The sequence below is a fragment of the Senegalimassilia anaerobia JC110 genome (assembly GCF_000236865.1).
GTDB lineage: Bacteria > Actinomycetota > Coriobacteriia > Coriobacteriales > Eggerthellaceae > Senegalimassilia > Senegalimassilia anaerobia.
The window spans coordinates 147,654-321,387 of the sequence record NZ_HE611015.1 but is presented as its reverse complement, the minus strand read 5'-3'; the positions used below and the strand labels follow the sequence as shown (position 1 = coordinate 321,387).

145 protein-coding genes, 8 tRNA genes and 1 pseudogene (1 of these 154 running past the window's edge) are annotated in these 173,734 nt (G+C 60.1%); 78 read left to right on the top strand and 76 right to left on the bottom strand.

What is annotated here, in order from left to right; translation table 11 throughout:
• Positions 1-481 precede the first annotated feature (481 nt).
• The 9 genes from SFHG_RS04720 to ribF all read left to right on the top strand — a co-directional run bounded on the left by SFHG_RS04720 (position 482) and on the right by ribF (position 9,831).
• Positions 482-1,297 (top strand): class I SAM-dependent methyltransferase, encoded by an 816-nt coding sequence (locus tag SFHG_RS04720; protein WP_052297808.1) that lies wholly within the window; start codon positions 482-484, stop codon positions 1,295-1,297.
• 209 nt (positions 1,298-1,506) lie between these two features.
• Positions 1,507-1,977: a ribosome maturation factor RimP gene (locus tag SFHG_RS04715; RefSeq protein WP_042435194.1), complete on the top strand. Its 471-nt coding sequence runs from the start codon at positions 1,507-1,509 to the stop codon at positions 1,975-1,977.
• Between the two features lie 31 nt (positions 1,978-2,008).
• Positions 2,009-3,223 carry a transcription termination factor NusA gene (nusA, locus tag SFHG_RS04710; protein ID WP_042434381.1) on the top strand — a complete coding sequence of 405 codons (1,215 nt, stop codon included), beginning with the start codon at positions 2,009-2,011 and terminating at the stop codon, positions 3,221-3,223.
• 9 nt (positions 3,224-3,232) lie between these two features.
• On the top strand, positions 3,233-3,526 hold the full coding sequence (gene rnpM / locus SFHG_RS04705; RefSeq protein ID WP_042434379.1) for an RNase P modulator RnpM: 294 nt from the start codon (positions 3,233-3,235) through the stop codon (positions 3,524-3,526).
• An 11-nt stretch (positions 3,527-3,537) separates the two neighbouring features.
• Entirely contained in the window at positions 3,538-6,282 is a 2,745-nt protein-coding gene (gene infB, locus SFHG_RS04700; protein WP_042434378.1) for a translation initiation factor IF-2, read from the top strand.
• A 207-nt stretch (positions 6,283-6,489) separates the two neighbouring features.
• The gene (gene rbfA, locus SFHG_RS04695) at positions 6,490-6,900 is read left to right on the top strand and encodes a 30S ribosome-binding factor RbfA (RefSeq protein ID WP_042434375.1); all 411 of its coding nucleotides are present in this window, start codon (positions 6,490-6,492) and stop codon (positions 6,898-6,900) included.
• 15 nt (positions 6,901-6,915) lie between these two features.
• Positions 6,916-7,914, top strand: a complete 999-nt coding sequence (locus SFHG_RS04690; protein WP_042434372.1) for a DHH family phosphoesterase — start codon at positions 6,916-6,918, stop codon at positions 7,912-7,914.
• Positions 7,902-8,924 (top strand): tRNA pseudouridine(55) synthase TruB, encoded by a 1,023-nt coding sequence (truB, locus tag SFHG_RS04685; RefSeq protein ID WP_052297807.1) that lies wholly within the window; start codon positions 7,902-7,904, stop codon positions 8,922-8,924. Before SFHG_RS04690 ends, truB begins: the two co-directional genes overlap by 13 nt.
• The gene (gene ribF / locus SFHG_RS04680) at positions 8,908-9,831 is read left to right on the top strand and encodes a riboflavin biosynthesis protein RibF (protein ID WP_042434369.1); all 924 of its coding nucleotides are present in this window, start codon (positions 8,908-8,910) and stop codon (positions 9,829-9,831) included. Before truB ends, ribF begins: the two co-directional genes overlap by 17 nt.
• 275 nt (positions 9,832-10,106) lie before the next feature.
• Here ribF and gdhA read toward each other — a convergent pair whose 3' ends face one another.
• Complete coding sequence (gene gdhA / locus SFHG_RS04675) at positions 10,107-11,462, bottom strand: NADP-specific glutamate dehydrogenase (RefSeq protein WP_042434365.1); 1,356 nt, start codon at positions 11,460-11,462, stop codon at positions 10,107-10,109.
• 387 nt (positions 11,463-11,849) lie between these two features.
• Between gdhA and SFHG_RS04670 the strand changes: the two genes are divergently transcribed.
• The 32 genes from SFHG_RS04670 (at position 11,850) to SFHG_RS04520 (ending at position 45,475) form a co-directional block, all read left to right on the top strand.
• The gene (locus SFHG_RS04670; RefSeq protein ID WP_042434362.1) at positions 11,850-13,043 is read left to right on the top strand and encodes an MFS transporter; all 1,194 of its coding nucleotides are present in this window, start codon (positions 11,850-11,852) and stop codon (positions 13,041-13,043) included.
• Positions 13,044-13,126: 83 nt separating this feature from the next.
• Positions 13,127-15,307, top strand: coding sequence for an ATP-dependent helicase (locus SFHG_RS04665; RefSeq protein WP_202898093.1), 2,181 nt, complete (start codon positions 13,127-13,129; stop codon positions 15,305-15,307).
• Positions 15,304-17,364, top strand: a complete 2,061-nt coding sequence (uvrC, locus tag SFHG_RS04660) for an excinuclease ABC subunit UvrC (protein WP_374057410.1) — start codon at positions 15,304-15,306, stop codon at positions 17,362-17,364. Before SFHG_RS04665 ends, uvrC begins: the two co-directional genes overlap by 4 nt.
• Before the next feature lies 1 nt (position 17,365).
• Positions 17,366-18,319 (top strand): RNase adapter RapZ, encoded by a 954-nt coding sequence (rapZ, locus tag SFHG_RS04655; RefSeq protein ID WP_114621217.1) that lies wholly within the window; start codon positions 17,366-17,368, stop codon positions 18,317-18,319.
• Between the two features lies 1 nt (position 18,320).
• The gene (locus SFHG_RS04650) at positions 18,321-19,472 is read left to right on the top strand and encodes a gluconeogenesis factor YvcK family protein (protein ID WP_202898092.1); all 1,152 of its coding nucleotides are present in this window, start codon (positions 18,321-18,323) and stop codon (positions 19,470-19,472) included.
• Positions 19,451-20,392 carry a DNA-binding protein WhiA gene (gene whiA / locus SFHG_RS04645; protein WP_042434353.1) on the top strand — a complete coding sequence of 314 codons (942 nt, stop codon included), beginning with the start codon at positions 19,451-19,453 and terminating at the stop codon, positions 20,390-20,392. The genes SFHG_RS04650 and whiA overlap by 22 nt, the downstream gene beginning before the upstream one ends.
• 154 nt (positions 20,393-20,546) lie before the next feature.
• Positions 20,547-21,548: a type I glyceraldehyde-3-phosphate dehydrogenase gene (gene gap, locus SFHG_RS04640; protein WP_042434350.1), complete on the top strand. Its 1,002-nt coding sequence runs from the start codon at positions 20,547-20,549 to the stop codon at positions 21,546-21,548.
• A gap of 168 nt (positions 21,549-21,716) precedes the next feature.
• Positions 21,717-22,904: a phosphoglycerate kinase gene (locus tag SFHG_RS04635; RefSeq protein WP_042434347.1), complete on the top strand. Its 1,188-nt coding sequence runs from the start codon at positions 21,717-21,719 to the stop codon at positions 22,902-22,904.
• A 56-nt stretch (positions 22,905-22,960) separates the two neighbouring features.
• A complete protein-coding gene (gene tpiA / locus SFHG_RS04630) occupies positions 22,961-23,731 on the top strand; it encodes a triose-phosphate isomerase (protein WP_042434344.1) in 771 nt (256 codons plus the stop codon).
• Positions 23,731-25,290, top strand: a complete 1,560-nt coding sequence (gene gpmI, locus SFHG_RS04625; RefSeq protein ID WP_042434341.1) for a 2,3-bisphosphoglycerate-independent phosphoglycerate mutase — start codon at positions 23,731-23,733, stop codon at positions 25,288-25,290. The genes tpiA and gpmI overlap by 1 nt, the downstream gene beginning before the upstream one ends.
• Positions 25,291-25,404: 114 nt before the next feature.
• The gene (secG, locus tag SFHG_RS04620) at positions 25,405-25,662 is read left to right on the top strand and encodes a preprotein translocase subunit SecG (protein WP_042434338.1); all 258 of its coding nucleotides are present in this window, start codon (positions 25,405-25,407) and stop codon (positions 25,660-25,662) included.
• Positions 25,663-25,738: 76 nt separating this feature from the next.
• Positions 25,739-25,825: transfer RNA gene (locus SFHG_RS04615), tRNA-Leu, on the top strand.
• A 19-nt stretch (positions 25,826-25,844) separates the two neighbouring features.
• Entirely contained in the window at positions 25,845-26,087 is a 243-nt protein-coding gene (locus tag SFHG_RS10600; protein WP_148514757.1) for a hypothetical protein, read from the top strand.
• Positions 26,088-26,264: 177 nt separating this feature from the next.
• Positions 26,265-26,339: transfer RNA gene (locus SFHG_RS04610), tRNA-Val, on the top strand.
• Between the two features lie 8 nt (positions 26,340-26,347).
• Positions 26,348-26,423, top strand: a tRNA-Gly gene (locus tag SFHG_RS04605).
• A gap of 60 nt (positions 26,424-26,483) precedes the next feature.
• Positions 26,484-26,557 (top strand) — tRNA-Cys (locus SFHG_RS04600).
• Between the two features lie 20 nt (positions 26,558-26,577).
• A tRNA-Gly gene (locus SFHG_RS04595) sits at positions 26,578-26,653 on the top strand.
• A 196-nt stretch (positions 26,654-26,849) separates the two neighbouring features.
• Positions 26,850-26,924 (top strand) — tRNA-Val (locus SFHG_RS04590).
• A 105-nt stretch (positions 26,925-27,029) separates the two neighbouring features.
• Positions 27,030-27,105 (top strand) — tRNA-Gly (locus SFHG_RS04585).
• Between the two features lie 122 nt (positions 27,106-27,227).
• Positions 27,228-30,104 carry an excinuclease ABC subunit UvrA gene (uvrA, locus tag SFHG_RS04580; protein WP_042434334.1) on the top strand — a complete coding sequence of 959 codons (2,877 nt, stop codon included), beginning with the start codon at positions 27,228-27,230 and terminating at the stop codon, positions 30,102-30,104.
• A 134-nt stretch (positions 30,105-30,238) separates the two neighbouring features.
• Complete coding sequence (locus SFHG_RS04575) at positions 30,239-31,774, top strand: GNAT family N-acetyltransferase (RefSeq protein ID WP_202898091.1); 1,536 nt, start codon at positions 30,239-30,241, stop codon at positions 31,772-31,774.
• 176 nt (positions 31,775-31,950) lie between these two features.
• A complete protein-coding gene (locus SFHG_RS04570) occupies positions 31,951-32,484 on the top strand; it encodes a GNAT family N-acetyltransferase (protein WP_148514756.1) in 534 nt (177 codons plus the stop codon).
• Between the two features lie 222 nt (positions 32,485-32,706).
• The gene (locus SFHG_RS10090) at positions 32,707-33,654 is read left to right on the top strand and encodes a hypothetical protein (RefSeq protein ID WP_148514755.1); all 948 of its coding nucleotides are present in this window, start codon (positions 32,707-32,709) and stop codon (positions 33,652-33,654) included.
• Positions 33,655-34,536: 882 nt separating this feature from the next.
• On the top strand, positions 34,537-35,139 hold the full coding sequence (locus SFHG_RS11290) for a molybdopterin-binding domain-containing protein (RefSeq protein WP_042434327.1): 603 nt from the start codon (positions 34,537-34,539) through the stop codon (positions 35,137-35,139).
• Between the two features lie 48 nt (positions 35,140-35,187).
• Positions 35,188-37,746 (top strand): molybdopterin-dependent oxidoreductase, encoded by a 2,559-nt coding sequence (locus SFHG_RS04555; protein WP_042434324.1) that lies wholly within the window; start codon positions 35,188-35,190, stop codon positions 37,744-37,746.
• Positions 37,747-37,757: 11 nt separating this feature from the next.
• Complete coding sequence (locus SFHG_RS04550; RefSeq protein ID WP_042434320.1) at positions 37,758-38,699, top strand: 4Fe-4S dicluster domain-containing protein; 942 nt, start codon at positions 37,758-37,760, stop codon at positions 38,697-38,699.
• Positions 38,699-39,463 (top strand): cytochrome b/b6 domain-containing protein, encoded by a 765-nt coding sequence (locus SFHG_RS04545; protein ID WP_052297803.1) that lies wholly within the window; start codon positions 38,699-38,701, stop codon positions 39,461-39,463. Before SFHG_RS04550 ends, SFHG_RS04545 begins: the two co-directional genes overlap by 1 nt.
• A 269-nt stretch (positions 39,464-39,732) precedes the next feature.
• On the top strand, positions 39,733-40,650 hold the full coding sequence (locus SFHG_RS04540; protein ID WP_042434318.1) for a formate dehydrogenase accessory protein FdhE: 918 nt from the start codon (positions 39,733-39,735) through the stop codon (positions 40,648-40,650).
• Positions 40,651-41,190: 540 nt separating this feature from the next.
• Positions 41,191-41,442, top strand: coding sequence for a twin-arginine translocase TatA/TatE family subunit (tatA, locus tag SFHG_RS04535; RefSeq protein ID WP_042434316.1), 252 nt, complete (start codon positions 41,191-41,193; stop codon positions 41,440-41,442).
• A gap of 351 nt (positions 41,443-41,793) precedes the next feature.
• Positions 41,794-43,314, top strand: a complete 1,521-nt coding sequence (locus tag SFHG_RS04530) for a helix-turn-helix transcriptional regulator (RefSeq protein WP_042434313.1) — start codon at positions 41,794-41,796, stop codon at positions 43,312-43,314.
• Between the two features lie 5 nt (positions 43,315-43,319).
• On the top strand, positions 43,320-44,243 hold the full coding sequence (murB, locus tag SFHG_RS04525; RefSeq protein WP_187364748.1) for a UDP-N-acetylmuramate dehydrogenase: 924 nt from the start codon (positions 43,320-43,322) through the stop codon (positions 44,241-44,243).
• Positions 44,244-44,374: 131 nt separating this feature from the next.
• Entirely contained in the window at positions 44,375-45,475 is a 1,101-nt protein-coding gene (locus SFHG_RS04520) for a nucleoid-associated protein (protein ID WP_042434305.1), read from the top strand.
• A 21-nt stretch (positions 45,476-45,496) separates the two neighbouring features.
• Here SFHG_RS04520 and SFHG_RS04515 read toward each other — a convergent pair whose 3' ends face one another.
• From SFHG_RS04515 to SFHG_RS04495, 5 genes are all read right to left on the bottom strand, one after another.
• Positions 45,497-47,281 (bottom strand): ABC transporter ATP-binding protein, encoded by a 1,785-nt coding sequence (locus SFHG_RS04515; protein ID WP_042434302.1) that lies wholly within the window; start codon positions 47,279-47,281, stop codon positions 45,497-45,499.
• Between the two features lie 20 nt (positions 47,282-47,301).
• Entirely contained in the window at positions 47,302-49,473 is a 2,172-nt protein-coding gene (locus SFHG_RS04510) for a HelD family protein (RefSeq protein WP_202898090.1), read from the bottom strand.
• A gap of 237 nt (positions 49,474-49,710) precedes the next feature.
• Positions 49,711-51,630, bottom strand: a complete 1,920-nt coding sequence (locus SFHG_RS04505) for a heavy metal translocating P-type ATPase (protein ID WP_042434299.1) — start codon at positions 51,628-51,630, stop codon at positions 49,711-49,713.
• A 40-nt stretch (positions 51,631-51,670) separates the two neighbouring features.
• On the bottom strand, positions 51,671-51,889 hold the full coding sequence (locus tag SFHG_RS04500; protein WP_042434296.1) for a cation transporter: 219 nt from the start codon (positions 51,887-51,889) through the stop codon (positions 51,671-51,673).
• A gap of 54 nt (positions 51,890-51,943) precedes the next feature.
• Positions 51,944-52,228: an ArsR/SmtB family transcription factor gene (locus SFHG_RS04495; RefSeq protein WP_042435168.1), complete on the bottom strand. Its 285-nt coding sequence runs from the start codon at positions 52,226-52,228 to the stop codon at positions 51,944-51,946.
• A 450-nt stretch (positions 52,229-52,678) separates the two neighbouring features.
• On the opposite strand from SFHG_RS04495, the gene SFHG_RS04490 reads away from it, so the two are divergent.
• Both SFHG_RS04490 and SFHG_RS04485 read left to right on the top strand, forming a co-directional pair.
• Positions 52,679-53,011 (top strand): metal-sensing transcriptional repressor, encoded by a 333-nt coding sequence (locus tag SFHG_RS04490; protein WP_042434293.1) that lies wholly within the window; start codon positions 52,679-52,681, stop codon positions 53,009-53,011.
• A gap of 20 nt (positions 53,012-53,031) precedes the next feature.
• Positions 53,032-55,647 carry a heavy metal translocating P-type ATPase gene (locus SFHG_RS04485; RefSeq protein ID WP_081468934.1) on the top strand — a complete coding sequence of 872 codons (2,616 nt, stop codon included), beginning with the start codon at positions 53,032-53,034 and terminating at the stop codon, positions 55,645-55,647.
• Positions 55,648-55,742: 95 nt separating this feature from the next.
• Here the strand turns inward: SFHG_RS04485 and SFHG_RS04480 are convergent, their stop codons facing one another.
• Positions 55,743-56,870, bottom strand: coding sequence for an aminotransferase class I/II-fold pyridoxal phosphate-dependent enzyme (locus tag SFHG_RS04480; protein WP_052297802.1), 1,128 nt, complete (start codon positions 56,868-56,870; stop codon positions 55,743-55,745).
• 99 nt (positions 56,871-56,969) lie between these two features.
• Here SFHG_RS04480 and dinB point away from each other — a divergent pair, with 99 nt between their 5' ends.
• Positions 56,970-58,268: a DNA polymerase IV gene (gene dinB / locus SFHG_RS04475; protein WP_042434290.1), complete on the top strand. Its 1,299-nt coding sequence runs from the start codon at positions 56,970-56,972 to the stop codon at positions 58,266-58,268.
• A gap of 181 nt (positions 58,269-58,449) precedes the next feature.
• Here dinB and SFHG_RS04470 read toward each other — a convergent pair whose 3' ends face one another.
• The gene (locus SFHG_RS04470) at positions 58,450-59,415 is read right to left on the bottom strand and encodes a response regulator transcription factor (protein ID WP_042434287.1); all 966 of its coding nucleotides are present in this window, start codon (positions 59,413-59,415) and stop codon (positions 58,450-58,452) included.
• Positions 59,416-59,705: 290 nt separating this feature from the next.
• Between SFHG_RS04470 and SFHG_RS04465 the strand changes: the two genes are divergently transcribed.
• Complete coding sequence (locus SFHG_RS04465; protein ID WP_042434285.1) at positions 59,706-61,286, top strand: YfcC family protein; 1,581 nt, start codon at positions 59,706-59,708, stop codon at positions 61,284-61,286.
• Positions 61,287-61,526: 240 nt separating this feature from the next.
• Here the strand turns inward: SFHG_RS04465 and SFHG_RS04460 are convergent, their stop codons facing one another.
• Positions 61,527-62,414 carry a DegV family protein gene (locus tag SFHG_RS04460; protein WP_042434283.1) on the bottom strand — a complete coding sequence of 296 codons (888 nt, stop codon included), beginning with the start codon at positions 62,412-62,414 and terminating at the stop codon, positions 61,527-61,529.
• A 302-nt stretch (positions 62,415-62,716) separates the two neighbouring features.
• Here SFHG_RS04460 and ileS point away from each other — a divergent pair, with 302 nt between their 5' ends.
• From ileS to SFHG_RS10085, 8 genes are all read left to right on the top strand, one after another.
• Positions 62,717-65,563, top strand: coding sequence for an isoleucine--tRNA ligase (gene ileS, locus SFHG_RS04455; protein ID WP_042434280.1), 2,847 nt, complete (start codon positions 62,717-62,719; stop codon positions 65,561-65,563).
• A 5-nt stretch (positions 65,564-65,568) separates the two neighbouring features.
• Positions 65,569-66,129 (top strand): signal peptidase II, encoded by a 561-nt coding sequence (gene lspA / locus SFHG_RS04450; RefSeq protein ID WP_202898089.1) that lies wholly within the window; start codon positions 65,569-65,571, stop codon positions 66,127-66,129.
• The gene (locus tag SFHG_RS04445) at positions 66,130-67,197 is read left to right on the top strand and encodes an RluA family pseudouridine synthase (RefSeq protein WP_042434277.1); all 1,068 of its coding nucleotides are present in this window, start codon (positions 66,130-66,132) and stop codon (positions 67,195-67,197) included. It begins immediately after the preceding gene.
• A gap of 95 nt (positions 67,198-67,292) precedes the next feature.
• Positions 67,293-68,324, top strand: coding sequence for a ferrochelatase (gene hemH / locus SFHG_RS04440; protein ID WP_042434274.1), 1,032 nt, complete (start codon positions 67,293-67,295; stop codon positions 68,322-68,324).
• Positions 68,317-69,528 (top strand): bifunctional phosphopantothenoylcysteine decarboxylase/phosphopantothenate--cysteine ligase CoaBC, encoded by a 1,212-nt coding sequence (gene coaBC, locus SFHG_RS04435; protein ID WP_042434272.1) that lies wholly within the window; start codon positions 68,317-68,319, stop codon positions 69,526-69,528. Before hemH ends, coaBC begins: the two co-directional genes overlap by 8 nt.
• A 133-nt stretch (positions 69,529-69,661) precedes the next feature.
• Positions 69,662-69,738: transfer RNA gene (locus SFHG_RS04430), tRNA-Pro, on the top strand.
• A gap of 322 nt (positions 69,739-70,060) precedes the next feature.
• Positions 70,061-70,882, top strand: a complete 822-nt coding sequence (locus SFHG_RS04425) for a substrate-binding periplasmic protein (RefSeq protein ID WP_042434268.1) — start codon at positions 70,061-70,063, stop codon at positions 70,880-70,882.
• Positions 70,875-73,046, top strand: coding sequence for a hybrid sensor histidine kinase/response regulator (locus SFHG_RS10085; RefSeq protein WP_162096559.1), 2,172 nt, complete (start codon positions 70,875-70,877; stop codon positions 73,044-73,046). Before SFHG_RS04425 ends, SFHG_RS10085 begins: the two co-directional genes overlap by 8 nt.
• A gap of 208 nt (positions 73,047-73,254) precedes the next feature.
• On the opposite strand, the gene SFHG_RS04415 is transcribed toward SFHG_RS10085, so the two are convergent.
• Complete coding sequence (locus SFHG_RS04415; RefSeq protein WP_238318272.1) at positions 73,255-74,715, bottom strand: DHA2 family efflux MFS transporter permease subunit; 1,461 nt, start codon at positions 74,713-74,715, stop codon at positions 73,255-73,257.
• A gap of 575 nt (positions 74,716-75,290) precedes the next feature.
• Here SFHG_RS04415 and SFHG_RS04410 point away from each other — a divergent pair.
• The 17 genes from SFHG_RS04410 (at position 75,291) to gluQRS (ending at position 93,058) form a co-directional block, all read left to right on the top strand.
• On the top strand, positions 75,291-77,210 hold the full coding sequence (locus tag SFHG_RS04410) for an NADH-quinone oxidoreductase subunit 5 family protein (protein ID WP_042435157.1): 1,920 nt from the start codon (positions 75,291-75,293) through the stop codon (positions 77,208-77,210).
• A 15-nt stretch (positions 77,211-77,225) separates the two neighbouring features.
• Positions 77,226-78,095, top strand: coding sequence for an NADH-quinone oxidoreductase subunit H (locus tag SFHG_RS11110; RefSeq protein ID WP_042434264.1), 870 nt, complete (start codon positions 77,226-77,228; stop codon positions 78,093-78,095).
• A gap of 10 nt (positions 78,096-78,105) precedes the next feature.
• Positions 78,106-78,546 (top strand): NADH-quinone oxidoreductase subunit B family protein, encoded by a 441-nt coding sequence (locus SFHG_RS04400; RefSeq protein ID WP_042434261.1) that lies wholly within the window; start codon positions 78,106-78,108, stop codon positions 78,544-78,546.
• A gap of 5 nt (positions 78,547-78,551) precedes the next feature.
• Positions 78,552-79,598 carry an NADH-quinone oxidoreductase subunit C gene (locus tag SFHG_RS04395; protein ID WP_081468933.1) on the top strand — a complete coding sequence of 349 codons (1,047 nt, stop codon included), beginning with the start codon at positions 78,552-78,554 and terminating at the stop codon, positions 79,596-79,598.
• Between the two features lies 1 nt (position 79,599).
• Complete coding sequence (locus tag SFHG_RS04385; RefSeq protein ID WP_042434258.1) at positions 79,600-80,688, top strand: hydrogenase large subunit; 1,089 nt, start codon at positions 79,600-79,602, stop codon at positions 80,686-80,688.
• Positions 80,689-80,692: 4 nt separating this feature from the next.
• A complete protein-coding gene (locus tag SFHG_RS04380; RefSeq protein ID WP_042434255.1) occupies positions 80,693-81,073 on the top strand; it encodes a 4Fe-4S dicluster domain-containing protein in 381 nt (126 codons plus the stop codon).
• A 114-nt stretch (positions 81,074-81,187) separates the two neighbouring features.
• Positions 81,188-81,832, top strand: a complete 645-nt coding sequence (locus tag SFHG_RS04375) for a CDP-alcohol phosphatidyltransferase family protein (RefSeq protein ID WP_042434252.1) — start codon at positions 81,188-81,190, stop codon at positions 81,830-81,832.
• A gap of 296 nt (positions 81,833-82,128) precedes the next feature.
• Positions 82,129-84,195, top strand: coding sequence for a VanW family protein (locus SFHG_RS04370; RefSeq protein ID WP_162096558.1), 2,067 nt, complete (start codon positions 82,129-82,131; stop codon positions 84,193-84,195).
• 77 nt (positions 84,196-84,272) lie between these two features.
• Positions 84,273-85,574 (top strand): phenylacetate--CoA ligase family protein, encoded by a 1,302-nt coding sequence (locus tag SFHG_RS04365; protein WP_081468931.1) that lies wholly within the window; start codon positions 84,273-84,275, stop codon positions 85,572-85,574.
• 5 nt (positions 85,575-85,579) lie between these two features.
• On the top strand, positions 85,580-86,008 hold the full coding sequence (locus SFHG_RS04360) for an amino acid-binding protein (RefSeq protein ID WP_042434249.1): 429 nt from the start codon (positions 85,580-85,582) through the stop codon (positions 86,006-86,008).
• Complete coding sequence (locus SFHG_RS04355) at positions 85,998-87,416, top strand: D-alanyl-D-alanine carboxypeptidase family protein (RefSeq protein ID WP_202898088.1); 1,419 nt, start codon at positions 85,998-86,000, stop codon at positions 87,414-87,416. Before SFHG_RS04360 ends, SFHG_RS04355 begins: the two co-directional genes overlap by 11 nt.
• 22 nt (positions 87,417-87,438) lie before the next feature.
• Positions 87,439-87,879 carry an FHA domain-containing protein gene (locus SFHG_RS04350; protein WP_042434243.1) on the top strand — a complete coding sequence of 147 codons (441 nt, stop codon included), beginning with the start codon at positions 87,439-87,441 and terminating at the stop codon, positions 87,877-87,879.
• A gap of 61 nt (positions 87,880-87,940) precedes the next feature.
• Positions 87,941-89,680 carry a thiamine pyrophosphate-dependent enzyme gene (locus SFHG_RS04345; RefSeq protein ID WP_042434240.1) on the top strand — a complete coding sequence of 580 codons (1,740 nt, stop codon included), beginning with the start codon at positions 87,941-87,943 and terminating at the stop codon, positions 89,678-89,680.
• 3 nt (positions 89,681-89,683) lie between these two features.
• On the top strand, positions 89,684-90,274 hold the full coding sequence (locus SFHG_RS04340) for an indolepyruvate oxidoreductase subunit beta (protein ID WP_042434236.1): 591 nt from the start codon (positions 89,684-89,686) through the stop codon (positions 90,272-90,274).
• Positions 90,274-90,705: an ACT domain-containing protein gene (locus SFHG_RS04335; RefSeq protein ID WP_042434233.1), complete on the top strand. Its 432-nt coding sequence runs from the start codon at positions 90,274-90,276 to the stop codon at positions 90,703-90,705. Before SFHG_RS04340 ends, SFHG_RS04335 begins: the two co-directional genes overlap by 1 nt.
• 28 nt (positions 90,706-90,733) lie before the next feature.
• On the top strand, positions 90,734-92,098 hold the full coding sequence (locus tag SFHG_RS04330; protein WP_042434230.1) for a phenylacetate--CoA ligase family protein: 1,365 nt from the start codon (positions 90,734-90,736) through the stop codon (positions 92,096-92,098).
• Entirely contained in the window at positions 92,099-93,058 is a 960-nt protein-coding gene (gluQRS, locus tag SFHG_RS10390) for a tRNA glutamyl-Q(34) synthetase GluQRS (RefSeq protein WP_081468930.1), read from the top strand.
• A gap of 137 nt (positions 93,059-93,195) precedes the next feature.
• Here gluQRS and SFHG_RS04320 read toward each other — a convergent pair whose 3' ends face one another.
• The 3 genes from SFHG_RS04320 to SFHG_RS04310 are packed head-to-tail and all read right to left on the bottom strand — an operon-like array spanning position 93,196 to position 95,809.
• Entirely contained in the window at positions 93,196-93,636 is a 441-nt protein-coding gene (locus SFHG_RS04320; protein ID WP_042434222.1) for a hypothetical protein, read from the bottom strand.
• A 38-nt stretch (positions 93,637-93,674) separates the two neighbouring features.
• Complete coding sequence (locus tag SFHG_RS04315) at positions 93,675-94,622, bottom strand: prenyltransferase (protein ID WP_042434219.1); 948 nt, start codon at positions 94,620-94,622, stop codon at positions 93,675-93,677.
• Positions 94,622-95,809 carry an Mbeg1-like protein gene (locus SFHG_RS04310; protein ID WP_042434216.1) on the bottom strand — a complete coding sequence of 396 codons (1,188 nt, stop codon included), beginning with the start codon at positions 95,807-95,809 and terminating at the stop codon, positions 94,622-94,624. The genes SFHG_RS04315 and SFHG_RS04310 overlap by 1 nt, the downstream gene beginning before the upstream one ends.
• 41 nt (positions 95,810-95,850) lie before the next feature.
• Between SFHG_RS04310 and SFHG_RS04305 the strand changes: the two genes are divergently transcribed.
• Entirely contained in the window at positions 95,851-96,282 is a 432-nt protein-coding gene (locus SFHG_RS04305; protein WP_042434214.1) for an acyl-CoA thioesterase, read from the top strand.
• A gap of 76 nt (positions 96,283-96,358) precedes the next feature.
• Here SFHG_RS04305 and SFHG_RS04300 read toward each other — a convergent pair whose 3' ends face one another.
• The 5 genes from SFHG_RS04300 to nrdR form a co-directional block, all read right to left on the bottom strand.
• Positions 96,359-96,946, bottom strand: a complete 588-nt coding sequence (locus SFHG_RS04300) for a hypothetical protein (RefSeq protein ID WP_042434211.1) — start codon at positions 96,944-96,946, stop codon at positions 96,359-96,361.
• Between the two features lie 363 nt (positions 96,947-97,309).
• Positions 97,310-98,635, bottom strand: a complete 1,326-nt coding sequence (locus tag SFHG_RS04295) for an IS30 family transposase (protein ID WP_042434208.1) — start codon at positions 98,633-98,635, stop codon at positions 97,310-97,312.
• 270 nt (positions 98,636-98,905) lie between these two features.
• Positions 98,906-99,388 carry a hypothetical protein gene (locus tag SFHG_RS10595; RefSeq protein WP_148514753.1) on the bottom strand — a complete coding sequence of 161 codons (483 nt, stop codon included), beginning with the start codon at positions 99,386-99,388 and terminating at the stop codon, positions 98,906-98,908.
• A gap of 8 nt (positions 99,389-99,396) precedes the next feature.
• Complete coding sequence (gene dut / locus SFHG_RS04290; RefSeq protein ID WP_042434205.1) at positions 99,397-99,843, bottom strand: dUTP diphosphatase; 447 nt, start codon at positions 99,841-99,843, stop codon at positions 99,397-99,399.
• Positions 99,844-99,845: 2 nt separating this feature from the next.
• Positions 99,846-100,292, bottom strand: a complete 447-nt coding sequence (gene nrdR, locus SFHG_RS04285; RefSeq protein WP_042434204.1) for a transcriptional regulator NrdR — start codon at positions 100,290-100,292, stop codon at positions 99,846-99,848.
• A gap of 546 nt (positions 100,293-100,838) precedes the next feature.
• Between nrdR and lexA the strand changes: the two genes are divergently transcribed.
• Positions 100,839-101,477, top strand: a complete 639-nt coding sequence (lexA, locus tag SFHG_RS04280; RefSeq protein WP_042434202.1) for a transcriptional repressor LexA — start codon at positions 100,839-100,841, stop codon at positions 101,475-101,477.
• A 378-nt stretch (positions 101,478-101,855) separates the two neighbouring features.
• Here lexA and hflX read toward each other — a convergent pair whose 3' ends face one another.
• The 35 genes from hflX to SFHG_RS04105 all read right to left on the bottom strand — a co-directional run bounded on the left by hflX (position 101,856) and on the right by SFHG_RS04105 (position 141,175).
• Positions 101,856-103,169 (bottom strand): GTPase HflX, encoded by a 1,314-nt coding sequence (hflX, locus tag SFHG_RS04275; RefSeq protein ID WP_042434200.1) that lies wholly within the window; start codon positions 103,167-103,169, stop codon positions 101,856-101,858.
• A 147-nt stretch (positions 103,170-103,316) separates the two neighbouring features.
• Entirely contained in the window at positions 103,317-104,237 is a 921-nt protein-coding gene (dapF, locus tag SFHG_RS04270; protein WP_042434196.1) for a diaminopimelate epimerase, read from the bottom strand.
• 40 nt (positions 104,238-104,277) lie between these two features.
• A complete protein-coding gene (gene miaA, locus SFHG_RS04265) occupies positions 104,278-105,255 on the bottom strand; it encodes a tRNA (adenosine(37)-N6)-dimethylallyltransferase MiaA (RefSeq protein ID WP_202898087.1) in 978 nt (325 codons plus the stop codon).
• The gene (gene miaB / locus SFHG_RS04260; RefSeq protein ID WP_316244717.1) at positions 105,248-106,582 is read right to left on the bottom strand and encodes a tRNA (N6-isopentenyl adenosine(37)-C2)-methylthiotransferase MiaB; all 1,335 of its coding nucleotides are present in this window, start codon (positions 106,580-106,582) and stop codon (positions 105,248-105,250) included. Before miaB ends, miaA begins: the two co-directional genes overlap by 8 nt.
• A gap of 72 nt (positions 106,583-106,654) precedes the next feature.
• Positions 106,655-106,984: a stage V sporulation protein S gene (locus SFHG_RS04255; protein WP_042434188.1), complete on the bottom strand. Its 330-nt coding sequence runs from the start codon at positions 106,982-106,984 to the stop codon at positions 106,655-106,657.
• A 108-nt stretch (positions 106,985-107,092) separates the two neighbouring features.
• Positions 107,093-108,202, bottom strand: a complete 1,110-nt coding sequence (locus tag SFHG_RS04250; protein ID WP_042434185.1) for an ATP-binding protein — start codon at positions 108,200-108,202, stop codon at positions 107,093-107,095.
• A gap of 15 nt (positions 108,203-108,217) precedes the next feature.
• Positions 108,218-109,771, bottom strand: a complete 1,554-nt coding sequence (gene rny / locus SFHG_RS04245) for a ribonuclease Y (protein WP_042434182.1) — start codon at positions 109,769-109,771, stop codon at positions 108,218-108,220.
• A gap of 266 nt (positions 109,772-110,037) precedes the next feature.
• A complete protein-coding gene (locus SFHG_RS04240; protein ID WP_042434178.1) occupies positions 110,038-110,784 on the bottom strand; it encodes a regulatory protein RecX in 747 nt (248 codons plus the stop codon).
• Positions 110,785-110,786: 2 nt separating this feature from the next.
• Positions 110,787-111,845 (bottom strand): recombinase RecA, encoded by a 1,059-nt coding sequence (gene recA / locus SFHG_RS04235; RefSeq protein WP_042434175.1) that lies wholly within the window; start codon positions 111,843-111,845, stop codon positions 110,787-110,789.
• Between the two features lie 256 nt (positions 111,846-112,101).
• Positions 112,102-113,325, bottom strand: a complete 1,224-nt coding sequence (gene pgsA / locus SFHG_RS11105) for a CDP-diacylglycerol--glycerol-3-phosphate 3-phosphatidyltransferase (RefSeq protein ID WP_042434173.1) — start codon at positions 113,323-113,325, stop codon at positions 112,102-112,104.
• 3 nt (positions 113,326-113,328) lie between these two features.
• A complete protein-coding gene (rimO, locus tag SFHG_RS04225) occupies positions 113,329-114,675 on the bottom strand; it encodes a 30S ribosomal protein S12 methylthiotransferase RimO (RefSeq protein ID WP_052297799.1) in 1,347 nt (448 codons plus the stop codon).
• Positions 114,676-114,683: 8 nt separating this feature from the next.
• Complete coding sequence (locus SFHG_RS04220) at positions 114,684-115,181, bottom strand: YajQ family cyclic di-GMP-binding protein (RefSeq protein WP_042434170.1); 498 nt, start codon at positions 115,179-115,181, stop codon at positions 114,684-114,686.
• Positions 115,182-115,197: 16 nt separating this feature from the next.
• Positions 115,198-116,562, bottom strand: a complete 1,365-nt coding sequence (locus SFHG_RS04215) for a helix-turn-helix domain-containing protein (protein ID WP_052297798.1) — start codon at positions 116,560-116,562, stop codon at positions 115,198-115,200.
• Between the two features lie 9 nt (positions 116,563-116,571).
• A complete protein-coding gene (locus SFHG_RS04210) occupies positions 116,572-119,055 on the bottom strand; it encodes an FtsK/SpoIIIE family DNA translocase (RefSeq protein ID WP_042434167.1) in 2,484 nt (827 codons plus the stop codon).
• Between the two features lie 106 nt (positions 119,056-119,161).
• Complete coding sequence (locus SFHG_RS04205; RefSeq protein ID WP_081468928.1) at positions 119,162-121,009, bottom strand: ribonuclease J; 1,848 nt, start codon at positions 121,007-121,009, stop codon at positions 119,162-119,164.
• A gap of 70 nt (positions 121,010-121,079) precedes the next feature.
• A complete protein-coding gene (gene dapA / locus SFHG_RS04200) occupies positions 121,080-121,970 on the bottom strand; it encodes a 4-hydroxy-tetrahydrodipicolinate synthase (protein ID WP_042434164.1) in 891 nt (296 codons plus the stop codon).
• Between the two features lie 191 nt (positions 121,971-122,161).
• Complete coding sequence (gene dapB, locus SFHG_RS04195; RefSeq protein ID WP_042434162.1) at positions 122,162-122,929, bottom strand: 4-hydroxy-tetrahydrodipicolinate reductase; 768 nt, start codon at positions 122,927-122,929, stop codon at positions 122,162-122,164.
• A gap of 69 nt (positions 122,930-122,998) precedes the next feature.
• Complete coding sequence (locus tag SFHG_RS04190) at positions 122,999-125,233, bottom strand: polyribonucleotide nucleotidyltransferase (protein ID WP_042434160.1); 2,235 nt, start codon at positions 125,231-125,233, stop codon at positions 122,999-123,001.
• Positions 125,234-125,390: 157 nt separating this feature from the next.
• Positions 125,391-125,678: a 30S ribosomal protein S15 gene (rpsO, locus tag SFHG_RS04185; protein WP_042434157.1), complete on the bottom strand. Its 288-nt coding sequence runs from the start codon at positions 125,676-125,678 to the stop codon at positions 125,391-125,393.
• A gap of 210 nt (positions 125,679-125,888) precedes the next feature.
• Positions 125,889-126,137 carry a TIGR03905 family TSCPD domain-containing protein gene (locus SFHG_RS04180; RefSeq protein ID WP_042434154.1) on the bottom strand — a complete coding sequence of 83 codons (249 nt, stop codon included), beginning with the start codon at positions 126,135-126,137 and terminating at the stop codon, positions 125,889-125,891.
• A 75-nt stretch (positions 126,138-126,212) separates the two neighbouring features.
• Entirely contained in the window at positions 126,213-126,989 is a 777-nt protein-coding gene (gene recO / locus SFHG_RS04175; RefSeq protein ID WP_042434152.1) for a DNA repair protein RecO, read from the bottom strand.
• Between the two features lie 3 nt (positions 126,990-126,992).
• Positions 126,993-128,888, bottom strand: a complete 1,896-nt coding sequence (locus SFHG_RS10080) for a PASTA domain-containing protein (protein WP_052297797.1) — start codon at positions 128,886-128,888, stop codon at positions 126,993-126,995.
• A gap of 121 nt (positions 128,889-129,009) precedes the next feature.
• The gene (era, locus tag SFHG_RS04165) at positions 129,010-129,960 is read right to left on the bottom strand and encodes a GTPase Era (RefSeq protein WP_042434150.1); all 951 of its coding nucleotides are present in this window, start codon (positions 129,958-129,960) and stop codon (positions 129,010-129,012) included.
• A gap of 25 nt (positions 129,961-129,985) precedes the next feature.
• The gene (locus SFHG_RS04160) at positions 129,986-130,414 is read right to left on the bottom strand and encodes a diacylglycerol kinase family protein (protein WP_042434148.1); all 429 of its coding nucleotides are present in this window, start codon (positions 130,412-130,414) and stop codon (positions 129,986-129,988) included.
• A gap of 5 nt (positions 130,415-130,419) precedes the next feature.
• Positions 130,420-130,884 carry an rRNA maturation RNase YbeY gene (ybeY, locus tag SFHG_RS04155; RefSeq protein ID WP_042434145.1) on the bottom strand — a complete coding sequence of 155 codons (465 nt, stop codon included), beginning with the start codon at positions 130,882-130,884 and terminating at the stop codon, positions 130,420-130,422.
• A complete protein-coding gene (locus tag SFHG_RS04150; RefSeq protein WP_042434143.1) occupies positions 130,862-131,857 on the bottom strand; it encodes a PhoH family protein in 996 nt (331 codons plus the stop codon). Before SFHG_RS04150 ends, ybeY begins: the two co-directional genes overlap by 23 nt.
• 70 nt (positions 131,858-131,927) lie before the next feature.
• Positions 131,928-133,151, bottom strand: a complete 1,224-nt coding sequence (locus SFHG_RS04145) for a MiaB/RimO family radical SAM methylthiotransferase (RefSeq protein WP_042434140.1) — start codon at positions 133,149-133,151, stop codon at positions 131,928-131,930.
• Positions 133,148-133,945, bottom strand: a complete 798-nt coding sequence (locus SFHG_RS04140; protein ID WP_042434138.1) for an RsmE family RNA methyltransferase — start codon at positions 133,943-133,945, stop codon at positions 133,148-133,150. Before SFHG_RS04140 ends, SFHG_RS04145 begins: the two co-directional genes overlap by 4 nt.
• Before the next feature lie 244 nt (positions 133,946-134,189).
• Complete coding sequence (gene dnaJ, locus SFHG_RS04135; protein WP_042435134.1) at positions 134,190-135,311, bottom strand: molecular chaperone DnaJ; 1,122 nt, start codon at positions 135,309-135,311, stop codon at positions 134,190-134,192.
• Positions 135,312-135,361: 50 nt separating this feature from the next.
• Entirely contained in the window at positions 135,362-136,378 is a 1,017-nt protein-coding gene (gene hrcA, locus SFHG_RS04130; RefSeq protein WP_042434135.1) for a heat-inducible transcriptional repressor HrcA, read from the bottom strand.
• Positions 136,379-136,493: 115 nt separating this feature from the next.
• Positions 136,494-137,600, bottom strand: a complete 1,107-nt coding sequence (hemW, locus tag SFHG_RS04125) for a radical SAM family heme chaperone HemW (protein WP_042434133.1) — start codon at positions 137,598-137,600, stop codon at positions 136,494-136,496.
• Positions 137,593-138,564 (bottom strand): tRNA dihydrouridine synthase DusB, encoded by a 972-nt coding sequence (gene dusB, locus SFHG_RS04120; protein WP_042434130.1) that lies wholly within the window; start codon positions 138,562-138,564, stop codon positions 137,593-137,595. Before dusB ends, hemW begins: the two co-directional genes overlap by 8 nt.
• 9 nt (positions 138,565-138,573) lie before the next feature.
• Positions 138,574-138,768, bottom strand: a complete 195-nt coding sequence (locus SFHG_RS04115; RefSeq protein WP_042434127.1) for a hypothetical protein — start codon at positions 138,766-138,768, stop codon at positions 138,574-138,576.
• Between the two features lie 15 nt (positions 138,769-138,783).
• Positions 138,784-140,586, bottom strand: a complete 1,803-nt coding sequence (gene lepA, locus SFHG_RS04110) for a translation elongation factor 4 (RefSeq protein ID WP_042434125.1) — start codon at positions 140,584-140,586, stop codon at positions 138,784-138,786.
• Positions 140,587-140,749: 163 nt separating this feature from the next.
• Positions 140,750-141,175 carry a hypothetical protein gene (locus tag SFHG_RS04105; RefSeq protein ID WP_042434122.1) on the bottom strand — a complete coding sequence of 142 codons (426 nt, stop codon included), beginning with the start codon at positions 141,173-141,175 and terminating at the stop codon, positions 140,750-140,752.
• Positions 141,176-141,550: 375 nt separating this feature from the next.
• Here SFHG_RS04105 and rpsT point away from each other — a divergent pair.
• Positions 141,551-141,808: pseudogene (gene rpsT / locus SFHG_RS11100) on the top strand (30S ribosomal protein S20); the annotation flags it as partial.
• 548 nt (positions 141,809-142,356) lie between these two features.
• Here rpsT and holA read toward each other — a convergent pair.
• The 12 genes from holA to carA form a co-directional block, all read right to left on the bottom strand.
• Positions 142,357-143,334, bottom strand: coding sequence for a DNA polymerase III subunit delta (gene holA, locus SFHG_RS04095; RefSeq protein WP_042434116.1), 978 nt, complete (start codon positions 143,332-143,334; stop codon positions 142,357-142,359).
• A 9-nt stretch (positions 143,335-143,343) separates the two neighbouring features.
• A complete protein-coding gene (locus SFHG_RS04090) occupies positions 143,344-145,437 on the bottom strand; it encodes a DNA internalization-related competence protein ComEC/Rec2 (protein ID WP_162096557.1) in 2,094 nt (697 codons plus the stop codon).
• Positions 145,438-145,733: 296 nt separating this feature from the next.
• Complete coding sequence (locus SFHG_RS04085; protein WP_042434113.1) at positions 145,734-146,414, bottom strand: ComEA family DNA-binding protein; 681 nt, start codon at positions 146,412-146,414, stop codon at positions 145,734-145,736.
• Between the two features lie 421 nt (positions 146,415-146,835).
• Positions 146,836-148,053 carry a tRNA uracil 4-sulfurtransferase ThiI gene (gene thiI, locus SFHG_RS04080; protein WP_042434110.1) on the bottom strand — a complete coding sequence of 406 codons (1,218 nt, stop codon included), beginning with the start codon at positions 148,051-148,053 and terminating at the stop codon, positions 146,836-146,838.
• A 171-nt stretch (positions 148,054-148,224) separates the two neighbouring features.
• Positions 148,225-148,485, bottom strand: a complete 261-nt coding sequence (locus tag SFHG_RS04075) for a DNA-directed RNA polymerase subunit omega (protein ID WP_042434108.1) — start codon at positions 148,483-148,485, stop codon at positions 148,225-148,227.
• Positions 148,486-148,492: 7 nt separating this feature from the next.
• Positions 148,493-149,065: a guanylate kinase gene (gene gmk / locus SFHG_RS04070; RefSeq protein WP_042434105.1), complete on the bottom strand. Its 573-nt coding sequence runs from the start codon at positions 149,063-149,065 to the stop codon at positions 148,493-148,495.
• Between the two features lie 3 nt (positions 149,066-149,068).
• Positions 149,069-149,377 (bottom strand): integration host factor, actinobacterial type, encoded by a 309-nt coding sequence (gene mihF, locus SFHG_RS04065; protein WP_042434102.1) that lies wholly within the window; start codon positions 149,375-149,377, stop codon positions 149,069-149,071.
• Between the two features lie 215 nt (positions 149,378-149,592).
• On the bottom strand, positions 149,593-150,321 hold the full coding sequence (gene pyrF, locus SFHG_RS04060; RefSeq protein WP_042434099.1) for an orotidine-5'-phosphate decarboxylase: 729 nt from the start codon (positions 150,319-150,321) through the stop codon (positions 149,593-149,595).
• The gene (locus SFHG_RS04055) at positions 150,315-151,265 is read right to left on the bottom strand and encodes a dihydroorotate dehydrogenase (protein ID WP_081468927.1); all 951 of its coding nucleotides are present in this window, start codon (positions 151,263-151,265) and stop codon (positions 150,315-150,317) included. Before SFHG_RS04055 ends, pyrF begins: the two co-directional genes overlap by 7 nt.
• Complete coding sequence (locus SFHG_RS04050) at positions 151,266-152,072, bottom strand: dihydroorotate dehydrogenase electron transfer subunit (RefSeq protein WP_042434096.1); 807 nt, start codon at positions 152,070-152,072, stop codon at positions 151,266-151,268.
• 271 nt (positions 152,073-152,343) lie between these two features.
• A complete protein-coding gene (gene carB, locus SFHG_RS04045; protein ID WP_042434093.1) occupies positions 152,344-155,598 on the bottom strand; it encodes a carbamoyl-phosphate synthase large subunit in 3,255 nt (1,084 codons plus the stop codon).
• The gene (gene carA / locus SFHG_RS04040; protein ID WP_392391967.1) at positions 155,591-156,940 is read right to left on the bottom strand and encodes a glutamine-hydrolyzing carbamoyl-phosphate synthase small subunit; all 1,350 of its coding nucleotides are present in this window, start codon (positions 156,938-156,940) and stop codon (positions 155,591-155,593) included. Before carA ends, carB begins: the two co-directional genes overlap by 8 nt.
• A 376-nt stretch (positions 156,941-157,316) precedes the next feature.
• On the opposite strand from carA, the gene SFHG_RS04035 reads away from it, so the two are divergent.
• Positions 157,317-158,513, top strand: a complete 1,197-nt coding sequence (locus SFHG_RS04035) for an MFS transporter (protein ID WP_042434087.1) — start codon at positions 157,317-157,319, stop codon at positions 158,511-158,513.
• A 93-nt stretch (positions 158,514-158,606) separates the two neighbouring features.
• Positions 158,607-159,794 carry an MFS transporter gene (locus tag SFHG_RS04030; protein ID WP_042434085.1) on the top strand — a complete coding sequence of 396 codons (1,188 nt, stop codon included), beginning with the start codon at positions 158,607-158,609 and terminating at the stop codon, positions 159,792-159,794.
• Between the two features lie 105 nt (positions 159,795-159,899).
• Here the strand turns inward: SFHG_RS04030 and SFHG_RS04025 are convergent, their stop codons facing one another.
• The 6 genes from SFHG_RS04025 to SFHG_RS04000 all read right to left on the bottom strand — a co-directional run bounded on the left by SFHG_RS04025 (position 159,900) and on the right by SFHG_RS04000 (position 166,665).
• Positions 159,900-161,192 (bottom strand): dihydroorotase, encoded by a 1,293-nt coding sequence (locus tag SFHG_RS04025; RefSeq protein WP_042434083.1) that lies wholly within the window; start codon positions 161,190-161,192, stop codon positions 159,900-159,902.
• The gene (locus SFHG_RS04020; protein WP_042434081.1) at positions 161,176-162,120 is read right to left on the bottom strand and encodes an aspartate carbamoyltransferase catalytic subunit; all 945 of its coding nucleotides are present in this window, start codon (positions 162,118-162,120) and stop codon (positions 161,176-161,178) included. Before SFHG_RS04020 ends, SFHG_RS04025 begins: the two co-directional genes overlap by 17 nt.
• A gap of 3 nt (positions 162,121-162,123) precedes the next feature.
• Positions 162,124-162,711, bottom strand: a complete 588-nt coding sequence (gene pyrR, locus SFHG_RS04015) for a bifunctional pyr operon transcriptional regulator/uracil phosphoribosyltransferase PyrR (protein WP_042434078.1) — start codon at positions 162,709-162,711, stop codon at positions 162,124-162,126.
• Between the two features lie 553 nt (positions 162,712-163,264).
• Positions 163,265-164,533, bottom strand: a complete 1,269-nt coding sequence (locus tag SFHG_RS04010; RefSeq protein WP_042434075.1) for a glycosyltransferase family 4 protein — start codon at positions 164,531-164,533, stop codon at positions 163,265-163,267.
• Positions 164,534-164,587: 54 nt separating this feature from the next.
• A complete protein-coding gene (locus tag SFHG_RS04005; RefSeq protein WP_042434072.1) occupies positions 164,588-165,721 on the bottom strand; it encodes an aminotransferase class V-fold PLP-dependent enzyme in 1,134 nt (377 codons plus the stop codon).
• Between the two features lie 176 nt (positions 165,722-165,897).
• Complete coding sequence (locus SFHG_RS04000) at positions 165,898-166,665, bottom strand: acyl-CoA dehydratase activase (protein WP_042434069.1); 768 nt, start codon at positions 166,663-166,665, stop codon at positions 165,898-165,900.
• 175 nt (positions 166,666-166,840) lie between these two features.
• Here SFHG_RS04000 and selD point away from each other — a divergent pair, with 175 nt between their 5' ends.
• Positions 166,841-167,902 carry a selenide, water dikinase SelD gene (gene selD / locus SFHG_RS03995; RefSeq protein ID WP_081468963.1) on the top strand — a complete coding sequence of 354 codons (1,062 nt, stop codon included), beginning with the start codon at positions 166,841-166,843 and terminating at the stop codon, positions 167,900-167,902.
• A 110-nt stretch (positions 167,903-168,012) separates the two neighbouring features.
• On the opposite strand, the gene SFHG_RS03990 is transcribed toward selD, so the two are convergent.
• From SFHG_RS03990 to SFHG_RS03970, 5 genes are all read right to left on the bottom strand, one after another.
• Complete coding sequence (locus SFHG_RS03990) at positions 168,013-168,255, bottom strand: putative Se/S carrier protein (RefSeq protein ID WP_042434064.1); 243 nt, start codon at positions 168,253-168,255, stop codon at positions 168,013-168,015.
• Between the two features lie 17 nt (positions 168,256-168,272).
• Positions 168,273-168,872 (bottom strand): sulfurtransferase-like selenium metabolism protein YedF, encoded by a 600-nt coding sequence (gene yedF, locus SFHG_RS03985; protein ID WP_042434060.1) that lies wholly within the window; start codon positions 168,870-168,872, stop codon positions 168,273-168,275.
• Between the two features lie 51 nt (positions 168,873-168,923).
• Entirely contained in the window at positions 168,924-169,175 is a 252-nt protein-coding gene (locus tag SFHG_RS10945) for a 2-hydroxyacyl-CoA dehydratase (RefSeq protein ID WP_392391966.1), read from the bottom strand.
• A complete protein-coding gene (locus SFHG_RS10940; RefSeq protein ID WP_042434054.1) occupies positions 169,127-169,483 on the bottom strand; it encodes a 2-hydroxyacyl-CoA dehydratase in 357 nt (118 codons plus the stop codon). The genes SFHG_RS10945 and SFHG_RS10940 overlap by 49 nt, the downstream gene beginning before the upstream one ends.
• Before the next feature lie 236 nt (positions 169,484-169,719).
• Positions 169,720-170,562: a formate/nitrite transporter family protein gene (locus SFHG_RS03970; protein ID WP_238318267.1), complete on the bottom strand. Its 843-nt coding sequence runs from the start codon at positions 170,560-170,562 to the stop codon at positions 169,720-169,722.
• 252 nt (positions 170,563-170,814) lie between these two features.
• Between SFHG_RS03970 and selA the strand changes: the two genes are divergently transcribed.
• Both selA and selB read left to right on the top strand, forming a co-directional pair.
• On the top strand, positions 170,815-172,278 hold the full coding sequence (selA, locus tag SFHG_RS03965) for an L-seryl-tRNA(Sec) selenium transferase (RefSeq protein ID WP_042434049.1): 1,464 nt from the start codon (positions 170,815-170,817) through the stop codon (positions 172,276-172,278).
• Between the two features lie 6 nt (positions 172,279-172,284).
• On the top strand, positions 172,285-173,734 hold the 5' portion of the coding sequence (gene selB / locus SFHG_RS03960) for a selenocysteine-specific translation elongation factor (RefSeq protein WP_042434047.1). It continues 485 nt past the right edge of the window; the window shows 1,450 of its 1,935 coding nt (coding positions 1-1,450); it begins with the start codon at positions 172,285-172,287; its stop codon lies off the right edge, out of view.

Genomic DNA, 173,734 nt, shown 5'->3' with positions numbered 1-173,734 from the left:
CAAATCCTCCTTTGGGAAATTGGGTTCGGTTCCTTCAACCGAATCCCTTTGACGCCACCCATTTTGCGCACTTTCAATGCTTTGGTCTAATGCATGAAATCTAGCGGTTTCTTGGGCAAATCATAGAAGCGATGCATAGTAAGCCATGCATGCCGCATATAATCCCAGGTGAGCATGAGTAAGGGGGATGGGGAAGATATGTTGGATATATGAATCACCCGATGTTGTTATATGGGACAGCTGAAGCAAAGTGTCCAAATCAGTGGTTCAGGAGGTCTGATTGCTACTACATTAGCATCATTTATACCCCTTGACATTTGACTGCGGTCAGGTGGCTTCGAATTCTGGTTTAAAGGTCGATTTCAAGCGGTAAACAGTGGATATCTGCAGTAGTGGGATATTATGTAGCTCTAACGGTCTACGAGTTCTTACTCATTGTTTATGATTTGGATCTGAATCCTGGAAGGCGGGGGGAGTTGCTATGAATGAACGGTTTGCTGCATCTTTGGCGCCCGCTCTGTCCTATTACGCTGCGCTTTCACCTGCTGCCGGGTTCCAGGGCCGTTGCGCTATGAGCATCCCCGCGGATATCGAAGGCAAGCGGGTCCTTGATGTTTGTTGCCGTAAAGGCAAGGGGGCTTTCGCTTTGGCGGATGCCGTCGGGCCCTCAGGCTACGTCATCGGCGTGGACCCCGATACGGATAATGTTGCTGCCGCCTGTGCTGCGGCGCCGAAGAATCATCGGGCTGGTTCGTCTTGGGAGCGTCACCTTCGTTTTTCGCTTGCGATCCCCGAAAACCTTTCCCAGGCCTGCATAGAAGATGCATCGTTCGACCTGGTCTATATCAACAGCGTTTTGAACCTTGCGTGGTCGTTGCCCGTCGCGTTGGCCGAATTCGCCCGGGTGTTGGCGCCCGGGGGAAGGCTCTGGGTCGCGCAGGGCGTGTTCGCCGTGGGTGACTTGGACGCGCAAGGGGGGCCTGCGGTTATCGGGGACGGCGCGGATGCGGCGCTCGGAAATGATGTGGGCGTGCCCGCAGTAGGTGCGCCTCTTGCGCATCGCGGAGGGCGGGATTCCGCGTTGAGCGGGCATGCGACCATGGTCGGCGAATCGAGTTCGATCGATGTCTTTTCCCAAGCGCGTTCGTGTGCCGTGTTCGAGCAGATGTGCTTGGAAGCGGGTTTTTCCTCGGTTTCCTTCTCGTCCATAGCACCGCTTGCCGGTGAAGATCCGTGCGACGGGGAATGCCCTGGCGGCGCAACGTTTTGGCTGGCAGATGCGTGCGCAACCATATAACGTGGTTCAGATGTTTCAAACCGGCGCATATTGCGTTTTATGGTGAACTTGCGTCTGAGGACGCCGGTGCTGGTAAATCGATGTTCCGTATGGTATAAAAGTTTTGCATTGCAGCAAGCGCGCGACGGCGCGCACCATACTTTCGCAGACGGAAAGTGGGTTTTTACCCGCTTTTTTGTATGTTAGGGCACAGAAAGGAGCTTATGAGCGTGCTCAGCAAGAAGGAAACCGAGCTGCTTGACGCGCTGGAGCCCCGTGCGGCGTCCGAAGGCGTTGAGATCGTGACCGTGCAGGTCGTAGGCGCCAAGAAGGCGCCTACTATTCGCGTGTTCATAGACACGCCCGAGGGCGTGAGCTTCGATGAGCTGGCGAAAGCGCAGGCATGGATCAACGACATCATGGATGCGCTCGACCCGTTCCCCGGAGCCTACACCCTGGAGGTGTCCTCGCCGGGCATCGACCGCCCGTTGCGCACGGAGCAGCATTTCGCGCGTTACGCCGGTCAGCAGGCCGTCGTGAAGCTCGCCCATCCCATCGACGGGCGCAGCAACTTCACCGGCACGATCGTCTCGGCCGATGGCGGCAACGTCGTCATGGACGTCGACGGCCAGCAGGCCGTCCTGCCGATCGACCAGATGAAACGCGCCCATCTGAAGGGCATCGTGGATTTCAGCTCCTAGCCGGGGCTGTTTGGAGAAAGGAAGCTAAAACGTGGCAAGTTCTGAGTTGATCGAGGCTTTGCAGGCCTTGGCCCATGAGCGCAAGATCGACGAGTTCTATCTGATCGACCGCTTGGAAGCCTCCCTGGCCAAAAGCTATCAGCATATCCTCGACCTCGAGTGGGACGCTCGAGTGACCATCGACCGCCAGACGGGCAAGATCTACGTCTACGAGCTGGTCCCGGTCGGCGAGCCCGACGAGGAGACCGGCGAGTACTCCGAGTTCGAGGAGCGCGACGTCACCCCCGCCGACGTCAGCCGCATCGCCGCGCAGAACGCCAAGAGCGTCATCAGCTCCATCGTTCGCGAGGCCGGCCGCCAGTCCATTTACGAGGAGTTCGCCGGCCGCGTCGGCGACCTGGTCACGGGTGCCGTGCTGCAGGGCACGCCCGATTTCACCATCATCAAGATTCGTGACGGCGTCGAGGCCGAGCTGCCGCATTACGACGTGAAGCGCTATCCCGGCGAGCGCAACGAGCGCCCTGCCGGCGAGCACTATCGCCACAACCAGCGCCTCAAGGTGCTCATCATCGAGGTCCGCGATCCCGGTTCGGACGCCCCGCGCATGCGCGGCGAGCAGGCCCGCCCGGCCATCGTCGTGTCCCGCACGCACCCCGACCTTATCCGCCGCCTGTTCGAGATCGAGGTTCCCGAGATCTACGACGGCCTGGTCGAGATCAAGTCCATCGCCCGCGAGCCCGGCGCCCGCTCCAAGGTTGCCGTCACCTCCCGCGAGCATAACCTCGACCCCGTGGGCGCCTGCGTCGGCCCCAAGGGCAGCCGCGTGCGCATGGTCGTCGAGGAGCTGCGCAACGAGCGCGTCGACGTCATCCAGTGGGATGAGGACCCGGCCCGCTACGTGGCAAACGCCCTTTCCCCGGCCAAGGTCGATCGCGTCCTGGTCGACGAGGAGAACAACTACGCAACCGTCATCGTGCCCGACGACCAGCTGTCGCTGGCCATCGGCAAGGAGGGCCAGAACGCCCGCCTGGCCGCGCGCCTGACCGGTTGGCACATCGACATCAAGTCCGCCAGCTTCACCGGCGCCCCGCTTCCGAAGACCGAGAACATGCTTATCGATGAGGATGACCTCGAGGACGAGGAGGAGCTGTGCGCTTACGTTGACGAAAACGGCGTCCGCTGCCGCAACCATGCCCGTCCCGACAGCTGCTTCTGCGGCATCCACGACGGCTTGGACGAGGAATAGGCGTCACATATGGCAACGGCAACCAACACGGGCAAACGACAACGCAGCTGCATCGTCTGCGGCGCGCAGGCCGATAAAAACGGCTTGCTGCGCATCGTACGCACCCCTGAAGGGGCCGTTGCGTTCGATGCCACCGGCCGCGCACCGGGCAGGGGCGCCTATGTGTGCTCCGCGGAATGCTTCGCAGCCGCGTGCAAGAGGAACAAGCTCGACCGAGCGCTTAAGGCGACGCTCGGCAGCGATGATTACGACCGGATCGCCGCCGATATCGCCGCGCACGCGCGCGACGCGAGGGAAATGTAGAGGAGTGGTATATGGCCAGCATGCGAGTACATGAGTTGGCGAAGGAGTTCAACATGTCCAGCAAGGACATGCTCGATAAACTCCACGAAATGAAGATCACCGCGAAAAGCCATGCCAGCATGCTGGCTGAGTCCGATGTGGAGAAGGTTCGTCAGAACCTGTCCCCTGAAATCAAGGAGCGCGCGGGCGAGCTTCCGGCCGAGGAGGCCAAGCAGCTCGCCGAGGAGCGCGCCGAGGCCAAGCGCCAGCAGGCCGAGGCTGAGCGCGCCCGCCGCGAGGCCGTCGAGCAGGAGCGCGCGGCCCGCGAGGCCGAGCGCGCCAAGCGCGCTGAGAAGGGCGGCCCTGCGGCCAAGCCCGCCGCCGTCAAGCCGCAGGCAAAGAAGGTGACTAACAATCCCTTCGAGAGCCTGGCAAGCCAGATCGAATCCGAGAAGGAGCGCGTGGCCCGCGAGGCCGCCGAGCGCAAGGCTCGTGCCCGCGCCGCCGCCATGGCCAAGGAAGTCGCCAAGAAGCAGGCCGTCGAAGAGGCCCTGCGCAACCGCAACTCCAAGGGCTCGGCCCACAAGCCCGCAGCCGCGGCCCCCAAGCGCCAGGCGCCGGTGCTCGGCGCCCGCAAGTCCAGCTTCGACAGCCTGCTCTCCCAGATCGAGTCCGAGAAGCAGCGCATCGAGAAGCAGAAGGCCGAGCAGCCCGCCCGCGGCGCCGATGCCAACAAGCAGCAGCGCGGCGCCCGCAAGCACGGCAAGAAGGGCATGCACGTCGAGCAGCACGTGCCCGAGCTCGAGCAGCAGGCATCGGGCGAGGACCGTTACGCCCAGATGGCCGTGAAGGCCGAGGAGCTGCAGCGCGACAAGGTGCTCGCCGAGGCGCGTGCCGCCGTCGCCGCCGCCAACTCCCATGAGGGCGAGGGCCGTCGTAAGAAGCGCAAGCAGAAGCGCGAGGCCGAGGCCCGCGAGCGCATGGAGATGGAGGCCATCGAGCGCGGCCTCGATCCCAGCCTCGTGCTCGACGATTCCGTCGTCGAGATCCCGCAGGGTTCCACCGTGGCCAAGTTCGCCGAGCTTCTCGGCGTGCAGCCCAACGACGTCATCAAGCGCCTGTTCATGCTCGGCCAGGTGCTCACGCTCACGCAGTCCATGTCCGACGAGCTCGTCGAGCTCATCGCCGACGACATGGGCCGCAAGGTTCGCGTCGTGTCCCCCGAAGAGGAGTTCGCCATCGTCTACCACGATAGCGACGAGGACCTCAAGCCGCGTCCGCCCGTCGTCACCGTCATGGGTCACGTCGACCACGGTAAGACGTCGCTGCTCGACGCCATCCGCCACACCGGCGTCGCCGAGGGCGAGGCCGGCGGCATCACGCAGCACATCGGCGCCTCGGTCGTGCGCATCGGCGATCGCCAGATCACCTTCATCGACACGCCCGGTCACGAGGCCTTCACGGCCATGCGCGCCCGCGGTGCCCAGGTGACCGACGTCATCGTCTTGGTCGTCGCCTCCGACGACGGCGTCATGCCGCAGACCATCGAGGCCATCAACCATGCGAAGGCCGCAAACGTGCCGATCGTGGTCGCCGTCAACAAGATCGACAAGCCCGGCGCCAACCCCGACCGCGTGCGCCAGGAGCTCGTCGAGTACGGCGTCATCCCCGAGGACTGGGGCGGACAGAACATGTTCGTCAACGTCTCTGCGAAGAAGAAGCTGCACATCGACGACCTGCTCGAGACCATCCTGCTGCAGGCCGACGTGCTCGAGCTTCGCGCCAATCCCGATGCGCTGGCCTCCGGCTTCGTTATCGAGGCAAACCTCGACAAGGGCCGCGGCCCTGTAGCCACCGTGCTCGTGCAGCGCGGCACGCTGCATCCGGGCGACACCGTCGTCGCCGGCACGTCCTACGGACGCGTCCGTGCGCTGGTCGACCCGCGCGGTCAGCATGTCGAGGGCGCCGCGCCTTCCTACCCGGTCGAGATCCTGGGCCTGAACAGCGTCCCGGTCGCCGGCGACGAGTTCCGCGTGTTCGAGGACGAGCGCGATGCCCGCAAGCTGGCCGAGGAGCGCGCGCTGCGCGCACGCCTGGCCGAGCAGGAGACCAAGTCGCACATGAACCTGGACGACCTGTTCAACCGCATCGAGGAGGGCAAGCAGACCGACCTGAACCTTATCGTGAAGGCCGACGTGCAGGGCTCCATCGAGGCGCTGCGCGACGCGTTCAACAAGATGGACCAGTCCGAGGTCAAGATCAACATCGTGCACTCCGCGGTCGGCGGCATCACCGAGACCGACGTCACGCTGGCTGCGGCTTCCGACGCCATCATCATCGGCTTCAACGTGCGCCCGACCGGCAAGTCCAAGCAGCAGGCCGAGAAGGAGAAGGTCGATATCCGCCTGTACCGCGTCATCTATCAGGCCATCGAGGACATCAATGCGGCCCGTGTGGGTCTGCTCAAGCCCGAGATCGTCGAGGAGGACACCGGTACCGCCGAGGTCCGCGAGACCTTCAAGGTCCCGAAGGTGGGCACTATCGCCGGTTGCTATATCACCGACGGCGAGCTGCATCGCGACGACAAGATCCGCCTCGTGCGCGAAGGCACCGTTATCTTCGAGGGCGAGCTTGCATCCCTGAAGCGCTTCAAGGACGACGTGAAGGCCGTCAAGCAGGGTTACGAGTGCGGCATCGGCATCGCCGGCTATCAGGACCTCAAGGTCGGCGACACTATCGAGGGCTACACCATCAAGGAAGTTGAGCGCACCGAGTAATCAGCGTTAGCCGCCTGCAAGGGCGGAGCGCGCTCGGCGTTTGAAAGGGCTCCGGCATTCGATCCGGTTCCGGCGCCGCAAGACACGTTCCCCTGCGTACGCGTCTTGCGGTGACGGGGCGGATTCGAGGCCGGGGCCCTTCTCGCTACCTTTGAGGTGCCCTATACTTCATGTATCCAAACCTGTCCCTTCAGAGGAGCTGTATCTATGAAGCAAGGTTCCACTAACCGTAAAGTCAATCAGCAGGCGCGCGAGGTCATCGCGTCCATCCTACTGTTCGAGATCTCCGACCCGCGCCTGTCGCTGGTCACCATCACGGGCTGCGAGGTCAGCTACGACCGCAGCGTCTGCAACGTCTTCTACACCGCCGATCGCGGCGAATACGAGGAAGTCGCCGAGGCCTTCGAGAAGGCCTCGGGCCGCATCCGCTCGCTCATGGCGCGTCAGCTTTCTTGGCGTGTGGCGCCTGCGCTGCGCTTCATTCTGGATAAATCCGTGGATGAGGCCGAGCGCATTGCATCCGCTCTCGAGCGCGACGCCGAGCGCAATCGCGAATCGGCCGCCATCGCCGCCGAGCGCGAGGCCATCGAAGCGGCCGAAGAAACCGATCAGGAATAGCGGGGGATCGCCGCTATGACCGTAACCCCTCAAACGAACTGCACGCTCGAGCAGCTTGCCGATGCTCTGCGTCCGCTCGACGACTTCGTCATCTGCGGCCATGTTAGCCCCGATGGCGACTGCCTAGGCTCCCAGCTCGGCCTTGCCGCCGCGTTGCGCCAGCTCGGCAAGCGCGTGACCTGCGTGCTGGTCAAGGACGAGCCCATCGAGGAGAACCTGCTGCAGCTGCTGCCGGGAGCTGCCGATATGGTGCCGGTGTGCGAGTATGACGGCCCTGTCGGCGCCTTCGTCGGCGTGGACGTTCCCACGCGCGAGCGCATCGGCCAGGCGGCGTGCGGCATCCTCGATCGCGCGCAGGCCTCGTTCACCATCGACCATCATGCGGTCGACGAGCGTATGTGCGAAATGGCCTACGTGGACCCCGATGCCGCTTCCACCACCTTGCTTATCTGGGAGCTTTCGGGGATGCTCGGCGTCTCGCGTTCCGGCGATCTGGTCACGTGCTGCTACACGGGCCTGGTCACCGATACCGGTCGCTTCCAGTATCAAAACACCGATGCCCGCTGCATGCGGCTCGCATCCCAGATGGTCGAGGAGGGCGCCGATCCGGCATCCATTTCGCGAGCGGTATTCCAGAACCGCACGCTTGCCTCCATGCAGCTTGAAGCCCAGGCGGTCTCGCGCGCGGAGTTCCATGAGCGGGAAGGGTTCGCCATCAGCTACCTTACGCTTGCGGATTTCGCCCGTTTCAAAGCTGTGAAATCGGATGCCGAGCCGGTCATCAACGCGCTGCGTTCCATCGCCGGCGTCAACGTCGCCTGCATGCTTCGCCAGCACGATGACTGCATCCGAGGCAGCCTTCGGGCGAAAGACGATACCGATGTGTCCGCCATCGCTCGCAGCTTCGGCGGCGGCGGGCACGTTGCCGCGGCAGGCTTCACCATGCATGGCAGTATGCAGGAGGCCGTTGATCAGGTGCGTGCGGCGCTGCAAGAGGCGGTGTGCGCCAGGTGAAGCGAGGAGAATCGGGGCTGTCGCTGGTAGTCGGCGTCGACAAGCCCAGCGGCATGACGTCCCATGACGTGGTCAATCGCTGCCGTCGCATCTTCGGCGAGAAGCGCGTCGGCCATACGGGCACGCTCGATCCGCTGGCAAGCGGCGTGCTGCCCATCTGCATCGGCCCCGCCACCAGGTTGGGCGCGTATCTGACCGGGCACGACAAAGCGTATCGGGCCACCATCGCGTTCGGCGTTGGGACTGATACCGACGATTGCGAGGGTACGGTCACACGCACCGGTGAAGCGCCGGTGGAAGTCGGTGACCGTAGCTTTGCGGAGCAGGCGGTCGAGCAGATGCTCGGGCAGCAGAAGCAGATGCCGCCGGCGTATTCCGCCATCAAGGTAAACGGGAAGAAGTCCTACGAAGCTGCCCGCGAAGGCCATATCATCGAGCTTTCTCCGCGTGATATCGAGGTGTATTCCGCGAAGCTCATCGCCGTTCGTCCGGGCGTTGGAGAGCAGCTTCCCGAGTGGGATGTTGAGTTCCGCGTGTCGAAGGGCACCTATATCCGCGCGTTGGCGCGCGATCTTGGGCACAAGATCGGGTGTCCTGCTCATCTGGCTGCACTCAGGCGCCTGGAGGTCGGCGGCCTCACGCTTGACGAGTGCGTGCCGCTCGAGGCGCTTGAGGAGCTTAAGCTGCGTGCCGCCTTGGACCCGGTGCGTTTACTAGGCGTCCGCTTCGCTTACGTGGAGGGCGCCGCCGCCCAGGCCGTGGGTAACGGCAACGTGCTCCGTGCGGCCGATTGCCAGCTGTTCGAGCGCAGGCGCACCACGGCCCAGGCCGAGATGTGCGCTTGCACCGCCGGCGTGCGCGAAAGCATGCAAGCCCCGCAAGAGGGCGAGGTTATCGCGGTCATCAGCCAGAACAAGGTTGTGGCCTTGTATCAGTACGACAGCAAGCGTGCATCGTTCAAGGCATGCTGCGTGTTCCAGACGGGGGTGCTTCGTGGCGCAGATCTTTAAGGCCGACGAAACGTTCGATCGCGGGTATTTCCAAGGCGCCTCGTGCGCGTTTGGCGTGTTCGATGGCGTGCATCGAGGCCATAGGTTCCTTTTGTCGTGTGCGCAGGATACCGCGCGCGAAAACGGCGGGAAGTCCATCGCGCTCACGTTCGACATCGATCCTGACGAGATGTTCCATGCCCAGCGTCTCCGCAAGCTCATGTCGAACGAGGAGCGCTTGGAGATGCTCGCGCAAACCGGCGTCGATGCTGTGGTCGCCCTTCCGTTTACGCGCGAGTTTGCGGCCAGCTCGCCCGAGGAATTCCTGGTCCGCACGTTCGGTACCGGTGTTCCCGCACATCTGCACGTGGGTTTCGATTTCCATTTCGGCGCGAAAGCCGCCGGCGCGGTGCCGGAGCTGCGCACGTGGGCCGATGGTCACGGCATGCAGGTGCATGCGCATGACCTGAAAAGCGAGGACGGCGCCCCCATCACCGCCACGCGCATCCGTTTGCTGTTGGCAGATGGGAAGCTCGACGAGGCGAATCACCTGCTCGGGCGCCCGTATTTCATGACGGGTATTGTGCGCCCCGGCCGCGGCGAGGGCGCCGATATGGGCATCCGCACCGCGAATCTCGAGGTTCCCGACCAGATGCGCCCGCTTTCCGATGGCGTGTACGGGGCATATGCGCACGTTGATGGCAAGCGCTATAAGGCCGCGGTGAACGTGGGCGTTGCGGCAACCTTCGCCGATCGCGCCACGGCAACCTGCGAGGTCCATATCCTCGACTTCGACGGTGATATCTACGGCCAGTACATGAAAGTCGAGTTCATGAAGTGGCTCCGCCCGATGCGCGCCTTCGACGATATCTCCGAGCTCATCGCCGCCGTCCAGGCCAACATCGATTGGGTGCGCGAGAACCTTTAGCGTTCGTAAGGGACGCGTGCCTTGTTGATGGGGCGGCATCGAACCGGTGTCGAAAACCTGTAAGGAGATGCTGCGATCGATCGGGTATCGATTGCAGCCTCTCCTTTCGCGTTATGGCGCGCTGGTGCCGGTATCGCGTTACGCATGTTCGCGCGATTCGCGCTAACGTCTCCTAACGGCGTTTTCGCCTTCGATTCCCCCTTCCGTTGAAGCCAAAAAAAGAAGCGACCCGATCGGGTCGCTTCTTTTTTTGGCGGTGATATGAGTTGTGGCCCTTACACGATACCCTGGGTCATCATGGCGTCGGCGACCTTCAGGAAGCCGGCGATGTTGGCGCCCATGACGAAGTTGCCCTCGTGGCCGTACTTCTTGGCGGTGTCGTCCACGTTGTGGAACATGCCGCGCATGAGCTGCTCGAGCTTGCCATCGACCTCTTCGAAGGTCCAGCTCAGGTGCTCGGCGTTCTGGCTCATCTCCAGGCCGGAGACCAGCACGCCGCCGGCGTTGGCCGCCTTGCCGGGCATGAAGGCCACGCCGTTTTCCTGCAGATACTCGGTGGCGTCGAGCGTGGTGGGCATGTTCGCGCCCTCGCCGACCACCTTGCAGCCGTTGGCCACCAGGGCTTTAGCGTCGTCGAGATGCAGCGTGTTCTCGCGTGCGCAGGGCAGTGCGATATCGCAGGGCAGCTGCCACACGCCGCGGCCGTCGCCCTCGTGCCAGGTTGCGTTCGGACGCTCGTCGACGTACATGGCCAGGGACACGCCCTTGTCATGGCCGGAGCGCTTCTTGTTGTACACGTGCTCAAGCACCTGGTAATCGATGCCCTCGGGGTCCTCGACCCAGCCCTTGGTGTCGGAGCAGGCCAGAACCTTGCCGCCAAGCTGGGAGACCTTCTGGACGGCGTAGATCGCCACGTTGCCGGAGCCGTGCACGACGACGTTCTTGCCCTCGAAGGAGTCGCCGTTGGACTTCAGGTACTCGTCGACGAAGTACACCAGGCCGTAGCCGGTGGCCTCGGTGCGGGCCAGAGAGCCGCCGAAGGACAGGCCCTTGCCGGTGAGCACGCCGGTCCACTCGTTACGCAGGCGCTTGTACTGGCCGAACATGTAGCCGACCTCGCGGCCGCCGACGCCCAGGTCGCCAGCCGGCACGTCGGTGTTCGGGCCGATATGGCGGGAAAGCTCGTTCATGAAGGACTGGCAGAAACGCATGATCTCGTTGTTGGACTTGCCCTTCGGGTCGAAGTCCGAGCCGCCCTTGCCGCCGCCCATGGGAAGGGTGGTCAGGGCGTTCTTGAAGATCTGCTCGAAGCCCAGGAACTTCAGCATGCCGAGCGTGACGGTGGGGTTGAAGCGCAAGCCGCCCTTGTAGGGGCCGATGGCGGAGTTGTACTCCACGCGGAAGCCGCGGTTGACCTGGACCTTGCCGGAATCGTCGACCCACGGGACGCGGAACTGGATGATGCGCTCGGGTTCGATGATGCGCTCAAGCAGGGCGGCCTCCTCGAACTCCGGATGCGCGTCGAGTGCCGGCTGCAGGGTGCCCAGGATCTCAGTGGCTGCCTGGATGAACTCGGGCTGCTCGGCGTTTTTCGCCTTGACCTGCTCGATGATGCGCTCAGCGTAAGTCATTGCGTGAACCTCCTAGCGGATGCGGTGTTGTGTTAACGGGTTGCATTATAGGTTTCGGAATTCCCTCGAAACGGTATATTAACGAAGCCGAAACAATGGGCGGCGACCTGCGGCGGACGGGCGTTTGCCCGGCGCGGGCGGCTTTCCTCGTGATGCGCCGGCTCCTACTTTCGTGCTGTCCGGATGTGCGTGCGGCGGGTCGCCTGTGCTCGGCGTAAGATGCTTGCTTGCAGTGTCGCGCAATCGGCATTGCGCCGTGCCGGTGCGCATGCGGTGGGCGGTTCGTGAGGGTTGTCTGAAGGCGTCCGTCCGCATGCTTCGTGGCTTGTCATAGGGCTACAATCCCATATCCGCGCAAAGGGAAAAGGGAAGGAAGCGCTCTGTTTCATGACAAGGTTTGTGGATAGCAAGCTTACGCTGCGGGAATGGTTGCCCCTGATCGGCATCACCGTTTCCGCGTTCATATTCAACACCTCGGAGTTCATGCCCGTCGGCCTCCTGACCGGCATCGGCGCCTCGTTCGGGACGAGCGAGGGCGTGACGGGGCTCATCATCTCGGTGTACGCCTGGGCGGTCATGCTGCTGTCGCTTCCCCTTATGATATTGGGTTCCCGTTTGACGTTTCGGCCGCTTATGCTCCTGGTCATCGGCGTGTTCTGCGCCGGGCAGGCGCTTTCGGCCTTGGCGCCCAGCTATGGTCTGCTCATGGCAGCGCGTTTGGTGGTCGCCTGCGCCCATTCGGTGTTCTGGGCCATCGCAGCTCCCGTAGCGGTGAAAGTCGTCGACGAGAGGCACGCGCCCATGGCCGTCAGCGCCGTGGTTACCGGTTCGGCGCTTGCCATGGTGGTCGGGTTGCCTCTTGGTCGCATGGTGGGGCTTTGTCTGGGTTGGCGCCAGACCTTCGGCTGCGTGTGCGCCGTTAGCGCGCTGGTGCTCGCGTACTTGGCGGTGGTGTTCCCGAAGCTCCCTGCCAGCAAGCCCTTCACGCTTAAACAGCTTCCCGGCATTTTGCGGAACAAGGTGCTCATGGGTATCTTCCTTGTGACGGCTTTGTATGCCATGGGATACTACACTGGTTATAGTTATATCGAGCCGTTCCTGCTGCAGGTCGGCGGTATGGACGAGCAGGTTGTCACCATGGCGTTGGTGGCCTTTGGTATCGCTGGCCTTGTCGGAAGTGCGATATGCTCACGGTTCTACCGCGGCCATCGCTGGGCTTTCGCCGTATGGGTCGTTGCCGGCGTTGCGTTGGCGCTTGCGCTCCTGCGGCCTGCCGCTCTTGGAGTCGTCGGCGTGTTCGCCGTGTGCATGCTGTGGGGCATCGCCGGATCGGGGTACTCCATCGTCTATCAGGCCGAGATCATCGAGTTCGCAAGCGATGGCGAGCAGACGGTCGCGATGGCCATCTTCTCCGGCATCTTCAACCTCGGCATCGGCACGGGCAGCTTCATCGGCGGCGGCGTTTGCACGTTCGGCACCATCGCCCATGTGGGTTACGTGGGGGCCTCCATCGCGCTCCTTGCCTTACTGTACTGCGCATTCGTGCTGATCAAACATATGAGAGCCCAGAGCTCAAAGTAGGACATGAGAACAATTGTTCGAAATCTATTATATCGATATAGAACAGGCGTTCCCTATTTGATATACTCCTCGTTATGGATTCTATGACGACATATCGTGCAATGGGCAGGCTCGATGAAGAGCCGCAGCTCAATGCGGCCCAACAGCAGGCCGTTACGGCAACGGAAGGCTACGTGCGCGTCATCGCGGGTGCCGGCACGGGGAAAACGGCTGCGTTGACGCAGCGGTTCGCGTACTTGGTCAATGAGCTGGGCATTTTGCCGGGCAACATCCTGTGCGTCACCTTCACGAACAAGGCCGCCAACGAGATGCGCAGGCACATCCGCCGCCTTACCGGCGATCACGACACCGGCTATATCAACACGTTCCATGGCTTTTGCGTTTCGATTCTTCAGGAAGATTCCCATGCTGTACGGTATCCGAAAAGCTTCCTGGTGCTCGACAACTCGGACATCGATGCCATGCTGCAGACCATCTATGAAGAACGTGGCCTCACGTTGCGCGATATGACGTTTTCCGCTGCGCGCGACATGATCGAGATGCAGAAGCTCAAAGAGCATCCCAGCTACTATCTGGACATGCTCGAATGGTCTATCGCCGAGTTGCATGACCGGTATATGCAAGCTGATAACGTGCGCGACATCATCTTCTATGGGTATCTTTACCAGGAACGGAAGTGCTTCGGGCTCGATTACAACGACCTGATCGTATTCACGCTCTACGTTTTCGAGCGGTTCCCCGACATTTGCCTTAAATGGCAGCAGCGGCTGGAATACATCATGATCGATGAATTCCAGGATATCGATGCGCTGCAATACCGGCTCATGGAGGTGCTGCAGGGCTATCACAAGAACCTGTTCGTGGTCGGCGACCCCGATCAAACCATCTACTCGTGGCGTGGCGCGGACGTGAAGCTGCTGCTTGATTTCGATAAGCGCTTCCCTGGCACGCGCACCATCATGATGCTCGAGAACCATCGATCGGTGCCTCAGGTGCTTGCGGTGGCGAACTCGCTTATCGCGAAAAACCATATGCGTATCCCAAAGGACCTTGTCGCCGCGCGGCGCTCGTTCGGTCCGACGGTCTGGCATCATGCCGTATCGCCCCAGGCCGAAGCGGCGTGGATCGCCGAAGGCGTGGCCGCATTGCATGGCAAGGGGGTTGCTTATCGCGATATGGCGGTGCTGTATCGCGCGCATTATGCATCGCGGTCGGTCGAAGAGGCGCTTTTGAAGGCGGATATCCCGTATTCGCTTTTCAGCGGTGTGCCTTTTTTCGGTAGGAGCGAGATCAAGGATGCGCTGTGCTATCTGCGCCTTATCGCGGTGGGGGATGACTTGGCGTTTCTGCGCGTGGCTAACGTGCCCAAGCGCAATCTCGGCCAACGTCGCATGGCGCATCTGCGGCAGTATTGCGACGAACACGGATGCACCATGCTGCAGGCTCTTGAGGCAACATGCGAGGATGACATCTTCAAACGCACGAAGGCGAAACAGCTTGTGTCACTCGTGCATGGTTTTCGCAGGTCCGTTGAGGGCCGCCCGGTGTCGGAGGTGCTTTCGGCGCTGCTCGACGAAAGCGGCTACGAGCAGATGTTGCGCACCGAGGGAAGCCAGGAGCGGCTCGATAACCTTGCCGAGCTGAAGCAGTCGGTGCATGAATTCGAGGCAACGTGCGGAGAAGAGGTCACGCTTGACTGCTATCTGCACCACGTAGCCTTGCTTTCCAATGCCGATATCGCAGATGCATCGAAGGATAACGTGCGTCTTATGACCATCCATGCTGCTAAGGGCTTGGAATTCAGCCACGTCTTCGTTTGCTCGTTGTCCGAAGGTGTGCTGCCGTCGCGCAAAACGCGTACGGTTGAGGCTATGGAGGAGGAGCGTCGCCTCGCGTTCGTGGCGTTCACGCGCGCCAAGGACGGGCTGTACCTTACCGAGGCCGAGGGCTTCGGCCATCAGGGAGCGCCGCGATATCCGTCGCGGTTCCTCCTCGATATCGATCCTGCGGCCTTGGAGTTTTCAAATAGGCCTGCTGACTCCCAGCTCGATGACGCCCGTAGCGCTTATGAGGCGACCGATCGTTGGATCGCCGACATGGCCGGGCAGGCGTCCATCGAACCGGGTACGCGCGTTGCCCATAAAGCGTTCGGACAGGGCGTGGTGCAGGGCATCGACGAGCAGAAGCGGGCCTATATCATCGTATTCGACGATTTGGACACGCCGCGTTGCATTTCGTTTCGCGTCAAGCTGGAGGTAGTGTGAGCAAGCCGGAGGAATTCCAACGATATAGCCGAACCTCGGGTTTCACCGAAGGCGGTTCGGGAAAGGCGCAGGGTATCGCCGGGGAAGAGGGCGTTCATGCCCCGGAAGGGGAGACGTTCGAGCAGAAGCTCGCGCGCATCAAGCGCGAGCTTGATGCGGTGCCGACCCTTCCTGGTGTGTATCTATGGAAAGACAAGCACGGGCAGGTCATCTACGTCGGCAAGGCCAAACAGCTTCGTGCTCGCATGCGCCAGTATGTCAACTTCCAGGATGAACGCGCGAAGATCCCGCTGCTCGTCGAGCAGATCTGCACGTTCGAGTACATCGTGGTGGGCAATGAACACGAGTCCTTGGTGCTCGAGAAGAACCTCATCAATCAGCACGCCCCCTGGTTCAACGCCGACTTCAAGGACGATAAATCTTACCCGTTCATCGCTATCACCAAAGGCGATGTGTTCCCTGCGATCAAATACACGCGTGAGAAGCATCGTGCAGACACACGCTATTTCGGTCCCTATACCGATAGCCGCGCCGCTCGACGCATGGTCGACATCGCAAGGCGGGTGGTGCCGTTGTGCTCTTCGAGCTGCGCTGATTGGCGTTCGCTAAAGCGCAAACTGGAAAAGGACCCGCTTGCGTGCTTGGCCACCGACGTCCGTCCGTGCTTCGATGCGCATGTGGGTTTGGGGCCCGGGGCGTGCTGCGGTCGCGTCACGCCCGAGCAATATGCCGCCAACGTCAGCCGGATCGAGCGCTTCCTCTCGGGCAACCATCGGGAGTTCGTTGAGGAGCTTTCGCAGGAAATGCAAGAGGCTGCGGCTGAGCTTGATTTTGAGAGGGCGGGTCGTATCAAGGCTCGAATCGATACGATAAACGGGCTATGCGACAAACAACATGCGGTAAGCTCTCGCAACCTTGATGCCGATGTCATCGGGTTTTTCCGCGAGGAGACCATCGCCGGCGTGCACGTGCTCATGGTGCGCGAGGGTCGTATCATCAACAGCAACGAGTTCGTGCTCAACCGCGGGAACGATGTTCCCGACCAAGATCTGCTGCACATGTTCCTGCTGCGCTACTACGATGCCACCACGTCCATCCCGCACGAGGTGGTCGTTCGCGTCATGCCCGAGGATGCCGAGGCCATGGAGCAGTGGCTTACCGGCAAGCTTGCTAGTGCGCATGGCGCCAAGGTGCGCATCTCGGTCCCGGAACGCGGCGAGAAAGCGGATCTGGTCTCCATGGCCGAGCAGAACGCCAAGCACACGCTCATGCGTTACAAAGTGCGCACGAACTACGAGGATAAGCGCATCAACGATGCTTTGCTGCAGCTGGAGAGCGCCTTGGCGCTCGATGCGCCGCCGATGCGCATCGAATGCTTCGACATTTCCACCAACCATGGCACCTATACCGTCGCGTCCATGGTGGTGTTCACCAACGGAAGGCCCGACAAGGGACAGTACCGACGTTTCAAGATCAAAGCTCAGCTTGACGAGGCGAACGATTTCCTGTCCATGCAGGAGGTTATGAGCCGCAGGTATTGCGCCGAGCGCATGGCCGATGAACGGTTCGGCAAAAAGCCCGATCTTATCATCTTGGACGGCGGCCTACCGCAGCTCAATGCCGTCATGCAGCAGTTCGACAGCATGGGAATCCATGATATCGCCTTGTGCGGCCTGGCTAAACGCGATGAGGAGCTGTTCGTGCCGTGGCAGGATACGGGTCCGGTGGTGCTGCCGGGCGGTAGCGCCAGCTTGTATCTGGTCAAGCAGGTTCGAGACGAGGCGCACCGCTTCGCTATCGAATTCCATCGCCAATTGCGCGGCAAGGGCATGACGGCAAGCATCTTGGACGAGGTCGAAGGCTTAGGTCCGGTGCGCAAGAAGGCGCTTCTCAAACACTTCAAGAGCTTCAAACGGCTCAAGGCTGCAAGCCTGCAAGACATCCTTGATGCCAAGGTGGTGCCCGTCCAAGTCGCCAACGAGCTGTATACGGTGCTGCAGCAGTATAATGAGCAGACAAGAAATGAAATGGTCGTCGGCGGGGAAGGAGATTCGTGACATGACCGAGGTTGCAAGCGAGCTTGAGAACATGCCCGAGCTGGTTATCGTGAGCGGCATGAGCGGTGCGGGGCGCACCGAGGCCATGCATGCGTTCGAGGATCTTGGATATTTTTGCGTGGACAACCTGCCCAGCGCCCTTATCGGGAATCTGCTGGCCTTAACCGGCATGCCCGGCCAACCCGATAACCATCGACGCATCGCCGTGGTGTGCGACGCGCGCAGCGGCGGCTTCTTCAAAAGCTTGATGGAGGAGCTCTCAAAGCTCAAAAGCGCCGGCGTCGATTATCGGGTGCTGTTCTTGGATGCCGATGATGAGAAACTCATCGCACGCTACAAATCAAGCCGTCGCCGCCATCCCCTATGCACCGACGGCAGCTCCATCGCAAACGGGATCGAGCGCGAGCGCGAGATGCTCTACGATGTGCGCAAGCAGGCGCACCACGTCATCAACACCACCGATATGATGCCCGCTCAGCTGCGCAGCACTATCCGCGCGCTGTTCGCTCCCGGCGAGGAGCGCCAGGGCCTGCAGGTCACGGTGTACTCGTTCGGCTTCAAACACGGCGCCCCCGTGGATGCCGATCTGGTCATGGACGTGCGATTCCTTCCCAATCCGTACTACGATCCCGAGCTGCGTCCCCTCACCGGCCTTGACAAGCCTGTGCGAGATTACGTGCTGTGCCGATCTGAAACCGAGGAGTTCCAGAAGTGCTGGCGTGCGCTGCTCGATTGCGTCATGCCCGGGTACGTGGCGGAGGGCAAGCAGCAGCTCGCCATCGCCGTCGGGTGCACCGGCGGTCAACATCGAAGCGTGGCCCTTGCCGAGTCCACGGGGGAATATCTCAAGCAGAAGGGTTATCGCGTCAGCGTCGCGCATCGCGACCTGAAACTTGCCGAAGGCGTCGATGGACAGCTCATCAACGCTTCTGCGAAGCCGGTCGAAGGCCGATAGGATGAGCGAGATGCTACACGAAAGCCATATGGAGGGCGGTCATTTCCCCCATGACCCGTCCATGACCGAGGCGTTCGCGCCGTTGTATGCGGCAGATCCCGTAGTGCCGGAGACCAGCAGCTTGAAAGCCGTGGTCATCGGCGGCGGGACGGGTGCGCCCGTTTCCATTCGCACGCTCCTTTCCATGGGCGTGGAAACCTCCGCCGTGGTCGCTATGGCCGATGATGGCGGGTCGACGGGCATCTTGCGCGAACGGGCAGGCGTCACTCCTCCGGGCGATATCCGCAAGTGCATATGCGCTATGGCGGCCGACCCCGAGGACCCGCTTACGCGCGCATTCAAATACCGGTTCCCGTTTGCCGACAATCATACGCTGGGCAATCTCATGCTTTCCGCGCTCGAGGACGCCACGGGCGAGTTCCCGCAAGCCGTTCAGATCTGCGAGCGCTTGCTCAACGCGCGTGGACATGTGTACCCTTCAACGCTCGATCGCGTGTCGTTGGTCGCGCGCACGCGCGATGGGCGCTATATCGAGGGCCAGGCGGTTGCCTGTCATTCGCGTACGGCGCTTGCACACGTGCAGTTGCGCGGTCAGGGCAAGATCCAGGCATACCGGCCGGCGCTCGATGCCATCCGCAATGCCGACCTGATCGTGCTTGGGCCGGGGAGCTTGTTCACGTCCATCATCCCGAACCTGCTGGTCCCGGGCGTGGTGGATGCCATCCGTCAATCGAAGGGGGCAACCCTGTTCGTCTGCTCCTTGGCGGACATGCAGGGCGAGACATGGGGCCTTACGGCGCGCGAGCATGTCGAGGCGTTGCTCGCGCACGGCATGCGCGGGCTGCTTGATTACGTGCTCGTGCACAGTCCGTTTCCCGTTCGCCCCGACGCTTCCGAGACGGGCACCTTCCGTGCGGTCACGGGGGTTAACGTCGGCGATAGCCGATTCACGGTCGCTCCGGGCGAGGAGGCGGGAAGGCGCGTGCGCCCCGTGCGCATAGACTACCCGGATTTGCGCTCCATTCAAAGCAAGGGCCCTGTCGTACTTGTCCGCAACTTGGTCGATCCGCAGCGTCCCACCTGGCATGACCCGTTGTTGCTGCGCGAGGCGTTCACGGGGGTGTTGCGCTTATGTCGTTCACGGCAGAGGTAAAAGACGAGCTTTCGCGCGTGCCGGCAACGTGCAGTCATTGCGATAAGGCCGTTTTGGCTGCGCTTGTGCGCATCGAGGGCACGCTGTTCGTGTCGGGCAAGAACCGCTATCGCGTGGAGATCGCCACCGATGCCCCGTCGGTGGCACGTTTGGTCATCAAGCTGCTGCATGAGCTGTATCGGCTGAAAACCAACCTGACGGTTCGGCGAAGCGTCTTGCATAAAACGCCGAACTACCTGATCGAGGTTCCCGCCCAGCCTCAGCTTGCTGCGGCTTTGGTGGATATGGGCGTGCTGTCCCCTGAAGGCGGTCTGGTGCTCGGCGTATCCGAGCAGTTGGTGTCCAAGGATTGCTGTGCGGCCGCATATCTGCGTGGCGCCTTCCTGGGCAGCGGATTCGTATCCGATCCTCGCGGCGATTTTCATTTCGAGGTTATCGTCGAAACCGAGGAGCTGGCCGATGGCCTTGTGGATCTTCTGGCTCGCAAGAACATCAAGGCACGCATCATGCAGCGACGCAATTCCTATATGGTGTATTTGAAAAGCGGCAGCGCCATTCTTGAGTTCCTGGCGCTTGCGGGCGCTCATCAAAGCGCGCTTGCTATGGAAAACGCGCGCGTCATAAAAAGCGTTCGAAACGACGTGAACCGTCAGACCAATGCGGAAATCGCCAACCAGGCTAAAACCTCGCGCGCGGCGATCGACCAGATCCGAGCCATCAGGCAGGTGGTGGAGGCGCACGGCATGGAGAACCTCCCTCCGGCGTTGCAGGACTTCATTAAGCTGCGCGTGCGTCATCCCGAGGCGACGCTCAAGGAGCTCGGCGAGCTCGCCAACCCTCCGCTGTCGAAATCGGCGGTGTACCATCGCGTGCGCCGTATCGAGCAATTGGCCGCTGAGCTGGAGAATCAGAATCGGTAACCGGTAGTAACCGGCGTCCTGCCGTTAGGCGGGACGCGTTGGTCTGCGCTTGTCGACCGTCTGCCAAATTCGCGCCGCAAGCGTTTGACTTTCCGCTACACTAGCGTTTCGTATGGCCCATAACTTGAGTATCTGAATGAAAAGGAGATACGCAATGGCAATCAAAGTAGGCATCAACGGTTTCGGCCGCATCGGACGTCTGGCGTACCGCGCCATGGTCAAGGACCCGGAGATCCAGGTCGTGGCCGTCAACGACCTCGGCGACATCCCGACGATGGCTCACCTGCTGAAGTATGACTCGGTCCACGGCCGCGCCTTCGATACGGTCGAGGTCACCGAGGATGGCTTCGTGGCCGACGGCCATGCCGTGAAGGTCCTGTGCGAGCGCGATCCCGAGAACCTGCCTTGGGGCGAGCTGGGCGTCGACGTCGTCGTCGAGTCCACCGGCATCTTCAAGACCGGCGAGCTTGCCAGCAAGCACATCAAGGCCGGCGCCAAGAAGGTCGTCATCACCTGCCCGGCCAAGGGCGAGGACATCACCGTCGTCATGGGCGTCAACGACGAGCAGTACGACAAGGATCAGCACAATATCATCTCCAACGCCTCCTGCACCACCAACTGCCTGGCCCCCGTCGCCAAGGTGCTGCTTGAGAAGTTCGGCATCAAGCGCGGCTACATGAACACCATCCATTCCTACACCAACGATCAGAAGATCTTGGACCTGCCGCATAAGGACCTGCGCCGCGCCCGCGCCGCAGCCATGTCCATGATCCCGACCACCACGGGCGCCGCTCGCGCCGTGTCCTTGGTCCTCCCCGAGCTGGCAGGCAAGCTCGACGGCTTCGCAACGCGCGTTCCCACGCCCGACGGCTCCATGGTCGACCTGACGGTCGAGCTTGAGCGCGAGGTCACCATCGAGGAGATTAACGCCGCTATGAAGGAAGCCGCCGAAGGCGAGCTGGCCGGCGTGCTCGAGTACACCGAGGATCCCATCGTGTCCATCGACATCGTGGGCAACAGCCATTCCTCCATCTTCGACAGCAAGCTCACCATGGTCATGGGCGGCAAGTCCAACATGGTCAAGGTCGTGTCCTGGTACGACAACGAGTGGGGTTATTCCAACCGCGTGAAGGACCTTGTGAAGATCCTGCTGTAATCGGCTTAACCGCTTAACGCTATGAAGGGCCCTGGAACCGAACCTTGCCCCTTGCGCGCTGCGCCGTTCGTGCCCGAAGCACGCTCGGTTGCTTTGCAAGGTGCAATCGGGACCAGGGCCTTTTAGCTGGCCATCGCCGCACCCGCGGTGATTCGAAAGGAAGTCATCATGGCTGATATCGCCACCGTCGACCAGCTCGATGCGCGCGGCAAGCGCGTGCTCGTCCGTGTCGACTTCAACGTTCCCGTGGCAGACGGCGTCTGCTCCGACGATACCCGCATCCGCGCTGCGCTGCCCACCATCGAAAAGCTCATCGACGAAGGCGCCCGCGTCATCCTCATGAGCCACCTCGGCCGTCCGTCGGGCGAGGGCTTCGAGGAGAAGTTCACGCTTCGCCCGGCCGCTTTGCGCCTCTCCGAGCTGCTCGGCCGCCCTGTTGCGTTCGCTTCCGACACCGTCGGCCCCGACGCCCAGGCCAAGGCCGCGGCCCTTCAGGATGGTCAGGTGCTCGTGCTGGAGAACCTCCGCTTCGACAAGCGCGAGAAGAAAAACGATCCCGAATTCTGCCAGGAGCTCGCCAAGCTCGGCGAAGCATACGTCAACGACGCGTTCGGCACGGCGCACCGCGCCCATGCCTCCACTGCCGGCGTCGCTGCGCTTCTGCCCGCCTATGCCGGTTACCTCATGCAGAACGAGGTCGCAACCCTCACCGGCATGCTCGATGAGCCGCATCGCCCCTTCGTCGCCATTCTGGGCGGGTCGAAGGTCTCCGACAAGATCAAGGTCATCGACGCCCTCATGGACAAGTGCGACACCCTCATTATCGGCGGCGGCATGTGCTTCACGTTTCTGCTGGCGCAGGGCAAGCAGGTGGGCACCTCGCTCAAAGAGGAGGATTGGGTCGAGCGCGCGGCGGCCATGCTGCGCAAGGCCGAGGAGCGCGGCGTGAAGCTGCTGCTTCCCGTCGACGTCGTATGCGCCGATAAGTTCGCCGAGGACGCGAACACCAAGACCGTATCCGTCGACGAAATCCCGGCCGACATGATGGGCCTCGATATCGGCCCTGAAACGGCCAAGCTGTATGCTCAGGCCATCTCGCAGGCTGCCACTGTGTTCTGGAACGGGCCCATGGGCGTGTTCGAGATGGAGGCGTTCGCGGCAGGCACGAAGGCCGTTGCCGAGGCCGTGGCCGAAAACCAGCAGGGCGACACGATCATCGGCGGTGGCGACTCCGTGGCAGCGGTCAACAAGTTCGACCTTGCCGATCGCATGACGTTCATCTCCACGGGCGGCGGTGCCAGCATGGAGCTGGTGCAGGGCGAGGCCCTTCCCGGCGTGGAGGCTCTGAAGCGCTAAGGTAATCCAAGGGGGGCGCATGCGTCCCCCTTATCGTTTTGAAAGGAGCGTGCCTCATGGCCCGCAAACCGCTTATGGCAGGAAACTGGAAGATGAACAACACCTATGCCGAGGCCGTGGTGTTGGCGCAAACCATCTCCAACAACTTCGACAAGCACTGGGCCGACTCCGTGGACGTGCTCGTGTGCCCGCCCTCCATCGATCTGAAGCCGGTCAACACGGTGTTCGAGTTCGACCATCAGCCCATTCAAATCGGCGCGCAGAACGTGTACTGGGAGCCGAATGGCGCCTTCACGGGCGAGGTATCGGTCCCCATGCTCAAGGACGTCCATTGCACATGCTCCATCGTCGGCCACTCCGAGCGCCGCGGCTACTTCGGCGAAACCAACGAGGAAGTCAACCGCAAGGTCCGTGCGCTGCTCGATGGCGGCCTGTATGCCGTAGCATGCGTCGGCGAATCGCTGTCCGTGCGCGACGAGGGCGGCGCCGAGGAGTTCGTCTGCGCCCAGGTGCGCGCCGCGTTCGCGGGCTTGGAGCCCGAGGAGGCCGCCAAGTGCGTGGTGGCATATGAGCCCATCTGGGCCATCGGCACGGGCCGCACGGCCACGCCCGAGCAGGCGCAGGACATATGCGCCGCCATCCGCGCCACGCTCGCCGACATGTTCGGCGCCGAGACCGCCGATGAGATGCGCATCCTGTACGGCGGTTCCATGAACGTCGGCAACGTCGAGCAGCTTCTCGCGCAGCCCGATATCGACGGCGGTCTGGTCGGCGGCGCCAGCCTGAAGGCCGACCAGTTCGTTCAACTGGTGAAAGCGTGCCTGTAATGAGCGCGTCGGAAAACGTCTGCGGGAAGCTTTCCCTTCCGGCATGCCTGATCATCATGGACGGCTTGGGCTTGGCGCCAGCGGGTCCGGGCAATGCCGTGTCGCTGGCATCTACGCCGGTGCTCGACCAACTGTTCGAAACCTGCTCGCACACCAAGCTTGAAGCCTCGGGAGAGGCCGTGGGCCTTCCTGAGGGTCAGATGGGCAACTCCGAGGTGGGGCATCTCAACATCGGCGCCGGCCGCGTGGTGCATCAGGAGCTCTCGCGTATCAACATGGCTTGCCGCACCGGCTCCATCTGCGATAACGCCGTGATTAACGATGCCATCGAGGCGGCAAAGGCGCCGGGTGCCGCACTGCATCTCATGGGCCTGCTCTCCGATGGCGGCGTGCATTCCAGCAACGAGCACCTGTATGCGCTCATCAAGCATGCCGTGGAAAGCGGCGTCGGCGATGTGCGCGTGCATGCGTTCATGGACGGCCGCGACGTCCCGCCGTCTAGCGGCAAGGGCTACATGCAGCAGTTGCAGGACTTCATCGTCGAGAACGGATTCCAGGACGCCGTGCGCGTGGCAAGCGTCTCGGGCCGCTATTACGCAATGGATCGCGACAAGCGTTGGGACCGTGTCGCCAAGGCGTACGAGGCCGTCGTGTGCGCAACGCCGCTCGCCGCTTCGGCCGATCCCGTCGCCGCTATGCAAGCGTCCTACGATGCCGAGGTCACCGATGAGTTCGTCGAGCCCGTGGCGCTTGACGATCGCGGTGTCGTCGATGGGGATGCCGTCGTGTTCTTCAATTTCCGCCCCGATCGCGCCCGTGAGATCACGCGTGCCATCGTCGATGATGCCTTTGACGGGTTCGATCGCGCTCGTCGGCCCCAGGTCTCGTTCGTGTGCCTGACCGAGTACGACCCGGACATCCCCGCGCCGATCGCGTTCCCCAAAACGTTCCCGGAAAACGTGCTTGCCGACGTGCTTTCCGCCGCCGGCCTGCGTCAATACCATATCGCCGAAACCGAGAAGTATGCGCACGTCACGTTCTTCCTCAACGGCGGGCGTGAGGAGCCCAAGGCGGGGGAGCAGCGAAGCCTCATCCCCAGCCCTAAGGTCGCCACGTATGATCTGCAGCCTCAGATGAGCGAACCTGAAGTCGCGAACACGTTGGCTGCGGCGATCGATGCCGATGAGGCCGATGTGTACATCGTGAACTTCGCGAATCCCGATATGGTCGGCCACACGGGCGTCATCCCTGCCGCCGTCGCCGCCGTCGAAGCGGTGGATTCCGGCGTGGGCAAGGTCGTCGACGCTATCCGCCGCAAAGGCGGGTTCGCCTTCATAACGGCCGATCACGGCAACTGCGACAAGATGATTGCCGACGATGGGACGCCCCACACGGCGCATACCACCGCGAAGGTGCCGTTCATCTTCGTGGACGGAGCCGACACCGGGCGGGTGCTCGGCGACAGGGAAGGCGCGCTGTGCGATATCGCCCCCACGTTGCTCGATGCCATGGGGCTTCCTGCTCCCGCTGAGATGACGGGACGCAGCCTGTTCGCGTAATACGTGATTTTCATGACTCTGATCGCGCCCGTTGCCGGTTTCTTGCCTGCGCGGGCGCGTTTCGTTATACTTGGTTACTTGCGTACGTAGTTATTTCGAGTGAAAGAGCATCACGTGAATCCGCTTTTGATCATCCTCATCGCCTTGCTGGTCATCTCCGGCTTGGGTCTCATCATCTTCATTCTCCTGCACTCCGGAAAGGGCACGGGCATCTCCGATATGATCGCCAGCTCCGTGTACTCTTCCCAAACCGGTACCAGTATCGTCGAGAAGAACCTCGACCGCATCACTATCATCTTCGCGGTCGTCTTCTTGCTGTCGCTTATCGCGCTCATGATTGTGTATCCGTCCGGCACTATCGCCACCCGATAAAATTTTTTGAAATTGGGTCTTGGCAAGTACGTAAGGTTCGGGTATATTAATCATCGTTGCTTTTCGGCAACAACTCGTCGGAGTGGTGGAACGGCAGACACGCAAGCTTGAGGTGCTTGTGCCCGTAACGGGTGTGCGGGTTCAAATCCCGCCTCCGACACCAGAATTCAGAAAGCGGCCATGTGGCCGCTTTTTTGTTGCCTGTTGTCGATCTAGACAGTTTGTTTGTTGTCGGCTGTAATCGAGGTAGTTGCTTGTTGTCAGTTGCCGATGGTCATCAAACCATCGTCGTCTGCGGAAACCCGCTCCTCGAACCTTCCTTCGTTGCAATTCTGAGTGCGCCATGGGCGGTAAAGCCAAAACTGAGCGTTGCCAAGGAGTGGCAAGACACCGAATTGCATGTGCGTCACGGGCATCAAAGCTAAACACAAGGTATTGGAGTATCTTGAATCTAGTCCTTCATCAGGAAAAACGGCTGCTTTGAACATGGCGTGTCGAAAAAAGTTCAAACTTTTTCAAAAAAGGGGGTTGCCAAGATTTCTGGTTCAGGTATTATATCTCCTTGCCGACGCGCCGAAAGCGCTGAAGCAAATGACTCAAGTGGGCGTTTAGCTCAGGGGGAGAGCGCTTCCCTGACACGGAAGAGGTCACAAGTTCAAATCTTGTAACGCCCACCATTTGAGATGCGGACATGGCTCAGCTGGTAGAGCATCACCTTGCCAAGGTGAGGGTCGCGGGTTCGAATCCCGTTGTCCGCTCCATTGTCTTTGACGAGCTGGTTGGGAATCCAACCAGCTCTTTATAAGACAAGACGCCAGGATGGCGACGTGGCCAAGTGGTAAGGCAGAGGCCTGCAAAGCCTTCACCCCCGGTTCGAATCCGGGCGTCGCCTCCAAATTTTTGATAACCTAACATGCGGACATGGCTCAGCTGGTAGAGCATCACCTTGCCAAGGTGAGGGTCGCGGGTTCGAATCCCGTTGTCCGCTCCATGAAATGACAGCGGTCTATAACTCGGCCGCTTTTTTATTGTTTCGGTCTGGAGGGGCTCCATAACCGCGTGAATCAACCTCGCGGCTATGTACGGTTAGGATCGAAAAGATTTTCAAAATAGGGTCTTGCAAAGATCCCTGATTCCGTTATTATATTTTCTTGCGTCTTGGCCCCCCAAGATGTGATTGTTGGAATGGGCGTTTAGCTCAGGGGGAGAGCGCTTCCCTGACACGGAAGAGGTCACAAGTTCAAATCTTGTAACGCCCACCATTTTTCAGTTTGAATCAGTTGAATGATTCATTGTGAGATTTAATTCACAACAATGAGTTTTATCTTGCGTCGATTCATTTTTCGTTTAAACTGATTTTTAGACATGCGGACATGGCTCAGCTGGTAGAGCATCACCTTGCCAAGGTGAGGGTCGCGGGTTCGAATCCCGTTGTCCGCTCCATGAATGTGTAGCGACCGAGATTATTCGGTCGCTTTTTTGTTGCATCGAAATTTGCAGCCACAAACACCTGTTCGTATGATAGGATACGCGAAAAACTAAGCGATTATCGAAGGCTGGGTAGTATGGGTCAGGATTCCATTGTCATCAAGGGCGCTCGCGAGCACAATCTGAAAAACGTCGACATCACCATCCCTCGCGACAAGCTGGTTGTGATCACCGGTTTGTCGGGTAGCGGCAAATCAAGCCTGGCGTTCGATACTATGTACGCCGAGGGGCAACGACGTTACGTGGAAAGCTTGTCCAGCTATGCACGCATGTTTTTGGGGCAGATGAGCAAACCTGACCTCGATAGCATCGATGGACTTTCCCCGGCGGTATCGATCGATCAGAAGACCACCTCTCGCAATCCCCGCTCAACGGTGGGCACTACCACTGAAATATATGATTATCTTCGCTTGCTGTACGCTCGCGTTGGCGTTCCCCATTGCCCGGAATGCGGTCGCGTTATCAAGAAGCAGACCACCGATCAGGTGACCGATGACATCCTGGCCTTGGATCCCGGCGCGAAGGCCATCATCATGGCGCCGGTGGTTGCTGGTCGTAAGGGAGAATTCACCAAGCTGTTCGCAGACTTGGCTCATGAGGGCTTCAGCCGTGTTCGTATCGATGGCGAGATAGTGAAGTTGGATGGCCAGCCTCGTACGCTCAATAAGAAGATCAAGCATTTCATCGATGTGGTGGTCGATCGCGTGCAACTCAAAGAGGCCGCAACCGGTCGTATCGCCGAAGCGGTGGAGCTTGCAACGAAGTTGGCGGAAGGCCGCGTCCTTGTGCAGGTGCTCGGTCCCGATGGCAAGCCTCAGGGCGAGGCGGGGGGTGCCTCCAGCGGAGCAAAAGGCGGTCTTGGCGAAGGCGAGTATCTGTTCTCGCTGGCATTGGCCTGTCCTGAGCACGGCCATTCCATGGACGAGCTTCAGCCGCGCGACTTCAGTTTCAACGCTCCATACGGAGCCTGTCCTGACTGTTCGGGTATCGGCAGCAGGGAAGAGGTCGATGCCAGTTTGGTGGTTCCCGACCCCTCGTTGACGTTGTCGGAGGGTGCCATCGCGCCTTTTAAGAGCGGCAACTACTACCCTCAGGTCCTTAAAGCCGTTGCATTGCATATGGGCTGCGACGAGAACACCCCGTGGGAGGACATGCCCAAAAAAGTCCAGAAGGCTTTGCTCGAAGGCTTGGGTGAGGAAAAGGTCAGGGTGGATTACACCACGGTCGATGGACGTAACACCTACTGGTTCATCGAGTGGGAGGGCGCCCTTGCCGCGGTAATGCACAAATACCAGGAGGCGCAAAGCGATACGCAGCGTGAGAAGCTGCAAAGCTACTTCGCCGTCGTTCCGTGCCCAACGTGCGGAGGAAAGCGACTGAAGCCTGAGATTCTCGCGGTCACCGTGGGCGGCAAGTCCATTCACGAGGTGTGCGAGATGAGTGCCCTGGATTGTTATCGATTCTTTAACGACTTGCATTTCGATGGCCAGCAAGGCGCGATTGCGAATCCTATCGCGAAGGAGATCGTCGCACGCTTGAAGTTCCTTGTCGATGTGGGCCTGGATTATCTGACTTTGGAGCGTGCTACTGCAACCCTTTCCGGCGGCGAAGCGCAGCGTATCCGTCTGGCTACGCAAATCGGCGCGGGCCTGATGGGCGTTCTTTACATTCTCGATGAACCTTCCATCGGCTTGCACCAGCGTGACAACGAGCGCCTTATCGGCACGCTCGAACATCTTCGCGATCTCGGTAACACCGTTATCGTCGTCGAGCACGATGAGGATACCATCCGCGCCGCCGATTATGTGGTTGACATGGGTCCGGGCGCGGGCGAGCGCGGCGGTATGGTGGTAGCTGCCGGAACGCCGGAGGAGGTGGCGGCTACGGAAGGTTCGCTCACTGCTGATTATCTTTCCGGTCGTCGCGTAATCGCCGTGCCGCAGCAACGTCGTAAGCCCAAGCGCGGATTCCTGAAACTTACCGGCGCATCCGAGAACAACTTGAACAATGTGACGCTGTCGGTTCCTTTCGGTACCTTCACCGTCATCACGGGCGTTTCCGGTAGCGGTAAAAGCTCGTTGATCACCGATACGCTGGCTCCTGCGCTGGCGAATCGCGTTAACCACGCCCACCGGCGTACGGGCGCGTATCGCAAGATCACCGGCGTCGAGAACATCGACAAGGTGATCAACATCGATCAAAGCCCTATCGGCAGGACGCCTCGCAGCAACCCCGCCACCTATATCGGCCTCTGGGATGACATCCGTGCGTTATTCGCTAGCACGCAGGAGAGCAAGGCGCACGGGTACGGCCCCGGTCGATTCAGCTTCAACGTCAGCGGGGGCCGGTGCGAAGCTTGCAAGGGCGATGGGCAGATCAAGATTGAGATGCACTTCCTCCCTGATATCTACGTGCCATGCGAGGTGTGCGAAGGTAAACGGTACAATCGCGAAACCCTGCAGGTCACCTATAGGGGTAAGAACATCTCCGAGGTGCTCGACATGACGGTCGAGGATGCCTTGCTGTTCTTTGAGAACATCCCCGGGATTAAGCGCAAGCTTCAAACGCTATTCGATGTGGGGCTTGGGTATATCCGCTTGGGGCAACCGGCTACCACGCTTTCCGGCGGCGAGGCTCAGCGCGTGAAACTGGCAAGCGAGCTGCATCGTCGTCAGACGGGCAAAACGTTCTATATATTGGACGAGCCCACTACCGGATTGCATTTCGAGGATGTGCGGCAGTTGCTCGTGGTGCTTCAGCGTCTTGTGGATGCGGGAAACACGGTGCTCGTCATCGAGCACAACCTTGACGTCATCAAAAGCGCCGACCATATCGTCGATTTGGGCCCGGAGGGCGGTGCGCGCGGCGGCACCGTGGTGGCCGAGGGAACGCCCGAGCACGTAGCTACTGTGAAGGAAAGCTACACGGGTCGATTCCTCGCTCGCATGCTGTAAAATAGTCTTGTTACATTGCGACGCCTGCCGATTTCGGTGGGCGTCTTTGACGCTAAAGAAGCAAAACCCGTCTCCGCGCAAGAGGCGGGTTTCTTATTCGGGAAGGAGCGGTAGGGGTGCATCAAGGAGCGGCTTTGCGGAGCGGGCATATGATGCGCGGTATCGTCTGCGCATTGGCTGGTTCCGTTTGCTGGGGCTTTTCCGGCACGTGCGCCCAGCTGCTCATGGGTGCTTACGGCGCGCCGGCTTATTGGATCACGTGCGTGCGCATGCTCATCTCCGCGGTATTCTTCCTCGGCGTCGTGTTCGTGAAGGACTGGCGGTCGGTGGGGGCGCTCTTCCGCGATTGGCGTTCCATGATCAGCATCGCGGCGTTCTCCATTTTCGGAATCGCGCTATGCCAGGTGAGCTATTTCAGCGTCATCCACCACACGAGCGCTGGCGTGGGCACCACCATCGAGCAGCTGGGTTTGGTGCTCATCATGCTGTGGACGTGCTTGCGCAAACGCCGACTTCCCAATCCTCGCGAGGTGCTTGGGCTCGTGTTCGCCATGGCGGGGCTCGTCCTGATCGCCACGCAAGGCGATCTTTCCCGATTGGCGCTGTCCCAACAGGGATGCTTCTGGGGCATGGTGTCGGCCGTCGCGTTGGCCTTGTATACGTTGATGCCGGTTAAGGTGCTTGCCAAATGGGGCTCGATGATGGTCACGGGGTTCGCCATGTTGTTCGGCGGAGCGGTTCTCACGCCCGTTGTGCAGCCTTGGGCCGTCCCCGTCGAGCTCACGCCTGGGTTCCTCCTTATCCTTGCGGCGGTCATCGCTGTAGGCACCTGCGCGGCTTATATGCTGTATCTTCAGGGAATCAATGACTGCGGACCTGTGAAAGCCGGGCTTCTGTGCGCCGCCGAGCCGGTTTCGGCCATGGTGCTCTCCGTGCTGTGGCTGCATAGCTCGGTGAGTACCTGGGATATGGCGGGATGCGCGTGCATCCTTGTCATGATCGTCATGGTCACCGAACTCGAGCCTAAGCGGGAAGGCGAGGGATCGGATGCCGGGCTTGCGGGCGTGGAGACGGCGCCGATTCCGCAAGATCCGCCGGTGTTCGCCGGTCGTGCGTCGGTGCTCGGATATTACAATAGCCGACCTGCAACCATAGCCGATATCGACCGCGTGGAGGCGTTGCTCAACGAGGGACATCGAGCCTTTGCCGAATTGGGCATCGACGAGGGCAAGTACAAGAAATACCCGTCCACGCGGCGTCTGGCCCGCAGCGTCAACGATGGTTCCACGTATGTGGTGGAGAATGCCGAAGGCCAGATGATCGCCGTGTTCGCCGTGTCCTTCTCGGCGGATAAGAATTATGAGCGCGGCATCAAGGGCGAATGGGTCACCGACACCGGTGCATCTCCGCAGCAGTACGCCGAGCTGCATTGGGTGGTCGTCGACAAACCGGTCCGCAGACGCGGCGTCGGGTCGTTCATCGTCGATAGCGCTTGCCGTATCGCCCGTGAGGGCGGCCGCGTAAGCCTGCGTGCCGATATCTATCCGGAGAACGAACCGATGCGTTGGCTGCTTGAAACACGAGGCTTCACGTTTTGCGGGACCATTCAGGTGCGCGATACGTTCGGGCGAGAGAAGCCGCGTTCCGCGTACGAGCTGCGCTTGAGATAGGGCGGCGTGACGGCGCCGAGCGCTATAGCGTAGCCGCTGTTTTGTTGGCGACATGGGTTCCGTTGCGGATTCTGGGTTGCCAACTACTTGTAGACGTTTACCATTGCTGAGGGTGTTTCACATCATCTATGCAAGAAAGGGCGGAGCCGCATCGACGGCTGGAAGTGAGGATAACCATGACATTGCAGTTTCGCATTGCCGACCATGGCGACTTCGATGGCATTTGGGCCGTGCTCATGGACGGCAAAGCCGCGCTAGGTCGTCTTGGCATCGATCAATGGCAAGGTGCTTATCCTACGCAGCAAATCGTGCAAGATGATATCGAAGCCGGTCACTCCTATGTGCTTGAGGAGAACGGCGAAGTAGTTGCCACCACCGTTATCGGCTTCACTGGCGAACCGGTTTACGATTCCATCGAGGGTGCATGGTTGACGGCGTCCGATTCTCGCGACCCACGATATGCCGTGTTGCATCGTGTTGCGGTTGCCCAAGGTCATGGCGGGAAGGGTCTTGGTCGCAATCTGCTGCAATCCGCCGAGCCGGTTGCCCGTCAGCGCGGGTGCGAGAGCCTGCGCATTGAAACGCATCCCGGTAACATTCCTATGCTCAAACTCATAGAGCGATGCGGCTTCAGCCGCTGCGGCATCGTGCATATCAGCCATGCGGAAGGTGCTTCCACCGACCGCGTCGCGTTTGAGAAGTTACTTTAGCGCAGGCTTTTCTGTAAACTCTGCGCGTGTGCCCGCGGAGTACGGGCGGTTTGCGGGCCATTCACTATACTTGAACCTATGTCTAACGGAACTCGTGAAAAACAAGCGCTCGGCGTATTCCTCATCCTGATCGTGCTCAGCACGTTTGGGATCGCCTGGTATATGGTTGCAGGGCATTCATGGAACGTCGCTGCATCTTCCATCGATGAAAAGGTGGGCCAGATGGAGGGGTACACCTCCATCGTGTATGCCGGCACGCTTCCCGTTCAGGCGGACGCGAAGACGCTTGATTCTCAAAACAGCCCCGATGCACAGCTTGAGGAGGGAGCGGGCTCTGCGGACACGGCCGGAAAGGCCGACGAGGGTGCTTCGGGATCCGGGAGCGCCTCCGCATCGCCCACCTCTTCTGATGCGGCCGCATCGGCCTCCTCTTCCGGTGGCAGCGTAGCTTCATCGTCTGCGGACGAGAACGCATCCGTGAGCGGCGGTTCCTCGAGTACGGGCTCTAGCAACCCTTCGAGCAAATCCAGCTCCTCGAAGGCTGCTTCGGGGCAGACGAAATCTTCCGATAGCATTGCTGTTCAAACGCATAATGATGAAGCATCCGGCTTGACGTCCGATGTCGGCAGCGTTGCGGCGCCTGTCCCCGATACCTCCGAGCAGGACGATAGCGAATCTGATCGAACTTCGGATAACGCGACGGTGCTGAAAGCCGCCACCGTCCGCGGCGGCATGGATGTTGCGAAGAGCCAGCCGGTCGCGCCTGAGCAGGTTCAGGCCAACTATGAGGAGAAGGGCGCCACGGTGTTGGTGCTCGATACGGCCGACCCGTCTCAATACAGCGATGGCGTTATCCTCAAGCGCGGCTCGAAGCGCATCGGCGTGTTCTCCGTCGATGTGCCGCTTTCCGAAAAGGCTGCCGAAGCGCGTGTCAAATACTTCCGCGATTGCAAGGTCGACCTTGTCGTGTGCATTTCGTCGGTTCGCACCTATGTGCGCAACCTCCAAGGCGCCGATATCGTGATCACGCTGCAGGATGAGGAAGTCTCCACGATGGGCGGTAACTCCAACGGGTCCTTTTTCGTGAACGCGCCTCACGTGGATAGCGTCGGTGCCATTCTGGTGTCTCCGAGCAATGTCGTGTCCGCAAAGGTCATCGAAAGCCTGTAGCCGGCAGGTTGCTCGCTTCTTTGTCCTTTCCTTCGTTGGGCGTCGTTCGTATTCTTCTAGGCTCTGTTGCTTGCCGAGTATCGCTTACATTGCCTCGCCATCCTTTGCGGCTGTTTCACCTTGTTGCCAACTGGCTGACCTCGATGCGTACCGGGGGTCGGTTCGTCGTGCCGCTTCGTGGCATTGTCTCTAACGTCCCGGACGGATTTTCAGTCTTAGCCTTAGGTCCCCATCGTATCTCATAGCCGCACTGCGTCTGGGTTTAGCGGGGAAGCTTTTTAGAATTGCTTGGTGACTTAACGGGCCGCTGATGATGTTGCGCCAACTGCGATCGCGGAACCGTATCCGTGAGTTTAGCCCCTGCCTCGCATATGCCATCAAGCGCATTCTCGACTTAGAATATGCAGTTTCAGAACGCCACGATGCAGGAAATTCGTCCAATGATGATGCGTTTTCAGGTCGATATCTCTTCGAACCGTTGGTAAGCCGATATGAATCGGTTGTCAAACAAGTAAACACATAATGAAAACTGTCTAATCCCCCGTATTTAACATGATTATCGCAATAGGAATAGCCGAGTAATTGGAAGCATTCATATAGGAAAAAAATAGACAAACCCGCAGAATGGTCCAATTATTTCTAACCCGTTCAGGGGGATTTGTTCCAAATGGGTGCATTTGTGCACCATTTGGCGGAATGGTGTCAGTTTCGTATCAAATTATGCATTAGCATGAATAAGTATCCGTAGACGCACGATACGGATACGCGATGCGCCGCCTCGGCGCCTTCTCCCCGCAGCCTCCAATCGGCAAGAGGGCACGGTGGGCGGTTTCGCATCGGTTTTTAGACGAGTGCAAGACGAGTAGGAAAGGAGTGAGGGGCATGAACCTGTCACGCAGGGGCTTTTTCAAAGCAACCGGCGCTGCGCTGGCAACCACGATGGCGTTCGAGCTTTCCTCGCAGACCCAGGCGTTCGCGTCTGAGTCCAAGCAAGACTGGAAGCTGGTGAACACCGAAGAGTACACCAACATCTGCTGCTATTGCGCAGGTGGTTGCGGTTCTCTGCTGTCGGTGCGCGACGGCGAGCTGGTCAACCTGGAAGGCGACCCCGACCATCCCATCAACGAGGGCGGCCTGTGCCCGAAGGGCGCTACCATGTTCCAGCTGCGCAACGTGGTCGACCCCGAGACGCGCGAAGTTATCAAGAATCCGAAGCGCTCGACGCGCCCGCTGGTGCGCCGTCCCGGCGCAAGCGACTGGGAGGACATCTCCTGGGATGACGCCATCGCCGAGATCGCCCGCAAGGTCAAGGACACGCGCGATGCCTCGTTCATCGAGAAGAACGACAACGGCCTGACGGTGAACTACACCCCGGCCATCGCAAGCCTGGGCGGTTCCCAGGAAAACTCCGAGGAGGAATACCTGATCCTCAAGATGATGCGCTCCCTGGGCGTCATCGCCATCGACAATCAGGCTCGTGTTTGACACGGCCCCACTGTTGCCGGTCTGGCAGCTTCATTCGGTCGTGGCTCCATGACGAGCCATTGGTGCGACTTCCAAAACACCGACGTCATCTTGAATTGCGGTTCCAACTCCGTTGAGAATCACCCCGTAAGCGCGCTGTGGCTAGAGAAGGCTCATGAGCAGGGCGCTAAGTGGATCGTCGTCGATCCGCGCTACACCCGTACGGCCGAGCAGGCCGATATCTGGTGCCCCATCCGTTCCGGCACCGACATCGCGTTCTACGGCGGCATGTACAACTACATCATCGAGCACCTCATCGAGCCGAACCTGGCCAAGTACCAGGAAACCGGCGACATGAGCGAGTACAACTTCGAGTACCTGCTCAACTACACCAACGCTTCCTACATCCTTGATCCCGACTACAAGTTCGATCCCGAGACGGGTCTGTTCAGCGGGTGGAACGAGAAGACCAAGACGTACAACGCCCACAGCTGGCATTACGAGACCGAGTCCACCGAGGACTGGGACACCAGCGAGAACGGCGCATACGCCTGGGTTAAGAAGCCCGGCACCCCTGAGTTCACCACGCCGACGCTCACCAACCCCAAGAAGGACATGACGCTGCAAGACCCCATGTGCGTCTACCAGCAGTTCAAGAAGCACTATTCCCGTTACACGCTCGACACCGTTTGCGGTATCTGCGGTATAGACAAGGATGTTCTCGAACTCGTCTACAAAACCTATACCTCTACCGCCAAGCCCGGTAAGGCCGGCACCGTGCTCTACGCGCTCGGCCAGACCCAGCACACCTATGGCGCCCAGAACACGCGCGCCATGTCCGTGATGCAGCTGCTGCTTGGCAACATCGGCATCCCCGGCGGCGGCGTGAACGCGCTGCGCGGCGAGCCCAACGTTCAGGGTGCAACGGACATGGGCATGATGGTCAACGAGCATCCCGCTTACCTGAAGTGGGCGAACACCACCGATCGCGCAAGCCTGCGCAAGTGGCTGGAGTCTCAGACCTATTCCGACGGCTACTACACCAACAAGCCTAAGTTCATCGTCTCCTCCCTGAAGGAGTGGTTCGGCGAGAACGCCACCGTGGACAACGACTACGGTTACGACTGGTGGCCGAAGGTCCCGTCCGAGACGGGTGCCGTCGACTACACGCATATCTCCACGTTCGAGCTCATGCAGCAGGGCGTTATCAAGGGCTACTTCAACTGGGGCATGAACCCCTGCCATTCGGCCCCGAACGCCGGCAACGTGCGCCGTTCCATGGCCAACCTCGATTGGCTGGTCGTCGCCGACCAGGTCATCACCGAGTCCGCCAGCTTCTGGAACGCGCCGGATATGAACCCGTCCGAGATCGACACCACGGTGTACTATCTGCCGTGCGCGCTGATCTACGAGAAGCCGGGTATCATCCTGAACTCCGGCCGCTGGATCCAGTACCGCTACCAGGCCGTCGAGCCGTGGGACCAGGCCAAGCCCGACTACGAGATGTGCGACCTTCTGTGGACCGCTATCTGCGACCTGTACAAGAAGGAGGGCGGCGCCAACCCCGATCCGATCCTCAAGACCAAGTGGGACTACTACGTTGACGGCAAGATTGACCCGCGCCCTGTGGCGTGGGCCCTCAACGGCTACCGCGTGGCCGGCACCGAGTGCAACACCGATTCCGCCAACCCGAAGACCGATCTGCTCAAGGGCTACGCCGAGCTGGGCGCCGACGGTTCCACCGCTTGCGCGATGTGGATCTACTCCGGTATGTGGAACAACAACGATGCTCCGCTTGACCCGGCCGAGCAGCCGCTGTGCCGCCGCAACACCGAGGACAAGTCCGGCATCGGCCTGAACTCCGAGTGGGCGTTCAGCTGGCCGAGCAACCGCCGTATCCTGTACAACCGCAACAGCTGCGACATGCAGGGCAAGCCTTGGAACGAGGACAAGAAGCTCATGGAGTGGAACGGCGAGAAGTGGATCCTGGTCGACCAGGCCGACTTCGTCGCGGTCAAGGGCGACAAGCCGGTTCCGCCGAACAACAAGACCTTCTTCATGTTGTGGGAGCAGAACGCTCGTCTGGAGAGCTACGGCATGGTCGACGGCCCGCTGCCCGAGCACTTCGAGCCCTTCGAGTCCCCGTGCGACGAAAACCCGCTCAACGGCGCGTTCCATAACCCGTGCGCGTTCGGCACGCAGTACGCGTCCACGAAGCAGGGCACCAAGGAGCAGTATCCGATCGTGGCCACCACGTACTCCGTCACCGAGCATTGGCGGACCGGCGGCCAGACCCGTCTGTGCCCGGCGCTCGTGGAGTCCATGCCGGCCCAGTTCGTCGAGATGAGCGAGGAGTTCGCTGCTGAGAAGGGCATCAAGAACGGCGATGAGGTGCGCGTGTTCAATAACCGCGGTTCGGTCGTCGTGCCCGCACTGGTCACGAAGCGCATGCAGCCGATGAACGTCAACGGCAAGGTGCAGCACCAGGTCGGCTTGACCCATCACTTCGGCTGGGCCGACCTGTACGGTACGGGCGACGTGGTCAACGACCTGACGCCCAACGTCGGCGACCCGAACTCGTTCACGCCTGAATACAAGGCGTTCCTCGTTGATATCGAGAAGGCATAAGGGGGATTGACATGACTGAAAAGGCTATTTATTTCGATTCCTCCAAGTGCACCGCCTGCAAGGGCTGCCAGGTTGCCTGCAAGACGTGGAACAACCTGCCGAGCCCCTTGGGCACGAATGAGACCAAGTGGTCCGGCACGCATCAGAACCCGGCCGACCTCAACGGCGACACCCGCCTGATCATCACCTTCAACGAGCTTGAGGGCGATAGCAAGATCAAGCCGGTGAAGTGGGCGTTCGGCCGTCGCGCATGCCAGCATTGCACCGATGCCCCGTGTGCGTCGGTGTGCCCCGGCGGCGCGCTCGTGCGCAACGAGGAGACCGGCTTCGTGGAGGTTTACCAGGACAAGTGCGTCGGCTGCCAGTACTGCCACAGCGTCTGCCCGTTCGATGTGCCGCGCTACGAGTCCAATGGTCTGCTCGACAAGACCGTCATCGACAAGTGCACGGGTTGCGCTGACCGCGTGGCCCACGGTATGGCGCCGGCGTGCGTTTCCGCATGCCAGCCCAACGCCCTGCAGTTCGGCGATCGCGACGAGATGATCGCCAAGGGCAAGGAGAAGGTCGCCTGGCTGCATGAGAACGGCTATCCCGATGCCTGCCTGTACGGCGAGCGCGAGATGGGCGGCTTGCACGTCATCCAGGTGCTCAAGTACGGCATCGACGCACATGACCAGGTGCAGGACCCGCAGGCTCCCGCAACGGCTCAGCTCACCCAGATCATCAAGCCGGTCACCGGCGCCATCTCCGGTCTGACTGTTGCCGGCCTGGCCGTTATGTTCGGCCTGGCCATCGGCTACAAGCGCGATAAGCTGGCGTACAACCCCGAGACCGAGGATACGGTGTCGGTGATCACCGGCGACGTGGTGCAGCACGGCGACCCGCAGGACGATAAGACGGTGATGGAGCACATAACCGAGAACCTTCCGATCGGTAAGAAGGGGGACAAATAATGAGCCACTCCGTTAACGTTTCCCCGGAAGCCCGCGCCAAGGACGCGGCGTTCCTCCAGGAGCGCGCGGCATCCGGCAAGGAGAAGTACATCGTCCGTCATTCCAAGCAGGCGCGCCTGACGCATGGCATCACGGTCATCGCGTGCATCCTGCTTGCCATCTCGGGCCTGTTCGTGTTCGTTCCGCAGCTTGCGCAGGCGGTAGGCGCCGATACGGTCTTCGTCATCCGCATGTCGCATCGCGTGCTCGGCTTCATCTTCGTGCTGGTGCCCCTTATCAGCGCGATCATGGCTCCGAAGGGCGTGGCCCACATCTTCAAGAACCTGTTCGCGAAATGGAACAGCGACGACAAGAAGTGGATGCTGCTGTTCTTCCCGTACCTGTTCATGGCGAAGTGGATCCACATGCCCGACCAGGACGAGGTGAAGTCCGGCCAGCGTTTCGCCGATGGTATGCTGTGGGTGGCTGGCGCGCTCATGGGCATCACGGGCCTGATCTTGGTCGCCGGTTCGACCATCGTCGACCTGGGCACGGGCTATGGCGTGGTGCTGTTCCTGCACGACCTGGGCTTTTTGCTCATCGCCGTGTTCGGTTTGGCCCATATCTTCCTGGGCGGCGGCATCTTCCAGCCCTATCGCGGCACGTACAAGCTGATGTTCGGCAACGGTTTGGTTTCCGAAGCCGATGCTCTGTACCACTGGGGCCATTGGGCTCGTAAGGAGATCGCCTCCGGCAAGAACGTGGTCGAGAAGGATGCCAAGTAGCTCCTGATCGTCTATGAAACCATGATGGGCGGCGCGTGATGCGCCGCCCATCTATCCGGTAGCCCGGTGCTTCGCAGACGCTTCCCCTTGTGGAGGTGAGCGTCGGGCTACCGTTTATCTTGGATGTGCCGTGCTGGTGCGCAGCTGGATGGCATGACGTGCATGCAGCTGTTTGCCAACAGGCTTCGGTCGCGTCGGCGTGTTCCGCAGGTGTTTTGCGGCTCATGTTCGGCTCGATCGTTTCAACGAGATGAAAGCGGTAATCAACTATGGATCTTAATCACATCGATATGGCCATGAAGGCGTATCTGCCTAAGCTCTCCGAGTCCGAGCAGGAACGCTTGCGCTTCTTCCGCACCTTGTGGGGTGTGCAGGCTGAGGTGCAGAAGGAACATGCCGCTAAGGTCGAGCATGTGGTTCCCGATGCAGGCGCGCTCAAGGAGTGCTCGAATGCCGAGCAGCCGGTGCTGCGCGCGTATCCTGCCGACATCCCGGCTGATGCGCTGGCAGATGCTGCTGAGCGTTTAGCGGGTGCCATGACGGTGTTCGAGCAGTTCGACCAGGCAACGCGCGATGCGCTTGCGGGTGTGCGTTGGGACCGTTTGGTGGCGGCATCGGACATGAAGCTTGCCGGAAACGACCCTTCCGCATACGTAGAAGCGTTCGCGGGCCTTTTGCAAGATGATGGGCTCGGTGAGGATGCCGGGCGTATGGGTGCAGCCGTTGTTTCGCTGGCGCTCCGTGCGCTGTTGGAGCCCATTGCCCAGGAGGTGCAGGCGGCGCGTGTTGACGGGAATGCCGATCAGCCGTATCCGGTTCACTGCCCGGTCTGCGGGTGCGAGGCGTCCGTGGCGCATGTCGGCCAGGCGGGCACGAAGACCAAGGGCCGCGGCCGTGCGCTGTGGTGCGCGCAGTGCGGTTGCGTCTGGGATATCGAGCGCGTGCGTTGCGCTCGCTGCGGCACGCAGAATCAGGGCCATTTGCATTTCTTCAACGTCGAGGGCGACGATGATCACCGCATTGCCACGTGCGATGAGTGCGGCGGCTATGTGAGAACCGTCTACCAAGAGGATGGTCCCATGGCGCAGCTGTATCCGTTCAGCTACGAGGTCGAGGACGTGGTCATGGCCAAGCTTGACCTGATCGCATATCGTCAGCTTGTGGCACAGGAGGCGCAGCAGGATTAGCCGTTAAGCTGCATTTTTCCGTTATCCGTTTGAAGGCAGGGGTTTCGACCCCTGCCTTTTTCGCGCTTTGGGGCAAAGCTGTTCGAGGCACGTTCCCGTTCTTGATTTCGATTTCGGCAACCCTTGTCTTTCAAAATTCTATTCAGGCCAAAACTGAAGTCGAAGCATCTTTCCCGTCAAGGGACATGGGCATTTGCTTGCAGATTTGGAAAAGCCGCGCGTTATTAGGCTTCGTTGAGGGAACGTCGGTTAGGTATCCTTTTATTTGATACGAGGGTTTGCGATTTTGGCCCAAACTGAATAAATATGACTTTCAAGAGCCTCTCAACAGGGAAAACGCTAACTATACTCAATTTGCACGACAGAATTAATGGGGGCTTTAGGTACGAAATCACAGGTTTGCATGATAGACGCGATCATTCTCTGACGGCATCATCGGTTGCGTTGAAACGAGCTGACGGGTGCGATCGCCTGTCACGTTACAAGCGATGCGGGCAACGTCGATCCCGCTTTGCAACATCCTAAAAGGAGGAGTCGTCAATGAAGTTTTTGGGCATGGGTGTTCCCGAGCTGCTTATCATCCTGGTCGTCGTTCTGCTTATCTTCGGCCCGAAGAATCTTCCCAAGCTCGGCAGCGCCATCGGCAAGTCCGTTAAAAGCCTGCGCGAGGGCATGACCTCCGACGAGGGTAAGCCCGAGATCGACCTCGATGAGGACGAGGAAGTGGAGGAGGAGCCGAAGAAGAAGGCTGTGAAGGCCGCCAAGAAGGCTCCCGCCGCAAGCGAGGAATAGGATTTCCTTGGGGGCGTCAAGCCTCCGTTATCGGAAATACAGCAAACAGCGAAACGCCCGCGCAAGGTTTTGCACGGGCGTTTCGCTCTATCCTGGTTCGCAGTTTTGATGGGAGCGGGATTTGCGTGGTGATGGCGTCCTCGGTTTCGCTCATGGGTCCCTCTTCGGGGCAGGGGCAGACGGCCATCCGAAGTTCATCGATGGCTCATCTCAGACTGTAATGGGCTGAGACGATGGCGATGTGGTCTGTGGGGGGCGCGAATGACCGGGAGCTCGGATTTGCCCGGGTAATCTTGTGGTCCCTTGCGTGCAGCCGAGGTCTGAACGGTGCTTGCTGGTACACTTCAGAGTATGCAGAATTCTTCAACCCATCATACCGGCGCACCTGAGACGCGCTTCGATCACACTCTTGTGCGTACGCTGCTCGGGTACGCGTGCCATCAGGCGTTCATGTTCGCGCTCTTCTACATGGGATGGAACAGCGCGCTCGCCGTTGGCGGCTTCACTTTTGAACGCATCGATTTGCTCATCACCTTGCTTGCTGCGGCCGTCACCCTCATCGTGCTGCGCGCCGTTGCCCTGCGCGTGCGCGATGTGCTGCTGAACCGTTCGCTTATGTGGTGCTATGCGGTGTTGCTGGCCATCGGTTCCTCCGTTTCCCTTCCCGCCGAATACGGCCTTGCCTCAATGGCTATGGAAGGCGTTTTGGTGGGCGTTCCCTTCGCCTGCATGCTTGCGGCGTGGGGCAGGGCGCTCGGTGCCCGATCGCATGGGGAAAGCTCCCGTGGCGTGTTGCTTGCAACTGCCGTCGCCGCCGTTTTCACGTTCCTGCTCGCCGTCGTCTGTTCGCAGGCTCCGCTCGCTGCTGCGGTGGCGAACCTGCTTCCCTTTGGCAGCGCTTGGGCGCTTGTCGGCGTCGAGCCGTTGCTTTCGAGCGAGCGCGTCGAGGAGAACGCGGACTCGCAAAAAAAACCTGCTCTCACTATCGCGACGCTGCTCGCCTCAAAACAGCAGCGGGCTGAGACGCATCGCATTTCGCGCAAGGTCGTAGGCGGATCCGTTGTGTTCGGCTTGGCAGGCGGGCTCATGGAAACCTATGCTTCGGATCCGGGTAGCGTCGCCACACCTACGTTTGCGGCGACGTTGCTGCTGCTGGCGCTGTTCTGCGCCGGGTCGTTGCAGGTTGTGGGCGTGACTGCCCGCCGTAGCGGGTCCGATGGCGAAGTGAGCAGGCTTTTGGTTGGCGTATATCGTCTCGCGTTGCTGCTTATGATGACAGGGTACCTGTTCATGCCGGTCTTAGAGCCTTTCGGTGTCCCGGGAGATTCCATCGTGCTTGCGGGGTACTTGGGCCTTTCCGCCGTACTCGTTTCGCTGTTCGTGTTGATGGCGAAGCTGACCGGCATGGACGCCGCACTTTCCTTCTCCAGGGGTTTTGCCGCGCTCTACCTTGGCGAAGCGGGAGGATTGGCGCTCGGCAATGTTTTGCAGATCGCCTCTCCTTCGGGCGACATCCCCTTCGCCGTTGCCTCTTGCGCGGGTTTCGCAACGTTGTTCGCGTACCTGTTCCTTTTCACCGAGGGGGACTTCTTGGCGCTGTCCCGCATCGCCAAGCAGGCCGATCGGTTCGAGGATGCTTGCCGTGTCATGGCTTCCAAGTTCAAGCTTTCCAAGCGCGAATCCGAGATTTTGCCGTTGGCGCTTCGCGGCCGTACGGGCGAGCGCATGGCGGCGGAGCTGTTCATCGCAAAAAGCACCGTTGATACGCATTTGCGCCGCATTTACGGGAAATGCGGTGTACATAGCCGACAAGAGTTGATCGACCTGGGCGAACGCGAATCCCAGGCATTGTTATCCGGTAAGGAGTCGTGATCCATATGGTGAACGAGGTTTTGTTGGAAACGCTGCGGGAAATCGTCGGGGAGCAGGCGGTGCGCAGGGATGTGCCCATGAGCGGGCTGACCACGTTTCAGATCGGTGGCCCTGCTGCCGTGGTGGTCGAGCCGGCCAGCGTTCAGGAGGCAGCTGATGTTATTGCAGCGTGCCATGGCGCTGGCCAGCCTGTGCGCTTGCTGGGCCTGGGCAGCGACCTGCTTGTGGCCGATGCGGGTTTGCCCGAGGTTATCGTTCGATTTGCCGAGCGCTTTTCGGACGTAGTTGTGGAAGGTTCCCGTGTGACGGTGCAGGCCGGTGCGTCGAATGCCCAGGTCGCCGAGGCCGTATGCGCTGCCGGTTTGGCGGGCTATGAGTTCGCCAGCGGAATCCCGGGTACCATCGGCGGCGCCGCCATCATGAACGCTGGAGCCTATGGCGGGGAGTTCCGCGACGTGTGCTGCTCGCTTGTGTGCGCCACGCCGCAGGGGCGTATCGTGAACCTTCATGCTTGGCAGGCATGCTGGGGATATCGTCACTCCATGATGGGCGATGCCGGTTGGGCCGTGCTCTCGGCCACCTTGCAGCTGCGCCCCGATTCCCCTAGTGAGATACGTGCGCGCATGGACGATCTAGCTCAGCGACGTGCTGAGAAACAGCCCCTGGAAATGCCGAGCGCCGGCAGCACCTTCAAGCGTCCCGTTGGCTATTTCGCCGGCAAGCTGATTCAGGATGCCGGTTTGCGCGGTTTCCGTGTGGGCGGCGCGCAGGTTTCCGAGAAGCATACGGGTTTTGTGGTGAACGCTGGCGGTGCGACGGCTCGCGATGTCCGCGATTTGATTGCCGAGGTGCAGCGCCGCGTGTACGAGATGGAAGGCGTGCGCATGTACCCCGAGGTGCGCATGTGGGGCTTCGAGGGCGAAGAATAGCGTTGCGTTAGTTTCGAAGGCGATCAAAAGGCGTGCGTTCGTAAGGCGGATCGCCGCCGTTGCGTTTGCAAGGTTGGGCGTCGCCGGGGCGTTTTGAGGTGCAAGTTCGAGGTAGGCAGGGGAGAGGCTGGATGTTCAAGATCAACCACGCGGTGCTGCACGTGTTCGATTTCGTGTCATGCGTGAACGTGTTTTCCGAAGACGAGCTGGATTTGACGAACAAGAACGTTAAATCGTATGTCATGCGCATTGCCAGGCATGCGTTGGGCGGTATGGATAACCGTCGCGGGGAGTTCTTCCCTGACAGCGGGTTTGCGGCGGAGTTGAGCGCGTATTTCAAGGGCGAGCGCGACTTCGTAGACCTTTCCGTGCAGGTGGCCCAGTTCATGTCCGACGAGCTCGGCCGTATGGAGAACCCCTCGTCGTGCGACTTGCTCGTGGTTGATTTCGAGGACCAGGAGAAGCCGCCCGCTATGCCCCCGTTGGCCGATGATGCCACCGAGGAGGAGATCGCTGCGGCAACCGCAGCCGCGGAGGCCGCCGCTTACAATGCGCGCAGCGAGCATTACTTCGGCTTGCTGCTGCTTGAGAGCAAGCCTGCCTTTATGCATGAGGTCGGGCGCGGCGAAGATGGCGCCACCCGCAACAACATTGAGCGTCATCACGCCATTTTGCCGAACCCTTCGCAGAAGATCACATCGTTTGCGCTGGTGAATGCCCGCACTATGGCGGTGCAGTTCGTTGACAAGCCCCGCCAGATCGCCGGTGAGGAGCGCTGGCTCATCCCCGACGGCCTGCTGCAATGCTCCAACGAGGCTTCCAGCAAGGAGCTGTTCGATACCACTATGGGCTTGGTCGAGGAAGTTGCCGAGGAGTTCGGGGTGAACTCCGCCGTTGCCATGGGACGCGCCAAGGCTTACCTGGCCGAGAACGCTGATGATTCCGACGAGGTGCCGTTTGACGAGTTTGTGGACGAGGTGTTCGACGACGAAGGCCCCCGTCGCCGTTTCGAGCAAGCAGCCGCCGACGAGCAGCTTGGCGAAAGCGTGCACATGGAGCGTGACGTGGCCAAACGCGTCAGCCGCAACCACAAGATCGTCACCGACACGGGCATCGTGTTGACGTTCCCTGCCGAGTACAGTCACAACACCGAGCTCATCGAATTCAAAAGCGCCCCGAACGGCCTCATCCAAATCGAGCTCAAGAACATCGGCAGCATCGAGAACCGCTAGCCCAAAGTGTCTGGGGCGGGGCTACTTCAGGTAGGCGCCGGTTTGGCGGTTCCAGAGGTTTGCGTATTCGCCGTTGGCGGCTACCAGGTCGGCGTGCGGGCCGTCTTCCGTGATTTTGCCGTGGTCGAGGACCACGATCCTGTCAAGGCTGGCAACGGTGGAAAGGCGATGCGCCACGACGATGCAGGTGCGGCCGCGCATCAGCTTTGACAGAGCGTCTTGCACGAGCGCCTCGCTTTCGGAGTCAAGGGCGCTTGTGGCCTCGTCGAGCACGAGCACCGGGCAGTCTGCCAACAGCGCACGCGCGATGGCGACGCGCTGGCGCTGCCCGCCGGAGAGCTTCACGCCGCGCTCGCCGGTGATGGTGTCGAACCCGTCGGGCAGGTTCTCAATGAAATCCAATGCGTTGGCCTGGGCCGCGGCCTCGCGGATCTGCTCCATAGTTGCGTCGGGACGCCCATAGGCGATATTCTCGGCAATGCTGCGGTGGAACAGCAGCGCCTCCTGCGGCACGTAGGCGATGGAGCGGCGAAGGCTTTGCTGCGTGCATTCGGCGATGTTCTGCCCGTCGATGAGGATGCGACCGTCCTGGATGTCGGACAAGCGCAGCAACAGTTTCGTGAGCGTGGTTTTGCCGGCGCCGCTCAGGCCGACCAAACCCACTCGTTGACCTGCGGGAATATGCAGGTTGAAATCCTCGAACACCGTGGTTTTCGCATTGCCGTCGGTGTAGTGGAAGCCGATTCCCTCGAAATCGATGGCGCCGTCCCGTACCACCATGTCCGGCGCGCCGGGCAGGTCGGCCACAAGCCGGGGTTCGTCAAGGGTCTGCGTCATCCCGCTGGCATCGCCGAAGGCGCGGTTGAAGCGCTGCAGGCCGTTGTTGATGAAATTGAACTGGTTCGTGACGGTGTAGGTGTAGGTGAACATCATCACGAGCGTGCCGGCGCTGATGCCGTACCACGCGTTTCCGCCGGCGATGAACACGGCCACCACGCTCATGATGACCACGGTGATGCACGCGGTGATGATGCCGCGGGCCAAACTCGCCCACATGCGCTTGCTGTCGCGTTCCACCACCTGGCGGTTCGCCTGATCGAACAACGCGCGCTCGTAGTCCTCGCGCCCCGAGGTCTTCACGGCTAGGATGTTGGCCACCGAATCGGAAAGCTCGCCGGAGAGCTGGTTTTGCGCGCTGGCGGCCTTCTCGTTCAGCGAAAGGATTCGCTTGTACATGTAGTACGAAACGCAAGCGTATACGACTAGCAGCGCCATGAGGATGACCACGTATACCGGCACGCGCGGCGCCAGAATGGCGCACGTGAATATCACCGAGCAGATAACCGGCAAAAATGGGAAGGTGATGGTTTCGAGTAACAGCTGGTAGGCGCTCATGAACTTGCTCGTCTGGCTGACCAGCGTGCCTCCGAACCGGTTCGAATGGAAGCTCATGGACTGGTTGCACAGCGCATCGAAGCTCATGGTGGCAAGGTCGTAGGCAGCTGCGATCTCGAGCTTGTACATGGTGTAATCCTGAAGCTTGCTTGCTGCCTGCCCGAGCACGTTGATGGCGATAAGCGCTGCGATATAGGGGCCGTAGACCGCAAACACTTGGTCGGACTCCACGCTTCCGGTGCTCACGCGATCGACGACCAGGCTCATCACATACGGGTTGCCGTACGATAGCAAGGCCACGAACAGAAACGTCGATGCCATTAGGGCGGCGAACAGGCCGAAGTGCTTGCGAGTGACCTGCCAGTAGTAGTGCAGGGTGCGGCGTGTGGTGGTCGATCGGTTCGTTGCCATGAGGCTCCTTCGAGTGCGTATCAGTTCTGGTGCGTGAAATCCAGCAGCGGGGTGAGCGGGCCGTTGGACAGGATGGTGATGGTGCGGGTTGCGCGGCTTATCGTGGTGTAAAGGCGGTTCTGCGCCACGTGGTCGTTCGCAGGGAACAGGCTGGCGCCGGCGTCGGGGATGATGACGTGATCGAATTCCAAGCCCTTCGCCAGCGGCAGGGTGAGCGCCAGCACGCCGGAGGACGGCAGGCGCCTATCCTGGCCGATGATCTGCGGAGTGTCGTCGCCGAGCAGTTTCTGCAAGCGCTTGAGCTGGCTTTTCCAGGGCACCACCACGGCGGTGAGCCCGTCGTAGTCGGATGCTTCGCGAATCACGCGGCGCAGGTTCTGCTCGTAGTCCTCCTCGGTGGGACAGGCGACCAGCGCCGGCGGTTGGTCGGCGCGCTGCACAGCCGAAATCTGCATGCGCTCGCTTTCGGGCAAAAGGCCCGCGAACAGCGCCGTGATCTCGGGCGTGGAGCGATAGCTGGTCAACAGCTGGCAATCCTCGATGGAGCCGCGCAGGCACTCGAACACCTCACGGATCTGCTCGTAGGATGCCGTTTCCGGACGGATGGCCTGATGGGGGTCGCCGAGCAGCATGAAGTGTGCGCGGCGGAAAAAGCGGGCCATGACTGCCAGCTGGTCGGGCGTATAGTCCTGCACCTCGTCGATCATGACGTAGCGCGCATCAGGATTTCCCAGGCCGGTGACGGCCATGTTCAGGTACAGCCATGCGCTCACGGGTAGGTTCTCTACGCCGAGCAGGCGCATGCCGATGCGGTCGATGCGCAGCCACTCATCGCGCTCGATGGCAAGCACCGCCCCTGCGAAGCGCTCCTGCAGATAAGCGAGCGCGCAGTCGCGAGCTTCCTGCTCGGTTTGCGGGTCGTACGGCGCGTTGAACAGGCGCACCTGCTCATCAAGCGACAGACATAACAGCTCGTCCTGCACCGCTTCGGTGGCAGCCATCTGTTTCAGGCGCGCGTCTAGGCGGTTGAACAGTTCCTCGCGCACCAACGTGACCAGGTGCGGGCCGGCCGGCACGTTGGGGTACTTCTGCATCAGCTGCATGATGGCGCCGGCCGATACCAGGCGTACGCCGTAGAACTTGATGTCGCGCAAGTCCGCAAGCTCGAAGCGAAGGCCCTCGACGGCGCGGTCGATCTTCCATAGCAGTTCAAGCGGGCTTTCCTTGTCCTGCGGATTGCGGCCAGCGGGAAGCAGGCGGGCGCACAAGTCGTGGTAGGTGATGGTTTCCGGGTTACGTTCGCCCAGGTCCGGCAGCACGTTCTCGATGTATTTCGCGAACACAGGGTTGGGGCTGATCAAGAACACCTGGCGCGGGTCGAGCGATCCGCGGTTGCGGTAGAACAGGTACGCGATGCGCTGCAGCAGCACGCTGGTCTTGCCGCTGCCGGCGATGCCCGCGACCAGCAATGCGGGCACGTCCTCGTGGCGGATGATGAGGTTCTGCTCTTTTTGGATGGTGGCGGTGATGGCCTTCATGTGCTCGGAGCGCTGTGCGGAAAGCGATTGCAGCAGCAGCGAGTCCTCGATGGCGACATCGGAGTCGAAATACGCGCGAAGCGTTTTGCCCTCGATGTCGAACTGACGGCGGTTGAGCAGGTTGACTTTGATGGTGCGGCCGTTGGCCTCGTAGGAGGTGGCGCCGTTTTCCTGGTTGTAGTACACCTCGGCAACGGGGCTGCGCCAGTCCACCACCATGCGGCGGTAGTTTTCGTCGGCAACGCCGGCAAGGCCGATGTAGATGTCCTTGGCCGGGGCGCCGGTGCGCATCTCCAGGCTGATTTTGGCGAAGTAGGGCTGTTCGAGCAGCTTTGCGGCTGCGGCAAGGCGCTCGCTGTCGGCGTCCTGCTCAAGGTTGTAATCGCGGATAAGGTTGTTGAGCACGGCGTAGTCGACGTAGGTCTCCTGGGCTTCGCCGTCGCTGGCGAAGTTGTGCTTGACCTCGCCTTGCATGTCGTCTTTGTCTTTGGCGGCCTGCCAGCGGCGTCGTTCCATCTTCTCCGACAGGTTTTTCGCTATGGCCTCAAGCTTGGCGTACGTGTCGGACAGGTGGTCCTGCTCTTGTTGGAAGACCGGGTCGCATGCCTGGTCGGATGCGGTTTCGTTGAGGTTATCCTGCATGTTGTCGGCCACAGCTGCCCACCCTTCGCTCGAAATTTCGGCATTCTAGTTTAGCGCAAGCGTAGAGAGGCCGCCCGATTGCGGGCGGCCTCTCCATAAATAGGTAACGCAAAGCGGTGTACGATGCGATCGTCGTTTGTCATGCGCTTGCGAAACTGCGCCTGGTGCGGGGATTCCCGAACGAGGGGGCGCCATGTCGCACGCGTTTGCGCGAGGCTTCGCAGCTGTCGGCGCGCTTGCTTTCGGCGGCTACTTGCGCAACCCCTTCACGTTCATGCAGCGCATGGCGTTGAGGATGGCAAGGATCGCCACGCCCACGTCGGCGAACACCGCTAGCCACATGTTCGCGATGCCCACCGCGGCCAGCACGAGCACGGCGAGCTTGACGCCCAAGGCGAACACGATGTTCTGCCACACGATGCGCATGGTGCGCCGCGCCAGGCCGATGGCGCGCGAGATGTTGGAGGGCTTGTCGTCCATAAGCACCACATCAGCGGCCTCGATGGCGGCATCCGAGCCCATTGCTCCCATGGCGATGCCCACGTCGGCGCGGGTGAGCACCGGGGCATCGTTGATCCCATCGCCTACGAAGGCCAGGTTCGCGCCGTCGGCTTCCTCGGACAGCAGGCGCTCGACCTGGGCGACCTTGTCGGCGGGCAGCAGTTGGGCGTGGAACTCGTCGATGCCCAGCTGTTTTGACACCGCGCGCGCCACCTCGGCACGGTCGCCGGTGAGCATGACCGTTTTGCGCACGCCTGCAGCGTGAAGGCGCGTGATGGCCTCGGCGGCATCTTCTTTCACTACGTCGGCGATGACGATGTGGCCGGCGTAGCGTCCGTCAATCGAAACGTGCAGGATCGTGCCCGTAAGCTCGCAATCATGGTAATCCATGCCGTTCGCGTTCATGAGCTTGTCATTGCCCACCAGCACCACATGCTCGTCGATCACGGCCGCCACGCCATGGCCCGCCTCTTCGCGAACGTCATGGATGCGTTCCTGGTCGATCGTGCCGGAATATGCTTCCTTGACCGACAGCGCGATGGGATGGTCCGAATAGGATTCCGCGTGCGCCGCGTAGCTCATCAGGTAATCGGGGTCGATGTCGTGTTCGGTATGCACCGCCACCACGTTGAAGGTGCCGTTGGTCAGCGTGCCGGTCTTGTCGAACACCACGGTGTCCACCTTGGCAAGCGCCTCAAGATAGTTGCTGCCCTTGACCAGCACGCCAAGCTTGCTGGCGCCGCCGATGCCGCCGAAGAACGACAGCGGCACGCTGATGACGAGCGCGCACGGGCAGCTGACCACCAGGAAGGTGAGGCCGCGCAAAATCCAATCGCTCCAGGCGCCCATGCCCAAAAGCGGCGGGATGATGGCAAGCAGCAGGGCAAGCCCCGTGACGGTGGGGGTGTAGTAGCGGGCGAAGCGGGTGATGAAGTTCTCTGTGCGAGCCTTCTTCTCCGCGGCGTTTTCCACCAGCTCAAGGATGCGGCTGACGGTTGACTCGCCGAAGGGCTTCTGCGTGCGAACGCGCAGAAGGCCGGTCATGTTCACGCAACCGCTGATGACGTCCATGCCGGCTTCCACATGGCGCGGAACGGACTCGCCGGTGAGCGCAGCGGTGTCAAGCTGGCTTGCTCCTTCGATGACGGTGCCGTCGATGGGCACGCGCTCGCCGGGCTTCACCACGATGACGTCGCCGATGGCCACTTCGGCTGGATCGACCTGCGCAAGTTCGCCGTCACGCTCGATGTTGGCGTAATCGGGCGCAATGTCCATCATGGATGCGATGGATTTGCGCGATTTGCCCACGGCGTAGCTTTGGAACAGCTCGCCGATCTGGTAGAACAGCATCACGGCGCAACCTTCCGCCATCGAAGGCTCCGCGTCGGGGAACGCGATCATGGCGAATGCGCCAATGGTGGCGATGGCCATGAGCAGGTTCTCGTCGAACACTTGGCCGTTTTTGATGTTGCTGGCTGCCCGCAGCAGCACATCGTGGCCGGCGATGAGGTAGGGCACCAGGTACAACGCGAACAGCAGGTAGACCGCAGCGGCCTCGCTGCCTAGCATATCGGCCAGCGGCAGCAGGTGCTCGGTGGCGAAGATGACGGCGAACAGGGCCAACGCGACCAAGATGCGGTTGCGCCACTTTCGTTGCTTTTTGTTCATGGTAGCGATTCCTTATGTAGGCAGCTTGCGCCCGGCTTGCTTAACGAACGATGTCGCAGTCGGGCTCGAACTTGTGGGCAACCTTTTGAGCTTCGTCGACGATCTGGTCGAACCGGGCATCATCGGCGTCGATCATGAGCTTCTGGGTCATGAAGGTGACCTTGGCGTCGTTCACGCCTTCGATCTGCTTGATTCCCGCTTCGATCTTCGCTCCGCAGTTGGCGCAGTCGAGCTCCTCGAGTTTGAACGTCTTTCGCATAATGGTTCCTTTCGCTTGGTGGATGGGGTCGAATGGTTTCGGGCGCGTGCCCGGCTATTCGCAGATATGGGTCATGCCTTGTGCAAGCATGGTGTACACGTGGTCGTCCGATAGGGAATAGATGACGGATTTGCCGTCGCGCTGGAACTTCACCAGGTGGGCTTGCTTAAGCTGGCGTAGCTGGTGGGATACCGCGGATTGCGTGGCGCCGATGGCCTCGGCCAGCTCGCCCACGGGCATGGGACGCGCCATCAGCGCGAACAGGATCTTGATGCGGGTGGTATCGGCGAACACCTTGAACAGGTCGGCCAAATCGTAGAGCAGCTCCTCGTCGGGCATGGTGTCGAAGCGTTGCTGCGTTTCCTGGCGGTTGCATCCGCATGGGCAATCGTCGGTCTGCGGGTTTTGGGCTGGCAGGGCGTCAGCGGGGGTGCACCGGTGTTCGGTTTCCATGACCGATGGCTGGTCGGTAGCCGCTGCGCCGCTTTGCATCGAGTGCAACGTGGACGCGGCCATCTCCTGGTTTGCCATGGTTGCGATCCTTTCAGCTAACTGCTAAACATATGAGCAACTGTTCATAAGTATAGTCTGCAGCGCATGCTTGTCAACTGGTTTTGCGATATCGCGAAACCGACCTGCGTTCGCGTTGCGTATTAAGTATCATTGCGTAAACCTTTTGCTTGACTATACCCCTCGGGGGCATATACTAAGCATGATATACATGCCCTATGGGGGTATATGCGAATCGCTGTATGTCCCCTTGGTGCGCTCCGATTGGAAGGATGCTTCATGAGCGAAGATTCGCCCGATAGCCAGGGTACGCAAAAGGCTTGCGGTTGCCATCACAAGGCCACGCCGCGCAGTCAGCAGATGCAAGATGACTTGCAAAAACGGCTGAATCGCGTGATAGGCCAGCTCAACGGCGTGAAAACGATGATCGACGACAATCGTTATTGCGGCGACGTGCTCATACAGCTCTCCGCCGCCGAAAGCGCCGTGCACAGCATTTCCGCCATCTTGCTGCAAAATCACCTGGAAACCTGCGTGGTCGAGCAAATCGAGCAAGGCAATACGCAGATCATCGATGAAGCCATGCAGCTCATCAAGAAATTCGCGCGATAAGCGCCGGAAGAAGGACAAGCATGAAACGTACATTCGACGTGACCGGCATGACGTGCGCCGCATGCTCGGCGCGTGTCGAGAAGGCCGCGGCAAACGTCCCGGGCATAGCCTCAGTGTCAGTGAACCTGCTGAAGAACAGCATGGAAGTGGATTTCGATGGCGAAGCTGCCACCCTTGCCGCTGTTTCCGCGGCGGTAGAGAAGGCGGGCTACGGCGCATATCCGCGGCCTGAGGCAGGGGCTTCGTCCGCTAACGTGCAGCAGCCTGTGCAGACGATGAACGATCCCGCCGCGGAAGCGAAAAGGGTTCGCATGCGCCTCATCGTGAGCTTCTGCTTCACCATCCCGTTGTTCTATCTGTCGATGGGGCATATGTTCGGCTGGCCGCTGCCCGGGGTCTTCTTGGGCCACGAGAACATGCTCACGTTCGCGTTTACCCAATTCCTGCTGCTGCTGCCCGTCATCTTCGTGAACTTCAAGTTTTTCCGTGTGGGCTTCAAAACGCTTGCCCACGGCGCGCCGAACATGGATTCGCTCATCGCGCTCGGTTCTGCCGCATCTACCATATATGGCATTGCCGCCATCTACCGCATCGGCTGGGGCATGGGCCATGGGGATATCGATTTCGCGCATGCGGCGGCTATGGACCTGTACTTCGAATCCGCTGCCATGATCTTGATGCTCATCACGCTTGGCAAGTACTTCGAGGCGAGGGCGAAGGGCAAGACCACCGACGCCATCGCCAAGCTCATGGACCTGACGCCGAAGGAGGCCGCGCGGCGCACACCGGATGGCGGCGTTGAGCAGGTGCCGGTCGAGCAGGTCCGCGTTGGCGACATGCTCGAGGTCAAGGCCGGTCAGAGCGTGCCCGTCGACGGCATCGTCATCGAAGGCGACGGCGTGGTGGACGAGTCGGTCATCACCGGCGAGAGCGTGCCGGTCGGCAAACACGCCGGCGATACCGTCACGGGCGCTACCCTGAACAAGTCCGGGTGGTTCGTCATGAGGGCTGACCGCGTCGGCGCCGACACCACGCTTGCGGGCATCATCCGTCTTGTCGACGAGGCCACCTCCACCAAGGCCCCCATCGAGAAGATCGCGGACAAGATAGCCGGCGTGTTCGTCCCCGCCGTCATCGTTATCGCGGTTGCGACGTTCCTCGTGTGGATGGTGCTCTCCGCCGATGTGTCCACGGCGCTCACGCACGCTATCTCCGTGCTTGTGATCAGCTGCCCCTGCGCGCTCGGCCTTGCCACGCCAACTGCCATTATGGTGGGAACGGGTCGCGGGGCTTCCAGCGGCATCTTGGTGAAGTCGGCCGAGGCGCTCGAGGTCGCCCATGATGTTAAAACAGTCGTGTTCGACAAGACGGGAACCATCACAACGGGTAAGCCCGTGGTCACCGACATCGTGTGCGCCTACGGCGTGGATGAGCGGGGCCTTGCCGGTCTTGCGCTTTCCATCGAGCAGCGCAGCGAGCATCCGCTTGCCCAAGCCGTTGCAGCTTGGGCGGAAGCCGCCGGTGGACAGGTTCAACCGGTCGTGGCCTTTGAGCAGGTTGCCGGCGGAGGCGTACGCGCAAACGTCGGCGGGGCGTGCGCGTTGGCGGGCAATGCCAGGTTGATGGAGCAAGCGGGTGTGGACGCTTCCGCGTTCGAGCCGCGTGCCCGCGAGTTTGCCGATGAGGGCAAAACCCCCTTGTTCTTCGCCTGTGGTGGCAAGGTGTGCGGTCTTGTCGCCGTAGCCGACACCGTCAAGCCCTCAAGCGCCGCCGCGCTTGAGGAGTTGCGCGCCATGGGCTTGCGCACCGTCATGCTCACGGGCGACAACGAACGCACGGCGCAGGCTATCCAGCGCCTGGTCGGCGCAGATGAGGTGATAGCCGGCGTGCTCCCCGAGGATAAGGAGCGCGAGATCCGCCGCCTTTCCGCACAGGGACGCGTGGCCATGGTCGGCGACGGCATCAACGACGCCCCGGCGCTTGCCCGCGCAGACGTGGGCATCGCCATCGGCGCGGGCACCGACATCGCCATCGACAGCGCCGATGTCGTGCTCATGCGCTCTGACGTCCTGGACGTTCCCGCTGCCATACAGCTTTCACGCTCCACGCTGCGCAATATCAAGCAGAACCTGTTCTGGGCGTTGATTTACAATGCGGTATGCATCCCGGTGGCTGCCGGCGTGTTCTCGTTCGCCGGTTTCACGCTCAATCCCATGATCGCCGCGGCGGCTATGAGCTGCTCAAGCGTGTGCGTGGTGTCGAATGCGTTGCGTTTGCGTTCGTGGAAGCCCCGGTTCAGCTCGGATGCTGCGCAGCAAATCGCCGCAACGCAATGCGACATTGAGGAAGAAGCTACGGATGCAACCGCATCCGAGCAGGATATCCAGGCAATCGATGCGGGTGCGCCCGCGGATAAGGAGATCATCATGGAAAAGAAGCTCACCGTCGAGGGTATGATGTGCCCGAAGTGCGTCGCCCATGTGAAGAAGGCGCTCGAGGACGTAGAGGGCGTGTCGGAGGCCGTCGTCGACCTTGATGCCGGCACCGCCGTTGCGAAGCTTGCCGATGCGGTGGACGATACCGTGCTCGTGAACGCCGTTGTCGAAGCCGGCTACGAGGTGAAGGGCATCGAGTAGACGGGTCGTTTCCGGACTCGCAAAATCGCGGCGCCGCCATCGCATAGGACGTCTCAGGTCCCGGTGCGATGACGGCGCCGTTTTCGTTGGCCGGGTCAGCTTCCGGCGACGATCTGCCGCAAAACGGTGATGAATCGCTCGTTGTCCGACCTTGTGCGCACGCTCACGCAAAAATGGCTTCCGGGCGAGACCCCGGGCGTGCGATCGAGCGTGCGAACCGGGAATCCACGCTTGTGCAGCTTGCGCACGAGGTCGGGCGCATCCGCGGCTCCCAGATGCATGGAGCGTCCCGGGGCGAACGAGCACATCACGTAATTGGCTTCCGCTGGATAGATGCTGATCCCGGGTACCAAGCTGAGCATGCACTGCATCCAAGGTATCTCCGTTTCAAGCACTTCGCGCGCCCGTTCCAGGTGATGATCGGGCGTGGCCAGCTTCAGCAAGCGCGCGCTGAGCGCGGCGGAGGCCGGGCGTTTGGCTATCTGGGAGATGCGGCTTGCGACGGCGGGGTGCGCCAATGCGCACGACAGGGGCATGCCGGGCAGCGAGAACGTGTCCGTGAGCGACCGGATAACGATGAGGTTCGAATGCTCATCGATCATGGTCGCCGTTGATTCGCCGCCGAACGTCAGGTCGATTCCCCGCTCGTCGACGATCACCCATGCGCAGGCTTGCAGGTAATCCAGCAGCGTTTGCCGCGCCAGCAGCCGGCTGGTGGGGAAGGCGGGGTTGGCGAGCATGGCCGCATCGAAGGATAGTCCCATGCGTCGAACGGCCTGCGGGTCGGGGACCACGAAGCCATCAGGGCCGGGAACCTCCACGATGCGATGGCCGGCGGTTCCCAGGCATCGCTCATAGGCGGCGCGAGAGGGTACGGGCACCGCCACGGATCGTGGCTCGAACGAGTTCGCCACGGCAGCTAGCACGTCGGTCGCCGATGCGCCGACGGCTACGCAATCGGGGTGTACGCCGTAGCGTTTTGCCAGCAGCTCGGGAATTTGGGCTTGCGCCGTGCGTTCTTCTTCCGGCGTGATGGGGTTTCGCGTCAGCAGGTTCAGCGCAGGGCTGAAGGCCTCGGGCATGCCGAGCGGATTGAGCGTCTGCGAGAAGTCGAGCCAATCGATGATGGAGATCTCGGAACCGGGCAACATGTCGGGTGCCGTCGATACGGGAGCAAAGGCACCCCATCCTGTGGTGCGAAGGCGTCCGTTCAATCCGTCCAAACCGCCCTCCTTCCCGTTGGTGCCCGATATCGCGATAAAGCCGAACGCTTATAGTAGCACAGCGTTTCGAGCCCCGAACCCCGTGGTAAACTGGAACACATGATCGATTCGAGCGAACATGAGGGCATGCTGCCTTTGGAACCCTGGGATGGGCCGGCAATCCTGCTGGTCGATCTTGACGCGTTCTTCGCCTCCGTCGAGCAGCTTGACCATCCCGGTTGGCGTGGCAAACCCGTTATCGTCGGGGGAAGCGCCGACAAGCACGGCGTGGTGTCCACGGCGTCCTATGAAGCGCGAGTATTCGGCGTTCGTTCCGCCATGCCCGCGGCAACGGCGCGCAAGCTTTGCCCCCAGGCCATCTGGGCCGCAGGCAGGTTCGATCGGTACAAGCAGGTCAGCAACCAGGTCATGTCCATTTTGAACGATGAGACGCCGCTTGTGCAGCAGGTCAGCATCGACGAGGCCTTCCTTGACGTCACCCCCACGCGCACCAACAGGGAGCACCCCGTTGCCGTGGCAAGGCGCATCCAGCAGCGGGTCGAGCAGCTTGGCGTAACGTGCTCGGTAGGGGTGGGGACCTCGAAGACGGTTGCGAAGATCGCTTCCGATATGGACAAGCCCCGCGGCCTCACCGTCGTCTATCCGGGAACCGAGCGCATGTTCCTCGATCCACTTCCCGTGCGCAGCATGAGCGGCATCGGTGCCGCAGCTGAGCAGCGCCTGAAAAGCCATGGGGTGGAAACGCTCGGGCAGCTGGTGTGCGAGGGCACGGCGCGCCTTGAGCGCCTGTTCGGGAAGAACGGACGCGTCATGTATATGCGGGCCTGCGGTCTTGATGATTCGCCCATCCAGCAACATGCGCCGGTGAAATCGGTGTCGAACGAGGTCACCTTCGCGAACGATCTTCGTATGCGCGAGGATATCGAGGCGGCCATCTGCACGCAGGCGGCAAAGGTAGGGCGGCGGCTGCGCGGCAAGAGCTTGCGCGGGTCCACCATCGGCTTGCGCCTTCGATATCCCGACAGGTCGAGCCGCTCGGTCCAGCGCAGGCTTGCCCGGCCTACCGATGACGAGCTGCTGTTCGCCCCCGAGCTCTGCAGCATGCTCGATGAGCTATGGGAGCCCGGCATCGCTGTGCGCCTTATCGGGGTGTCCGTGTCCGGGTTTTCCGAGCCGGAAGGCGAGCAGGGCAGCTTGTTCGACGTAAAGCAGGTCGCCCCTCTCGAGGGCGATGCGAAGCCGCGTATTCAAGACGAGTCGAAGCGGCGTGGCCTGCTTGCTGCAACCGATCTGGTGAAAGATCGCTTCGGGGAAGGGGCGGTGCGTTTCGGCCACGAGCTGCGCAACGACGGCAACACCACCGGCACCGCCGCCAAGAACCCTGCCGATTATAAGTGAGCATGCTGTATGCAGCGCCTGCGTTCCCGATGGCGACGTAGGCGCTGCGTGCGTGTTCGGCCTGCCACGGGCATCACGGTGACGAAGTTTGCCCGTTGGCTCACGGGTTTGATGGTTCCCGCTTGCTGAGCGCCTCCATGCGTATGACCGATTGGAGCGTTTGGGATAAGCGGATGAACGGCTAGTAGTCCCAGTAATCCTGTATCAACTCCTGTCTGTTCGCTTTCTGCGATTTCTTCAGGATATTGTGCACGTGCACTTTCACGGTTCCCGGTGCAAGCGATAGCTCGGCTGCTATGTTCTGGTTGTCCTTGCCAAGCAGCACCAGTCGCAAGATCTCGGTTTCGCGAGGCGTCAGCTTGTGGGATGCCGCGTACGGTACCAGGTTGTGGTCGATATAGGTTTCCACCTGGTCGCCACCTTGCGTGGGAGGTTCGCTATGGCGTACGGAAAGGTACGTTAACGAAGAGCGCAGGGCCACGAACTCGCAGACCAAGGCAAGCAGGTTCTCTGCGAAGTTGCGTTCCGGGAAGAAGCCCAGGGGAATATCCACGTGTCCGGGGCCGATCAGCAGCAATACCAAGCCGTTTTCGGCCACCACCGCAAGCAGCAGAACCCAAAGCAGCACATAGAACTTCGGGAAGCGGCTTAGTCGCAGCCGTAACCGATCGTCGTCGGTGGTGATGTATTTATATGCTGCGAAAAACAGCATCCAGGCGATGAACACCTCGCGCAGCGAATAAAACACGAACATGTGCACATACCCTTGCGGAAGGAGCAGCGTCACGGCAAGGCTTGCGCCGACGAACAGATACGCCGGGCCGAACTTGACGATAATCGAATCTTCTTCGACGTAGGCGCACACCATCAACCAAAACGACATGAGCGTAGCGCAACCGAAGATGATGGAAAAAGCGGGGTCCCCGATGAAGAACGCCTCATGCGATACCGCCGACTCCGATGCCATCACGTAATCGTCGCGGAACACCAGCATGCAGTCGGCGTAGTACATGAGAAAGCCTGCGAAGCAGTACAGCTGCACCTTGTTGCGCGAGACCAAGTAGGATGCCAGGCAGCATGCCGAGGTCAAGATCGCGCATATCTGCATGGCGATCGAGTAGTAAAACAGGAACATACTTGAATCCATAGCGCATCGCTTTCGTTTGGTTATGGGTCCCAGTCAGAACGGGTTCAGTATACGCTACATCTCCTAAACAAAGAAATACCTGATGAGAAGTACCTATACCCGGTTTATACCTTCATCTATACCCAGCTTTCCTCTGGTGATATATGCCTAAACCTGGCAATGATGTGTGCAGCCCGAAAAGCACGGGCGCAAGTCGCTCGCAATCAAGCGGACTGAGCCAAGCGGAACGTGGAAGTTGCGACAACGCTATACCGGATGAGAGTCCGGAACTCCATGAAAGGGGGGTGCATATGTCTACCGAGGCCGCTGCCGTCGACTCCGCAGGCGGGCCCGTGGTGAAGAAGAAGACGAAGAGGAAGAAGAAGCTTAGTTTCCCGACGGCGTTCACCATCCTGTTCGTCTTGACCATCATCGCGGTTATCGCAACGTCGTTCGTGCCGGCAGGACAGTACGCGAAGCTTCAGTATGTGGCCGACTCCAATGTGCTGACGGTCACGAGCCCGCAGGGCGAGATCAGCGAGGTGCCGGCAACGCAGGACGAGCTCGATCAGCTCGGCGTGCAGATCGACATCGAGCAGTTCACCGGCGGGTCCATCACGAAGGCCATTTCGATCCCCGGAACCTATGAGCAGCTTCAGGCTCAGCCTAAGGGCATCGCCGATGTCACGCAGGCAATGGTATCCGGCACGATCGACGGCGTCGACATCATGGTGTTCATCCTGGTGCTCGGCGGTCTGATCGGCGTGGTCAACGCAACCGGAGCGTTCGAATCCGGTCTGATGGCTTTGACGAAAAAGACCAAAGGCCATGAGTTCTTGCTCGTGTTCCTGGTCGCCCTGCTCATGGTCCTCGGCGGCACCTCGTGCGGCCTTGAAGAGGAGGCTGTGGCGTTCTACCCGATTCTGGTACCGGTGTTCCTAGCGCTCGGATACGACTCCATCGTATGCGTTGGCGCTATCTTCCTGGCCGGCTCCATGGGCACCACGTTCTCCACGATTAACCCGTTCAGCGTCGTTATCGCCTCGAACGCGGCGGGCATCAACTTCATGGAGGGCTTCGAGTGGCGCGTCGGCGGCTGCATCGTGGGCGCCATCGTGGTCATCAGCTACCTGTACTGGTACTGCAAGAAGATCAAGGCCAACCCCGAGGCTTCTTATACCTACGAGGATCGCGAGCACTTCGCGCAGCTGTTCAACGTTGAGCGCGGCGAGACCGCTGCTGCCCATGCAGAAGGCTTCAGCCTGCGCAAGAAGGCCATCCTGGTGCTCTTCATCTCCGCCTTCGTCCTTATGGTGTACGGCGTCATGAACCTGCACTGGTGGTTCCCGCAGATGGCTGCCATGTTCCTGGCCATCTCAATCATCATCATGTTCATCTCGGGTACCGACGAGAAGACCGTGGTGAACGCGTTCATCAACGGCGCATCCTCGCTGGTCGGCGTTTCCCTGATCATCGGCCTGGCCCGTGGCATCAACCTGATCATGGAAGAGGGCCTGATCTCCGACACGCTCCTGTTCTGGTCCTCCAACGCGGTCCAGGGCATGGCGGGCCCGGCGTTCATCCTGATCATGATGCTGCTGTTCTTCCTGCTCGGCTTCGTGGTCCCGTCTTCCTCCGGTCTGGCCGTTTTGGCAATGCCCATTATGGCTCCCCTGGCCGATACGGTCGGCATCGATCGCTACTCCATCGTCTGCGCTTATCAGTGGGGTCAGTACGCGATGCTCTACCTCGCACCTACCGGCCTGGTTTTGGCAACCCTTACCATGTTGGATATGAAGTACTCCAAGTGGTTCAAGTTCGTGTGGCCCATCGTGGTGTTCACGTTGGTGTTCGGCGGTATCCTCCTGTGCGCGCAGGTCATGCTCGCATAATGCCGCAAACATACTCCTTATGAAGAAGGCTCCCCGCGGGGGAGCCTTCTTCATGTCTGCGCCGGCTGTGCGATCGATAGATCGTCTGGGCAAGTCGCGCTGCCGCAACAGACCCGTCATCATTTGCTTGAGTCGCGCGGTCGCTTGTCGATCAAGCAAGGTGATGTCGACGTTTCAGATTCCGATTCGCGCGGAGCAGGCGATTAAGCCAGGGCACGTTATTTTGTATCGGACGGGTTTCTAATCGCGGTTCGATGCCAGGAAGAACAGCGCCATGGTGCCCGGGCCGGAATGCGCACCGATGACGGGGTCGACGTAGTTGATGCGGATGTCTTCGACGCCGAAACTTTCGCGGATCTTCTTCTCGAGCCATTTCGCATCATCGATGCAATCGCCATGGGTGATGAAGACCGTTTGCTCGGCGATCGGCGCCGTGCCGGTGCGCTCCATGTGGTCGAGCAATGCGGACAGCGACTTTTTGCGTCCTCGCACCTTTTCCAAGGGGACAAGGTGCCCCTCGTCGTCTACGTGCATGACCGGCTTGATGTTGAGCAGCGTGCCGGCCCAGGCGCTCGTCTTCGAGACGCGGCCGCCGCGCCACAAGAACATGAGGTCGTCGACGGTGAACCAATGCGCCAGATGAAGCTTGTTCGCCTCCGTCCAATCGCGCACTTCTTCGATGCCCTCGCCCTGCTCGGCGCGCTGGCATGCGTGCCACACGAGCAGCCCTTGGCCGCCCGAGGCTGCAAGCGTGTCGACCGTCAGCAGCTTGCGCTGAGGGTACTCCTCGCGCAATTGCTTTGCGAGAAGCTCGGTGGCCTCATAGGTGCCCGAGAGACCACTGGAAAAGCCCAGGTATAGGATGTCCCTGCCTTGATCGAGCAAGCTGCGGAACAGCGTCTCGGTATCGGCAAGGTTGGGAAGCGAGGTGCGGAACACCTTTCCCTCGCGCATCATGGCATAGAACTGCGAAAGGTCGGTTTTCCTGCCTTTGAGATAGCTGCGATACACCGTGTCGTCGCCATCGGCCATGAACGAGAGCGGCAGCACGTGCAGTTCATAGCGGTCGATGGTTTCCTCGGTGAGGTTGCAGCAAGAGTCGGTCACTATCTCGAAGCTTCGGTTCATGGTCGTGCCTTTCCTAACAGGTTGCCCGTCTGCGGGGTGAGACGTCGCAAAACCCTTGGATTCGATGCGGCGCATACGGCGCAACGCCCCGTATTCAGCTTACGTGTCCACACCAGTATAACCTTCCGAAACCATATCGCTGCGCTACCGCAACGAACGGTACCGCGTTTTCTCTGAGTGCTTTTTCGGAATGTGGCCTGCGCGCGTTTCGTTTCCGTGGGTTTCCTATATACTAATCGGGTTTATAAGCAAGGACGGCATGCGCCGTCTGGTCATAGTTAGGCAAAGGAAGGCGCGATCTCGTGGCGAACACGTACAAGAACACCATGAATCTCCCGCAGACGGATTTCCCGATGCGAGGCAACCTGCCGGCATCCGAGCCGAAAAGGCTTGAGAAGTGGGAGCAGGAGCACATCTACGAACAGGTTCTCGAGAAGAACAAGGACGGCAAGCCCTTCGTCCTGCACGATGGCCCGCCTTATGCCAACGGCCCCATCCACATCGGCCACGCCTTCAACAAGGTGCTGAAGGACTTCGTGAACAAAAGCCATGCCCAGCGCGGGTACTTCACCCCGTACGTGCCGGGTTGGGACTGCCACGGCCAGCCTATCGAGCATATGGTCGAGGTCACCTTGGGCCCTGATAAGATGAAGGAAACGCCGCAGCCCGAGTTGCGCCGTCTGTGCCGCGAGTGGGCGACCAAATACGTCGGCATCCAGCGCGATGGCTTCAAGCGCCTGGGCGTCAACGCCGACTGGGATCACCCGTATCTGACCTATATCCCGAACTTCGAGGCCGGCAACGTGGAGATCTTCCGCGATATGTACCTCAAGGGCCAGGTATATCGCGGCCGCAAGCCCATCCACTGGTGCAAGAAGTGCCATACGGCTCTTGCCGAGGCCGAAATCGAATACTCCGACGAGGTTTCCCCGTCCGTTTACGTGAAGTTCAAGCTTGACGCCATGCCCGGCATCTTCGAGGCCGCCGGCGCCACCGGCGATGCGTACGTGCTCATTTGGACCACCACGCCGTGGACCCTTCCGGCCAACGCCGCCGTGTGCCTGATGCCCGACGCCGATTACGTCATGGTCCAGGTCGACGGCAGCAACGTCATCTTCGCCAAGGAGCTCGTCGAGGAAGTCGCTGAGATCGCCGGTTGGGAGGATTACTCCCTGGTGTGCGGCCAGGACGGCCAGCCCGTCGTGCTCAAGGGCACGGAGCTGTGCGGCCTTACCTATACCTGCCCCATCCGCCAGGACCTTAAGGGCAAGATCATCTACGGCGACCATGTCACGCTCGACTCCGGTACCGGCTGTGTCCACACCGCCCCGGGCCATGGCCAGGACGACTACCTGGTGGGCCTGCAGTTCGACATCCCGATCCTCATGCCCGTCGACGACAACGGCGTGCTCACCGAGGATGCCGGCCCGTTCGCGGGTCTGGATACCGACGACGCCAACCCCGTCATCATCGATTGGCTGCGCGAGCAGGGCACGCTCGTGGCTGCGCGCAAGATCAGCCACAGCTATCCGCATTGCTGGCGCTGCCATGAGCCCGTCATCTTCCGCGCCACCGACCAGTGGTTCGTCTCCATGGAGGAGAACGGCCTGCGCGGCAAGGCTATGGACGCCATCGAGCGCGATGTGACCTTCTATCCCGGCTGGGCCGTCAACCGCATCGGCTCCATGGTGTCGGACCGTCCCGACTGGTGCATCTCGCGTCAGCGCAGCTGGGGCGTGCCCATCCCCGTGTTCAAGTGCGCCAAGTGCGGCGAGACCGTGGCCAACGAGGCAACGTTCGACGCCGTTATCAAGCTGTTCTACGAAGAGGGCGCCGACGCCTGGTTCACCAAGAAGCCCAGCGAGTACCTGCCGCACGGCACGCACTGCGAGAAGTGCGGCTGCACCGAGCTCGTCCCTGAGAAGGACATCCTCGACGTGTGGTGGGAATCCGGCGTCACGCACACCAGCGTGCTCAAGCACCGCGCAGACGAGGGCCTGACGTTCCCGGCCGATATGTACCTGGAAGGCTCCGACCAGCACCGCGGTTGGTTCCAGTCCAGCCTGCTCACCAGCGTGGGCGCATATGGCTGCGCACCGTATAAGAACATCCTGTCGTGCGGCTTCACCGTCGACGAGCAGGGTCGCAAGATGTCCAAGTCCCTGGGCAACGGCGTCGACCCGGCCGATGTCACCAGCAAATGGGGCGCCGATGTCTTGCGCTTGTGGGTCGCATCCGCCGATTACGCGCAGGACGTGTCAATTTCCGACAACATCTTGAAGCAGGTCTCCGACGCATATCGCCGTTTCCGCAACACGTTCCGCTTCCTGCTGGGCAACCTGTCTGACTTCGACGATCAGGCGAATGCGGTTTCCAACTGGGACGACCTCGAGCCCATCGACCAGTACATGATGGCCAAGACCGCCCAGCTGCTCTCCGACGTCGAGCAGGCCTACGACAGCTTCAAGTTCAACGGCGTCTACCGTGCCGTCTACGACTTCGTCAACGACCTGTCCAGCGTGTACATGGACGTCACGAAGGACCGCCTGTACTCCGAGTCGCCCGACAGCCCGCGCCGTCGTGCCGTGCAGACGGTGCTGTTCAACATCCTGGAAGTACTTGTGCGCGTGCTTTCGCCCATCCTGTCGTTCACGGCCGATGAGGTGTGGGAGTGTTATCCCGAGGCCATGCGCAACCGAGAAGGCCGTGTGTGCAACGTGCAGCTGGCCGGCTGGCCGCACCGCTCCGGCTTCGTGCCCGCGCTTCCCGGCAAGGCTGCCGAGGACAAGGTGCTCGCCGCATTCGGCGGCGCCCTCGAGGTGCGCGACGTGGTCACCAAGGCGCTTGAGGACGCTCGCGGCGCCAAGGTCATCAACAAGAGCCAGGAAGCCACCGTTTCGGTTACCGCTCCGCAGGCAACCCTCGATGCGCTTTCAGCCTTCGATGCCTCCGTGTTCGAGGAGCTGTTCATCGTGTCCGGCGTGACGTTCGCCGCAGGCGACGAGCTTGCATGCGAGGTCAAGCCCGCCGAGGGCGACAAGTGCCCGCGTTGCTGGAACTATCGCGAGCTCGGCGGCAACGCCAACCACGCGGATGTTTGCCAGCGTTGCGGCGACGCCCTTGACGCCATCGGCTTCACCGAGGAGTAAACGGTTTGACCCAGCATGAACCTATGAACATCGCTGGAAGCGAAGGGGCCGACGCGGTATGCGCCGGCCCCGCGCCTTCGGTGCGCTCCCAGGCGCTTCGCTTGGGGGCCATGGGCGTTTTGGCCCTGTGCTGGATCGCCCTGGACCAGGCGGTCAAGTTCCGCTTGAACGCCCATGCAGCGGGCAGCGTCCTGTCCGATCCCGTTGCCGGTTTGCTCAGGCTGCACCTTGTGCACAACACCGGCGGCGCCTGGAGCATGTTCTCGGGCGCCACGGCAGCCTTGGGCGTGTTCTCCATCGTCATGTGCGCGGCGCTTGCGGCGTTCGCGGTGCACGAGCGCGCCCGTATCAGTTGGCCCGAGCTTATCGGGCTGGGGCTTGTCATCGGCGGGGGGATAGGCAACGCCATCGATCGTTTCGCCTTGGGCTACGTGGTTGACTTCATCGACCTCAGCTTCATGGATTTCCCTGTGTTCAACATCGCCGATATCGGTGTGACCTGCGGTCTTGCTTTGTTTTTGATCGGATGGATCGTTCGCGAACGACATCATGAGGAGGTGCGCTAGATGGGCGCGTTGAAAAGCTATACCGCCTGCGCCGAAGATGCCGGTTCGCGTATCGATGCCGTGCTGGCCGCACACGGGCTGTATCCCAGCCGTAGCGCGGCGGCGCGGGCCGTGGAAGACGGCGCAGTATACGTCAACGGCTCCACCGTGGCGAAAAAGCATACGCTGTGCGCGGGCGATACGGTGGTGTACGAGGTGCCGGACGCTCCCGAACAGGGCCCTGTGCAAGGCCAGGCCATCCCGCTCGATATCCGCTACGAGGACGACGACATGCTCGTCATCTCCAAGCAGGCGGGGCTTGTGTGCCATCCGTCGGTCGATCATGCCGATGGCACGTTGGTCAATGCCCTGGTCTACCATTGCGGCGTCGAGCACCTGTGCAACGTCCAGGGCGAAAGCGATCGCCCCGGCATCGTGCATCGCCTCGACCGCGACACCACGGGCCTTATGCTTGCCGCAAAAAACGATGCTGCCGGTTTGGCGCTTATGGCCGATATCCGCGATCGCGCGGTCGATCGCCGCTACCTTGCCTTGGTGCACGGGGTCATCCCGCACGATACCGGCATGATCGATGCGCCCATCGCCCGTTCGCTCAACGAACGCACGCGCATGGCGGTTCGCGAATGCCCCTCGGCGCGAGATGCGCTCACCACGTTCCGCGTGCTCGAGCGCTTCGAGCATGGCTCGCGCGACAACGGCTATACCCTGATTGACTGCAAGCTGTACACGGGCAGAACCCATCAGATCCGCGTTCACATGCAGTACGCGAAGCATCCGTTGGTGGGCGATCCGGTGTACAACTCCGGTGCGCCCAAGGACGCCGATGCGAACTTCGGGCTTGATCGGCAGTTCCTGCATTCCTTCCAGGTGGGGTTCACCCAGCCCATGACGGGCGAGGGCCTCTTCTTTGCCGATAACCTTACCGACGACCTTGCTGCCGTGCTCGATCAGCTGGCATCTCGAAGCCGCGGTCGTACCGAGGCGGGTAGGGAAGTGTTCGAGTTGCTGGCAGACTCGCCGCACCCCACGGCTCCGGTACACCATCTGGAGGATTTCGGAGCTCTATAGCATTTGGTAGCGTGTTTGCGTGCAAACACGTTGCATCGGGCGGCTTGCAACAGCCGCCTTCTTGTTTTCGCAGGCGAAGTTTGGAGACGGTTGCTATGACGGCATATGAGGCCACGCGTATCGGCGTGCTGCTCGCGAACACGGGCACGCCGAAAAGCCCCGAACCGCGCGACGTGCGCAGGTATCTGGGAAGGTTTTTGATGGACGAGCGCATACGTCCTATGGCCAAGGCGCCATGGTGGTTGATCCTGCACCTGTTCATCCTTCCCACGCGTTCGGTGAAGTCCGGGAGGAAATACGGGAAGATCTGGACCGAAGCCGGGTCGCCCTTCGACGTGGAGCACGCCAAGCTTCGGAATCTGCTGGAACAACTGCTGCAGGGCGATGGCATGGATGTGCGGGTGCAGGTGGGGCAGAGCTATGGCGAGGATTCCATTCAAGCGGCCCTTGCCGCCCTTCGTGAGCAAGGATGCACGCAGGTGGTGGTGCTTCCCTTGTATCCGCAAAGCGCCCATTCGACCACGTTGAGCGTCAAGGACGGCGTTGCGGCGGCTATGACCGAGCTGTCATGGCAGGCGCCGGTGGCGTTCGTGGATTCTTATGGTATGGACAGCGCCTATATCGATGCGATCGCCGAAACCGTTTCGGCTGCGGGTTTCAACGCGCAGGCGGGCGATAGGCTGCTGTTCAACTACCACTCCATTCCGATGAAAGATATCGAACAGGGTGATACCTACGAGCCTCAGACCGGCGCAACCGCTTTGGCGGTGGCGGGTCGCCTTCGTCTTGACCGAACGCAGTGGTCCATCGGTTACAACTGCCGGTTCGACAAAAGCCGCGAATGGCTGCAGCCGTTTACCCGAGGCGTTCTCAAACGGTGGGCACAGGCGCGAGATGGCCGTGTCTTCATGGTTTGCCCGAATTTCGCGGTAGATTGCCTTGAAACCCTTTATGATATCGATTACGAATTGGTGCCTTGGTATCGACAGGCCGTCGAGGAAGCCGGCCGACCGTACGAAGGCAGCGAGTTCGTATATGTTCCGTGCCTCAACGGCACGTCGATGCATGCTTCGGTGCTTGCCCATGTGCTTGCGCCGTATCTTACCGGAGAGGATCATCATGAGTAGCGAGGCTGCAAAACCTCAGAAAACGGTGCTGCTGGGCGTAACCGGCGGCATTGCCGCATATAAATCCTGCGAGATCGTCCGCGGCCTTCAAAAGGCTGGCGTGCGTGTGAAGGTATGCATGACCGAACACGCCACGCATTTCGTCGATCCCGTCACGTTCCGATCGCTTACCCACGAGAAGGTGGCGGTCGACCTGTTCGACGACCCTACCGATCCCATTCATCACATTTCGCTTGCCGAGGAGGCCGATGCCTTCGTCATCGCGCCTTGCACGGCCAACGTCCTGGCCAAGCTGGCCAACGGCATCGCCGACGATCTGCTCACCACCACGGCCCTGGCGTGTACCGCGCCGCTTGTGTTGGCGCCGGCCATGAACGTGCACATGTACGAGGCGGCTGCCACGCGCTACAACATCGGCAAGCTCGGCATCCGCGGCGCCGTGTTCGTCGAGGCCGATGAGGGATACCTGGCATGCGGCGATGTGGGACGCGGCCGTTTGGCCGACCCTGCCGCCATCGTCGCGCGCACGCTCGAGGTTCTTGGCGTGAAGCAAGACCTTGAGGGCAAGCATGTCATGATCACCGCCGGTCCCACCGTCGAGCCCATCGACCCGGTACGCTATATCTCCAACCGTTCTAGCGGCAAGACGGGGTACGCCATCGCGCGCGCTGCCCGGCGCCGTGGCGCCGATGTGACGCTGATCACCGGGCCGGTTTCCATTCCCGCCCCCTCGGACGTCCACGTGGTGCACGTGAACACCGCGCTCGAGATGCTGCAGGCTTGCGAAGAGGCGTTCCCTTCCGCCGATATCGCGTTGTTCTCCGCAGCCGTCGCCGATATGCGTCCGGCGCATGCGGCGGACCATAAGCTGAAGAAGGGCGCGGCCGATGCCGACCTTGGCACCATCACATTGGTCGAGAACCCGGATATCCTTGCCACGCTCGGGGCGAAGAAGGGCCCGCACCAGGTTGTGGTGGGCTTCGCTGCCGAAACTGATAACGTCATCGCTAACGCCCAGGCGAAGCTTGTGAAAAAGAACGCCGATGTCATCGTCGCCAATCGAGTGGGCGAGGGGCTAGCGTTCGGCACCGACGACAACGCCGTGTGCTTCGTGGACGCAGACGAGATCGACGAGACGCCCAGCATGCCCAAGGACAAGCTGGCGGACGTGATCCTCGATCATGCGTTGGAATATCTGCGCTAGGTTGCCGAGCGAAGTCTTTGTGTGCGGGAGAACTTTTTCATGATTTGCGAAAAAGTTTGAAATTACCCCTTGCACGCTTTCCTGGTTTTGGTATTATAAATGAGCTGCTTCGGACAGCAGCAGTTTGAAAGTTCGGGTTGTGGCGCAGTTTGGTAGCGCACTTGACTGGGGGTCAAGGGGTCGCAGGTTCAAATCCTGTCAACCCGACCAGCTTACACAAGCAGGTCTTAAGATTTCTTGAGACCTGCTTTTCTTTTACCTCGACTGATTCGTCTTCTTATCTTGATTTCCACCTTCTCTGTGCCGCAACCGTGACGTTTGCTGTTTGAACACGCCGCATGTTGCAGCCTTGGCTTTCTCTTTGCGGGCATGACACGGGCGCATGGAGCCCGCCGAGAGCGCTATGGGGCAATTTTTGGGGGCGGCCTCACATTGTGATGCGGTCGCGTATGACGATATCGGCCGTTTTTCCGAGGTAATACCTAGGATTCGGCTATACTGCGGAGGGGCAGTCACAGAGGTTAGGATACAGATGGGTAGCAAGAAGCTTATCGCGCTTATCGTCGTTTCGGCGTTATTGGCTTTCACGCTTCCTGCCTGCGTATTCTCAAGCTCGAACGAAGCTTCGAAGTCGACGGAGCTGAAAACCCTTGTGATCGGCACCGATCCCTACCCGCCGTTCGTTTCCGACGATGCGGATGGCAATGCCAGCGGTATCGATGTCGATATCCTTACCGAGGCGTTAGGCCGCATCGGGTATAAACCCGAATTCAAATACATCGCTTGGCAAAAGAAAAACGAGTTGCTTGCCACAGGCGAACTCGATTGCGTCGCGGGCTGCTTCTCGATGACGGGTCGCGAGGCCGATTATCGCTGGGCTGGTCCGTATATGAAAAGCCGTCAAGTGGTTGCCGTGGAGCCTTCGAGCTCGATAGCCTCGTTTGCCGATCTTGAGGGTAAAAGCATTGCCGTGCAATCCACTACCAAGCCGGAGGGCATCTTGCTTAACCACACGAACCCCGACATGCCGGAGGTGGTGAACGTGTTCAGCTTCTCTGACCGTTCGTGTTTGATCCCCGCGTTATTGAAGGGCTCCGTTGACGCCATTGCGGCGCACGAGACCTCTATATTGCAGTATGAGCAGGATTACGGTGTGGACGTGCGCATCCTAGATGAATCCTTGCTCGATGTCGGTCTTGGCTGCGCGTTCAATCTAAACGACCATCGTGACATCGATGCTGAGCTTTCGGGCGCGTTTGAGGACATGATCGAAGATGGCACCATGTATGAGATTCTCTCGAGGTACTTCGAGGATCCTTCGCCGTTTCTGCAGGTAGGCGATGTGCGTGGCTAAAAAATATCAACTAGGCGGACGTTTCTGGACAATCGCCATCGTCGTCGGCGTTATGGTGGCTTGCGTGAGCGGGATGTTCGGTTTCGGTTCGGTGCTCAGGGAAGCTGCCGAGCGCTCCGGCAATGTGGTTGGTTTTGCGAAATCGCAGAGCCTGACCTATGATTCTTTCAATGATTCCGTAGCTATGACAAGCCAGGTTCTTGCGCTTGAGAACGCTTCTCAGCTTGCTCATAGCATCTCCTATGGTGGAGATGAGGTCGACCAAGCCGATCTTGAGCGTGCTGCACGGCTGCTTGGCGTTTCAAACGCGTTCGTTTTGACCGTTGACGGCCAGCTGGTAAGCTCATATTCCAACAACAACGTCACATTCGACATGGTTCAGCACGAGATTACAGCTGATGTAGCCCTTGATGTGGTGGATCATCCCCGTAAAGTCTACGGTACACGCATCGTTTTCGATGACGGGTCGTATATCGACGTAGGTTGCGCGGCGCGCATCGACCAGGCGGGCATGGTTGTTGCGGGCTACTATACTTCGGAGGCATTTTCCAATCGCTATATGCTTTCGTTGCAGAATATGCTGGCGGGTTACGATGTGCGTGGCAGCGGCGATATCGTGGTGGAATCCGATGGCTCGGTTGTGGCGGCCAACATGGTTTCCGATCAGATGAGCGGGGATATCCAGCTTGATCCCGTTGATGCGAAGGTGGTCGAGGATATCAAAAGCCGCTGCCAGGTCGGTGAGACCACGCTGTTGATTTCAGGGTCGAAACCCTATATCGCTTCCCTCGACAAGGCTCGTGATTACTATGTTTTCACGTTCATACCGGTTTCGTCTTGCTTGGGCGAAGTGGCGGGGCTCGTGTTGGTTTCCGTCGCGTTGTATTGCTTCGTGGTTGCCGTGTTCGCCTTCTCTCGGCGCAAATCCGAGCACGAGCACTTGCATCAGCTTGTGCTGCAAGAGCGCGAGTACGCCGATCGTCTTGCCATGTCGGCACATCAGGCGCAGAGCGCGAACAGGGCGAAAACCGAGTTTCTGCAGCGCATGAGCCACGACATCCGCACGCCCATAAACGGCATCCGCGGCATGGTGGAAATCGCCAATGCCTATGATGGGGATCTTGCTAAACAACGCGAGTGTCGCCAGAAGATCTGGACGGCGTCGGGGATACTTTCCGAACTGGTCAACGAAGTTCTTGATATGAGCAAACTCGAAAGCGGCGAGGTGAAGCTGGACCTGCAGCCTACCAACCTTGTTGAAGTCGTCGAGGAGATTTGCCAGATCATGGAACATCAAGCCGCGCAACTCGGTGTGACCATCAGCTGCGATCGAAGCGGCATATCCCATCCCGTGGTCATGGCGAGTTCGCTGCATCTGAAGCGCTTGATCATGAATATCGCCAGTAATGCGGTGAAATACAACAAGCCGGGCGGTGCGGTACGCGTTACTTGCTCGGAGCATGCGCAAGAAGGCGGTGCGGCAACGTATAGGTTCGTCATCGCCGATACCGGCATCGGCATGAGCTCAGAGTTCCAAAATCGAGTGTTCGACCCGTTTTCACGTGAGCAGCGAAAGGATGCCGAGCATGTAACGGGTACGGGATTGGGAACCGTCATCGCCAAGCAGCTTGCCGAGCTCATGGATGGGGACCTCGTATATGAGAGCCGCTTGGGCGAGGGCACGGTTTGCACCATCACCTTGCCCTTGACCATAGATTTCGAAGCATCGTCAACGCTGAACGAGCACCATGCGCACGATCAGGCGAAGCTCGCCGGTATGAATATCCTTTTGGCAGAGGACAACGACCTGAATCGTGAGATCGCTCTATTCATTCTTACCGAGGCGGGTGCGAAGGTGACGTGCGCAGATGATGGCTTCAAGGCGCTCAGCGCGTTCGAGCAGGCCGATGCCGGCACGTTCGACTTGATTCTCATGGACATCATGATGCCCAATATGAACGGGTATGAGGCAACGCGTGCCATTCGTTCGCTTTCACGCGAGGATGCGCGCACCATCCCCATCGTGGCCATGAGCGCAAACGCCTTCACCGAGGATAAGGTTCGCTGCCGAGAAGCCGGTATGGACGGGCATCTGACGAAACCTATCGATTCGGATAAGCTCATCGACGCCCTTTCGAAGATCATGGCGGCGAAGGAGAAGTAAGGTAACGCGATAAGGGTCGTTGTCGGCGCCTTATCGGTCGGATGCCCTCAGATATGCGCGTTGCTCAGCATGCATCCTGGAAGCAGGGGGCTAGACTCACGTTTCTGTGAAAAGACGGCCCGGATTGCAGTTCGTCGTCGATTCTGCGATCCGGGCCGTTGTGGTTATCGGGAAGGTGCACGTTGCGCTATTCGGCGCCGGTGCGCAGCTAGCTTGCGGCCTTCGAGCGCTCGGCGGCAGTGTCGCGAATCACATGAGGCTGCTGACGCGTCTCCTTTGCAACGCGGATCTTCAGCACGCCGAAGACCAAAGCCACCAAGCCGATAGCGGCGCATGCCATATAAGCTGCGCTCGTGCCGGCAACCGTCGCCTCGACGGTTGCGCCGCCTTGTAGAGCCGCGCTAGAGGTGACCGTTGTCATAAGCGTGACGATGATGGCGGTCCCTAGGCCGCCTGCAACCTGACGTCCGGTGTTGGCGATGGCGTTGCCATGGGCGATCTGGCTGTTCTCAAGCGCGTTGATGCCCCAGGTGTTGACCGGCATGTTCGCCAACGATTGACCTGCAGCCTGCGCTGCGCACAACACCGCCACCATCACGATCGAGCAGCTTGCATCCATGCGCGAGAGAGCGAAAAGCGCCACGGTCATGAGCGTCAAACCGCCCACGGAAATGGCTCGCGGGCCGAACTTGTCGAATACCACGCCCGAGATGGGGCTGATAAGGATGCCGACCGCGGCGGCGGGAAGCATCGCCATGCCCGTCTGCAGCGCCGTCGCGCCCATCGCGGTCTGCAGCAAAATGGGCAGAATGGTGTTGGTGACCAGGCATGCCGCGTTGATAAGGGTGACGACGATGGCGGCCACGGCGAAATCGCTTGATTTCAGGCATCTCAGGTCGAGCAGCGGATCCTCTAAGTGCAGCTGACGGCGAGCGAACAGCACCAGGCAGGCCACGCCTGCGATGATGCATCCGAGTACCACCGGGCTCGTCCAACCCATCGAAGATGCGCTGGAGAAGCCGTACAGCATGCCTCCGAACGCCACGGTGGAAAGCGCGATGGACGGCACATCGAGATGCGGTCGCTTTCCTTCCCCAACGTTATCGAGTAAGAACACGGCACAGGCAAGCGAAGCAAGGGCCAACGGCACGATGCAGCCCAGGCATGCGCGCCACCCGTACGCGTCGATGATGGCCCCGCCCACGACGGGCCCGATCGCGGGACCTGCCGACATCACGATGCCGGCCATGCCCATGGCGGTTCCGCGCTTCTCCACGGGAAACACGAGCATGGGAACCACCGATACCAACGGAAGCAGCACGCCGGATGCGGCCGCTTGCAGCACGCGTCCGCAGATCAGCAGGAAAAACGTCGGGGCAGCTGCGCAAAGCGCCGTTCCCGCGGCAAACGCCCCCGTTGCGGCGAAGAACAGCTGACGGGTGGTGAAACGGTCGATCAAAAAGGCGGAAACCGGCACCATGATGCCGCTGACCAGAGGGTATATGGACATGATCCACTGCGCCGTGGAGGCATCGATGGCGAAGTCGGCCATGATGACGGGCAGGGCGGGGGACATGACGGTTTGATTGAGCAGCGCCAAGAAGGCGCCGAAGACCACAATACCCGTGATGCGCACACGGTGTGTTGCGGCGGAGCTTGCATTGTTCAAAAGAAGATCCTCCAATTAGCCGATATGAAACGTGTTCGATCAGCGCGGTTTGCGCGCACGCATCATATGAGCATGGAGGTGAGGCTGCAGGTATCGAAGGCGGGCAGCGAGCATGGCGCGCACAGCATTGAGTCCGTGCGGCGGATACGGTGGAATATGTTGGCAAGCGATTGAAACATGACGGTGGGTTATCCTAGCAAATCCATTGGCGTACGAACGGGCGTTTCCTCTCTGTCATGGAATCGTCATTTATGCGCATCCCTCGGATTCGGGCGTAGGGGCGGTATCCCATCATGCAGGATTCGGGTGGCTGCGAAAAACGTTCCGCTTGTACCCCAATATCTTCGGAATGGGGAATCATTGCGCCCACGATATGCCGTCTACCGGTATTTTGTTGTCAAAACGGACCCATTTACCGAGCATACCGTCCGTCCTCTATGCTTGCGGGGGAAACGGCCGGTGGGATGGTAGAGTGCTATCCGTGCCCGACGTCCGGGCACGTTCGGCTTTATGTGGCGCTAGAAGGTTCGCGGGGTCGGATTCGGCTAGCAAGGAAAATGAAAGGGGGAAGCAGCGTGGCTCTCATCGGGTTTCTGATTCTGTTCCCGTTGCTCGTGGCCGGTGTGCTGCTGCTCGTGGGCAACGAGACGGCGCGACGCGTCATCGTGTGCTCTTCAGCGGTGATCATCGGATTCGGGTCTGTTTGGCTGGTATTGGCCAACCTGGGCACGCCGTGGGTCGGAATCGAGTTCTCTTCAGGTGCGATCGATATCGTATGCACGCTCATCGGCTTGGTCATCGCCGCGGTCATCTTGTGCTTCGGCGTGAAGTACAAGAACGTATTGGCATGCGTGCTTGCCGTGGTGCAGGTTGTGGGCTCTTTGGTGTTCGACGTGTTCGTCGCCCATGGCATCGAAGTGCAATATGGGTTGTACCTGGATAGCCTTACGCTGGTCACTACGTTCATCATCGGCGTCGTCGGCAGCGGCATCTGCATCTACGCTTTGGGCTATATGGAGGATTTTCAGGCTCATGAGCCTGCCGATGCCAAGGATCGCCGTCCGAAGTTTTTCGCCCTCATGTTCCTGTTCCTCTCCGCCATGTACGTCATCGTGTTCTCCAACAACCTGTTGTGGATGTTCACCGGCTGGGAAATCACCACGGTGTGCTCGTTTTTGCTCATCGGTTACACCAAAACGCCTGAGGCCATCAACAACGCGTTTCGCCAGATCATCATGAACCTGGCTGGCGGCATCGGCTTTCTGGTGGCGCTGTTCGCCATCGCGCTGACTATGGACACGCTCTCGCTCGTGGAGTTCATCGCCGTCGGTGTCATGGCTCCGGCGCTTGTCGCCCTGCCTGCGGTGGCGTTGGCGTTCGCCGGCATCACCAAGGCGGCTCAGATGCCGTTCCACACCTGGCTGCTCGGCGCTATGGTGGCACCTACTCCCACCTCCGCGCTTCTCCATTCGTCCACCATGGTCAAGGCCGGCGTCTTCCTGCTCATCAAGCTCTCGCCGATCTTCCTGGTGTGCCCCGTGGCGGCTGTCATGACCATCCTCGTGGGCGGACTGACCTTCCTGCTGTGCAGCTTCATGGCCATCTCGCAGACCAACGCCAAGCGCGTGCTGGCATACTCCACTATCGCCAACCTGGGCCTCATCGTGGCCTGCGCCGGCGTGGGCACCCCCGAAGCCGTATGGGCGGCAACGTTCCTGGTGCTGTTCCATGCAGTGGCCAAGAGTCTCCTGTTCCTGTGCGTGGGTACCGCCGAGCATCATATCGGCAGCCGCGACATTGAGGACATGGACCTTATGTTCGAGCGCATGCCGCGTCTGGCCCGTTTCATGATGGCCGGCATCATGATTATGTTCGTGGCCCCGTTCGGCATGCTTATCGCGAAGTGGGGCACGCTCGTCAGCTTCGCCGATACCGGCAACGTCGCCCTCATCCTCATCCTGGGCTTCGGCTCTGCCGCCACGTTCCTGTTCTGGGCCAAGTGGCTCGGCAAGCTCTCGGGTATCGCCGCCCATCCCCTGAACGTCGAGACCACCGTGCATCGCAGCGAGTGGATCGCGCTCATGGTCATGGCCGTGCTCTCCATGCTGTGCTGCGTAGGCCTGCCCGTCCTGTCCACGTTCCTGGTCGAGCCTTACATCTTCGACGTGTTCGGCGTGTGCTCCCAGGGCGTCAGCCAGGCAAACCTCTGGGTTGCCGCCCTGCTTTCGGCCGTGGTGTTCGTGGTCCTGTTCGGCGGCTTGGGCTCCAAGCAGGTCAAGCAGGTTCCCGTCTACCTTGCCGGCGTCAGCGAGAACAACGCCAACCGCACGTTCCGCAACTCCTTGTCCGGCGAGACCATGGCCACGTCCCGCAACTGGTACATGGAGGGCGTCTTCGGCGAGCCCAAGATCACCCCGGTGGGCGTCTGGGCCACCAGCATCATCATCGTCGTCGGGTTCTGCGCAGCTATCGCCACGCTGTGCGGGCTGCTCTAGGAAGGGAAGTGTCTCATGTATTTGATCCCCATCATCGTGGGCACCATCGCCTTCGCCGTGCTCGCACCCGTGGTCGGCTGCCTGCTCGCCGGCCTTGATCGTAAACTGTCCGCCCGTATGCAGGGCCGCGTCGGCCCGCCCATCCTGCAGCCCTACTATGACGTGCGCAAGCTTCTGGAGAAGGACCGTGCGGCGGTGAACAACGTCGAGGGCACCTACATCACCTGCGCCCTCGTGTTCGCCATCCTGGCAGGCGGCATCTTCTTCGGCGGCGGGAACCTGCTGCTGTCCGTGTTCGTGCTCACGCTCTCCAGCCTGTTCTTCATCCTGGCGGCGTACTGCACGCGCAGCCCCTACTCCGAGGTCGGTGCGGCCCGCGAGGCGCTGCAGATCATGGCCGAAGAGCCCATGAGCCTGTTCATTGCCGTGGCGTTCTTCCTGGCCACGGGCTCGTTCGACAGCTGCGCGGCGTTCGGCCTGGAGATTCCGGCCATCGGCGCCACCTGGATCGCCTTCCTGGGCTTCCTGTTCATCCTCACCATCAAGATGCGCAAAAGCCCCTTCGATCTGAGCTATTCGCACCACGCCCACCAGGAGCTCGTCAAGGGCGTCACCACCGAGATGAGCGGTCGCACGCTCGCGAAGGTGGAGGTCATGCACTGGTGCGAGAACGTCCTGGCGCTCGGGTGGATCGGCCTGTTCTTCGTGTGGGGCAACCCCGTCTCCCTCGTTGTGGCCGTGGTCGCGGCTCTTGCCGCGTTCTTCCTGGAAATCCTCATCGACAACAATTTCGCCCGCGTGAAGTGGCAGCTCATGCTCAAGAGCGCGTGGGCGGTGGCCCTGGTGGCCGGCGGCATCAACATCGCCGTCCTTATGTACCTGTAAGGAGGTCGCAATGGCTTATTTCGCGAAATCGCCGTGGGTCATCCACTACGACGCATCAAGCTGCAACGGCTGCGATATCGAGGTTCTGGCGGCCCTGTGCCCCGGCTTCGACGCCGAGCGCTTCGGCGTGATCAACACCGGCAACCCCAAGCACGCTGACATCTTCCTGGTCACGGGTAGCGTCAACGAGCAGAACATCTCGGTCGTCAAGGAGATCTACGAACAGATGCTCGAGCCGAAGGTGGTCGTGGCATGCGGCATCTGCGCATGCTCCGGCGGCATCTTCCACGATTGCTACAACGTTATCGGCGGCGTCGATCAGGCCATTCCCGTCGACGTGTACGCTCCGGGCTGCGCGGTGCGCCCCGAGGCCATCATCGATGCGGTCGTCGAGGCCGTGGGCATCTTGGAGGAGAAGCGTGCCGCAATGAAGAACGGGAAGGAGGCGTAAGCGCCATGGCAATACCCGCACAGTACCAGGAGATCTCGGTCGAGGGCCTGCCCGCCCTGTCCGAGCGTATGCAGACGGAGGGCCACCGTTTCGTGCAGGTGCTCGCCGTCAACACCGAAGCAGGCATCGACGTGCAGTACACGTTTATGAAAGACGGCGTGCTCGAGGTCTTCACCATCAAAGGCGTCACGCCTGAGATCCCCATCCCCAGCATCACCGACCGCTTCATCGCCGCGTTCGTATTCGAGAACGAGATCCACGACCTGTTCGGCGTGAACGTCCGCGACATCGCCATCGATTTCGGCGGCAACTTCTACGTGACGGCGCAGCCCAGCCCCATGACCATCATCTCGCCGGCTCAGAAGGCCGCCCGCGAGAAGGCCAAGAAGGCGGCGGCTGCCAAGGCCGAGCGCGCCCGCCAGGCGGCGGCGGCAAACGCAAGCTTCGTCACGTCCCACCCCGACGCCAAGGACAAGGTCTCCGGCGTGGCCCCTTCGGCGAACGCCGAGGACATCGAGCTGAAGATGGCCGGCGCCGACCCCGAGAAGATCGCCCGCGTCAAGGCCGCACTCGCCGCGAAGGCCAAGCGCGCCGAGGCCGAAGCGCAGGCAGCCCGCCCGCAGGTCTACGACGAGGCGCTTGAGGCCAAGCTTGCCGCCATGGACCCGGAGAAGGCCGCCAAGGTGCGCGCGGCAATGGCCGCGAAGGCCAAGCTTTCGGGTATGGAGCCTGAGAAGGCCCAAGCTGTTCGCGGTGCGCTCGCCAACGAGGCGAAGCTGGAAAGCCAGCGAGCCACCGGTCAGGCAACGGCCGAGCAGCAAGCTGAGCTCGACGCCAAGCTTGCCCAACTCGACCCCGAGAAGGCAGCCAAGGTGCGTGCCGCGCTCGATGCGCGCGCCCGCCAGGAAACCGCTCAGGCCGAGCACGATGAGAAGGTCGCCGTGCTCGAGGAGCGTCTGAAGAACATGGATCCCGAGAAGGCAGCCAAGGTGCGCGCCGCGTTCGAGGAGAAGCAGCGCCAAGCGCAGGAAAACGGAAAGGCTGGTGAATAGCATGGGAAAGGCAACCGTCATCCCCTTCGGACCGCAGCATCCGGTTCTCCCCGAGCCGCTTCATCTGGACCTCGTCGTTGAGGACGAGAAGGTCATCGAGGCCATGCCCCAGATCGGCTTCGTGCATCGCGGCCTTGAGAAGCTCGTGGAAACGCGCGACTACAACCAGTTCATCTATGTCGCCGAGCGTATCTGCGGCATCTGCGCCTTCGGCCATTCCATGGGCTATGCTGAAACGGTTGAGCAGCTCATGGGCGTGGAGGTTCCCGACAGGGCCCAGGCGCTGCGCGTCATGTGGCATGAGCTCTCGCGTATCCACTCGCATGTCCTGTGGCTCGGCCTTGCCGCCGACGCCTTCGGCTTCGAGAGCCTGTTCATGCATTGCTGGCGCCTGCGCGAGCGCGTGCTCGACATCTTCGAGAAGACCACCGGCGGGCGCGTTATCTTATCCGTGGTCAAGGTCGGCGGCGTTGTGCGCGATGTCGACGATGCCATGTTCGCATACATCAAGCAGGTCCTCGAAGGCCTGAAGGACGAGTATCGCCAGATCATGAACACGCTGCTCACCGATACCTCGGTGAAGAACCGCCTGGTGGGTGTCGGCTACGTCAGCCACGACGACGCCGTCGCGGAAAGCATGGTCGGCCCGTTCGGCCGCGCTTCGGGCGTGAACTACGATGTGCGCATGCTCGGCAACGGCTGGTACGGCAAGCTTTCCGAGTTCCAGCCCATCCTGTCCAACGACGGCGATTGCTATGCGCGCGTTCAGGTGCGCTGCCTTGAGGTGCTGCAGTCCATCGACATCATCGAAGAGGTCATCTCCCGAATGCCCGCCGGCGATATCGAAGTGAAGGTCAAGGGCAATCCCGCCGATGGCGCCGAGGCCTGCAACGTGCTCGAGCAGCCTCGCGGCGAGTGCTATTACTATGCCCGCGGCAACGGCACGAAGTTCTTGGAGCGCATGCGCATGCGCACGCCAACCTCTCAGAACATCGCAGGCATGACCATCGCCCTGAAGGGCTGCGATCTGGCTGATGTGAACAACATCATCCTGACCATCGACCCTTGCATCAGCTGCACGGAAAGGTAGAGCGATGAGCGGATTCAAACTTGGAAAAATGACGTTCGGCTCGCTGTTCAAGAAGCCCGAGACCGTGCTGTACCCCGTGGTGAAACCCGAGCCTCCCGCGGGCTTGAAAGGTCATGTGGAGGTCGACGAGTCCACCTGCATCTTGTGCAGCCTGTGCGTCAAGCGCTGCCCTTGCGGTGCTATCGAAGTTGACAAGAAGGCCCGTACCTGGGCCATCGACCACTTCCGCTGCGTCCAATGCGGCAGCTGCACCTATGAGTGCCCCAAGGGCAGCCTTACCATGCTGCCCACCTATGAGACCGTATCGCGGCAAAAGCGCGTGCACACCTTCAGCATCCCCGAGCGGCCCAAAGCCGCTCCCAAACGTGAAGATGCCGGTGAATAGGTAGCCCAACCGTAACCTTTCGATGCGCGGTAGGTTAGTATAATCGCATTCGAAACTTGCGCGGGGCGCTTTCGGCGCCCCGTCTTGCGTTGCAGGCCACGGGGTAGGGAACACATGTCATCTCAGAAAACCGAAGCAGTCACTAACCGCATCTTCACCATTCCCAACGTTATATCCTTCATCAGGTTGTGCATGGTGCCGGTGTACATGGTGCTGTTGCTCAACGGCTACGATCTGCTCGCCACGTTCATGTTCGCGCTGGCGGCAGGCACCGATTGGATCGACGGCCAGCTTGCGCGGCGCACGAACTGCGTGTCGAAGCTCGGGCAGCTGCTCGACCCTGCGGTGGACAGGATCCTCATGAGCTGCGGCGTCATCGGCCTTATGCTCGTGGGCCGTTTGCCTATCTGGATCGTCGTCGTCGTTTTGGGGCGCGATCTGATGCTCCTTGTCGGGGGAGCGTATCTGCTGAAGCGCTATCACGAGCGCGTCGCCGTCATCTATCCCGGCAAGGTGGCCACCACGTTTTTGTTCGTCGGGTTCGCGGGCTTGTTGCTGAACATGCCCCTCATCGGTGGGCTTGGTTGGTTTGAAGCATCCTGGTTGCCGGGCTTCGGTTCCGAGGCATGCTCTTGGGGCATTTGGTTCGTGTACGCCGGCTTGCTGCTTGGCCTGTTCACCACGCTGTACTATGTGTTGGCCGGGTACCGCAAGATGCAGAAGGCTCGTCGGCTTGAAGCGAAGGGGCGAGTAAGGTGAGTGCTCCGCAGCATAGCAGGTCTTCGCGAGGGGGTGCTTCGCGTCCTGGCTCGCAAACGCGTACAGGTGATTACGCTCGCGTAAACTCCGGAAGGCCCAGGAGCAGCGACGGATCTCCTCGACATGCGGCCGCGCAATCCTCCTCCGGCGGATCTTATCAACATGCATCCGGCCGCTCCTGCGCGGGTGCGGGTTCGCCTTGTGCGCTAAGACAAGGGAATAGAACGTCATCGACGGCCCGAACCGCTCAGCGGTCCGGTCGTCGCATGCATTCTGCGGGGACCGAACGTTCTGGCGTGCAGCCAAATCTGTGGACCAAGCAGCAGCGCACCTCTTCGCGTCCTTCCGGTGCTCGCGACCACGGGCAAGCGCGTTCTGGCGGCGGGTCCGCCATTGCATCAGCTGCCGGAAGCGTGCTTTCCTTGCTGTTCGGCGTTCTTGCCACCCTTGTACGTGCCATTGGGCGCGTGGTAGGCGCCTTGCTTCGCGCTTGGTTCAAGCTTGTTCGGAAGAGCAGGCCCGCGCTTATCGTGTCGGTGTGCGCTATCGCGCTCGTCGTCGTTTGCGCCGTCGATGGGGTTTCCCATGCTGGTCGCGCGTACTCCGGCGTCAAGGTCGGCGATATCGATGTGTCCGGGCTGAGCGCCCAGGAGATCGAGCAAGCGCTCGACCAAGCCTACGCGCAGCCGCTTCAGCAGGCTAGCGCCACGGTGTTCGCTTCCGACGAGGCGGCTCAGCAAACCGACGAGGCCGCTGCGGCTCAAAACCAGCAGGATGCGGCGCTTGCCGAGCAGATGGCGGTGGACGAGGCCATGGCTTCGAAGCAGGCGTGGCAGACCACCGGCGCGGAGTTGGGGGCGTCGCTGGATTCCGGCCAGCTTGCCCAGCAGGCGCTTGCCGTGGGGCGCTCCGACGGCGGCGTGCTCGCGCGCATGGGCGCGGGTTTGTTCGGCAAACGCATCCAAGTGGACCCTTCCTTCGATGAAGGGGCGCTTGAGGACTTTGCTTCGGGCATCGATGCGGCCATCGGGCAGGCCCGTGTGGACTACGATGTGAAGGTTTCCGGCGGCGTGGCCTATGTGGTGCAGGGCAATGACGGCTGGGAGGTCAACCGGCAAACGCTGGCCGGCCTTCTCGGTGACACCATGCTCGGCTTCTCCGATGGGCGTATCGTCGCGCATACCGAGTACACCCCCGTGCGCATATCGTCCGAAGCCGCTACTCAGCTGGCTCAGGACGTCACCTCGGCGCTTGCCGGGGGTGCGCGTTTCCAGTTTGGCGGTCATACATGGCAGGCAACTGCCTCCGAGGTCGGCGCCTGGGTATCCACGTGCGTGGAGCAGGCGGGGGATGGCTGGCGTTTGCGTCCCTATATCGACCAACAGCTATCCAAGTCGGCCATGGCATCGGGCATCCGTCAGGCTGAGGGCGATTCGCTCTCAGGCGTCGGCTTCGAGACCGATGAGTCCGGCCAGGTAAGCGTCACCACCGATGGGCAAGGCAAGCTCCCCGATGTGTCGGATGCCGCCGAAGCGTTGTCTTCTGCGTTGTTCGGGCAAGGGGATAGCGTTACCCCGGCACAGCAGGCTCCCGCGATCGAGGTGGATGCCGAAGATATGCCTCAGCGTCTCGCCTTCCAAGAGGCCGTCGATAAAGGTGTGGTCGGTCCCATCGGCACCTTCACCACCACCTATACCACGGGCCAAGGCACCGAGAACCGCAACCACAATATCGAGCTGGTCTCCCAGATACTCGACAACTCCATCTGCAAATCCGGCGAGACGTGGTCGTACAACGGGACCACGGGGGATTGCAACGAGGAGAAGGGGTTTCTGGGAGCGGGTGCCATCATAGATGGCGAGTACACCGATTCAGTGGGCGGCGGCATCTGCCAGGTTGCCACTACGGTGTTCGATGCGGTTTATGAGTCCGGTCTTCCGATCGTCGAGCGCCACAATCATTCGCTCTACATCGCCAGCTATCCGGCCGGACGCGATGCGGCCGTCTCGTACCCCGAACTTGACCTTGTGTGGCGAAACGACACCTCCAGCGATGTTTTGGTAAAGGTTTCCACCCAAGTCGGGTCGGTAACCGCTACACTGTATGGAGTCGATCCCGGCTATCAGGTAACCACCGAAACCGGTCAATGGGAGGCGGGCAAGAAGTATTCGACCACCACCAAAGTGGATGATACCCTTGCGCCGGGCACCAGCTACGTGAAAACGCGCGGCACCGACGGTTCGACCATCGAGGTGACGCGTACGGTCAAGGACGTGAACGGAAACATCGTGCGCCAAAACCTGTTCGCCAGCGTGTACGATCCCATCAACGAGGTTATCTTGAAGGGTCCGGATCGAAGCTAGCGGGTTACTTCATATTAAAGCGGCGATACGCGCCCACCGCACGCCAGGCGCCGCGCACAAAGAAAGGTAAGAGAAAGGTGTACTTCCAGCCGGAAATCGAAACGATGTCACGTGAGGAGCTGCGCGATTTGCAGCTCGAGCGCATGAAGTGGTGCGTGCAGTACGCGTATGACAACGTCCCTTTCTATCAAAAGAGCTTCAAGGACGCCGGCGTCGAACCTGGCGATCTGAAAACGCTCGAGGACATTACGAAGTTCCCGTTCATCCTCAAGCAGGACATGCGCGACAACTATCCTGACGGCCTGTTCGCCGTGCCGCGATCCAAGGTCGTGCGCTTGCATGCCTCTTCCGGCACCACTGGTCAGGCCACGGTCGTCGGGTGCACGGAAAACGATCTGAAGCATTGGGGCGAGTGCTTTGCGCGCGGCCTTGCTATCTGCGATTGCGACGAAAACGCCACCATGCAGATCGCCTACGGCTACGGCCTGTTCACCGGCGGCCTGGGCGCCCATAGAGGCGGCGAGACAGCCGGCTGCGCGGTCGTTCCCATTTCCTCGGGCAACACCAAGCGTCAAATCCAGATGCTCAAGGATATGCAGGTCGATGTGCTGGCGTGCACGCCGTCCTACGCCCTGCATATCGCCGATACCGCCATCGAGATGGGCATCAACCCTGCAACCGATTTGAAGGTTCGTGCCGGCATCTTCGGCGCCGAGCCCTGCAGCCAGGGCATGCGCGACGAGATCGCCGAGAAGCTGGGCGTGCAGTACTGCGACGTGTACGGCCTGTCCGAGGTCATGGGCCCGGGCGTGGCCTTCGAGTGCAAGGAGATGAGCGGCCTGCACCTGGCCGAGGACCACTTCTTCGCCGAGATCATCGACCCCGACACCCTGCAGCCGGTGCCTGATGGCGAATACGGCGAACTGGTGTTCACCACGCTCACGCGCGAGTGCTGCCCGCTCGTGCGCTACCGTACCCGCGACATCACCCGCATCATCTCCGAGCCCTGCGCCTGCGGCCGTACGCATCGCAAGATCGACCGCATCATCGGCCGTTCCGACGACATGCTCATCCTGCGCGGCGTGAACGTGTTCCCGTCCCAGATCGAGCAGGTGCTCACCGGCTTCCCCGAGATCGCTACGCAGTACCAGATCATCCTCACCACGCGAGGCCCGCTCGACCACGTCGAGCTGCGCGTCGAGACCGTGCCCGAGTTCCCGTTCGACGAGATCCGCAAGCTCGAAATGCTCAAGAAGCGTCTGGCCGCCGAGCTCAAGGGCAACCTGCAAATCGCCGTGGACATCAAGCTCGTCGAGCCCAAGTCCATCGAGCGCAGCGAGGGCAAGGCAAAGCGCATCATCGACCTGCGAAAGGAGTAAAGGCTATGATTTCCCAGCTCACCGTTTTTTTGGAGAACGAAAAGGGCCGTCTGGCCGCAGCTACCCGTGCAGTCGCGGATGCCGGCGTCAACATGCACGCGCTGTATCTGGCCGATACCGAGGATTTCGGTGTGGCCCGTATGCTGTGTGATACGCCGATTAAAGCCGCCGAGAAGTTGACGCTTGCCGGTTGGCGAGCCGCCGTCACGCCGGTCATGGCCGTTCGCGTCCCGGATGTGCCGGGGGGGTTGGCCTCGCTGCTCGAGTTCTTGGACGAGTGCGGCGTCAACGTGGAATACGGTTACTGCATGTCGGTCGAGGGCGGGCACGCCATCGACGTATTGAAGGTATCTGGAGACGAGGAAATCGAGCGCAAGCTCGCCGATGCCGGCTTCGCGCCCGTTTCCGCGGAGGATGTGTACATTGTCGACTAGCTTCACGTTGCATAGTGGGCTGAACAAGCACGCACGCGCCATAGCGTGCGTGCTTGTATTCGTGCTGGCCCTCACCCCCGTCGCCGGCGGTGTCGGCAATGCGTACGCCGATGTGCGCAAAGCGGACATCGTCATGGGCGAAACGGTTGATGCTCGCGGCTTGGCCGTCGCGCAGTGCCCGAACATCGACGCCGAACGCGCGATCGTGGTGGATACAAACGGCACCGTGTATTTCGAGCGTAACGCCGACGATGCCGCATGCATCGCCTCGGTCACGAAGATCATGACGGGCGTGGTGGCGCTCGACGCCGTTGCCTCCGGCCTGACGTCCTTGGATTCCACTATCACCGTTTCGGCTGATGCTGCTGCGGTGGGCGAGTCCTCCGCCGGCTTGCAGGAAGGCGACACCATGACGCTGAAAACGGCATTGTACGCGCTGTTGGTGCCGTCGGGAAACGATGCCGCCATCGCCATCGCCGAATCGGTGGGCGCGGCTCTGCGGTCGAGCGGCACCGCCTCGGGCGATTCCGATGTGAAGGCGTTCGTTGCGCAGATGAACGCCACTGCGCAAAAGCTCGGTTGCACGAACACGGTTTACGAGAACCCGCATGGCCTCGACTTCGACCAATACGACGGTAACCTGCATTCCACTGCTGCCGACCAGGCGAAAGTGGTTGCCTATGCCATGACCAACCAGACGTTCCGTTCGGTTGTCGGCGGCGGGTCGACCACTATCACGGTGAAGCGAGGCGGGTCCTCTGCCGATGTGTTCCTTGAAACCACCGACGGTTTCTTCGATATCAACGATGATGCCATTGGTGTTAAAACTGGCTACACCGAGAAGGCCGGCGCTTCGTTCGCGGGCGCCGTTAACAAAGACGGGCAGGAGCTGTACGCCATCGTATTGGGGTCGACGTCGGAAAGCCAGCGCTTTTTCGATGCGGACGAGCTGGTTGAGTGGGTATTTGAACACCGTAAGTCCTATCAGCTTGCCAATTGCGACCAGAATACGCAGATGAACGGCGCCTCCGTGCCCTTGGTGGCTCAAGTGGCGCATGATGACTGGATAGACCGTACGGTGCCCGCAACGTTCTCCGATCCGCAATGCGCCGTGGAGGTCTTCGACTTGAACGGCAACGTCAGCCAGACCGTGGAGTTCAACGAGCTGCACGGTTCGGTGAAGGCTGGTCAGGTCGTTGGAACCGTCACGTTCAAGCAGCGCAACCAGGTCATCGCAACGCAAGACCTGGTGGCTTGCAAGGATGTTCCCGCGCCGAACTTCTTCGAGAGCATCGGCATCGCCTTTGACAGGTTCATGCGCGGTTTCTCTGGCGAGGACAAAACGGCAACCTCGCAGCTTTTGAACACCACGCCGCTCATCGTGGACAAAACCGTGTCGACGCAATAGCGGCATGTAGGAAGGAGCTATCATGGCCAATGTATGCCCGGTATGCAACAACCCGGTAGGTCCCGAGGATTCGGCCTGCCCGCACTGCGGCTTCAAGCTGCAGGGTTCCACGCAGCGTTTCGCGCCGCTGCAGTTCGGTGAAGACCAGCTGGTCGCCGCCGCGAAGACCAAACCCACGGCCGTGCTTCACGTGGTGCGCGGACCTCAAACCGGCGTGTCGTTCAAGCTGGGGGATCAAAAGCTCAGCATAGGACGCAGCCCGCAGTGCGATATCTTTCTCAACGATATGACCGTCTCCCGCACGCATGCCTCCGTCGAGCCGGTGGATTCGGGCTACGAGATTTCCGATGAGGCATCGTTTAACGGGGTGTGGGTGAACAACAACAGCATCGATACGTATCTGCTGGCTGACGGCGACGTCGTGCAAATCGGCGCGTTTTGCCTGGTGTACAAAGAAGAGTAACGCCGCGGGAGTCCGCGGTTTCGGATAAACGCGTCCGCGCGTTTTCACAGACGGGAGCGACATGGAACTGTTATCAGGAAACGAGGCGATAGCCCAAGGCGCATGGGAAGCCGGTTGCCGTATCGGCGTGGCTTATCCGGGCACGCCTTCCACCGAAACGCTTGAGACCTTTGCGAAGATGGACGGCGTGTACGCGGAATGGTGCGTCAATGAGAAGGTCGCCGTGGAAGTGGGCGTCGGCGCAAGCGCGGCCGGCGCACGCGTGCTGTCCACCATGAAGCACGTCGGCGTCAACGTTGCGGCGGACCCGCTGTTCACTGCCGCTTATACCGGCGTCGGCGGGGGGTATGTAGTGCTTGCGGCCGACGATCCCGGCATGTATTCCTCCCAAAACGAGCAGGACTCCCATTACTATGCAGCGGCGGCTCATATCCCCATGATGGATCCCGCCGATTCCGCTGAGGCCTTGGCATTCACTCGCAATGCCTTCGATCTTTCCGAGCGCTTCGACGTGCCGTTTTTCATCCGCTCCTCCGTGCGCGTGTCCCACACGAAGACCCCGGTCGAGCGCGGTCCGCGTACCGAGCACGAGCTTAAGCCCTATGAGAGCAACCCTGCTAAATGGGTCATGATGCCTGCGTTCGCCAAGCCGCGCCGCAAGGTGCAGCTTGAGCGCATTGATCAGCTTTCCGAATGGGTTGAAACCTGTGAGTTCAACCGCATCGAGCGCAAGGGCGCTGCTGTTGGCGTGGTGTGCGCCGGTGCTGCCTACCAGCATGTGGTGGAGGCTCTCCCGGATGCATCGGTGTTCAAGCTCGGCGTCACGTATCCCTTGCCCGCGCAGGCGCTGCGCGAGTTCGAGGCAGGCGTGGATGCGCTGTACGTCGTAGAGGAAGGTTCGACCTACTTGACCGACGCGGTGCGTGCGCTGGGCGTTCGCGTCGCCGATTTCCCGTGCGGCTTGCCGCGCGACGGCGAATTGAGCCCCGGCCTTATCCGTGCGGCGTTCGGACAAGAGGCTCCCGCACACGCGCAGGCGCCTGCCGACGTTCCGGGCCGCCCGCCCGCGTTGTGCGCCGGTTGCCCGCATCGTCTGGTGTTCAAGGAGCTTTCGCGCATCAAAGCCGTCGTCACGGGCGATATCGGATGCTACACGCTGGGCGCGTTGCCACCGCTTTCCGCCATGGACACGTGCATCGACATGGGCGCCTCCGTTTCCATGTCCCATGGCTTCGAGCTTGCTTGGGCAGGCACCGAGCATCGCCCCGTAGTGGCCGTCATCGGCGACTCCACCTTCGCCCACTCCGGTCTCTCGGCGCTCATCAGCACTGTGTACAACAAGGGTGCTGGGACCGTCTGCGTGCTCGACAACCGTACCACCGCTATGACGGGCCGACAGGGCAATCCCTTCAATGGCGAAACGCTGCAGCATCGTCCGTCGCGCGAGCTTGACTTGGAAGGCGTGCTCCATGCCATCGGCGTGCCCGATGTGCGCACCGTCGACCCCAACGATATGAAGGCCGTCCGTCTTGCCCTGCGCGAGGCCACGCGCTCCGATGAGCTGTCCGTTATCGTGTTCCGCAGCCCCTGCGTGCTCATCGACCGTATCCGCAAGCCTGCGTATGCCGTTGCGGATACGTGCACTGCGTGCGGCGTGTGCACCACGCTGGGCTGCCCGGCTATCGCCAAGACCGAGGACGGGCATGCGGTCATCGACGGCGGCATGTGCATCGGCTGTGGCCAATGCGAGCAGTATTGCGCGTTCAAGAGCATCGTATCCACGGCCAAGGAAGGGGAATAGCTCATGTCCAACGCAACTACCGTTTTGCTGTGCGGCGTCGGCGGGCAGGGCACCATCCTTGCCGCGGACCTGCTTGCTCGCACGGCCCTTGCCAGCAATTACGACGTGAAGGTTTCTGAGATCCACGGCATGTCCCAGCGCGGCGGCGCCGTTACCACGGTCGTCCGTTTCGGTACCGAGCCGGTCGCAACCATGGTCGCCGACCACGGGTGCGTCGACTGTGTGGTGTCCTTTGAAACCACCGAGGCGCTGCGCAATCTGCCCTTCGTTCGCGAAGGCGGCTATCTGCTGGTGGCCGACGAGGACATCAAACCGCTGCCCGTGCTCACCGGTAAGGCCGGCATGCCTGAAAACGCTCGCGAGAAGCTGCAGGCTGCGGGTGCTTCGCTTATCCCTGCGGGCCCCATCGCCGAACAGGTGGCAACCTCGAAATCGGTGAACGTGGTGCTGCTCGGGGCGTTGGCCACGCGCCTGGATTTCTCCGAAGAGGTATGGAAGGAAGTCATCTCAAAGCGCGTTCCTCCCAAAACCGTCGAAGCAAACCTTCGCGCATTCGATGCCGGTTATGAATTTGCCCGAAAGGGGGCCGAATAATGAGCGTTCAGCAGATCAGCGTGTTCGTTGAAAGCAAGCCGGGGCATTTGTCCCGTGTGGTTGATGCGTTCACGGAGGCAAACGTCAGCGTTCGAGGCTATAGCGCATCCGACACCGGCGATTACGGCATCGTGCGATTCGTGGTCGATGACCCCGATCGCGCGCTGCAGGTGTTGCATGACATGAACTGCGCTGCCACGAAAACCTCCGTGCTGTGTCTTCGTCTTGAGGACAAGCCTGGCGAGTTGGCGCGTGTTTTGAAGGTGCTCTCCTCGTGCGGCATCAACGTGCAGTACAGCTATTCGCTGATCTCCACGTATATTTGCCTATACGTCAAAGACCTTGATCAAGCGGAGAAGCTGTTGGCCGATCAGCCCGTTGAGCTGCTTGATCAGGAGGATTTTCTTCACATGACGGCCGGTATTGCTTAACCTCGCACGCTAGATAAGGTGTTGTTTCATGATCGATATCACGGAAAAGGGCGCAGCGCTTCGCGCGGCCTCTGAGGGTCGCTTCAATGAGCTGCCCGTTCATAACCCGGATGTGGAATGCTGTTCGCGTGAGCGCATCCGCGCCATTCAGCTTGAAAAACTGATTGCGCAGGTGGAGTGGACCTATGAGCGAGTCGCGTGGTATCGCGACCAGATGGACGAGATGGGTGTGAAGCCTTCCGACATAAAGTGCTTGGAGGACGTGCGCAAGCTTCCCTTCACCGACAAGCATGCGTTGCGCAAGACGTTCCCTTATGGCATGTTCGCCGTGCCTTTGGACGAGGTTGTGGAGCTTCATTCGTCTTCGGGCACCACGGGAAAGCCCATTGTGGTGGGCTATAACCGCCACGACATGGACGTTTGGAACGATTGCATCATGCGATTGGTGCAGATGGCGGGTGTCGTGCCTACCGATCGCGTGCAGATGGCGTTCGGGTATGGCATGTTCACCGGCGGTTTCGGCTTGCATTACGGCCTGCAGCGTCTTGGCTGCATGATGATCCCTGCCGGCTCGGGCAATACCGAGCGCCAAATCCAGATGATCCAGGATTATGGCACGACGGTGCTGGTGGCTACGCCTTCTTATGCCATGCATATCTGCGAAGTCGGCGAGAAGATGGGCTACGACTGGGAGACCTCCACGCTACGCGTCGGTCTGTTCGGTGGAGAGCCGTGCCCTCCGGGTCTCAAGGCCGAGATTGAATCTCGTATGCATATCGTTTGCACGGATAATTACGGCTTGACCGAGGTCATGGGACCTGGCGTGTCTGGCGAGTGCCTTGCTGAACGCGATATGCAACACATCGCCGAGGATCATTTCCTGTGGGAAGTGGTTGACCCCGAAACCGGCGAACCTGTTGCCGATGGTGAGATGGGAGAGCTTGTTCTTACCCCGCTTGACAAGCAGGCAATTCCGGTTCTGCGCTATCGCACGCATGACTTGACTCGCGTGGTTACGGAGCCCTGCAGGTGCGGCCGCACGTCTGCAAGGATGCAGAAGGTCCGTTCGCGCTGTGACGATATGCTCATCATTCGCGGGACGAACGTGTTCCCCAGCCAAGTGGAAGACGTGCTTTCGGGCATTGACGGCGTGACCCCGCATTATCGCATCGTCGTCGATAATGAAACGGGTCTGGATCGTATGGTCGTGCACGTGGAGCTGAAGCCTGAGGCGTTCAGCGACTCCTTCGAGGAAATGGACAAGTTCCGCAAGCATATCGAGAAGGAACTTAAGAACGTTCTGCTTGTGGCTTCGAAGGTAAAGCTTGTCGAGCCTGGCGGTATCGAGCGCTCGTTCGGTAAAACCAAGCATGTTCAGGACCTGCGCAAGTAAATGATGGCGCAGTCACATTATTTCGAACCGAATGCGAACCGTCCCGTGGTGGGGCGGTTCGCTCCATCTCCGACAGGTCGGATGCATGCCGGGAATATTTATGCTGCTCTTTCGGCTTGGCTGGTTGCTAAATCCCAAGGCGGAACGATCGTTCTGCGTATCGAGGATCTAGATCGTGACCGATCCAAAGCGGAATATATCAGCGCTGTGCAACGAGATTTCGAGTTGTTAGGCCTTACCTGGGATCATGGTCCGTTCTTTCAACATGATAGGGATGAGGCCTATCTCGAGGCGTTTAGCGCTTTGGAGCGCAAAGGTCTGGTGTACCCGTGCTTCTGCACGCGCGCTGACCTGCATGCGGCATCTGCTCCGCATAGGGGAGAGAAATTCGTCTATCCTGGCACTTGTCGCGGATTGACTGCGGAACAGATTGCCGAAAAAAGCATGCGCAGGGCCCCAGCACAGCGCTTACGCGTGCCAGATGACACATACTCCTTCGAGGATATGGTGCAGGGGCGCTATGAGCAGAACTTGGCGCATGATTGCGGAGATTTCCTTATTCGTCGTTCCGATCAGGCATTCGCATACCAGCTTGCCGTGGTCGTGGACGATGCGGCTCAGGGCGTTACAAGCATCGTGAGAGGCGTTGATTTGCTTTGCTCTACTCCTCAGCAGTTGTACTTGCAGGAGCTGCTCGGGCTTGATCATCCTCGTTATGCGCATATCCCTTTATTAGTTGCGGAGAAGAATCGCCGGCTTTCGAAGCGTGATCATGATGCCGGTATCGAAGAGCTGCTCGCAAGGTTCAAGACTCCGGCAGCGATTATAGGACATATCGCAGGCATATGTGGACTTGCTCCAACGTGCGATCCTGCAACCCCTGAACAGCTGCTGGCTACGTTCGATGTAGCGCGATTGCCTGAGCTGTTTGGCGATCCTGTACAAATTGCCTGGCGATAACGCCGGTTGCCCCACTTAAACTCGGCAAATGTGCGAAAGAACCTTGACGGTACCTTTGCGCGCTCTATCCAATGGCTGCAAACGTCTTAGCTCGAAAGATTGATGCCTGGCGTTTATGAACGCCAGGCATCAATGGTTTAGAATACAACCGCCATCAGGCTGAGGAGCACGCATTGTACCAAAACGAAAACGGTTACACGAACATTGCTGCTTTTGAACTTAGCTTTGGGGTCTTTCGAACCAACAAGCTTCACGTACAGTCGAACCACGGTGATCAGAAACGCCACCATGGCCACATCGCAAACAAGAGAGAAGATCGAAGCCAAATCAGGGACGCCCATGGTTCGTCCGAGTTCGTAGAAGAGCAAGCTGGCATCAGTGGCGAAGAAGGCGAAGGTAACGGCACTTGCCAATTTGGCGATTTCCGTAGCCTTTGCTTCTTGTTGCTGTTTTTGGTAATTTGCGCTTTCGTCATATTTGTAGACCAACTGAAGGCATTTTCCATTCATCAGCTGAAAAGCCACAAGCAGCGAAACACATCCGAAGATGACGGCGAAAAAGATTTGAAGCAATCCCATTGAGCAAACCTCGTCTCTTTACAGTCCGGTAAACCTCTCTAACATACGATAACAGAATTGCTCGCCAGAATCGCAGCGGCATACCAAGCACCTAAGGCGATATTCACCGAGCAAATCTGCGACATGGCCGCTTGTCGGCTTTGCGGCGCTAAAGGATTGTTTCGCAAAGCTTTGAGAAGCGGATAGGTCGAAAGCAGCAAGAAGGGGAGTATGATGAGGCCCCGCGTGAAGAAGATGCCGACGATTAGGATAATTGCGATGAGCCATAACCACGTAATCGCGTGGTACAACCTGCGGGCTTTTTCGCGATTCAGCAGCACGGATAGCGTACGGCGATGGGCTACGGCGTCTTTCTCGATATCGCACGTGTTGTTGGTGAACATGATCAAGCCGATGCCAAGGATTTCCGGGACCGCCCAAAGCACAGCTAGGGGAGTGAGCAACCCGGTGAGAACCTGGTAGCACGCCAAGGGGATAAGGCCGCCCATAACGATGCCGCTGACCGCTTCTCCAAGAGGGAGATAGGAAATCGGGGTTTTACCAGCAGAATAGAGAACAACGAAAACCGCGCCGATAGCACCGATTGCAAGGGGAATCAGTCCGGCATGATAGATCACATAGCCGCCCAGGATAAAAGCTGTAACCAGTAAAGCGATGGCGTATACCAGTGCGCAGGTAGGATTCACGTTGTTGTAGATCAGCACAGCGTCGGTAGGGTCTACGTCATCATCCGACGAATCGGTGCCCTTAACGTAATCGTAGTAATCATTGAACGTGTTCACCGAGCTTTGCATGAGGATGCAGATGCCAAGGAGCGCGATGGTCAAGGTTGCGGATATCGGGAACCCCGTCGCTATTGCCAATGAGGCGGCTATTGCAACAGGCGCTATCGACGCTGGCCAGGTGTGAGGGGCAGCAAGGTCGAACGCCATCTTCGCGGTAAATCGGTTGTAAGAGTGCCCGCTAGGGTTTTGTGATCGGCTCATTACTGATTGCTTCGCTTTCTAGACTCGTTTTGCAGAAGACCGTTTCCCGCATCCTTAATGCGGGCTATGGTTTGGTTTTTCAGCGTTGCCCCCAGACTTCCTAATGTGGAAATGAGGAATTGTTTGGTGTCGACGTCGAGTTTGGAGCCAGCCCCCATAACGGTTGCCATATTCGCTCCCAGACGGGTTTGGAAATCTGCCCAGCTTGTTGCGTTTGTTTGCATGATCAAATCATATATGGTTTGGATGAAGCGCTCTCGCTCAGCAGGGGTTTTGCTGCGTAACCACGTATCTAACGCTTCATCGAAGAACTGTGCAGATGCATTCAAATCTTGTTGGTAAACGAAATCATCTCCCTCAACCATCCACGAGAAAGGGTGGTGCTGAAAGATAGCGGAAGCTGACGATTGAACCACGCGATAATCGTCGCGGCGTTCCAATATCATTCCGAACGCAGAAGACTCGGGAACAAGTTTATGCAGTTTACGATCGTACTCAGCGGTAGTTCGACGAGGGGAGGGGTCTTCAAGGAACGAAGGTCCATCGTGATCGTATATGGCGATGATTCGGCGATAGGTGCCTTCGTCTGTGCACAATGCCGCGTATTGGGCAAGGTTTCCGCCTTTTGAATGTCCGCCGAGTATCAGCTGACAGGTCGTTGCTGACGAAACGCCGGAAACATAAGCAAGCGCGGAGCGCTGGGAGGGGATGACCGGTTTATATGAAAGATTGAAGTCCTCTTTCCAGCCTGTCAGCGTTCCATCGGTTCCTCGGAACGCAATGTATGCCATGATTCCTTGACCGGACTCGAAGAAAAAGGTGCATGCCGAAAACTGCTTATCAACTGCGTCGGATGTTTCATCGACGAACAGCGCAACGGAAACATCCCGATAGCGTCTGCTGGCTCTGATGGCCTGAATGAAACGTACTGTCTCCTCGGAGTCCTTCAGCCAGCTCCCTTCGGTAAGCGAGTTGACTTCACATAAAGCCAATATGTCGGACAGCAATACAGGCGTTGAGGTATGCGTGTCTAATAGGCAGTTAACTGCGGTCAGCTCGGGTTTTAGAACAAGCTGATCGAAATTGAAATAGCACAACGATGAAAATACAAGTGAATCAACCGGATTTACGGGTGATTCGATAAACGTTCGCTGCTCGCGTTCAATATACGTTACGATTGAGTCCATAGGTTCATTCTAATCGTTTTGCTAGGTACTGGGAGGTTGCTATGAAAGTTTGCACGGCGATACCTGTTCGATATGCGGAAACGGACAAGATGGCAGTTGTGTATCATGCAAACTATTTACTGTATTTTGAGGACGCACGGACTCGCTTTCTTGAAGAGCTCGGCTATCCGTATGCGCGCATTGAACAAGCCGGCTACATGTCGCCGGTGGTCTCGTTCGAAGTGCACTACGGAGAGCCTTTGCGATACGGTGATGTTGCCATCGTGCGCACTTGGGTCAGTGAATCCCGTGGCACCAAAACCACGTATTCATATGAGGTGTTTAAGCAGGGTGATGACATGGAAGTAGCTAAGCCTTGCGTTACAGGCACGAGCACTCACTGTCTTGTTGATGCGAATACGTTTAAGCCGGTAAGCATCAAGCGCACGCTGCCAGAACTGTTTGATCTCTATGAACAGGTTTGCGAAAGATAAGCTTCGTGTGCTTACGAAAATCAAGTGCCATCCATATACAGTATCTGAATCTCATTGTGTGCTCTTGTGAAATTAGCTAGCCTTGCAATGCTTTCAGCAAGGCTCCATTGATGTCGCTTTCAACAATCCATGACTTATCAACCTTATGCAAGGTTACCGTAATCGGATCATGTTGTACCGGTGGTGCCGCATTGATGAGGTCAAGTGTGTTTTCGACAACCTCGGATTTCGTTTGCTCTTCAGTATTGTTCGCGCTTGCGCCGGATTCGAAATCTTCCGTGGCTTTCTGTTGAAGCGCGGAAAAGATGCTGTCCGTGGTTTTACAGGTTATGGTGAGATCTACGGTTGCCGTGTCCTTGTTGATAGTGATAGGGCCGAGCGCGTAGTCGAACCCATCAAGGTAAGCTGACATATACGACGCAGGGTCTATGCCGATGTCTGAGATCTGTTGCTTGGCATCGTCTGAGAGCAAGCTAGTCAATGTAGCTTCATCTTTAGCTTTGATAGCTTCCAGAGGTTGAGAGACGGCTTGTTTGATGCGTTCCTCGTTAGAGGGGCCGCAACCTGTTAACGCAAGCAATAGAAAACCAGTTGCGATCGCGATCGCAGTAATACAGACGACGCGAATCGATATCGACTTGAAATCTAATGCTTCAGAGTTCATGGATCAGCCCTCCAAATCTCAGTTCGCTAGTTCACATAACATATATTATCAATGATTAATATCATTCAATCGCAACACGAATGGGTTGATTGACAAAGCAAAGTCAGCATTTCGTGAAGTCTGGATGAAGTTGTGACTTAACCCTGACAATCCCTGGCCAGGCGCCTTGGAGGATGCTGACTTAAGTCCGTCGAGGTCAGAGAACGGTTGTGCGCCTGCTTGTTCGACCCCCTTACAGCATACACGTATCCTAGCCCCCGTCAAATGATGTGACAGACTTATGTCACATGCTCAGGGCGCGCAATGGAGAGCGTATTCCGTTCGGTCCCGGGCGCCTTGCTTTTTCGCGGTTCGTCCTCGCGTCTACCTGAGCCCTAGCTCGGCGAGCAGGCTCGGCCTCATGACGACCTCGTCGGGGTTGATCTTCCTGATTGCCAGCCCGTCGAACAGGTCGGCGGGCAGTATTCTGCTGGCGATGTCTATGGGCGCCGTGCCGCCCAGCACCGGCCTCGTGTAAGAGTTGACGTGGGAGCAGATGATCGAGAGCTCGTAGTTGGTGATTCCCTCGAAGCAGGTTCCCTTTGGGAGGATTTTCCTCAGCTCGACGTGGTTTTTCTCGCAGCGGCCCTTCTGCCCGGACTGCAGCGGGTCGCAGTAGTAGACGGAGCAGCGCCTGCCTCCGTCCACGCTTCGCCCGATCGCCTCGTAGTCGAGGAACTCGGACCCCCTGTCAGTGAGGAGGACGTTGAAGCTGTCCATGAACGCTTGCCGCCCGCAGAGCATCTCGATGCTGTCGAGCGCCCTCGTCACGCACTCCGAGGTATGCGCCGGCAGCATCACCATGATCTGAAAGCAGAAGCGCCTGAACAGGAGTGTGAGGATGGCTTTGTCCGAGCCTTTGGCCGACACCACGCAGTCCATTTCGACGGCAGACATCTGGACGTCGTAGTCGAGCCTCTGGAAGTCCTCGTATGTCCTGCCCTCAAGGGAATGCCTGAACGGGACCTCGTCCTTCTTTCGCCTCCGCCTCGGCTTGTATTTCACCTTTTTGGGGAGCTCGAGGTTGCAGATGTCGAGGATCCCGAGATTGATGTAGCGGTAGAACGTCCTCGCTCCGACGGGAAACTCGGACCCGTGGGTCTGCCAGATATGGCTCAGGCTTTGCCCCTTCTTCATCAGCGGCTTCACCACGGCGACCATTGCCGCGAGCTCCTCGGGCGAGCAGTCGACGCCTTGGCGGCCCGCCACCTTCGCCCATGCGGCCTCCTCGTTTGCCGCGTCCGCGTCGTAGAACCAGCAGCGATGCCTGCATGCGAGCGTGATCCTCGACCGGCACCCGTTGCACACGTACGGCGCCCTCGAGAGCTTGGGGCATTCGGGCACCTCGACGTACTTTTCGCACACCTTGTTGCATGCCGCGCTGGCGCACCTCGAGCATCTCGAATTGCAGCCCGTCCTGCACATGTTCGTCATCCTGCAGCTGTCGCGGAACTGGCAGAGGTTCTTGCCGTCCAGGTTCTGATAGTGGGTGGTGTCCCGGGTCCTGTGCCTCTTGATTTCGCGGGCCACCGTCGCCCAGCTTACGCCGATCTTTCCGGCGATCGCGCCCACGCTCTCGCCGTCTCTGAGCATGTCTTCGATCATGCGCCTATCGAACATGACAAGGTGCCTGCCTTTTGAAACTGGCATGTCGCGCTCCTTCCTGGCGCCCAGGAAGCATGTTTGAATATTACCAGCTCGTTCTTGGTTTTTGACAGACTTATGTCACATCGAACGTACTTTGAGATGTCAATCTAGGCGCAACACGAATAAGATGTTTACCTAAGCAGAGCACAACGTTATGAAACACATGGACCCAGCTTGAACTTAGACGGTGGCGTTGTGCTTGCAGGTGTTATTTTGAAGCTCCTGTTATGCATGTGTCTCAAGCCAAGCTCAGCGCGGTTCGGGAAATATCTCCTAGCCCCATGTTGAAGTTCCTGCAGCTGTTCCTGCGCTCATATTGCCAGCAATGCTTGCGAAGTCTCCGCTTTGAAGCATCTGTTCGATTACGGGAAACATAATTACAAAGGAAACTGCGTTAAGCGTTACCGCAACCAAGCAGATAACCAATGCGGTCCGCGTGGACTTGAGCATTCCGCGAGCTATGGATGCGGTCTCGTTTGTTTTTTGAGCAAGCGAGTGCAATTTGCGATAAGCCAAAAATGCGCAAATCGCACCGATGGTTCCTAACAGCATTCCGCCTAAAAACAGGGACAAAGGGCCCGCAATAAATGCAAACATCGTTTGAGAGCGAGCTGACCTAAGCGTCTGCTCGTCTAAGGCATTCGGCTTGAACTGATTGTTTCCATCATTCGGATTAGGTTGTGTGTCCGGTTTGCCATAAGGCTCTTGATTTTCATCAAGATATGGACTGGGACGATTGTTTTGTTGATCGGCCACGTTAACTCCTAATTGCGGATTCCACTGCTGCCGAAACCCGATTCTCCTCGTTGCGATTCCGTCAATTCCTCGACCTGCTCGAAATTGATCGTAGGGATCGGCATGACGATGAGCTGTGCAATGCGGTCACCGATTTCGATGGCAAAAGAATCGTTGGGATCGTTGTTCAGTAAAATTACCTTCAGCTCACCACGATAATTGCTGTCGATAAGACCAGGTGCATTGACGATAGAAATGCCGTGTTTCGCAGCTAAGCCGCTGCGAGGTAATACAAAACCTGCATGCCCTTCAGGTAGCGCGATTGCGAGTCCTGTGGCGACCATAGCGCGTTCATGCGGTTTCAACACAATACGCTCGACGGATCTCAAGTCTACTCCCGCATCACCGTTGTATGCCGTGTGAGGGATTTGAGCATCGCGTGAGAGCATTTTAATAGGGACGCGCACGTTGTCCATAGCTACTTCAACCCCTCAAGAGCCGCAGCAAATTCCTCTACGTTTTGAAAATCTTTGTATACGCTTGCAAATCGCACGTAGGCTACATCGTCAAGCTTCGCCAATCGCACCAAAGCCATGTCGCCAAGCTCTTTAGAGCCGATTTCGCTTTTAGATGCATTGCGTAGCTCGGCTTCTATGCTATCAATCAATGCGCCCAACTGCTCAGGAGCTATCGGCCGCTTAGCGCATGCAATGAGGAGACCCCTCATGAGCTTTTGTCTGTCATAAGCTTCGGATGAACCATCGGATTTAATGATGATGAGCGGATTGTCGCCTAAGCGCTCATACGTAGTGAACCTTCGACCGCATTGGAGGCATTCCCGCCTGCGGCGGATGCTGCTACCATCATCAGACGGACGGGAATCAACTACTTTGGATTCTAAGTTTCCGCATGCCGGGCATTTCATACAATCGCACTCCTTCGTTCGATGATATGTAGCCTAACATACAAGATATAGCGGTATATACATTGTTACAAAAGAGTGCACCAAATCGTGACACAAGATATTGCCCTTAGCGGAAGTGCGGATCGGCGTGAATCACAAAATGCCAGCGATGATGGTAAGCAACGCGAACAAGGTGATTGCGCCGGCGGTTTGAGCTGGAGTTGCGCGAGGTCCTGCTTGATATGGCTGACGGGAGTCGCCACTTTGCCTTATGCGCGCGTTACTGCGTCGAGACTCGTCGGCAGGATGAGAGGATGATATATCGTCGATCTGCCGGGCGCTATACTCAGATCCGGGAAATTGAATGATATGCGCAGATGAAACGCGTGCATCTAGCTTTAGCGCCGCTGTGCCGCTAATTGCCGAACGAGAATCACGGTGTTGCATATTTCCTCCCCTTTGCTCTTGCGTAGAACCTTTGTTCGCATATATAATAGAGCGAACAAAGGTTCATGTCAACAGAAAACAAACGGATGTTCGTTATAGTTCACCTCGAAAGGACAGCCCATGACCGACAAGATCACTAAGCGCCAGCAGGCGGTGCTCGACGTCATCGAGCAATACATCCGCGAAAAAGGCTTTGGTCCCACTGTTCGCGAGGTGTGTCAGGCTTTGGGGCTCTCCTCTCCTTCCACCGTGCATGTTCACTTGAAGGCGCTTGAGGAGAAGGGCCTTATCAAGCGCGATGCGCTGAAATCGCGGTCGATAGCGCTTACCTACCCGCTTGACCATACCGAAGATGCTACGAATATCGTTCACGCTCAGTTTGACGATATCGTGTCCGTGCCATTGGTCGGGGACGTTGCGGCTGGAGTCCCCATCCTTGCCGAGCAGAACATCACCAACACTATGTCGTTGCCTATCGAAATCGTTGGCGATGCACCTTCTTTCATGCTGTCTGTGCATGGGGAAAGCATGATTGAGGCGGGTATCAACGACGGCGATTACGTCGTGGTTAAAGAGCAGCCGGTTGCAAACAATGGGGACATCGTTGTTGCGATCATCGACGATGGGGCTACGGTTAAGCGCTTCTACAAAGAGCAAGATCATATTCGACTGCAGCCAGAAAACTCTTCCATGGATCCCATCATCACCACTGATTGTTCCATTGCCGGCAAGGTTGTTGCCGTGTTCCGCCGTTTATAATGAAACTCTACGGGGGTAGTTACTCAAGCTAGAACACGTGATCTGTGATTGAGCTAGCCATTCAAGTTGTAATGCTCGCAATATGAACTTGTTCAGGCACCTTTGCTCGTGCAATCTGGTAGTGTCGGAACAGTTGGTACAAGCCGCTCTGATGACGCGGAAGATTGTGTATGCGATATAGCTACATGGGGCATGTGTATTTGGGTCGCCGATATCGTACGAACCGCTATGAGAGTTGAATAATGCCCGCATAAAACCTAAATACGGCCCGAATGTAGCATGCGCGCATTCGGGCCGTTGACTACCCGGGCACGAAGATGTCCGCCTGAAATTGCAAAACGTCTTTTCTGCCGGGCTTATAAGTTGTGGGCTGTCGATTTATTGCTTGGCATCGCTCAATGATCCGAATTCATCTACATATGCTTTTGGTACTAACATAGTCAGATGAGTCCCAGTTTCGATATGCTCTTCGGTCAAGATCCTGCAACGCTCGTGAGCCTTCGATACCAAATCACCGCGTTGGTACGGAACGACTACATCAAGGTGCGTGTCTTGAGCGGATGCTACATGAGCGATCCTGTCGACAAGCTGATCTATTCCCTCTCCTGTTTCTGCCGATACGAGCAGCGCATCATAGCGATTGGCCAATGCTTCCTGTTGCTCGATCGTCAGTAAGTCGCACTTATTAAAAACCAGCACCCTGGGTAAGGTTTGCGCATTGATCTGCTCTAAGACTTCTTCAACTGCCACTATCTGTTCTTCAAATTCGTCAGAAGAGGCATCAACTACATGCAATATTAAATTCGAGCCGGTGATTTCATCCAGCGTAGATTTAAATGCTTCAACCAAGGTGGTCGGTAGCTTCTGAATGAAGCCGACCGTATCGGTTAGCGTGATTTCGCGTCCTTCGGGCAGTTCGTATTTCCTTGTAGTGGAGTCGAGCGTGGCAAATAATTTGTCGTATGCAAGGACATCAGCATTGGTGAGCCGATTGAGCAAACTTGATTTACCAGCATTGGTATACCCTGCGAGCGAGACCTTGAACATCCCGCTTTCGTATCTGCTTTCTCGTTGAACGGCTCGAACTTCAGCCAAATGTGCAAGTTCGCGTTTGATGGTGGTGATACGCTTGCGAACCAATCGACGGTCAACTTCAAGCTGGCTTTCGCCTTCGCCGAATCGGCTGCCTACGCCACCGCCCATGCGGTTTGAGGCTAAATGCGACCACATACCACGAAGTCGGGGGAGCAGATATTGGTTCTGAGCAAGACGAACTTGCAAACGTCCTTCTTTGGTTGTTGCGTGAAGTGCGAAAATATCTAAGATCAAAGCGGTGCGATCGATGACTTTCAAGTCGCGATCAACAGACTTTTCCAGATTTGATTGCTGTGATGGTGTTAACTCGTCATCGAAAATGATCAAATCTGCTCCAGTTGATCGGCAAAGACGGGAGATCTCTTCCACTTTGCCGCTGCCCACAAAAGTTCTGGGATTTGGAGAATCAAGCTTTTGTGTTGTAACGGCAACCGTATCCGCTCCTGCGGTATCCGCTAATCGCTCAAGCTCCGCTAAAGAAGACGAGATATTCCAACGCATGCCGGGTCGTTCGACGCCAACAAGCACGGCCTTTTCCCGCTTCTCTTCAACAGTTGTTTTCGCACCCTTAATTAAGACCGATTGATATTCCGACATCGGTAATCCTCTCCGGTGGGTTCAAGCTGAAATGCGTACATAGGAATGGATTACGGCTTGTGCTTGATGTGGCCCCCAAAATAAAAACAAGCGCAGGTGCATTCCTGCGCTTGTCGATAGTAGCATAAGCCGTCCGATTACGAGCGGCTACAACTCAACGGTACCCTGGAAGGCTTCCGTGGCAGGACCCGTCATCATAACGTGATCATCGGCATCCCACTTGATATGAAGCGTACCGCCGCGCAATATGACATCGTTCTCCCTGGAAGCGCGTCCAGTCAAAGCTGCTGCGACGTTAGTGGCGCAAGCCCCGGTGCCGCAGGCAAGCGTCTCACCGCAACCGCGTTCGAATACGCGCATTTCAATGGCGTCATTGCCGACATGGGCGAATTCGACATTGGTTTTCTCGGGGAACACTAAATGGCTTTCGTAGTATGCACCGATTCGATTCAGATCCAGCTTTGCGAGACATTTATCGCTCGCGCTTACGAACAGTTCATCGGGCAGTGTGCTGAAATCATCGATGAAGCAGATAGCATGCGGATTCCCCATAGAGACGCACGTGAAGGCAAACGCCCCCCAAGGAGATTCGATAGCACTGTCTTTCACGAAACCCGTCTCGTCATCGGTGAGGGCGTTTGCAGGCAAGTCAACCGGTACATTTTGCGGTTCGAGAACAGGATGACCCATATCAACGGTGGCAAAGGTCAACTTGTCGTGTTTGTCCACCTCAAAGCTGATCGGCTTCGGACCCGCCAACGTGTCGGCCACGAAGGAGCCATCGCTTGCAAGCACGAACCCGCGGTCTACGAGGTACTTTGCAAAGCAACGAACACCATTGCCGCACATTTGCGCAAGCGTGCCATCTGCGTTAATGTAGTGCATATATGCAGCACACTCGGAGCGTTTCGAAGGGCGCACCATAATCACGCCATCCGCGCCGATACCGAAATGACGATCGCACAGCAAGGCGACTTGCTCCTGCGTCAACTCGATATCTCTCGAAAAATCATCGATGAAAACGAAGTCATTGCCAAGACCATGAAGCTTAACAAAATCCAATTCCATGAGGTTTTACGCACGCTCCTTTAACAAGGGTAAATACGATTTACAGTGTATCAATCAAGGATATTGCTTCATCTGCAAGCGCATCGGTATCCCCCGAATCTGCGCAAAGCCAATGAATCCGCAAGTCTTTTCTAAACCACGTGCGCTGACGTTTGGCGTATCGGCAAGTGGACACCTTTATGGATTCGATTGCCTCTTCCATGCTGGTGCGGCCATCAAGTGCAGCGACTATCTCTTTGTACCCGATCGCCTGTGGCGCAGTGATTCCATCACGGAAGCCGGATGCAAGCAAAGTTTCCACTTCTTGGATAAGTCCATTGGCTACCATGGAGTCAACACGTGCTCGGATGCGTGCGCGTAAAACATCGGGGTCTACCGCTAAACCGATGAACATTGCGGGGACCCATTGCGGTAAGGATTGGAGCCGTTGTTTTTGAATCGCGTAGCTATCTCCCGTTTCTAGCAGCTCAAAAGCACGAACCACTCGTTTGATATCTGCTGGAGGTATTAACTGCGCACTCTCTGGGTCACGTTGGTGCAGTTCACTCCACAACCGTTTGGGGCCATATTCTGCGGCGAATGCATTCCAGTGATTTCGGATCGGATTATCGATTTGCTCGCCATCGGGGAACTCATAGGCATCGATGGCTGCGCGGACGTAAAAGCCGGTACCGCCAGCTAGAATGCTGCGCTTGCCCTTAGATTCGATTTCCACGAAGCTTTCCCGCGCATACGCTTGAAACAATGCCGCGGAGAACGGCTCACCAGGATTCACCAAATCGAAGCCATAATGAGGTACCAGTCGTTCGCTTTCGGGAAGTTTGCCTGTTCCGATATCCATGCCGCGGTACACCTGCATGGAGTCGGCGCTTACCACTTCCCCGTCCAAACGCGTTGCGATGAGTTGCGCGACATCGGTTTTCCCCGATGCAGTAGGGCCTACCACGCAAATCACGGGCTGCGAGAGGGCTGCCGCCGCCGCATTCACGGTTGCAGCAGCCTTTGAGGCGTTATTCAACGATATCGCCGGCCAAATACCAGGTTTTTGCTTCGTTGATTCGAACGTTGACGATGCTTCCAGCCAGTTGTTCGGGTGTTTTGCCGGCAGGAACCGGCGCATGTACCGTTTGGTTCTTCGGGCTTTTACCTGCAATAAGCAATTCGTCGCGCTTTGATGAGCCCTCCACCAAAACCGGGATGGTTGCTCCCAGGTCAAGCTGGTTTTTCTCGAAAGCATGAGCCTGAACGATATCGACCAGGCAATCGAACCGTTTCTGAATCACCTCATGAGGGGTGTTATCCTCCATGCTCGCAGCAGGAGTCCCCTCTCGCTTGGAGTAAATAAAGGTGAATACCTGATGATATCCGATCTCATCGACCAGACGAGCTGTGTCCATGAAGTCTTTTTCGGTTTCGCCTGGGAATCCTACGATAATGTCGGTGGACAAGGCGATATCCGGGCAAGCATCGCGCAATTTGCTGACAAGCTGTCGATAATGCGCCGAGGTATAGCGACGGTTCATCAGCTGCAAAATACGATCCGAGCCGGATTGCGCCGGGAGATGCAGTGCCGGCATAAGCGAACGCAGCGAGCCGAACTGCGCGATAACCTCGTCGGACAGATCTTTAGGATGGCTGGTGGCGAAGCGCAGGCGCTCGACACCCGTCTCGTCAAGAGCTTTGAGAATTTGAGCGAAACGAGGGCTGCCATACAGGTCGCGACCATAAGAGTTGACGTTTTGACCGAGCAGCGTGATCTCCTTCACACCGGCTGCCACATAACGTTCCGCTTCGACGACGATGTCTTCGATTGGGCGCGATTTCTCCCGGCCGCGCACGTAAGGAACGATGCAATACGTGCAGAAGTTATTGCATCCAATGGTAATAGGCAGCCACGCAGCCCACGAATGTTCACGGCTTGTCGGAAGTTCGGTCGGGAAGGAGGAAGAAGCATCGAGAACCTCAACCTGATGACCGCCTTCTTCTATAGCAGCTTGAAGAAGGTGCGGTAGAGATGCCAGATTGTGCGTGCCGAAGACCACATCAAGATGAGGGAGCTTTTTCGTCAGCTCATCGCCATCGCGCTGGCCGATGCAGCCACCTACTGCAACGATTCTCTTGCTCAGCGGGGATCCGCTTCTCACGGGGATGTTCTTCAACGATGCAACCTGACCGTACAAACGAGTATCTGCCGCTTCGCGCACGCAGCACGTCATGTAAATCAGGATATCGGCTTCCTCCACGGTGTCGACCATAAGGCCACCGAGGCCTTCGAGCATGCCCGCAATACGTTCGGAGTCATGCTTGTTCATCTGGCATCCGAAGGTGCGGACGCAAAAAGTCATATTCATGAATGGAGTATGCATAAGGATACAGTTCCGATCGAATCGAGAATAGCAGCGCTATGTGAAATGAAGTTACTCGCCAAGAGCGGAATCGGCGATTGGCGTGCCGTGCGTATATCGAGGCTCTACGGCAAAGCGAATGGCCGTGCGATATTCGCCATCGATCACGATGTCGGCAAATGAAGGGATGCAGGCGATTTCGATGCCGATAGGCGACAAGAATCCTCGAGAGATGGCAATCGCCTTCACGGCTTGATTCACGGCACCGGCGCCGACAGCTTGGATCTCAACGCCAACACCGTCTTTCACCATGCCGGCAATGGCGCCTGCCACTGATGCGGGGGAAGATTTTGAGGAAACTTTCAGGCACCCTGATTCCGGGGCTTGTTGTTCGGCATTCATGCATTCACCTTTTCGTGTTCTGTTTGACGTGTGTTTCGGCGTAATTAAATGCAAGCTAAATTGTAGCTATAACGAAATCTGTCCGCAACATGATGTGGAGGGCCTGCGCTAAGACTGCATGAGCACAGGTATGGTAATGCGAATGGCGTCCTTGCTCACTCTGATGTGAGGCTCGATGTTCGCGTCGAGATAATACGCATCGGCCAGTTCTGCGTATGCCTGCGAAATCTGGCGAGCGAAACGGGCGGCATCTTCGTCTGCAAGCTTCAATCCTTTTGCATGTCGGGACGTAGCGTTGGCGGTCTTTCCTTGGGATTCGGCCCCTTCCCTTTCGAGCGCGTGGGTCGTTTGAAATCCATCGATTTTGATTTTTGCCAGCAATGGGGATAAGGGAGCGATTTGCCCATCGAGGATACGACGCGCAGAACGTTCGGACATTAACAGCCCAAGCGATTCGGCGGTTTGATGAAAAGCTGACAGACTCGAACATGCCGACAAGCGTTTACATATCGGCAATCGGGAATCGTTTTTACCGGAAAGCCTGTCTTCCGCGGAAAGCTTGCCAAGCCCGAAAGCATACAACGTGGCCGCGATATCCGTTGAAGATCCGATGAACACATTGACTGCGGCCCGAGATTCAATGGCAAATTCACACGCAGTTCGTAGGATATTCTTCGGACCGCGCACCGCTACCGTCCCCGCTTCGTTGAGCTCAAACGTCGGAAAGCTGGATTGGTCGGTTTTCTCTGGGAGTTTATTAAGATCCGTTTGAATGACGAATGCCGACCCGAGGCCCGAATCCGATGCCGAAATTGTTGCAGATTCGGCGTTTACCGCGATGGAATACAAAGCCATGCCGCGGCCGTGAACACCCCACTTGTCCATGTGCATTGAATCAAGTTTTGAGGTGACGCGCGGTTCGAACACCGTTCGCTGTAGATGCTTCGGAACGCCGTCTCCGTCGTCGATCATGACGATTCGCCTGGTTGACCCTTCGCGAGTACAAGCTACGAAAATGTTCGACGCGTGAGCATCGCGAGCATTTCGAAGCATTTCGATGATGATGTCCTCAGAAGATCGAATGTCCTGCGCCGCTTGTCGACGCTCCGCTTCCGAGCTGCGTAAACGAACGAAGCCACCTCCGAGATCGGTTTCGACTCGAAGGTGGCCTTCTCCGCAAACGTCTTCGATAAACGAGGCAAGGTTGCCGTCGCCCATAGTTGACGCCTTTCGTTATTTTGCGATACCGATAGCTCGGCTTTCGCGGATGACAACGACTTTCACCTGGCCGGGATACTGCATCTCGTCTTCAATGCGCTTGGCGATATCATGAGCCAAAACGGTGGTCTGAGCCTCGTCGACCAGTTCAGGCTGCACCATGACGCGAACCTCGCGGCCAGCCTGGATTGCGTACGTGCGCTCAACGCCCTTGTAGGAGTTAGCGATTTCCTCAAGCTTTTCCAGACGCTTGATGTAGGCGTCCAGAGTTTCCTTACGAGCACCGGGACGTGCCGCGGAAACGGCATCGGCGGCTTGCACAAGCACGTCGAGGACGCTATTGGGCTCGACATCGTTATGATGTGCCTCGATCGCATGCACGATGGACGGCTTTTCGCCGAATCGACGGGCAAGATCGGCACCGATGACCGCATGGCTACCCTCGACTTCGTGGTCGACGGCCTTCCCAAGGTCATGGAGGAGACCCGCACGCTTTGCCGGAACAGGGTCAAGGCCAAGCTCGGACGCCATGACTCCGGACAGGTACGCAACTTCCAGCGAGTGGTTAAGCACGTTTTGCCCATACGAGGTACGGTAGCGCAAACGTCCAAGCGTACGCACGAGCTCGGGATGTAGATCATGGATTCCGGTATCGAATGCAGCCTGATCGCCGGCCTCCTGCACGCGTTGGTTCACAAGCTTCTCGGCCTTGCCGAACATTTCCTCGATACGCGCGGGATGGATGCGACCATCTGCGATGAGGTTTTCCATGGTCACGCGACCGATTTCGCGACGCACCGGATCGAAGCAGGAGATGGTGACGCATTCCGGCGTGTCATCGATGATGAGGTTGGTGCCGGTAAGCTGTTCGAAGGAACGGATATTGCGACCTTCGCGACCGATGATGCGACCCTTCAGGTCATCAGAAGGGATATGGATCGCAGAAACGGTGGTTTCCGCCGTATGATCCGCAGCAACGCGCTGGATGGCAAGGCTGAGGATGGAACGAGCTTTCTTATCCGCCTCCGCCTTGGTACGGGCTTCGGAATCGCGGATGATAGCAGCGGACTGATGCGCAACCTCATCTTTGAGCGTATCGAGCAGTTCGGTCTTTGCTTCGTCGGCGGTCATGCCCGCGACTTGCTGCAAACGAATACCAATTTGCTCTTCGGATTCATCGAGATCGCGCTGACGGCGGTCGAGCTGGCCTTGCATGGATGAGATCTGATGCTCTCGGGAGTCCAGAGACTTCTCACGCGTGTCCAGCGACTCAACGCGGCGATCAAGAGACTCTTCGCGCTGATTGACGCGCTGCTCTGCAGCGCGCACCTCCTTCAAGCGCTCCTTGTTCTCTGCCTGGGCCTCCTGGCGAAGTCGCAATGCTTCGTCCTTGGCTTCGACAACCGCTTCGCGACGCAAAGTTTCCGCCTGGCGTTTTGCGTCTTCGACAACGGTATGGGCTTCGTCGGCAGCGCGCTGGGCCGTGGATTTGGCAACGAATTTATTGATGACGAAACCGGCGGCGATGCCGACGACGGCGCCAACGATAAGCCAAATGATGGATTCCATGCTTGTCCCCCTTTCGAGTTTGGACGGGTACTGTGGGTTTCATAGGTTCCATTGCATAAAAAATCCCGGCATAACCGGGCATGAGCGTACGTGCGCAACGACTGGACGTATACATTTGTTTATATATTCCAACAGTGCCGTATAAGGCACGATAGCTCAGGCTTGCTTTTCATGATAAAGGTTCTCTTTCAAATGGAAAAGAGCAAGTGAACAAAAAAGCCGGTTCTACAGGAGGAACCGGCTTTTTGATTTGAAGATATCGAAATTTAACAGGTTTCGGGGGTGTTGCAACCATGCTGCTCGGCGAATATTCGGGCAGCCGATGCCGCTACACTCGATTCATAGCCTTTCTGCACGAGCTTTCGATATGCGGCTTCACGAATTCGTTTGGCTTTCGGCGGTTTAGCGGCAAGCAGACTCAACGCTCGGGCTAGCTCATCAGGACCTGAATCACGGAACAGCGCTTCCTGATATGCTGGCACGGTTTGGGGATCTATGTCTGCCTGTTCAAGCTCAAACGCAATGCCTCGAAGCCCCTTTCCCTGAGAAAGCCTGCTTCGAACCAAAACATCGGCGTAGCGCTCATCGCTCACAAGCCCGCAGTTGATTGCCCGTTGCACAGCCTCGGAAGCGATACGGTCGTCATAGCCGCTTGACAACAGCCGCTTATGCAGCAGGGCGCTAGCATGTTCACGGATGCACAGCAATCGCTGGATCTTCGCAAATGCCGAATCTGCTTGATCGCGATCTGCATCCGATTGCTTCGACCGTTCGATGAATCGCCCATCGTTTTCAGAACCGCCAACCATCGGACACCCAGCAGGCCAAGACACTGACTTTTGCTGGATTTCGCTGATAGCATCTTCCCTACACTCCAGCTTGTCGGGGCACAATGGGTTGCCTTCGCATTGACGGGGATGAGTACCAGACCGCCCATTCGTATCCGAACCTGCCTCGATGGCTTTGATTCGTGCGCGCAAATCCGCAATGCTTTGCATCCTTGCATCATGCATGGCTATTTCTTGCCCTTAGGTTTCGCTACAGGATTGACGGCGTCGAAGTCTTCCTGCTCTTTCGTGATGATCGGAATGTCGAACGCTTCTCGAACCTTCGTTTCCAGTTCCTCTCGCAGATCGGGGTTTTCTTTCAGAGTATGCTTTGCTGCTTCGCGTCCTTGTCCTAGGCGCTCTTCGCCGTACGTGTACCAAGTGCCGGATTTCTTAGCGACTCCAGCCTCAACCGCCATATCGACGATGCATCCCTCTCGCGAAATGCCCTCACCGTACATAAGATCGAACTCCGCTTGACGAAACGGCGGCGCAACCTTGTTCTTGACGACCTTGGCGCGAACACGGTTTCCAACGATCTCACCATCGCGTTTGATAGAGTCGATGCGACGTACGTCGATTCGAACGCTGGAGAAGAACTTCAGAGCACGACCGCCGGTTGTGGTTTCGGGGTTGCCGAACATCACGCCGATTTTCTCGCGCAGCTGATTGATGAAGATGCACGTGGTATTGGATTTGGAAAGCGAACCCGCAAGTTTTCGAAGCGCTTGGGACATGAGCCGTGCTTGCAGACCGACGGTGGTATCGCCGATTTCGCCCTCGATTTCGGCTCGGGGAACCAATGCCGCGACGGAGTCGATGACGACGCAATCTATTGCCCCCGATCGGACGAGCATATCGCAGATTTCAAGCGCTTGCTCTCCGAAGTCGGGCTGGGAGATGAGCACGTCATCGATATCCACGCCCAAACGGGCTGCATAGACCGGGTCGAGCGCATGTTCCGCGTCGATGAACGCCACGACACCGCCGAGCGCTTGCGCCTCGGCAAGGATTTGCAGCGCCAAAGTGGTTTTGCCGCTGGACTCAGGTCCGTACACCTCGATGATTCGACCCCTCGGAACGCCGCCGATCCCCAGCGCTGCATCAAGTGGCAATGCGCCGGTGGGTATAGCGCCGATGTTCAGGTCATGGCCGCCATCACCGTATTTCATGATGGAGCCTTTGCCGAACTTAGATTCGATTTGGTCGGTTGTGACCTTGAGCATCTTGGTTTTTTCTTCGTTCATGCGCTGGTTACCCTTCCTTTGCGCTGCTTTGCAACGCTATTGATTATACGAACGCTTGTTTCATAGTCAAGTACCAAATACAAACATCGGTACGACTTATCACCATCATAGTTCTAGCTTTTTGCACAACCCTTGCCCGAAATACCGAACAGGTTCACCTGAACCTTGCACGGTTGTCCGGTGAACCTGTTCGATTGGTTACTGTTATCGACGCTTCCGTGCATGGCTTGCGCCGGTGCACGGAAAGGAACTAAGCCTAGCTTGCTGACTGCTGTCGTCCGCACACCGCCGCATCAATCATACGCAGGGCTTCAAAGGTGGTTTGCATGCGAACCTGGTTGCGATTTCCCTCGAAATGTTTACGTTGAGCCGTGATGCCGGTGTCGCTTGCGCAGGCCAAGCAGACGGTCCCGACAGGCTTTCCCGGTTCCGCCCCGGACGGGCCCGCAATGCCGGTGACGGCAACGGCTACGTTGCAGGTCAGGCCCTTGCACGCGCCCTGCGCCATATGGCGAGCAACTTGCGTGCTAACTACGCCGAATTCATTGATAACCGACTCAGGCACATCGAGGACATCTGATTTCACTCCGGTTGCGTAACTGGCGATCCCGCCGCGAACAACGGCGGAGCTTCCGGAAACCGAAGTCAACGCAGCGCTAATCATACCGCCGGTAAGGCTTTCGGCGGTGCCGATGGTGATGCCCCGTTCGCTGGCATGCGAAATTACCTGAGCCGCAAGATGCTCGATATCTGCGGCTCGTACGCCGACGTTCGTCTCTTCGATGTTTTCGCTTTGCTCGCTTTCGGCCTTCTGCTTGCGCTTTGCTCGCTTAGAAGGCCCCAACCCGATAAGTTCGCGTGCCTTTGAAATGTAATCGAGCATCGACACGACCGTGAGCAGCAAGGCGATCGCCATGACGATCCAACTGATAACCCACATCACATCCGAAAACGCCTCGACAAGCGTGCCCATCATGTAGCTGTCCTTGATGGTGAACAGCACGATGGCGATCATCTGGAAAACCGTCTTGAACTTGCCGTACCAACTAGCGGAGATGACGGTACCCTTGCTGGCCGCCACCATGCGCACGCCCGAGACGATGAATTCACGCGCAACGATGATGAGCGCGACCCAGCTGGGAAGCGATCCGAGCTCGATCAATGCCAAGAGGGCCGCCATGACCAGGATTTTATCGGCAAGCGGATCCATGAACTTGCCGAAGTCGGTGACTTCGCCACGGCTTCGCGCCAAATAGCCATCAAGCCAGTCCGTGCAAGATATCAGCACGAAGATGGCGGCAGCGATGAGGCTTTTGGAGTGTTCTGCCAAATCAGGCAGATGGAACCACTGCGGCCAAGGGCTCAAGAGCACGACGACGAACACGGGGACCAAGCATATGCGGATGAGCGTGACGATGTTGGCCGGCGTCCATAATTTTGCAGCAACTTGCGGCGCGGCTTCCACTTGCAGCTTGTGCATGGGCTATTCGCCTTCCATTTCGTACAGCAGCGTATCGGTTATGGTGACTTGGACAATATTGCCCGGTTCGCCGTTGTCGACATAGGTTACGCCATCGACCTCAGGAGCTTGGCACATTGCGCGACCGAACAGCTGGCCGTCCTCTTCCCTGCCCTCGATGAGCACGTTCATGGCTTTTCCGACACGTGCAGCTACAAGCGGCGTGCAAACATCGTCCGCAAGGTCACGCAACCGTTGCGCGCGATACGCCTTCTCGTCGTCGTCGACCTGGTCGGGCAGATCGTATGCTCGGGTTCCCTCTTCGCGCGAGTACGCGAACACGCCGATGTAATCGAAAAAACCCTCTTCGACGAAATCGCAAAGCTCGTCGAAATCTTCTTCCGTTTCCCCGGGAAAGCCCGCGATAAGCGTTGTGCGCAGCGTTACCTCGGGGACGATTCGGCGAATACGCTCCACCAGCGACTCGTACTCCTCGCGCGAACCCTTGCGATGCATGGCCTTCAGGATGCTCGGCTGAACATGCTGAAGGGGGATGTCGAAATAGGAGCAGATGTTGTCGTGCTCGGCAGCGGTATGCAACAACTCGTCGGTAATCCCCTCGGGCTGGATGTACATGACGCGGAACCAGGTATCGGCGAATTCGTCCGCAAGCGTTCCCACAAGCCATGCCAAGCTTGACTCATCCTCGAAATCCTGACCCCAACGGCCTGTATCCTGGGCGATGAGGACGATTTCCTTAACGCCTTCTGAAACGCGATCGGCCACATCCGCACGAACGGTTTCGTAGTCGAAACTGTGATACCTGCCTCGAATGTATGGAATGGTGCAGTAAGAACAGAAGCGATCGCATCCATCCGAGATCTTCACGTAGGCTGAAACGGCGCGCGAGCCGTTGATGGCGACCGCACCCTCGGGCACGGCTCCTAGCATGGCTGCCTTCATGCGCTCAAGGCGCGCCTGATCGATGCCAAGCGCTTGTGCGATGACCTGAACGATATCGTCTTCCTTGCTGCACGGGACGAATGCGGAAGCTTCGGAAAGCTCGGATTCCAGATCCTGCCCGTAACGGGCGGGCATGCAGCCGGCGACGATCAGCGCAGCGCCAGCAGTCACATTGGGCATACCGGCAACTTCGAAGATGGCCTCAAGACTTTCCTCGGTAGCGCTTTGGATAAACGAGCAGGTGTTCACCACCACGGCATCGGCAGCCTCTGGGTCTAGTTCGATCGCGAAGCCGCAACGGGTAAGCTGCGATTGCATGCGCTGGGTATCTACCTCGTTTTTCGCGCAGCCCATGGTGACGAACGCGACGCGAGGGCTCTCGATTTCAAACACGTTTTCGGTTTCCACGGAAATCCTTAGCGGTAGTTGACGTACTGGAGCGGCTGGCCGTAATCCTGGCCCTTCAAGAAAGCGATAACCTCTTGAAGCGCGTCACGGGAGGCGGAGGAAACACGCAGCTTATCGCCTTCGATGGTGACCTTCACCTTAAGTTTTTGCGCCTTGATATCCTTGTTGATCTTGCCGGCCGTTTCCTTGTCGATGCCTTCGACGATGGTTGCAGTCTGACGCACGCTCTGACCGGTTGCCGCTTGGGGGTCGCCCCATTTGACGGCGGCCAGATCGATGCCTCGCTTGATGAGCTTGCTGCCCATGATATCGATGACCTGGCGTGCAACGAAATCGGCGGGAGCCGCCACTGTGATGGTCTTCTTCTGCTTGTCGAGCGACAGCTCGGCGCCGGAGCCTTTCAGGTCGTAGCGCTGCGTCAGCTCTTTCTTCGCTTGCTGATATGCATTGTCGATTTCCTGCATGTCGACGGTGGACACTACATCGAAGCTAGATTCCTTGGCCATGATGTTCGCCTTTCCACTAATAAGATGAATACGTTGATGACGAGTTTTGGGCTCCCGTCGTGCTAGACCCGGTACCGCTCGTCGTGGTCGAACCGGTGCCCGTCGATGTCGTCGAGGAACCGACGGACGAATCCGTGCCGGTAACCGACTGCGACGAGATACCGCTTGATGTTGAATTCGAACTCGATGAGGTAGACCCGGTGCTGCCCGACGAGGTGCTGGAGCTATCAAGCCCATCGACCTTCACATCAGGATGGTCTTTCGCCCAAGAAGCAAGGTAATCCTTGAAGTTCACCGTAGCAGTGGGCATTCCCGTGGTCGCATCGCTGGTGAAATCGACCTGTTTGCCGTCCATGGTCACGGTGAATCCGGAGGAAACCCAGGTTGCCAAGCTCCACGTGCCGGAGACGTCGACCGTTTCATCCCACGGCCCGGTGAGCATCTGCTCGGTCGCCTGCCCATCCTGCGTGATGACGACGTAAGCCTGTTGGCCCTTGGCCAGCTTATACTCTACTTTCACGCTCGTGGGTACGGTTGTCGTCGAGGATGCCTTGGATTCCGAATCGTTGCCGTTATCGCCGCTGTTGCTGTTGTTATTGGAATTGTCCTGGCTCACGCCGCTGCCATCCGCCGAAGTGTCGGTGACGCCGGTAATGGGGACCTTCGCCACATCCTGCGTGGAGGCCGCACCGCGGTTTCCGAATGCAAGCGCCACAATGATCACGAGCAGCAGCAAGATTATCACGATGACGGCTACATAAGGCAGCCTTGCCTGCATACCCCTGCCGGCATTGTTCTGCGAACCGGAATAGAAATTGGTGAACTGCGTGGTGACGGCGCCGCCGAAATGGTTGGAACGACGGCTTTCGCTCTCTGCACGTGCTGCACGCGAAGCAAGCGACTCGCGATATTCTCGTTGCGGCTGCTGCTCGCGACGCGGCATACGCTGTGTGCCCTGGCGTTGACCTCGCTGGGTACGCTGCGAACGACGACCATCGCCGGAACGATCTTCGCTATAGCGCGATGAGCGCTGCGAACCTTGCCCACGACCATCATGTCGCCCGTCGCCGCGCGAAACCGACCTACGACCGGAAACATGCGCCGGCGAATCGGATTCGCCGCGGGTGCGTCCAACCTGATAGGCGTATGCATCGTCGAGATACATACGCGTGATGTCGGCGGGGTTGAGCCCAACCAATTTCGCATATGCGTTCACCATGTTGCGCGTATAGCCGCGCGCAGGCAAGCGGGAAAAATCATTGTTCTCGAGGGCGCGGAGGATGTCGGGGCGGATGCGCAGCCGACGAGCGGCCGACTGCACGTCGTAGCCCTTCCGCTCGCGCGCTTCGCGCAATACGGTGCCGAATGAAACCTGGCCCATGCCTTCTCCTTATTGATTGTCGCCGTCATGTTGCTCGAACGCTTTGAGCGTTTCAAGCTCCATGGCATCGACGAGCACTTCTCTGGGCTTGCTGCCGTTCGGAGGACCGACGACGCCCTTATCTTCCAACATATCCATTATACGCCCGGCGCGGGAGTATCCCACTTTGAGGCGGCGCTGGATATTGGACGTGGAACCCAAACCGCTGGACACCACCAACTCGGCCGCCTCCCAGATGAGCGGATCATCGTCGGCGCACGTGCCGCCGCTGGCATCCGATGGGCATGATCCCAACGTGATTAGATTGGTGGATAAGATCTCGGAATGATACTCTGGCTCGCCCTGACTGCGCAACTTCTCCACAACCGCATTGATCTCATCTTCGGACACGTAGCAGCCCTGGATACGCATAGGCTTTGCATACTCCGGTTTGCTTAGGAGCAGGTCGCCGAGGCCGATGAGGTTTTCTGCGCCCGGTGTATCCAAGATGACGCGGCTGTCGATGCCGCTTGCCACGTTGAAGGCGATGCGGTTGGTGATGTTGGCCTTGATGAGGCCCGTGACCACGTTGGTCGAAGGACGCTGGGTGGCGACGATCAAGTGGATGCCGGCAGCGCGAGCCAGCTGGGCGATGCGGCTGATGGAGAACTCCACCTCCTTGCCGACGTTCATCATAAGGTCGGCAAGCTCATCGATGATGATGACGATATAGGGCAGTTCGTCGCCTAACTCGTTTTCGGGTAGATCTTCCCCTGCTTCCTGCGCGGCCTTCGCTTCGGCCTGCGCCGACTGCACCTTGGCATTGTACTGGCCGATGTTGCGCGCGCCCACCTTCGAGAACACCTTCAAACGACGTTCCATTTCCGCAACGCCCCAGCTCAGAGCGCTTGCTGCCTCCTTGGGTTCGGTGACAACGGGAACATACAGGTGCGGAATGCCGTTGTAGGGCGTGAACTCGACGCGTTTGGGGTCGATCATGATGAAGCGCACCTCGGACGGGGTCGCCCGCATAAGGATCGACATGATCATGGCGTTGATGGACACAGATTTGCCCGAACCGGTGGTGCCGCCGATAAGCAGATGTGGCATTTTCGCGAGGTCGGAAACGATGCAGTGGCCCTCGACGTCCTTGCCGATGGCGATCTGCAACGGACCAGGGGCCGCATCCTTGATGACGTCGCCGAGCAATACCGTCTGGCGGGTTCGATTAGGCACCTCGATGCCGACATAATTGGTACCGGGAATGGGCGCGAAGATGCGCACGCCGGGCGCGGCGAGCGCCAGCGCGATATCGTCTTCAAGCGCGGTAACGCGGCTGACGCGCACACCTGCCGGAAGATCTACTTTGAACAAGGTGACCGTCGGACCTGCAACCCAGCCCACCACCTTGGCCATGATGTTGAAGTCTTCAAGCGTTTCCTGCAGGCAAGCACCGGTTTCCTGCAGCTCCGAATCGGTTGCCAGATCCTTTTCGGGATCGGTGGACGTGGCAAGAAGATCGAATGGCGGAAGCTCGAAACCCTGCTCGGGGCGCGGGGTGGCAACCGGCGTAGCGGCTTTCGAGGGCTTTTTCGGCATAGCCGGAGCAGCAGCAGCGCGCTCGATAGGCTTACGGCGGCCCAGTTTACGCGTGATGGTTTCAGGCGCCTTGCTTGCGTCTTCGCGGGAAGCACCATCATCGGAAGATGCGACTGCGCTGCCATGTCGGCGATTCGAAGCCGCAGGCTGCTTGAGCATTTGGGTTTTAGCGGTTTCAAGCTCAGCGAGCTCGGGTTCATCGACGGCTTTCGCCTTCGGACGGGAAACCCTGGCGAACGCGGGTGCCGGTACCACGCCGTGCTCCCGCTCCTCTGCTTCTTCACGAGCTGCAGCCAGCGCGCGCAACTTGTCAACGATACTGGATACAGAGAAGCCGATGACGATCAACCCGGCGATTGCAAGGCCGAACAGCACGATAGCCGATATCACCTTGCCGAACAACGTCAGGCCGCACCACGCGATGCCCGCACCGATATAGCCGCCGCGAGCGGAAAGCTGATCGGCCAAGAAAAGATTGTCCGTAGCATCAGGGGTAGTTTCAGGCGTGAACAGCGCCAACAGGGAAAGCACCGCGACGAACAGCATGGCCAAACCCACCGATGCTCGCAGGGGGATGCCTTCTTTGTCGATGCGCACAAGGCAACTTGCCCCGATGGCCACCAAGAAAAACGGCAGGAGGTACGCGCCGATGCCCAAGCACAGATGCAACAGCTGGGACACGAACGAGGTGATGAGCGCATCGGTCGGAACGACGGCCGCAACGAACAGCACAATACCTAGCAGCGTCACGGCAACGCCGGTGATATCGCGCTTGGTGCGCTCATCGAAAATCTGCGGCTTAGCAGGCGCCGGGGCCGCCTGTTTGGCAGCACGCTTCTGCGCTGGGCTTGCGGCTTTGGATTTGCCGGTGGCCTTTTTAGATGAGGTTGATTTGTTCGAAGCAGTTCGGGCCACGCCCTCCCCTTTCGTGCTAAAGCGTTTCAGCAGTTGTGCGAGCAAGCGAGCACCTGCGCGCAATGCAACGCAGGTGCTCGTGAACAGATTCTTGTGTGCGGCGATGCTAGATGTCCAGCAGGTTCACCACCGTCATGGGACGGGTTTTCGTGCGCTCCCAAAGCAGGGACAGCAGAGCGTCTCGGGCGGCCTTCTTGAGCTCCTTACCCGAAGCACCCTTTGACAACGCCCTGGTCAACGCGTTTTTGACGCACTTCTCGCACTCCTGGACCAGATAGCCATCGTCTCCGCCGGTGATGCCGTGCATCTCGACCTGAACATTGCCGGCAACGGCCTTCTTGCGGCCGGAAACCGCCGCCGCAATGGCAGCGAAGCCCTGAGCGGACAGCGCCGTGCGCTCTTCGAGCACCTGCTCGGAAGTATCGCCGACCGACAGGCCGTCGACCAAAACGATGCCGGACTGAACGAACTCGCCATGCTTGACGCCCTTCGTGGACAGCTCCAGGCTCTCACCGTTTTCGCAGATGAACACGTTTTCAGCAGGAACGCCAACGGCTTCAGCCAAACGTGCGTGAGCGCGAAGATGCGTGGCCTCGCCATGCACCGGCATGAACGCCTTGGGCTGTACGATGGTCAGCATGATCTTCAGTTCCTCTGCCGATGCATGACCGGACACATGCACGCGGGCGCGAGACTTGTCGTATACATCGGCACCGATCTTGGCCAACGAGTTGACCACCTTCGTGACGGCTTTTTCGTTGCCGGGAACCGGCGTTGCCGAGATGATGACGGTGTCTCCCGCTTCCATATCGATGGTCTTATGCTCGCCTGCTGCGATACGGGCCAATGCCGACAGCGGCTCGCCTTGGCTACCCGTGCACATGATGACCACCTGCTCAGGCGGGATGCCCTTCAGGTCGTACGCATCGATGATGTCCTGGTCGGAGATCTTCAAATATCCCAGCTTGCGAGCGATATCGGTGTTCTGCACCATGGAGCGGCCGGTGACGACCACCTTGCGCCCGTTTGCCACGGCGGCATCGCAGATCTGCTGCAGGCGATGGATATGGCTGGCGAACGACGCGATGATGACGCGGCCCTTTGCCTGCGCGATGATGCGCTGAAGCTCCTTGCCGACTTCCGCCTCGCTGGGCGTGAAGTTGGGGTTGGTGGCGTTCGTGGAATCCGACATCATCAAGTCAACGCCCTCTTCGGCGAAGCGTGCAAGAGCGCCGAAATCGGTGTGAACGCCGTCGATGGGGGTTTGATCAAGCTTGAAGTCTCCCGTGTGCAGCACGTTGCCTGCGGGGCTGCGGAAAAAGACGCCCACGGCACCAGGGATGGAGTGGTTCACGGCGAAGAACTCGGCCGTGATGCAGCCCAGGTTCACCTTGTCTCCCGGTTTGATTTCCACAAGCTTGGCGTTTTTGATTCGGTGCTCCTTGAACTTGCCTTCGATCAGGCCCAAGGTCATCTTCGTGCCGTAAATGGGCACCTGACGATCCAGGTCCTTGATTAGATAAGGCAAGGAACCCGTATGGTCCTCATGGCCGTGCGTGATCACGATGCCGCGCAACTTATCGGCGTGCTGGAGCACATAGGTGTAATCCGGAAGGATAAGATCCACGCCGGGATGATTGTCGTCGGGAAACATGAGGCCGGCATCGTCGAGCACCATGTCGCCCTTGCACTCGAACACGGTCATGTTCTTGCCGATGGCGTCAAGGCCGCCGAGCGGGATGATCTTCAGCGTTGCTCCGCGGTCTTTTTTCGAGGAGTCGAAGGAGCGCTTACGAGAGCGCGGACGCTTACGACCCTGATCGGCGTTGCCCTCTTTCGTGAGCTTAGGGCGCTCAAGGTCAAGCTTGACATGCTTGACCGTCTGCGTGCTTTTGCCGCTGTTCTCAGGGCGCACACCACCGTTGCGCTTCGAGCGCTGTTCGTTTTGATCCATGTATTGATTTCCTTACTGCCAACATACAGCAGGGCCGCATGGATTGAAGCGGCCCTGCTGCGTATCCTGGCTACAGGACGCCAACCTCGCGCATAGTGCGCTCAAGCTCGGCGGACTGCTCGGCAGTGGCATTGACCAGAGGCAGGCGAACTCCGCCTACCGGGAAACCGGCCAATTTCAGTGCTTCTTTTACCAGGATGGGGTTCGCTGTCTTGAACAGCCCTTCCATGAGGGGCATGAGGCGTTCGTTTGCGGCAGCGGCTTCTTCCCACTTGCCGGCCGCGCACAGCTCCACGATCTCCTTCATTCGAGCAGGAGCAACGTTTCCGATGGTGGAGATGACGCCCACGCCACCCAGTTTCATAATGTCATAGGTTGCCGAATCGTCACCGGAATATACGCAGAAGCCCTCAGGCGCGCCTTCCACAATGGCTTTCACCTGTTCAAAGCTTCCGGAAGCCTCCTTGATGGCAACCACGTTATCCAGATCATGCGCGAGACGCAGCGAGGTTTCCGCGGTCATGTTCACCGCGCAACGCCCCGGGATGTTGTACAGGATGATCGGCAGTTCCACCGAACGCGCGATGGTGTTGAAATGCTGATACAAACCCTCTTGCGGAGGCTTGTTGTAGTACGGCACCACGCACATGAAGCCGTCGACGCCGAGCTTTGCCACATCGCTTGCGAAGCCGACCGTATCCGCCGTGCAGTTATCGCCGACGTTGGCGATAACCGGGATGCGGCCATCGACTGCAGCGACCACGGCTTTGAACAGCTCGATCTTGTCCGGATAGAACACAGTGGGAGATTCACCCGTGGTGCCGTTGATGATAAGGGAGTCGGCGCCGCCCTTTACCAAACGGTCAGCAAGCTCCTGAGCACGATCGAGATCGAGATCGAGATTGTCCTTCATGGGCGTGACCATGGCCGGGATCATGCGGCCGAAACGAGGATTTCCCATCGTTGGCACCTTTCTGTACAAGCACGGTTCGACACCATGCACCTGAATCGCATAATGCAACTTCGCCATATTATGCCACGGCACCCCGAGGGGCGCCGTGAAGTCATTAAATTGTCACGCTCAAGAAACAATTGTTGCCGGCAAGGTGGTAATTCTCGCCATAAGCGGCAACGGGCTAGCTTTGCGTACTGCTATTCCATGAAGTTCTCAAGGCCGACGATAAGGCCCTGTCGGTCGCCGACGCTTCGGATGCCCAGCAGCACGCCGGGCATATACGAAGTGCGATCCCACGAATCGTGGCGGATGGTAAGGGTCTGGCCCATGGAGCCGAACACCACTTCCTGGCTTGCCACATAGCCCATGGAGCGGACCGAGTGCACGGGCACGCCTTCCACCAACGCGCCGCGGGCTCCCTCGCAACCTGCGATCTCGGTTTCCTTGCCAGGCGCGGCACTTTGACGGCCATCGCGGGCCTCGGAGATGATCTGCGCCGTGCGCACGGCGGTTCCGGAGGGGGCATCCTTCTTGTTGCAGTGGTGGAACTCAAGCACTTCCGCTTCAGGGAAGAACGGAGCGGCGGCTTTTGCGAACTGCATCATGAGCACGGCGCCGGTGGTGAAGTTCGGAGCGTAGAAAAGGCACGTTCCCTCGGGGGCGAGGGCGGCAAGCTCCTCGAGCTTGTCGTTGGCAAGACCCGTGGTGCCCACCACGCAATCGATGCCCGCCGCAAGGGCGACGCGCAGGTTGCCCTCGACGACGGAAGGCTGCGTGAAATCGACGAGCACATCGAAGCCGCCGGCATGCACGGCTTGTTCGACCGTTTCATACACTGCGAACACCTTCGAAGAGCCATGCGGGTCGATTCCGCAGGTCACCTGCATGTCATCGGCTGCGGTGACGGCATCGACCACGGCTGAACCCATGCGTCCGGCAAAACCGGAAACGGCAACGTTGATCATGTTGGATCTCCTTCTTAGAAAAGATGGCGGCCTGAGGCGGCCGCCATCGCTAGCTATCTTATATACAGCTTATTGGGACTCATGACGGCGACGAGGGGTGCGGTTGGCACGACCCGGGCGGACGCCGCGCTGGCCGCCTTCACGCTTGCCTCCCTCGTGGCGTTCGTGACGGTCATGACCGCGATGCTCACGCGGAGCGGGGGCGCTGCCTTCGGGAGCCTCCGGCTTGTCTAGGCGATCGAGCGAGATCTTGCCCGTCTTGGGGTCGATCTCGAGGACCTGCACCTTGACGGTGTCGCCGAGCTGCAGCACATCCTCGACCGAGCCGACGCGGCCGTTGGCAACACGGGAGATGTGCAACAGGCCGTCCTTGCCGGGGGTGAGCTTGACGAAGGCGCCGAAGTCCTTGATGCCGACGACCTCGCCCTCGAAGATCTCGCCGACCTCGGGCTCTTTGACGATGCCGAGGATCATGGCCTTGGCAGCTTCGCCGGCCGGGCCCTCGATGGCGGCGATGTGGATGGTGCCATCCTCCTGGATGTCGATCTGCGCGCCGGTTTCATCCTGGATGCCGCGCACGACCTTGCCACCGGAGCCGATGACGTCGCGGATCTTGTCGACGGGGATATGGATGGTCTCGATACGCGGAGCGGTGTCGCGCAGCGTTGCGCGCGGCTCGGGCAGCTCGGCGAGCATGGCCTTCAGGATGTGCGCACGGCCTTCGTGGGCCTGCTTGAGCGCACGGCCGAGGATCTCGGTGGACAGGCCCTTGGCCTTGTTGTCCATCTGCAAAGCGGTGATGCCCTTCTCGGTACCGCAGACCTTGAAGTCCATATCGCCGAGGAAGTCCTCGATGCCCTGGATGTCGGAGAGGATGACGATGTCGTCGCCTTCCTTGATAAGACCCATGGCGATGCCGGAGACCGGGGCCTTGATGGGCACGCCCGCATCCATCAGCGCCAGCGTAGAACCGCAGGTGGAAGCCATGGAAGACGAGCCGTTGGACTCTAGGATCTCGGAAACCACGCGGATGGCGTAGGGGAACTCGTCCTCGGAGGGGATCACCGGAAGCAGGGCGCGCTCGGCGAGCGCGCCGTGGCCGACCTCGCGGCGCTTCGGAGCGCCCATACGGCCCGTTTCACCGGTGCAGTACGGCGGGAAGTTGTACTGGTGCATATAGCGCTTGCCCTCGGCCGGGTCAATGGTGTCAAGACGCTGCCACTCGTTGAGCATGCCGAGCGTGGCGATGGAAAGCGCCTGGGTCTGACCGCGCTGGAACAGGCCGGAGCCGTGGACGCGAGGCAGATAGCCGGGCACGATGTGCAGGGGGCGGATCTCGTCGGCACGGCGGCCGTCGGCGCGCTCACCGGTCTCGATGACCATGGCGCGCATGGCCTTCTTCTCAAGGGCCTTCAAGGCGGCGGCGATGTCGGAGCCCCAAGCGGAAAGCTCCTCCTCGTTGAAGGACTCCTCCTTGATGCGGGCCTTAAGCTCTTCGACCTTGCCCATGCGAGCCTGCTTGTCGGCATCGCTCAGAGCCTGGGACATCTCGTCGAAGAACGGGGAGATGCGCTCATCGATGGACGGGTCGGCGACGTGGATGGGCCACTCGACCGGGGTGATGTCGCAACGATCGAGGAAGCGCTGCTGAGCCTCGCAGAACTTCGCGATGGCCTGCTGGCCGAAATCCATGGCGCGCAGCATAAGATCCTCGGAAACCTCATTGGCCCCGGCCTCGACCATGGAGATGTAATCGGCGGTACCGGCGATGGTGAGCTCGAGGTCGGAGGTTTCCTGCTCCTCGTAGGTGGGGTTCACGATGAACTCGTCGGTCTCGGGATTATGGGCGATGCGCACGCAAGCCGCAGGGCCGTCGAACGGGGCGCTGCCGATCATAAGGGCTGCCGAAGCGCCGCCGACGCAGATGCAGTCGGGAGCGTTCTTGCCGTCGCACACGAGCGTGGTGGCAACGATGTGCACCTCGCGCTTGAAGCCGTCGACGAAGCCGGGGCGGATGGGGCGGTCGATCATGCGGGCGGTCAGCGTGCCCTTCTCGGACGGACGCGCCTCGCGCTTGAGGTAGCCGCCGGGGATGCGGCCAACGGAGTACATCTTCTCCATGAAGTCGACGGTCAGCGGGAAGAAGTCGTAGTTCTTCTCCTCTTTGGAGATGACGGCCGTGACGAGCACGGTGGTCTCGCCCTGTGTGACCAGGACAGCGCCGGTAGCCTGCTTGGCCAGCTCGCCCGTTTCGAAGCGGTAGGTCTTGCCGTACAGCTCGAAGGACTCGACGATCTTTTCCATGTGGTGTTCTTTCCTTCTCTATTCCTTGACCGCCGTAGTGCGGGCAAGCTTCTTCGGCAAGGGGTACTCACGTTTCCCGCTTGCCGCGAGCAGGCACGCCCTTGCGTACCCGACCGCTATGCAAAAGCCCGCGCAAGGCTGCGCGGGCTTTCGTTGACTAGATGTTGTCGCGGATGCCGAGCTTCTTGATGAGGGCACGGTAACGCTCGATGTCGCGCTCCTTGATGTACTTGAGCAGGCCACGACGCTTACCGATGAGCATCATCAGGCCACGGCGGGAATGGTTATCCTTCTTGTGGGTCTTCAGGTGCTCGGTGAGGTTGCGGATACGCTCGGACAGGATGGCGACCTGCACGTCCGGGTTGCCGGTGTCATGCTCGTTGGCGCCGAACTCGGCGACCAGCTCTGCGGTGCGCTCTTTCGTGATGCTGAGTTTGCTAGGCATGCTAACTCCACCTTTCCTGCGGGCCTTGCCCGCCTTCCGTGCAGCTATCGCTGCGCTCTACTTGCTTTCCGCTGGGATCCATGCTGGATGGGGACCAAGCTGAAAGTGGCTGCCGATACGGCAACTTGTCTAGAATACGATGACCGGGCGCTTGCGCGCAAGTGCAACGGACCCACCTGCACAGCTTGCGCACATATCACCTGCCTGCGCTTATTGCGCTTGACGGGCCTCGCGCAGGGCGCGGACAAGTTGGTCGGCACAGCTAGTGGAACGGCGACCGCAGGTGTTGCCCTCGAGCACGGCCGCGACATCGTCGATGTTCTTGCCGTTGACCAGCTTGCCGATGGCCTTGAGATTGCCGTCGCAGCCGCCGACGAAATCCACGTGCTTGATGGTGTCGCCGTCGAGATCGACGTGGATCTCTCGCGAGCATACGCCCTTGGTTCGATAGGTGTACATATTCGTTTCCTCTCTCTTGGATGGTGAAAGTATGCCATAGCGACAGACGGGCTAGCCCCTATGGGGGACAAGCATCTAAAACAATCCGCAGGTGAATAGGAAATTGAGCGCCTTTAAGCGAATGGAGGCGTGCACCTGCGCCCAGGTTTGGCATAGGCGAAGCGCATCGAAGACGCACGACTGATCGACCTGGATCGAAGCGATATCCGAAAAGCGCATCCCTAGCAGCGCGCTTGCCCAGGAAAGCGTTTCCGGGGCAAGGCCGGCAACGTCGGAGACGCGGCATGCATCGCACACCACACCGCCCTCGCTGCACGAGAACGCTATGGTTCGATGGGCCGAGCTCCCCACTTCGCAGGCCAAAGGCTCGCCGCAAACGCAGCAGCGATCCAGCGAAGGGCGGATGCCCAGAAACGCGAACGCCTTGAGCAACCAGGCTGCGCAGATGGCGGGCCCATGCGCGGAATCTGCCGAGGCAAGCACATCGAGGGCCGTTTGCGTAAGCGGGAACAGCTTCGGAACCTCAAGACCGGGCTGCGTGATGCGATCGAGCAGCTCGACGATGGGAGCCGCGCAGGCGGAAAGCTCTATGCTTTCACGCAGCGCGGCATTGCCGGCGACCAAACGCGCTTCCTTGACGATATCGAGCGAACGCCCTCGGGCCAAGAGCACATCCGCCTGCGAATACAGTTCCAGTCGGGAGCTGAACTGGCTGCTAGGTTTTCGGGCTCCTTTCGCAACCGCCCGAATCTGCGAGCCATCCTGCGCAAGCAGGGACAGGATAAGATCCGACTCCCCCAACTTGGTCTTTCGCAGCACGAGCACGCGGGCGTTGTAGGTGCTTTGCGCCACGGGTTACTTAAACGATACCGACGCGACGTTGTTCGAGGAGTCGAAGGTTATGGTACCCGATACCTGTTTCGAATTCCCCGCGACCGATATGGTCTGCCCCAGAACCGATACCGACTTTGAAGCCTTGCCCGATGCGGTGAAGGCAACCGTGTCGTTACCCTGATAGGAGACGCTATCGACCGAGGACACGGAAAACGACGACCCATCCGAAGCGGTCAGCGTGGTCGAGGTAAGATAGGAGCGCGCGGCGGCGGTTAACTCGCTGGCGCGGGACTTCGCAAGCGAGATGACGACGATGGTATCGGAGGGGACCTTCGAGCCCGCTGCGGGCTCGACGCCCATGATGGCCCCTTCGCTTGCGGTTTCGCTGTACACATATACCGCCGTAGAAGACAGCCCCGCATCCTTGATCGCCTGCACGGCCTGGTTATAGCTCATGCCTGAAACGTCGGGCACGGTATAAGCCTGCGCCACCTTGAGCGTGATGCCGGTGGAGGCCTTCGCCTTCTCCCCCTCCTCCGGGCTGACGGAAAGGACGGTGCCCTCCGGCTCGTCAGAGCGCTCAAGCTGCACATCGACGTTTTCGAACCCGTTGTCCGAAAGGGCCTTCAATGCGCTGTCCTGGCTGGAACCGACCACCTTGGGAACAGTGCGCGAAGTGGACACGTGGATGACGACCTCGGCGCCCTCCTGCTGGCGTGCTCCAGCGCCCGGGTCCATGAGCAGGACAAGGCCCTCTGTGGAATCGGAGGGAACGGTTGTGGAGCGAACCGTGAAGCCCTTGTTCTGCAACATATATGTAGCGTCGGCCTGCGTCATGCCCGTGACGTCGGGAACGACCTTCCCGCCCCATAGCTCCATCTGATACGTGACGCCTGCAGCGACGCCCGCCGCGATGAGCACCGCCAGCGCCACAATCGCAGCGATCCTGGAACCGGGGAGCCGCTTGCCCTTGGATTCCGACTTCTTGTCGTCTTTCGACTTCATTTCAGGGGCGACGGGCTTCGCCTTCTTTTCGGCGTGCTTAGCCTGTTCCTTCTCAGGCTGATCGGCAGCAGGCTGAGTTTGCTTGGAGTTCTCCAGGTTGTGCTGCTGGGACTCGCAAGCCTTGGCCTTCTCGGCTTTCTTCTTCTTACGGTCGCGCGTCTTCTTGTTGGGATCGGGCGCGATGAAATCCTTTTGCTGCGACAGGTCGGCATCGGTGATACGCGGCATCTGCATAGTGTCACCCGAATGCCATGCGGCCTTAGGGGGCACATACCCGGGATACACAAGGAACTCGTCGAAGCCGGACAGGTCAGGCTCCCAACCCGACTTGATCGCCGGCGAAGCAGGCTTGGGGCCGAGCGTTTGGGTTTTCTCGGACTCGAAGGCAAGGTTGCGGATATCGGGAAGATCGAGCACGTGCGTGCGCTGATGCGCAACATCATCGGCGTCGCCGTGGCTTCCTTCAAACTGATTCGCCGCGTCCTCTTCGACTTCCTGAGAGCTTTCGGTTGCGTCTTGCTGAGGCTGAAAGTCATCTTGCATTGCGATATCGGAGCTGTCGGCATCGTCGGCATCCCCGGCTGTTGACTCTTCGTTGCTGCATGCCATGTCGCTCGCGTCTTCAGCGTCCTCGTCTGACGCGAGCGCATCGTCGAGCTGCACAACAGCCCCGGAATCGACGTCTTCGCCATCCTGACCGCCATCTGCCGCTTCAGCGTTTTCGGCGTCAGCTTCGTGCATATCGGGAACGACTTCGTCTTCGGTTGGTTCTTCATTGTCGATGATGTTCAACGCTTGGGCAGGTTCCGCACCTTCGATCTGCTCGAAGGCGGCACGGGGCAGCTTGGCCCCGCACTCGTCGCAGAACTTCGCGCCATCGCGATTTTCCGTGTGGCAAGAAGGACAGATCATGCTTGAAACTCCCTTGCGCGTGCTTACATTATGGTTTCCTGCAAATTGTACCGAAAAACAGGATTGAGGTGCCGCTTGGCACCCCAATCGCAAAATATCTTATAAACCTGAAAACAACCTGCTACAAGCCCTCGCCGTACCCGAATCGGCGGATTTGCGTAGCGTCGCGGCGCCAGTTCTTCTTAACCTTCACCATAAGGTCAAGGTAAACGCGCGTGCCGAGCAACTGCTCGAGATCCTCACGGGCCTCCTGGCCGATACGCTTGATTGCGCTACCGCCCTTGCCGATGATGATGCCCTTCTGGGAATCACGCTCCACGTAAATGCGGGCCAAGATGCGGTTGAGGTCCTTCTTCTTTTCGTACTCCATGTGCTCGATGGTGACGCCGATGGAGTGAGGGACCTCGTCACGGAACGTTCGGAGGATCTTCTCGCGAATGAACTCGGCGACGATGACCTCGATAGGCTGATCGGTTTCCATATCCGCCGGGAACCACGCCGGACCCTCGGGCAGGAAGCACTGGACCTCTTCGATGAAGGCGTCCACGTTGTAGCCGGATTCGGAGGAAAGCCCAACCATGGCATCCCAGTTCGCCAGCTTCTTAGCAGCCTCGGCCTGTTCGTGCATTTGCTCAGTGGTGACCAAGTCGCCCTTGGAAAGGACGCAGATCTTCTTCGCGTGCTTGCAATGCGGGCCGTCAAGCTGGGCTGCCACCCACTCGTCGCCACGGCCGACGGGCTTGCTAGCATCGATGAGCATGGCGATGACGTCAACGTCTTCAAGCGCCTTGAGCGCCGAGGTGTTCAGCTCCTCGCCAAGCGCATCGTGGGGCTTGTGAAGGCCAGGAGTGTCCACGATGATCATTTGCATATCCTCGCGAGTGTAGACCGCGCGGAAACGATGGCGGGTGGTCTGGGCGGTGTTGGAAGTGATGGCGATCTTCTTGCCCATGATAGTGTTGAGCAGCGTCGACTTTCCCGCGTTGGGTCGGCCGATCAGCGTGACGAAGCCGGATTTGAAGCCCTCGCCCGAAGGGGGCGCGGCATGTCCGAAGTATGCGTCGAGGTCCATAAGACTCCTAGGTTCAAAAGGTTGATTACGATGCCAAAAAGGCCATAATCGGCGGAATGAAAACGATGCAGCCGACCACAAAGGAAGCAAGGGCACCCGCAAGCGCAGCACCCGCTGCGCAATCCTTCGCACGTCGAGCCAGTTCATGATACCCGGGACTGGCAAGGTCGACCACCGCCTCGATGGCCGTGTTGACCGTTTCAAGCGCGAACATCATGCCGATGCAGACGATGACGGCAAGCCATGAAGGCGTATCGATACGCAAGCCGAAGCCAAGCGCTATCGCAACCACGGCCATGCATGCGTCGATGCGTAGATTTCGTTCGCTGCGAACCGCTTCGAAAAGCCCGCGCCCGGCATTGGAGAAGGCGGATGTAAGCTTGTAGCGCTGCCCTTTTCCCTTCGTTTCAGCGGAGCGTACGAACGGCTTGTTGTCAGGGGATGTACCGCCCATGGCCGCTATCGCGCATTCCAGGCGGCCAAGATCTCATCTTCCAAGGCCTCCATGACCTTGGCGTCTTCCTCGACGATGTGATCGTAACCGCACAGATGCAGCAGGCCGTGAACGAACAGCAGGCTGACCTCCTGCTCGAACGTGGTGCCGAACTCATGGGTTTGACGTTCGGCCACATCGGGCGCGATGACGACGTCCCCAAGCTCGTAGACATCGCCGAAGCCCGCCGGGACCATATCGGAAAGCTCATCCTCGACGCCGTCGCATTCAAAGGACAGGACGTCGGTGGGACCTTCCTTTCCACGATATTGCTCGTTGAGGCGGGCGATCTCCTCGTCGGTCACGAAGTTCAAGGACACCTCGGTGTTCTGAGGCTTTTCCTGATGATCGAGCACGAACTGAGCGAGTTCGACAAGCGGCATGTCCTTGAGGTCATCGCCGCGGTAATCATAATTGATTTGAACGTCCATTGCTGCCCTTCTTCTGCATGGCGTCGGCCTGTGCGCGGTCGTACGCCGAAACGATGGCCGCCACGAGCGAGTGGCGGACCACATCCTTACCCGAAAACCTGCAAAACGACACGCCTTCGATGTCGCCGAGGATATCTTCGATGCCCTTCAAACCCGATACGCCGCGTGGCAGGTCGAGCTGGGTGATATCGCCGGTGATGACCATCTTCGAACCGAACCCAAGGCGCGTGAGGAACATCTTCATCTGCTCGGGCGTGGTGTTCTGCGCTTCATCCAAGATGACGAAGCTGTCGTTGAGCGTTCGCCCGCGCATGAAGGCAAGCGGCGCTATCTCGATGACGTTGCTTTCGATGAGCTGCTGCGCGCGCTCCATATCGGTCATGTCGAACAATGCATCGTAGAGCGGACGAATATAGGGATCGACCTTCTCGTTCAAGGAGCCGGGAAGAAAACCCAGGTTCTCCCCCGCCTCGACCACGGGACGGGTGAGGATGATGCGCCCGACTTCCTTGCGCTTGAGCGCGGCAACGGCCATGGCCATAGCGAGATAGGTTTTACCGGTACCTGCAGGCCCGATGCCGAAGGTGATGGTGTTTTTGCGGATGGCGTCCACATAATGCTTCTGCCCGGCGGTTTTCGGCCTAATGGCACGCCCACGATATGTGAGCAAGATGTCCTCGCGGAGCATGGAAGGGGTGAACTCGGCCGTGCGCAGCAGATCGAGCGCGCGCTGGATAAACCCCTGATCGGGGGTTCCACCGCCTTCCACGAATTTGAACAGCTCGGAGAAGAGCGCCATAAGCGATTGCACCTCAACGGGATCGCCTTCGAGCACAACCGAATCGCCGCGTACCGTGATACGCGCATCGAACGCCTCTTCGATTATGTGGAGCAGGCAATCGCCGGCTCCCACCACGAGCGCCATGTTCACGGTTGGCGGCGCGGTGAGCGTGATATGCGTTGAATCTGTCATGCCAGCAAGTATAGCACGCCCGTTCGCGGTTGCCTCGCGCACGCGAACGGGCGCACAGGTAGCGCACAAGCTAGAGCGTGACGGAAACCAACTGCCCGATGCGCGCCCCTTGGGGAGCCGGCACCTCGAAATAGCTTTCCGTCATCGCCTGGCCGGCCTCCTCGACCAACGCAAGCTCCGTTGTCCCGGCGCGTTCCGACAGCTGCTGGGCGCGAAGGGCGTCGGCGACCTCGCGCAAATGCTTCGCACGCGCCGAACGGACTTCGGGCTCTATCTGGTCGGCGCGTTCGGCGGCCGGCGTTCCTTGACGCTTAGAGTACGGGAACACGTGAATCTTCGTGAACCTGCACCTTTGAGCAAGCTCCACGGTATCGTTGAACTCCTGGTCGGTCTCGCCCGGGAACCCGCAAATGATATCGGTGGAAAGCGAGAGCATGGGCATTGCGGCGTAAAGCCTCTCGACAAGGCCTTCGAAGTACTCGGCGTCGTAGGGACGATGCATTTCGCGCAGCACCTTCGAGTTGCCCGACTGCAAAGGCAGGTGCAGATGACGGCAGATGCGGCCCTCCGAGCGCGCCATCAAGCCGATCAGATCATCGGAGACGTCGCGAGGCTCGATACTGGAGATGCGGAACCGGCAAGGGGGCTGGCCGGCCTCATGGATATCGGCGGTTTCGGCAAGCAAGCGCTCAAGCAACGCATCAAGGCGATCCCAGCCGTTTTCGGCCAGCTCGCGCCAAGAACCTAGGTTGATACCGGTGAGCACGATCTCCCGAACGCCTTCGCGCGCAAGGGCGACGCACTCGGAAACGACCGCCTGAGCGGGGCGGCTGGAAGCCCGCCCGCGGGCAACGTGCACGATGCAATACGTGCACGCATTGTTGCATCCGTCCTGTACCTTCACGCCGACGCGCGTTCTAAAGCCCTCGCCCACCGCAAGCGGCACGACCCCGTGTCCGATGGGGCCGACCAGGCGATCGAGCACGTCATCGACCTGCGCCTTTCCGGCGAAATGCACGCGTGCGGGGTCCATGGACGTGAACGCGTCGGCATCGATGGCGGCCGCACAACCAGTGACCACCACATCCGAGCTGGGATTGGCGCGCAAAACCTGTCTGACGGCTTTTCGCGTTTTCTTCTCCGCCTCCCCGGTGACGGTGCACGTGTTGACGACCACCACATCGGCGGAATCTGGACCCGTTTCCGCTCCGCCGCGCGCAAGCAGGCCGGAGGCGAACGAATCGGATTCCACGCGATTTACCTTGCACCCGAGATTGACGATTGCGAAGTTCATGCGCGTTCACCTGCCCCCATGCCGCCCATTTCGTACAGCACCAAAGCGGGTGCCACGATACCAGCGGTTTCCGTGCGCAGGATCGAGGACCCGAGCGATACCATGTTCGAGTTAGCATGGCATCCCAAGATTGCGTCCACCTCTTCTTGGGAAAGCCCGCCTTCAGGGCCCACCACGACCGCGATTCGCGCAAGATGGCCTGCTGATGCACTGAGGACAGCCGGACGGAGGGCGTCGCGTAGCAGCGCGGTGCCGGGCGCTTCCTCCCAGCACACGACGACGGCGTCGAAGGCCCCAAGCGCCTCTTTCAGCTGCGCAAGCTTCATAGGCTGATGCACGTGGGCAAGGTGGGTTTGCCCCGATTGCATGGCGGCGCTTTTCGCGATAGCTTGCCATCGCTCGGTTTTGGACGCGGCCTTCTTCGCATCGACCTTCATGATGCTTCTTGAGGCGGCGAAGGGAATGAACTCGGAAACTCCCAGCTCGGTGGCGTGGCGGATGACCGTTTCCATTTTGTCGCCCTTGGCAAGGCCCTGAACCAGGCAAACATGCGCGGCAAGCGGCTTGCCACCAAGATGCCCCGAGATGGCGACGATGGGAGTGGCGCCATCGAAGGACCTGATCTCGCATTCGAAATAATCCTGCGCCGCATCCACCACGGCGATATGCTCTCCGGGATCAAGGCGCAATACCTTGGCATGCTTTGCATCATCGCGCGAAAGCGCCAGCGGGAACTGTTCCTGGACCTCATCGGCCAAAACCTGTTCATCAAGGAAAAACTGAGGGAGCGACACGGGAATCCTTATCTGAGAGCAGAGGGCTTATGGAGCACTTACGGGCATTTCCGGTTCGGTTGCCCAACACCGCTCAAAAGAGGCAGCGCGACTGATCAGCACCCGAAAGCGCCGCCGATTGAGCGACCGAACGGTTGAACGGGACGCGCACCGGAACGAAAACGCTTTGCGCAACCGTTCGAACGCGATTGCGCAAAGCGTCGAGCTCAAGCTTACCCGCTCGAACGCCGAGCGGGTAAGCGATCTAGTTGAACTTGTCGCGCAGCTTTTGCAGCGGCGTGCGAGCTTCGGCCACATCCTCGCCCATTTCATGGGCGAGCTGTTCGAGCAGCTCTCGCTGCTTCTTCGTGACCTTCTTCGGAACCGCCACGGTGACATGGACGTACATATCGCCACGTGCCTCGCTGCGGAAGCGCGGCATGCCGAAGCCCTTCACGCGCACGATCTGATCGTTTTGCAGGCCTTCGGGGATGCGGACCTTGACCTTCTCGTCTTCGAAGATGCCGTCGACCTCGATTTCGGAGCCGAGCGTTGCCTGAACGATGGACACGTTGGCACGGCAATGCAAGTCGTCGCCGTCGCGCTCGAAGAACTCATGCGGTTGGACACGGCACGTGACGATAAGGTCGCCGGAAGCCGCTCCACGCAGGCCCGCCTCGCCAAAACCTGTAAGGCGCAGCTGCTGGGAATCGCGAATGCCGACGGGTACCTCCACCGTGACGCGCTGGCGGTCGGGTACTCGGCCTTGGCCGTCGCATTCGGGGCACGGGTTGTCGATGGTTTGACCGGTGCCGTTGCACTTGCTGCAGGTGGTTGCCGTCTGCATATCGCCCAAGAAGGTATGCTGCACGGTGACCACACGACCCTTGCCGCCGCATTCGGGGCAGGTGACCTGCTTGCCGCCTTCGGCCATGCCCGTACCATCGCAATCGGCGCACGGAGCCAAACGATCGTAGACGATCTCCTTCTTGGCGCCGGTAGCGACCTCTTCGAGGGTCAAACGCAGGCCGACGCCCATATCGCGTCCATCGGTGCGCTGCTGACGGGCACCGCCAGCGCCACCGCCGCCGAAGAAGCTGCTGAAGATATCGCCGAACCCGCCGCCGAACAGATCGTCGAAGTCGACATAGCCGCTGCCGCCGCCAGCCGCGCCGGAAACGGTGCCAAACCGGTCGTACTGCGCCCGCTTATTCGCGTCGCTGAGCACGTCGTAAGCTTCGTTAAGCTCTTTGAACTGGTCCTCGGCATCGGGGGCCTTGTTCACGTCAGGGTGCAGTTCACGCGCCTTGCGACGAAACGCCTTCTTGATATCCGCCTCCGTGGCATCACGGGAGACGCCGAGAACTTCGTACAAGTCCTTCGCCATGTTGGCCGTATCCACCTTTCCATTCCCCAGCGGGCTATCCTGCCGGGTTCCTACAAATCACCGAGCGCGGTGCCCGCGATGCGGACCGCGCGTAATACCTTCGAATAGTCCATGCGCGTAGGGCCGATGACCGCCACCACGCCGGCGGAATCGCCGCGGCCGTAGCGGCTGGCCACAACCGAAACGCCGGACAGCTGGGAGGCTTGATTCTCCGAGCCGATGCGCACCGTGGGCCTGCCATCGGTTTGACATGCCGTGTCGTCAAGGATGTGAAGCAACACCGTGTCGTCCTCGAGCACCTGCATGACGGGAAGCACCGCTTCCGATTGGCTGAACTCGGGCTGCGACAAAAGCGAGCTGAACCCAAGGCTGTGGGCACGAGACCCCTCGCCTTCCCGCAGGCATGAGAGCACCTCGTCGAGCGTCATGCGCACGAGCGGGTCGGCGAACGCCTCCGACATGCCCCGGCCCAATCCGTGCTCGATATCGTGCAGCGTGTTGCCGCCGAACACCTCGTTGAGCAGATGCTGCACGCGCGCCAGCTCGTCGCTGGACACCTCTTCGGCGAAATCCATATGGCGGTTGAACACCTGGCCGTCTTCGGTGACCACCACGACAAGCGCGTTGGTGGGCGTTAGGGAGATAAGCGAAAGCTGCTTGATGTGCAGATCGAGCACCGACGGAGCGAGCACGATGGAAAGGCAGTCGGTTAGGCGCGTCAGGGCTTCGGAGGTCTGCTCGACCAGGTCATCAAGCTCCGAGGCGCTTTTCCTGAGCTTGTCGGCCGCTTCCTGGCAACGTTCGTCCTCTTGCTCGCCGCCTTCCTGGGAAAGCAGATCGTCGACGAAGGCGCGGTAGCCTTGATCGGTGGGGATCCTGCCCGCAGAGGTATGCGGCTGGGCGATATAGCCCCCGTCCTCGAGAACCGAAAGCTCGTTGCGCACGGTCGCAGGGCTTACGCCGAGCTGATAACGTTCGGTAAGCGTGCGCGAACCTACCGGCAGAGCGCGCGCGACGTATTCCTCGATGAGCGCTGCAAGCACTTTTTGACGCCTATCCGAAAGCACGCTTCCCCACCATCCTTTCACCCACTACGGTATAACTGATTCGTAACAGTTAATATTAGCAGCGAGATGGTGTGAGTGCTAAATATTGCACCGAATCGTAAGAAACGGACACCCCTTACGCTAGATCGAACAGAGCGCCGTACAGCTGATTACCGCACAACCACCCACGCTCGGTCGGCCTCCAACGCCCGTCAACGTGCTCGCACAGCCCCTGCTCGGCGAGCGCGTCGAGCGTCTCAGAGGTTTTCGGCAGCAGCTGTGCAGCCCGCTGCACCAGATCATCGGAGATGCCGCGCGACATGCGCATGCTCAGCATCATGTCCTCGGCAGCCATTTCCCCAGCGTCAAGGTCATCGGTGACCTTACCATCTTGGATGCGCATGCGCCGCTCGGCGTTCTGCGTCATGCTGGCCGCGCTGCGCCCCAGACCCAGATAAGGAACGCCGGTCCAGTACGCGATGTTGTGACGACACTCGAACCCGGGCTTCGCATAGCTTGCCACTTCGTAGCGCTTGTATCCAACCCGGGAGAGGATGCGCTCCGCCGCCTGCATATGCTCCGCCTCGACATCGTCGTCGGGCTCTGCAAGCTGGCCGGACAAGACCATGGCATCGAAGGGCGTATGCGGCTCGATGGTGAGCGGGTACACGCTGACGTGGGAAACCCCGCAATCGATGGCGGTCTTAACGCTATCCTCGAACGACTCGGTGCTTTGACCGGGAATGCCGCACATGAGGTCGACGCTGACGTTCTCGAACCGTTCCCGCGCACATGCGATGGCCCGCTTCGCTCCTTGCGCATCATGGGCACGCCCCAAGATGCCGAGCACGTGGTCATCGAAGCTTTGCACGCCGATAGAGAGCCTGTTCACGCCAAGCGCCCAGATGTCGCGCACCATGGAAGAGGTCAGGCTTTCGGGATTCGCCTCCATGGTGCATTCCACATCGGGCTCCAAGCGCATGGAAAGCCCCAGGGTGTAAAGCAACATGGACAGCCGCGGCATGCCCACATGAGATGGGGTGCCGCCGCCGAGATACACCGTCGAGATGCCGCCGAGCTCCCCTTCTTTGGACTTGCGGCGGATCTGCAGACATAGATCTTCCACGTATTCGTCGATTTGCGGGCTTTCGGCGGGCACGGCGGCGGTGGCGAAGTCGCAATAGCTGCAACGCTTCACGCAAAACGGCAGATGCAGGTACAGCGCGCGATAGGGATCATGCATGGCTTCCCGCAATCTCGAGCAGCTCGTCGAACACGGCGTCGAAATCGTCGACGCCCACGCACGCGTTGATCTTCCCGCGCGCCGCAGCGGCGCCGGGAAGGCCCGTCATGTACCACATGGCGTGCTTGCGCATGCGCACGATATTGCGCCCTTCACGCTGCGCGAGCAGCCGCGCATGGCGTCGGGCCATGGCGATACGCTGCTCGACGGTGGGCGCACAAGGCTCCGGTGAGCCTGCAAGCGCCGCAGCGGCCTGGGAGAATATCCACGGATTGCCTTCGGCTGCGCGCGCGATCATAACGGCATCGCAACCGGTTTCGCGCGTGATGGCCACGGCATCGGCGCCGCATTTCACGTCACCGTTGCCGACCACGGGCACGTCCACCGCCTGCTTGACGCGCGCGACGACGCCCCAGTCGGCACATCCGCGATACAGCTGCTCGGCGTAACGACCATGCACGGCAACTGCGGCGGCTCCGGCATCTTGCATGCGAACCGCGAATTCGGGCGCCGTTTCGCAGCCCATGGCCCAACCACGACGGAACTTCACGGTAACGGGATGCTCAACCGCGCGGCTTACCGCCGCCACGATGGAGGCGGCAAGGTCGGGATCGCGCATAAGCGCGCTGCCGTCGCCTTTCGTGACGATCTTGCGCGCAGGGCATCCCATGTTGATATCGATATAGGCGAGATTCTCGCCCATGACCTGCTCGATCCAAGCGGCTTGAGAAGCCATGGTGTCGGGCTCGTGGCCGAACAGCTGAACGGCAACCATATCCTCGCCTTGCGCCAGGTCGAGCAGATGACGCGTTTTCTCGTTGGCGTAGGACAGCCCCTTGGCGGAAACCATCTCGGTATACGTCAGATCGGCGCCTTGCTCGCGGCACAGCGTTCGAAACGCCATATCCGAAACACCAGCCATGGGCGCAAGCAACAGACGATGGCGGCGGAAAAAATCGTACATGCAACCACCCTACATCGCAGACAGGATGTTCACTCCGGAGACCAGTGTGAAGCCGAGCAGCACGATAAGGGCTATTACCACCACGATGCAGCCCAAACCAGCAGCCTTCGTACCGCCCCGCTGCGCCCGTTCAAGCTCTTCGCGAGCCTTCTTATCGTCGAACGCATCGTCCAACCAGTTGTATTCGTCGCGCTTTACGCCCATATTCCGCAACAGCCCCTAATCGTCAACCTTCAGAATTGCCATGAACGCCTCTTGCGGCACCTCGACGTTACCGATGGCCTTCATGCGCTTCTTGCCCTGCTTCTGCTTCTCGAGCAGCTTGCGCTTACGGCTGATGTCGCCGCCGTAGCACTTCGCAAGCACGTCCTTGCGCTTGGCCTTCACCGTCTCACGCGCAAGCACGCGCCCGCCGATAGCGGCCTGGATGGGAACCTCGAACATCTGGCGAGGGATGATCTCCTTGAGTTTTTCGGTGAGCACGCGGCCGCGATCGTAGGCCTTATCGCGATGCACGATGAAGCTGAGCGCGTCGATGGGCTTACCGGAAAGCAGGATGTCAAGCTTGACCAGGTTCGACGGCTTGTACCCGTCGAAGTCGTAATCAAGGCTGGCGTAGCCTTTGGTGTTGGACTTGAGCTTGTCGAAGTAGTCCATGATGAGCTCGGACAGCGGGATCTCCCACAGCATCTCCACCGTATGTTGCGACAGGTAGTTCATGGTGACGAACGTGCCGCGACGGGCTACGGTAAGGTCCATGACCGCACCGACGTAATCGGGCGGGATGAGGATTTTCGCCTTCAAATAGGGCTCCTCGATACGCTCGATCTCGCCAGGGTCGGGCATCTCCTGCGGGGAGTGCAGGCTGATCATCTCGCCGCCCTGGCGGAACACGTGATACTCCACGGAAGGCGCGGTGGCGAGCAGGTCCAGGTTGAACTCTCGCTCCAGGCGCTCCTTGACCACTTCCATATGCAGCAGGCCCAAAAAGCCCACGCGGAAGCCGAAGCCGAGCGCATGGGATTTCTCCGGCTCCCAGATAAGCGCCGGATCGTTGAGCGAGAGCTTCTCGAGCGCCTCTTTGAGCGGCTCGTACTGGTCGGAGTCGATGGGGAACAAGCCCGTATACACCATGGGCTTGGCCTCGCGGTAACCCGGCAGGGGCTCGTCGACGCCGCCTTCGGCCAGGGTGAGCGTATCGCCCACCTTCACCTGGGAAAGGTCCTTAAGGCCGGTGACCAGATACCCTACCTCGCCCACGCCAAGCTGGGGCAGCGGCTCCTCGGCAGGATGACGCGCGCCCACCTCTTCGGCCAAGATAATCTTGCCGCTGGCCATGAGCTTGAGTTTCTGGCCCTTGCGCATGGAGCCGTCCACCACACGCACGAGCGCCACAACGCCGCGATATGGATCGAAGTAGCTGTCGAAGATGAGCGCGCGCAAAGGCGCATCCGCGTCGCCCTGCGGCGCGGGGATGTTGTAGACCACGGCCTCGAGCAGGTCATGGACGCCCACACCGGTTTTACCGCTTGCCAGCACCGCGTCGTCGGCCGGGATGGCAAGGCCGTCCTCGATCTCGGCCTTGACGCGTTCGGGCTCGGCGCTGGGAAGATCGATCTTGTTGATGAGCGGGATGATCTCAAGGTTGGCGTTCATGGCCATCATGGCGTTCGCCACCGTTTGCGCCTCGACGCCCTGGGTGGCATCGACCACGAGCACGGCGCCTTCGCATGCGGCCAGGCTGCGGCTGACCTCGTAAGTGAAGTCGACATGACCAGGGGTGTCGATGAGGTTGAACTGGTAGGTCTCGCCATCATCGGCGGTATAGTTGACGCGAACAGCCTGGCTTTTGATGGTGATGCCGCGTTCGCGCTCGATGTCCATGCTGTCAAGCAGCTGAGCCTGCATATCGCGATGCGCCACGGTGCCGGTCATCTCCAAAACGCGGTCGGAGAGCGTGGACTTGCCATGGTCGATATGGGCGATGATGCTGAAATTTCGGATATGGGATGGGTCGGTCATGTCCCCTCTTGCTTTCTTGACGCCTTATTATTGCGACGGTTACATGCCGATGCCCCGCAGGCAGGAGCTCCCGCGCTGCGAACGATGCCTTTCAGCATGCGACCATGATGTTTGCATAGAAACGGATTCTACCAGCTGGCGGCCATTCCCTGCCGCCATAGCACTACAATTCCACGTCAGCGGGCCCTGAAACCTCCGGCGATACCGTGACGAGCTGGGCTTTGACGCTTTGCCCGTTCACGCAAATCGCCCATGTGCCTTCGGACAGCTGAAGCTGAGCGGAACCGTCGGCCACCTTCGCCGACGAGACCTGCTCGGGGACGAATTTTGAACCGTCCTGGGAAACGAAGATAGGTTTGCAGACCAGAACCTGCTCGGCAGAGGTTTTGACGAATACGGTTCCGCTTGATTGAACGGCTGACGAAGGTGCGGCGACGTCGTAAACCTGTTTCTCGCCCGAATGGCAGCTGGAGCATTCCTGCCCCTGGTCGATAACCTCATGTTGGCCAGAACCGCAGCCGACGAGCGTGAACGCCATCGCTAGTGCAAAAGCAGCGCCTGCGGAGACGACAGCCTTTCGAATGCCCATTATTCAGCTCCTTTTGGATGAAACGTGCTATCGAGTTGTGCATTGTTCTGCACAACTGCAAATCAACAGGTGCAAAACCGTGCGATATCGGCTATTCTATCTCATTGTGTATCCGGCATATGCGCGCCCTTGCAATCTACGCAGGGCATCCGCAGACAAGGCTGCATGAAGGATTATCGTGGTGCCGGGTGGCCGATTGGCTAGCTGAATGGGAAATCCTGTCCATTCTCGCATATGCGTTTACCACGCGCATTCAGCGCTTGTGTGCATATGCCAATCTGTCACCTGTGCATCTCACCCACTCCTTCGCAGCTGCGCCGAATGCGCAGAGCAAGCCGAAAACGGCAAACCACGTTAAAGCGAAGGAGTTTCACAATGGCAAACATCAAGAGCCAGAAGAAGCGCAACATCACCAACGAGAAGTCCCGTCAGCGCAACCGCGCCATCAAGTCCGAGCTGAAGACCGCCATCCGCGCTGCACGCGAGGCCGTTGCCGCCGGCGACGCAACCGCTGCTTACGCCAAGGGCCTGTACGCTTGCCGTCTGCTCGACAAGGCCGTCTCCAAGGGCGTTATCCACAAGAACCAGGCCGCTAACCGCAAGTCCGGCGTGATGGCGCTCGTCAACACCATCGTCACCGATGAGGTGCGCGCTGCTTACGTGAAGCCCGAGGCCAAGAAGCAGGAGGCCACCGGCTCCAAGAAGGCCGCTCGCAAGGCTGAGAAGGCCGCCGCTTACAAGGCTGCCGCCGAGGAGAAGGCCAAGCGCGTTGCCGAGCAGCAGAAGCTCGAGGCCGCTGCCGCCGAGCGCAAGGCAAAGGAGGCCGCCGAGGCCGCCGCTGCCGAGGCTGCCGCTGAGGCCGAGGCCGCCGAGGGCGAAGAGGCTGCTGAATAGCATCTCACCTGCTGATGAACCAAGAACGGCTCCGGATTCCCGGAGCCGTTCTTTTTTGCATATGGTTCATGAGATGTAAGGTGCATTTCATTTTAAGACATCGACGCGAGCCGATGCCTCTTTTGTTGCACGGATACGGGACATCAACCAGAGTCAACGCCCTTTATCGGAACATGCATTAAGCGCAGATGCCGGAAGATGCGCGCCTTAAAAAGATCGGCATCATGTTGCAAAACCATGTCCGGAATCAGAGGAAGCGTGACGCAAAGCCATACCGCAACATAGCTCTACCCGCGCTTCGCGGTGACGTTCACCACCCACTCGCGGAATGCCGCATCAGGGTCCGCGCCGCTTTTCATGGCTTGCTCGGTATCGCGAGCAGTGATAAGCGCCTGCCGCAACTCCTGCGGAGTGTACTTCCGCGCCCATGCCGCATGGTTTTTCACGCGCCAGTCGGGCTGCTTGAGCGCAGCGGCTATCCCCCGCCCCTGCCCGCGGGCGGCAAGGCTTTGCGCGCACATGAGCTCGCGGATGCGCGTGACGCACATGGGGAGCAGCGCATGGGGCGATACCGACTTCATGCGCTGCAGGTCGAGCAGGCACTTCGCGGTGTCACGTGCCGCGAATGCGTTCGTGAACTCCCAAGGCTTAACTTCAGCGGTACGGCTGACAAGCGAGCGAACCTCTTGCTCCCCGACTGCCGCAGTGCCGGAATGGGCAAGGGCAACCTTCTTGATCTCGGCATCAAGGTGAACGGTATCCTCGCCTACCAGGTTCACAAGAGCGATGGCGGCGCCTTCCGAAAACGTGACCCCGTGGCCAACCGCCATGGAGCGCACCAGTTTAGGCAGGTCGCGGGCCTTCGGCGGGGCGCAGTCGATCACCGCGGTTTTGCCGTGCTTGGCGACCGCTTTGTACAGGCGGGTGTTCTTCGCAAGCTTCTCGGCGACGAGGGCGAGCACGGTGGTCTCGCAAGGCGCATCCAAATAGCTGACGATAGGTTCCGAATCAGCCTTCTTCAGCTTATCGGCATCGCGGACCTCCACCAAGCGGACGGGCGATGCAAACGGAATGGTATTGCATGCGTTGACCACATCGTCGCCGGTGAATTCAGCCCCTTCGAACACGTCGGAGTTGAACGATAAATCGCCCATGCTTGACAGACGCGTGCGAAGCCGCTTCATAACGGCATCGCGCTTCAAAGCATCCTCACCGGTGATGAGGTACACGGGAAGCAGGGATTGGTTGTTCTTCGAATCAGTCATAACCCTATTCTACCGCAGCGTTTCCACGCTGATATGGTCCTTAGCGAATCTGCATGCCACATCCCCGTGCTCGTCGGTGCGCATTACCGCACTTCCGGCACGTTCAAGGGACTCTACCGTTGATGCGGCAGGATGCCCGTAGCGGTTCCTTGCCCCCACCGAGCAGAGGGAAACCTGCGGCGACAGCGCAGCTGCCTGATCTTGCGTCAGCGCGTTTTTCGATCCATGATGGCCGACCTTGTACACGTCGACCCCGTCGATCAACCCGGCGGACAGCATCTGCGAGACCTCCTCATGCTCGGCATCCCCCACCAACAAGCTTCGCCACTCCCGGTTGCCGTCTCCATCGATATCGGTATCCACGGTAAAACAGAGGCTATCTCCGTTGCCGCCTTCGTCTCGAAACGCAACCGGCCACACGCAGGTGAATTCAAAAGCACCGAACCGGAACATGTCCCCTTGCGATAAACCCTCGACCCGTTCCTTCCCCACCAGCGTTTCCGCATGCTGCCGAAGCTTGGCGCACGATGCACAAGAGCACGCAAGGCCATCCCGGGCAAGGAGAACGCGATCGACCTGCACCACGCCATCAAGCGACGCCAGCGATCCCATGTGATCATCGTCGGGGTGCGTGACGATAAGGGCATCAAGACGAGTGATATGATGCCGTGCCAATGCCTGACGGAGCAAGGCGTCTTGATTGCCCGTATCCACCAGCACCGAATGTCCGCCGCTGCGGATCAGGATGGCATCGCCCTGCCCGACATCGAGCGCGACGATCTCGCATCCTCCATACGGAATCGGCGCTTTCAACAGGGCGAACACGACCGCGCAGACGATTCCGGTAACCGACAGCAACCGATACGCCGAATGGGAATCAGGCTTTGGCCACCATAGCCATAGCACGCAAGCCGACACGAAGCCTGCAAGCAACGCGACGAAAGCCGGGGCAACGATCGGGATGCTCGCGTAGGGAATCGACGCGCATGCCTGGACCACCTTCAAAAGCAACGAGGCGCTTGCGCACGTAATGGAAGCGACGACGCCGGGCAACGGAAGCATTGCACATACGACCGCCCCTATGATGCCGGCTGCGCATACCGGGCCGAACAGCGGCGCGATAGCGATGTTGGCAACCGGAGCCGCTAAAGGAAGCTGGCTGAACAAGGCCGCCGAAAACGGCGTCGCGAGCACTGATGAGGCGAACGTCAACGCCAACGCCTCACGGACAAAAGCCGGCAACCATCCCAAGCAAGCCTTCAACCATGAGTTAGCCAAACCGCCGAACACGACGATCCCGAGCGTGGCCAAAACCGACAGTGCGAACGAGGTCGATAACGCTGCTTGGGCATCAAGGGCGATCATAACAGCGATGCAGCACCCAAGCGCGGATAACGATGAGGCCCGGCGTCGCGCCGTCCACGACGTCATTCCAGCTACTGTCATAAGCGTAGCGCGAATGGCGGAAGCCGGCATAGCGGTAAGCGCCAGGTATGCCGCGAGCAACATGATTTGAGCAGCTACCGAAATCGATTTGGGAACGCGCAACGCACCAAGCATCGAGGCCATGAGCGCTGCGACAATGGAGAGATGCGCCCCGGAGACCGCAACCACATGCGCAAGCCCGCTGACCTGGAATTGCCGGTATACCGACTCTGGCAAGCCAGCCCTCCATCCGCAGGAGATGGCGGCTGCAAGGCCCATATCGCCACGTAACGGCTCCGTAAGCGCCCGCACGGCGCGCTCCCGAAACAAGAGGAGCGCAGCACCTGGACCCCGAAGCTCAACACGCTCGCAGGTTCTCAATTTGACGTTTGCGACGATGCCGCGTTGCCAACCCCGCGGTGCGCGATCCTCCGAAAGCCCCGATATCGTGCCGTAGCCGGTAAACCGCTGGCCATACATAGGCAGATTGCAGTCGCAGGGAAAGGAGATTTTCGCCGTGAACGATCGGTCAGACCCCTCCGACTGCACTCGAGCTGTACAGGAAACGCCGAATTCTCCTTGCACACCATCCGACAACGCGGTGATGCGCAGCAGGCCCTGCGACCCGATAGCCACCTGTTGAGCTTGATGAAGTAGCGCCCCTTGCGCGAAGCCCAAAACACCGCCGCACAGCAAACCCACCACGAGCACCAATGCCAGCAGGTGCCTTCGACGACGCCAAAGCAGGCAGAGACAGCATATGCATGCGATAAGCTCACCCGCACATAACATAGCGCACACGACAACCGAAAGCGAACGTGCAAACAACAACGCGGCAACGCACCCCGCCCAAACGCCTAACGAAAACGCCAGCACAGGAGGAATCGCAGGGCGCGAGGGGAACGAGACCTCGTCCTCAACGGCCCGGTCGTCGGGAACGATCGAATCCCGAAGCAACTCGCTTTGTGCGGCGCTTACCCGACGCAAATCGAATCCGCCAACGATGCGAACTTCTTGTCTCCGATCCCGGATACCCGCTTAAGGTCCTCAACGGTTTTAAACGGGCCGTTAGCTTGCCTATCCGCAATGATGCGCTGCGCTAATGCTGGGCCCACTCCGTTGAGCTGCTGCAGCTGATCGACCGTTGCCGTGTTGATGTCGACCTTCCCATTTGCGACAGCACCACCCGATGACACCGCAGACGCACCGGAATCCGCCGGAACAGGCGTCCCGGAGTCAGTAGCTTGTTGCATACTGGAAACGATGATCTGTTCCCCATCCTGTACCTGACGAGCAAGGTTGAGCGCATCGATGGCAGCGTCCTCGGCAAAACCGCCTGCTGCATCGATGGCCTGCTGCACCCGCGCATCGCCGGCAAGCTCATATAACCCGGGATCGGCAACCGACCCACCAACATGCACAAACAGAGAAGCGTTCTTGCTTTGCACAGGATCCGCCTGCCCCGATTCACCATCCGAAGCGTCGGCCTTCTCTACGGTGAAGGCGGAATCCGGCGCGACAACCGAAGTCAGGCCCACACCGCCTGCAACCAAAACGCAAATCGCAACAGCCGTGATGCCGATCACAACGGGAAGGCGCACCCCGCCCATATGCAGTTTGGCGCGAACCGAATCGGCGTACCGGATGAAATCCATAAGAGCCCCTTTCCTTGATTTCGGAAAGCATAGCTCCGCCATCTTGCAGGACCCTTGTCGAAAAGGACGGCACTAGTCGCATAAACCTTGCAGGATGAGTAGAAAGCAATCCGGGAAGCGCGTCTTCCAAACACCACCAAATGTCGTTGAAAGCACGGGAGCATCTCGAAGCGTCGTCAAGAAACCTTTCCTTGCGTCAAAAGCCAACGGCAAACGAGTTCGAATGACTTATCGACTCTCGCAAATCGGCTCCACTCGACACGCACCTTTCATCGCATTCGATGACTGCACAACATGCGGAGCCTTGCTTGCGTATGGCCGAACACGCAAGAAGGCCGCGCAAAAGCGCGGCCTTCTCATTCGGATCTCATGTTGCGCCTGAGATGAGGCGTCCAACCCATCGCGATATTCGCCGGAAACGCTATTCCTTACGCGGCTTTTTCTTCTTATAGCCCGGGCACTTGTAGTCGTGCGGCTCCGCGGCGTCGGCGAGCTCGGACACCCATTGATCGACGGGAAGCGCCGATTCGGCCTCGAGCACATCCTCGAGCTGCGCATGCGTCTCGGGATTGCGCGGCATGAACAACGTGCAGCAATCGGGGGCATCCTGAGACGAGATCTCGAAGGTGCCGACCTGCTGGGCCATATCGATGATCTCAAGCTTGTCGGTGCCGATGAGGGGACGGAACACCGGCATATCCACGGCCGCATCGGTGCAGCGGATGTTATCCAGGGTTTGCGAGGCCACCTGGCCGAGCGACTCACCGGTTACCAGGGCCTTCGCCCCTTCCCGACATGCGATCTCCTGCGCAACCTTGAACATAAGGCGGCGATACATGATAACGCGCAGCTGAGGGGGCACCGTCAGCGAAATCTCGCGCTGGTAATCGCCGAACGGTACGACATACACGCGGCCGATGCACCCGGTTCTCTCAAGCACATGCGCAATGTCGTCGACCAGATACTCGCTGGTGTCGCTGGTTTGCGGGCGGCCGGAGAAATGCACGCCGATGCAAACGGCGCCGCGGCGCGCCATGCGCCACGTGGCAACCGGCGAGTCGATGCCGCTGGACAGAAGGCAGGCCACCTTGCCCGAGCTTCCAACCGGAAGGCCGCCGACGCCGCGCACGCTGCGCGCGTACACGTAAGCGGCATTCTGCACCACTTCGACGCCTACCACCACATCGGGATTCTTCATCTGAACCTGTTTTTCGGGATGCGCCTCGCACAGCGCGGCGCCGATGATGCGGTTCATATCCATGGAACCGACCTCGAAATCGGTATGGTTGCGACGAGCCTGCACCTTGAAGCTGGTGAAGTCGTCGACATCGGCCATGGCCGCCAGCGCAGCTTGCTCCATTTGCGCCAGATCGCGTTCGCACTTGTAGCCGGAGGATACGCGGGCAACGCCGGGCACCTTGCGGATGAAGTCGGCGCAGCGCTTCTCAGTCTCCCAATCGGTGCCCTCGCGCAAAAACACGCACAGGCGACCGGAGATTCGATGGATGGTGACCACGTCGAAATCGGAAAGCAACGCCTCAAGGTTTTTGAGCAGGCGCATCTCGAACGTGGAGCGATTGTGCCCCTTCAGCCCGATTTCGTGGTAATGGACCAGGCAAATGCGCTGGAATTCGGTCATAGAACAGCCCTTCGAACAATTCGTTAAGCGGGTAAACGGAACAAACCCCCTGTCGTCCTGCAAGCCCTAACCTCATTTACAACGCACGCAGCGCAGCAAATTATCAGCGAGGCAGGCGCAGGACGCCAGAGGGTTCACACGTCAAACGAAAACAGCTTGGCGTAGTAAGGTTTAGTGGTTCTCGGCGTCGATGGTTTCCGGATCGTAGGAAACGTCGCCGCGGGCGATTTCGGAGAAAGCCATGGAAAGCGGCTTCTTATCTGCAGCTTTGGCGATCTCGACGGCAGTTTGCAGCTGGATGGCGCGATCGCGCTGGCCACGCATCATGTCGTTGATGTCGTGGGCGCGCTTAGATGCCAGGGCGCACAGCAGGAAACGGTCGTTATCGGTTGCGTCCAGAAGGTCGGTGATCCTGGGTTCGATGATGCTCATAGGGTAGTTAACCTCGCGTTTTCTCGGCTTGTTCGTTCACGTATGAGACGAGCTGCGAAACAGCTTCGTCAAGATTATCGTTCACAAGCTGTATATCATACTCCATTTTGCGGGAAAGCTCCACCCTCGCAGCCGCAAGACGCTGCTGGATGACTTCCTCGGTTTCAGTATCGCGGCCGCGAAGGCGCTGTTCGAGCACCTCCATGGAAGGCGGCTCGATGAAGATCAGGTGGGCCTCGGGTACCTTTTCCCTGATTTGGAACGCCCCCTGCACATCGATCTCAAGGATGACCTGCTGGCCTGCGGCCATATGCTCCTGAACGCTGGCCTTAGGCGTGCCGTAATGGTTGGACCCGTACACCGCCCATTCGAGCAGGCCGTCGGAATCGATGAGCTGCTGGAACTGCTCCTTGGTTTTGAACTGGTAATGAACGCCGTCGACCTCGCCTGCGCGGGGGCTGCGCGTGGTGGCCGAAACCGAGACCCACGCGTCGGGAACCGCCTGCACAAGTCGGGCCACCAGCGTGCCTTTGCCAGCACCTGATGGCCCGGAGATGACGAACAGATTGCCGCGGCGCACTGCCTAGCCCAGACGCTCGAGAAGCGCGACCTGCTGACGCTCGCCAAGACCGCGAAGGCGGCGGCTTTCGGCGATCTGCAGCTCCTTCATGACCTTCTCGGCCTTGGCCTTGCCGTAGCCGGGAAGGGTTTCGATGAGCGTGGAGACCTTCATGCGGCCGATGACCGGGTCGTCTTTCATATCGACCACCTGGGCAAGCGTGAGCTTGCCGGCCTTGAGATCATCGCGGACCTGAGCGCGCTTGATGCGAGCAGCCTTGGCCTTTTCAAGGGCCGCCTGACGATCTTCAGGGCTGAGTTGGGGAATAGCCATCAGTAATCTCCTTCGTGTAAATCAAGCGTTGTCGAGATACTAGCACGTCAACCGTCATCGACAACAACCAGTTACCCAAATCACAAAAAAGTTTTCGCAGAAAAATGGCCCTGCACCTGGGATTCTTCCGAATCTAACGCAAAGGCGCCCTTATTCAGCGACAAAACATTATGCACGAACGATGCCAGCAATGCCACGAACGCGCGAAATTCCCACTAGTCCAGCTCGGCCACGACGGCGTCGAAGGCGGCAGCCGGATCGGCGGCCTGCGTGATGGGGCGGCCGATGACGATGTGCGATGCGCCGTTTTCGAATGCCTGCTTGGGCGTGGCGACACGGGACTGATCGCCCAAGGCGCTACCAGCGGGACGCACGCCCGGCGTGACGATATAGCCCTCGGGGCCGAGCACCTCGCGAAGCATGGCCGCCTCCTGCGGGGACGCCACGACGCCGGAGATGCCGGAGCGCTTGGCCTGCTCGGCAAGCACGTTGACCTGCTCGGACATGGGACGGGTGACGCCGGTGTCGGCAAGGGCGGCCTGGCTCATGGAGGTGAGCACGGTGATGCCCAAGGTGATGGGCACATCGAAGCCGTATTCGGCAGCCGCGCGCTCGGCGCCCTTTTGCGCCGCGCTCATCATGGCGACGCCGCCGATGGTGTGCATCGTCATCATGTCCGCGCCGCTAGCGGCCGCAGAATACGCCGCGCCCTCGACCTGATGCGGGATGTCGTGGTACTTCAGGTCCAAGAACACCTTGAAGCCGCGCTCTTTCAGTGCGTACACGACGGCGGGGCCGTTGGCGTAGAACAGCGTCATGCCGATCTTCATCCACGTGGCCTTGCCCTGCAGCTTGTCAGCCAGCTCGAAGGCCTCTTCGATGTCGCAGTCCAGGGCGACGATGACGCGGTCGCGCTCGGGGATATCGGAAAACGTGGTTAGCATTGCAGCGCTCCAATCAGTTCGTTGACGTCTTTGACGCCATGACGCTCGCAATACTCGGCGATGCCGTCGATGACGTCGATGGTTGCCTGGGGGTTGACGAAGTTCGCGGTGCCCACCGCCACGGCGGTGGCGCCGGCAAGCATGAACTCCACGGCATCGGTGCCGTTCGAGATGCCGCCCATGCCCAGAAGCGGCACCTTCACCGCGTTATGGCACTGCCACACGCAGCGCAGGGCCACGGGCTTGATGGCGGGACCGGAAAAGCCGGCGAAAGGACGCGACGTGAGCGTGCAGCGGCGATCGGCGTCGATGGCCATGCCCATGAGCGTGTTGATGAGCGAGATGGCGTCGGCGCCAGCCGCCTCGGCGGCACGGGCGATCTCAGCGATATCGGTGACGTTGGGCGTGAGCTTCACGATGAGCGGACGGCGGGTGGCCTTACGGCACATGCCCACCACCTTCTCGACGGACTCCACGTGCGTGCCGATGGTCATACCGCCGGCATCGACGTTCGGGCACGAGATGTTGACCTCGTACGCGTCCACGGGAGCATCTTCAAGCGCCTCGATGACCTGCACGTACTCATCGAAGCTGTGACCGGACACGTTGACGATGGCGGTTGCGCCCACCTCGGACAGCCACGGCAGCTCACAGGCCTTCAGATGCTCGACGCCGGGGTTTTGCAAGCCGATGGAATTGAGCATGCCCGAAGGCACCTCGGCGATACGCGGGGAGGCGTTGCCCTCCCACCCGTTGAGCGAGACGCCCTTGGTGGTGACGGCGCCGAGGGCGGAGACGTCCACGAAGTCGGAATACTCGCGGCCCGCGGCGAAGGTGCCGGATGCCGTGGTCACAGGGTTTTTCATGGAAAGCCCGCCGAGGTTGACGGCCATGTTGACGCTTGTGGGGGCCGCGGTTGCGGGAAGCATGGGGGTTGCAGTCATCTACCACACCACCTTTTCTGCATCGAACACCGGGCCGTCGACGCACGAGCGCTTCTTGCCGTCGACTGTGTCCACCACGCACGACAGGCACGCGCCAACGCCGCAGGCCATGCGCTTTTCCAGGGAGATTTGGCACGGCACGCCGGCCTCGGCCGCCTGACCGGCCACGATCTTCATAAGGGGCTCGGGGCCGCAGCACGCCACGTACTGATACGGCGCGCCGTCGACGCCGGCGGCAAGCGCTTCCTGCACCAAGGAGGTGCAGAAGCCCTTACGGCCGAGCGTGCCATCGTCGGTTGCCACGCGCACATCGCGAGACAGAAGCTGCTCGTAGCGCTTCAAGCACACGAGCGCATCGGCGGTTTGCGCGCCGAGCACCACGTCCACGTGCACGCCGGAGCCGACGAGCTCCTGGCACAGCATGAACAGCGGGGCCGCACCCACGCCGCCGCCCACGAGCAGCGCGCGCTGCGTACCGGCGGGCGCCTGCCAGCGACGACCGACTGGCCCGATAAGCTCGGCGGATTCGATTTCATTAGCCACATCGGGGGCAAGCGCGGCAAGATGGTTCGTGCCGAAGCCCACCGTTTGGTACAGCACGTCGAGCGTGCCGCCGGCCGTATCGGCCGCGTACACCGAGAACGGGCGGCGCAGCACATGGCCTTCCATTCCGGGAATCTTCATATGCACGAATTGACCGGGTTCGATCGCGGCCGCGATGGCCGGCGAGGAAAGCGTCATGAGATACAGATTCGGACCCACGCATTCGTTTTCCAGAATGCGGACCCGCTCGTTCACAAGCGCCACAGGGCTCCTTCCGTCACGGTGGCCGCGATGCGGCCCTTGCTACGTTGGGAGCGATTGTACCATTGCAGCAGCTGGCAGGGGCACATGCCGACAAGTCGAACGCAAACGCACCACGAGCGGGCCCGAAGCGCCCGACCGCGAAAGCAAGAAGCTGCAGGCTCGAAACGACGGTGAAAGCGGCGGCGCCCCGCAATGCATGCAGGGCGCCGCCACGCGAAGCCGCCTCCCGACACCGCTTCCCCGCCGGATTGCGCGGCGAGATCCGTGCGCCTTACCGCGCCGAACCCCCCTCTAGCGGCAAAGGATGCTGCGGAAGATCCTGCAGCGCGATCGCCGACAGGCCGTTGGCGCGCATGGCCTCCAAACCCGCCGCCATGGCCTGGGCGCCCGCAAGCGTGGTGATCTGCGTGACGCCGTGCTTGACCGCCTCGGTTCGAAGCTCATAGCCATCGTCACGGGTGGCATGCCCGAACGGCGTGTTGATCATGAGCGCGATCTCGCCGGCGATCAGCATGTCGAGCACGTTGGGCGCCCCTTCGCTGATTTTCTTAACCGGTGTACAGTCTACACCGGCAGCCCGCAGCGCACGCGATGTGCCCTCGGTTGCCACGATGCGGAAGCCGAGTCGCACGAAATCGCGCGCGATAGGCACGATGCCGCGCTTGTCGCGATCGCACACGCTCACGAACACCGTCCCCCCTTCGGGGAGCTTGTAGCTGATGGCAAGCTGCGTCTTGTCGAACGCGCAGGGGAAGTTCTCCGCGATGCCCATGACCTCGCCGGTCGACTTCATCTCAGGTCCGAGGATGGTATCCGCGCCCGGGAACCGGCCGAAGGGCATGACCGCCTCCTTGACGCTGAAATGGTCAAGGCGACGCTCGTCGCTGGGCAAGTGCAGATCGGCGATGCTCTCCCCCGCCATAATGCGGGCCGCGGCCTGGGCCAAGGGAACCCCGGTTGCCTTCGAGGCGAACGGCACGGTGCGGCTGGCGCGCGGATTGGCCTCGATCATGTAGATGACCTGGTCCTTGATGGCAAACTGGATGTTGAGCAGGCCCACCACGCCCAAACGGAGCGCCAGGCGGCGCGCGATGGAACGCAACTGCGCCTGAATGGCGTCCGAGAGCGAGAACGGCGGCGTGCAGCACGCCGAGTCGCCGGAATGGATGCCCGCCATCTCGATGTGCTCCATGATCGCGCCGACATAGGTCTCGGTGCCGTCGCACAGGGCGTCAAGGTCCAGCTCCACGGCTCCCTCAAGGAAGCGGTCGAGATACACCGGATGATCCGGCGTGATCTTGGCCGCCTCGGCCATATAGCGCTTCAACTGGCCATCGTTGTAAACGATGCCCATGCCGCGTCCGCCGAGCACGTAGCTCGGGCGCACGAGCAGCGGGAATCCGATGTCGGCAGCCACCTTTCTCGCCTGATCGATGGTGGTCGCCTGCCCAGCTGCCGGATATGCGATGGCAAGCTCATCGCATACAGCGCGGAACCGGTCGCGATCCTCGGCAAGGTCGATCGCCTCGGGCTTCGTGCCCATGATGTTGACGCCGGCTTCCTGCAGCGCCGCCGCCAGCTTCAGCGGGGTTTGCCCACCTAGCGTGACCACGACGCCCTCGGGCTGCTCGATGTCGACGATGTCCATGACGTCCTCGAACGTAAGCGGCTCGAAGTACAGCTTGTCGGAGGTATCGTAATCGGTCGACACGGTCTCGGGGTTGCAGTTGACCATGATCGTCTCGTACCCGGCATCGCGAAGCGCATAGCTGGCATGCACGCAGCAGTAATCGAACTCGATGCCCTGCCCGATACGGTTCGGCCCGGCGCCCAAGATCATGACGCTCTTGCGACCCGGCGTGGGCACGGCCTCGTTTTCGTCGGCATCATAGGTCTTGTAGTGGTATGCCGTGGTGCCAGGGAACTCGGCGGCGCAGGTGTCGACCGTCTTGAACGCGGGCACGATGCCGAGCTGCTTGCGGCGAGCACGCACCTCAAGCTCATCAGCCCCGGTCAGATGCCCGATCTGCACGTCGGATAGGCCCATGCGCTTGAGCAGCCGGAAGGCCTGCGCGTCAAGGCGGTCGAGCGACATCCCGCGAAGGTTCTCCTCGATGGTGACGATATCGCGCATGCGGTCGATGAACCATGGGTCGATGCCCGTGGCCTCATGCAAGCGCTGCGCGCCCCACCCGCGGCGCAACGCCTCTGCCATGTAGAAGATGCGGTCTTGCGTGGGGCGCCCGACCAGCTCATCGAAGCCGTCCTGCCCCAATATCTCCTTGCATTTGCCGTCGGCGTTCAAGCCGGCGCGCCCGTTCTCCAGCGAGCGCATGGCCTTGCCCAGCGCCTCCTCGAACGTACGCCCGATCGCCATGACCTCGCCCACGGCCTTCATACGCGTGGACAGCACGTCGTCGGCGCCCTGGAACTTCTCGAACGCGAAGCGAGGAACCTTCACCACGCAGTAGTCGATGGAAGGCTCGAAGCATGCAGGCGTGGCCTTCGTGATATCGTTGACGATCTCATCGAGCGTGTATCCGACGGCAAGGCGCGCCGCGGCCTTGGCGATAGGGAAGCCGGTCGCCTTCGATGCAAGCGCGGAAGAACGAGATACGCGGGGATTCATCTCGATGACCACCATGCGCCCGTTTTCCGGGTTCACGGCGAACTGCACGTTCGATCCGCCCGTCTCGACGCCCACCTTCTCGAGAATGGCCAAGCTTGCCGCGCGCATGCGCTGGTATTCCACGTCGCTGAGCGTTTGAGCAGGGGCAACGGTGATGGAATCGCCCGTGTGCACGCCCATGGCGTCTAGGTTCTCGATGGAGCAGACGATGATGCCGTTTCCGGCCTTATCGCGCATGACCTCCATCTCGTATTCTTTCCAGCCTTTGATGGATTCTTCAACGAGCACCTCGCCGGCAGGCGACAGCTCAAGGCCCTGCGAAACGATCAAGCGCAGCTCCTCCTCGTTGTGCGCGATGCCGCCGCCAGCGCCGCCCATGGTGAAGCTCGGGCGCAAAACCACCGGATATCCGAGCTTTTCCACGATGGCCAGCGCATCCTCGACGCGATACGCATAATCGCTGCGGGCCGTTTCGATGCCAAGCTCCGCCATGCACTCGTTGAACAGCTTACGGTCCTCGCCGCGGTTGATGGCTTCAAGGTCGCAACCGATCATCTCGACGCCGTATTTCTCAAGAATGCCGGATTCGGCCAGCTCAACCGCGGCGTTCAAACCGGTTTGCCCGCCCAAGGTGGGCAGAAGCGCATCCGGATGCTCGCGAGCGATGACCCGCTCGATGAACTCGGCGGTGATGGGCTCGACATAGGTACGGTCGGCCATGGCGGGATCGGTCATGATGGTCGCCGGGTTGGAATTGACCAGCACCACGCGATAGCCCTCATCCTTGAGCACCTTGCACGCCTGCGTGCCGGAGTAATCGAATTCGCACGCCTGACCGATGACGATGGGACCCGAGCCGATGACCAGGATGGTTTCGATATCGTTGCGTTTAGGCATTCGCGAGCTCCTTCGTTGCTTCGGCGCCGAACCGCCATCCCGCCAAGCGATCGGCGGCGATGTCGATGTCCAGATAATCCTTGCGTCCCTCCATCAAGCGCGCGAACGCCGTGAACAGATAGTGCGCATCGGTCGGGCCCGGCGCGGCCTCGGGATGGTACTGCACGCAGAATGCGGGAACGTCCAGAAACGCCACGCCCTCCACGGTGCCGTCGTTGAGATTGACGTGGGTCAGCCGAATGCGCCCGAAGCGCTCGTTCCGCACAACGGGAGCGATGCCGGCGCGTACCCAAAAGCGCAGGTCATCATGATGTTCGGTATACCCGCCCGATAGCTCGGGCACAAGCTCGCCCATGCTGGGGAACAGCACGCCGAACCCATGGTTTTGAGCCGTGATCTCCACGCGGCGCGTGAGAAGGTTCATCACGGGATGATTGCCGCCTCGATGACCGAACTTGAGCTTCTCGATATCGGCGCCGGCGGCTTTGCCCATCATCTGATGCCCGAGGCAGATGCCGAACATCGGCACCTTGCCGAGCAGTTTCTCCACCTGGGAATACGTGCCCGAGACCGCATCTGGATCGCCGGGTCCGTTGCTTAAGAACACGCCATCGGGATGCTGCGCGAGCACGTCCTCGGCAGGCGTATCCCACGGCACGCACGTCACCGAGCATCCGGCGCGCACGAGCCCATCGAGGATGGAGCGCTTCACGCCGCAATCGTAGGCGATCACCTTGAAACGGGCATCAGGAACCTCGGCCAAGGCGAACCTCACGCTATCCGGCATATCGTGGGCGGTATGCGCATAGGGACGCTCGCAAGACACCGTGGCAGCAAGGTTTCGCCCCACGATGCTCTCGCTCGCGCGCACTTTCGCCAGCAGGCTTTCCGCATCATCATCTACGGTGGAGATGATCGCGCGCTGGGCACCATGATCGCGCACGTGGCGCACGAGCGCGCGCGTGTCCACGTCCTCGATGGCCACCACGCCGTTGCGTTCAAGGTATTCGCCAAGCGCCATATCGCTGCGCCAATTGCTCGGCGTTGCGCACATATCGCGCACCACCAGCCCTCGCAGTGCGGGCTTGCCCGATTGCGCGTCCTCGAGGTTCACGCCGTAGTTGCCGATCTGAGGATACGTCAGCGTGATGATCTGGCCTGCATAGCTGGGGTCGCTGATCACCTCGAGATACCCCTCAAGCGAAGTGTTGAAGCATATCTCGCCAAAAGCCTCCCCCGCGGCACCGCACGAGGTGCCGAAGAACACCGTGCCATCTTCTAAAGCCAACGCAGCCTTCGCGCCAACCCCCTTCGAGGTCCCGCGAAGCAGCTGTTCTGTGATGTTGCTCACATGCAACTCCTTTCGTGATGGCAAGCGCGCACCGACTCCGCAAGGCCGAATCCCCACGTCGTGGGCCGAACACCATGTAATCAAAGCCGGCCATTGCCTGCCATATTCCTTTTCGGTCTCTCCGTACCGCCCTTAAAGGACTTGGAGGAGTATACAACTGAATAGCTGTTTTGCTTTGCCTTATGCAGTTTTATTACCTATTGTTAACGTGATATGCATTGGAATTGGCTGCCGATTTTGTGCAGGCGCACATAAACCCCTGGTGGGACGCGGATTTCGGCCCGCTTTCCCATTGAGGGGAACCTCCCATACGTAGTAGGATGTTCGCTATACGGGGAAATATTCCGGAATCGGGAAGGGGAAACCGATGGGGATCGATGAACAGGCGGCAAGCCAACCTCCAGGTGCGATGCGCGGCGCCATCGTGGGAACGGTGGCTTTGGTGACGGTGTTCGCGGCCGCCTCCGCGCCCATACCGCTGTACGCCACGTGGCAGCAACAGCTGGGTCTTACCGCCTCAGATGTTTCCATGACCATCGTCATGTACCTGTTCGGCGTGCTTTCCGTCCTGTTCTTTGCCGGATCGCTTTCGGACGCATCCGGGCGCAGGCCCACGGTGGGCGCCGCGCTTTCCTGCGGCGTTGCCGGCTGCCTGCTGTTCATCGGCCTATCAAGCGGCCCCATGCTGCAATTCGCCCGTTTCGTGCAGGGCGTTTCCTGCGCGCTGTCCATGAGCGCCACCTCTGCGTTCGTGATCGACTGCACCTCGGAGCGCCATCGCACGTTCGGCATGACCATCGCAAGCACGGGGTACCTGATCGGGCTTACCGTGGGTTCACTGGGCATCGGATTTTTCGCCACCGTTTCCACCGCCTACTGGCAGGTATTCGCTGTGATGGCCGTGATCATGCTTGCCACGATGCTCGCCCTTCCCTTCACGCCCGAAACGGTGCACAACCGCATCACCTGGAAAAAGGCCGTTAAACCGATGACGCACGTGCCGGCGCATCTTCGCAAGCTGCTTCCCATCGTGGCCGGCGGCTATATCTCCACCTGGTCGGTCGGCTTCTTCTTCCAATCGCTTTCCACGCCGGCTTCGGTCGACTACTTCGGGGCAACCGATCCGCTCATCCCGTCCCTCGTGCTTGCCTTGGCCATGGCCCCGAGCGCGCTCGGAGGCCCTGTTTCAGCACGCATGGGCACGCGATCCTCAATGATCGTCGGCTACATCATCATGTTCGGCGCGATCGTGGCTCTAGGGGTTTGCATGGTTTTGGGGCTTTTGGTCCCCTATCTGGTGCTCGAGGTGGTGTTCGCGGTCACTACGGGCATGATCCTGTCATCGAGCCTGCATATGCTCATCAGCGCATCGACGCCGCAGGAAAACGCCAGCGTGGTGACACTTGCCAACCTGACCGGCTATGTGGGGTCGACCGTGGTCTCAGCCATTCAAACAGGGCTCACCGCCACATTCGACCTGGCAACGGTGTACGCCTTCATCGCGCTCCTGGCCGCCATCTCCATCGTGCCGGGATGCATATCCATGGCCAAGCATAAGCGATAACTGTAAGCGAAAGAGCCTTCGCGTCCGGATAGGGAAATGCGTTTCGACGCTCCCCCATGCAATGCGACGGGCTGGCAATGACGAGGAGGGGACATGACCGAAAACTGCGAAGCATCGAACGCGAAAGACTTAAGAAGCGCCATCATCGCGGCGTGCGCCATGCTGCTGACCTTCGCCGCGGTGGCGGTGCCTGTGCCGCTGTATGCCGAGTACAAGATAGCCCTGGGGCTGACCGACGCCGACATCTCGTTGACCATGGTTTCCTATCTTACCGGAGTACTGACCACGTTATTCCTAGGAGGGTCGCTCTCGGATGCGCTCGGTCGCAGGCCGCTTGTGGCCGCTGCCCTGCTATTCGGCTCGCTTGCCTGCGCGCTGTATATCTGGCTGCCTAACGGGGCCGCCTTGCAGATCGCCCGTATGGTGCAAGGCATATCGTGCGGTCTTACCATGAGTGCAACCTCGGCTTTCATGCTCGACTGCACCTCGCAGCGCTATCGCACCTTCGGCACCACCATCGCCAGCACCGGATGCCTGATCGGCATGATGATCGGGTCTTTGGGCATCGGCATATACGCCACGTTCTCGCGCAACTATATCCCCATGTTCGCCGTGCTCATCGTGCTGATGATGCTCAATGCCATCCTGCTTCCGCTTGCACAGGAAACGGTCACGCAGCGGATCACCATCCGCAAGGCCATCAAACCGCTCGTGCATATCCCGAAGAACCTTCGTCCGGTATTCCCGCTTGCTGCAGGATGCTATATCGCGGCTTGGGGCACCGGTGTGTTTTTCCAATCGCTGTCAACCCCTGCCGCTGTGGCGTACTTCCAGTCAACCGACCCGCTGATCCCCGCGCTCATGTTTGCGCTGGCCATGGCCCCGAGCGCCCTAGGAGGCCCCATGTCCGCCCGCACCACCACGCGTTTCGCCGTATACGGTGGCACGGCATTGCTGTGCGTCACCTACGCGATCTTGTGGTTCACGTTGACGAAGGGCATGACGGTGCCGTTCCTGATCGCCGATGGCGTGTTCAGCGTTTCCACCGGCATCCTGCTGTCGGCTAGCATGCACATGCTCATCAATTATAGCGATCCCGCCGACAGCGCAAGCGTGGTGTCGCTCATCAACTTCACCGGCTATGTAGGCTCCACCGTGGTGAGCATCGCCATGAGCACCATCGCCAACACGCTGGCCTTAAGCACCGTGCTTATGGTCGGTTTCGCCATCTCCATGGTCTTCATGATCCCCGGTTTCGCAACGAGGGCGCTGCGCAAGTAGCGAGAATCACCTGCAACAGCATAATTAACCTATTCGAACGCAAAAAGGGACGTCCCGGATTCCGTCCAGGACGTCCCTTCGTTTATGCGCTGATAAAGTCCGGCGCTATTCGACGATCTTGCCGTCTTCCATGGTGGCGTAGCCGCCGACGTACACGTCGGTTGCACGGCCGGTGAGCTCGGCCCCAATGAAGCCGGAGTTCTTCGCCTTGCTGCAGAAATCCGCAGCGTCGACGGTCCAGGCGGCCTCAGGGTCGATGACCGTCAGGTCGGCGGTGCTGCCGGCCTCGAGGGCCACGCGCTCCACGCCCAGGATAGCGCGCTGGTTGGCTCCCATGAGCTCGGTCATGCGCTCCCAGGTGATCTTGCCGGTGGCGACCAGATTGGTAATGACCAGGCCCAGGCTGGTTTCCAGGCCGATCATGCCGAACGGCGCCAGCTCGAACTCGCGGTCCTTCTCCCATGCGGTGTGCGGGGCATGGTCGGTGACGATGGCGTCGACGGTGCCGTCGACCACGCCGGCGATAAGGGCTTCAGCGTCGGAAGCCGTGCGCAGCGGCGGGTTGACCTTGAGCGCCGTGGAGTAATCGTCGCCGATGTTGTCCTCGGTAAGGAACAGGTGATGCGGGGTGACCTCACAGGTGACCGGCAGGCCCTCGGCCTTAGCGGCACGGACCATGTCAAGGCCGCGAGCGGTGGAGATGTGCTGGATATGCAGCTTGCAGCCGGTCAGGCGGCACAGCGCGATATCGCGAGCGATCTGCAGCTCCTCGCCTTCAGCCGGCCAGCCCAGAAGACCCAGGCGCGTGGAGGCGACGCCCTCGTTGACCTGACCGTCGCCAACCAGGTCCTCGTCCTGGCAGTGGCTCATGACCACGCAGCCGAACTGGCTGGCGTAATCCATGACGCGGCGCATCATGCCGGCCGCCTGGATGCCGCGGCCGTCATCGGTGAACGCGACGGCGCCGTGTGCGGCCATGTCGCCCATCTCGGAGAGCGTCTCGCCCTTCAGGCCCTGCGAGCAGGAGCCCGACACGTGCACGCGGCACTTGCCGGCCTGAGCGGCGATGGATTTCACATACTCGACGGCGACGGCGTTGTCGACGACCGGGTTGGTGTTGGGCATGGCGCAAACCGCCGTGAAGCCGCCATGGGCTGCGGCGCGGGTGCCGCTGGCGATGTCTTCCTTCTGCTCGAAACCCGGCTCGCGCAGATGCACATGCATGTCCACCAGGCCCGGGACGACGATCTTGCCAGCCAGGTCGCGCTCGACGCCCTTCTCCAGGGTGAGACCCTGACCGACCTCGACGATCTTGCCGTCGCGGATGAGGATGTCGGCGGTTTCGTTCAGACCGACCTGCGGGTCGATCACGTGCGCGTTCTTAAGCAGTAATGCCATCTTCGCTCCCTCCAAGCAGCAGGTACAGGGCGGCCATGCGGGTCAGGATGCCGGCATAGACCTGGTCAAGGATGACCGAACGCTCCGGGTGGTCGGCCATAAAGGAATCCAGCTCGACGCCACGGTTGATGGGGCCGGGATGGCAGACGATGCAGTCGGGGCGCATGAGCTTGTTGCGCTTCTCGGTGAGGCCGTAGAGCATGTTGTACTCGCGTAGGCTGGGGTACGGCGCACCCTCGAGGCGCTCGCGCTGGATGCGCAGCATGTACACGACGTCGAGCTCGGGGAGCACCTCGTCGATGTTGTGCGAGATGTGGTCGACGCCAAGCACCTCGGGACGTGCGGGCAGCAGCGTGGGCGGGGCGATGGCGGTGACCTCGCAGCCCATGATCTTCAGGGCCGGGATGAGGCTGCCGCACACGCGGGAGTGCCCGATGTCGCCGACGACGCCGACCTTCAGGCCGTCGAGACGGCCCTTGGTCTGCCAGATGGTGTACAGGTCGAGCAGCGCCTGCGTGGGATGCTGATGCTTGCCGTCGCCTGCATCGATGACGTGGACGCCGGACACATCGGCGATCTTGCGCGGCACGCCGGCGTGCTTGTCGCGCACGACGATCATGTCGATCTTGTAGGAGCACAGCGTTTCCACCGTGTCCACCAGGCTCTCGCCCTTGACCGAGGAGGTGGAGCTGCCGCCGAAGTTCAGGCTTGCGGCGGACAGGCGCTTCTCGGCCATCTCGAAGCTCGAGCGCGTACGAGTGGACGGCTCGTTGAACATGTTGACCACGGTGAAGCCCTTGAGCGTGGGCACCTGCTTGATACGGCGCTCGTTGACCTCTTTGAACTTCACAGCCGTTTCAAGGATGGCCATGATGTCATCGGCGGAATACTCCGTGATGTCGATAAGATGCTTATGGTTGAAAGCCATTCCCTATTCACCTCCCAGCGGTGCGGCGCCGATGTGCGCGCCGTCGGACATTTCCAGAATCTCGACCTCGGACTTGCCGTCCACTTCCTCCAGGAACAGGCGCACGTTCTCCTGTGCGGCGGAAGGCACGTTCTTGCCGACGTAATCGGCGCGGATGGGAAGCTCGCGATGCCCGCGATCGACCAGCACGGCCAGCTCCACGCGAGCCGGGCGGCCGATGTCCATGAGCGCGTCGAGCGCGGCACGGATGGTGCGGCCGGTGAAGAGCACGTCGTCTACAAGCACGACGTCCTTGCCGTCCATATCGAAGTCGATTTCGGTGGAATGCACTTCGGGGGCGAAGTGAGTGGCGAAGTCGTCGCGGTAGAAGCTAATGTCGAGCTTGCCGAGCGGCACCTTCGTGCCCTCGATCTGCTCGATCTTCTCAGCCAGGCGCTTGGCGAGCAAATCGCCGCGCGTGACGATGCCGACGAGCGCGAGGTTATCCGCGCCCTTGTTGGTCTCGAGGATCTGATGCGCGATACGCACCAAAGAGCGCTCGATCTCGTCTGCATCCATGCAGACGTTCTTGACCGTCCCTGCGTCAGTCATACACACCCTTTCTCTAGTCGAGTGCGCACAGACAGACACGTCTTTCGGGAAAGCCGCCGAGTTTTTCGGCCCGCCCGAACCTTGACGCCATGTCGCAAGGCATAAAAAACGCCTTTGCGGCTGACAAAGGCTTCATCTCAGATCCGCTCTTGTGAAAGCGAGCGATTCGGGTGTTACCTTGTCGGTCTCTCTGTACCGCATTTAAAGGAACTATTGGCAGTTTATGCGGACCGGAGCGGTTTGACAACCCCGAATATCGAAAAACACAACCCTAGCGGTCGGTTTTTATGCAGCGATTGATCCGAAAGCCCATCCAAATGCTTGAGCTTCCTTCTCGAGTTTATCCGAACATGTCCGGATAAACTCGAGAATTTCTTTCCAGAAGCAAGGGCCAAGGGCCCTTCCGAGAGAAAGGACGGCGAACGGGTGACGAGGGGGGACGGAGGTGCGTTCACGCAGTCGATCACCGCGCCTTCGGCAACGCAGCGCGAGCATCCCTGTCCCCTGCTCAAGTTCCGCACTCCCCCGCCTGCCTATGCGGTTCGCGTCAGCGCTAGCCGACCAGCGCGACCATGCGGGCGGCAAGCGAATCCCAAGACACGGCGGTGGCGTCGAACCCGGTTCCCCCAAGGGGCTGCTCCGCCGCCGCTTGAAGCTGTTCGAGCAGCGCATCCGAAAGGCGTTGCTCGAAGGCCGGCAGATCCTCGGGCACGGGCACGTCGACGCCCTGGATACGCGGCGGCTCAACGAATGAAACGGGGGCGTCCGGAAGGGACGCATCGAGCCACGGCCGAACGCCTGGCAGGCTCGTGACCACCGCGCGGCATCCGCTCGCAAGCGCCTCCACCGTCACAAGCGGCAATCCCTCGAAAAACGAGGGCAATGCGAACACGTGGCTTTCGTTATAGGAAAGCACCAGGTCGTCTTGAGAAACGCGGCCGCCGAACACCACCGGGAAACGGCAGCCACCGGCCAGCTCGACGATGCGATCGTATTGCCCCTGGTCGCTGTAACCGCCCACCAGGCGCAGCTCCACGGCTTGCGGATCGAGGGGAAGCAGTCCCATAGCGCGTATGAGGCTTTCCACGCCCTTGGCGCGGCATATCTTGCCCACGTACAGCACGCGCAACGGGTGGGCAGCGCGCAAGCCGGCACGAGGAGCGAACTCCTGGGAGTTGTAGCCCGTCCCCACGATGCGGACGCGATCGGCGGGCAGGTCGAACAGCTCGGCGATCTCGGCCTTCTGCGCCTCGTGCAGCGCCATCACACCGTCGAGCGAGCGGACAGCTGCCGCAATGCGGTCCTTCTCCAGATCGTGGTTGCGCAGCTGACGCAGGTCGGTTGAATGGCAAACGCCCCAAATTGGGCACGGGCGGCCCTTCGCGAGTCCTGAACCTTCCGCAATCGGTGACCGATATTCACCGGCCAGATCGTCAAGCACGTCGCACGCGGCCGAGCAGGCCAGGTATAGGTGATGGCAGATGACCGCATCGGGCTTGAAGTCGAGCACGGCTTCGCGGATACGCCGCCCGAACACGCTGCGAAAGGCCTGGACCATCTTCGGCGTCATATCGCGGTATCGCGTGGCCTCGTAGGGCATGACGTCGCTCATGCCGCACACGGGAAACGGCAGCTCGGGAGTGCGGAAGCGCACCGGGAGGAACTCGACGCCAGGGGCGAGCTGCGGGGAGTCGTCCTTGTCGATGCCGGCGATGACGGCCACCTGGTGCCCGGCGGCGGCCAGGGATGCCACCGTTTCGGCCAGATAAACGCCGCTGCCGGTGCTATCGGGCTTTTGGGCGGAGATGCAGAGGATGCGCATGAAGGTCCTTTCGAGATCGGGAGAGCATTGGGCACGGGAGCGTCGCGGAGTACGCTACGGGCAGGCGATGTCCCGCAACGCGCTCAAGGCGTCGTCGCAATCCAACTGCGAATTCATGGCACCGAAGCTGAATCGCACGACACCCTGCTGCTGCGTTCCCAGCGCCGTGTGCATGAGCGGGGCGCAGTGCGCGCCCGGGCGGACGCACACGCCCCATCCCTGCGCCAGCCGATCGGCGATCTCGCCGGAGTCGGCATCGCCTACGTTGACGGCGACGATGCCGCAGCGCTGCCCGGAGCCGCCGCCGAGGACCTTCACACCGTCGATATCGGCCACGCCATCCAGGAAACGCGCAATCAGCCCTTCGATATGCGCTTGCACATCCGCCACCCCGCGCTCCGCAAGCCAGCAGCACCCCGCCGCAAGACCCGCCAAGCCATGCGCATTGGCCGTTCCGGCCTCGAGCGCCTCGGGCATAAAGCGCGGATGGCGCTCGTCGAAGCTGTGCACGCCCGAACCGCCTTCCACAAGCGGGGCGATATCAAGGCCCGGGCGCACGCACAGCCCGCCGGTGCCCTGCGGCCCGTACAGGCTTTTATGGCCGGTGAAGCACACGACGTCGGCGCCGATGCCCGATGCCGAGAACGCCCATGCGCCGGCCGTCTGCGCCGCATCGAGGACGAACGGCGCGCCGGCCTTATGGGCGGCAGCGGCCATGCGCTCGATGTCGTACACATCGCCGGTCACATTGGAAGCATGCGTGACCACGACCAGGCTGGCGCCGACAAGCGCCCGCTCGTAAGATTCCCAGTCAAGCGAGCCATCGGGCAGGATAGCGGCGACGCGCACCTGGCAACCGCGCTCATCGCGCGCACGGTTGAGCGGGCGAAGCACGGAGTTGTGCGAAGCGGCCGTGGTAACCGCGATGCCGCCCGCAGGCAACAGCCCGTCGATGGCTATGTTGAGTGCCATGGTGGCGTTCAAGGCGAACGAGACGCTGCCGGCGCCCCAGGCGTCGAGCAGGTCGGAAACCGCCTGTCGAGCCCCGAACACCGCCATGCTCGCATCAAGCGCCGCCTGGTGCGAACCGCGCCCGGGGCCGCCGAACGACGTCATGGCGCCGCACACCGCATCGATGACGACCTGGGGTTTGTGCATCGTGGTGGCTGCGTTGTCCAAATAGATCATGGTTTGTGCCCTATCGATCGAAAGAGATAACGGTTACCGGTCTTCACCGGCATCCTGAGAGCGTCCTGCACATAGATGAAGTCGAACAGCAGGCCCGCGAAGCGCGCAAGTCAAACCGCAAGGCGAAAGCCGCGCAGGCCATCCGCGAACAGCAACGTCAATATCGCTGCGAAACGCTACGCTTCGCCTGCCATCTCGGCGGCGATGATGGCCGCGCCCAACGCCCCCGCGAAACGCGCGTCGGGGCAAGAGCCCACCGGCGCGCCCAACTCGGCCTCCAAGCGGGCGCGAACGTAATCGTTTTCGCACAAGCCGCCCGTAAGGTGATATCGCGCCGCGGGGACCTGCCCCACCAGCGTGCACACGCGCGCCACGACCGAGTCAATGACGCCGCGGGCGATGTTCTCACGCGGCTCGCCCTTGCCCACCAAGGAGATGACCTCGGATTCGGCGAACACCGTGCACATGTTGGAGATGACGGTAGGCTGCCCTGCCGCCGCCAAGCGGGCGAGCTCGGCTTGGCTTACGCCCAATCGGTCGGCCATGATCTCCAAGAAGCGCCCGGTTCCCGCGGAGCATTTATCGTTCATGACGAACTTGCGCACCTTGCCGCCCGCAAGGCCGATAGCCTTGGTGTCCTGCCCGCCGATGTCGATGACGGTGCCGTCTTCGCCGAAGAGCGCCGCCGCGCCGCGAGCGTGGCAGGTGATCTCGGTGACCACCTTGTTCGCGTATGGAACGGCGACACGGCCATACCCCGTGGCGACCACCGGCATCTCGTCCATCTCGAAGCCCTCGCAGGAAAACGCCCGGCGCACCTGCTCGGCAACTTCCACGCTGGAAAACCCGGTGGGGATAACCAGCTTGAACGCGATAGCGCCCGAAGGGTCCGCGACGACGGCTTTCGTAGCCGTCGATCCGATATCGATACCGATACCTGCCATGTGCGTTGCTCCTTGTCTGAGGTTTCGGGCCCATGAGGCTTCGCCGTTGTCACGCTTGGACCTTGATGCAAAACTATGCATACCATCTTGCGACTATACTATACTGGCAATGATACCAACCCGACCCCATAAGAAAGGACCGCGCATGAGCACGGACAACCCTGCGAACGGCGCAATGTGCGACGGCGATCGCATACGCCTGACCACGCTCACCGACAAAGGCGGTTGAGCGGCCAAATGGGGTCCGGGAGACCTCTCCGAGATTTTACGCGACATCGCGCCGGCCGTGCCCGACCCGAACCTGCTGCTGGGCTTCGACACCGCAGACGACGCCGCGGTTTGGCAGGTGGACAAGGACAACGCCGCTGTGCTGACGCTCGACTTCTTCACGCCCGTGGTGGACGACCCGTACGAGTTCGGCGCCGTTGCCGCGGCCAACGCACTGTCCGACGTGTTCGCCATGGGCGGCAAGCCCGTCACCGCGCTCAACATCCTGGCCTTCCCCAGCTGCATGGGCACTGAAGTGGTGGGAGACGTGCTGCGCGGCGGCGCGGACAAAGTGCGTGAGGCCGGGGCGTTCGTGGTGGGCGGCCATTCCATCGAGGACGACGAGCCCAAGTACGGCCTTTCCGTGTTCGGCCTCGTACACCCTGAGCGCATGGTGAGAAACGGCGGGGCGCAGCCCGGTGACGCGCTGTACTACACGAAAACGATTGGCACGGGCATCATGAACGCCGCGCTGCGGGCGAAGCTGCGCACCGACGAGGACTTGCGCCCGGTCATCGACGGCATGATGGAGCTTAACCGCGCGGCCGCCGAGGCCATGCTGGAATGCGACGTGCACGCGTGCACCGACGTCACCGGTTTCGGCCTGGCAGGCCATCTGCACGAGATGCTCGAAGCGTCGGAGTGCGCTGCTCGCCTGGACTGGGACGCTTTGCCGCTGTTCGACGGCGTGTACGAGCTTTCGTGCGATTACTGCCGCCCTGGCAAGACGTTCGGCATCATCGACTGGGCGAACGCGTTCGTGGAGCAAGGCTGCATCGACGATTTCGAGTTCGACGACCGCATGGGCGTGCTATGCGACCCGCAAACCTCCGGCGGTCTGCTCGTGGCCATCCCGCCCGAGAATGCAAGCCTTTTCGAGGCGGAATGCGAGCAGCGCCAAGGGCGCAAACCCTCCCGAATCGGAATCTTTGAAGCCGGTCCGGCGGGTAAGATCTTCGTGAACTGGTAAACGGGAAGGCTCACGCCCTGCAGCGCCCCAGCCAAACCGACGCCGCACGTGACCGCAACAAGCCATCCTCACAACAAAGGGGAGCCGTCAAACGACGGCTCCCCTTGCGTTTAGTACAAATCCACTTCGGTGATGGCTTCGAAGGCAAGCCCCCGCTGCTCAAGCGCTTGCTCGAGCGTTTCGCGCTGCTCGACGGGAACGCTCCAGGCAAGGCCGCACCCCGCCGAGATCTCGGAAGGCACCGGGATGACGCGCCCCGGCAGAACGCCTCCGACCGCGGCAGCCTGCAAGGCCATCGCATCGGCCGTGCTATGGAAGGTCACCACCGCATGCGGCGTTTTGCATCTCTGCATCGCACATACCGCCAAGGCTAAGGACGCACGACGACGCCGGCCTCAAGCTGCTTTTGGACGATGACGTACATGTTCGTCACCTCGCCCACCGCAAGCTTGTCGGCGATGCCGAAATGGTTGAGGCAGGTTCCGCAGCTGAAGATCTCAACGCCTGCTTCGGCGAGCTTTTTCAGATCATCGAGCACGGGACTGTCCTCGACGGTCAAATGCACGCCGCCGTTGTAGGCCAGGATGGCCGCCGGCAGCTCGTCTTGCTGGGTGAGCGCGAACACGAACGCCTTCATAAGCGTGGCGCCAAGCTCATCGTCGCCTGCGCCCATGAACTCGCTCGACAGCACGACCACCTTGCTACCTGCCGGCACGAGCGGCTGGCACTCCTCGCATGCCGCATCGGCGACCTGCGCACCCTTGGTAAAGACCACCGCGAACTCGGCATCGCCGCGCTCCTCGGAGGCGGTTTCGACCTTGAGCGACTTGCCAAGGTTTTCCAGGTTGTGCATGGCCGTTTTGTTGTCCACCACAACCTCAAGGGCGCCCTCGCCCATGCCGGCAAGGGCCTTCTTCGCGTTCACCACGGGCAACGGGCACGCCTGCCCCTTGCAATCGAGCTTCTCCATGAGCATCTCCTTTCCGCGGCGTTTTGCGCCGCACTTGCGCAAATCTTCCCACTACAGCATCTCGATGAACGCGCCCAGGCGGGTTTCCACCTGGCCGGCATCGTTGGTGGAGTAATCGGTTTCAAGCTTCATGTAGGGCACGCCGGCCTGCTCGCAGGCGCGCTGCACGCGCACCGCCTCGATGCTGAAGGTGTGGCACGCCTGCAGCACCACTTCGACCACGCCGTCGACCTTGTATTTCTCCACCATATCCATCATATGCTCGATGCGGCCGTCGTTGGGCGACGTGACCGAGCAATTGATTTGCAGATAGCGACCGGAGATGGCGCAAAGCCGTAGGTGCCCTTGATGAGCGGGCAGAGGTTTTTCGGCAGCACCGTCTCGGCATCGGGGATGGTCTCGTTGTTCATGCCGCACAGGCCCACCGCGCCCGCTCCCGCGGCGTCCAGCAGCTCAAGCGGGCTGTACGAGCACAGGTAACCGCACAGCTTGCCGCCTTCCTGCTTGTAGTTCATGGCTTTGACGAAGCTGGCGCGGCGCGCCTCGTCGAAGGTGTCGTAGATACCAGGCAGGTCGATGGGCACCGCCGGCTCGTTTGCGGGGTCGAACATGAAAGCCTCTATTCATTTTCTCGTCTGTGATGATGCGCGCAAAAGGGTATACGCATAGAACGCAAGCATGCTTGCGGATGCAGAATCAAGCGCGCCCGAAGGCAGAAAACGGCGCGTCTTTCGTTCAACTATAGCACCGCCGCCCACCCGCGCCGCCGTGCAAAACGAAAACGGCACCTGCAATCCGCAAGTGCCGTTCGCACAAACCTATTAGGCGGAAACACGCAACCGCAGCGCTACTTCGCCTTGTTCCTAGCATACACGAACCAGTAGGCCAGGCCGACCAGGACGCCGCCGATTATGTTGCCCACCGTGGCGGCGGACAGGTTATACAGGATGGCCGTCACATCGAGCGCGCCGGCGTTGGCGACCGCCGCGCCGAACCCGGCGGATTTCATGAGCAGACCCGTGGGCAGGAAGAACATGTTCGCCACGCAGTGCTCGAAGCCGGCTGCCACGAAGAAGCTGATGGGGAGCATGATGCCAAGGACCTTGTCCACCACGGTGCGCGCGGAAAATCCGATCCACACCGCCAGGCACACCATGACGTTGCACATGATGCCCTTAGCCATGAGCACGAGCCAATCGGGGGTGACCTTGCCGACGGCCACCGACACCATGGCGTCGCCCACGGCGCCGCCGTTCATCGCGCCGACGCCGCACCAATAGATGAGCGCCACCACGATAAGGGAGCCGACCAGGTTGCCCAGCCATACGATGACCCAGTTGCGCACCAAGCCGCCAAGCTTGATCTTCTTCGAGGCCAGGCCCGTCACCATGAGCATGTTGCCGGTGAACAGCTCAGCTCCGCAGCACAGCACGAGCACCAGGCCCAAGCTGAAGCAGATGCCGCCGACCATGCGCTGAGCGGCGAACGGCACCGCCGAGTCGCCCAGGAATACCAGGAAATACGTTGCGCCGAACGCGATGAACGCGCCGGCGAGCATTGCCAGCACGAAGCACTTCGCACCAGCCATGCCGGCCTTGCCCACGGCCAGCGTCTCGGCCTTCGCCTCGATCTCGGCAGGGCCGAGCGCATCAGATCGCAGCGCCTTCACATCCGATTGATCCATTGCCATGAAAACCTCCCCTGTTCGCGTTTTCTCGCCTTTAGGAAAAACACGGTAATTCTTGCATGGCTACGAGCATGAAACGTCCTCATTGGCGCGAACGGCGCGAATTGACCCGCCTGCGATAGCATTTGCCGGACATTTGGCGCACTCGCCGCCTTGCCCCGAGGCGTTGGGGGCTTGCCTGCTATATTGAGCTACGGAAAACCCGCGCCGCCCTGCATACAGGGCGGCGTTGCACGCAATAGGGAAAGAGGACCCATGCCCGAACCACGCACCGACCTTTTACGCGCATTACCCCAGGTCGAAGAGCTGATGCAAGCCGCTCCCATGAAGGCGCTCGAGGCCATCGTCCCCCGTTCCATGCTCGTCGACCGCGCCCGTGCGGCGGTAGACGGGCAGCGCCAGCTCATCTTGGCGGGAACAGTGGACGCGGTCGACGTCGAGGCAATCTTGACCGATGCCGTCAACGGCGCGCTGGCCACGCTGCGCCCGAGCCTCAGGCGCGTCATCAACGCAACCGGCGTGATCATCCACACCAACCTTGGCCGCAGCGTGCTGGCAGAGCCCGCGGTACAGGCAGTGGTGGAAGCCGCGCGCGGCTACTCCACGCTCGAATACAGCATCGAGAACATGGCGCGCGGCAGCCGCCACGACCATGTGGAACACCTCATCTGCGCGCTTACCGGCGCCGAGGCCGCCATCGCCGTGAACAACAACGCGGCAGCCGTCATGATGGTGCTCGCCGAGTTCGCCGCCGGCCACGAAGCCATCGTCAGCCGAGGCGAGCTCGTAGAGATCGGCGGCAGCTTCCGCGTGCCCGACATCATGGCGCAGTCGAACGCGCGCATGGTGGAGGTGGGCGCCACGAACAAGACGCACGCCTCCGACTACGAGCGCGCCATTTCGCCGGATACGGCCATGCTGCTCAAGGTGCACCCCTCCAACTACCGCATGATCGGCTTCACCGAAAGCGTCTCGAAGACCGACCTTCGCCACATCGCCGACGAAGAGAACGCCCGACGCGCCACCGCGGGCGAAGATCGCCCCGAGCTGCTCGTCTACGAGGATCAGGGCTCGGGCGCCTTCATGCACCTGGATGTGTTCGGCGAATACGCCGAGCCCACGGTGCGCGAATCGCTTGCCGAAGGATGCGACCTGGTCAGCTTCTCGGGCGATAAACTGCTCGGCGGCCCTCAGGCAGGCATCGTAGTAGGCCGCAAGGACTATATCGACCGCCTGAAAAAGCATCCGCTGGCCCGTGCGCTGCGCCTGGACAAGATGACGCTGGCCGCTTTGGAAGCCACGCTGCGCCTATATCTGGACCCCGAAGATGCGCTTCGCCGCATCCCCACCCTGCGCATGCTCACCGAGGATGTCGAAACGGTGCGCGAACGCGCCGAAGCGCTGATGGCGGCCCTGGCCGAGCGCGTGACGCCCGGCCAAGCGCACCTGGAGATCGTGGAGGAGACGGGGCGCGCCGGCGGAGGATCGCTTCCCATGTGCGACATCCCCACGTTCTGCGTGCGCATGCGCTTCGAGGCCGGCAACGCGCAAGGCTGCGAGGAGCACCTCCAGCGCAACCGCGACGTGCCCGTGATCGGGCGCATCAAGCGAGAATGCGTGCTGTTCGATGCGCGCACCATCACCGAAGAGGACATCCCCGAGATCGCCTGCGCCGTGGCCAGCTATTTCGCGGCCTTCGAAGGGCGAAAGGAGTCGTAGCGCGCTATGACAACCGAATCGAAACGAGACCTGGTGCTCGGAACCGCCGGCCACATCGACCACGGTAAATCCACCTTGGTCCAGGCGCTCACCGGCACCGACCCTGACAGGTTAAGCGAGGAGAAGCAGCGCGGCATCACGATCGAGCTCGGCTTTGCCCAGCTTGAGCTGCCCGACGGAAGCGCCATGGGCGTGGTCGACGTGCCGGGCCACGAGCGCTTCGTGCGCCAGATGATCGCGGGCTCCACCGGCATCGACGTGGCGCTTCTGTGCATCGCCGCCGATGACGGCATCATGCCGCAAACCGAGGAGCATTTGGCGGTGCTGCAGCTTCTGGCCGTGCCGACCTGCGTGGTGGCGTTGACGAAATGTGACCTGGTGGACGAGGAATGGGCGCTGTTCATGGAGGACGAGGTGCGCACGCGCCTGGCCGGCACGCCATATGCGACGGCCGCGATCGTTCCCGTTTCCGCCCGAACCGGACAGGGCCTGGACAAGCTGCGGGAAGCCATACAGCTTGCGGCCCGCGGCACCGCCGGCCGCGCCGAGCAGGAGGCAATGCGCCTGCCCGTGGACCGCAGCTTCACCATCAAAGGAGCGGGGACCGTTGTCACGGGCACGCTGTGGAGCGGCATCGCGCATGTCGGCGACGAGGTAGAGGTGCTGCCCTTGGGCCTGCGCACGCGCATCCGCGGCATCCAGGTGCATGGGCAGGCGGTCGAGCAGGCCTCGTCAGGGCACCGCACCGCGCTGAACCTGAACGCCGTGACCACCGACGACGTGCGGCCGGGAAGCTTCATCTGCACCCCCGACGCCGTCACCCCCACCGACCACTTCGACGTCGACATCACCTACCTGGGCCTGCCCGACCAGGACAAGCCGCTGGAAACCGGTTGCCGCGTGCATGTTGCCCACGGCACCACGGAATGCATCGGGCGCGTGCTGCTCATGGATGATGTGAAAAGCGTCTCGCGAGGTCAAACGGCTGCAGCGCAGATTCGTACGGAGTGCGACCTACCGGTTGCATACGGTGACCGATTCGTCATTCGCTCATACTCCCCCGTGCACGTGATCGGCGGCGGCGTAGTGCTGCGCGCCCACCCGAAGCGAACCACCACGGTAACCCAGGCGGACCGCACGCTGCTCGACGCGCTTCGCTCGGGCGATGGCGCAAAGGCGGTCCAAGCCGCTTTCGATGCCGCCGAGTTCCCTGCAACGCCCGCCGATATCGCCCATGCAACCGGGCTTTCCCCTGCGCAAACTGCAGATGAGCTTGAAGCGCTCGCCGAGCGCGGCACCGCCGAGATGCTGCCCGGGGCCGCGGGCGCGAACATGCGGTTCGCAACCAAACGTATGCTGCAGAAGCTTTCGGGGGCGATCGAGAACACGCTGCTTCGCTTCCATAGCGCAAACCCCGCCGCAACCGGCATGTCGAAAGAGGCGCTGCGCCAAGCCT

Coding starts and splice junctions, on each gene's coding strand:
- dinB (WP_042434290.1), top strand. CDS start 56,970: ATGATCGATTCGAGCGAACATGAGGGCATGCTGCCTTTGGAACCCTGG.
- gap (WP_042434350.1), top strand. CDS start 20,547: ATGGCAATCAAAGTAGGCATCAACGGTTTCGGCCGCATCGGACGTCTG.
- SFHG_RS04540 (WP_042434318.1), top strand. CDS start 39,733: ATGGATCTTAATCACATCGATATGGCCATGAAGGCGTATCTGCCTAAG.
- coaBC (WP_042434272.1), top strand. CDS start 68,317: ATGAGTAGCGAGGCTGCAAAACCTCAGAAAACGGTGCTGCTGGGCGTA.
- pgsA (WP_042434173.1), bottom strand. CDS start 113,325: ATGCACAAGCTGCAAGTGGAAGCCGCGCCGCAAGTTGCTGCAAAATTA.
- SFHG_RS04145 (WP_042434140.1), bottom strand. CDS start 133,151: ATGAACTTCGCAATCGTCAATCTCGGGTGCAAGGTAAATCGCGTGGAA.
- SFHG_RS04335 (WP_042434233.1), top strand. CDS start 90,274: ATGAGCGTTCAGCAGATCAGCGTGTTCGTTGAAAGCAAGCCGGGGCAT.
- SFHG_RS04550 (WP_042434320.1), top strand. CDS start 37,758: ATGACTGAAAAGGCTATTTATTTCGATTCCTCCAAGTGCACCGCCTGC.
- dapF (WP_042434196.1), bottom strand. CDS start 104,237: ATGGAATTGGATTTTGTTAAGCTTCATGGTCTTGGCAATGACTTCGTT.
- SFHG_RS04240 (WP_042434178.1), bottom strand. CDS start 110,784: ATGCATGATGCAAGGATGCAAAGCATTGCGGATTTGCGCGCACGAATC.
- SFHG_RS04035 (WP_042434087.1), top strand. CDS start 157,317: ATGGGGATCGATGAACAGGCGGCAAGCCAACCTCCAGGTGCGATGCGC.
- SFHG_RS04115 (WP_042434127.1), bottom strand. CDS start 138,768: ATGGGCGTAAAGCGCGACGAATACAACTGGTTGGACGATGCGTTCGAC.
- SFHG_RS04635 (WP_042434347.1), top strand. CDS start 21,717: ATGGCTGATATCGCCACCGTCGACCAGCTCGATGCGCGCGGCAAGCGC.
- SFHG_RS04340 (WP_042434236.1), top strand. CDS start 89,684: ATGTCCAACGCAACTACCGTTTTGCTGTGCGGCGTCGGCGGGCAGGGC.
- gdhA (WP_042434365.1), bottom strand. CDS start 11,462: ATGACTTACGCTGAGCGCATCATCGAGCAGGTCAAGGCGAAAAACGCC.
- rbfA (WP_042434375.1), top strand. CDS start 6,490: ATGAAGCAAGGTTCCACTAACCGTAAAGTCAATCAGCAGGCGCGCGAG.
- tatA (WP_042434316.1), top strand. CDS start 41,191: ATGAAGTTTTTGGGCATGGGTGTTCCCGAGCTGCTTATCATCCTGGTC.
- SFHG_RS03970 (WP_238318267.1), bottom strand. CDS start 170,562: ATGGCAATGGATCAATCGGATGTGAAGGCGCTGCGATCTGATGCGCTC.
- SFHG_RS04150 (WP_042434143.1), bottom strand. CDS start 131,857: ATGACAGATTCAACGCATATCACGCTCACCGCGCCGCCAACCGTGAAC.
- SFHG_RS04460 (WP_042434283.1), bottom strand. CDS start 62,414: ATGAACCGAAGCTTCGAGATAGTGACCGACTCTTGCTGCAACCTCACC.
- whiA (WP_042434353.1), top strand. CDS start 19,451: ATGTCGTTCACGGCAGAGGTAAAAGACGAGCTTTCGCGCGTGCCGGCA.
- SFHG_RS04690 (WP_042434372.1), top strand. CDS start 6,916: ATGACCGTAACCCCTCAAACGAACTGCACGCTCGAGCAGCTTGCCGAT.
- selA (WP_042434049.1), top strand. CDS start 170,815: ATGCCCGAACCACGCACCGACCTTTTACGCGCATTACCCCAGGTCGAA.
- SFHG_RS04385 (WP_042434258.1), top strand. CDS start 79,600: ATGGGAAAGGCAACCGTCATCCCCTTCGGACCGCAGCATCCGGTTCTC.
- SFHG_RS04030 (WP_042434085.1), top strand. CDS start 158,607: ATGACCGAAAACTGCGAAGCATCGAACGCGAAAGACTTAAGAAGCGCC.
- SFHG_RS04010 (WP_042434075.1), bottom strand. CDS start 164,533: ATGCGCATCCTCTGCATCTCCGCCCAAAAGCCCGATAGCACCGGCAGC.
- dut (WP_042434205.1), bottom strand. CDS start 99,843: ATGGACAACGTGCGCGTCCCTATTAAAATGCTCTCACGCGATGCTCAA.
- SFHG_RS04220 (WP_042434170.1), bottom strand. CDS start 115,181: ATGGCCAAGGAATCTAGCTTCGATGTAGTGTCCACCGTCGACATGCAG.
- rpsO (WP_042434157.1), bottom strand. CDS start 125,678: ATGCCTAGCAAACTCAGCATCACGAAAGAGCGCACCGCAGAGCTGGTC.
- SFHG_RS04505 (WP_042434299.1), bottom strand. CDS start 51,630: ATGAACAAAAAGCAACGAAAGTGGCGCAACCGCATCTTGGTCGCGTTG.
- lexA (WP_042434202.1), top strand. CDS start 100,839: ATGACCGACAAGATCACTAAGCGCCAGCAGGCGGTGCTCGACGTCATC.
- gluQRS (WP_081468930.1), top strand. CDS start 92,099: ATGATGGCGCAGTCACATTATTTCGAACCGAATGCGAACCGTCCCGTG.
- SFHG_RS04320 (WP_042434222.1), bottom strand. CDS start 93,636: ATGGGATTGCTTCAAATCTTTTTCGCCGTCATCTTCGGATGTGTTTCG.
- SFHG_RS04305 (WP_042434214.1), top strand. CDS start 95,851: ATGAAAGTTTGCACGGCGATACCTGTTCGATATGCGGAAACGGACAAG.
- SFHG_RS04105 (WP_042434122.1), bottom strand. CDS start 141,175: ATGGGCATTCGAAAGGCTGTCGTCTCCGCAGGCGCTGCTTTTGCACTA.
- rnpM (WP_042434379.1), top strand. CDS start 3,233: ATGGCAACGGCAACCAACACGGGCAAACGACAACGCAGCTGCATCGTC.
- pyrR (WP_042434078.1), bottom strand. CDS start 162,711: ATGACTGACGCAGGGACGGTCAAGAACGTCTGCATGGATGCAGACGAG.
- murB (WP_187364748.1), top strand. CDS start 43,320: ATGGTGAACGAGGTTTTGTTGGAAACGCTGCGGGAAATCGTCGGGGAG.
- SFHG_RS10080 (WP_052297797.1), bottom strand. CDS start 128,888: ATGATCTGTCCTTCTTGCCACACGGAAAATCGCGATGGCGCGAAGTTC.
- SFHG_RS04470 (WP_042434287.1), bottom strand. CDS start 59,415: ATGGATTCAAGTATGTTCCTGTTTTACTACTCGATCGCCATGCAGATA.
- SFHG_RS04570 (WP_148514756.1), top strand. CDS start 31,951: ATGACATTGCAGTTTCGCATTGCCGACCATGGCGACTTCGATGGCATT.
- holA (WP_042434116.1), bottom strand. CDS start 143,334: ATGACTGATTCGAAGAACAACCAATCCCTGCTTCCCGTGTACCTCATC.
- SFHG_RS04085 (WP_042434113.1), bottom strand. CDS start 146,414: ATGGATTTCATCCGGTACGCCGATTCGGTTCGCGCCAAACTGCATATG.
- SFHG_RS04530 (WP_042434313.1), top strand. CDS start 41,794: ATGCAGAATTCTTCAACCCATCATACCGGCGCACCTGAGACGCGCTTC.
- miaB (WP_316244717.1), bottom strand. CDS start 106,582: ATGACTTTTTGCGTCCGCACCTTCGGATGCCAGATGAACAAGCATGAC.
- rapZ (WP_114621217.1), top strand. CDS start 17,366: ATGACCGAGGTTGCAAGCGAGCTTGAGAACATGCCCGAGCTGGTTATC.
- SFHG_RS04215 (WP_052297798.1), bottom strand. CDS start 116,562: ATGGGCCAGGTTTCATTCGGCACCGTATTGCGCGAAGCGCGCGAGCGG.
- rny (WP_042434182.1), bottom strand. CDS start 109,771: ATGGAATCCATCATTTGGCTTATCGTTGGCGCCGTCGTCGGCATCGCC.
- SFHG_RS04160 (WP_042434148.1), bottom strand. CDS start 130,414: ATGGGCGGTACATCCCCTGACAACAAGCCGTTCGTACGCTCCGCTGAA.
- SFHG_RS04545 (WP_052297803.1), top strand. CDS start 38,699: ATGAGCCACTCCGTTAACGTTTCCCCGGAAGCCCGCGCCAAGGACGCG.
- SFHG_RS04190 (WP_042434160.1), bottom strand. CDS start 125,233: ATGGAAAAGATCGTCGAGTCCTTCGAGCTGTACGGCAAGACCTACCGC.
- SFHG_RS04315 (WP_042434219.1), bottom strand. CDS start 94,622: ATGAGCCGATCACAAAACCCTAGCGGGCACTCTTACAACCGATTTACC.
- SFHG_RS04495 (WP_042435168.1), bottom strand. CDS start 52,228: ATGCCCGACGAGGAGCTGCTCTACGATTTGGCCGACCTGTTCAAGGTG.
- SFHG_RS10940 (WP_042434054.1), bottom strand. CDS start 169,483: ATGTTCGACCCCGCAAACGAGCCGGCGGTGCCCATCGACCTGCCTGGT.
- SFHG_RS04425 (WP_042434268.1), top strand. CDS start 70,061: ATGGGTAGCAAGAAGCTTATCGCGCTTATCGTCGTTTCGGCGTTATTG.
- SFHG_RS04075 (WP_042434108.1), bottom strand. CDS start 148,485: ATGAGCATCATCGAACCCAGGATCACCGACCTTCTGGACGCAACCGAT.
- SFHG_RS11110 (WP_042434264.1), top strand. CDS start 77,226: ATGTATTTGATCCCCATCATCGTGGGCACCATCGCCTTCGCCGTGCTC.
- era (WP_042434150.1), bottom strand. CDS start 129,960: ATGGACCTCGACGCATACTTCGGACATGCCGCGCCCCCTTCGGGCGAG.
- SFHG_RS04515 (WP_042434302.1), bottom strand. CDS start 47,281: ATGGCAACGAACCGATCGACCACCACACGCCGCACCCTGCACTACTAC.
- lepA (WP_042434125.1), bottom strand. CDS start 140,586: ATGACCGACCCATCCCATATCCGAAATTTCAGCATCATCGCCCATATC.
- SFHG_RS04665 (WP_202898093.1), top strand. CDS start 13,127: ATGACGACATATCGTGCAATGGGCAGGCTCGATGAAGAGCCGCAGCTC.
- SFHG_RS04000 (WP_042434069.1), bottom strand. CDS start 166,665: ATGGCAGGTATCGGTATCGATATCGGATCGACGGCTACGAAAGCCGTC.
- SFHG_RS04180 (WP_042434154.1), bottom strand. CDS start 126,137: ATGTACACCTATCGAACCAAGGGCGTATGCTCGCGAGAGATCCACGTC.
- SFHG_RS04055 (WP_081468927.1), bottom strand. CDS start 151,265: ATGACTGCAACCCCCATGCTTCCCGCAACCGCGGCCCCCACAAGCGTC.
- nrdR (WP_042434204.1), bottom strand. CDS start 100,292: ATGAAATGCCCGGCATGCGGAAACTTAGAATCCAAAGTAGTTGATTCC.
- tpiA (WP_042434344.1), top strand. CDS start 22,961: ATGGCCCGCAAACCGCTTATGGCAGGAAACTGGAAGATGAACAACACC.
- SFHG_RS04465 (WP_042434285.1), top strand. CDS start 59,706: ATGTCTACCGAGGCCGCTGCCGTCGACTCCGCAGGCGGGCCCGTGGTG.
- pyrF (WP_042434099.1), bottom strand. CDS start 150,321: ATGCTAACCACGTTTTCCGATATCCCCGAGCGCGACCGCGTCATCGTC.
- SFHG_RS04025 (WP_042434083.1), bottom strand. CDS start 161,192: ATGGCATTACTGCTTAAGAACGCGCACGTGATCGACCCGCAGGTCGGT.
- SFHG_RS04020 (WP_042434081.1), bottom strand. CDS start 162,120: ATGGCTTTCAACCATAAGCATCTTATCGACATCACGGAGTATTCCGCC.
- SFHG_RS04445 (WP_042434277.1), top strand. CDS start 66,130: ATGGGCGCGTTGAAAAGCTATACCGCCTGCGCCGAAGATGCCGGTTCG.
- hflX (WP_042434200.1), bottom strand. CDS start 103,169: ATGTCGGAATATCAATCGGTCTTAATTAAGGGTGCGAAAACAACTGTT.
- ybeY (WP_042434145.1), bottom strand. CDS start 130,884: ATGGACGTTCAAATCAATTATGATTACCGCGGCGATGACCTCAAGGAC.
- mihF (WP_042434102.1), bottom strand. CDS start 149,377: ATGGCTATTCCCCAACTCAGCCCTGAAGATCGTCAGGCGGCCCTTGAA.
- thiI (WP_042434110.1), bottom strand. CDS start 148,053: ATGACCGAATTCCAGCGCATTTGCCTGGTCCATTACCACGAAATCGGG.
- SFHG_RS04485 (WP_081468934.1), top strand. CDS start 53,032: ATGAAACGTACATTCGACGTGACCGGCATGACGTGCGCCGCATGCTCG.
- SFHG_RS04360 (WP_042434249.1), top strand. CDS start 85,580: ATGATTTCCCAGCTCACCGTTTTTTTGGAGAACGAAAAGGGCCGTCTG.
- dusB (WP_042434130.1), bottom strand. CDS start 138,564: ATGTACGATTTTTTCCGCCGCCATCGTCTGTTGCTTGCGCCCATGGCT.
- gpmI (WP_042434341.1), top strand. CDS start 23,731: ATGAGCGCGTCGGAAAACGTCTGCGGGAAGCTTTCCCTTCCGGCATGC.
- dapA (WP_042434164.1), bottom strand. CDS start 121,970: ATGGGAAATCCTCGTTTCGGCCGCATGATCCCGGCCATGGTCACGCCC.
- carB (WP_042434093.1), bottom strand. CDS start 155,598: ATGCCTAAACGCAACGATATCGAAACCATCCTGGTCATCGGCTCGGGT.
- dapB (WP_042434162.1), bottom strand. CDS start 122,929: ATGATCAACGTTGCCGTTTCCGGTTTTGCCGGACGCATGGGTTCAGCC.
- SFHG_RS04005 (WP_042434072.1), bottom strand. CDS start 165,721: ATGATCTATTTGGACAACGCAGCCACCACGATGCACAAACCCCAGGTC.
- SFHG_RS04345 (WP_042434240.1), top strand. CDS start 87,941: ATGGAACTGTTATCAGGAAACGAGGCGATAGCCCAAGGCGCATGGGAA.
- SFHG_RS04500 (WP_042434296.1), bottom strand. CDS start 51,889: ATGCGAAAGACGTTCAAACTCGAGGAGCTCGACTGCGCCAACTGCGGA.
- SFHG_RS03990 (WP_042434064.1), bottom strand. CDS start 168,255: ATGCAGAGATGCAAAACGCCGCATGCGGTGGTGACCTTCCATAGCACG.
- SFHG_RS04295 (WP_042434208.1), bottom strand. CDS start 98,635: ATGCCAGTTTCAAAAGGCAGGCACCTTGTCATGTTCGATAGGCGCATG.
- SFHG_RS04520 (WP_042434305.1), top strand. CDS start 44,375: ATGTTCAAGATCAACCACGCGGTGCTGCACGTGTTCGATTTCGTGTCA.
- yedF (WP_042434060.1), bottom strand. CDS start 168,872: ATGGAGAAGCTCGATTGCAAGGGGCAGGCGTGCCCGTTGCCCGTGGTG.
- SFHG_RS04400 (WP_042434261.1), top strand. CDS start 78,106: ATGGCTTATTTCGCGAAATCGCCGTGGGTCATCCACTACGACGCATCA.
- hemW (WP_042434133.1), bottom strand. CDS start 137,600: ATGCATGATCCCTATCGCGCGCTGTACCTGCATCTGCCGTTTTGCGTG.
- SFHG_RS04395 (WP_081468933.1), top strand. CDS start 78,552: ATGGCAATACCCGCACAGTACCAGGAGATCTCGGTCGAGGGCCTGCCC.
- SFHG_RS04555 (WP_042434324.1), top strand. CDS start 35,188: ATGACGAGCCATTGGTGCGACTTCCAAAACACCGACGTCATCTTGAAT.
- hemH (WP_042434274.1), top strand. CDS start 67,293: ATGACGGCATATGAGGCCACGCGTATCGGCGTGCTGCTCGCGAACACG.
- SFHG_RS04375 (WP_042434252.1), top strand. CDS start 81,188: ATGTCATCTCAGAAAACCGAAGCAGTCACTAACCGCATCTTCACCATT.
- SFHG_RS11290 (WP_042434327.1), top strand. CDS start 34,537: ATGAACCTGTCACGCAGGGGCTTTTTCAAAGCAACCGGCGCTGCGCTG.
- uvrA (WP_042434334.1), top strand. CDS start 27,228: ATGGGTCAGGATTCCATTGTCATCAAGGGCGCTCGCGAGCACAATCTG.
- SFHG_RS04255 (WP_042434188.1), bottom strand. CDS start 106,984: ATGAATGCCGAACAACAAGCCCCGGAATCAGGGTGCCTGAAAGTTTCC.
- SFHG_RS04380 (WP_042434255.1), top strand. CDS start 80,693: ATGAGCGGATTCAAACTTGGAAAAATGACGTTCGGCTCGCTGTTCAAG.
- SFHG_RS04300 (WP_042434211.1), bottom strand. CDS start 96,946: ATGAACTCTGAAGCATTAGATTTCAAGTCGATATCGATTCGCGTCGTC.
- SFHG_RS04490 (WP_042434293.1), top strand. CDS start 52,679: ATGAGCGAAGATTCGCCCGATAGCCAGGGTACGCAAAAGGCTTGCGGT.
- SFHG_RS04250 (WP_042434185.1), bottom strand. CDS start 108,202: ATGGGCGACGGCAACCTTGCCTCGTTTATCGAAGACGTTTGCGGAGAA.
- infB (WP_042434378.1), top strand. CDS start 3,538: ATGGCCAGCATGCGAGTACATGAGTTGGCGAAGGAGTTCAACATGTCC.
- SFHG_RS04650 (WP_202898092.1), top strand. CDS start 18,321: ATGAGCGAGATGCTACACGAAAGCCATATGGAGGGCGGTCATTTCCCC.
- SFHG_RS04720 (WP_052297808.1), top strand. CDS start 482: ATGAATGAACGGTTTGCTGCATCTTTGGCGCCCGCTCTGTCCTATTAC.
- SFHG_RS10090 (WP_148514755.1), top strand. CDS start 32,707: ATGGAGGGGTACACCTCCATCGTGTATGCCGGCACGCTTCCCGTTCAG.
- SFHG_RS04330 (WP_042434230.1), top strand. CDS start 90,734: ATGATCGATATCACGGAAAAGGGCGCAGCGCTTCGCGCGGCCTCTGAG.
- SFHG_RS04310 (WP_042434216.1), bottom strand. CDS start 95,809: ATGGACTCAATCGTAACGTATATTGAACGCGAGCAGCGAACGTTTATC.
- dnaJ (WP_042435134.1), bottom strand. CDS start 135,311: ATGGCGAAGGACTTGTACGAAGTTCTCGGCGTCTCCCGTGATGCCACG.
- SFHG_RS04670 (WP_042434362.1), top strand. CDS start 11,850: ATGACAAGGTTTGTGGATAGCAAGCTTACGCTGCGGGAATGGTTGCCC.
- recA (WP_042434175.1), bottom strand. CDS start 111,845: ATGAACGAAGAAAAAACCAAGATGCTCAAGGTCACAACCGACCAAATC.
- SFHG_RS04350 (WP_042434243.1), top strand. CDS start 87,439: ATGGCCAATGTATGCCCGGTATGCAACAACCCGGTAGGTCCCGAGGAT.
- SFHG_RS04205 (WP_081468928.1), bottom strand. CDS start 121,009: ATGGATCAAAACGAACAGCGCTCGAAGCGCAACGGTGGTGTGCGCCCT.